This window comes from Arthrobacter sp. FX8 (assembly GCF_026723805.1).
Classification (GTDB): Bacteria; Actinomycetota; Actinomycetes; order Actinomycetales; family Micrococcaceae; genus Arthrobacter.
This window is the reverse complement of the sequence record NZ_CP113505.1, coordinates 1,435,549-1,666,234: the sequence shown is the minus strand read 5'-3', so window position 1 is coordinate 1,666,234 and position 230,686 is coordinate 1,435,549. Positions and strand designations below refer to the sequence as shown.

Annotated in this window: 193 protein-coding genes, 1 tRNA gene and 24 pseudogenes (2 of these 218 running past the window's edge); 110 read left to right on the top strand and 108 right to left on the bottom strand. The window is 66.0% G+C overall.

What is annotated here, in order from left to right:
* Positions 1-204, top strand: the 3' portion of a protein-coding gene (locus OUO20_RS07535) for a RelA/SpoT family protein (RefSeq protein WP_018769333.1). 2,130 nt of this gene lie to the left of the window's left edge; only the last 204 of its 2,334 coding nucleotides appear in the window; the start codon falls outside the window, past its left edge; it ends in the stop codon at positions 202-204.
* Here the strand turns inward: OUO20_RS07535 and OUO20_RS07530 are convergent.
* The 3 genes from OUO20_RS07530 to OUO20_RS07520 form a co-directional block, all read right to left on the bottom strand.
* Positions 85-858 (bottom strand): type IV toxin-antitoxin system AbiEi family antitoxin, encoded by a 774-nt coding sequence (locus OUO20_RS07530; RefSeq protein WP_268003177.1) that lies wholly within the window; start codon positions 856-858, stop codon positions 85-87. The genes OUO20_RS07535 and OUO20_RS07530 overlap by 120 nt on opposite strands.
* Positions 859-960: 102 nt before the next feature.
* Complete coding sequence (locus OUO20_RS07525) at positions 961-2,610, bottom strand: DUF349 domain-containing protein (protein WP_082581717.1); 1,650 nt, start codon at positions 2,608-2,610, stop codon at positions 961-963.
* A 67-nt stretch (positions 2,611-2,677) separates the two neighbouring features.
* On the bottom strand, positions 2,678-3,496 hold the full coding sequence (locus OUO20_RS07520) for a peptidylprolyl isomerase (protein ID WP_134164700.1): 819 nt from the start codon (positions 3,494-3,496) through the stop codon (positions 2,678-2,680).
* A 229-nt stretch (positions 3,497-3,725) separates the two neighbouring features.
* Between OUO20_RS07520 and hisS the strand changes: the two genes are divergently transcribed.
* Positions 3,726-5,096, top strand: coding sequence for a histidine--tRNA ligase (gene hisS, locus OUO20_RS07515; RefSeq protein ID WP_268003176.1), 1,371 nt, complete (start codon positions 3,726-3,728; stop codon positions 5,094-5,096).
* Here the strand turns inward: hisS and OUO20_RS07510 are convergent.
* The gene (locus tag OUO20_RS07510; RefSeq protein WP_268003175.1) at positions 5,093-6,358 is read right to left on the bottom strand and encodes an APC family permease; all 1,266 of its coding nucleotides are present in this window, start codon (positions 6,356-6,358) and stop codon (positions 5,093-5,095) included. The genes hisS and OUO20_RS07510 overlap by 4 nt on opposite strands.
* 96 nt (positions 6,359-6,454) lie before the next feature.
* On the opposite strand from OUO20_RS07510, the gene aspS reads away from it, so the two are divergent.
* Together aspS and OUO20_RS07500 are read left to right on the top strand one after the other, a co-directional pair.
* The gene (aspS, locus tag OUO20_RS07505; protein ID WP_018769327.1) at positions 6,455-8,251 is read left to right on the top strand and encodes an aspartate--tRNA ligase; all 1,797 of its coding nucleotides are present in this window, start codon (positions 6,455-6,457) and stop codon (positions 8,249-8,251) included.
* An 86-nt stretch (positions 8,252-8,337) separates the two neighbouring features.
* Positions 8,338-9,138 (top strand): GNAT family N-acetyltransferase, encoded by an 801-nt coding sequence (locus OUO20_RS07500; RefSeq protein WP_268003174.1) that lies wholly within the window; start codon positions 8,338-8,340, stop codon positions 9,136-9,138.
* 20 nt (positions 9,139-9,158) lie between these two features.
* Here the strand turns inward: OUO20_RS07500 and OUO20_RS07495 are convergent, their stop codons facing one another.
* Complete coding sequence (locus tag OUO20_RS07495) at positions 9,159-9,827, bottom strand: acVLRF1 family peptidyl-tRNA hydrolase (protein ID WP_268003173.1); 669 nt, start codon at positions 9,825-9,827, stop codon at positions 9,159-9,161.
* Positions 9,828-9,903: 76 nt separating this feature from the next.
* On the opposite strand from OUO20_RS07495, the gene OUO20_RS07490 reads away from it, so the two are divergent.
* From OUO20_RS07490 to nusB, 15 genes and pseudogenes are all read left to right on the top strand, one after another.
* A complete protein-coding gene (locus OUO20_RS07490) occupies positions 9,904-11,388 on the top strand; it encodes a replication-associated recombination protein A (protein ID WP_223991633.1) in 1,485 nt (494 codons plus the stop codon).
* A 168-nt stretch (positions 11,389-11,556) separates the two neighbouring features.
* Complete coding sequence (rpsD, locus tag OUO20_RS07485) at positions 11,557-12,183, top strand: 30S ribosomal protein S4 (RefSeq protein ID WP_009357431.1); 627 nt, start codon at positions 11,557-11,559, stop codon at positions 12,181-12,183.
* Between the two features lie 143 nt (positions 12,184-12,326).
* Complete coding sequence (locus OUO20_RS07480) at positions 12,327-12,701, top strand: DUF948 domain-containing protein (RefSeq protein ID WP_018769323.1); 375 nt, start codon at positions 12,327-12,329, stop codon at positions 12,699-12,701.
* A gap of 17 nt (positions 12,702-12,718) precedes the next feature.
* Positions 12,719-12,949, top strand: a complete 231-nt coding sequence (locus OUO20_RS07475; protein ID WP_268003172.1) for a DUF6167 family protein — start codon at positions 12,719-12,721, stop codon at positions 12,947-12,949.
* A 123-nt stretch (positions 12,950-13,072) separates the two neighbouring features.
* A pseudogene (alaS, locus tag OUO20_RS07470) lies at positions 13,073-15,750 on the top strand (alanine--tRNA ligase).
* A 7-nt stretch (positions 15,751-15,757) separates the two neighbouring features.
* Positions 15,758-16,357 (top strand): Holliday junction resolvase RuvX, encoded by a 600-nt coding sequence (ruvX, locus tag OUO20_RS07465; protein ID WP_056390463.1) that lies wholly within the window; start codon positions 15,758-15,760, stop codon positions 16,355-16,357.
* Entirely contained in the window at positions 16,354-18,090 is a 1,737-nt protein-coding gene (gene mltG / locus OUO20_RS07460; RefSeq protein ID WP_056390459.1) for an endolytic transglycosylase MltG, read from the top strand. Before ruvX ends, mltG begins: the two co-directional genes overlap by 4 nt.
* A complete protein-coding gene (locus OUO20_RS07455; protein WP_056390456.1) occupies positions 18,087-18,947 on the top strand; it encodes a shikimate dehydrogenase in 861 nt (286 codons plus the stop codon). Before mltG ends, OUO20_RS07455 begins: the two co-directional genes overlap by 4 nt.
* Before the next feature lie 23 nt (positions 18,948-18,970).
* Entirely contained in the window at positions 18,971-20,170 is a 1,200-nt protein-coding gene (aroC, locus tag OUO20_RS07450; protein WP_026265774.1) for a chorismate synthase, read from the top strand.
* Entirely contained in the window at positions 20,170-20,739 is a 570-nt protein-coding gene (locus OUO20_RS07445) for a shikimate kinase (protein WP_018769316.1), read from the top strand. Before aroC ends, OUO20_RS07445 begins: the two co-directional genes overlap by 1 nt.
* Positions 20,736-21,223, top strand: a pseudogene (locus tag OUO20_RS21665) (iron-containing alcohol dehydrogenase); the annotation flags it as partial. The gene OUO20_RS07445 and the pseudogene OUO20_RS21665, both read left to right, overlap by 4 nt.
* A gap of 75 nt (positions 21,224-21,298) precedes the next feature.
* Positions 21,299-21,826, top strand: coding sequence for a 3-dehydroquinate synthase family protein (locus OUO20_RS21660; protein ID WP_442781133.1), 528 nt, complete (start codon positions 21,299-21,301; stop codon positions 21,824-21,826).
* The gene (locus OUO20_RS07435; protein ID WP_268003171.1) at positions 21,826-22,344 is read left to right on the top strand and encodes a tetratricopeptide repeat protein; all 519 of its coding nucleotides are present in this window, start codon (positions 21,826-21,828) and stop codon (positions 22,342-22,344) included. The genes OUO20_RS21660 and OUO20_RS07435 overlap by 1 nt, the downstream gene beginning before the upstream one ends.
* A 172-nt stretch (positions 22,345-22,516) precedes the next feature.
* Positions 22,517-23,079, top strand: a pseudogene (gene efp, locus OUO20_RS07430) (elongation factor P).
* Positions 23,079-23,489: a transcription antitermination factor NusB gene (gene nusB / locus OUO20_RS07425; RefSeq protein WP_018769312.1), complete on the top strand. Its 411-nt coding sequence runs from the start codon at positions 23,079-23,081 to the stop codon at positions 23,487-23,489. Before efp ends, nusB begins: the two are co-directional and overlap by 1 nt.
* A 64-nt stretch (positions 23,490-23,553) precedes the next feature.
* Here the strand turns inward: nusB and OUO20_RS07420 are convergent, their stop codons facing one another.
* Positions 23,554-24,825, bottom strand: coding sequence for a PrsW family intramembrane metalloprotease (locus OUO20_RS07420; RefSeq protein WP_018769311.1), 1,272 nt, complete (start codon positions 24,823-24,825; stop codon positions 23,554-23,556).
* Between the two features lie 184 nt (positions 24,826-25,009).
* Here OUO20_RS07420 and pyrR point away from each other — a divergent pair.
* From pyrR to OUO20_RS07355, 13 genes and pseudogenes are all read left to right on the top strand, one after another.
* A pseudogene (gene pyrR, locus OUO20_RS07415) lies at positions 25,010-25,596 on the top strand (bifunctional pyr operon transcriptional regulator/uracil phosphoribosyltransferase PyrR).
* The gene (locus OUO20_RS07410) at positions 25,593-26,621 is read left to right on the top strand and encodes an aspartate carbamoyltransferase catalytic subunit (RefSeq protein WP_018769309.1); all 1,029 of its coding nucleotides are present in this window, start codon (positions 25,593-25,595) and stop codon (positions 26,619-26,621) included. Before pyrR ends, OUO20_RS07410 begins: the two are co-directional and overlap by 4 nt.
* Complete coding sequence (locus OUO20_RS07405; protein WP_268003170.1) at positions 26,621-27,961, top strand: dihydroorotase; 1,341 nt, start codon at positions 26,621-26,623, stop codon at positions 27,959-27,961. The genes OUO20_RS07410 and OUO20_RS07405 overlap by 1 nt, the downstream gene beginning before the upstream one ends.
* Positions 27,961-28,479: a PH-like domain-containing protein gene (locus OUO20_RS07400; protein WP_268003169.1), complete on the top strand. Its 519-nt coding sequence runs from the start codon at positions 27,961-27,963 to the stop codon at positions 28,477-28,479. Before OUO20_RS07405 ends, OUO20_RS07400 begins: the two co-directional genes overlap by 1 nt.
* Positions 28,460-29,756, top strand: a pseudogene (carA, locus tag OUO20_RS07395) (glutamine-hydrolyzing carbamoyl-phosphate synthase small subunit). Before OUO20_RS07400 ends, carA begins: the two are co-directional and overlap by 20 nt.
* The gene (gene carB, locus OUO20_RS07390) at positions 29,756-33,070 is read left to right on the top strand and encodes a carbamoyl-phosphate synthase large subunit (protein WP_018769305.1); all 3,315 of its coding nucleotides are present in this window, start codon (positions 29,756-29,758) and stop codon (positions 33,068-33,070) included. The pseudogene carA and the gene carB overlap by 1 nt, the downstream one beginning before the upstream one ends.
* Positions 33,063-33,941, top strand: a complete 879-nt coding sequence (gene pyrF, locus OUO20_RS07385; protein ID WP_018769304.1) for an orotidine-5'-phosphate decarboxylase — start codon at positions 33,063-33,065, stop codon at positions 33,939-33,941. Before carB ends, pyrF begins: the two co-directional genes overlap by 8 nt.
* Before the next feature lie 110 nt (positions 33,942-34,051).
* Positions 34,052-34,369 carry an integration host factor, actinobacterial type gene (mihF, locus tag OUO20_RS07380; RefSeq protein ID WP_026265771.1) on the top strand — a complete coding sequence of 106 codons (318 nt, stop codon included), beginning with the start codon at positions 34,052-34,054 and terminating at the stop codon, positions 34,367-34,369.
* 45 nt (positions 34,370-34,414) lie between these two features.
* The gene (gene gmk, locus OUO20_RS07375; protein ID WP_018769302.1) at positions 34,415-35,008 is read left to right on the top strand and encodes a guanylate kinase; all 594 of its coding nucleotides are present in this window, start codon (positions 34,415-34,417) and stop codon (positions 35,006-35,008) included.
* A 15-nt stretch (positions 35,009-35,023) separates the two neighbouring features.
* Positions 35,024-35,284 (top strand): DNA-directed RNA polymerase subunit omega, encoded by a 261-nt coding sequence (gene rpoZ / locus OUO20_RS07370; RefSeq protein ID WP_003800778.1) that lies wholly within the window; start codon positions 35,024-35,026, stop codon positions 35,282-35,284.
* A 38-nt stretch (positions 35,285-35,322) separates the two neighbouring features.
* Entirely contained in the window at positions 35,323-36,558 is a 1,236-nt protein-coding gene (gene coaBC, locus OUO20_RS07365) for a bifunctional phosphopantothenoylcysteine decarboxylase/phosphopantothenate--cysteine ligase CoaBC (protein ID WP_268003168.1), read from the top strand.
* A gap of 110 nt (positions 36,559-36,668) precedes the next feature.
* Entirely contained in the window at positions 36,669-37,904 is a 1,236-nt protein-coding gene (metK, locus tag OUO20_RS07360; RefSeq protein ID WP_144599764.1) for a methionine adenosyltransferase, read from the top strand.
* Between the two features lie 90 nt (positions 37,905-37,994).
* Complete coding sequence (locus OUO20_RS07355; protein WP_268003167.1) at positions 37,995-40,079, top strand: primosomal protein N'; 2,085 nt, start codon at positions 37,995-37,997, stop codon at positions 40,077-40,079.
* A gap of 49 nt (positions 40,080-40,128) precedes the next feature.
* On the opposite strand, the gene OUO20_RS07350 is transcribed toward OUO20_RS07355, so the two are convergent.
* From OUO20_RS07350 to OUO20_RS07335, 4 genes are read right to left on the bottom strand one after another with little or no spacing between them, the layout of a single operon-like run.
* On the bottom strand, positions 40,129-41,205 hold the full coding sequence (locus OUO20_RS07350) for a glycosyltransferase family 4 protein (protein ID WP_268003166.1): 1,077 nt from the start codon (positions 41,203-41,205) through the stop codon (positions 40,129-40,131).
* Positions 41,202-42,131: an alpha/beta fold hydrolase gene (locus OUO20_RS07345; protein WP_018769296.1), complete on the bottom strand. Its 930-nt coding sequence runs from the start codon at positions 42,129-42,131 to the stop codon at positions 41,202-41,204. Before OUO20_RS07345 ends, OUO20_RS07350 begins: the two co-directional genes overlap by 4 nt.
* An 8-nt stretch (positions 42,132-42,139) precedes the next feature.
* A complete protein-coding gene (locus OUO20_RS07340; RefSeq protein WP_268003165.1) occupies positions 42,140-43,009 on the bottom strand; it encodes an aldo/keto reductase in 870 nt (289 codons plus the stop codon).
* Between the two features lie 19 nt (positions 43,010-43,028).
* Entirely contained in the window at positions 43,029-43,994 is a 966-nt protein-coding gene (locus OUO20_RS07335) for a sugar-binding transcriptional regulator (RefSeq protein ID WP_018769294.1), read from the bottom strand.
* Between the two features lie 166 nt (positions 43,995-44,160).
* Between OUO20_RS07335 and OUO20_RS07330 the strand changes: the two are divergent.
* From OUO20_RS07330 to glpK, 3 genes and pseudogenes are all read left to right on the top strand, one after another.
* A pseudogene (locus OUO20_RS07330) lies at positions 44,161-45,944 on the top strand (glycerol-3-phosphate dehydrogenase/oxidase).
* A 93-nt stretch (positions 45,945-46,037) separates the two neighbouring features.
* Positions 46,038-46,787, top strand: a complete 750-nt coding sequence (locus tag OUO20_RS07325) for an MIP/aquaporin family protein (RefSeq protein WP_026265770.1) — start codon at positions 46,038-46,040, stop codon at positions 46,785-46,787.
* A gap of 41 nt (positions 46,788-46,828) precedes the next feature.
* A pseudogene (gene glpK / locus OUO20_RS07320) lies at positions 46,829-48,342 on the top strand (glycerol kinase GlpK).
* Between the two features lie 121 nt (positions 48,343-48,463).
* On the opposite strand, the gene OUO20_RS07315 reads toward glpK, so the two are convergent.
* The 6 genes and pseudogenes from OUO20_RS07315 to OUO20_RS07290 all read right to left on the bottom strand — a co-directional run.
* Positions 48,464-48,643, bottom strand: a complete 180-nt coding sequence (locus OUO20_RS07315; protein WP_268003164.1) for a hypothetical protein — start codon at positions 48,641-48,643, stop codon at positions 48,464-48,466.
* Complete coding sequence (locus OUO20_RS07310) at positions 48,640-49,317, bottom strand: hypothetical protein (protein WP_268003163.1); 678 nt, start codon at positions 49,315-49,317, stop codon at positions 48,640-48,642. Before OUO20_RS07310 ends, OUO20_RS07315 begins: the two co-directional genes overlap by 4 nt.
* A gap of 86 nt (positions 49,318-49,403) precedes the next feature.
* A complete protein-coding gene (locus tag OUO20_RS07305) occupies positions 49,404-52,547 on the bottom strand; it encodes an efflux RND transporter permease subunit (RefSeq protein ID WP_026265769.1) in 3,144 nt (1,047 codons plus the stop codon).
* Position 52,548: 1 nt separating this feature from the next.
* The gene (locus tag OUO20_RS07300) at positions 52,549-53,001 is read right to left on the bottom strand and encodes a hypothetical protein (protein ID WP_018769288.1); all 453 of its coding nucleotides are present in this window, start codon (positions 52,999-53,001) and stop codon (positions 52,549-52,551) included.
* Positions 53,001-53,990 (bottom strand): efflux RND transporter permease subunit, encoded by a 990-nt coding sequence (locus OUO20_RS07295; protein WP_268003402.1) that lies wholly within the window; start codon positions 53,988-53,990, stop codon positions 53,001-53,003. Before OUO20_RS07295 ends, OUO20_RS07300 begins: the two co-directional genes overlap by 1 nt.
* A 71-nt stretch (positions 53,991-54,061) precedes the next feature.
* Positions 54,062-56,158, bottom strand: a pseudogene (locus OUO20_RS07290) (efflux RND transporter permease subunit); the annotation flags it as partial.
* A gap of 532 nt (positions 56,159-56,690) precedes the next feature.
* Here OUO20_RS07290 and leuS point away from each other — a divergent pair.
* From leuS to holA, 6 genes and pseudogenes are all read left to right on the top strand, one after another.
* A pseudogene (leuS, locus tag OUO20_RS07285) lies at positions 56,691-59,215 on the top strand (leucine--tRNA ligase).
* Positions 59,216-59,302: 87 nt separating this feature from the next.
* A complete protein-coding gene (locus tag OUO20_RS07280; RefSeq protein WP_026265768.1) occupies positions 59,303-60,322 on the top strand; it encodes a DegV family protein in 1,020 nt (339 codons plus the stop codon).
* Between the two features lie 48 nt (positions 60,323-60,370).
* Positions 60,371-61,282, top strand: a complete 912-nt coding sequence (locus tag OUO20_RS07275) for a ComEA family DNA-binding protein (RefSeq protein WP_056390430.1) — start codon at positions 60,371-60,373, stop codon at positions 61,280-61,282.
* 230 nt (positions 61,283-61,512) lie between these two features.
* Entirely contained in the window at positions 61,513-62,409 is an 897-nt protein-coding gene (locus tag OUO20_RS07270) for a hypothetical protein (RefSeq protein ID WP_268003162.1), read from the top strand.
* Positions 62,358-63,395 carry a ComEC/Rec2 family competence protein gene (locus tag OUO20_RS07265; RefSeq protein ID WP_268003161.1) on the top strand — a complete coding sequence of 346 codons (1,038 nt, stop codon included), beginning with the start codon at positions 62,358-62,360 and terminating at the stop codon, positions 63,393-63,395. The genes OUO20_RS07270 and OUO20_RS07265 overlap by 52 nt, the downstream gene beginning before the upstream one ends.
* A complete protein-coding gene (gene holA, locus OUO20_RS07260) occupies positions 63,329-64,345 on the top strand; it encodes a DNA polymerase III subunit delta (RefSeq protein WP_268003160.1) in 1,017 nt (338 codons plus the stop codon). Before OUO20_RS07265 ends, holA begins: the two co-directional genes overlap by 67 nt.
* 74 nt (positions 64,346-64,419) lie before the next feature.
* Here holA and rpsT read toward each other — a convergent pair whose 3' ends face one another.
* Both rpsT and OUO20_RS07250 read right to left on the bottom strand, forming a co-directional pair.
* Positions 64,420-64,680, bottom strand: a complete 261-nt coding sequence (gene rpsT / locus OUO20_RS07255) for a 30S ribosomal protein S20 (protein WP_018769282.1) — start codon at positions 64,678-64,680, stop codon at positions 64,420-64,422.
* A 169-nt stretch (positions 64,681-64,849) separates the two neighbouring features.
* Positions 64,850-65,401: a type II toxin-antitoxin system PemK/MazF family toxin gene (locus OUO20_RS07250; protein WP_056390423.1), complete on the bottom strand. Its 552-nt coding sequence runs from the start codon at positions 65,399-65,401 to the stop codon at positions 64,850-64,852.
* Between the two features lie 176 nt (positions 65,402-65,577).
* Here OUO20_RS07250 and lepA point away from each other — a divergent pair.
* Both lepA and hemW read left to right on the top strand, forming a co-directional pair.
* Positions 65,578-67,433 (top strand): annotated as a pseudogene (gene lepA, locus OUO20_RS07245) (translation elongation factor 4).
* A gap of 25 nt (positions 67,434-67,458) precedes the next feature.
* Positions 67,459-68,688, top strand: a complete 1,230-nt coding sequence (gene hemW, locus OUO20_RS07240; protein WP_018769279.1) for a radical SAM family heme chaperone HemW — start codon at positions 67,459-67,461, stop codon at positions 68,686-68,688.
* Between the two features lie 23 nt (positions 68,689-68,711).
* On the opposite strand, the gene OUO20_RS07235 is transcribed toward hemW, so the two are convergent.
* Both OUO20_RS07235 and OUO20_RS07230 read right to left on the bottom strand, forming a co-directional pair.
* Positions 68,712-69,122 (bottom strand): DUF4870 domain-containing protein, encoded by a 411-nt coding sequence (locus tag OUO20_RS07235; protein ID WP_018769278.1) that lies wholly within the window; start codon positions 69,120-69,122, stop codon positions 68,712-68,714.
* Positions 69,123-69,241: 119 nt separating this feature from the next.
* The gene (locus OUO20_RS07230) at positions 69,242-70,093 is read right to left on the bottom strand and encodes a DUF3097 domain-containing protein (RefSeq protein ID WP_056390420.1); all 852 of its coding nucleotides are present in this window, start codon (positions 70,091-70,093) and stop codon (positions 69,242-69,244) included.
* 171 nt (positions 70,094-70,264) lie between these two features.
* Here OUO20_RS07230 and hrcA point away from each other — a divergent pair, with 171 nt between their 5' ends.
* From hrcA to OUO20_RS07215, 3 genes are all read left to right on the top strand, one after another.
* The gene (gene hrcA / locus OUO20_RS07225; protein ID WP_018769276.1) at positions 70,265-71,278 is read left to right on the top strand and encodes a heat-inducible transcriptional repressor HrcA; all 1,014 of its coding nucleotides are present in this window, start codon (positions 70,265-70,267) and stop codon (positions 71,276-71,278) included.
* Between the two features lie 87 nt (positions 71,279-71,365).
* On the top strand, positions 71,366-72,493 hold the full coding sequence (gene dnaJ, locus OUO20_RS07220) for a molecular chaperone DnaJ (RefSeq protein WP_056390413.1): 1,128 nt from the start codon (positions 71,366-71,368) through the stop codon (positions 72,491-72,493).
* A gap of 2 nt (positions 72,494-72,495) precedes the next feature.
* Entirely contained in the window at positions 72,496-73,275 is a 780-nt protein-coding gene (locus OUO20_RS07215) for a 16S rRNA (uracil(1498)-N(3))-methyltransferase (protein WP_144599756.1), read from the top strand.
* Here the strand turns inward: OUO20_RS07215 and OUO20_RS07210 are convergent.
* Positions 73,262-74,179 (bottom strand): GerMN domain-containing protein, encoded by a 918-nt coding sequence (locus tag OUO20_RS07210; RefSeq protein ID WP_268003159.1) that lies wholly within the window; start codon positions 74,177-74,179, stop codon positions 73,262-73,264. The genes OUO20_RS07215 and OUO20_RS07210 overlap by 14 nt on opposite strands.
* 363 nt (positions 74,180-74,542) lie before the next feature.
* Between OUO20_RS07210 and OUO20_RS07205 the strand changes: the two are divergent.
* The 5 genes and pseudogenes from OUO20_RS07205 to OUO20_RS07185 all read left to right on the top strand — a co-directional run bounded on the left by OUO20_RS07205 (position 74,543) and on the right by OUO20_RS07185 (position 80,097).
* A pseudogene (locus tag OUO20_RS07205) lies at positions 74,543-75,672 on the top strand (PhoH family protein).
* Positions 75,669-76,142 carry an rRNA maturation RNase YbeY gene (ybeY, locus tag OUO20_RS07200; RefSeq protein ID WP_018769271.1) on the top strand — a complete coding sequence of 158 codons (474 nt, stop codon included), beginning with the start codon at positions 75,669-75,671 and terminating at the stop codon, positions 76,140-76,142. Before OUO20_RS07205 ends, ybeY begins: the two are co-directional and overlap by 4 nt.
* On the top strand, positions 76,139-77,470 hold the full coding sequence (locus OUO20_RS07195; RefSeq protein WP_018769270.1) for a hemolysin family protein: 1,332 nt from the start codon (positions 76,139-76,141) through the stop codon (positions 77,468-77,470). The genes ybeY and OUO20_RS07195 overlap by 4 nt, the downstream gene beginning before the upstream one ends.
* The gene (era, locus tag OUO20_RS07190; RefSeq protein WP_018769269.1) at positions 77,454-78,413 is read left to right on the top strand and encodes a GTPase Era; all 960 of its coding nucleotides are present in this window, start codon (positions 77,454-77,456) and stop codon (positions 78,411-78,413) included. The genes OUO20_RS07195 and era overlap by 17 nt, the downstream gene beginning before the upstream one ends.
* A gap of 97 nt (positions 78,414-78,510) precedes the next feature.
* A complete protein-coding gene (locus tag OUO20_RS07185) occupies positions 78,511-80,097 on the top strand; it encodes an LCP family protein (RefSeq protein ID WP_018769268.1) in 1,587 nt (528 codons plus the stop codon).
* 99 nt (positions 80,098-80,196) lie between these two features.
* Here OUO20_RS07185 and OUO20_RS07180 read toward each other — a convergent pair.
* Positions 80,197-82,148 (bottom strand): annotated as a pseudogene (locus OUO20_RS07180) (M13 family metallopeptidase).
* A gap of 252 nt (positions 82,149-82,400) precedes the next feature.
* Here OUO20_RS07180 and leuA point away from each other — a divergent pair.
* The 3 genes and pseudogenes from leuA to OUO20_RS07165 all read left to right on the top strand — a co-directional run bounded on the left by leuA (position 82,401) and on the right by OUO20_RS07165 (position 85,824).
* The gene (leuA, locus tag OUO20_RS07175; RefSeq protein WP_018769266.1) at positions 82,401-84,140 is read left to right on the top strand and encodes a 2-isopropylmalate synthase; all 1,740 of its coding nucleotides are present in this window, start codon (positions 82,401-82,403) and stop codon (positions 84,138-84,140) included.
* Between the two features lie 85 nt (positions 84,141-84,225).
* Positions 84,226-84,978: a DNA repair protein RecO gene (gene recO, locus OUO20_RS07170; RefSeq protein ID WP_018769265.1), complete on the top strand. Its 753-nt coding sequence runs from the start codon at positions 84,226-84,228 to the stop codon at positions 84,976-84,978.
* Positions 84,962-85,824: pseudogene (locus OUO20_RS07165) on the top strand (isoprenyl transferase). Before recO ends, OUO20_RS07165 begins: the two are co-directional and overlap by 17 nt.
* A gap of 2 nt (positions 85,825-85,826) precedes the next feature.
* Here the strand turns inward: OUO20_RS07165 and OUO20_RS07160 are convergent.
* The gene (locus tag OUO20_RS07160; RefSeq protein WP_018769263.1) at positions 85,827-86,786 is read right to left on the bottom strand and encodes an alpha/beta hydrolase; all 960 of its coding nucleotides are present in this window, start codon (positions 86,784-86,786) and stop codon (positions 85,827-85,829) included.
* 149 nt (positions 86,787-86,935) lie between these two features.
* Here OUO20_RS07160 and OUO20_RS07155 point away from each other — a divergent pair, with 149 nt between their 5' ends.
* Entirely contained in the window at positions 86,936-88,006 is a 1,071-nt protein-coding gene (locus OUO20_RS07155; RefSeq protein ID WP_018769262.1) for a quinone-dependent dihydroorotate dehydrogenase, read from the top strand.
* Between the two features lie 97 nt (positions 88,007-88,103).
* Here the strand turns inward: OUO20_RS07155 and OUO20_RS07150 are convergent, their stop codons facing one another.
* The gene (locus OUO20_RS07150; protein WP_018771080.1) at positions 88,104-88,706 is read right to left on the bottom strand and encodes a DUF3043 domain-containing protein; all 603 of its coding nucleotides are present in this window, start codon (positions 88,704-88,706) and stop codon (positions 88,104-88,106) included.
* A gap of 92 nt (positions 88,707-88,798) precedes the next feature.
* On the opposite strand from OUO20_RS07150, the pseudogene OUO20_RS07145 reads away from it, so the two are divergent.
* The 5 genes and pseudogenes from OUO20_RS07145 to OUO20_RS07125 all read left to right on the top strand — a co-directional run bounded on the left by OUO20_RS07145 (position 88,799) and on the right by OUO20_RS07125 (position 94,021).
* Positions 88,799-90,252: pseudogene (locus tag OUO20_RS07145) on the top strand (dipeptidase).
* A 185-nt stretch (positions 90,253-90,437) separates the two neighbouring features.
* Positions 90,438-90,827 carry a HesB/IscA family protein gene (locus tag OUO20_RS07140; protein ID WP_018771082.1) on the top strand — a complete coding sequence of 130 codons (390 nt, stop codon included), beginning with the start codon at positions 90,438-90,440 and terminating at the stop codon, positions 90,825-90,827.
* Between the two features lie 185 nt (positions 90,828-91,012).
* Positions 91,013-91,885, top strand: a complete 873-nt coding sequence (gene ctaC / locus OUO20_RS07135) for an aa3-type cytochrome oxidase subunit II (RefSeq protein WP_056390398.1) — start codon at positions 91,013-91,015, stop codon at positions 91,883-91,885.
* A gap of 10 nt (positions 91,886-91,895) precedes the next feature.
* The gene (ctaD, locus tag OUO20_RS07130; protein WP_018771084.1) at positions 91,896-93,623 is read left to right on the top strand and encodes an aa3-type cytochrome oxidase subunit I; all 1,728 of its coding nucleotides are present in this window, start codon (positions 91,896-91,898) and stop codon (positions 93,621-93,623) included.
* Complete coding sequence (locus OUO20_RS07125; protein ID WP_018771085.1) at positions 93,620-94,021, top strand: cytochrome c oxidase subunit 4; 402 nt, start codon at positions 93,620-93,622, stop codon at positions 94,019-94,021. The genes ctaD and OUO20_RS07125 overlap by 4 nt, the downstream gene beginning before the upstream one ends.
* Positions 94,022-94,096: 75 nt before the next feature.
* On the opposite strand, the gene OUO20_RS07120 is transcribed toward OUO20_RS07125, so the two are convergent.
* A complete protein-coding gene (locus OUO20_RS07120) occupies positions 94,097-94,390 on the bottom strand; it encodes an HPr family phosphocarrier protein (RefSeq protein WP_018771086.1) in 294 nt (97 codons plus the stop codon).
* A 160-nt stretch (positions 94,391-94,550) separates the two neighbouring features.
* Between OUO20_RS07120 and OUO20_RS07115 the strand changes: the two genes are divergently transcribed.
* Entirely contained in the window at positions 94,551-95,321 is a 771-nt protein-coding gene (locus OUO20_RS07115) for a GntR family transcriptional regulator (RefSeq protein ID WP_018771087.1), read from the top strand.
* Between the two features lie 106 nt (positions 95,322-95,427).
* On the opposite strand, the gene qcrB is transcribed toward OUO20_RS07115, so the two are convergent.
* The 4 genes from qcrB to ctaE form a co-directional block, all read right to left on the bottom strand.
* Positions 95,428-97,098 (bottom strand): cytochrome bc1 complex cytochrome b subunit, encoded by a 1,671-nt coding sequence (gene qcrB / locus OUO20_RS07110; protein ID WP_018771091.1) that lies wholly within the window; start codon positions 97,096-97,098, stop codon positions 95,428-95,430.
* A complete protein-coding gene (gene qcrA, locus OUO20_RS07105) occupies positions 97,076-98,146 on the bottom strand; it encodes a cytochrome bc1 complex Rieske iron-sulfur subunit (protein ID WP_026266047.1) in 1,071 nt (356 codons plus the stop codon). Before qcrA ends, qcrB begins: the two co-directional genes overlap by 23 nt.
* A 101-nt stretch (positions 98,147-98,247) precedes the next feature.
* Positions 98,248-99,036: a cytochrome bc1 complex diheme cytochrome c subunit gene (qcrC, locus tag OUO20_RS07100; protein WP_056390383.1), complete on the bottom strand. Its 789-nt coding sequence runs from the start codon at positions 99,034-99,036 to the stop codon at positions 98,248-98,250.
* Between the two features lie 86 nt (positions 99,037-99,122).
* Positions 99,123-99,761: an aa3-type cytochrome oxidase subunit III gene (gene ctaE, locus OUO20_RS07095; protein WP_186447714.1), complete on the bottom strand. Its 639-nt coding sequence runs from the start codon at positions 99,759-99,761 to the stop codon at positions 99,123-99,125.
* Positions 99,762-99,909: 148 nt separating this feature from the next.
* Here ctaE and trpD point away from each other — a divergent pair, with 148 nt between their 5' ends.
* The gene (gene trpD, locus OUO20_RS07090; protein ID WP_018771095.1) at positions 99,910-100,965 is read left to right on the top strand and encodes an anthranilate phosphoribosyltransferase; all 1,056 of its coding nucleotides are present in this window, start codon (positions 99,910-99,912) and stop codon (positions 100,963-100,965) included.
* 15 nt (positions 100,966-100,980) lie between these two features.
* On the opposite strand, the gene OUO20_RS07085 is transcribed toward trpD, so the two are convergent.
* Complete coding sequence (locus OUO20_RS07085) at positions 100,981-101,262, bottom strand: Lrp/AsnC family transcriptional regulator (RefSeq protein ID WP_043456257.1); 282 nt, start codon at positions 101,260-101,262, stop codon at positions 100,981-100,983.
* Between the two features lie 115 nt (positions 101,263-101,377).
* Positions 101,378-101,779, bottom strand: a complete 402-nt coding sequence (locus OUO20_RS07080) for a DUF3054 domain-containing protein (protein WP_043425344.1) — start codon at positions 101,777-101,779, stop codon at positions 101,378-101,380.
* A gap of 514 nt (positions 101,780-102,293) precedes the next feature.
* On the opposite strand from OUO20_RS07080, the gene OUO20_RS07075 reads away from it, so the two are divergent.
* From OUO20_RS07075 to OUO20_RS07060, 4 genes are all read left to right on the top strand, one after another.
* Entirely contained in the window at positions 102,294-104,471 is a 2,178-nt protein-coding gene (locus tag OUO20_RS07075) for a S8 family serine peptidase (RefSeq protein WP_166673086.1), read from the top strand.
* A 240-nt stretch (positions 104,472-104,711) separates the two neighbouring features.
* Positions 104,712-105,944 (top strand): type III polyketide synthase, encoded by a 1,233-nt coding sequence (locus OUO20_RS07070; protein ID WP_268003157.1) that lies wholly within the window; start codon positions 104,712-104,714, stop codon positions 105,942-105,944.
* 14 nt (positions 105,945-105,958) lie between these two features.
* Entirely contained in the window at positions 105,959-106,654 is a 696-nt protein-coding gene (locus OUO20_RS07065) for a class I SAM-dependent methyltransferase (RefSeq protein ID WP_268003156.1), read from the top strand.
* A gap of 1 nt (position 106,655) precedes the next feature.
* Complete coding sequence (locus OUO20_RS07060; RefSeq protein ID WP_018771101.1) at positions 106,656-107,819, top strand: FAD-dependent oxidoreductase; 1,164 nt, start codon at positions 106,656-106,658, stop codon at positions 107,817-107,819.
* A 34-nt stretch (positions 107,820-107,853) separates the two neighbouring features.
* Here OUO20_RS07060 and OUO20_RS07055 read toward each other — a convergent pair whose 3' ends face one another.
* On the bottom strand, positions 107,854-108,267 hold the full coding sequence (locus tag OUO20_RS07055; protein ID WP_268003155.1) for a nuclear transport factor 2 family protein: 414 nt from the start codon (positions 108,265-108,267) through the stop codon (positions 107,854-107,856).
* A gap of 53 nt (positions 108,268-108,320) precedes the next feature.
* On the opposite strand from OUO20_RS07055, the gene OUO20_RS07050 reads away from it, so the two are divergent.
* The 5 genes from OUO20_RS07050 (at position 108,321) to OUO20_RS07030 (ending at position 112,109) form a co-directional block, all read left to right on the top strand.
* Positions 108,321-109,001: a peptide deformylase gene (locus OUO20_RS07050; protein ID WP_142072879.1), complete on the top strand. Its 681-nt coding sequence runs from the start codon at positions 108,321-108,323 to the stop codon at positions 108,999-109,001.
* A 68-nt stretch (positions 109,002-109,069) separates the two neighbouring features.
* On the top strand, positions 109,070-109,951 hold the full coding sequence (locus OUO20_RS07045) for a putative RNA methyltransferase (protein WP_268003154.1): 882 nt from the start codon (positions 109,070-109,072) through the stop codon (positions 109,949-109,951).
* 129 nt (positions 109,952-110,080) lie between these two features.
* Positions 110,081-110,554 carry an NfeD family protein gene (locus OUO20_RS07040; RefSeq protein ID WP_141160411.1) on the top strand — a complete coding sequence of 158 codons (474 nt, stop codon included), beginning with the start codon at positions 110,081-110,083 and terminating at the stop codon, positions 110,552-110,554.
* Positions 110,555-110,576: 22 nt separating this feature from the next.
* A complete protein-coding gene (locus tag OUO20_RS07035) occupies positions 110,577-111,518 on the top strand; it encodes an SPFH domain-containing protein (protein ID WP_268003153.1) in 942 nt (313 codons plus the stop codon).
* Between the two features lie 243 nt (positions 111,519-111,761).
* Positions 111,762-112,109, top strand: coding sequence for an RNA polymerase-binding protein RbpA (locus OUO20_RS07030; protein ID WP_026266052.1), 348 nt, complete (start codon positions 111,762-111,764; stop codon positions 112,107-112,109).
* A gap of 98 nt (positions 112,110-112,207) precedes the next feature.
* Here the strand turns inward: OUO20_RS07030 and OUO20_RS07025 are convergent, their stop codons facing one another.
* The 18 genes and pseudogenes from OUO20_RS07025 to OUO20_RS06940 all read right to left on the bottom strand — a co-directional run bounded on the left by OUO20_RS07025 (position 112,208) and on the right by OUO20_RS06940 (position 132,724).
* Positions 112,208-112,951: a polyprenol monophosphomannose synthase gene (locus OUO20_RS07025; RefSeq protein ID WP_268003152.1), complete on the bottom strand. Its 744-nt coding sequence runs from the start codon at positions 112,949-112,951 to the stop codon at positions 112,208-112,210.
* Between the two features lie 94 nt (positions 112,952-113,045).
* Positions 113,046-114,712, bottom strand: a pseudogene (locus OUO20_RS07020) (amidohydrolase).
* A gap of 58 nt (positions 114,713-114,770) precedes the next feature.
* Entirely contained in the window at positions 114,771-117,695 is a 2,925-nt protein-coding gene (locus OUO20_RS07015; RefSeq protein WP_268003151.1) for a DEAD/DEAH box helicase, read from the bottom strand.
* Positions 117,696-117,715: 20 nt separating this feature from the next.
* Complete coding sequence (gene tatC / locus OUO20_RS07010; RefSeq protein WP_018771111.1) at positions 117,716-118,510, bottom strand: twin-arginine translocase subunit TatC; 795 nt, start codon at positions 118,508-118,510, stop codon at positions 117,716-117,718.
* A 48-nt stretch (positions 118,511-118,558) separates the two neighbouring features.
* Entirely contained in the window at positions 118,559-118,831 is a 273-nt protein-coding gene (gene tatA / locus OUO20_RS07005; RefSeq protein ID WP_018771112.1) for a Sec-independent protein translocase subunit TatA, read from the bottom strand.
* A gap of 32 nt (positions 118,832-118,863) precedes the next feature.
* Positions 118,864-119,211 (bottom strand): hypothetical protein, encoded by a 348-nt coding sequence (locus OUO20_RS07000; RefSeq protein WP_026266053.1) that lies wholly within the window; start codon positions 119,209-119,211, stop codon positions 118,864-118,866.
* A 10-nt stretch (positions 119,212-119,221) separates the two neighbouring features.
* Positions 119,222-121,207 (bottom strand): helix-turn-helix transcriptional regulator, encoded by a 1,986-nt coding sequence (locus OUO20_RS06995; RefSeq protein ID WP_268003150.1) that lies wholly within the window; start codon positions 121,205-121,207, stop codon positions 119,222-119,224.
* Between the two features lie 103 nt (positions 121,208-121,310).
* On the bottom strand, positions 121,311-121,706 hold the full coding sequence (locus OUO20_RS06990; protein ID WP_018771115.1) for an FKBP-type peptidyl-prolyl cis-trans isomerase: 396 nt from the start codon (positions 121,704-121,706) through the stop codon (positions 121,311-121,313).
* Between the two features lie 64 nt (positions 121,707-121,770).
* Entirely contained in the window at positions 121,771-122,739 is a 969-nt protein-coding gene (locus OUO20_RS06985) for an FKBP-type peptidyl-prolyl cis-trans isomerase (RefSeq protein ID WP_268003149.1), read from the bottom strand.
* Positions 122,740-122,854: 115 nt separating this feature from the next.
* Entirely contained in the window at positions 122,855-124,219 is a 1,365-nt protein-coding gene (pafA, locus tag OUO20_RS06980; protein WP_056390354.1) for a Pup--protein ligase, read from the bottom strand.
* A gap of 9 nt (positions 124,220-124,228) precedes the next feature.
* Positions 124,229-124,939, bottom strand: a complete 711-nt coding sequence (gene prcA, locus OUO20_RS06975) for a proteasome subunit alpha (RefSeq protein WP_018771118.1) — start codon at positions 124,937-124,939, stop codon at positions 124,229-124,231.
* 1 nt (position 124,940) lies between these two features.
* A complete protein-coding gene (prcB, locus tag OUO20_RS06970) occupies positions 124,941-125,762 on the bottom strand; it encodes a proteasome subunit beta (protein WP_018771119.1) in 822 nt (273 codons plus the stop codon).
* Between the two features lie 80 nt (positions 125,763-125,842).
* A complete protein-coding gene (locus OUO20_RS06965) occupies positions 125,843-126,046 on the bottom strand; it encodes a ubiquitin-like protein Pup (protein WP_018761343.1) in 204 nt (67 codons plus the stop codon).
* Between the two features lie 84 nt (positions 126,047-126,130).
* Complete coding sequence (gene dop / locus OUO20_RS06960) at positions 126,131-127,804, bottom strand: depupylase/deamidase Dop (protein ID WP_018771120.1); 1,674 nt, start codon at positions 127,802-127,804, stop codon at positions 126,131-126,133.
* Positions 127,801-129,551: pseudogene (arc, locus tag OUO20_RS06955) on the bottom strand (proteasome ATPase). Before arc ends, dop begins: the two are co-directional and overlap by 4 nt.
* Before the next feature lie 82 nt (positions 129,552-129,633).
* Complete coding sequence (locus OUO20_RS06950; protein ID WP_018771122.1) at positions 129,634-130,698, bottom strand: tRNA (adenine-N1)-methyltransferase; 1,065 nt, start codon at positions 130,696-130,698, stop codon at positions 129,634-129,636.
* A gap of 96 nt (positions 130,699-130,794) precedes the next feature.
* Positions 130,795-132,000, bottom strand: a complete 1,206-nt coding sequence (locus tag OUO20_RS06945) for a site-2 protease family protein (protein ID WP_268003147.1) — start codon at positions 131,998-132,000, stop codon at positions 130,795-130,797.
* Positions 131,993-132,724, bottom strand: a complete 732-nt coding sequence (locus OUO20_RS06940) for an HAD family hydrolase (RefSeq protein ID WP_268003146.1) — start codon at positions 132,722-132,724, stop codon at positions 131,993-131,995. The genes OUO20_RS06945 and OUO20_RS06940 overlap by 8 nt, the downstream gene beginning before the upstream one ends.
* Positions 132,725-132,875: 151 nt before the next feature.
* Between OUO20_RS06940 and OUO20_RS06935 the strand changes: the two genes are divergently transcribed.
* Entirely contained in the window at positions 132,876-133,781 is a 906-nt protein-coding gene (locus OUO20_RS06935; protein WP_018771125.1) for a PAC2 family protein, read from the top strand.
* Positions 133,782-133,856: 75 nt separating this feature from the next.
* On the opposite strand, the gene mshC is transcribed toward OUO20_RS06935, so the two are convergent.
* Positions 133,857-135,134 carry a cysteine--1-D-myo-inosityl 2-amino-2-deoxy-alpha-D-glucopyranoside ligase gene (gene mshC / locus OUO20_RS06930; RefSeq protein ID WP_268003145.1) on the bottom strand — a complete coding sequence of 426 codons (1,278 nt, stop codon included), beginning with the start codon at positions 135,132-135,134 and terminating at the stop codon, positions 133,857-133,859.
* A gap of 15 nt (positions 135,135-135,149) precedes the next feature.
* Positions 135,150-135,983, bottom strand: a complete 834-nt coding sequence (locus OUO20_RS06925; RefSeq protein ID WP_018771127.1) for an undecaprenyl-diphosphate phosphatase — start codon at positions 135,981-135,983, stop codon at positions 135,150-135,152.
* Positions 135,984-136,034: 51 nt separating this feature from the next.
* On the opposite strand from OUO20_RS06925, the gene OUO20_RS06920 reads away from it, so the two are divergent.
* Positions 136,035-136,970 carry an aldo/keto reductase gene (locus OUO20_RS06920; protein WP_268003144.1) on the top strand — a complete coding sequence of 312 codons (936 nt, stop codon included), beginning with the start codon at positions 136,035-136,037 and terminating at the stop codon, positions 136,968-136,970.
* Positions 136,971-136,988: 18 nt separating this feature from the next.
* Here OUO20_RS06920 and OUO20_RS06915 read toward each other — a convergent pair whose 3' ends face one another.
* The gene (locus OUO20_RS06915; protein WP_018771129.1) at positions 136,989-137,255 is read right to left on the bottom strand and encodes a hypothetical protein; all 267 of its coding nucleotides are present in this window, start codon (positions 137,253-137,255) and stop codon (positions 136,989-136,991) included.
* 40 nt (positions 137,256-137,295) lie between these two features.
* On the opposite strand from OUO20_RS06915, the gene OUO20_RS06910 reads away from it, so the two are divergent.
* Positions 137,296-137,529, top strand: coding sequence for a DUF5703 family protein (locus OUO20_RS06910; RefSeq protein ID WP_018771130.1), 234 nt, complete (start codon positions 137,296-137,298; stop codon positions 137,527-137,529).
* Positions 137,530-137,609: 80 nt separating this feature from the next.
* On the opposite strand, the pseudogene OUO20_RS06905 reads toward OUO20_RS06910, so the two are convergent.
* Positions 137,610-138,768 (bottom strand): annotated as a pseudogene (locus OUO20_RS06905) (acyl-CoA dehydrogenase family protein).
* 11 nt (positions 138,769-138,779) lie between these two features.
* Positions 138,780-140,084: a M20/M25/M40 family metallo-hydrolase gene (locus OUO20_RS06900; protein ID WP_268003143.1), complete on the bottom strand. Its 1,305-nt coding sequence runs from the start codon at positions 140,082-140,084 to the stop codon at positions 138,780-138,782.
* Between the two features lie 169 nt (positions 140,085-140,253).
* Here OUO20_RS06900 and OUO20_RS06895 point away from each other — a divergent pair.
* Positions 140,254-140,336, top strand: a tRNA-Leu gene (locus OUO20_RS06895).
* A 428-nt stretch (positions 140,337-140,764) separates the two neighbouring features.
* Here OUO20_RS06895 and OUO20_RS06890 read toward each other — a convergent pair.
* The gene (locus OUO20_RS06890) at positions 140,765-141,226 is read right to left on the bottom strand and encodes a GatB/YqeY domain-containing protein (RefSeq protein WP_018771133.1); all 462 of its coding nucleotides are present in this window, start codon (positions 141,224-141,226) and stop codon (positions 140,765-140,767) included.
* A gap of 299 nt (positions 141,227-141,525) precedes the next feature.
* On the opposite strand from OUO20_RS06890, the gene OUO20_RS06885 reads away from it, so the two are divergent.
* Together OUO20_RS06885 and OUO20_RS06880 are read left to right on the top strand one after the other, a co-directional pair.
* Positions 141,526-143,124: a phospholipase D family protein gene (locus tag OUO20_RS06885; RefSeq protein ID WP_268003401.1), complete on the top strand. Its 1,599-nt coding sequence runs from the start codon at positions 141,526-141,528 to the stop codon at positions 143,122-143,124.
* Positions 143,125-143,172: 48 nt separating this feature from the next.
* Positions 143,173-144,198, top strand: a complete 1,026-nt coding sequence (locus OUO20_RS06880) for an NADPH:quinone reductase (protein ID WP_144600030.1) — start codon at positions 143,173-143,175, stop codon at positions 144,196-144,198.
* A gap of 14 nt (positions 144,199-144,212) precedes the next feature.
* On the opposite strand, the gene OUO20_RS06875 is transcribed toward OUO20_RS06880, so the two are convergent.
* The 5 genes and pseudogenes from OUO20_RS06875 to OUO20_RS21445 form a co-directional block, all read right to left on the bottom strand.
* Positions 144,213-144,404, bottom strand: a complete 192-nt coding sequence (locus OUO20_RS06875) for a three-helix bundle dimerization domain-containing protein (protein WP_018771136.1) — start codon at positions 144,402-144,404, stop codon at positions 144,213-144,215.
* Between the two features lie 152 nt (positions 144,405-144,556).
* A complete protein-coding gene (locus tag OUO20_RS06870; protein WP_018771137.1) occupies positions 144,557-144,781 on the bottom strand; it encodes a hypothetical protein in 225 nt (74 codons plus the stop codon).
* A 10-nt stretch (positions 144,782-144,791) separates the two neighbouring features.
* A pseudogene (locus tag OUO20_RS06865) lies at positions 144,792-145,825 on the bottom strand (glycosyltransferase family 9 protein).
* Entirely contained in the window at positions 145,822-146,352 is a 531-nt protein-coding gene (locus OUO20_RS21450) for a glycosyltransferase family 9 protein (RefSeq protein ID WP_326498075.1), read from the bottom strand. Before OUO20_RS21450 ends, OUO20_RS06865 begins: the two are co-directional and overlap by 4 nt.
* Complete coding sequence (locus tag OUO20_RS21445) at positions 146,346-146,963, bottom strand: glycosyltransferase family 9 protein (RefSeq protein ID WP_326498074.1); 618 nt, start codon at positions 146,961-146,963, stop codon at positions 146,346-146,348. Before OUO20_RS21445 ends, OUO20_RS21450 begins: the two co-directional genes overlap by 7 nt.
* A 204-nt stretch (positions 146,964-147,167) precedes the next feature.
* On the opposite strand from OUO20_RS21445, the gene OUO20_RS06855 reads away from it, so the two are divergent.
* From OUO20_RS06855 to OUO20_RS06835, 5 genes are all read left to right on the top strand, one after another.
* Complete coding sequence (locus tag OUO20_RS06855; protein ID WP_018761323.1) at positions 147,168-147,470, top strand: DUF4193 domain-containing protein; 303 nt, start codon at positions 147,168-147,170, stop codon at positions 147,468-147,470.
* A gap of 150 nt (positions 147,471-147,620) precedes the next feature.
* Positions 147,621-148,373: a M50 family metallopeptidase gene (locus OUO20_RS06850; RefSeq protein WP_144599734.1), complete on the top strand. Its 753-nt coding sequence runs from the start codon at positions 147,621-147,623 to the stop codon at positions 148,371-148,373.
* Between the two features lie 20 nt (positions 148,374-148,393).
* Positions 148,394-149,446, top strand: coding sequence for a glutathione S-transferase family protein (locus OUO20_RS06845; protein ID WP_268003141.1), 1,053 nt, complete (start codon positions 148,394-148,396; stop codon positions 149,444-149,446).
* A gap of 44 nt (positions 149,447-149,490) precedes the next feature.
* A complete protein-coding gene (locus tag OUO20_RS06840) occupies positions 149,491-150,600 on the top strand; it encodes a serine hydrolase domain-containing protein (RefSeq protein WP_268003140.1) in 1,110 nt (369 codons plus the stop codon).
* A 93-nt stretch (positions 150,601-150,693) separates the two neighbouring features.
* Positions 150,694-151,746: an FUSC family protein gene (locus OUO20_RS06835; RefSeq protein WP_056390321.1), complete on the top strand. Its 1,053-nt coding sequence runs from the start codon at positions 150,694-150,696 to the stop codon at positions 151,744-151,746.
* Positions 151,747-151,770: 24 nt separating this feature from the next.
* Here the strand turns inward: OUO20_RS06835 and OUO20_RS06830 are convergent, their stop codons facing one another.
* The 3 genes and pseudogenes from OUO20_RS06830 to OUO20_RS06820 form a co-directional block, all read right to left on the bottom strand.
* Positions 151,771-152,682 carry a MaoC family dehydratase gene (locus tag OUO20_RS06830; protein ID WP_268003139.1) on the bottom strand — a complete coding sequence of 304 codons (912 nt, stop codon included), beginning with the start codon at positions 152,680-152,682 and terminating at the stop codon, positions 151,771-151,773.
* Positions 152,679-154,018, bottom strand: a pseudogene (locus tag OUO20_RS06825) (3-oxoacyl-ACP reductase). Before OUO20_RS06825 ends, OUO20_RS06830 begins: the two are co-directional and overlap by 4 nt.
* Before the next feature lie 8 nt (positions 154,019-154,026).
* Positions 154,027-155,382: an acetyl-CoA C-acetyltransferase gene (locus OUO20_RS06820; RefSeq protein WP_056390316.1), complete on the bottom strand. Its 1,356-nt coding sequence runs from the start codon at positions 155,380-155,382 to the stop codon at positions 154,027-154,029.
* 19 nt (positions 155,383-155,401) lie between these two features.
* On the opposite strand from OUO20_RS06820, the pseudogene OUO20_RS06815 reads away from it, so the two are divergent.
* Positions 155,402-156,170 (top strand): annotated as a pseudogene (locus tag OUO20_RS06815) (TetR family transcriptional regulator).
* Between the two features lies 1 nt (position 156,171).
* Positions 156,172-158,286, top strand: coding sequence for an acyl-CoA dehydrogenase family protein (locus tag OUO20_RS06810; RefSeq protein ID WP_056390309.1), 2,115 nt, complete (start codon positions 156,172-156,174; stop codon positions 158,284-158,286).
* A 109-nt stretch (positions 158,287-158,395) separates the two neighbouring features.
* Here OUO20_RS06810 and glgA read toward each other — a convergent pair whose 3' ends face one another.
* Complete coding sequence (gene glgA, locus OUO20_RS06805; protein ID WP_043425351.1) at positions 158,396-159,601, bottom strand: glycogen synthase; 1,206 nt, start codon at positions 159,599-159,601, stop codon at positions 158,396-158,398.
* Positions 159,602-159,663: 62 nt separating this feature from the next.
* Here glgA and glgC point away from each other — a divergent pair, with 62 nt between their 5' ends.
* From glgC to OUO20_RS06790, 3 genes are all read left to right on the top strand, one after another.
* Positions 159,664-161,112, top strand: coding sequence for a glucose-1-phosphate adenylyltransferase (gene glgC, locus OUO20_RS06800; protein WP_268003400.1), 1,449 nt, complete (start codon positions 159,664-159,666; stop codon positions 161,110-161,112).
* Between the two features lie 86 nt (positions 161,113-161,198).
* Positions 161,199-162,650, top strand: coding sequence for an SDR family NAD(P)-dependent oxidoreductase (locus tag OUO20_RS06795; RefSeq protein ID WP_268003138.1), 1,452 nt, complete (start codon positions 161,199-161,201; stop codon positions 162,648-162,650).
* A gap of 18 nt (positions 162,651-162,668) precedes the next feature.
* On the top strand, positions 162,669-163,139 hold the full coding sequence (locus OUO20_RS06790; RefSeq protein WP_026266057.1) for a pyridoxamine 5'-phosphate oxidase family protein: 471 nt from the start codon (positions 162,669-162,671) through the stop codon (positions 163,137-163,139).
* A gap of 51 nt (positions 163,140-163,190) precedes the next feature.
* Here OUO20_RS06790 and OUO20_RS06785 read toward each other — a convergent pair.
* From OUO20_RS06785 to OUO20_RS06775, 3 genes and pseudogenes are all read right to left on the bottom strand, one after another.
* Positions 163,191-164,041, bottom strand: a pseudogene (locus OUO20_RS06785) (transglutaminase family protein).
* Entirely contained in the window at positions 164,038-164,964 is a 927-nt protein-coding gene (locus tag OUO20_RS06780) for an alpha-E domain-containing protein (RefSeq protein WP_013600945.1), read from the bottom strand. Before OUO20_RS06780 ends, OUO20_RS06785 begins: the two are co-directional and overlap by 4 nt.
* Positions 164,965-165,024: 60 nt before the next feature.
* Positions 165,025-166,581, bottom strand: a complete 1,557-nt coding sequence (locus tag OUO20_RS06775) for a circularly permuted type 2 ATP-grasp protein (RefSeq protein ID WP_056390300.1) — start codon at positions 166,579-166,581, stop codon at positions 165,025-165,027.
* A 113-nt stretch (positions 166,582-166,694) separates the two neighbouring features.
* Here OUO20_RS06775 and OUO20_RS06770 point away from each other — a divergent pair, with 113 nt between their 5' ends.
* Positions 166,695-167,750, top strand: a complete 1,056-nt coding sequence (locus OUO20_RS06770) for a YeiH family protein (protein WP_268003137.1) — start codon at positions 166,695-166,697, stop codon at positions 167,748-167,750.
* Between the two features lie 33 nt (positions 167,751-167,783).
* Positions 167,784-170,401, top strand: a pseudogene (gene pepN, locus OUO20_RS06765) (aminopeptidase N).
* 110 nt (positions 170,402-170,511) lie between these two features.
* On the opposite strand, the gene OUO20_RS06760 reads toward pepN, so the two are convergent.
* The 7 genes from OUO20_RS06760 to OUO20_RS06730 form a co-directional block, all read right to left on the bottom strand.
* Positions 170,512-171,609, bottom strand: coding sequence for a lipoate--protein ligase family protein (locus OUO20_RS06760; protein WP_018771157.1), 1,098 nt, complete (start codon positions 171,607-171,609; stop codon positions 170,512-170,514).
* Between the two features lie 96 nt (positions 171,610-171,705).
* Positions 171,706-171,963 carry a type B 50S ribosomal protein L31 gene (locus OUO20_RS06755; RefSeq protein WP_018771158.1) on the bottom strand — a complete coding sequence of 86 codons (258 nt, stop codon included), beginning with the start codon at positions 171,961-171,963 and terminating at the stop codon, positions 171,706-171,708.
* Between the two features lie 161 nt (positions 171,964-172,124).
* Positions 172,125-172,937: a TrmH family RNA methyltransferase gene (locus OUO20_RS06750; RefSeq protein ID WP_056390291.1), complete on the bottom strand. Its 813-nt coding sequence runs from the start codon at positions 172,935-172,937 to the stop codon at positions 172,125-172,127.
* A gap of 7 nt (positions 172,938-172,944) precedes the next feature.
* Positions 172,945-173,730: a sulfite exporter TauE/SafE family protein gene (locus OUO20_RS06745; RefSeq protein WP_268003136.1), complete on the bottom strand. Its 786-nt coding sequence runs from the start codon at positions 173,728-173,730 to the stop codon at positions 172,945-172,947.
* Positions 173,731-173,751: 21 nt separating this feature from the next.
* Positions 173,752-174,537, bottom strand: coding sequence for an ABC transporter ATP-binding protein (locus tag OUO20_RS06740; protein WP_268003135.1), 786 nt, complete (start codon positions 174,535-174,537; stop codon positions 173,752-173,754).
* A gap of 90 nt (positions 174,538-174,627) precedes the next feature.
* Positions 174,628-175,047 carry a hypothetical protein gene (locus OUO20_RS06735; protein ID WP_268003134.1) on the bottom strand — a complete coding sequence of 140 codons (420 nt, stop codon included), beginning with the start codon at positions 175,045-175,047 and terminating at the stop codon, positions 174,628-174,630.
* Complete coding sequence (locus OUO20_RS06730) at positions 175,044-175,289, bottom strand: hypothetical protein (protein ID WP_268003133.1); 246 nt, start codon at positions 175,287-175,289, stop codon at positions 175,044-175,046. The genes OUO20_RS06735 and OUO20_RS06730 overlap by 4 nt, the downstream gene beginning before the upstream one ends.
* Positions 175,290-175,425: 136 nt before the next feature.
* Between OUO20_RS06730 and serB the strand changes: the two genes are divergently transcribed.
* Positions 175,426-176,319 carry a phosphoserine phosphatase SerB gene (serB, locus tag OUO20_RS06725; protein WP_268003132.1) on the top strand — a complete coding sequence of 298 codons (894 nt, stop codon included), beginning with the start codon at positions 175,426-175,428 and terminating at the stop codon, positions 176,317-176,319.
* Between the two features lie 73 nt (positions 176,320-176,392).
* Here the strand turns inward: serB and OUO20_RS06720 are convergent, their stop codons facing one another.
* The gene (locus OUO20_RS06720; RefSeq protein WP_268003131.1) at positions 176,393-177,157 is read right to left on the bottom strand and encodes an SDR family oxidoreductase; all 765 of its coding nucleotides are present in this window, start codon (positions 177,155-177,157) and stop codon (positions 176,393-176,395) included.
* Between the two features lie 141 nt (positions 177,158-177,298).
* Positions 177,299-178,024, bottom strand: coding sequence for a beta-ketoacyl-ACP reductase (locus tag OUO20_RS06715; RefSeq protein WP_018771165.1), 726 nt, complete (start codon positions 178,022-178,024; stop codon positions 177,299-177,301).
* A 151-nt stretch (positions 178,025-178,175) separates the two neighbouring features.
* Between OUO20_RS06715 and OUO20_RS06710 the strand changes: the two genes are divergently transcribed.
* The 4 genes from OUO20_RS06710 to OUO20_RS06695 are packed head-to-tail and all read left to right on the top strand — an operon-like array spanning position 178,176 to position 180,226.
* Positions 178,176-178,607: a DUF3099 domain-containing protein gene (locus OUO20_RS06710; RefSeq protein ID WP_268003130.1), complete on the top strand. Its 432-nt coding sequence runs from the start codon at positions 178,176-178,178 to the stop codon at positions 178,605-178,607.
* On the top strand, positions 178,604-178,867 hold the full coding sequence (locus OUO20_RS06705) for a hypothetical protein (protein ID WP_268003129.1): 264 nt from the start codon (positions 178,604-178,606) through the stop codon (positions 178,865-178,867). Before OUO20_RS06710 ends, OUO20_RS06705 begins: the two co-directional genes overlap by 4 nt.
* Entirely contained in the window at positions 178,868-179,746 is an 879-nt protein-coding gene (locus OUO20_RS06700) for an SURF1 family cytochrome oxidase biogenesis protein (protein WP_018771168.1), read from the top strand.
* Between the two features lie 3 nt (positions 179,747-179,749).
* Complete coding sequence (locus OUO20_RS06695; RefSeq protein WP_268003128.1) at positions 179,750-180,226, top strand: YbaK/EbsC family protein; 477 nt, start codon at positions 179,750-179,752, stop codon at positions 180,224-180,226.
* Here the strand turns inward: OUO20_RS06695 and OUO20_RS06690 are convergent.
* Positions 180,223-181,821 carry an ABC-F family ATP-binding cassette domain-containing protein gene (locus tag OUO20_RS06690; protein WP_056390270.1) on the bottom strand — a complete coding sequence of 533 codons (1,599 nt, stop codon included), beginning with the start codon at positions 181,819-181,821 and terminating at the stop codon, positions 180,223-180,225. The genes OUO20_RS06695 and OUO20_RS06690 overlap by 4 nt on opposite strands.
* 212 nt (positions 181,822-182,033) lie before the next feature.
* On the opposite strand from OUO20_RS06690, the gene OUO20_RS06685 reads away from it, so the two are divergent.
* Complete coding sequence (locus tag OUO20_RS06685; RefSeq protein WP_018771171.1) at positions 182,034-183,098, top strand: spore photoproduct lyase family protein; 1,065 nt, start codon at positions 182,034-182,036, stop codon at positions 183,096-183,098.
* Between the two features lie 28 nt (positions 183,099-183,126).
* Here OUO20_RS06685 and OUO20_RS06680 read toward each other — a convergent pair whose 3' ends face one another.
* The 4 genes from OUO20_RS06680 to OUO20_RS06665 all read right to left on the bottom strand — a co-directional run bounded on the left by OUO20_RS06680 (position 183,127) and on the right by OUO20_RS06665 (position 186,970).
* The gene (locus tag OUO20_RS06680) at positions 183,127-184,140 is read right to left on the bottom strand and encodes a DUF808 domain-containing protein (RefSeq protein ID WP_268003127.1); all 1,014 of its coding nucleotides are present in this window, start codon (positions 184,138-184,140) and stop codon (positions 183,127-183,129) included.
* 90 nt (positions 184,141-184,230) lie between these two features.
* Positions 184,231-184,668 carry a VOC family protein gene (locus tag OUO20_RS06675; RefSeq protein WP_268003126.1) on the bottom strand — a complete coding sequence of 146 codons (438 nt, stop codon included), beginning with the start codon at positions 184,666-184,668 and terminating at the stop codon, positions 184,231-184,233.
* A 65-nt stretch (positions 184,669-184,733) separates the two neighbouring features.
* Entirely contained in the window at positions 184,734-186,401 is a 1,668-nt protein-coding gene (locus OUO20_RS06670) for an Ig-like domain-containing protein (protein WP_268003125.1), read from the bottom strand.
* The gene (locus tag OUO20_RS06665) at positions 186,398-186,970 is read right to left on the bottom strand and encodes a hypothetical protein (protein ID WP_268003124.1); all 573 of its coding nucleotides are present in this window, start codon (positions 186,968-186,970) and stop codon (positions 186,398-186,400) included. Before OUO20_RS06665 ends, OUO20_RS06670 begins: the two co-directional genes overlap by 4 nt.
* Positions 186,971-187,456: 486 nt before the next feature.
* On the opposite strand from OUO20_RS06665, the gene OUO20_RS06660 reads away from it, so the two are divergent.
* Complete coding sequence (locus OUO20_RS06660) at positions 187,457-188,020, top strand: dihydrofolate reductase family protein (protein ID WP_018771175.1); 564 nt, start codon at positions 187,457-187,459, stop codon at positions 188,018-188,020.
* A 273-nt stretch (positions 188,021-188,293) separates the two neighbouring features.
* Here OUO20_RS06660 and OUO20_RS06655 read toward each other — a convergent pair whose 3' ends face one another.
* Both OUO20_RS06655 and OUO20_RS06650 read right to left on the bottom strand, forming a co-directional pair.
* On the bottom strand, positions 188,294-188,584 hold the full coding sequence (locus OUO20_RS06655) for an antibiotic biosynthesis monooxygenase family protein (protein WP_268003123.1): 291 nt from the start codon (positions 188,582-188,584) through the stop codon (positions 188,294-188,296).
* 37 nt (positions 188,585-188,621) lie between these two features.
* Positions 188,622-189,101, bottom strand: a complete 480-nt coding sequence (locus tag OUO20_RS06650) for a GNAT family N-acetyltransferase (protein ID WP_268003122.1) — start codon at positions 189,099-189,101, stop codon at positions 188,622-188,624.
* Positions 189,102-189,495: 394 nt separating this feature from the next.
* Here OUO20_RS06650 and OUO20_RS06645 point away from each other — a divergent pair, with 394 nt between their 5' ends.
* On the top strand, positions 189,496-189,858 hold the full coding sequence (locus tag OUO20_RS06645; RefSeq protein ID WP_268002485.1) for a hypothetical protein: 363 nt from the start codon (positions 189,496-189,498) through the stop codon (positions 189,856-189,858).
* Between the two features lie 108 nt (positions 189,859-189,966).
* On the opposite strand, the gene OUO20_RS06640 is transcribed toward OUO20_RS06645, so the two are convergent.
* Positions 189,967-191,691, bottom strand: a complete 1,725-nt coding sequence (locus tag OUO20_RS06640; protein WP_268003121.1) for an IS30 family transposase — start codon at positions 191,689-191,691, stop codon at positions 189,967-189,969.
* Positions 191,692-192,244: 553 nt separating this feature from the next.
* Here OUO20_RS06640 and OUO20_RS06635 point away from each other — a divergent pair.
* The 3 genes from OUO20_RS06635 to OUO20_RS06625 are packed head-to-tail and all read left to right on the top strand — an operon-like array spanning position 192,245 to position 194,252.
* Entirely contained in the window at positions 192,245-192,889 is a 645-nt protein-coding gene (locus OUO20_RS06635; protein ID WP_018772102.1) for a biotin transporter BioY, read from the top strand.
* Between the two features lie 11 nt (positions 192,890-192,900).
* Entirely contained in the window at positions 192,901-193,632 is a 732-nt protein-coding gene (locus OUO20_RS06630) for an energy-coupling factor ABC transporter ATP-binding protein (RefSeq protein WP_018772103.1), read from the top strand.
* On the top strand, positions 193,629-194,252 hold the full coding sequence (locus OUO20_RS06625) for an energy-coupling factor transporter transmembrane component T family protein (protein ID WP_144599714.1): 624 nt from the start codon (positions 193,629-193,631) through the stop codon (positions 194,250-194,252). The genes OUO20_RS06630 and OUO20_RS06625 overlap by 4 nt, the downstream gene beginning before the upstream one ends.
* Before the next feature lie 16 nt (positions 194,253-194,268).
* Here the strand turns inward: OUO20_RS06625 and OUO20_RS06620 are convergent, their stop codons facing one another.
* Complete coding sequence (locus OUO20_RS06620; protein WP_268003120.1) at positions 194,269-195,468, bottom strand: thiolase family protein; 1,200 nt, start codon at positions 195,466-195,468, stop codon at positions 194,269-194,271.
* Complete coding sequence (locus tag OUO20_RS06615; RefSeq protein ID WP_268003119.1) at positions 195,461-196,867, bottom strand: class I adenylate-forming enzyme family protein; 1,407 nt, start codon at positions 196,865-196,867, stop codon at positions 195,461-195,463. The genes OUO20_RS06620 and OUO20_RS06615 overlap by 8 nt, the downstream gene beginning before the upstream one ends.
* A gap of 58 nt (positions 196,868-196,925) precedes the next feature.
* On the opposite strand from OUO20_RS06615, the gene ypfJ reads away from it, so the two are divergent.
* A complete protein-coding gene (ypfJ, locus tag OUO20_RS06610) occupies positions 196,926-197,807 on the top strand; it encodes a KPN_02809 family neutral zinc metallopeptidase (protein WP_056390249.1) in 882 nt (293 codons plus the stop codon).
* A 74-nt stretch (positions 197,808-197,881) separates the two neighbouring features.
* Here the strand turns inward: ypfJ and OUO20_RS06605 are convergent, their stop codons facing one another.
* The 6 genes and pseudogenes from OUO20_RS06605 to OUO20_RS06580 all read right to left on the bottom strand — a co-directional run bounded on the left by OUO20_RS06605 (position 197,882) and on the right by OUO20_RS06580 (position 202,941).
* On the bottom strand, positions 197,882-198,214 hold the full coding sequence (locus OUO20_RS06605; RefSeq protein WP_018761278.1) for a metal-sulfur cluster assembly factor: 333 nt from the start codon (positions 198,212-198,214) through the stop codon (positions 197,882-197,884).
* 12 nt (positions 198,215-198,226) lie between these two features.
* Entirely contained in the window at positions 198,227-199,021 is a 795-nt protein-coding gene (gene sufC, locus OUO20_RS06600) for a Fe-S cluster assembly ATPase SufC (protein ID WP_018772108.1), read from the bottom strand.
* Positions 199,022-199,063: 42 nt separating this feature from the next.
* Positions 199,064-199,420: a non-heme iron oxygenase ferredoxin subunit gene (locus tag OUO20_RS06595; RefSeq protein ID WP_018772109.1), complete on the bottom strand. Its 357-nt coding sequence runs from the start codon at positions 199,418-199,420 to the stop codon at positions 199,064-199,066.
* Positions 199,421-199,440: 20 nt separating this feature from the next.
* Positions 199,441-200,681: pseudogene (sufD, locus tag OUO20_RS06590) on the bottom strand (Fe-S cluster assembly protein SufD).
* Complete coding sequence (sufB, locus tag OUO20_RS06585) at positions 200,681-202,144, bottom strand: Fe-S cluster assembly protein SufB (protein WP_018772111.1); 1,464 nt, start codon at positions 202,142-202,144, stop codon at positions 200,681-200,683. The pseudogene sufD and the gene sufB overlap by 1 nt, the downstream one beginning before the upstream one ends.
* A complete protein-coding gene (locus OUO20_RS06580) occupies positions 202,144-202,941 on the bottom strand; it encodes a helix-turn-helix transcriptional regulator (protein ID WP_268003118.1) in 798 nt (265 codons plus the stop codon). The genes sufB and OUO20_RS06580 overlap by 1 nt, the downstream gene beginning before the upstream one ends.
* A 125-nt stretch (positions 202,942-203,066) precedes the next feature.
* On the opposite strand from OUO20_RS06580, the gene OUO20_RS06575 reads away from it, so the two are divergent.
* From OUO20_RS06575 to OUO20_RS06565, 3 genes are read left to right on the top strand one after another with little or no spacing between them, the layout of a single operon-like run.
* The gene (locus OUO20_RS06575; protein ID WP_056390246.1) at positions 203,067-204,035 is read left to right on the top strand and encodes an ABC transporter ATP-binding protein; all 969 of its coding nucleotides are present in this window, start codon (positions 203,067-203,069) and stop codon (positions 204,033-204,035) included.
* Complete coding sequence (locus OUO20_RS06570; protein ID WP_018772114.1) at positions 204,032-204,799, top strand: ABC transporter permease; 768 nt, start codon at positions 204,032-204,034, stop codon at positions 204,797-204,799. Before OUO20_RS06575 ends, OUO20_RS06570 begins: the two co-directional genes overlap by 4 nt.
* Positions 204,800-204,806: 7 nt before the next feature.
* Positions 204,807-205,769 carry a COX15/CtaA family protein gene (locus OUO20_RS06565; protein WP_018772115.1) on the top strand — a complete coding sequence of 321 codons (963 nt, stop codon included), beginning with the start codon at positions 204,807-204,809 and terminating at the stop codon, positions 205,767-205,769.
* A 108-nt stretch (positions 205,770-205,877) separates the two neighbouring features.
* Here OUO20_RS06565 and OUO20_RS06560 read toward each other — a convergent pair whose 3' ends face one another.
* Positions 205,878-208,145, bottom strand: coding sequence for a SulP family inorganic anion transporter (locus tag OUO20_RS06560; protein ID WP_018772116.1), 2,268 nt, complete (start codon positions 208,143-208,145; stop codon positions 205,878-205,880).
* A 222-nt stretch (positions 208,146-208,367) separates the two neighbouring features.
* Positions 208,368-209,327 (bottom strand): heme o synthase, encoded by a 960-nt coding sequence (locus OUO20_RS06555; protein ID WP_018772117.1) that lies wholly within the window; start codon positions 209,325-209,327, stop codon positions 208,368-208,370.
* Positions 209,328-209,846: 519 nt separating this feature from the next.
* On the opposite strand from OUO20_RS06555, the gene tkt reads away from it, so the two are divergent.
* The 6 genes and pseudogenes from tkt (at position 209,847) to pgl (ending at position 218,065) form a co-directional block, all read left to right on the top strand.
* Complete coding sequence (gene tkt / locus OUO20_RS06550; protein ID WP_026266206.1) at positions 209,847-211,964, top strand: transketolase; 2,118 nt, start codon at positions 209,847-209,849, stop codon at positions 211,962-211,964.
* A 28-nt stretch (positions 211,965-211,992) separates the two neighbouring features.
* The gene (gene tal, locus OUO20_RS06545) at positions 211,993-213,108 is read left to right on the top strand and encodes a transaldolase (RefSeq protein ID WP_018772119.1); all 1,116 of its coding nucleotides are present in this window, start codon (positions 211,993-211,995) and stop codon (positions 213,106-213,108) included.
* A gap of 5 nt (positions 213,109-213,113) precedes the next feature.
* Complete coding sequence (locus tag OUO20_RS06540; RefSeq protein ID WP_268003117.1) at positions 213,114-214,745, top strand: glucose-6-phosphate isomerase; 1,632 nt, start codon at positions 213,114-213,116, stop codon at positions 214,743-214,745.
* Positions 214,746-214,760: 15 nt separating this feature from the next.
* Positions 214,761-216,319: pseudogene (zwf, locus tag OUO20_RS06535) on the top strand (glucose-6-phosphate dehydrogenase).
* Positions 216,316-217,257, top strand: coding sequence for a glucose-6-phosphate dehydrogenase assembly protein OpcA (locus OUO20_RS06530; protein WP_134165361.1), 942 nt, complete (start codon positions 216,316-216,318; stop codon positions 217,255-217,257). The pseudogene zwf and the gene OUO20_RS06530 overlap by 4 nt, the downstream one beginning before the upstream one ends.
* A 37-nt stretch (positions 217,258-217,294) precedes the next feature.
* A complete protein-coding gene (gene pgl, locus OUO20_RS06525) occupies positions 217,295-218,065 on the top strand; it encodes a 6-phosphogluconolactonase (RefSeq protein WP_268003399.1) in 771 nt (256 codons plus the stop codon).
* Here the strand turns inward: pgl and OUO20_RS06520 are convergent.
* The 13 genes from OUO20_RS06520 to uvrA all read right to left on the bottom strand — a co-directional run.
* The gene (locus tag OUO20_RS06520) at positions 218,018-218,413 is read right to left on the bottom strand and encodes an RNA polymerase-binding protein RbpA (protein ID WP_026266190.1); all 396 of its coding nucleotides are present in this window, start codon (positions 218,411-218,413) and stop codon (positions 218,018-218,020) included. The genes pgl and OUO20_RS06520 overlap by 48 nt on opposite strands.
* A gap of 135 nt (positions 218,414-218,548) precedes the next feature.
* Entirely contained in the window at positions 218,549-218,806 is a 258-nt protein-coding gene (gene secG, locus OUO20_RS06515) for a preprotein translocase subunit SecG (protein ID WP_018771976.1), read from the bottom strand.
* 48 nt (positions 218,807-218,854) lie between these two features.
* A complete protein-coding gene (gene tpiA / locus OUO20_RS06510; RefSeq protein ID WP_018771977.1) occupies positions 218,855-219,670 on the bottom strand; it encodes a triose-phosphate isomerase in 816 nt (271 codons plus the stop codon).
* Positions 219,671-219,793: 123 nt separating this feature from the next.
* The gene (locus OUO20_RS06505; RefSeq protein ID WP_056390232.1) at positions 219,794-221,020 is read right to left on the bottom strand and encodes a phosphoglycerate kinase; all 1,227 of its coding nucleotides are present in this window, start codon (positions 221,018-221,020) and stop codon (positions 219,794-219,796) included.
* A gap of 10 nt (positions 221,021-221,030) precedes the next feature.
* On the bottom strand, positions 221,031-222,041 hold the full coding sequence (gene gap, locus OUO20_RS06500; RefSeq protein ID WP_018771979.1) for a type I glyceraldehyde-3-phosphate dehydrogenase: 1,011 nt from the start codon (positions 222,039-222,041) through the stop codon (positions 221,031-221,033).
* 261 nt (positions 222,042-222,302) lie between these two features.
* The gene (locus OUO20_RS06495) at positions 222,303-222,929 is read right to left on the bottom strand and encodes a superoxide dismutase (RefSeq protein WP_268003116.1); all 627 of its coding nucleotides are present in this window, start codon (positions 222,927-222,929) and stop codon (positions 222,303-222,305) included.
* A gap of 102 nt (positions 222,930-223,031) precedes the next feature.
* Complete coding sequence (gene whiA, locus OUO20_RS06490; protein ID WP_015937022.1) at positions 223,032-224,012, bottom strand: DNA-binding protein WhiA; 981 nt, start codon at positions 224,010-224,012, stop codon at positions 223,032-223,034.
* A gap of 9 nt (positions 224,013-224,021) precedes the next feature.
* Positions 224,022-225,041: a gluconeogenesis factor YvcK family protein gene (locus OUO20_RS06485; protein WP_268003115.1), complete on the bottom strand. Its 1,020-nt coding sequence runs from the start codon at positions 225,039-225,041 to the stop codon at positions 224,022-224,024.
* Complete coding sequence (gene rapZ / locus OUO20_RS06480; RefSeq protein WP_018771982.1) at positions 225,041-225,964, bottom strand: RNase adapter RapZ; 924 nt, start codon at positions 225,962-225,964, stop codon at positions 225,041-225,043. Before rapZ ends, OUO20_RS06485 begins: the two co-directional genes overlap by 1 nt.
* An 86-nt stretch (positions 225,965-226,050) precedes the next feature.
* On the bottom strand, positions 226,051-228,051 hold the full coding sequence (uvrC, locus tag OUO20_RS06475) for an excinuclease ABC subunit UvrC (protein WP_268003114.1): 2,001 nt from the start codon (positions 228,049-228,051) through the stop codon (positions 226,051-226,053).
* Positions 228,052-228,137: 86 nt separating this feature from the next.
* The gene (locus OUO20_RS06470) at positions 228,138-228,806 is read right to left on the bottom strand and encodes a lysophospholipid acyltransferase family protein (RefSeq protein WP_026266192.1); all 669 of its coding nucleotides are present in this window, start codon (positions 228,804-228,806) and stop codon (positions 228,138-228,140) included.
* Positions 228,793-229,509 (bottom strand): HAD hydrolase-like protein, encoded by a 717-nt coding sequence (locus OUO20_RS06465; protein WP_268003113.1) that lies wholly within the window; start codon positions 229,507-229,509, stop codon positions 228,793-228,795. The genes OUO20_RS06470 and OUO20_RS06465 overlap by 14 nt, the downstream gene beginning before the upstream one ends.
* Before the next feature lie 79 nt (positions 229,510-229,588).
* On the bottom strand, positions 229,589-230,686 hold the 3' end of the coding sequence (gene uvrA, locus OUO20_RS06460) for an excinuclease ABC subunit UvrA (RefSeq protein WP_018771986.1). Its footprint extends 1,827 nt past the window's final position; the window shows 1,098 of its 2,925 coding nt (coding positions 1,828-2,925); the start codon falls outside the window, past its right edge — the gene reads right to left on this strand; its stop codon occupies positions 229,589-229,591.

Here is a 230,686-nt window from a genome sequence, read left to right as displayed (position 1 = left end):
TCGGACGTGACGCGGGTCCTGTCCGACAATCATGTCAACATCCTTGCTGCCAGCGTCCACACGTCCACCGACCGGGTGGCCATTTCAAGATTCGCTTTCGAGATGGGCGACCCCAAATACCTCAGCCACGTCCTGAGCGCCGTCCGCAGGATCGACGGGGTTTTCGACGTTTACCGCACCACGGGGAACAAGCGCCGGAGCTAGCAGGGCAAGCTTTTCCAAAGCAGCCCGCTTGTGCGGGACCCTTGGGGTGGCCTCAATGGCGCGCACCAGCAGGCGCAGCCTGACATCTTGCTGCGGCCGGGCCAGCAATCCCGCCAGGGCGGGGACGGCCCGTTCGGCATCCACATGCAGGGCGATATCGAGTGCGGTCCGCAGCGGGCTGGAGACCATCAGTCCGCCGAGGCTGATCACATCGAAGGGCCCGAGCTTCACTTCGTGCAGCGTGCAGCCCCGGGTGTTCCGGAGACTGGACACCCTTCGCTTGGCGTCCACCAGCAGCGCCAGCCTCTCCGGTTCCGCTGCGCAGCCGTAGATCCAGGCCGCCGTCATGCGCCCGGCGACAACACGTTGCCGTATGGCCGCCGGGACGATTCCGGCTGCTGCCCTGGCCCGGAGCTGCGGCGATGCCGGTATTCCGGGGAGGGTGTAGCCATGCTGGTGGAAGCGGGCCAACAGCCCGTCGGCCGCCAGGGACTGCAACTCGGGAGCGGCGAAGGGCACGCCGGGTGCGTACAGGTCGGGAAAACGCGGCGGCGCGGCCGCCTCCCCAACGTTTGCCTGGCAGCCCGGCCGTACGCCGGCAGCGGTGGCTTCCCTGCCGGGACCGGCGGCGGAGGGGATTGGAGATGAGGCCATGCCTTCATCCTGCCCCGACGCCGTTAACAGGCACAGGCCCGGCCCGGAGTATGTGGATAACACCCGGACCGGGCCTGTGCCCGTCAGTTCACGACAGAAAAATCAGGCAAGCTCGCTGGCGGAACGCTGGATCTGGTCGAGCCATGCCTGGCGTGCCTCGAGTGCTTCCTGGGCGGCCTTGATCTTGCGCTGGTCGCCGCTCTTCTCAGCCTTGGCAAGGTCTTCCTGGAGCCCGGCAATTGCGGATTCCAGCTGCGAGAGCGCGCTGTTGGTGCGTGCCTTGCGCTCGGGGTTGGACCGCTGCCACTGCTCTTCCTCAGCGTGCCGCACGGCGTCTTCAACCTTCCGCAGCCCGGCCTCGACCCGGCCCATGTCCGCGCGGGGAACCTTGCCGGCTTCCTCCCAGCGGTCACGAACGGACTGAAGGGCTTTCTTGGCCGCTGCCAGGTCCTTCACCGGCAGGATGGCGTTGGCCTCGGCCAGCAGCGCCTCCTTAACCGTGAGGTTTGCTGCGTACTCCTGGTCGATCTCCTCGTTGGCAGCCTGGCGGGACGTGAAGAAGACGTCCTGGGCGGCGCGGAACCTTGCCCAGAGCGCGTCGTCGTCCTTGCGGCTTGCCCGCGGTGAGGCCTTCCACTGATCCATCAGCCGGCGGTACTCACCGGCAGCGAAGCCCCAGTCGGTTGATGTGGAGAGCGCCTCAGCCTCGGCAATCAACTTCTCCTTGGCGGCCTTCGCGGCAGAGTTGTTGCTGTCCAGCTGGGAGAAATAGGCACGGCGGTGCCGGTCGAAAACGGTGCGGGCGGCACGGAACCGCTTCCACAGGGCATCTTCGTTGCTGCGGCCCAGGCGGACGCCGCTCTTCTGGGCCGTCTTCCAGTTCTCGAAGAGCTCGTTCATCCGGGCGCTGGAGGTCTTCCACTGCGTCTGCGCCGGATCCTGGCCGGAGATTTCCTCTGCTTCAGCGACTATGGCTTCACGTGCTGCCAGCTCGGCGGCACGCACGGCGTCGTGCTCCGCCTTTTCGGCCTTTTCCAGCTCGGTGATCTGGCCTGCCAGCGCGTCCAGGCGCGCCTCCGCTGCACGGAGGTCGCCCACCATGTTGCGCTCGGCGAGCTGTTCCCGCAGGTGCGTCACGGTCTTCTGCATGTCGGTGCTGGGTGCCTTAGAGCTGACCCGCTGCTCCAGCAGGACGATCTGGGCCACGACGTCGTCGTACTTCCGCGCGAAGTAGAGCAGCGCTTCGTCGTCGCTGACACCCGGGTACTGGCCCACGGGGTGTTCGCCACCGTCGATGCTCAGGTAGACGTGTCCGTCCCCCTCCACCCGGCCCCATTTGGAGGCTTCGGCAACGGACGTACCAGGTGCAGCCGGAGCCGTAACCGCGGCCGGAGCGGCAGCGGCAGGCTTGGGACGCGACGCGAACGCTGCCGGTGACGGTGCAGACGGCCGCGGAGCGGGGGCAGGAGCCGGTGCCGCGGCAGGTGCGGAGGTCTCCGCTGCGGCGGTCCCTCCAGCCTGGTCTTCAGCGCCGTGGTCCTCGGTGGCCAGGGCCCCGCTGGCCGGGTCCCCGATGGCCTGGCTTTCGGCGGCCTGGGCTTCGTCAGCCTGCCCGTTGCCCTCATCGGAAGCGGCGGCTTCAGGGGTCACGGGGGACTGCCCGGCATTGGCATCAGTACCGCCAACCTCGGCCGGAGCCGCTGCTTCGGTCATGTCTGTTGCTGTTTCGTCGGATTTCTGACTGTCTGTCACCGCTAAAAGTCTTTCGCTTGGAGGGAAATACTCACGTACTGCACCGCGGCCTGGCCGGCCCGGCTTCCTACTTCAGAGAGAACGAGTCTATCGTGACTGGTTGTTTTGGCGCGCCGTCCGTGTCGCCGGCTCCCGGGGTGATGCCTGCGGCAGCGATGTTGGATACAACATCAAGCCCGGATGTCACCTTCCCCACCACGGTATAGCCGCCGGCAGCATCGGCCGGAATGACCGTGTCCTTGTAGACAATGAAGAACTGTGTCCCGTTGCCGTACGCGTTGTTCCCCGTGCGGGCCACGGCGATGGTGCCGGCAGGGTAGGTGTTGTCTGCGGGCGTGTTTTCCAGCGGACCCCACGTGTAATTAGGGTCGCCCTGTCCGTCCCCGTTGGGGGAGCCGCACTGCAGCACGCCGAACTGGTCCGCAGTGGTGAGCCGGTGGCATGACTTGCCGTTGAAATAGCCTTCGTCGCTGAGGGACTTGAAAACGGCTGCTGCCTGCGGAGCCTTGGTCCCGTCCACTTCCACGCCGAGCGCGCTGCCGTTCAGCAGCAGTTCGCCGGTGAACGTCTTGCCCGCCGCCGTGTCCGCGGACGGGATGTTGGGCCCGTTGGTGGCCGGCGCCGAGGGTGTCGCGGAGGCGCTTGCAGAGGTGGATGGTTCCGTCAGTCCCGCCTGCGCGGCGGCATATTCGTCCTCAGTGGGGTTTCCGGCGAAGGCGGTGAGCTGGAGGACGACGGCGAGCAGCACGGCGGCGGTTCCGGCGCCGGCGGCCACGAGGTTGTCGCGTTTCCGCCGCTTCTCCTGGTCGCGCCGGAGCTCACGCTTGGCTTCCATCTGCTGGATGCGCCGTTTTGCTTCGCGTGCACTGCGTGAACTGGCCGCCAAGGGTCCTCCTCGTCGTCGGGCTGCTGGTGCCCGGCGGTTGGCCGCGGGGCGCAGGTGTTAAGGGCCAGGCCGTGCGGGTCCGCCGCATTAGAGATGCACACGGATGACGCATAAACTGGCTGCCGCACATAGTTTATGCATGGCTGGCTGTGCTGCCGCCGAACGACCGCCGTTGCGGGCGCGGCCGGCAGCTCCGGCGCACCTTCCATTCCTAAGGAGAACCTTCCCCATGGCACGCACCGCCTCCCTGTCCGGATTCCCCGAGTGGCTTCCCGAGGAGCGGCTGGTGGAGCTGCATGTGCTCGATACCCTGCGCCGGGTTTTTGAACTGCATGGTTTCACCTCGATCGAAACCCGCGCCGTGGAGACAGTGGGCCAGCTGCTGCGCAAGGGCGAGATCGACAAGGAAGTGTACGGGCTCAGCCGGCTCCAGGAGGACGAGAGCGAGAACCCCGTTAAAGCCGGCAAGGCCGATCCCCACGCGCTTGCCCTGCATTTCGACCTGACCGTTCCCTTCGCCCGGTACGTGGTGGAAAACGCCGGCTACCTGGCCTTCCCCTTCCGCCGCTACCAGATCCAGAAAGTGTGGCGCGGCGAGCGGCCCCAGGAAGGCCGGGCCCGCGAGTTCACCCAGGCGGACATCGACGTGGTCGGCGACGGCGAGCTTCCGTTCCGCTACGACGTCGAGATCGCCTTGGTCATCGCCGAAGCACTCAGTGCCTTGCCCATCCCCGATTTCCGTCTCCGGATCAACAACCGCAAACTGGCGGAAGGCTTCTACCGGGGCATCGGACTCGATGACACCGCAGGCGTGCTGCGCAGTATCGACAAACTCGAAAAGATCGGTCCGGCAAAGGTGGCCGAACTGCTCAAGACCGAGCTCGGCGCAACCGACGAGCAGGCTGCCAAGGCGCTTCAACTGGCTGCCATCCGAACGGAAGATACGTCCTTTGTGGACCAGGTCCGTGCCCTGCGTGTCAGCAACGAACTCCTGGACGAGGGCCTGGACGAACTGGAGCAGGTCATCGATGCCGCCGTGCAGCGGGCGCCCGGCAAGGTACTGGCGGACCTCAGCATCGCCCGTGGCCTGGACTACTACACCGGCACGGTGGTGGAAACCGTCCTGGTGGGCCACGAACAGTTGGGGTCCATCTGCTCCGGCGGCCGGTACGACGCCCTGGCGTCGAAGGGCAACCGCAAGTTCCCGGGCGTTGGCCTCTCCATCGGCGTCACCCGCCTGGTGTCCCGAATCCTGAGCCAGGACCTGGCCAAAGCCTCCCGCTCTGTTCCCACTGCAGTGCTGGTGGCCCTGAACCATGACGACAGCTGGGGCACTGCCCAGGATGTCGCCGCCCTGCTGCGCAGCCGGGGAATCCCCACCGAAGTGGCTGCCAAGGCCGAGAAGTTCGGCAAGCAGATCAAGTTCGCGGACCGCCGGGGAATCCCGTTCGTCTGGTTCACGGACGAGGACGGCACCCACCAGGTCAAGGACATCCGCACCGGCGAGCAGGTGCTGGCCGCCCCCGAAACCTGGATGCCGCCGCTGGAGGACCTGGCAGTGCAGGTTGAGACAACCGCGGCCGCCGCGGCGTCGGTCTAGCCGGGCGCTTGTGTCCGGTGCCGGTGCTGCCGGAACCGCAGCACCAGCCAGCGCCCCACCACGCCGGCGGCAAGGACTGCGGCCATGGTCAGCACCGACGCAGCCGGCAAAGTGAAGGCCAGTACCACGCAGCCCACGAAACCCAGCGCGTTAAGCCACCGGGGAGCGTAGCCGGGATGGGCGGAAAGGGTGAACGCTGACGCGTTGGCTACCGCGTAGTAGACCAGCACGCCGAAGCTTGAGAAGCCCACGACGGTCATCACGTTGGTGGTCAGGAGCAGCAGGATCACGACGGCGGCCACGGCCAGTTCGGCGACGAACGGAACGGTGTGGGGACCGCCCACCCTGGCCAGAGGCCCCGGAAGATCGCGCTCCCTGGCCATGGCCAACGTTGTCCTTCCCACGCCCGTGATCAGCGCGAGGAGTGCGCCCAGGCACGCGGCCGCTGCTCCTGCCTGCACCAGCGGTGCACCCGCTGCCAGCCGGCTGTCCAGCACTGCGTCCAGCAGGGGAGTGCCTGTGGACCCCAACCGCTCTCCGAGGTGGACCTGCAGGAGCAGGGCCAGCAGCAGGTAAATGGCGAATGCGCCCGCCAGGGCCGCCAGGATGGCGCGGGGGATGGCACGCGCCGGATTCCTGACCTCCTCGCCCAGCGTGGCGATCCGGGCATAACCGGCAAACGCGAAGAACATCAGCCCGGCGGCAGGCAGGACGCCCTCCACCCCGCCGGAATGCGCGCCTCCCGGCAGTGGCGCGGGGTGCGGACCCAGCACGGCGGCGGTGCCAACGAACACCAGTGTTGCCAGGACCAGGCACAGCAGGATCCTCGTCAGCAGGGCTGTCCTGGTGATGCCCAGCAGGTTGACGGCGGTGAGGGCCACGACGGCGGCCACGGCAACCGGGACGGCGTAGTCCTGCGCCACATAGCTGCCGAACGTCAACGCCATGGCCGCGCAGGACGCCGTCTTGCCCGTGACGAAACCCCAGCCGGCCAGGAAGCCCGGCCATTCGCCCAGCTGTTTCCGGCCATAGACGTAGGTCCCGCCGCTGGTGGGGTACTTGGCGGCGAGGGCTGCCGATGCCACGGCGTTGCAGTACGCCACCAGCCCGGCAACAGCCACGGACAGGACCAGCAGATTCCCTGCCAGTGCCGCGGCCGGGGAGAACACCACGAACACCCCGGCACCCAGCATGGAGCCCAGTCCGATGGCGGTGGCATCAAAGGTTCCCAGCCTGCGTTGCAGCTGCTGCGGTTCGCTCATGCGGCGGCAGTCCCTTTCCAGCGGGTAAACTCGGACGGGATCGTTCCCGCAACGATCATATTGACTTCCCACTGTTTTCCCGCAGAAAGGCGTGCTGTGCTGCGCACACATGACCTCGGATCCCTTCGCTCCGAGCACATTGGACAAACCGTAACCCTGGCCGGCTGGGTGGGCCGCCGCCGTGATCACGGTGGTGTGGCATTCGTGGATTTGCGCGACGCTTCGGGCGTGGCCCAGGTGGTGGTCCGCGAGGAGGAAGTGTTCCACGGACTGCGCAATGAATACGTCCTGCAGATCAAGGGCACCGTTTCCAGGCGTCCTGAAGGCAACGAGAACCCGGCGCTGGCCACGGGCGAAATCGAGGTCATCGCCGAGGACGTCACCGTCCTCAACACCTCCGACCCGCTGCCGTTCCAGATCGACGAGCACGTGGAAGTCGGCGAGGAAGCGCGCCTCAAGCACCGCTACCTGGACCTGCGCCGTCCCGGCCCCAGCCGCAACCTGCGCCTCCGCTCCGAGGCAAACCGGGTGGCGCGCGAACTGCTCCACCATGAGGGCTTCGTGGAGATCGAGACGCCCACGCTGACACGTTCGACGCCGGAAGGCGCCCGTGACTTCCTGGTTCCGGCACGCCTGGCTCCGGGGTCCTGGTACGCGCTGCCGCAGTCCCCGCAGCTGTTCAAGCAGCTGCTGCAGGTGGGCGGCTTCGAAAAGTACTACCAGATTGCCCGCTGCTACCGGGACGAGGACTTCCGCGCGGACCGCCAGCCGGAATTCACCCAGCTGGACATTGAGGCCAGCTTCGTGGACCAGGACGACGTGATCCGGCTGGGCGAAAACATCGTCAAGGCGGTGTGGCAGCTCATCGGCGTCGACATCCCCACGCCCATCCAGCGGATCACGTACGCCGACGCGATGGCGCGCTACGGCTCGGACAAGCCGGACCTGCGCTTTGGCCAGGAACTGACCGAGCTCACGGATTTCTTCAAGGACACCAACTTCGGCGTCTTCAAGGCACCCTACGTTGGGGCCGTCGTCATGCCCGGCGGCGCGTCGCAGGCACGCCGTGCCCTTGATGCCTGGCAGGAGTGGGCCAAGCAGCGCGGCGCCAAGGGCCTGGCGTATGTCCTCTACAAGGAGGACGGCGAGCTCGCCGGACCGGTCGCCAAGAACCTCACCGAGTTCGAGCGCGCCGGCCTGGCTGACGCCGTGGGCGCCAAGCCCGGGGACTGCATCTTCTTCGCCGCGGGTGAGAAGACGCCGTCGCGGGCCCTGCTGGGTGCTGCACGCGTGGAGATCGGCCACCGCACCGGCCTGATCGATCCCAACGCCTGGGCTTTCTGCTGGGTGGTGGACGCGCCGATGTTCGAGCCCGCAGCAGCCGCTGTTGCCTCCGGTGACGTCGCCGTCGGCGGAGGGCAGTGGACCGCAGTCCATCACGCATTCACCTCGCCCAAGCCCGAGTTCCTTGACACCTTCGACAAGGATCCGGAATCGGCGCTCTCCTACGCCTACGACATCGTGTGCAACGGCAACGAAATCGGCGGCGGCTCCATCCGTATCCACCAGCGGGACGTGCAGGAGCGCGTCTTCGAGCTGATGGGCCTGGACAAGGAGGACGCCCAGACCAAGTTCGGCTTCCTGCTGGAGGGCTTCAAGTACGGCGCCCCGCCGCACGGCGGAATCGCCTTCGGCTGGGACCGCGTGGTCTCGCTGCTGGCGGGCGTCGAGTCCATCCGCGACGTCATCGCCTTCCCGAAGTCCGGCGGCGGCCACGACCCCCTCACCGATGCCCCGGCCCCCATCACGCCGCAGCAGCGCAAGGAGGCAGGCGTGGACTTCAAGCCGGAGGCCAAAAAGCCGGAAGTGAAGAAGCCCGAAGAGAAGCAGTAGCATCACGCACGCTGCCGCAAGGCAGCGGCCAAGGAGGTTCCCCGGATCACCGGGGAACCTCCCGCCTTTAACGAAGGAGCTGTCAGTTGTCCGCCCAGGGCAAAAGTGAACCCGCACCACTGGACCTCGAAGCCGCCATGGATGCCGCCTGGCCGGCCCTGGAACGGTACGACGCCGGGGGCTGGGTCCTGCGCGCAGCAGGCGGAGTGACCCAGCGCGCCAACTCCATCTGGCCGCGTGCCGTCACCGCGGATTTGCAAGGTGACAGCCTCCGGGGCCTGCTCGCCGACGCCAGGTCCTGGTACCGCAGCCGCCGGCTGCCGGTCATCTTCCAGCTGTTCGACACCCCCGCAACAGCCGCGCTGCACGACCTGCTCGACGCTGAAGGCTTCACCCGGCAATCCGGGACCGTGGTCATGACCCGCGGCCCGATGACTGGAGGAACCGCGGACGCTGCCGTTGAAGTTTCCCGGGAACCCTCCGCGGACTGGCTGCGCGTCTGGTGGGAGGTGGACGGGCGCGGCGGGGAGGACGCCCTCGCCATCGCCCGGGAAATCCTGCTGGGCTGTCCTTCGATTTACGCGCTTGTCCGTGACGGAGCCGGGCTGCCCGCCGCCGTCGGGCGCCTCGCCCTTCCCGCCGGAAGCGCCCAGGGCGGGCTGTACTGCATGGCCACCCGGGCTGAAGCGCGCCGCCGCGGCTACGGAACTGCTGTCCTCCAGTCCTTGCTGCAGGCCGGTGCGGAGCAGGGGGCGGGGAAGTACTGGCTCCTTGTCACCGCCGCCAACCATGGGGCGCAGGCGATGTATGCCAACGCCGGGTTCACGGAAGCCGGGCGTTACCTGTACCGGCAGGAACGCCCCCGCCGCGCCCTGACAGGCTGCTGACCACGCAGCAGCCGTGCGCGCTATCCGGATGCGTCGGTCACCGTGATCCGGACCGAGCAGGCGTCCACCGCGGCCTTCTTCAACACGGCGGCCCGGGGCTCGGCGACGTCGAGCCACGCGAGGCGTGGCAGGCGGGCGTAGTCACGCAGGGCCGGTTCCTGGAGGACAAGGTCGGCCAGGGGCCGGTCGCCGCCGGGCACCAGGTACTCGAAGGCCGCACTACGGAACACGTCCGCCGCCTGGCCGGCCACGGCCGCAACCAAAGCGTCCGCCTGGTTGGAACGGCGGCGGGCAAACCGCTGCTGGGACTGTCCGCCCGCAGCCGTACGGGACTGGACGTACCTGGTGCCTGCCTTGGATGCCAGCAGGATGCCTTCGCTTGCCACCCCTATGCCGTAACCGCCGCGCCGCACCAGCAGCAGGCCCAGCCGTCGCGGTTGGGCCGCAAGGGCGGCCAGCCGCTCCAGCGCTCCGCTGCCGCGTCCCGGGCGTCCGTCGGCCGGCCACGGCGCCTGCAGGAGCGCTTCGGTGCCGTCGGCCGCCACCAGGCGGAGGCCGTCGTCGTCATCCTGCAGCCGGTAACCGCCATGCGAGGCGCCGAACCGGTCGGCCCAGCCCGGCAGCCGGCTGCCGGGCACGAACGCGGTGCGGACGGACGGCGGCCCGTCGTGGGCAACGGTGGCAGGCATGGGAGGTCCTTTGGTGTCAGGGCCGGGCGGAAGACGGAGGCGAAAAGCAGCGGTGGACTGGAAGTAGCCTATCTATGTGGATGATCTCTTCGGGCACGGACCAGAAAACGACGACGACGACGGTCCCGTCTCCGGGGCAAGCACCGGTTCCGGGGGCCAGGGTTCCAGGGGGCAGGGTTCCCGTAGCCAAGGTTCGCCGCGCAGTCCGCTGGCCGTCCGGATGCGGCCCCGCACCCTGGACGAAGTGGTGGGCCAGCAGCACCTGCTCGGCCAGGGTTCGCCGCTGCGGCAGCTGGCCGCAGGCGCCGGGGCGGACAGTACGGGCCCGGCCGGTCCCACCTCCCTCATCCTCTGGGGGCCGCCCGGTACGGGAAAGACCACGCTGGCGCACGTCATCGCGCGCGGACCGGGACGGAAATTCGTGGAACTGTCCGCCATCACCGCCGGCGTCAAGGACGTCCGCCGCGTCATGGACGACGCCCTGACGGCCAGGGACCTGTACAAGACCACCACGGTGCTGTTCCTTGACGAGATCCACCGCTTCAACAAGGCCCAGCAGGACGCGCTGCTTCCCGGCGTCGAAAACCGTTGGGTGGTCCTGGTGGCTGCCACCACGGAGAATCCTTCCTTTTCGGTGGTCTCGCCCCTGCTGTCCCGCTCCCTGCTCCTCACGCTCAGGCCGCTGACGGATGCCGACATCGAGGGCCTCCTGGTGCGGGCCGTCGAGGACCCGCGCGGGCTGGGCGGGAAGGTCCGGCTCAGCGACGAAGCGCTGGAACACCTGGTCCGGCTGTCCGGCGGGGACGCGCGAAGGGCGCTCACTGCATTGGAGGCTGCGGCCGGCGTCGCCTTCGGTGACGCGGACGACGTCGAACGTTCCGTGGGGGAGGAGGGTGCAGCTGCTGAGCCCGTCACTGCTGAGCCGGTCACCGTGGAGTTGCGCCACACCGAGCGTGCGCTGGATGCGGCCGCCGTCCGCTATGACCGTGCCGGTGACCAGCACTACGACGTGGCCAGCGCATTCATCAAGTCCATCAGGGGCTCGGACGTGGATGCTGCCCTGCATTACCTTGCCCGGATGCTTGAAGCCGGGGAGGACCCGCGGTTCGTGGCGCGTCGGATCGTCATCTCGGCGGCAGAGGATGTGGGCATGGCCGACCCCACGGCGCTGCAGACCGCCGTGGCCGCGGCGCAGGCGGTGCAGCTGATCGGGATGCCGGAGGGACGGATCATCCTGGCTGAGGCCGTGGTCCACCTCGCCACCGCGCCAAAATCGAATGCCGCCTACATGGGCATCAACAAAGCCATCGCGGACGTGCGCGCGGGACTCGGCGTCGGCATTCCCGCGCATCTGCGGGATGCGCACTACCCGGGCTCCAAGCAGCTGGGACACGGCGTGGGGTACAAGTACGCCCACGACGCCCCGCACGCGGTGGCAACGCAGCAGTACCCGCCGGACGACCTGGTGGGCCGCGACTACTACCAGCCCACCGGCAACGGAGCGGAACGGGACATCGCCCAGCGGCTGGAGCGGTTGCGGAAGATTGTGCGGGGCAAGTAGCCGCCATGGTAGGCTGGATGTTCGTCTGGCAAGGCACGGACGCACAATCTCCCCAATTCGTTGAGAAGGTTATGCCCTGCGCCCAGTAGCAAAAGGCAGCGGTTGGCCGATGCTCTCCATCGTGGAGGCCAGTAACACTGACACACCGCAGATATTGGAAGGACACTAGTGGCTAACAACACTCGTGCTCGCCGTCAGGCCCGCCTCTCGCGGTCCCTCGGCATCGCTCTGACCCCCAAGGCCGCCAAGTACATGGAGCGCCGCCCGTACGGCCCCGGTGAGCATGGCCGTGCCCGCAAGAAGCAGGACTCCGACTACGCCGTACGTCTGCGCGAAAAGCAGCGTCTGCGCGCCCAGTACGGCATCCGCGAAGCTCAGATGACCCGTGCCTTCGAAGAAGCCCGCCGCACCAAGGGCCTGACCGGTGAAAACCTCATCGAGCTGCTCGAAATGCGTCTCGACGCCCTGGTCCTGCGTGCCGGCTTCGCCCGCACCATCGCCCAGGCCCGCCAGCTGGTTGTGCACCGCCACATCATGGTTGACGGCGTCCGCGTTGACCGCCCGTCGTTCCGCGTCGGCGAGGGCCAGCTGGTCCACGTCCACAGCCGCAGCGAGACCATGGTTCCGCTCCAGGTTGCCGCAGCCGGCGCACACCGCGACGTCCTGCCTGCCGTTCCGGCCTACCTGGACGTCAAGCTGGAAGCCCTGCAGGCACGCCTGGTCCGCCGCCCCAAGCGTTCGGAAATCCCGGTGACCTGCGAAGAGCAGCTCGTCGTCGAATTCTACGCACGCTAAATCACAGCAGCGTATCCAAAGAGCCCGTGGCACGCGCCGCGGGCTTCTTTGTATGTAAGGTACTTGGGGGACATCTGCGCAACGGGCATTCCGTCACGCCGCGGATGGGGCTCAATCACAGAATTTCGAGGAGATGAACGTCTATGACTGGTGGCGATATTGCCGGCCTGATCGCTGCCGGGGTGTTCGCGCTCCTGGTGCTGCTGCTCGCGGTCCCCATCCTGAAGCTGGGGAAAGTCTTCGACGAAGTGCGGACTGCCATCAGGTCCATCAGCGACGGCGCCACGCCCCTGATGGATGAGGTAACGGCCACCGTTTCCACCACCAACCAGCAGTTGAAGAAGGTGGACGGTATCGCGTCCAACGTCTCCGACGCATCCGCCAACATTTCCGCCCTGTCCTCGCTGGTGGCCGCCACGGTGGGCTCGCCGCTGATCAAGGTTGCGGCGTTCAGCTACGGCGTGCGCAGCGCCGTCGCCAACCGCCGGAAGCCCGCTGCCGGCCGCCGCAGCCGCTAGATTCGAAGAGAACGAATATGAAAAGAATTGTCTGGATGGGAATCGGCGTGGCCATTGGGGTCATTGCCTTCCGCAAAGTGAGCCAGGCCCAGTCCACTCTTGGGCCTGAGGGCCTCAACCGTGCGGCAGGGCGTCTTGCCGACGGGGTGTACGACTTCGCGGATGCCGTCCGCGCAGGGATGCGCGAACGGGAAACCGACCTGCGGACCGCCCTTGGCGTCGAGTCCGCGGAACTGGTCCGCCGCTGAGCCCGCGGGGCACAACCGGCACCAGCCAACAACCGGCAGGAACCCGATCCGGGAACCTTGCCACCTGAACGAAATTTCCGTGCCGCCCGGCGGGACGGACCAAGAAGGGTAAGAAAACAGCTCATGAAGTCGCAGGAGATCACAAAGCGCTGGGTGGACTTTTTTGTCAGCAAGGGCCACACGGCGGTTCCCTCCGCATCGCTGGTCTCCAGCGACCCCTCCCTGCTGTTCACGGTGGCCGGCATGGTCCCGTTCATTCCGTACCTCACTGCCCGCGAAGAAGCGCCCTACTCCCGCGCCACCAGCGTGCAGAAGTGCATCCGCACCGGCGACATCGAGGAAGTGGGCAAGACTGCCCGCCACGGCACCTTCTTCCAGATGTGCGGCAACTTCTCGTTCGGCGACTACTTCAAGGAAGACGCCATCAAGTTCGCCTGGGAGCTCCTCACCAAGAGCGTTGACGACGGCGGCTACGGCCTTGCGCCCGAACGTCTGTGGGTGACGGTCTACGAAGAGGACGACGAAGCCGAGGAACTGTGGCTGAAGAACACCGGCGTCCCGGCTGAACGCATCCAGCGGATGGGCAAGTCGGACAACTACTGGCACACCGGCCAGCCCGGACCCGCCGGCCCCTGCTCCGAGATCTACTACGACCGCGGTCCCGCCTACGGCGTTGACGGCGGCCCCATCGCCGACGAGAACCGCTACGTCGAGATCTGGAACCTGGTGTTCATGCAGTACCAGATCGAAAACGTCCGCTCCAAGGTGGACTTCGACGTCGTCGGCGAGCTGCCCAAGAAGAACATCGACACGGGCCTGGGCATGGAACGCCTTGCCATGATCCTGCAGGGCGTCGAGAACATGTACGAGACCGACCAGGTGCGGCCGGTCATCGACAAGGCCGCCGAACTGTCCGGCAGGGAATACACCTCCGCCGAAACCCCGGACGATCCCCACCACACCGACGACGTGCGCATGCGCGTGGTGGCCGACCACATCCGATCGGCACTGATGCTGATCTCCGACGGCGTGACCCCCTCCAACGAGGGCCGCGGATACGTCCTGCGCCGCCTCATCCGGCGTGCCGTCCGTTCCATGCGCCTCCTGGGTGTGGAACAGGCCTGCCTGCCTGATCTGCTGCCCGTATCGCGCGACGCCATGAAGGGCGTCTACCCGGTGGTGGAGACCGATTTCGACCGGATCAGCCGCATTGCCTACGCCGAAGAGAAGGCGTTCCTGCGCACCATCGCGTCCGGCACCGCCCGGTTGGAAGAGGCCGTGAAGGAATCCAAGGCCGCCAACAAGCCGCTGTCCGGTGCGGACGCCTTCACGCTGCACGACACTTACGGCTTCCCCATCGACCTCACGCTGGAGATGGCGGAGGAAGCGGGACTCAAAGTGGATGAGGCGGCCTTCCGCGGCCTCATGCAGGAACAGCGCCAGCGCGCCCAGGCCGATGCCAAGGGCAAGAAGGGCGGCCACGCCGACCTCACCGTCTTCCAGGACATCCTGGCCCAGGGCGAGACGGTCTTCACCGGGTACACCGAGCTTGAGGGCGAGTCGCGCGTTCGCGGCCTGCTCAGCGCCGGCCGCCAGGTGCAGCAGGCCGCCACCGGCGACGAGATCGAACTCGTCCTGGCCGAAACCCCTTCTACGCCGAAGCCGGCGGCCAGGCCGCCGACACCGGCCTGATCACCGGTGACGGATTCGTCGTCGAGGTCCTGGACGTCCAGCGGCCCGTAAGGGGCCTGAGTGTCCACAAGGCGATTGTCCGCGAAGGCGAAATCGGCGCTGACTCGCTGGTGCGCGCCGCCGTCGACCGTGAACGCCGCCATGCCGCTGAGCAGGCCCACACGGGCACGCACATCGTGCATGCCGCGCTGCACCAGATCCTTGGTCCGGAGGCCACCCAGCGTGGATCCTTCAACAAGGCGGGGTACCTGCGCTTCGACTTCGCCTGGGGCGAAGGCCTGAGCACCGCCACGCGGTCCGAAATCGAGGAAGTCTCCAACCTGGCCATCCGTAACAACTACGCGGTGGAAACGAAGATCATGGGGCTGGCCGAAGCGAAGGCCATGGGCGCCATGGCCCTTTTCGGGGAGAACTACGGCAGCGAGGTGCGCGTGGTGGAGATCGACGGCGCGTGGTCACGCGAGCTGTGCGGCGGCACCCACGTTGCCAACACCTCGCTGATCGGCAGCCTGTCGCTCCTGGGTGAACAGTCCGTCGGCTCGGGCAACCGCCGCGTGGAGGCTTTCGTTGGCATGGAGGCCTTCCGCCACCTTGCGGCTGAGCGTGCCCTGGTGACCGAACTGACGGACCTGTTGAAGGTCCCGTCCGGCCAGCTCGCCGACAGGATTTCCGCCACCCTGGCCAAGTTGAAGGCCACCGAGAAGGAACTGGACCGGCTCCGCAAAGAACAGCTGGCCGCTTCCGCTGCGCAGCTGGTCAACACCGCCCAGGACGCCGCAGGCGTCAAGGTGCTGGCCCACGACGCCGGCACCGTCAGCGGAGCCGACGACCTTCGCGGCCTGGCCCTTGACCTGCGCAACCGGCTCGGTTCGGCAGCTGCCGCCGTGGCTGTGGCCGGCGTCGCCAACGACCGTCCACTGATCCTGGTAGCCACCAATGAGGCAGCCAGGGAGGCCGGCGTCAAGGCCGGTGCCCTGGTCCGGGTGGCTGCCGGTGTCCTCGGTGGTGGTGGCGGCGGCAAGGACGACGTCGCCCAAGGCGGCGGAACCGACGCCGGAAAGGTCGGCGCTGCCCTGGCAGCCGTCGTCGACGCCATTTCAAGGCGCTAACCACGTTATGACCGATCCTGTTGCTGCCGGCGGCTACCCCCAGGGCGTCAAACTGGGGGTGGACGTCGGCACCGTCCGGGTGGGCGTGGCCGTCTGCGACCGCGACTCCATCCTTGCCACGCCGTACAAGACCCTCGACCGGAATGCCAGGAAAAACTCGGACGTGCGCGTCATCGCCAAACTGGCGGAGGAACTCGGCGCGGTGCAGGTTATCGTCGGGCTGCCCAGGACGATGAAGGGCGAAGAACATGCCTCGGCCAGGATGGCCACGGACTATGCCCTCCTCCTCGCCGCGGAGTTTTCACGGCGCGGTCTTGCCGTTCCGGTGAACCTCGTGGATGAGCGCCTCAGCAGTGTCACGGCCCACCGGAACCTGCACGAAGCTGGCATGAGCAGCAGGGACCACCGTAAAGTAGTGGATCAGGTCGCGGCGGCGGGTATTCTTCAGCACGCCATCGACATGCAGAAAGCCAGGGGAGCGGATGTCGGCTCACGCGTGACAGCGCCACCCCCGTCCGTGGACCTGGGGGCCGGTGGGACGGACGAAACCGTCCGCGCCATCCCCGCAGACACGGCCCAATCTTCAGATAATGGAAGGCAACAGTGAGCCCTGCCAACATTGACGACACCTTCGGCCGGCTGGATACCGGGGCTGGGAGGCCGTTGACCCGCAAGGAACTGCGGGCACGGGAGAAGAGCCTCAATACCGGTGGCCAGGACGCCGTGCCCGAGCAGGCCTATGAAACCGGCGACGTCCCGCCGCCCCCGGCCGCACCGCCTGCGGCGCCGTCGCCAGCAGCGGCGCCCACGTTTGCTCCGCTGCCCGGCGCAGGTGATGTTCCTGCGGCACCGGAGGCACCCCCGTCCATCCAGGACGAAGAGCCCGCAGGTCCTTCCCACGCGGACCCTTTCGACGGCGACGCTGCCGCCCCGGACGCCCCTGCGCCCCTTGGACATCACGACGACGTCCCGCACCATGGCAACGTCGGCGGCCATGACGCCGTCGGACACCAGGACGCTGTCACGCTTCATGACGATGTGCACCATGAAGTCGCCCTGCACCACGACGCCGCCGGGCACCAAGACCACGTGCACCACGCAGCGGACCTGCACCACCCGGACCTGCACGACTACCAGGAAGTGCACGACGACCATGTCCACCACGCCGCCGGATACCACGACGATGCCCACGTGGACGCACCGCACCACGATGTCCACCACCACGACGCGGACCATGGATTGCTGCCCGGCTCATCGGCAGCCCAGGTAGTGCCGCGCCCCTCGAAGAAGGTCCGGCGCCGGCGCAGGCTGCTCGCCCTGTTCCTGACCCTTGCCGTTTTTGTGGCGGCTGTGGCCGTGGGAGCCCAGTTCCTCAAGCCACTCCTGGGCAACGGCAAGCCTTCGGACTTCCCGGGTCCCGGATCGGGTGAGGTCCGGATCACGGTGGCAAGCGGCGAGGGAACCCGATCGGTCGCCACGGAACTGGAGAACCAGCGCGTCGTGGCCAACGCCGACACGTTCATGCAGGCGTTCCATGCCTCCGGCGGCACATTGTCGCCGGGCGACTACACCTTCAAAACCGAGATGAAGAACGCGGACGCGGTCAACATCCTGGCGGGCAAGGACAAGACGAAGGTCATTTACTTCGCCCTTAGCGCGGGCCTCAGGATTGGCGAATCGCTGCAGGCGATCTCGGAGGGCTCGGGGATTTCCGTGCAGCAGCTGCAGGCCCTCAGCAACCAGCCCGCACAGTTTGGCCTGCCCGCCAACGCCAAGAACCTCGAAGGCTACCTGGCACCGGGTGAGTACCGTTTCCCGCTGGGAACCCCGGCCAAGGACATCCTGCAGGCGCTGGTGAAGTCCACCACCGATGAACTCGTGTCGCAGGGCATCACGGACCCCGCCAAGCAGTACCAGGCCGTTATCGTGGCCAGCATTGTCCAGGCCGAGGGCGGACAGGCAGACTACGGTGACGTGGCGGGCGCCATTTACAACCGGCTCAAGCCCAATGACCAGACCGGTGGCTTCCTGCAGGTTGACTCCGCCGTCACGTACGGCCTTGGCACCCGGAGCTTCAACTTCACGGACGAGCAGCGCCAGGACAAATCCAACCCCTACAACACCTACGCCAATCCGGGGCTGCCGCCGGGACCCATCGGTTCTCCCGGCAAGACCGCCATCGATGCGGCCGCCCGGCCCAAAGCCAATGACTACCTGTACTGGGTGACCATCAATTTGGACACCAAGGAAACCAAGTTCGCCAAGACACTGGCTGAACACAACGCGTACGTCGAGCAGTACAACGCGTGGTGCCAGGCCAACGCGGGCCGCTGCACATGACTCTGCGGGCTGCCGTGCTGGGCCACCCGATCAGCCACTCGAAATCCCCGGCGCTGCATCTCTCGGCATACGGGCAGCTGGGCGCGGGCATCAGCTACACGGCCATCGACGTCACAGAGGAGTTGCTGCCGTCCTTCATGCGCCAGATCCGGCACCAGCCGGGCTGGCGCGGGCTCTCCGTCACGATGCCGTTGAAGACGGCGATGCTCCAGGAAGTGGACGAGGTACGGGGAGTCGCGCAGACCCTCGGCGTGGTGAACACCGTTACCTTCGAGGACTCAGCCGGCGGCATCAAGACGGTGGGCTCCAACACGGACGTTGCCGGGATCGTCAACGCCCTGTGCCATGCGGGCACCCCCGCAGCACCAACGGCTGTCATCCTTGGTGGCGGCGGGACCGCTGCATCGGCCATCGCTGCCCTGAAGGAACTGGGCACCGGAACGGTGCAAGTCTTCGTCCGCGATGCCTCACGCACAGCAGATGTCCGTGCAGCCGCGGACAGCCTGGGAGTTGCCCTGGAGGTCCGCCCCCTGGCTGGAGCCGCGCGCCCCACGTCGGAAGCCGACGTCGTGATTTCCACCCTGCCGCCCCGTGCGGCAGACGGACTCGCAGCCGAAGTGGCCGCCTTGAAAGCTCCGACGCCCGGCGTGCTGCTGGATGTTGCCTACGATCCGTGGCCCAGCCTGGTTGCCTCGGTATGGCAGGCCGGCGGTGGCCGCGTGGTGCCGGGGCTGGAGATGTTGCTTTACCAGGCAGTGGAGCAGGTGCGGCTCTTCACCCGTCGCGGGGAAGACGTTAATGCAGCTGTCATAGATGTGATGTGTGACGCAGTCGGCCTTGCCCGGCGGGCGTTCTGACCGCCCTACGTGGCAGGATGGAAATTATGCGTTGGTTGACTGCCGGTGAATCCCATGGTCCGGCTCTGATGGGAATTATTGAGGGCGTCCCCGCCGGTGTGGAAATCACCAGCGGGCACATCGCAGACTCCCTGGCCCGCCGCCGCCTTGGCTACGGCCGCGGTGCGCGGATGAAGTTCGAGCAGGACGTGGTCACCATCCTCGGCGGTGTCCGGCACGGCATCACCCAGGGCGGCCCCGTTGCCATCCAGGTGGGAAACACCGAATGGCCCAAATGGGAGCAGATCATGTCCGCCGACCCGGTGGCCCCAGAACTCCTCGCCGACCAGGCGCGCAACGCGCCCCTGACGCGTCCCCGTCCGGGGCACGCGGACTTCACCGGCATGCAGAAGTACGGCTTCGACGAAGCGCGTCCGGTGCTGGAACGCGCCAGCGCGCGGGAGACCGCCACCCGGGTGGCGCTGGGCACCGTAGCGGCGCAGTTCCTCAAGCACCTCGGCATTGAGCTCGTCAGCCACACCGTGTCCATTGCCAGCGTGACGGTGCCCGAAGGCCGTCCGTTGCCCGTACCGGGCGATGTCATTGCCCTGGATACCGACCCCCTGCGCTGCTTCGACCGTGACACGTCGAACGCCATGGTGGCCGAGGTGGACGCCGCGCACAAGGAAGGCGAAACACTGGGCGGCGTGGTGGAGGTCCTTGCCTACGGCCTCCCGCCGGGACTTGGCAGCTACGTGCACTGGGACCGCCGGCTGGACGCCAGGCTTGCTGCGGCCCTCATGGGGATCCAGGCCATCAAAGGCGTGGAGGTGGGCGACGGCTTCCTCACCGCAGCCCGCCGCGGTTCTGCCGCCCATGACGAGATCGTCCGCGACGGCGGCGGCCGGATTGTGCGCGCCAGCAACCGTGCCGGCGGCATCGAAGGCGGCATGAGCATCGGGGATGTCCTCCGCGTCCGTGCAGCCATGAAGCCCATCGCCACCGTGCCGCGTGCCCTGCGGACCATCGACGTCAGCACCGGTGAACCGGCCAAGGCCCACCACCAGCGCTCGGACGTTTGTGCAGTCCCGGCCGCCGGCGTGGTGGCCGAGGCCATGGTGGCCCTGGTCCTCGCCGAGGCTGTCATCGAAAAGTTCGGCGGTGACTCCGTGGCGGAAACCGCACGCAACATCAAGGGTTACCTGGACAACATCCCGGCATCCCTGGACTCGATCGGCCAGTAGTGCTCCACCGCAGCAGTACCGGATCTGTCGGCGACCGGCCGATTGTGCTCATCGGCCCCATGGCCGTGGGCAAATCGGCCATCGGCCAGCAGCTGGCGCAGCAGTTGGGCGTCCGGTTTGTCGACACGGACGCCGTGATCGTTGCCGGGCACGGATCCATCGCCGAGATCTTCGCGGGCCGCGGTGAACACGCCTTCCGGGAAATTGAGGCGCGGACCGTCGCCCGCGCCGTTGAGGAAGCCGAAGGGACAACCACTGTTATTTCGCTCGGCGGGGGAGCGGTGCTCGACTCGGGGACGCAGCAGCTGATCAGCCACTGCACCGTCGTGTACCTGGAGTGCGACGCCGACACCGTCGCCGACCGGATTGCCCGGAACTCCGGCCGGCCGCTCCTTGCCGGCGACGCCATGGGCCGCTGGACAGCAATGTTCGCCACCCGCAGGCCGGTCTACGAGAAGCTGGCCGACATCACCCTGGACGTCCGCCACGGCTCGATACCCGAGCTCGGCGGCCGGCTGGAAGCAGCACTGCGGAACCACGCAGCTGCCAAACAGGAAGTTGAAAAGTGAACACCCAATCAACAGTCATCAACGTCACCGGCGAGGGTGCCGGCAACAACTACGGCGTCGTCGTCGGGCGCGGCCTGCTTGGTGACCTTCCCGCGCTGCTCGGGGAGCGCGTCCGCCGGGTCCTGGTGATCCACCCCCGCGCCCTGCGCCTCACCGGCGACACCGTCCGCGATGAACTCGCAGCCGCCGGTTTCACCTCCCTCACCGCCGAAATCCCGGACGCCGAAGAAGGCAAGCACATCCAGGTGGCAGCTTTCTGCTGGCAGGTCCTGGGCCAAAACGACTTCACCCGCTCGGACGCCATCGTCGCCGTCGGCGGCGGGGCAGTGACCGACCTGGCAGGCTTCGTCGCCGCCACCTGGCTGCGGGGGTCAAAGTCATCCACATGCCCACCAGCCTGTTGGGCATGGTGGACGCGTCCGTGGGCGGCAAGACCGGCATCAATACCGCGGAGGGGAAGAACCTCGTCGGCGCCTTCCACCCGCCCGCCGCCGTCCTGGCGGACCTGGACACCCTGGACACGCTGCCGAAGAACGAGATCATTTCCGGACTGGCCGAGGTGATCAAGTGCGGCTTTATTGCCGATCCCGCCATTCTTGACCTGGTGGAAAAGGACCCGGCCACCGTGGTTGACCCGCGCTCCGACGTGCTCCGGGAACTCATCGAGCGGGCTATCGCCGTCAAGGCGAAAGTTGTTTCCGAGGACCTCAAAGAGTCCGGGCTGCGGGAAATCCTGAACTACGGACACACCCTGGGACACGCCATCGAACTGGTGGAACGGTATTCCTGGCGGCACGGCGCCGCCGTGTCCGTGGGCATGATGTTCGCAGCGGAACTTGCCCGCAGCGTGGGCCGGCTCAGCGATACCGACGCCGACCGGCACCGGAGCATCCTGGAAGGCCTTGGGCTCCCGGTCACCTACCGGCGGGACCGTTGGCAGGGCCTGCTGGACGGGATGCGGCGCGATAAGAAATCCCGCGGCGACCTGCTGCGCTTCGTGGTGCTTGACGGCATCGCCAAACCGGGGATCCTCGACGTCCCGGACACCTCGCTGCTGTTTGCGGCCTACCAGGAAATTGCCTCCTGATGCAGGGCAACATGAGCGGAACCTCCGACTGGCCCGAGGCCGGCTTCCCGGGTATCCGGATCAATCCGGACACGCTGCTGCCCCAGGTCGTCAACGAGGACGTGGTGCGGGAGGCGTTGGCCGCCTCCACCGACCCCGCTGACCACATCTTCGTGCTGCTGGTTGAGGGCCACGCGTCCGAAGCTGCCGAACTGCTGGCCGAGGCACGCTTCAAGGACCCGGAATCATTCCTGCTCCGTGTGTTCGAAGCCGAGGTGCTCAGCGTCAGCCACCGCATGGACCGTGCCATTGGGTTGTTCCGGCAGCTCCTGGCTGAGGCGCACGGCACGCCGCGGGAGGCCCTGGCCCTGCTGTACCTGGGCCGCACGCAGTACGCAGCCGGCCAAACCTCCGCGGCGGTGGAGTCCTTCTCCAGGGCGCTTGACCTGGGGGTGGCGCAATCGGCGGATGCCGCCCAGATCTATTCATCCACGGTGGCCCTCCAGCGTGCCAGGGACGTCCTGGACCTGGCCTGCTGAGCCGGCCGGCAGCGCCGGCGGAAAGGCCCGCTCCGATTTACCGGTAGAATGGTTGTGGAATTTTTGCATCCACGCGATTTTTGACAAACACGTGCAGGCGGGCCGATGTGGCGTGCCCGCCCGGCATACAGCATCTGACCACGCGGCCAGACAAAGAAACCAGAGGAAACCAGTGGCAACCACTAACGACATTAAGAACGGAACGGTCCTGAAGCTTGAGGGCCAGCTCTGGAACGTCATCGAATTCCAGCACGTCAAGCCCGGCAAGGGCGGCGCCTTTGTGCGGACCAAGATGCGCAACGTGATGTCCGGCAAGGTTGTTGACAAGACCTTCAACGCCGGGCTCAAGATCGAGACGGCCACCGTGGACCGCCGCGACTACCAGTACCTGTACCAGGACGGTGCGGACTTCGTCTTCATGGACACCTCCGACTACGACCAGATCACCGTCTCCGGTGCCACGGTGGGCGACGCCACCAACTTCATGCTCGAGAACCAGATGGTCAACATTGCCATCCACGACGGCAACCCCTCTACATTGAACTGCCGCCGAGCGTCGTCCTCGAAATCACCTACACCGAGCCGGGCCTGCAGGGTGACCGCTCCTCCGCGGGTACCAAGCCCGCCACGCTGGAGACCGGCTACGAGATCCAGGTTCCGCTGTTCATCGAGAACAACACCAAGGTCAAGGTGGACACCCGCGACGGCAGCTACCTGGGCCGGGTCACTGAGTAGTGAGCGCCCGCGGTAAAGCCCGCAACAGGGCACTGGATGTTCTTTTCGAGGCGGAGCAGCGCTCCGTTTCGGCGTTCGACGTGCTTCGTGCGCGCCGGGAAAAGACCGACCAGGTGGTCAACCCCTACACCCTGGAAATCGTCGAAGGCGTGCTTTCCCAGCAGGCAGCCATTGACGAGTTCCTGGAGACGTACTCGCAGGGCTGGAGCCTGGAGCGGATGCCGTCCGTAGACCGCATCATCCTGCGCATCGGCACCTGGGAGCTGCTTTACAACGACGACGTCCCCGACGGCGTGGCGGTCAGTGAGGCCGTCGCGCTGGCCAAGACGTTGTCCACGGACGAGTCGCCGCAGTTCATCAACGGCCTGCTGGGCCGGCTGCAGCAGCTGAAGCCTTCGCTGCTCGCGTAGCCTTTCCACCACGCAACAGGGCCCCGCCATCCGGCGGGGCCCTGTTGCGTGCCAGCGGTTCACATCATCCGGCCACTGCCGCCCTCAGGGACACGATCCGCTGGAGCTGCTGCCTTTCCTCGGCCTGGTGCAGCGGAACATCGCGTCCGCTCAGGATCCGCTGGCGGGTGTTGGCAAGCTGGGTGGCCGCCTTCACGAACTGCTTCATCTGCCGCTTCCTGCCCGAACCCGCAGCCCATGCCAGGACCATGCGCCTGCCGCCGCGGGTGGCCAGCAGCTGGACTTCCGCGGGCGTGAACCATCCCGCAGCGGAATACTCCATCAGCCGCTGCCGGGTAAGGCGGTTTTCGGCCACCCGCAGGAAGATGATGCCGCCCACTGCCAGCACGAAGATCGGTACCTGGACCATGATGTAGTCCAGCAGGAAGCCGCCGCCCATGCTGTTCCACCTGTTGTGCAGGAACATGGCCGGCAGCAGTCCCACGAAGAAGGCGCCGATCGAGGCGCCCGTGTGCCAGCGCCTGGCAGCGAATCCCATGACCAGGCCTGTGGTGCCGGTGAAAATCGCATGGGCGAAGGGGGACATGACACCGCGGAGGAAGAACACCTGGGCGAAGTCGCTGGCCGGGGATGCCGATTCCGCGATGGCCCTGCCGAAGTAGAGGATGTTTTCGGTGAAGGCGAAGCCGCCGGCGATGGTGAACGCAAACACCACCCCGTCCACGGGACCGTCGAATTGCCGGCGCGCCGCGAGGAGGAGGATGAGCAGGCCAAGGGACTTGGCGAACTCCTCGACGATGGGGGCCTGGACGGTGGCCATGTAGGTCTGCAGGTCGGGTTCGTCGGTGAACTGGAAGGCGATCACGAAGAACGGCTGGATGAGCAGGGTCACGGCAACGGACACCGCCGCACCCCACGTGAAGGCAAAGAACAACAGCCGCTTGGGTTCCGGTTCCCACCTGTCGATGATGTGGACCGCAGCCAGGACCACCGACAGCGGGACCAGCGATGCCAGGAAACCAATTAGGAAACCGGCGGCGCCGGTGTTGGACAGCAGGAACGGCACCACCAGGAACAGGCTCAGGAAAGCAAGCACGCCGCCCGCAACCGTCAGGCCCGCCAGCCCGCTGCGGGTCCGCGATGCCCGCAGCGCGGCTTCCTGCGCCTGCGGCGGCACCACTGCAGCCAGCGGGTGGCCCTGGTGTCCGGGGGCGGCGCGGTAGTATTCGGGCTGCACCTGTCCCATCCAGCTGGGATTGGCCTGCCGGGGCAGGGGGCCGGTGGGCCTGCGGTAGGGGTCGTCGGGGAGGCCGGAGGAAGGCTGCTGCGGATACATCGGCATATCCGAAAGCCTAAGCGGGGGCCACCACACCACAAAGGACCGGGCCTCCCGCGCCGTTCGGGTGTGACCAGTACCGCGTCACCCGGGGACCGGCCGGGCAGGGACCGTGTGGTAATTTTGAACAGCAAACATTCCTTTTTAATTCCGTCCTGTGAGGCGGGGAAAGGGGAGACGAGCGTTGACTTCCGTCACCAGCGCACCGGTTCCAGCCAGGGTTGTCCTCAGCCAGGCGGACATTGACCGGGCACTTACTCGTATCGCCCATGAGATCCTCGAAGCCAACAAGGGATCCCAGGACCTGGTCCTGTTGGGCATTCCCCGCCGCGGCTACCCGCTGGCTGTCCGGCTGGCGGAAAAATCGCCGCCGCGGACGCCACCGTTGACGCCGCCGCCATTGTTGGCCAGCTCGACGTCACCATGTTCCGCGACGACCTCTCCCACCAGGGGACACGGCCGCCGTACCCCACCAGGCTGCCCCGGACAGGCATCGACAACAAAGTAGTGGTGCTCATCGACGACGTCCTGTACTCCGGCCGGACCATCCGCGCCGCCCTGGATGCGCTGGTCGATCTCGGCCGCCCCCGGATCGTCCGGCTTGCGGTCCTGATCGACAGGGGCCACCGCGAACTTCCCATCCGGGCTGACCACGTTGGCAAGAACCTGCCCACGTCCTCCGCCGAGAAGGTCCGGGTCCGGCTCGAAGAAACGGACACGTCCGACGCCGGAACCCCGGTCAACGAAGTCGTGATCGAAGGCGGCGCATGAAACACCTCCTGTCCACCGAGGACCTCAGCCTTTCGAACGCCATCCGCATCCTTGACACCGCGGAGGAAATGTCTGCCGTGGGGGAGCGGGAAGTCAAGAAGCTTCCCGCGCTGCGCGGACGCACCGTGGTCAACCTCTTCTTCGAGGACTCCACGCGGACCCGCATCTCCTTCGAAGCCGCCGCCAAGCGGTTGTCCGCTGACGTCATCAACTTTGCCGCCAAGGGATCATCGGTGTCCAAGGGCGAATCCCTCAAGGACACCGCCCAGACCCTGTCCGCCATGGGCGCCGACGCCGTCGTCATCCGGCACTGGGCCTCCGGCGCGCCGCACCGGCTGGCCGCAACCGACTGGATCGACGCCGCAGTCATCAACGCCGGCGACGGCACCCACGAACACCCCACCCAGGCACTGCTTGACGCCTTCACCATGCGCCGGCACTGGGCCCGCCTGGCCGGCACGCGTTCCGATGGGACTGACCTGAAGGGCATGCGGGTCGCCATCGCCGGCGACGTCCTGCATTCCCGTGTGGCCCGGTCCAACGTCTGGCTGCTCCGGACCCTCGGGGCCGAAGTCACGCTGGTGGCGCCGCCCACCCTCCTGCCGGTCGGCGTCGACAAATGGCCCTGCAGCGTCAGCTACGACCTGGACCAGACCCTGGCCAACGGTGTCGACGCCATGATGATGCTCCGTGTCCAGGGCGAACGCATGAACGCCTCGTTCTTCCCCAGCACCCGCGAATACTCGCGCCGGTGGGGTTTCGACGACAACCGCCTCCGCGCCCTTGACGACCTGGGCATGACGGACACCATCATCATGCACCCGGGGCCAATGAACAGGGGCCTGGAAATCAGCGCCGCCGCAGCGGACTCACCCCGTTCCACCGTCCTGGCTCAGGTCCGCAACGGTGTGTCCGTGCGGATGGCCGCACTGTACCTGCTGCTCTCCGGGGATACCCGGGAACCAGCCGCCCACCGGGCACCGGCCTATGCCGCCGCGGCCCCGTCCCCCAAGGAGAGCAACTGATGGCAGGCAACACCGGAACCTACCTCATCCAAGGCGCCGCCATCCTGGGCGGCGACCCCGCGGACCTGCTGGTCCGTGACGGCATCATCGCCGAGATCGGCACCGGCCTTGACGCTGACGGGGCCACTGTCATCGACGCTGCAGGCCTGGTGGCCCTGCCGGGCATGGTCGATGTGCACACGCACCTCCGCGAACCCGGCCGCGAGGACGCCGAGACCGTGGAGACCGGAACACGGGCTGCGGCCCTGGGCGGCTACACAGCTGTGCACGCCATGGCCAACAGCACCCCCGTCGCGGACACCGCAGGCGTGGTGGAGCAGGTCTACACTCTGGGCCGCGCGGCCGGCTGGGTGGACGTGCGCCCCGTTGGCGCCGTCACCGTTGGACTGGCAGGGGAGCAACTGGCCGAGCTGGGCGCCATGGCCGATTCCCGCGCCCGGGTGCGGATGTTCTCCGATGACGGCATCTGCGTCCACGACCCCGTGCTGATGCGCCGCGCCCTGGAATACGTCAAGGCGTTCGACGGCGTCGTGGCCCAGCACGCACAGGAACCCCGACTTACAGCCGGGGCACAGATGAACGAGGGCGACGTCTCCGCGGTCCTGGGCCTCACCGGTTGGCCCGCGGTGGCGGAAGAAAGCATCATTGCCCGCGACGTCCTGCTGGCCCAGCACGTCGGCTCCCGCCTGCATGTGTGCCACGTGTCCACGGCCGGCTCGGTGGAAATCATCCGCTGGGCCAAGGAACGCGGCATCGACGTCACGGCCGAGGTCACCCCGCACCACCTGCTGCTGACCGATGACCTGGTGCGCAGCTACGACCCCGTGTTCAAGGTCAACCCGCCGCTGCGCACCGACGCCGACGTCCAGGCATTGCGCGCCGGGCTGGCAGACGGGACGATCGACGTTGTGGGTACCGACCACGCGCCGCACCCCAGTGAGCACAAGGAATGCGAATGGGCGCAGGCAGCCATGGGCATGACCGGGCTGGAAACCGCCCTGTCCGTGGTCCAGCACGCCATGATTGAAACCGGCCTGATGACCTGGGCGGACTTCGGCCGGGTCACGTCCACGGCGGCCGCGACGATTGGCCGGCTGAGCGACCAGGGCCGGCCCATCGAAGCCGGGGAACCCGCCAACCTCATCCTGGTGGATCCGGCGGCGCGCTGGACGGTGGACCCCTTCCAGATGGCCACCATGGGCCGCAACTCGCCGTTCAAGGGCAGGGAACTCCCCGGCAAGGTGGTGGCCACCTTCTTCAGGGGGCACCCCACCGTCCTTGACGGCAAACTCAACACCCCGCACCCGGACTCCGCCGCAACCCCGGCGGGCGCTGCCTGATGGACAAAATCCTTCCCGGACTTGCCATGCTGGCGGTGGTCGCCGTCGTGTTCGTCCTCCTCGCCGTCGGCTGGCGCAACCGCCTCAAGCGCCAGTCCGACGTCGAACAACTGCCCCAGGTGCCCGCCGTGCCCGGTGAGCCCACCGCAACTGCCGAAGGGCAGTACGTGGCCACGACCACGGCCGGCGACTGGCTGGACCGCATTGCCGTGCATGGGCTGGGGATCCGCACCAATGCCACCCTCGCGGTGTACCCGCACGGCGTGCTCTATGAGCGGTCGGGTGCGCCTGCGCTGTACATCCCCGCAGCCTCCCTCTCCGATGTCCGGCAGGACAGCGGCATGGCGGGGAAGTTCGTGGAGAAGCACGGCCTGCTGGTGCTGGCATGGACGCACGGTGCCCACCAGCTGGACACCGGCTTCCGGACCCGCCGCGCCGCGGACAAGGACGTGCTCTACCAGGCCCTGCAGGATTTGATTTCGTCAGCCCCAGCGGCTGGTGCCACCAGTGGAAAGTAAGACAGTGAAAGCGAATACATTGACAGCAACCACCTCCGCTCCGGCAGCGCCAGCTGCGCTGGTACTCGAAGACGGGCGCATCTTCCGCGGCACCAGCTACGGCGCCACCGGCACCGCCCTGGGCGAAGCCGTCTTCGCCACCGGGATGACCGGATACCAGGAAACCATCACCGATCCCTCCTACGCCCGCCAGCTGGTGGTCCAGACGGCCCCGCACATCGGCAACACCGGCGTGAATGACGACGACGCCGAGTCCCGGCGCATCTGGGTGGCCGGCTACATTGTGCGCGACGCCGCGCGCCGGCCCTCCAACTGGCGCTCCGAACGGTCGCTGGACGAAGAGCTGGTGTCCCAGGGCATCGTGGGCATCCAGGGCGTGGACACCCGCGCCATCACCCGGCACCTGCGTGAGCACAAGACCATGCGCGCCGGCATCTTCTCCGGCGAGGCAGCCAAGGCCACGGACAAGGAACTGCTCGACGCTGTCCTGGCCAGCGCCCCCATGGAGGGCTCGCGCCTGGCCGAGGAAGTCAGCGTGGACGAAGCCTACGTCGTGGAGCCAAAGGACCACGGCTGGGACGGCGAACCCCGCCTCACCATCGCTGCAATCGACCTGGGCATCAAGGCCATGACCCCGGTCCGGTTCGCCGAGCGCGGCGTCCGAGTCCACGTGCTTCCCGCCACCGCCACCCTTGAGGACGTCAAGGCCGTCAACCCGGACGGCTTCTTCATGTCCAACGGCCCCGGCGACCCCGCCACCGCCGACGCCCAGGTCAAGCTGCTCCGCTCGGTCCTGGACGAAAAGCTGCCCTACTTCGGCATCTGCTTCGGCAACCAGATCCTGGGCCGCGCCCTGGGCTTTGGCACCTACAAGCTCCGCTACGGCCACCGCGGCATCAACCAGCCCGTGATGGACCGGCGCACCGGCAAGGTGGAGATCACCTCCCAGAACCACGGCTTTGCCGTGGACGCCCCCTCGACGGCGCCACGCAGGCCCCGGAGGCACGCTACGGGCGGGTGGAAGTGAGCCACATCAGCCTGAACGACGACGTCGTGGAAGGCCTCGCCTGCCTGGACATCCCGGCGTTCTCCGTGCAGTACCACCCGGAAGCCGCGGCAGGACCGCACGATGCCGCCTACCTGTTCGACCGCTTCATCGAGCTCATGGAAGGCACACGGGACGGCCGGAACGCCAACGCGTCCAAGGACCCCGTGGACGCGGCCCACCCGCAGGCGCTGACCACAAAAACGACAACAAGACTGAGGACAAGAAGTAATGCCGAAACGTACAGATCTCAAGAGCGTCCTCGTCATTGGTTCCGGCCCGATCGTCATCGGCCAGGCCGCCGAATTCGACTACTCCGGCACGCAGGCACTGCGTGTCCTCAAGGAGGAAGGCCTGCGCGTCATCCTCGTGAACTCCAACCCGGCCACCATCATGACCGACCCCGAGTTCGCCGACGCCACCTACGTTGAGCCCATCACCCCCGAGGTGGTGGAGAAGATCATCGCCAAGGAACGTCCGGACGCCGTCCTGCCCACCCTGGGCGGGCAGACCGCGCTGAACACCGCCATCGCCCTGGACAAGAACGGCGTACTGGAGAAGTACAACGTCGAGCTGATCGGCGCCAACATCGCCGCGATCGAGCTGGGCGAGGACCGTGAAAAGTTCAAGGGCGTGGTGGAGCGCTGTGGCGCGGAATCCGCCCGCAGCCACATCATCCACAGCATGAATGAGGCCCTCACGGCGGCCGAAGATTTGGGCTACCCCATGGTGGTGCGCCCGTCCTTCACCATGGGCGGTCTGGGTTCCGGCCTGGCCTACAACGAACAGGACCTGCGCCGCATCGTCGGACAGGGCCTGCAGTACAGCCCCACCAGCGAGGTGCTGCTCGAAGAGAGCATCCTGGGCTGGAAGGAATACGAGCTCGAAATGATGCGGGACAAGAACGACAACGTGGTTGTCGTCTGCTCCATCGAGAACTTCGACCCCGTAGGCGTGCACACCGGCGACTCCATCACCGTGGCACCGGCGCTGACCCTCACCGACCGCGAATACCAGAAGCTGCGCGACGTCGCCATCGCCGTCATCCGCGAGGTGGGCGTGGACACCGGCGGCTGCAACATCCAGTTCGCCATCGATCCCAAGACCGGCCGCGTGGTGGTCATCGAGATGAACCCCCGCGTTTCCCGCTCCTCGGCACTGGCATCCAAGGCCACCGGCTTCGCCATTGCCAAGATCGCCACCAAGCTCTCGCTCGGCTACACCCTGGACGAGATCCCCAACGACATCACGCAGAAGACCCCCGCGTCCTTCGAACCCACCCTGGACTACGTGGTGGTCAAGGTCCCGCGGTTCGCCTTCGAAAAGTTCCCGGCAGCGGACAACACCCTCACCACCACCATGAAGTCGGTGGGCGAGGCCATGGCCATGGGCCGGAACTTCACCGAAGCCCTGCAGAAGGCCCTGCGCTCCCTGGAACAGAAGGGCTCGCAGCTGGACTTCAGCTCCGTCCCGGAATGGGAAGTGCCGGAGCTCATCGAGAAGGCCAAGCGCCCCACCACCGAGCGCCTGCACCAGGTCCAGCGCGCCCTCCTGGGCGGCGCCACCGTGGAACAGCTCTTCGAAGCCACCAAGATCGACCCGTGGTTCCTTGACCAGCTGGAGCTGCTCAACGAAATCTCCCGCGAAATCCGCCAGGCCGGCGCCCTGACCGCCGACATGCTCAAGCGCGCCAAGCGCCACGGTTTCTCCGACGAACAGATCGGCGCCCTGACGCACAACCCCGAGGCCGTGGTCCGCGGCGTACGCCAGGCGCTGGGCATCCGTCCCGTCTACAAGACCGTGGACACCTGCGCCGCAGAATTCGCCGCCTACACGCCGTACCACTACTCGGCATATGACGAGGAGGACGAGGTTGCGCTGCACTCCAAGCCGTCCATCCTGATCCTCGGCTCAGGGCCCAACCGCATCGGCCAGGGCATCGAGTTCGACTACTCCTGCGTCCACGCCTCCATGGCGCTGCGCAAGGCCGGCTACGAGACCGTCATGGTCAACTGCAACCCGGAAACCGTCTCCACCGACTACGACGTCTCCACCCGCCTGTACTTCGAGCCGCTGACGCTCGAGGACGTGCTGGAGGTCATCGCGGCCGAGGAACGCACCGGCGGCGTCATGGGCGTGTTCGTCCAGCTCGGGGGCCAGACCCCGCTGAAGCTGGCCCAGCAGCTGGCCGACGCAGGTGTCCCCATCCTGGGAACGTCCCCGGAGGCCATCGACCTCGCCGAGCACCGCGGCGCCTTCTCCCGGGTGCTGGACAAGGCCGGCCTGGTATCGCCCAAGAACGGCACCGCCGTCTCCTTCGAGGACGCCAAGAAGATCGCGGACGAGATCGGCTACCCCGTCCTGGTCCGTCCGTCCTACGTGCTGGGCGGCCGCGGCATGGAAATCGTCTATGACGAGCCCAACCTCTCCCGCTACATCGCCAACGCCACCGAAATCACCCCGGACCACCCCGTGCTGATTGACCGGTTCCTTGAGGACGCCGTCGAAATCGACGTCGACGCCCTCTACGACGGCACCGACATGTACCTGGGCGGCATCATGGAACACATCGAGGAAGCCGGCATCCACTCCGGCGACTCCGCCTGCGTCCTGCCGCCGATCACCCTGGGGAGCAACGTCGTCGAACGCGTCCGCACCGCCACCCGCGCCATCGCTGAAGGCGTGGGCGTCCGCGGCCTGATCAACATCCAGTTCGCGCTGGCCTCGGACGTCCTGTACGTCCTGGAAGCCAACCCCCGCGCGTCCCGGACCGTGCCGTTCGTGTCCAAGGCCACCGGCGTCCAGATGGCCAAGGCCGCGGCCCTCATCGGCACCGGCGTGACCATCAACCAGCTCCGCAGCGCCTACAAGATGCTGCCCGAAACCGGTGACGGCTCCACCCTGCCACTGGACGCCCCCGTCGCCGTCAAGGAAGCCGTCCTGCCGTTCAGCCGGTTCCGGACCCTTGAAGGCAAGGTGGTGGACTCCCTGCTCGGTCCCGAGATGCGTTCCACCGGCGAGGTCATGGGAATCGACAAGCATTTCGACACCGCCTTCGCCAAGAGCCAGGCGGCCGCCAACAACGCGCTGCCCACCGAGGGCAAGGTGTTTGTCTCCGTAGCCAACCGGGACAAGCGCTCGGTGATCATGGGCGTCAAGCGGCTCTCGGACCTCGGCTTCGAGATCGTCTCTACCGGCGGCACCGCCGACGTGCTGCGCCGCAACGGCATCCAGGCCACCCCGGTCCGCAAGGTCGCCGAGGGCAGCAGCGCCGAGGGTGAAGGCACCATCGCGGACCTCATTGTGGCCGGCGAGATCGACATGGTCTTCAACACCCCCTCCGGCGGCGAAGCCCGCAGCGACGGCTACGAACTGCGCGCAGCGGCGACGTCCATCGGCATTCCGTGCATCACCACGGTGGCCGAGTTCAACGCCGCGGTCCAGGCCATCGAAGCCCTGCGCACCTACGAGTGGTCCGTCACCAGCCTGCAGGAGCACGCCGCCGCGCTTGCGGAATCACAGAAGGCTGCGCTGCAGCATGCCTGAGCAGGTACCAGGCAGCAGGCCGGTATCCGCCGCCGGCCGGGAGTCCTTCGGCTCCCGGCTCGGCGCGGCCATGGCCGCCCGCGGCCCGCTCTGCGTGGGCATCGACCCGCATCCGGCACTGCTGAAGAGCTGGGGACTGGACGACGACGCCGCCGGGCTGAGGCGTTTTTCCCTCACCGTCCTGGAGGCGGTGGCTTCGCTCGCTGCCGCGGTAAAGCCCCAGGTGGCGCTCTACGAACGGCACGGATCGGCCGGTATGGCGGTCCTGGAGGAAGTCCTGGCCACCGCCCGGGACGAGTCCGTCCTGAGCATCGCCGACGCCAAGCGCGGCGACATCGGGTCCACCATGGCCGCCTATGCCGACGCCTGGCTCCGGGACGGGTCCCCGCTGGCGGCGGACTCCGTCACGCTGAGCCCCTACCTCGGCTTCGAGTCGCTGCGCCCCGCGCTGGACCTCGCGGCCGAAACCGGGCGCGGTGTCTTCGTGCTGGCGCTGACGTCCAACCCTGAAGGCGCTTCCGTCCAGCATGTTGGCGGTAAGGACTCGGTGGCCCGCAGGATCACGGCCGCCGCAGCGGCCGAAAATGCCCGGTACGGGGGCAGCCTGGGTTCCGTGGGCCTGGTGGTTGGCGCCACCGTTGGCAGTGCCCTGAAAGACCTTGAACTCGACCTCGCTGCCGTCCGCGGGCCCATCCTCGCCCCCGGCCTGGGGGCGCAGGGGGCAACGCCGGCCGACCTCCGCTCCACCTTCGGCGACGCCTACCCGCTGGTCCTGGGAACCTCCAGCCGCGACATCCTTTCGGCAGGCCCGCACCTGGGTGGCCTGCGGGAGGCGGCCCTGCGGACGCTGGACGGGCTGCGGGGACAATAGGCTGCAATTGCCCGGATGCATTGATTCGGGCTGCACCAAAGGGTAGTTTCAGGACAGGTCCAAGGGCGGCCGCCCTTGGATGAAATCCGCCGAATCCGGGGGTGTCCGTGATGGTCCTGCGACCTTTATCCGCATCTGAACGGGCCGACGCCCTGGGCAAGGCAGCGGCAGCCAGGGCCACCCGTGCGGCCGCCAAGGAAAGCCTTCGGAACGGCGACAGGTCCGCGGCGGACATTATCAGCTCCGCCCTGGAAGACGACGCACTGGCCAGGATGAAGGTCTCGGAACTGCTTGAGGCCCTTCCCGGCATCGGGAAGGTGCGGGCCGCCGCCATCATGCAGCAGCTGGGCATCGCGGCGTCCCGCAGGGTCCGGGGCCTGGGCGTCCACCAGCGCCGGGCGCTGGTAGATTTTATTGACGAGCATTGAGGCAGGCGGCGCCTGTCTTTCCCCCAACTGCGGCAAAAGGAATACGTGAGCAAGAAACCTGGACTGACAGTCCTCGCAGGTCCGACGGCTGTTGGCAAAGGCACCGTGTCCACCTACATCCGTGACAACTACCCCGAAGTGTGGCTTTCCGTTTCAGCCACCACCCGGGCGCCCCGGCCCGGGGAAGTTGACGGCGTCCACTACTTCTTCAAGACCAAGGATGAGTTCGAGCGGCTCATCGCCGAAGGTGAACTCCTGGAATGGGCCGTCGTCCATGGACAAAACACCTACGGCACCCTGAAGAGCACTGTGAACCAGGCCATCGCGGAGGGCCGCTCCGTGCTGCTGGAGATCGACCTGCAGGGTGCGCGCCAGGTCAAGGCAGCCGTCCCGGACGCCCAGTTCGTCTTCCTGGCCCCGCCCACCTGGGACGAGATGGTCCGCCGGCTGGTGGGCCGGGGCACCGAAACACCGGAAGAACAGCAGCGACGCCTGGAAACCGCTAAACTGGAACTTGCTGCTGAACCGGAGTTCGACCACACCGTCATCAACGACGACGTCCGCCGGGCAGCGGACGAGCTAGTTTCACTCATGGGGCTGACACCGCATCCACACCTGCCGGAACCGTCAGCCCGCTAGGAATTTGGAGAATTCGTGTCCACGAACCTTGAAGGCATCATCAACCCGCCGATCGACTCGCTGCTTGAGGCAGCCGACTCCAAGTACGGCCTGGTGATCTTCGGTGCCAAGCGTGCTCGTCAGATCAACGCCTACTACGCCCAGCTGCACGAGGGCCTCTTCGAGTATGTCGGACCCCTGGTCGACACCAAGCTGAACGAAAAGTCGCTGTCGATCGCACTGCGCGAAATCAACGAAGGCAAGCTGGTTTCCACGCCGATCGAAGCCGCAGAGTAATCCTGCCGCTGAACTGACTTGCTGTTGACGGAGGTCACGTGCGCATAGTCCTCGGAGTCGGGGGAGGGATCGCCGCCTACAAGGTGGTATCGCTCCTCCGGCTTTTTACTGAAGCCGGCCATGACGTCACGGTGATTCCCACGGAGGCGTCCACCCGCTTCATCGGTACCGCCACCTGGGAGGCGCTGTCCGGAAACCCGGTCAGCAACAGTGTCTTTGATGACGTGCACCTGGTGAACCACGTCCGCCTTGGCCATGAGGCGGACCTCGTGGTGGTGGCACCTGCCACAGCGGACCTCCTGGCGAAGGCTGCCACCGGCCAGGCCGGGGACCTGCTCACCAACACCCTGCTGATGGCCCACGGCCCGGTGCTGTTCGCCCCCGCGATGCACACGGAAATGTGGCAGCATCCGGCCACCCGGGCCAACGTTGAGACGCTCCGCGGCCGGGGCGCGGCCGTCCTGGAACCCGCCTCCGGCAGGTTGACCGGGGCAGACTCAGGTCCCGGCAGGCTTCCGGAACCCCAGGTGATCTTCGACGCAGCCATGGCCCTGGTCCAGGGACGCAGTGATTACCAGTTGCCCCTTGCCGGCCGCACCGTCACCATCAGCGCCGGCGGCACCCGCGAACCGCTGGACCCCGTTCGCTTCCTTGGCAACCGGTCATCCGGCAAGCAGGGAGTGGCCCTTGCGGTCGCAGCGCGGAACGCCGGGGCTACCGTGCGCCTGCTGGCAGCCCACATGGACGTTCCGCCGCCCGCCGGCGTGGAGGTGGTCCGCGTGGAGACCGCCCTGCAACTTCGGGAAGCCGCACTGGAAGCCGCCGCCGTGTCCGACGTCGTCATCATGTCCGCGGCCGTGGCCGATTTCCGCCCGGCGGAAGTCTCGGACACCAAGATCAAGAAACGGGACGACACCGCCGATCCCGTCATCACCCTGGTCCGCAACCCGGACATCCTGCAGGAGCTCGTGGAGCAGCGCAACGCGGGTGCCGGCGAGGCCGGGCAGCTCATCGTCGGATTCGCCGCCGAAACCGGGGACAGCCAGGGCGACGTCCTGGCATATGCGGAAGCAAAGCTCCAGCGGAAAGGCTGCGACCTGCTGGTGGTGAACCACGTAGGAGCGGACAAGGTCTTTGGCCACGACTCCAACTCGGTGGTCATCCTGTCGCGCTCCGGCTCCGAACCACAGGAAGCTTCGGGAACCAAGACAGAGGTTTCGGAAGCCATCGTCCGCCGCATCAGCTTTGAACTGAACCGTGTTTCGGCCACTTGAACCTGTTTCGCCCCTCGCCTGAAGTGTTTCCGGCCACCTTTGCTTAGCACGGGGACATCTACCGACTTCTCCCTGACGGGAGTGCCACCACCAACCAGTAAGGTAGTTGAGTGACTTTACCGCTGCACCTTCCCCACACCCATGGGGCCACGCCCTCCGCGCTCCGGCTTTTCACGTCCGAATCGGTCACCGAAGGCCATCCGGACAAGATCTGCGACCAGATCAGTGACGCCATCCTGGACGCGCTGCTGGCCGCGGACCCCGAATCCCGCGTGGCCGTGGAAACGATGGCCACCACGGGCCTGGTGCACGTGGCAGGCGAAGTCACCACCGACGCGTACGTCGAAATCCCGCAGATCGTCCGCGAGACCATCCTGGGCATCGGCTACGACTCCTCAGCCAACGGCTTCGACGGCGCCCGCTGCGGCGTGTCCGTCTCCATCGGCCAGCAGTCCAACGACATCGCCGGCGGCGTGTTCAACTCCCTCGAGGCACGCGAAGGCCGCCAGGAGGACGACTATGACCTCCAGGGTGCCGGCGACCAGGGCCTGATGTTCGGCTACGCCAGCGATGAAACCCCTTCCTACATGCCCACGCCCATCTGGCTGGCCCACCGGCTGTCCGAGCGGCTCACCGAAGTCCGCAAGACCGGCCAGCTGCCGTATCTTCGCCCCGACGGCAAGACCCAGGTGACGGTCGGCTACGACAAAGACGTGCCCGTTTCCGTGGAAACCGTGGTGATTTCGAGCCAGCACGCGGAGGGGGCAAGCCTGGAGCAGTTGCGCGCCGACCTTGCCGCCATCGTCATTGAACCCGTCCTCGCGGGCGCCAACCTGGACATCTCACGGACGGCAAATATCCTCAATCCTGCCGGCGAGTTCGTCATCGGCGGCCCGGTGGGCGACGCCGGCCTCACCGGCCGCAAGATCATTGTGGACACCTACGGCGGTATGGCCCGCCACGGCGGCGGCGCCTTCTCGGGGAAGGACCCGTCCAAGGTGGACCGCTCCGCCGCGTACGCCATGCGCTGGGTTGCCAAGAACGTGGTGGCCGCTGGACTGGCCAAGCGCGCGGAGATCCAGATCGCGTACGCCATCGGCCAGGCCCGGCCGGTGGGAACCTACGTGGAGACGTTCGGCACCGAGACGGTGGATCCGGCCCGGATCAGCGCAGCAATCGCGGAAATCTTCGACCTCCGTCCGCGCGCCATCATCGATGCCCTGGATCTGAAGCGCCCCATCTACGCCAAGACCGCCGCCCACGGGCACTTCGGCCGGGATGAGCCCGACTTCACCTGGGAGCGCCTGGACCGGGTGGACGACCTGAAGGCATTCTTCAACGCCTAGCCGGCTTCCGCCGGCTGCCGGACGTCCAATGTCAGTGCCCGGTGCTTGGCTGATCCTGTCCAACCCGTCAGCTGAACGGAGGTGACCGCCATGGTTGCTGGCAGTTCCGTCCAGCCGTCCCTGCTCCAGGGCTTTCCTGCACGTCCCGTGCAAGGCGGCGTCACCGTGGCGGAGCAGCTTCCGGTGGCGCGGGTGCTCATTGAGTCCTCGCTGCCTCACCTGGACCGCCCATTCGACTATGCCGTCCCGGCCGCGCTTGACCAGGCAGCCCAGCCTGGGGTCCGGGTCAAGGTCAAGTTCAACGGCCAGGACCTCAGTGGATTCGTCCTGGAACGCGTGGCACAGTCCGACGCCGGACACACCCTTGTACCCCTGGCAAAAGTTGTGTCCCCGGTCCAGGTCCTTACGCCGGCCGTCCGGGAGCTTGCCACGGCGGTCGCTGCACGGTATGCGGGGACGGTCAGCGATGTCCTGCGCCTAGCCGTTCCACCCCGGGTTGCCAGGCTGGAAAAGGACTTTCCGGACTCGTTGGACATCCCCGACGCCGAAGCCGTGCAGGACGTCCAGGGCAGCGCCGGATCTTCAGCCTGGGGCACACTCCGCACAGGTGCCGCTTTCCTGCGGCACCTGGCCGCCGGTGGATCTCCGCGGGCCGCCGCCAATCCGCTGCAGGGCTACGGGACTGCCGGTTGGCCGGCCATGCTTGCCCAGGCCGCCGCTGCAGCGTATTCCTCCGGAAGGGGCGCCCTGCTGGTGGTGCCTGACTACCGGGACCTGGATCGCCTGGAGCAGGCACTCAATGACCTGGTGCCGGACGCTGCCGTAGCCAGGCTGACCGCCGACGACGGGCCCACGCCCCGGTACCGGAACTTCCTGCGCCTGCTCGCGGGCAAGGCCACCATCGCCATCGGTACACGCTCGGCCGCCTTCGCCCCGGTGCAGGACCTGGGGCTCGTGGCGTGCTGGGACGACGGCGACGACCTCCATATCGAGCAGCGCGCACCGTACGCCCACGCACGGGAGGTCCTGCTCCTTCGCGCCGAGCAGGAGGGTACGGCCTGCCTCCTTGCCGGGCACGCGCGCAGCACCGAGGTCCAGCGTCTGGTGGAAGCCGGCTGGGCCGTCCCGGTTGACACCGAGCGTGCCACCGTCCGCAGGACGGTTCCCCGCGTGGTCAGCACGGCAGACAGCTTCGAGCAGGGGCGGGACCCACTGGCCACCATCGCGCGCCTGCCGCACGCTGCCTGGCAGGCCGCCAAGGAAGGTCTTGAGCGTGGCCCTGTCCTGGTCCAGGTTGCCAGGGCAGGGTACGCGCCGTCACTGGTGTGTGAAACCTGCCGGGAGCCGGCCCGCTGCGGGAACTGCCAGGGGCCCCTTGCGCTGGCCGGCACCTCCGCGCTTCCCCAATGCCGCTGGTGTTCCACGCCGGCGCCGGACTGGAAGTGCTCCCACTGCGGCGCCCGGCGGCTGCGGAAAGGTTCCACCGGAGTCCTCCGTACAGCCGAGGAGCTTGGCCGGGCATTTCCCGGCACAACGGTCATCACGTCGTCCGGCGACCAAGTGAAAGCCACGGTGGGGGCGGGAAAGTCGCTGGTGGTGGCGACCGTGGGGGCCGAACCGGTGGCGGAGGCCGGGTATGCCGCCGCCCTGCTGCTGGACGGCGATTCCCTGCTGCGCCGGGAGACTCTCCGGGCGGGCGAAGACACGGTACGCCGCTGGTTCAACGCCGCTGCCCTCGTCCGTCCCGCCCCGGACGGCGGGCTGGTGGTGGTCACCGCCACGGACGCAGCAGCCACCGGCGCGCTGCTGCGCTGGGACCCGGCCGGCTATGCCCAGCGGGAACTGTCCCTGCGCGTGGAACTGCAGCTTCCCCCAGCGGTGCGCATCGCCTCGGTCACCGGGCCGCGCGCCGCCGTCGAACACTACACAGGTGCCGTGGAAGCGGACCTCGCCGGCGCGGGGATAACTATCCGCACCGCCGGTCCGGCGCCGCTGGTGCTCACCGCACCGCCTTCCGGCCGGCGCTCGGCCGAGGACGTCCGGACCCTGCTGTTCTTCCCCTATGGCCAGGCCGCCGCCGTCGTCCGTGTCCTGCGGGTGACCCGCGCAGCCGTGGCCGCCAAACGGGCCACGGACCCTGTGCAGCTGCGCCTGGACGGTGTTGACGTCCTCTAGGCTGGGGACGTCCTGTGACGGCCAGGGCAATGGTGCCTTGGGGACGTCCTCAGCGGCGCCTTTTCGCAACGACCTCGTGTGCCGCTTCCACCAGTTGGCGGGCCGATTCATCCCAGCTGAACTCCCGCGCCCGGGCCCGGGAGCGGCGCGACATGTCCTGCCAGTGCGCGTCGTCCTGCAGCTGCGCAACCGCGTCCGCGAACTGCCCGGGTGACTCCGGGTCCACGTAGGTGGCGGCGTCCGCGCCGACTTCCCGGAAGATGGGAATGTCGCTGGCGATCACCGGGGTACCCACGGCCATGGCCTCGACCAGGGGAAGGCCGTATCCCTCGGCCCGGGACAGGCTCACCAGCGCCGTCGCCCGGCGCAGCAGGCCGTCATACTCTGCGTCCGTCACGCCGTTGTGGAACACCACGGAGGCGCCCGGCGGGATGAGGCTTTCCAGTTCCGCCCGCCGCTCCGGCGTGATCCGGCTCAGCAGGTGCAGCGTGTATTTGGGCAGTCCGGCCATGCCGGCCACCATGGTTTCCACGTTCTTGTAGGGCATGAACGAACCCATGTAAATGATGGTCTTGTCCGCGCCGTCGCCAGGCTGGCGGGGTTCCTGCGCCGGTTGGGGAGCGTTAGCGATGATGCGGACGGGCCGGCGCGTCAGCCGGTACTTGGCCATCAGCGCCTCCGTGGTCCTGCTGATGGTGGCCACGGTGTCGGCCCGGTTGAGGAGCAGCCGCTGCGGCCAGAACGCTTTGTGGTAGAGGCGCCAGAGCAGCCGGACGGGGGCCGGCAGGAAGCCCGGGGGAGCGGGGTACTCATAGTAGATGAGGTCGTGCAGCGTGAGGATCAGCCCGTACTTCCGGCCCCAGGTACCCATGGTCTGCATGGGGCACACCACCACGTCAGCCCCGGTGGCATTGACCTTCCGGGCAACGAACAGCTCCAGCGGCGACAGCGGACTGCTGATGAGCGTGTACGGCACGTCCGGCAGGAGGGCCAGCTGCCGGACGTCGGAAACCAGCATGGAGACATCCGCGATTTTTGCCGTGGCAGCGATCAGGCTGGCTCCGTAGCGGCTGATGCCGTCGTGATGGTCGGTACGGGTGAAACGTGCATCAATGACGATCTTCACGCGGGGTGGTCCTTCAGGAAGCTGCGGATGTGTCGGGCGGCCGGCTCCGGCGTTTCGTAGTGAATCAGGTGTCCGACGCCGGGAATCACCTTCAGTTCCCCGTCCGGAAGCAGTGACAGGAGGCGGTGCTGGCTGGGAAGGGTGGCGATTTCATCCTTTTCACCCGCGATGAGCAGCACGGGAAGTTCCAGTTGTCCGGCCACCTCCGCCACGTGGTTGCTGACGGAGGCCGTGAACGACTCCAGCAGGCTGTCCCGGTCCGCGAAGGAACTGAAGTAGGCGTGGTGCTGGCCGTGGATGAAAGCCCTCAGCTCCCGGTCGCGGGTCTTGGCCATGGCCTCGCTCATGACCCGCACAATCAGCCGGTTGCGCAGCAGGGCCAGGCCCGGCCCGCGGGGGAGCCGTGCCGCCAGCCGGTAATACAGGACTGCCAGCCGCGTCATCACGCCCTTGGGTCCTTCCAGCGCCGGAGCAGCGATGGGGTTGATGAGGATCAGGGGACGCACGGCCTCCGGGTTGTTGGCCACGAAGTACGCAGCAAGGATGGAGCCGAATGAATGTCCCAGCAGCACGGTTTCCGGCCCCAGTCCCTGGGACGCCATAAAGTCACTGATGAACTGCCCGTAGCGCTCCACCGAGTGCGGGTCCCGGGCAAAGGCATCGGAGCTGCCGAAGCCGGGCAGGTCCGGCATGATGATGCGCATCTCCGGCAGTTTGTCCGCGACGCGCAGGAGCCCGTGGTGGTCGCCGCGGAACCCATGGACCACCAGGATGGTGCGGGTCTCCGGCGTTTCCTGCAGGGGCGCATAGGTCCAGAAGGCCACCGTGCCGCCGTCGATGGTCACGGTGGAGGCGGAGGTGCGGGCGGAAAGCCCCGCGCTCAGGTACGCAGGCGCAGGGGAGGTTCCCGGATTTACGGTGTCCATGCGCGGGCCTAGTTGACGTTGTCCGGGTGCGAGCCCGTCCGCTGCCCGCGGTCCAGCGCGTTGATGGCCGCCAGGTCGCGTTCGGAGAGTTCGAAATTGAAGACGTTAAGGTTCTCCCGGATCCGCGCTTCGGAACTGGCCTTGGGAATGGCGATGTTCCCCAGCTGCATGTGCCAGCGAAGGATCACCTGCGCAGGCGTCCGGCCGTGCTCGGCGGCGCAGGCCTGGATCACCGGATCGGCCAGGACCTGGCCGCGGCCCAGCGGGCTCCACGCTTCTGTCCGGATGCCCAGGCCGGCGTGCTTGCTGCGCAGTTCCTCCTGCTGCAGCCACGGGTGCAGTTCGATCTGGTTGACGGCGGGAACCACCTCGGCACTTTGGAGCAGGCGGTCAAGGTGTGCCGGCTGGAAGTTGCTGACGCCAATGGCACGGACCCTGCCTTCGCGGTACAGCGTTTCCAGGGCCCGGTAGGTTTCCGGGAACAGGCCACGGCGTGGGCAGGGCCAATGGATGAGGTACATGTCCACGTAGTCCAGTCCCAGGTTGACCATGGAGTCGTCGAAAGCCCGCAGCGTGGCGTCGTAGCCGTGGTGGTCGTTCCACACTTTCGTGGTGATGAAGACGTCCTCCCGGCTCAGGGACGGCGACAGTTCCCCGGAGCCGCCGCTGCCTGTCCCGTCGCCCAACTGGGAACTGATGCCGCGGGCCACACCGGTTTCGTTCCCGTACATGGCGGCGGTATCGAAGTGGCGGTAGCCGGCGGCGAGCGCGGTGGCCACGAGCCCTTCCGCCTCTGCTGCCGGCACCTTGTACAGCCCAAAGCCGAGCTGGTCTATCAGCACGCCGTTGTTCAGGCTGAGCCGGGGTGAGGTTCTCATGGCAACGACTCTACCCACTTCAGCTGGTCAGTCCCTCGTAATCGACCAGGCGGCGTGCGGTGGCTTCGTCCAGGATCAGGTCGGTGGCCAGCCTCGCTGCCAGGGCGCCGCGCAGGCCGTTGATCTTGGAAACCCCCGACACCACGCAGATCCTGCGGCGCACCTGCCGCAGCTGGGCAAGCGCCGGACCGGTGGACCTTTCGTTCAGGACGATCCCGTCGGAGGACCCGTCGGCGCGGAAGAAGACCGTGGCGACGTCACCCACCACGTCCGAGTTGGCAAGGGCGTTCAGGTCGTCCTCATCGAGGTACCCGCCCGCGTAGACGTGGCTGGGATAGTCGGCGTGCACGGAACCCACACCGAAGATGGCGATGCTCATCTTTGCCTGCAGCTCCAGCACGCGCTGCACGCTGCGTTCATTCCACATTGCCGTCTTGGTGGCGGCGTGGTCGAAGAAGGCCGGAACCGGGAACTGCTCCACCCGGGCTCCGTACGCGCTGCCGAACCTGCGCATGATGTCGCTGGCATAGGTAATGCCCGTGGTGTGCATGTTTCCGGCGCCGTTGAGCTGGACTATCACGCTGTCATGCGTGATTTTCCTGGTGAGGTGCCGGCTGACTGCACTGAGCGTTGATCCCCAGGCCACGCCGATAATGGCGTTGGAATCCACCAGGGGCCCGATGGTGCGCGCCGCCTGCATGGCCACGCGGTCGAGGGTTTCGGCTTCGTTGAGCGTGCCAAGGATGGGAACCACGTGGACATCAAGGTTGTACCGGCGGCGGATGATCCCTTCCAGTTCGGGTCCGGTGTCCAAAGGGTTGCGGATTTGGATCTGCACCAGGCCCGAATCCCGTGCGGACGACAAAAGGCGGGAAACCGTGGACCGTGACGTGCGCAGTTCACGCGCAATCGCGTCCATGGTGAGGTCCTGCAAGTAGTACATTTGTGCAGCTCGGAGGGCATCTGCGTCCCGTGAAAGTGCCATCTCACTTCCATTCTGCACGTTCGTGCATAGTCCTTGACTCCATTTTCCATTTCTCCGAACAATAGAGCAGAACGGCGGCGCTATCCAGTGCGTCCGCATCACACAAAGCCCCAAGGGAGTCGTTTTGGGACCCAAGGATTCAACTGTTCAACCCTCCTCTGTTTCAGTGCCCCGGCCGGGGGCCGGGCGCGCGTCCGTCCACAGCCTGCGGCAACGTCCGCACGCGAAGGTGCTGGTTGTTGGCGGTGGCATCAACGGAGTGGGCACCTTCCGTGATCTGGCACTCCAGGGCGTCGATGTCGCGCTCGTGGAACGCGGAGATTACTGCCAGGGCGCCAGCGGTGCGTCCTCGCACATGATCCATGGCGGAATCCGCTACCTCGAGAACGGCGAGTTCCGCCTGGTCCGGGAGTCCGTGGTGGAACGCAACCGCCTGCTCAGGATTGCGCCGCACTATGTCAAGCCGCTGCAGACAACCATCCCCATCTTCAGCACCTTCTCCGGCATCCTCTCGGCACCGCTGCGCTTCCTGACCCACAAGCAGCAGGGAAAGCCCAAGGAGCGTGGAGCGTTCCTCATCAAGGTGGGGCTTAGTCTCTACGATTCGTTCTCCAGGAACGGCGGGACGGTACCGCGGCACCAGTTCAGGACCCACAAGGCAGCCCTCGGGGAACTGCCCGCCCTGCGGCCCGACGTCAAATACACGGCCACCTACTTCGACGCGTCCGTCCACAACCCGGAGCGGCTGACCCTGGACGTCCTGCAGGACGGCGAAAAGGCCGGACGCGCCGGTAACGCGAGGGGCACCAGCGCACAGAGTGATACGGCCCGCGCCAGCAATTACCTGTCACTCCAATCCATGTCTGCAACCCCCAATCCGGGAACCGGCAGGGGAAGCACTGTCCGCCTTCGCGACGAACTGACCGGTGAGGAATTCGACTTCACGGCGGACATCATCGTCAACACCACCGGGGCCTGGGTGGACCACACCAACCAGGCAATGGGTGCGGCATCCTCGTTCATGGGAGGCACCAAGGGGTCCCACATCGTGCTGGACCACCCGGGCCTCCTCGCCGCCTGCCGCGGCCGGGAAATCTTCTTCGAGCACACCGACGGCCGGATCGTCCTCATCTACCCCATGGGCGACCGGGTTCTCGTGGGCACTACGGACGTTGACGCGGACATGTCGGAGGACGCCGTCTGCACCGACGAGGAGATCCAGTACTTCTTTGAACTGATCAACCACGTCTTCCCCTCGGTCGACGTCACACCAGAGGACATCGTGTACACGTTCTCGGGTGTCCGCCCCCTGCCCAGCCATGACGCCACCCAGCCCGGCTTCGTCTCACGTGATTACCGCATCGAACGCCGCGCGTCCGCACCTGAGGGAGCGGCGCCGTCGTGCTGAGCCTGGTGGGCGGCAAATGGACCACCTTCCGTGCCCTTGCCGAGCACCTGACCAACGAGGTCCTCAGTGAACTCGGCGTGCAGCGCAAGGTGTCCACGGCGCAGCTCCCCATCGGCGGCGGCGCCGGTTTCCCTGCCGACGAAGCTGGCGTGCAGAAATGGATCAAGGCCCACATGGCCGGCGGCCGGGATGCAGACCGCACGGCCGGACTGCTGACCCGCTACGGGACCCGGGCCGAAGAGGTCATCGCCTACCTCGATGCCGAGCCCGACCACGCGCTGCGGTCCACCCGTGAACTGAGCGTCCGTGAACTGGAATTCATGGCGGCCAATGAGCAGGTGGGGCACCTGGTGGACGTCCTCATCCGGCGTACCTCCCTGGCCTTCCGCGGACTGGTTACCGGTGAACTCCTCAACGAAGTGGCGGAAGTCCTGTCCGTCCCGCTCCAGTGGGACGCGGCGGCGCGCGCCGCCGAGATCAAGCACGCACAGGACGTGCTGCAGCGTTTCCACCGCGTGGAAACGCACAGCCTGGTCGCCTAAGGCCAGGTTTCCGGCCGGGGCGTTACAGCGTCCCGGCCACACGGTCCTTCACCAGCGGAGGACCGACAACTAAACAAAGAAATGGAGTCAAAGATGTCTCTAGGAATAGTCTTCCTCTCCGAAGTCTTTGGCACGGGCATGCTGACCCTGTTGGGTTGCGGCGTCGTTGCCAACGTGGCTTTGCGGGGGACAAAAGGCAACAGTGGCGGCTTCCTGATGGTCACTTGGGGATGGGGCATTGCCGTCTTCTGTGGTGTCTTCGTCGCCGCCAAGTCGGGCGCGCACCTGAACCCTGCCGTCACGCTCGGCCTGCTGCTCAATGGCAAGGCTGAATATGCGCCGGGAGTCACCGTAGACTTCGCTTCCACCCTCACCTACTTCGGTGGCGAGATGGTGGGTGCATTCCTTGGTGCCGTGGTCTGCTGGCTGGCCTACAAGCAGCACTTCGACGACGAACCCGAGCCTGCCAGCAAGCTTGGGACCTTTTCCACCGGCCCTGCCATCCGGTCCACCCCATGGAACCTGATCACCGAAATCATCGGCACTTTTGTGCTGGTCTTCGTCATCCTCACCCTCGGCGGTACCCCCTCAGGGCTCGGCCCGCTGGCAGTAGCGCTGCTCGTGGTCGGTATCGGTGTTTCCCTCGGCGGCCCCACCGGCTACGCCATCAACCCTGCCCGTGACCTGGGACCGCGCATCGCCCACGCTGTGCTTCCCATCAAGGGCAAGGGCTCCAGCGACTGGAGCTATTCGTGGATTCCTGTGGTCGGCCCGCTTGTGGGCGGCGCCCTGGGTGGACTCGTCGCCCGGATTGTCCCGATCATCATCACGGCCGCTTCCTGACCCGTACTCATCACAGCCATTAACAAGACAAGGACGTCATCATGAACCAGTACGTAATCGCCATTGACCAGGGCACCACCAGCACCCGCGCCATCATCTTCGACCACAGCGGCGCCATAGTCTCCTCCGGCCAGATGGAACATGAGCAGATCTTCCCGCAGGCAGGATGGGTGGAACACGACGCCGCGGAAATCTGGAACAACACCCGTGAGGTCATCGGCTCGGCCCTCTCCAAGGCGAACCTGACGCGGCACGACATTGCCGCCGTCGGCATCACCAACCAGCGTGAAACAGCCGTCGTGTGGGACAAGACCACAGGCAAGCCGGTGTACAACGCCATCGTGTGGCAGGACACCCGCACCCAGGACATCGTCGACGAACTGGGCAGGGACGGCGGCGCGGACCGTTTCAAACAAAAGGTGGGCCTGCCGCTGGCCACCTACTTCTCCGGCACCAAGATCAAATGGATCCTGGACAACGTTGACGGCGCCCGTGAAAAGGCAGAGGCCGGGGACCTGGTGTTCGGCAACACCGACGCCTGGGTCCTCTGGAACCTCACGGGCGGCGTGGACGGCGGTGTCCACGTCACCGATGTCACCAACGCCTCCCGGACCCTGTTCATGGACCTCGAAACCCTGCAGTGGGACGACGAAATCCTCGGGATCTTTGGCGTGCCGCGAAGCATGATGCCGGAGATCAAGTCCTCCTCAGAGGTTTACGGCACCGTCCACAGCTCGCAGCTGCTGCGGGAAACGCCGGTGGCGGGCATCCTGGGCGACCAGCAGGCCGCCACATTCGGCCAGGCCGCCTTTGAAGCAGGAGAAGCCAAGAACACCTACGGCACCGGCTGCTTCCTGATCTTCAACACGGGCGAGGAAATTGTCCACTCGAAGAACGGGCTGCTGACCACCGTGGGCTACAAGCTGGGCGATGCCAAGCCGCACTACGCCCTGGAAGGTTCAATCGCCGTGACCGGCTCGCTGATCCAGTGGCTGCGCGACAACCTGGGCATGATCAGCAGCGCCCCCGAGGTGGAAACCCTGGCCGCATCCGTCAAGGACAACGGCGGCGTCTACATCGTCCCCGCGTTCTCCGGCCTCTTCGCCCCGTACTGGCGCTCCGACGCGCGGGGGCCATCGTGGGCCTGACCCGGTTCGTTAACAAGAACCATATCGCCCGGGCAGCCCTGGAGGCCACGGCATTCCAGACCCGCGAGGTGCTTGACGCCGTCAACGCGGACTCCGGCGTTCCGCTGACCGAACTGAAGGTCGACGGCGGCATGGTCGCCAACGACGCATTGATGCAGTTCCAGGCGGACATCCTCGGCGTCCCGGTGATCAGGCCCAAGGTCATCGAGACCACGGCGCTGGGGGCAGCCTACGCGGCTGGCCTGGCTGTTGGCTTCTGGAAGGACCTGGGCGAGTGCTCGGCCAACTGGTCCGAGGACAAGCGCTGGGAACCGCAGATGGACAAGGCCGAACAGGACCGCCAGATGCGGCTCTGGAAGAAGGCTGTCACCAAGTCCATGGACTGGGTCGACGAGGACGTGCGCTAGGCAGCACTCTCTGCGGCCCGGGCAGCAGTGAACAGTCCGGACAGCAGTGAACAGGGAGGGCGGCATTGGTGCCGCCCTCCCTGTTCACGGGCTCCGGTCAGGAGATGTCCGGTTCCGAGGCTCAATCGCAGAGTTGGGCCCGCGGTGTCTTCGCGTAAACGCTCCTGCTGACCTCGTAGCCCCTCGCGTCCTGCTCCAGGGCCTCCTCATTGACGCGGGCGAAGTGCCGGGCGTCCAGCTGCCGCACTTTCACCAGATCCATGAATTCCTGGTCGGAACCGCCCACTGCAGTGACCTTCACCAGCCCGGTTCCGGCTGAATAGAACTTTCGCTGATGCCCGGCGTCAGGTGGTTCCAGGGGTTGAATTCATCGATCACCAGCACGTCGTTGTAGCAGCCCGTAGGAACACAAACGTGCTGGTCCTGCTTGAAGACCTGCCCGCAGTCAAGGAAATCCACCTTCGGTGCGTACGCCTGCACATACGGAGGAGTATCTGTCCGGGGCGTGGCCTTCATTGCGATACCGGCCTGCGCCTTCGCGATGCCGCTGATGAAGGTGCTTGGTGCGCCGGCCAACTTGCCGTTTTCGTATTCCTCGGGGTATTCGCCGAACAGCCAGACGGCGCCGCTGGTGCTCTGCGCGAAGAACGCCAGCTCGGATTCGACCAGTTCGCCGTTGTCATAATCGCGGTCCCACACCACCTGCGTGGTGATGCCGTCAATCACTTTCGTCAGCCCTGTCACGGTGCTGACCACGCTGTGCGCGTGGACGCCGTCCGAAGAGGACACCTCCCCAGTGGTTGTGAATTGCATGCCCGGCTTGAGCGGGAACCATTTGTTGTCGATATGCGGTTTTGTCTGGAAATCAGAAGGGTCGAAGTTGATCGCAGAGCCGGGACCGCAGAGCTCCGGTGGTTGTTGTGCCGCGGCCGCGGTGGCGGCGGACGTCACGGTGAGCGTCGCCAGGACAAGCATGAGCGTGGAACCGTATGCGGTGAATCGCTTTTGTCGATGGAACATGGCCGGCCTTTCGTTGTGAGTGGGTTTTGTGCACCCTGCCGCTATCCAGCGGGGGCTGGTTCCGGGTTGGGGCGGCGAGTGCCGCGGGCCGGGCGCCGCTTGGCGAAGCGGAGGTACAGCGACGGCACAATGAAGAGGTTCAGCAGGGTGGACGTGACGAGGCCGCCCAGGATGACCACTGCCATGGGGTGTTCGATTTCGTGGCCCGGGACATTCCCCATGACCACCAGGGGCACCAGGGCCAATCCGGTTGCCAGGGTGGTCATGAGGATCGGGGACAGCCGCTCGGCTGCCCCGCGCAGCACCAGGTCACGGCCAAAGGTCTCACCCTCGTCCCTTTCCAGATGCTGGCAGTGGCTGATGAGCAAAATGCCGTTGCGCGCAGCGATACCCATCACCGTCAGGAAGCCCACAACCGAGCCCAGGGAAAGGATCCCGCCGGACATGAAAGCGGCGAAAACCCCGCCCACCAAGGCGATCGGCAGGGTCAGAAGGGACAGTACGGCGAGCCGCCAGCTCCGGAATGATGTTTGGAGGAGCAGGAGGATCAGGACGAGGGCAGCGGCGGCGAAAATCATCAGGCGGTTCGTGGCCGCCTCACGTTCGGTGTATTCGCCTAGCAGCTGCACGCTGTAACCGGCCGGCAGGTCCAGGGTGTCAAGGCGTTGCTGCAGCTCGCGGGCGACGTTGCCGAGGTCTGCGCCCGATGCCAGGAACGATCCAACTTCAACGCGGCGCGATCCGTTGGTACGGTCAATCTGGTTCGGCACCGGCTGAAGGGCCACGGTGGCCAGATCAGCGAGGCGGACCCGCTGGCCGGTGGGCGTGTCGATCGGCAGGTCTTCGATGCTGGTAACGCTGGACCGGGTGGCGGGAGTGCTCCAGACGTGGACGTCGTAGGCACGTCCGTCGCGGAAGACGTCGCCTACCTCCTCGCCAGCCACGAGCGTGGCTGCCGCACGTCTCACATCGCCAGGTTTCAGTCCGTATTTCTGTGCCTGGGCCAGGTTGACCGTGACCGAGATCTGCGGAACCTCAACCTCAAGGGAGACATGGGCGTCCTGGGTGCCGTGGATGCCGTCCAGGATGTCTTTGACCCGTTGGGCCTGTTCACGCAGCACGTTGAGGTCATCCCCGTAAACGCGGACGAGGATCGGCTCACTGGCTCCCGTGAGGACCTCTTCGATCCGTTCCTTCAGGTAGGTCTGGACGTCCCGGTGCAGGCCGGGATACCCGTTGACAACGTCCTGCACGGCGGCGAGCGTCTCGTCGTAGTTGGCGTGACGGTCAATGCTGATCCAGTGCTCGCCCGCGTTGACGCCAACAATCTCGTCGGCGGTGAAGGCCTGACCAATGTGTGTACCGCAATTCAGGACGCCGGGCACTTTGAGGAACTCCTCGCAGCCGCGCTGGGAGATCCGATATTCCTCCGCGGCTGACGTTCCCGGCTGTGAGACCCAGTGCATCAGGAAGTCCCGTTCCTTGAAAGTGGGGAACAGGGATGAGCCCAGGAGGGGTGCTATCGCCAAACCTGCCAGGGCGACGACTCCAAATCCCGCGTAGCCGTAGCGGGGCCGCTTCATCATGCCTGAAAGGACCGCGTGGTAGCCGCGCTTGAGCACGCGGACGAGGGGAGCGTCACGCTCCTCCAGTTTGGCGTTACCGAGGAGGATCAGTGCCAGGGCCGGAGTGACCGTCAGCGCCACCAGCATTGAGGCGAGTACTGCCAGCGTGTAGGTGATTGCCAGCGGCCGGAAGAAGACGCCCGTCAGTCCATCCAGGAAGAAGATGGGTACTGCCGCCACCACAATGATCAGGGTGGCATAGACGATGGGGCTCCGCATTTCGAGCGAGGCTTTCAACACCACCGAGGACGTGGATTCGCCGCTGCCCCGGGCGCGGTGCTGCCGCAGCCGCCGCATGATGTTTTCGACGTCGATGATGGCGTCATCGACCACGACACCGACCGCAATGACCAGCCCCGCAAGGACCATCGTGTTGATCGAACTGGCGGTGAAATACAGGACCAGGGCAGCTGTGAGCAAGGACAGCGGAATCGCGATGAGGCTGATGAGGGCTGTCCGCCATTGGAAGAGGAAAGCGCCCAGGATCAGGACGACGAGCAGGCAGCCGAGCAGCAGGGCCAGGCTGAGGTTGGAGATGGATTCCTCCACAAAGCTTGCCGGGCGGAAGATGGTGGTGTCGAAGCTGATTCCACTCAAGCCGGGCTGCAACTCATGCAGGGCCTCCTCAACGCCCTTGGTCACGTCCAGGGTGTTGCCCCAGGGCAGTTTCTCGACAATGAGCATGAGCCCATGGCCGCTATTGATGACGGCGTCACCGATGAGTGGCTGGTGGTCTTCCACTACTTGGGCTACGTCGCCAAGGTGGAGGGGCACGCCGTCCTTTTCACGGATCGTCACCTGGGCCAGGTCGGCGGGAGTCTTTATCGGCTGGACGTGCCGAACCCCCATTCTCTGGTTGGGGCTGTCAATAAAGCCCCCGGTGCCGATGAACCTTCCGGGCGAGTACCTAAGCAGGCCTGCGTCGAGGGCGCCGGCGGTAACTTCCATGACCTGGTTGAGGGAAACGTCCTGGGCTTTGAGCTTGTCGGGTTCCACCTGCACCTGCAGCATCTGGAGCCGTTCCCCCCAAATTGCCACGTTGGCCACACCGGGAACCCGCAGGAGGCGGGCCCGGATGGTCCAGTAGGACAGCATGGACATCTCAATGAGCGAGTGCTCAGATGACGTCATTCCTATCTTCATCACGCGGCTCGTGGCGGACAGCGGCTGCAGCATGACCGGCGGGGCCGCCCAGGTCGGCAGCGCCGCCGTCACGGACGCCATGCGTTCCGAGACCTGCTGGCGGGCGTTGAGCAGGTCGGTGCCCGGATGGAAGAGCAACACGATCGAAGACAGCTGCGCAACGGATTTGGACCGCAGCTCGTCCAGTCCCGGCATGCCGCCTACCGCTGCCTCGATGGGAACGCTGACCAGCTCTTCGACTTCCTGGGCAGTCAGGCCAAGGCACGCGGTCTGGATTTCGACCCGGGGTGGGGCGAATTCGGGAAAGACGTCCACGGACGCGGCACCCAGCTGCAGGGATCCGAGCAGCATGACCGCACACGCGATGGCGACGACGATCGTCCTAAACCTGAGGCTGACCCCGATTATCCAGCGCATGTCACTGGGCCGTGTCGAATTCCGCGCCAAAAAGCTCCTCAGCGCCCGTGGTCACCACCGTTGTGCCGGGAGGCGGCCCGTCGCCCAACTGCGCAACATCGGCGTTGATGCGTTCGACGGTGATTGGCGCGCGGACGTAAACCAGGGGCTCGGGGTTGGTGTACACCCAGGTCTTGCCGGTGCTGTCATACAGAATGGCCGCATAGGAGACGGTGAGCTTCCCGGTCTGGGGGTCCGTCGCCACCTGGACGGTGGTAAGCCCGAGGCGTTGGACAGCGTGATCGGTGAGCGTGATGCGGTGAAGGTCCGTTCCCGGCACCGTGGCAATAGCCGCCGGGTCGTTGGCTGACGCCGCTTCGGACACTTGTGCGCACCCTGCAACCAGGAGTGACAGGAACGCCGCGATAATGAGGGCTGCGTGCTTCCTGGCAGGCCCTGCTGGAATTGATTTCATCACACAACCTGGTTTTCAGTAGGTTCATAGATGGCGTGGCCGGCGCTGTGTGCTGGTGCCTTCGGCGCGAAGGCGAGCAGTACGGCGGGTACCACAAACAGGGTGGACAGGGTGGAGGTCAGCAGGCCGCCCCAGATGATCACGGCAAGCGGTTGAATGATTTCCGTTCCTGCCACACCGCCGAACAGGACGAGGGGCACAAGTGCAAGTGCCGTCATCCCGGCCGACATCAACGTCGGACCCAGCCTGTCCCTCGCCGCATGGACCACCAGGCCAGGCATCGGCATTTCACCGCCCCGGGCCTGTAGTGTCCGGACGCGTTCCGCCATCAGCAGGGTGCCCCGGGCCGCGATCCCCAGCACGACGGCGAACGCCACCAGTGCGACCAGGGAATTTACCGCCCCGGTAACCAGGGCGGCAAGCACGCCTCCGGAGAGCGAAAGGACCAGGCACAGGGCGAGCGGGACGGCGAGCCGCCAGCTTCCGGCAGCAGTCTGCAGAAGAACCAGGATGCCCGCCGCGGCAATCGCTGCGAGCAACCAGAGCCACTGGATGTTGCTTTGCTGCTGGGCATACTGCGTGAGGATTTCGGCGTGGTACGACATCGGGAACTGCATCTTTTGGAGGCCCGCATTAATGTCGTTTTGGATGTCGCTCAGGGGCCGGCCCTGGATGTCGGCTTTCACGTCAAGGCGGCGATAGGTGTCATCGTGAAGTATGACGGACTCGTTTCCGACCATATTGACCTGGGCGACGTCGCCCAGGCGGGCATGCCCGCCGCTGGGGGTGTCGATGATCAGGTCACGAACGCTGTCCAGGCTGTTCCGCGTGGACGGGACCCCCTTGACGATGACCGAGAAGACCTTCTGCTGTTCGTAGAGGTTGCCCACTTCGATACCTTGCACCAAGGCGGCCGCAGCGCGTCGAACATCCCCGGGGGCGACGCCGGCCTTCTGCGCCTTGGCAAGGTCAACCGTGACCTCGGCAATGGGCTGCTCGGGGGAACGTCAACATGGGCGTTCGCAATGCCGGCGGTGTGTTCCAGAATCTGCTGCACCTCCGACGCCTTCTGCCGCAGGATCGCGGGGTCCAGGCCGTAGACCCGGACGGCGAATCCGCTGTCCGCAGCGTCCCGGATCGCGTCGAGGCGCTCCTGGGGATAGGTCGATACCTTGCTGGTCAGCCCGGGGTAGCCGGCAATGACCTGCTTGACGGCGGCAGCAGTATCCCTGAAGGACGCATCGTGTGCCACGCTGACCCAAAGTTCACCCGAACTTACGTCACCGACCTGGTCGGAGGTGATGGCCCGGCCAACGTGGCCTCCCACATTGGCCACGCCGGGCACGCCGCGCAGCTCGCCCGCCGCCGCCTCCGTGATCCGGCTCATTTCCTGGTCCGAGGTACCAGCGATCGCGCTCCAGTGCACCACCAGGGTCTTGTCCGCCATTACCGGCACCACGGGGTGGCCGGCTGCCAGCTGGGGCATCAAGGCCAGCCCCGCCAGCGCCACAACGGCGGAAGCAGCGAACATCCATTTAGCCCCTCCCCTCAGGCGGACCAGGAGCCGGCCGTAGCCCACCTCGAGCCGCTTCAGCGACCGGCGTTCCCGCGGCGCGTTCAACGCTCCGGGGAGGACGAACACCAGCGCGGCTGTGACGGCCAGCGCCACGATCATCGAGACTGCCAGGGCAAGCAGGTAGGCCAGGACAAGTGGACCGAAAAGGGCTCCATTCTCACCTGTGAAGAAGAATGCCGGCATCGTGGCCAGCGCCATGATCAACAGCGAGTAGAGAATCGGAGTACGAACCGAGCGAAGGGCCTCCGGAATCAGGCCCGAGCCCCGCTGGGTATCGTGCAGCGCGTCCCCGCGTTTCCTGGCGGAAAGGTTCGCCGCCACCACCCCACTGAGGTCCTCGGCGACGTCGCCCACGATAACCGCGAGGGCGAGCACCATGCCCGCGAACACCATGGAGTTCATCCCGACCCCGCGCCAGTACAGGACAAGGGCCGCCGCGGTGAGTGCCACCGGGATGGTGACCAGGCTGATGACAGCGGCACGCCATGACCGGAAGAACGCCCAGAACATCGCGACGATGACCAGCAATGTGATGAGCAGGCCGACGCCGATTACGCCGACTTCCTCCTCGATGAAGGACGCCTGTCGGTAAACGGTGGTGTCCACCTGTACCCCGGGCAGGCCCGGCTGGAGTGCGCGCAGTGCCTCGTCCACGCCCCGCGTCACGTCCATGGTGTTGGTCTCGGGGAATTTCTCGATCACCAGGAGGAGCTCGGTTTCCTTGCTCAGGAGGGCATCGCCGATCAGTGGCTGGTGGTCCGTTTGAACCGTGGCGACGTCCTTCAGGAGGAGGTTCCCCGCCGGACTGTCCAATGGAACCTGACCCAGGTCCTGGGGAGTGGTGATTGGCAGGACGTGCTGGACGCCGATCCGCTGGTGTCCGGTCTCGAAGAAGCCGCCCGTTCCCGGGGTGGAGGCCTCCAGGTAGCTCAGCGGTGATACCCATACTGAGTTGCCGGTGGTCTTGATGACATCGTCCAGCGTGACGCCTTTGGCTGCAAGCTGACCCGGATCCACCAGGACCTGCAGTTGCTGATCCCGTTGGCCCCAGATGGCCACGTTGGCGACACCAGGCACCGCCAGGAGGCCTGGCTTCATCGTCCAGCGGGCCAGGACAGACATGTCGATGGCCGACATGTCCTTTGACGTGAGCTTGATCATCATCACCCGGCTGGTGGATGAGAGCGGCTGCATGAGGACCGGCGCTGCTGACACGTTCGGCAGTGCGCGGGCCTGGGTAAGGCGCTCAGAGACCAGCTGGCGTGCCCGGAAAAGGTCAGTCCCCGGCTTGAAGACCATCTGGATCGAGGACAGCCCGGGGAGGGACTTGGATCGGATCGCCTCCACCCAGGCAACGCCGTTCAGCAGGTCGGCCTCCATCGGGGAGGTGACGAGCTGTTCCACCTCGGCGGCCGAGAGCCCCAGGGCCTCCGTCTGGATCTCCACCTGCGGCGGGGCGAATTCCGGATAGGCATCAACGGACATGCCCGGCAAACTTGATAACCCAAAAGCGAGAATTCCCGCAGCCAATGCCAGGACCAACAACCGGAACTGGACAGCCCAGCGAATTATGGCGGTCATGACCAGTACCACGGTGATTGCCTGGCCCACAACCCGGGAGCTTCGGTGCGGACCTTTACTTTTGCGGGGGCGAAGCTGCTGTCCGCCAGTTGTCGTGCGGGAAATCTACGCCAAGAACACATTTCGGGCTCCTCGACCTGAGACCGTTCAGTACCCCGCAGACTTGCCATCACTGTGGACCGCAGAGCATAACTTGGCAAGAGTACTTAGCCCCTCAACTTTGCGGCTCCGGCAGTAGGGGGAGCACCCAATTCGGGGGTGGTGGCTTTAGGGGGATGCGGGCTCCGGCGTGTGCCCTCATCGGCTGGGCGGTAATCCGGCACTTGTTTACACTGGGGGTGCGCTAAAGTAGAGCCATGCGTGCGATCCTTCTGCTTAGTTAGCCGCCGGCTCCGGATATCGGATAGCTGAGCGGCAGCCCCTCCCTTGGCGAGGGGCTTTTGTGTGTCCGGGGTATGGCGCCGGGCCGGCAGCAGGAGGATCAGGCCGTTATGGCAGCACCGATGCCGTAACAGAACAGAAGAGGGCAGCAGTGGGCGTTCAGCCGGAGACAGAGACCGGAACAGCAACAACAGTATCGGCGGAGCCTGAGGAGGGCACCTACAGTTTCACCGCCATGGAGGCCAAATGGCCCCAGGTGTGGGAGGACCTCAAGGTCTTCACCCCGGTGGATGACGGGTCCCGGGAGCGCCGCTACGTGCTTGACATGTTCCCGTACCCGTCCGGTGACCTGCACATGGGCCACGCCGAAGCGTTCGCCATGGGTGACGTCGTGGCCCGCTACCTGCGCCAGAAGGGGTACGACGTCCTGCACCCCATCGGCTGGGACTCCTTCGGCCTGCCCGCGGAGAACGCTGCCATCAAGCGCAACGCCCACCCCAGCGAGTGGACCTACGCCAACATCGACACCCAGGCAGCGTCCTTCAAGCGGTACGCCATCTCCGCCGACTGGTCGCGCCGCCTCCACACCTCCGACCCCGAGTACTACCGCTGGACCCAGTGGCTGTTCAAGCGCTTCTACGAGCGCGGGCTGGCCTACCGGAAGAACTCCCCGGTCAACTGGTGCCCCAAGGACCAGACCGTCCTGGCCAACGAGCAGGTGGTCAACGGCGCCTGCGAGCGCTGCGGCACCACCGTGACCAAGAAGTCGCTCAACCAGTGGTACTTCAAGATCACCGACTACGCGGACCGCCTGCTGGATGACATGGACGAGCTGCGCGGCCACTGGCCCGAGCGCGTCCTGGCCATGCAGAAGAACTGGATCGGCCGGTCCGAGGGTGCCCACGTCAACTTCGTGATCGAGGCCGACGGCGGCAAGCCCGCCAAGGAGGTCACGGTCTTCACCACCCGCCCGGACACCCTGTACGGGGCAATCTTCTTCGTTGTGGCTGCCGACGCGCCGCTCGCCGTCGAACTTGTCACGGACGACCACGCAGCTGCCCTGGACGAATACCGTGAACGGGTCAAGGCGCTCTCCGAGATCGAACGCCAGTCCACCGAGCGCGAAAAGACCGGTGTCTTCACCGGCCGCTACGCCATCAACCCGCTGAACGGCGAAAAACTGCCGGTCTGGGCTGCCGACTACGTCCTGGCCGACTACGGCACGGGCGCCATCATGGCCGTGCCCGCGCATGACCAGCGGGACCTCGACTTCGCCCGCGCGTTCAACCTGCCGGTCCGCGCCGTCCTGGACACCGGCGAAGAGGATCCCGCCGTCTCGGGCACCGCCACCTCGGGGAGGGCACCCTGATCAACTCCGGCGAGCTCGACGGACTGCCCAAGGCCGAGGCCATCCCGGCGGCCATCACCATCCTGGAGCGGCAGGGCACCGGCGAGAAGTTCGTGAACTTCCGGCTCCGCGACTGGCTCCTGAGCCGGCAGCGGTTCTGGGGCACCCCCATCCCCATCATCCACTGCCCGTCCTGCGGCGAAGTCCCCGTTCCCGATGAGCAGCTGCCCGTGACCCTTCCCTCGGACCTCCGCGGCGAGGACCTGGCCCCGAAGGGCACCTCGCCGCTGGCCGCGGCCGAGTCCTGGGTCAACGTCGAATGCCCCACCTGCCACGGCCCTGCCAAGCGGGACACCGACACCATGGACACGTTCGTCGACTCCTCCTGGTACTTCCTGCGCTTCGTCTCCCCGCACTACACCGGGGGCCCCTTCGATCCGGAGAAGATCAACGACTGGATGCCCGTGGGCCAGTACGTCGGCGGTGTGGAGCACGCCATCCTCCACCTGCTGTACGCCCGCTTCTTCACCAAGGTCATCCACGACCTGGGCATGATCGACGCCGACGAACCCTTCAGCGCCCTGCTGAACCAGGGCCAGGTACTCAACGGCGGCAAAGCCATGAGCAAGTCGCTGGGCAACGGCGTGGACCTCGGCGAGCAGCTCGACAAGTACGGCGTGGACGCGGTCCGGCTGACCATGATCTTCGCCTCCCCGCCGGAGGACGACGTCGACTGGGCCGATGTTTCGCCGTCGGGCTCGGCGAAATTCCTGGCCCGCGCCTGGCGCCTGGCGCAGGACGTGGCCAGCGGGCCCGGCGTGGACGCCACCACCGGCGACCGCGCGCTGCGGTCGGTAACGCACCGCACCATCGCGGACGCCGCTGAACTGCTGGACGCCAACAAGTTCAACGTGGTGGTGGCCAAGCTGATGGAGCTGGTCAACGCCACCCGCAAGGCCATTGACTCCGGCGCAGGGGCGGCGGATCCGGCGGTCCGCGAAGCCGCTGAAGCCGTCGCCGTGATCCTCAGCCTCTTCGCGCCATACACCGCCGAGGACATGTGGAACCTGCTGGGCCACCCGGCGTCGGTGGCCAACGCAGGCTGGCCCGCCCACGATCCCGCGCTCCTGGTCCAGGACACGGTCACCGCCGTTGTCCAGGTGCAGGGCAAGGTCCGTGACCGGCTTGAGGTGTCCCCGGACGTCTCCGAGGATCAGCTCCGCGAGCTGGCCCTGGCGTCCGACAACGTCCAGCGCGCCCTTGACGGCCGCGGCATCAGGACAGTCATCGTCCGTGCGCCTAAGCTGGTCAACATCGTCCCGGCATAAGCGCTGCACCCTGCAGCACGCACCGGCCGCCGGAAGTTTTCCGGCGGCCGGTGCTGACTGATCCGGACACCGTCTCCAGGAGGCCCCTTGCCCGACAGTAATGCCGCTGCCTGGCCATGGGTCCGTGCACGGCTGTCAGGCCTCCGTCCCGGGGCGCGTCCGGGGACGCGGCGGGCGGCCGGGAGCGCTGAGGTGCGCACAGCCGTCGTCACTGATTCCGCTGCCGCCCTGCCTGCGGACTATGCAGGCAGGCTGCCGCGGGACGGCATCCTGACCGTGACACCCATGCCCGTCATGGTGGGCCGGGAAATCTACGGCGAGGGTGAAGACGACATCCTCGAGACCATCGCCGTGGCGCTGGCCTCCGGAACGCAGGTCAAAACATCCAGGCCGTCACCGGGCCAATTTGAGCAGGCGTACCGCGCGGCCGAACTCCGGGGATTCCAGGCGGTCGTTTCCGTCCATATCTCCGGGGAACTTTCCGGCACTGCCGACGCGGCCCGGCTTGCTGCGGCAAAGGTGGGGATCCCCGTGGAGGTGGTGGATACCCGAACCGTGGGCATGGCACAGGGGATGGCCGTGCAGGCTGCCGTGGAGGCAGCCGCCGCCGGCGCCGACCATGCCGGGGTTGCTGCCGCGGCAGCGGCCCAGGCAGCCCGCACCAAGGTCTTCTTCTACGTCCCCAGCCTGGAACAACTGCGGCGGGGCGGACGGATCGGCGCCGCGGCCTCGCTGCTGGGCACCATGTTTGCCATCAAACCTATCCTTGCGGTCGACGGCGGCAGGATCGTCCCGCTGGAGAAGGTGCGGTCAGGTGCCAGGGCCGTGGCGCGCCTTGAGGAAATCGTGGTGGCCGAAGCGGCGGCGCGTCCGGGAGAGGCCGTGCGCCTGGCCGTCCATCATTTCGGGAACTCCGAAGAGGCGGAGAGCCTGGCCGCGCGGCTGGAAGCGGCACTTCCCGAATGCCCGCCCGCCCAGATCAGTTCCCTCCCGGCAGTCCTCGCTGCCCATGCGGGCCTCGGCGTCCTTGCGGTCATCGTGGGCAGGACGGCCGCCGATGGGGGGACGGACGGCGGACCGGGCGCCGAAGCGCACCTTTCCACATAGCCTCTTTGCCGGCTGCCGGTCGGCGGACCGTGTTCCTAGGGTGGAGCTATGTCACGCCGGGATGCTGGAGCAGCAGGTCAGCAGGCGCGCCATGTGAGGGCGAGGCTCCATGCCACCCTGGGGGAGGGACCTTCCGGGCTCCTGCAGGACGGGGCCGGCCCTGACGGTTTTGAGTACCGGGGTTCCGGTGACGCGGGCGGAGACAAACCCGGCAGTGGCTCCGGAGCTGGTTCCGGTGTGGCGCCTTCGCTCCGGTGGCGGGTGGGGCTGCGCGTCGCCGTGCTGCTGGCTGTTCTGGCCGTGGCCGCGGGAGCCTGGTTTTGGTGGCAGGCCGGGGCGGCCGCGCCCCAGGTCCTGCCGTTGGGCGGCACCGGTTCCGGCGGCGCATCAGCAGCGGCCGGTGACAGTGGTTCCGTCCAGGGCGGGGCCCCAGCCCCACCGGATTCCGGCAGCGGGCAGGGCGGCTCCGCGTCAGCGGGGACGGTGGTGGTGCACGTTGTTGGCGCCGTGGCCAGACCCGGTGTTATCCGGCTGCCGCACAGCAGCCGCGTTGACGACGCCATCGCTGCGGCGGGCGGTGCGACTCCGGACGCCGACGTCAACCGGCTCAACCTTGCCCTCGTGGTGGAGGACGGCCAGAAAATCCACGTTCCGCGGCAAGGGGAACCCCAGGCCTCCGCGGCCGGTGCCGCAGGTCCGGACGGCACTGGGTCAATGGGTGCTGGTTCAGGCACTGCGCAGCAGGGGACGGTACCCGGCCAGACCGGCGGAAAGGTCAACCTCAACACCGCGGACGCTGCCACGCTGGACACGCTGCCAAAAGTCGGGCCGGTCCTGGCCCAGCGGATCGTGGACTGGCGGAAGGAACACGGCCCCTTCAAGAGCGCGGAAGAACTGGACGCCGTCGACGGCGTGGGACCAAAGATGCTTGAGGCCTTGCTCCCGCTGGTGACGGTCTAGGGACGGCCGTGGGAGCGAATTCAGGAAGGGGAGGCCGGGACAAGGGTCAGGGATGGAATGCGCCCGATCCCGGCGGCGGAAAGCAACGGCGCAGTCCCTGGCACCGCTTCATCGAATCCGCGGTGAATGGCCCCGGCCTGGAACCACAGGCTCCGACGCCTCCAGGCGCAACGGAAGCCTCCGGGACCCCTTCTCCGCCTTCGACACCGGCCCACCCACGGACCCCCTGCTTGCCGGCCACCGGGCACCGGCCGCTGCAGGGGCACTGGACGCGCGCCGTGCACCACGTGCGCCAGCGGGTGGCCGATGGCGGCAAGGCCCAGGAAAACGCTGATACCAGTCCCGCGGAACCACGACGCCGCACGGACCTCCGCCTTGCCCTTCCGGCATTATTGGTATGGACCGCCTCAGTGGCCGGGCTCTGGCTGCCGCCTGCGGAGCTTGCAGCACTGTGCTCCGCACTGGCGGCACTTGGCGGCCTCCTCCTGGCCCGCGCGGCCAGGCATCGCACGGCACGAACTGCGCGTCCCGCCGTCGGCCACCAGGAACGGGCCGGGCCGCCCCGCGCCACCGGACGCAGCTTTCCCGCCGCCCTGGGCGTCTCCCTGATGCTGGCCGCTGCCGCCGCAGCCCACGCTGCAACGTCGTCAAGCCAACGGTTCGAGGGTCCCCTCGCCGACGCGGTCACTGCCGGCAAGTCCGTCGTCGCCATTGTGGAGGTGGCCGGAAACCCAAGGGCCATGGCAGGACCGGGCGGGTCGGCGGGACGCTGGGCAGTTCCGGTGTGGACGCAGGAAGTGACCACCGGCGGCATGCTGGTGCGGACACGGGCGCGGCTCACCATCATGGGCGGGCAAGGCTGGGGCGGGGTGGTTCCGGGGCAGACCCTGCGCGCAGCAGGAAAGCTGCGGCCGGCGGAGCCGGGGACCAGGACGCGGGAACCCTGGCCGCCTCCACCGCCCCCGGCAAGGCCATGGGAGGCTCGCTGCTGGAGGGGGCAGCGAAGGAGCTTCGGGCGCGCTTCGTTTCCGCCGCGGTTTTCCTGTCACCCGATGCCCGCGGACTCCTTCCGGGAATGGTCACCGGAGACACCAGCGCACTGGACGAGGGACTGGACAACGCCATGAAGGCTGTGGGCATGACCCACCTAACGGCGGTCAGCGGGGCAAACTGCAGCCTGGTGCTGGGGGCCTTGCTGCTCCTGTGCCGCCGGTGCCGGCTGCCGCGTGCTCCCGCTGCGGCTGGAGCACTTTGCGGCCTGGCCCTCTTCATAGTCCTGGTGGGACCGGACGCCAGCGTCCTGCGGGCCGCTCTCATGGGTGCCATCGGGGTGGCCGCCCTCGCGGGCGGACGCCCAGGGCGCGGACTGAGCTTCCTGTGCCTCGCCGTCATCGGCCTTCTACTGGCCGAGCCTGCCCTTGGCACCAGTTTCGGATTCCTGCTGTCCGTCCTTGCCACGCTGGGGATCATTCTCCTGGGGCGGCGGATCGTCGCCTGGATTCCCGCAGCGGTGCCCCGGTGGATCGCCGCCGCCGTTGCGGTTCCGCTGTCCGCACAGCTGTTGTGCGGGCCCGTCATCGTCCTCCTGCAGCCCCGGTTCGCCACCTATTCGCTGCTGGCCAATGTCGTGGTGTCACCCCTGGTGGCGCCGGTGACCCTGCTGGGAACGGCAGCGGTGCCGCTGGTGGTCCTGCTTCCGTGGGCCGCCACGTTTCTGATCGCTGTGGCTGGAACGTTCAGCGCCGGCATCGCCGCCACCGCCAGGTTCACGGCGCAGCTGCCCGGCTCCGCCCTGCCCTGGCCTGAGGGAGTGCCCGGGCTGCTGTCGATGGTGCTGTTGTCCACCGTTACCCTGGCGGCCGTGTGGGCAGTGGTCCGGCCCCTGCGGTTCGCCTGCCAGGTCCGGAAAGCGCACGCCGTCACGGTGGCACTGATCGGGCTGATGGAGCTGCGGCTGCAGCACATCCGCCGCAAGGGCAGCTTGGACCGCGGGCGCAGACGTGGCAGGCTGGGATACTGCAATAAAACCTCCGGAAGGGACCTTGGATGGCCGTCGCGCAAAAGCGGGCAACACGCTCCCCGGCGTCGAACACAGCCTCCTGGCGGGACGTAGCCCCGGCCTCGATCGTGCTGGTAAGCGGCCCGGAAGAGTACCTGGGCATCAGGGCCATGGACAGGATCCGCTCACAGGTCAGGGCGGCCGCGCCGGACGTCGAATTGAGCCGCATCAACGCCGCCGGCTATGACGCCGGCACCCTGACCATGCAGGTGAGCCCTTCACTGTTCGGTGAGAGCAAGCTCATTGAAGTGGAGGCCGTGGAAGGGATGAACGACGCCTTCCTGGCGGATGCCCTTGCCTACCTGCAGCACCCGGAACAGGACGCCGTCGTCGTGCTCCGGCACGCCGGGGAGCACGCGGCAAAAAGCTCCTCGACGCCGTTAAAGAAGGGTGGCTGGCCGGTCGTTGACTGCCAGCCACTGAAGAAGGATGCGGACAAGGTCTCGTTCGTCATGGCGGAGTTCAAGGCGGCCGGGCGGCGGATCAACCAGGACGCCGTCCAGGCGCTGGTGAATGCCGTGGGGGCCGACCTTTCGGAACTCGCCGCGGCGTGCTCGCAACTGATTGCCGACGCAGGGAGCACCGTCACTACTGAGACCGTGGACAAGTACTACGGCGGACGGATCGAGGCCACCGCGTTCAAGGTCGCCGACGCCGCAATGGCAGGAAACGCCCCCGTGGCGCTGTCGACGCTGCGCCACGCCCTTGCCACCGGTGCTGACCCGGTTCCGCTGGTGGCAGCCCTCGCCTCGAAGCTAAGAACTGTCGCACGGGTGGCCGGCGCCTCCGGATCGCCCGCGCAGATCGCGGCGGAACTCGGGATGCAGCCCTGGCTCGTGGAGCAGGCACAGCGGGACGTCCGGCGCTGGACCCCGGAAGGCCTGGTCCGGTCCATCCAGGCCACGGCGGAGGCTGATGCGCAGGTCAAGGGCTTGTCCCGGGACCCCGTCTACGCCGTCGAACACGCTGTGACGGTGATTGCCATGTCCGTCCAGGGCAGGTAGGCCGCAACGATTAAAGCGTGTGGCCGGTACCTTGCGGTACCGGCCACACCATCAGTTCGTGGGAACTGGAAACCTTAGAGTGCGTTGACCTTCTTGGAGATCGCCGACTTGCGGTTCGCTGCGTTGTTCTTGTGCAGAACACCCTTGCTGACAGCCTTGTCCAGCTTACGGCTGGCAGTAACGAGCGCAGTAGTAGCAGCTTCCTTGTCAGAGGACTCAACGGCGGTGTTGACGGCGCGGATGGCCGTCTTCAGCTCAGACTTGACTGCGTTGTTGCGCAGGCGTGCCTTCTCGTTGGTCAGGATGCGCTTCTTCTGGGACTTGATATTCGCCACGTGTGAACTCTCTTTGTAATGCGGAAATGGTCTAGAGGGCTTTCAGGCTGGCCTTGACTGAGCGGCGTGGGGATACCTATGGCGGCCAGCCATCAGTGACCGTCGACCTGCACGGACACACAGCAATAAAGAATAGCAGGTCAGCGGCGGCACTGGCCATTTGGGTTGGTCAGGTCCAGCCGTGTCGCCGGCGCAGCCCGGCCGCAACTTTCTCAAACCGCGCCGCGTCCAGCACGGCGCCCTCCCGCCGGATGCTGTCAGGGCGGATCTGCAGGATACGGTCCAGGCGCACTTCACTGGGCCTGCCCTGCTTGTCCCAGTCCCCGGAACCGAGGTCCACGTAGTCGCCGGACGTTGAACCGGCAGGCACCCTGTCCCTGCTGGTCAGCATCAGTCCCAGGAGGAACGGGCCGTTATGCCCCACCAGCAGCACCGGCCGGTCCTTCCCCTTGCCGTGGTCCTCCTCGTAAGGGACCCAGGCCCACACCACCTCGCCCGGATCCGGGTCGCCGTCCGGCTGCGGTGCATACCGGACGGCGGACCGCCCGCGGTAATCACCGGGATACCCGGACCCGGCAGGACCTCCGCCGGGAGCCTGAGGCATGGCCCCCGCCCGGCGGTCCCGGCCGGGGCCCGGGGCCGGCGGGGCGGGCCGCCGTTTCTGCAGCATGCGCAGGCCGCGGCGGACGGCGTTTCCCAGGGAGCGGAGATCAATGACCATGCGAAAAGCCTATCGGCGGTGGTTCGGCATGGAACTGCCGGGCGGCGCCCTGCCCGGATGCGGTCCGTGCGTCCCGGACGTGGGACACTGGATGTTCAAGACGTGCAGCTGTTCCGCAGGCGCCTATGGCGTTGCCCGGCGGGTGGCTGCTGAAAAGCCAACAGTAAGGACCCTGCGTGTCTCCCATGGCCCGCACCGCACCGGTGCCCGCCGCGACAGATCCGGCAATCATTCGGAACTTTTGCATCATCGCGCATATCGACCACGGCAAGTCCACGCTGGCTGACCGCATGCTGCAGTCCACCGGTGTGGTCCAGGCGCGTGACATGAAGGCCCAGTACCTGGACCGGATGGACATCGAGCGGGAACGTGGCATCACCATCAAGTCCCAGGCCGTCCGCATGCCCTGGGAGGTGGACGGCGTCAGCTACGCGCTGAACATGATCGACACGCCCGGCCACGTGGACTTCACCTACGAGGTATCCCGGTCACTCGCGGCCTGCGAAGGCGCCATCCTGCTGGTGGACGCGGCGCAGGGCATTGAGGCCCAGACGCTGGCCAACCTGTACCTGGCCATGGAGAACAACCTCACCATCATCCCGGTGCTGAACAAGATCGACCTTCCGGCGGCGCAGCCTGAAAAGTACGCCGCCGAGCTGGCCAGCCTCATCGGCGGCGATCCCGAGGACGTCCTGCGCGTATCCGGCAAGACCGGCGTCGGCGTCGAGGCCCTCCTGGACAAGATCGTCCGCGACCTGCCGGCGCCGAAGGGCAACCCCGATGCCCCGGCCCGTGCCATGATCTTCGACTCGGTCTACGACACCTACCGCGGCGTGGTCACCTACGTGCGTGTGATGGATGGCATGCTCCATCCGCGTGAGCGCATCCAGATGATGTCCACCAGGGCCTCGCACGAGCTTCTGGAAATCGGTGTCAGCTCCCCGGAACCCACACCGTCCAAGGGGCTCGGCGTCGGTGAAGTGGGCTACCTGATCACAGGCGTGAAGGACGTCCGGCAGTCGAAGGTGGGCGATACCGTCACCAACCTGGCCAAGCCGGCGGCGGAGTCCCTCCCCGGCTACGCCGATGCCAAGCCCATGGTGTTCTCCGGCCTGTATCCGCTGGACGGCGCCGACTATCCGGTACTCCGCGACGCCCTCGAAAAGCTCATGCTCAACGACGCCGCGCTGGTTTACGAACCGGAAACCTCGGCTGCCCTCGGCTTCGGGTTCCGCGTGGGCTTCCTGGGTCTCCTGCACCTCGAGATCACCCGCGAACGCCTGGAGCGCGAATACAACCTCGACCTCATCTCCACCGCACCGAACGTGGAATACGAGGTGACCCTGGAGGACAAGAAGGTGGTCCGGGTGACCAACCCCAGCGAGTACCCCACCGGGAAGATCGCCGAGGTACGCGAGCCCATGGTCTCCGCCACCATCCTGGCCCCCAACGAATTTGTCGGCGCCATCATGGAACTGTGCCAGTCCCGCCGCGGCGTCATGGGCGGCATGGACTACCTTTCCGAGGACCGGGTGGAAATCCGCTACCGCCTGCCGTTGGCGGAAATCGTCTTCGACTTCTTCGACATCCTGAAATCCAAGACCCGGGGCTACGGCTCGCTGGACTGGAAGGCCGACGGCGAGCAGGCCGCCGACCTGGTGAAGGTGGACATCATGCTCCAGGGCGAACAGGTGGACGCGTTCAGCGCCATCACGCACCGGGACAAGGCGTACGCCTACGGCGTGATGATGACCGGCAAGCTGCGCGAACTGATTCCCCGCCAGCAGTTCGAAGTGCCCATCCAGGCCGCGATCGGTTCCAGGATCATCGCCCGCGAAAGCATCCGCGCCATCCGCAAGGACGTGCTGGCCAAGTGCTACGGCGGTGACATCTCGCGGAAGCGCAAGCTGCTGGAGAAGCAAAAGAAGGCAAGAAGCGCATGAAGATGGTGGGCACAGTGGAGGTGCCGCAGGAAGCGTTCATCGCCGCCCTGACCACCGACGAATCGAAGGACAAGGCCAAGAAGAAGTGACCACCGCACAGCGGGGGACCCGCTGATGCCCAGCGTTCTTCCCCTCGGCGACCCGGCGCCGTCGGACGGTCTGCTGCCTGCCCAGGCAGCGGACGGTGCGGCGGCCCGGGCTTTCGGGTTGTACGTCCACATCCCGTTCTGCGCTGTGCGCTGCGGCTACTGCGACTTCAACACCTACACCGCCACGGAACTTGGCGGCGGAGCGTCCCAGGACGCATACGCCCAGACCGCCGTGTCCGAGGTGTCGCTGGCGGCTGCTGTGCTGTCACGTTCAGGGCTGCCGGACCGGAAGCTCAGCACCGTCTTCTTTGGCGGCGGCACGCCCACGCTGCTGCCGGCCGATGACCTCGCCCTGATCCTCCGGGCCGCCATTGACCAATGGGGCATTGACGACGGCGCCGAGGTCACCACCGAAGCCAACCCCGATTCCGTCACGCCGGAGTCCCTTGCCGTCCTCAAGGACGCCGGGTTCACCAGGGTGTCCTTTGGGATGCAGTCCGCGGTTCCGCACGTGCTCAAGGTGCTGGACCGGACCCATACGCCCAGCCGGGTGCCGCAGGTGGTGCAGTGGGCGCGCGAGGCAGGACTGGCTGTCAGCCTGGACCTGATTTACGGGACGCCGGGGGAGTCGCTGGCCGACTGGCGGCACTCCCTCGAAACGGCGCTTTCCTACGGGCCGGACCACATCAGCGCCTACGCGCTGATCGTTGAGGAGGGCACCAAGCTGGCCGCGCAGATGCGCCGCGGCGAAGTCCCGGGAATCGACGACGACGACCACGCCGACAAGTACGAGCTCGCCGACCAGCTGATCACCGAAGCCGGACTTGGCTGGTACGAGGTCAGCAACTGGGCGCGGACTCCGGAGCAGGCCTGCCGCCACAACCTCGCATACTGGCGGGGTGACGACTGGTGGGGCATCGGCCCGGGCGCGCACTCACACATGGGCGGGGTCCGCTGGTGGAACGTCAAGCACCCGTCCGCTTACGCGAACCGGCTGTCGCAGGGGCTTTCGCCCGCCGCCGGCAGGGAAACCCTGGACGCGGAAACAAGGAACCTGGAGCGGGTCATGCTGGAGGCCCGCCTCCAGTCGGGACTGGATGTCTCAACGCTGAGTGCCGGGGGACGCCACGAGGTGGCTGGACTGATCGCAGCCGGCCTGGTTGATCCTGCTGCCGCATTCCGCGGACGCCTGGTCCTGACCCTCAAGGGCAGGCTCTTGGCAGACGCAGTAGTCCGCCGCATCCTGCCGGACTAGAGCCGGCCCGCGGGCAGTTGCCCTTACTTGATCCAGCGCAGGTTGTACTGGTAGCGGTGCGGCTGGCCCCGGTTGACGTGGATCCCTGCCGCGACGGAGAAGCACGTGAGCGCCACCCAGATCAGCGTGGCAATGACCGCGAAGATGTTCCCGACGTAGGGGACGAACACCAGGATGTTGGCCAGCACCGCGGCGATGGTGGGCGGCAGGCTGAAGTTCAGCGCTTCCTTGGATTCCTGGGCGGTAAATGGCCCGCGGTCACGGAAGATCAAGTAGATCAGCAGCGAGGGGACGCACCCCAGGATCCCGCCGAAGTGCGCCAGCGTCGCCCACTGGCGGTCTTCGCTGGCCGTAAGCGGCAGGGCGTTGGCGGGGACGCCATGGTACTCGGAACGGCCCTGGCCGTCCCTGTGATCACGTGCGTTTTCTGCCACAGTCTGTTCCTTCGAAGGTGCAAGTGGTGCTGACTACAATTCCGGCGCGGTGCGCAGTGCCTCAGGAAACAAGGAACCGCACTACCAAGAATACTGGTTCCCGGGACGCCGTCCGCCCTTCACGGCACGGTCAGGAAATCGATGACTTCCTCGACCCTGCCCAGCAGCGACGCTTCGAGGTCCGCGTACGTGCGCACGGCGCCCAGCAGCTTCTGCCATCCCAGGCCGACATCTTCCTTGGTGGCGTGGGGCCAGCCGAAGGCTTTCAGGATCCCCGTCTTCCAGTCCTGCCCGCGGGGCACGGCCGGCCATTTGTCGATGCCAAGGACAGCGGGCCGGATCGCCTGCCAGACGTCCACGTAGGGGTGACCGACGATCAGGACGTTGCCTGCGGCGCCCGGGGAGGCCATGACGGCATCCGCGATGCGGGACTCCTTGGAGTCAGGAACCAGGTGGTCCACCAGGACGCCAAGACGGCGGCCAGGCCCCGGCCTGAAGTCCGCGACGGCTGCGGCAAGGTCGTCAATGCCGTGCAGGGGCTCGACGACGATGCCCTCCACCCGGAGGTCGTCTCCCCAGACCTTTTCCACCAGTTCGGCGTCGTGCTTGCCTTCCACCCAGATCCGGCTGGCCTTGGCCACCTGGGCGCGTTGTCCGGCGACCCGAACGGACCCCGAGGCCGTCCTGCCCGCCGCGGGACCGGCAGCGGCCGGCCGGGGGGCGGGTGGCATCAGCCGGATCGGCCGGCCCTCCAGGAGGAAGCCGAACCCAAGGCGGAAGGAACGCGATTTTCCCCTGCGGTCCTCCAGCGCCACCACATGCATGCCGCCGGATTTCTCCACCCGGGTCACGGCACCCACCCAGCCCGACTGCACTTCCTCGAGCACCATGCCGCGCTCCACGGGGACCTCAGGCAGTTCCGTCCGGGCGGGAGCGGATATGCCGCGTGGGCCCCAGTTCCGGTAATCCATGGATTTGATCCGCCTAGCGCTAGTGTTCAACTCCGCAATTTCGCCCGGAGCGGTACCAATGCTAACAACGGGCCGAGGCATAATAGACTGTTAGCACTTAGGCATGTCGAGTGCTAACCCTGGGTTGCATCGGGAGGGGCATGCGCCCCGAACCATGGATGGAGGTGGAGAGTGAGCGAGCCACGCAAGCTGGAAGTACTGCGGGCCATCGTGGAGGACTACGTCCACTCCCGCGAGCCGGTTGGGTCCAAGGCCCTGGTGGAGCGGCATCATCTTGGTGTTTCCAGCGCCACCATCCGCAATGACATGGCCGCACTGGAGGACGAGGGGCTGATCACCGCCCCGCACACCAGTGCCGGCCGGATTCCCACGGACAAGGGCTACCGGCTCTTTGTGGACCAAATCTCGGCTGTCAAGCCGCTCTCGGCCGCCGAACGCCGCGCCATCCAGTCCCTGCTCGAAGGCGCGGACGACCTCGACGACGTGCTGGAGAGGACCGTCCGGCTGCTGTCGCAGCTGACCAACCAGGTTGCCGTGGTGCAGTATCCGCACCTGAGCAGGGCACTGGTCCGGCACATCGAATTCGTCCTGCTCGCCCCGCGCAAGGTCCTCGTCGTCCTGATCGCCAACAGCGGCAAGGTGGAGCAGCGGGTGATCGACGTCGGGCAGGACCTTGGCGACGACGCACTGGCCGAACTGCGCACCCGGTTCCTCGGTGCACTGGGCGGAACACCGCTGCGCCAACTGGCCCAGGCGCTGCCCGCCGTCGTCGCCGCCACCCCGCACCCGCAGCGGCAGGCGGCACACGCATTGGCGCTCGGACTGGAGGGCCTGGCGCAAAACAGCCGGGAGGACCGGATGGTCATGGCCGGCACCGCCAATCTGGCCAGGTCCAACGTCGACTTCCCCCTCAGCATCGGCCCGGTGCTCGAGGCGCTGGAGGAACAGGTGGTGATGCTGCGGCTGTTGAGCGAAATGGCCCAGGACCACCGCGGCGTCGCTGTCAGCATCGGACGGGAGAACCCGTACGACGGCCTTGCCGAGGCCTCCGTGGTGGCCACTGCCTACGGTCCGGACAGCTCGGCGAAAGTAGGCATCCTCGGGCCCACCCGGATGGATTACCCCACCACCATGGCCGCCGTCAGGGCAGTGGCGCGCTACCTTTCCAGGATTTTGGGGCCCTGACTCTTGGCCGCCGGAGCGCGCTTCGGCCGGAAAGCAAGAGCTGGGCCGCCCAACTGAACGCAGTACAACAAGGAAGAGATACGAACTTTGAGCAGCCACTATGACGTCCTTGGAGTCTCACCCGAAGCGACGGGTGAAGAAATCAAAAAGGCCTACCGCAAGCTGGCCCGCACCCTTCACCCGGACGTAAACCCCGGTGCGGACGCATCGGAACGGTTCAAGGCAGTAACTCACGCCTACGAGGTGCTTTCGGACCCCCAGAAGCGCCGGATCTACGACACCACCGGCAATGAGAACGGCACCGACAACGGTTTCGGCGGCGCAGGCTACGCGGGCCAGGGCTTCGCGTTCCAGGATATTTTCGACACCTTCTTCGGCGCCGGCGGCACGTCCGGTCCGGCTTCCCGTGTCCGCCGCGGCCAGGATGCCCTGATCAGCGTACGGATCGACCTCCGCGACGCCGTGTTCGGCGTGAACAAGAAACTCGAAGTGGACACCGCCGTGGTCTGCCCCACCTGTGACGGATCCTGTTGCCGCCCCGGCACCCATCCGGAACGCTGCGACATCTGCGGCGGCAGCGGACAGGTCCAGCGGGCCGTCCGCTCCATCCTCGGCCAGGTCATGACGGCCGCCCCCTGCGGCACCTGCGAAGGTTTCGGCACCGTCATCAAGGATCCCTGCAACGAGTGCAGCGGCCAGGGCCGTATCCGCAGCCGCCGGTCGCTGACCATCAAGGTCCCTGCCGGTGTGGCCACCGGAACCCGGATCCAGCTCTCCGGCCAGGGCGAGGCCGGCCCCGCGGGCGGTCCGGCCGGCGACCTGTACGTGGAGATCCGCGTCAACAATGACGCCACCTACGTGCGGGAGGGCGACGACCTGCACGCCACCCTGCACATCCCCATGACGGCAGCCGCCCTGGGCACGGATGTCAGCCTGGAAACCTTCGACGGCACGCAGGAGATCGACGTCAAGCCCGGTACCCAGTCGGGGGAGATCATCACCCTGCGCGGCCTCGGCGTCACCCACCTGAGGGGCTACGGCCGCGGCGACCTGAAGGTCCACCTCCAGGTGGACACCCCGGCCAAGCTCGACCCCGCGCAGGAGGACCTCCTGCGCCAACTGGCCAAGCTCCGTGGTGAACAGATCACCGAGGGCAAGCTCGCTGCCAGCGGCGGCATGTTCGCCAAGCTCCGGGACCGGCTCGGTAACCTGTAGCGGTGAGCAACCCCGTCTTCTTCACGCCCCCCGGTTCGCTGGCCGGGATGGCGGCCGGCCAACTCTTTGTCCTCGACGGGGCGGAGGCGCGGCATGCCGTCACCGTCAAACGGCTGTCTCCCGGCGAAGCGGTGGACATCGTCGACGGCGCCGGCACCCGGATGACCGGGAAGGTGGTGTCCGCCGCTCCCTCCGCACTCGAGGTGGAATGCGGGACGCTGACCGTCGAAGACAGGCCGGACGTCCGGCTGGTGCTGGTCCAGGCCCTCGCCAAGGGGGACCGCGACGAGCTGGCCATCGAGACGGCCACGGAACTGGGCATCGACGCCGTCATACCCTGGCAGTCCGAACGGTCAATCGTCCGCTGGAAGGGCGACCGCGCAGCCCGGGCCCATGCCAAATGGGAATCCTCCGTGGCCGCGGCCGCCAAGCAGGCACGGCGCGCCTGGATCCCCGAAGTGCGGTCCGCCGTCGACACTGCCGGGCTTTCCGCTGCCGTGGAAGCTGCCGACCTCGCTGTCATCCTGCATGAGGACGCCGTTCGGCCGCTGCGCACCGTCCTTGAAGCATGGCAAGGGAAAGCAGGCTCCGGACCCCGGGAAATCCTGCTCATCGTCGGTCCGGAGGGCGGCATCAGCCAGCGGGAGGTAACCAAACTCTGCGATAAGGGCGCCGTGACCGCCCTCCTGGGGCACCATGTCCTGCGGTCCTCCACAGCCGGCCCGGCCGCCGTCGTGCTTGCCAGCGACGTCCTTGGCCGGTGGACGGCTACCGGACCTTAAAGGACCTCGTGTCCTCGTTCCGGTCCGGTTCCCCGCCGGAGCCGGCCTGGGCCACCCGCAGCATGTAATCGCCCGGCGGAAGGTTCAGGGCCAGGGTGAAGACGCCGGCCTGCCCCTGTTCGGACGCAGCCGTGGTTTCACCCGCCAGGAACGGTGCTTTGCTGCCGCCGTCCGTAGACTGCAGGATCTGCCAGCGGAGCTTCGCCCCGGGCGATGTGCTGCGGCCGGTGATCTTCACGCTCCCGCCGGGCACTTCGGCGTTCTCCTGGGGATCAATGATCCAGACGGGCGCCACCAGGCCCGCGGCGCGGGTCATCAGGGCCCCGAGCTGCACTTTGCCGAAGGCCACGTAGTCCGTGTGGCCGTCCACGAGGATCCGGACCCGGATCTGCTGGCCGGTGTCGATCAGGCCCGAACTGGCGGCGGCAGCGGTTGCCGTGTAGATCAGCTGCTGGATGGCCCGGGCAGCCATGTCGGCATCGAGGTTGCTGTTGAAAGCGTCCGAGGAGACGTCGACGGTGATGACGTCCTTGCCGGAGATTGAGGTGGCAAGTTTGTCCGGGTTCTGCCAGGGCGTGAAGAAGTCAGGGTCCAGCGGCTTCTCGGACATCATGGCCCGCAGGGCGCGGGTGACCGGGTTCTCCTGTTCAGGGACGTCGCGGAATTCCCGGTAAAGAAAGATGTTCCCGCCGCTGCGGCCGATCCAGTAGACCGGCGCCTTGTTGGAGGACTGTGCGGTTTCCAGCGGGGCGCTGGTGGACAGCGTGTCCGGCATGGTGCCGCCCGTTGCCGGCACCGAGGCGATGGTGCCGGTGGGTGAGGGGCCGCCCTCGGCCGTGCAGCCCGCAAGGACCGGAATCAGGACCAGGATTCCTGCAAGGACGGCGGGGCGCAGACGGCCCATCGGTCGTCCTGCCCTTTCGGGCGCAGAGGTTTCCGGCACTGTCCTGCCCTTGTCCTTTCCTGGCGTGGCGGGCCGATCCCCCTGGCGGCCTGGTGTTCCAGCAGATGCTGGATTTCCAGCATTGCACAGCGGCGCGGCCGCCCAGCCGCTCTTTGCCTCCGCGGGCACAACTGCAACGGGAACGATATGAGGCCGATATGAAGTTGATACCTAAGGACGTCCCGGCACCCTCCGGACGGGTTGCAGCCGCTGCTCCATGGCGGCCTGGTATCCGGCCCGGCCCCGCGCTGGCGTAAGATAAAGGGATCGCTGGGGCCAGGAGCACCGTCCAACGGGCGCCGGCATCAGCGAACGCAAACATTGATGTCGATCTTCGAGGGGACCACGGGCCTGCGGGCCAGCACCATGACTGAATCAGCAAATGGTAAGCGCCGGCTCAATACGGGTGAAGGCAGTCCGGGTGAATTCCCGCACTCCCTGCCCGGCACCCGGACTGAAGTAGTCCTCTTTGAGAACTCCGACCAGATGGTTCAATCACTCGGCAGCCATGACGAGGCGTTGCGGTTCATCGAAGAGCAGTTCCCCGCCGTCAACTTCCATGCCCGGGGTAATGAACTGTCCATCAACGGCCCCGCCGGTGATGTTCCCCGGATCATGCGGCTCCTGCAGGAAGTCCGTGGCCTGGTGGCCCGCGGCACGGTTATCACTCCTGCTGTGCTGCAGCAGCTGGTGTCCCTCCTGCGCACGCAGTCACTGCAGAATCCCGTGGATGTGCTCACCCACGACATCCTCTCCAGCCGCGGCAGGACCATCCGGCCCAAGACGCTGAACCAGAAGAACTATGTTGACGCCATCGACGCCAACACCGTGATCTTCGGCATTGGTCCGGCCGGCACCGGCAAGACGTACCTGGCGATGGCAAAAGCCGTCCAGGCGCTGCAGCAAAAAGAGGTCAGCCGGATCATCCTGACCCGCCCCGCGGTGGAAGCGGGGAGCGGCTTGGTTTCCTCCCCGGCACGCTCAGCGACAAGATCGACCCCTACCTCCGGCCGCTCTACGACGCCCTGCACGACATGATGGACCCCGAATCCATTCCGCGCCTGATGGCGGCCGGCACCATTGAAGTGGCACCCCTGGCCTACATGCGCGGCCGGACGCTTAACGACGCCTTCATCATCCTTGACGAGGCGCAGAACACCACGCCGGAACAGATGAAGATGTTCCTCACCCGGCTCGGTTTCGGATCCAAGATGGTGGTCACCGGAGACGTCACCCAGGTGGACCTGCCGTTTGGGACGCGTTCCGGGCTGCGGATCGTTGAGGAAATCCTGCAGGGAATCGACGGCGTGAGCTTCTCGGTCCTGGATGCCGCCGACGTGGTGCGGCACCGGCTGGTCGGGGACATCGTCAACGCGTACAGCATCTGGGATGAAACCCAGCGGAGCCGGCTCAAGCATTCAGCCGGCCGGGAAAAACGGGGGGAACACGCGTGAGCATCGAGGTGAACAACGAGTCCGGCGTCCAGGTGGAGGAGTCGGAGCTCGTGGCACTGTCGCGGTACATTTTTGAGCAGCTCTACATTCATCCGCAGGCCGAACTGTCCATCCTCCTCGTGGATGAGCCGGCCATGGAGAAGCTGCACATTGAACTGATGGACGAACCGGGTGCCACCGACGTGCTCTCGGTTCCCATGGACGAATTGACCCCGGGGACGCCCGACCGGCCCACCCCGCAGGGCATGCTGGGTGACATTGCCATCTGCCCGCAGGTTGCAAAGGTGCAGGCCCGGAACGCCGGCCACTCGCTGCAGGACGAGATGCTGCTGCTGGCCACACACGGCATCCTTCACCTGCTGGGCTATGACCATGCCGAACCGGAGGAGAAGGCAGAGATGTTCGGGCTCCAGCGAGAACTCCTGTCCGGCTTCACGGGCAAAGAAGCACCTGCAGAGACGACCCAGTGACGCAACTGCTCCTGGTCGCGGTGGCATTGGTTTTCCTTGCCGTCGCGGCCCTGCTGACAGCGGCCGAGGCCGCCTTCAGTTTCCTTCCCCGGCACGACGCCGAAGATGCTCTGCACAGGAGCCGCGGCACCGCCATGCGGCGCATCCTTGCCGAGCCCGTGGCCCACACCCGGGCGCTGCGCTTCTGGCGGGTGTGGTTCGAGATGGCCTCCGCGGTGGCCGTCGCCGTCCTGATCTCCAGCCTGCTGGACAACGTGTGGCTTGCCGGCCTGGTGGCCACCGGCATCATGGCCCTTCTTGGGTTCGTGATCGTGGGCGTTTCGCCCCGCCAGCTGGGCAGGCTGCACTCCACTGCCGTTGTCCGCTTCACTGCCCCGATGGTCCGGTTCCTCACCAGCGTGCTGGGACCGATTCCCGGCTGGTTGGTGGCGTTGGGAAGTTCGGCGGCCCCCGGGGCGCCGGGCGGCGACGATGCGTTCTTCAGCGAACAGGAGTTCCGGGAACTGGTGGACCGTGCCAGCGAGTCCGACATGATCGAGGACACCGAAGCGGAGATGATCCAGTCGGTCTTCGACTTCGGCGACACCCTGGTGCGCGCCGTCATGGTTCCCAGGACGGACATCGTCAGCATTGACGCCGGGTCCAGCCTGCACCAGGCGATGTCCCTGTTCCTGCGGTCCGGATACTCGCGGATCCCGGTCATCAACGAGAACACTGACCACATCCTTGGCATCGTGTACCTCAAGGACGTTGCTGCAGTGATCCACCAGCTCCGTGCGGACCAGGAGCCGCCGCTGGTCGAGTCGCTGGCCCGCGAGGTGCGCTACGTGCCGGAGTCCAAGCCTGTGAGCGACCTCCTGCGTGAACTGCAGAAGGAGTCCACGCACGTTGCGATCGTGATCGACGAATACGGCGGCACCGCCGGACTGGTAACCCTCGAGGACCTGATCGAGGAGATCGTCGGCGAGATCGTCGACGAATATGACACCGAGAGCGCGGAAGCCGTCGCGCTGGGGGACGGTTCCTACCGGGTCAGTGCCCGGATGGGCATCGACGATCTCGGCGAGCTCTTCGACCTGGAAATCGACGACGACGAGGTGGACACCGTGGGCGGCCTCCTCGCCAAGGCACTTGGCCGCGTCCCGATCGTGGGCAGCAGCGTGGAAGTGCAGGGCGTATCGCTGCGTGCGGACCGGCTTGAAGGCCGGCGGAACCGGGTCAGCCACATCATTGCGGCGCCGGTACCAAGAGTAGAGACTGACCTTGAAGGCCTCCTGGAAGAGGCCGAAGCAACCCAGCAGGGAGTTCCACGTGAGCAAGAAAAATAAGGCTGCGGCCACGGACGACTTCGGCGGATTCCGCGCCGGATTTTCGGTGCTCGTCGGCAGGCCCAATGCGGGCAAGTCCACCCTGACCAACGCGCTGGTGGGCAAGAAGGTGGCCATCACGTCCGCCAAACCGCAGACCACGCGGCACACCATCCGGGGCATCGTGCACCGCGAGGACGCCCAGCTGATCCTGGTGGATACTCCGGGCCTGCACCGTCCCCGCACCCTGCTCGGCAAGCGCCTGAACGACCTCGTCGCGGATACCCTCGCCGAGGTGGACGCCATCGGATTCTGTCTGCCGGCCAACGAGAAAATCGGCCCCGGCGACAGGTTCATCGCCGCCCAGCTTGCCGCCGTCGGCCGCAAACCGGTGATCGCCATCGTCACCAAAACTGACCTCGTGGACAAGCAGGCGCTCACCGAACAGCTCCTTGCGGTGGCGGCCCTGGGCCGCGAAGTAATGGGGGAGGACGGCTGGAAGGACATCGTTCCGGTATCCGCCACTGACGGCTTCCAGGTGGAAACAGTCGCCGACGTGCTGATCAGCCACATGCCGCCGTCGCCCCCGTTGTACCCGGACGGCGAACTGACGGATGAGCCCGAGGCAGTCATGGTGGCGGAACTGATCCGCGAAGCTGCCCTTGAGGGTGTCCGGGACGAGCTTCCCCATTCCCTGGCCGTGGTGGTGGAGGAAATCGTTCCCCGGGAGGACCGGCCTGACGACAGCCCCCTGCTTGATGTGCGCGTCAACCTCTATGTCGAGCGGCCGTCCCAGAAGGCCATCATCATCGGCAAGGGCGGCAGCCGGTTGCGTGAAGTCGGGACCAACGCCCGCAAAGGCATCGAAGCCCTCCTGGGCACGCGCATCTACCTGGACCTCCACGTCAAGGTGGCCAAGGACTGGCAGCGCGACCCGAAACAGCTGGTCAAGCTGGGTTTCTGATCCACGAAAAGAACGTTCGCAGGAGTGCGGCAGGCAAGTTTTCCAGGCTGGACCACTAAAATGGACCGGATTCTGTATTTAGAGGAAGGTTCACGACGTGGGTCGAGGCCGCGACAAACGCGACAACGGGGCTGACCTGTCAGCCGGACCGGGACCGGTATCCCGCCACGCGAACGGCGGCGCCGTAGGTGCCGCCCGGCACCTCGGTACGCTGCGCGGGATGCCCATCTGGCTCAAAGCCGTCACGGGTGTCATGGCGCTGGTCCTCGTGGCCGGGATCGCCTTTGCCGGTTTTTGGTTCCTCCGGCTGCAGAACAACATCTCCAAGGCGCCGCTGAATGCCGGCGGCGAAAGCACCGAATCCCCCGGGAACGATGCCACGGGCCGGCTGCAGATCCTGATCCTCGGCTCGGACACCCGCGACGGAAAAAACTCGCAATATGGCACAGCCGACGATTCCACGGGCTATGGCAAGTCGGACGTGATGATGCTGATGGACATCTCCGAGGACAACAAGCGCGTCAACGTCATCAGCTTTCCGCGCGACCTGCTGGTGGACATTCCTGACTGCAAGGACAAGAAGACCGGCAAGGACTATCCTGCCCGCACCGGCGTCATGATCAATGAGGCCATGAGCGAGGCCGGCATCGGCTGCGCCGTGGATACCGTCAACAAGCTCACCGGCATGCAGGTGGACCACTTCATGATGGCCGACTTCAACGCCGTGAAGGAACTTTCCAACGCCGTGGGTGGTGTGGAAGTCTGCATCAGCGACGCCGTCTACGATCCTGATTCCCGGCTGCGGCTGCCGGCCGGAACCTCGACCGTGCAGGGCGAGATGGCGCTTGCCTTCCTCCGCACCCGCCACGCCTTTGCCGACGGCGGCGACCTTGGCCGCATCAAGGCGCAACAGGGCTTCCTCTCGGCGCTGACCCGCAAGATCAAGGACGATGGAACCCTGTCCGATCCCGCGAAGATGCTGAAGATCGCGGACGTCGTAACCCAGAACCTGACAGTGGATGACGGCCTTGCCTCTGTCCCCACCCTGCTGACGATCGGCAACCGGCTCAAGAACATCGACATCGGCAAGGTCGCGTTTGTCGCGGTGCCCACCACGCCGGCACCCATCGATCCCAACCGGCTGGTCATCGCCGAACCAGCGGGCGCACAGCTCTTCTCGGCAATGCGGAAGAACGTGGACCTCACCGACCCCACCGCGCCCACCACGCCGTCACCCACTGAATCGGCAACCCCGTCCGCGGCCCCTACTGAGACAGCCCCGCCGGTGCCGCCCTACAACAAGGCCATCCAGCCCGTAACCGTCGCCAACGGAAGCGGCGTCGCAGGCCGCGCCCAGGAAATCGTCCAGGCATTGGTGTCGGGCGGCTTCGCCCAGACGGGCCAGTTCCTGGCCCAGCCCGTGGCCAAGACGGCAGTGTATTACGGCAACGGCTTCGATGACGTGGCAGCAGATGTCGCTGCCATGCTGGGGATTCCTGCCACCCTGATGATTCCGGCTCCCGGCGTGACCGGCGTACAGGTTTACCTCGGCAGCGACTTCACCACCGGCACCGCCTATGAGGCCGGCAGTCCTGCCGCAGCATTGCCCCAGGACATCGTCAACCAGACCGCCGGGGACAAGGTCTGCCAGCAGGCGAATCCCGAACTGATCGTGCGCCGGTAGCGACGTTCCATGCCTTGGTACAGCTGCAGGCAGCAGTACCTCCGGCAGGCAACAAAATGGGCCCCGCCGGCAACGGCGGGGCCCATTTCTGTTATGCGGCTACCAGATGCTGACCCGCTCGGCGGGCGGCATCCACATGCCGTCCTCCTCGGTGACGTCGAACGCTTCGTGGAACGGGTCCAGGTTCCTGGCGATCGCGTTGGTCCGGAACTCGTTGGGGGAGTGGGGATCGGTGGCAAGGCGCCGGATGGCCTCCTCCTGCCGGATGACCTGGCGCCAGCCTGCTGCCCAGGAAGCGAAGAAGCGCTGTTCACCGGTCAGCCCGTCCAGGACCTCCGGTTCCTTCCCGTCCAGGCTGATCTGGTAGGCCTTGTAGGCGATGGTCAGGCCTGCCAGGTCACCAATATTTTCGCCCAATGTCAGGCGTCCGTTGACGTGGTGTCCGGGCGCTGCAGCGGGGAGAGCGCATCGAACTGGGCCACAAGCCGCGCCGTCAGCGCCTCGAAAGCCTGGCGGTCCTGGTCCGTCCACCAGTTGCGGAGCGCTCCGCCGCCGTCGAACTGTGAGCCCTGGTCATCAAAGCCATGCCCGATCTCGTGGCCGATGACGGCGCCAATGCCGCCGTAGTTCACGGCGTCGTCCGCGTCGGCGGTGAAGAAGGGCGGCTGCAGGATCGCTGCCGGGAACACGATTTCGTTCATCATCGGGTGGTAGTAGGCGTTAACCGTCTGCGGCGTCATCAGCCACTTGTTCCGGTCCACCGGCTTGCCCACCTCATCCAGGTGCCTGTCGACGTCGGCATTGTGGGCGCGTTCGACGTTCCCCAGGAGGTCCGCGGGGTCGATCTCCACGGCTGAGTAGTCAATCCACTCGTCCGGGTAGCCGATCTTGGCCCGGAAGGCCTCCAGCTTCCGGAGGGCCTCGGCCTTGGTGTCCCCGCCCATCCATGCAACGTCATTAATGCTGCGGCGGTAGGCCTCGATAAGGTTGGCCACCAGGGTCTGCATCCGTGCCTTGTGCGATTCGGGGAAATGGCGGGCCACGTAGATCTGGCCCACAGCTTCACCAAGGGCGGCTTCGACGACGCCAACGCCGCGCTTCCACCGGTCCTTGTTGCGGGGCGTGCCGCTGATCGTGGTGCCGTAAAACTCGAAATTGGCGTCCACAAAGGCTGCCGACAGATAAGGTGCAGCGGCGCCGACGACGCGCATGGCCAGCCACTCCTGCCACGTTGCCACCGGAACTTCGTCCAGGAGGCCGGCGGCACCGGTGAAGAAGTCAGGGGTGCTCACCACGATTTCCGTACGCTTGTCTGCGTCGATTCCCGCGGCGTCGAACCACGTGGCCAGGAGGGGGAACAGCGCATTGGCTTCCTCCGCCGTCTTCAGGTTGTAGGTCTTTTGCGGATCCCGGAGGGTGACATTGTCCCAGTGGTGGGACGCGAGCTTCGTCTCCAGTTCGACAACCCGCCCGGCCGCACCATGGGGATCGGCCACCCCGGCCAGTTCAAACATTTTCTGCACGTGCGCGGTGTAGGCCGCCACGATGGGTGCGAACTTCTCTTCCCGGTAGTACGACTCGTCGGGAAGGCCCAGGCCACCCTGCCCGGTGTACAACAGGACCCGGTCAGGGTTCCCCGCATCGGGGGCCGGGTAGATGTAGAAAAGCCCGCCCACGTCCGCACGGAACAACCGGCCCGCCAGTGCGATGAGGTCAGCTACCGAGCCCGTGGCGAACACGTCGCCGAGCCGCCCGCGGATCGGCTCCATGCCCTTGCCTTCCACTGTCGCTTCGTCCATGAAGCTGTTGTAGAGGCCGCCGATCTTCCGTTCGATCCCGCTGGCGTCCGCGCCCTTGGCCGCCGCCTCCTCGATGATGTCCCGGACAGCGATTTCGGACCCGTCGCGAAGAGCGGTGAAGGTTCCCTCCAGGGGCCGGTCGTCCGGAATTTCGGTGGCTTTCAACCAGGCGCCGTTGACATGTTGGTAAAGGTCGTCCTGAGGCCGGACTGTGTGATCAATGGTGGACAGATCGATCCCCGAAATGGGCACTGCAACTCCTTTGCTCGAACGCCTGCGTCCGGCTGACCACCGGAGGCGTCTGCATGCTGGACTTTACGGACGGTAGTGCCCTTTCATCTTACGCACCCGTGTTACGCTCAAAGAGTGCGTGCAGAGTTCCTTCTCCTTAGCTGCCGCGGCGAGGCCACAGACGCTATCTAGCGCACGGCCCACCCTCGCTGCGGAGTTTGTGTTGCCCGGCCACCCTTTCACTGAAGATCGATAGAAAAGGCCACGAACATCATGCGTAACGCACAAAAGCCCTCCGGAATGCCCGCCCACCGGTACACGCCCTTCCAGGACCTGATCAAGGTTGAACTGCCGGACCGCACCTGGCCGGACAAGATCATCACCAAGGCCCCGCGGTGGTGCGCGGTGGACCTGCGCGACGGAAACCAGGCCCTGATCGATCCCATGAGCCCGGCGCGCAAGATGAAGATGTTCGACCTGCTGGTCCGCATGGGCTACAAGGAAATCGAGGTCGGTTTCCCGTCCGCTTCCCAGACGGACTTCGACTTTGTCCGCCAGCTCATCGAGGGCAACCACATCCCGGACGACGTCACCATCCAGGTCCTGACGCAGGCGCGGGAACACCTCATCGAACGGACCTACGAGTCCCTGGTGGGTGCCAAGCAGGCCATCGTCCACCTCTACAACTCCACGTCCGTGCTGCAGCGGCGCGTGGTCTTCAACCAGGACGAGGACGGCATCCTGGACATCGCACTGCAGGGTGCCCGCCTGTGCAAGAAGTACGAGGAAACACTCGTGGACACGCACGTGACCTACGAGTACTCCCCGGAGTCCTTCACGGGTACGGAGCTCGAGTACGCCGTCCGGGTGTGCAACGCCGTCGCGGATGTCTTTGAAGCGTCCGCCGACCGGCAGGTGATCATCAACCTGCCCGCCACGGTGGAAATGGCCACGCCCAACGTCTACGCCGATTCCATCGAGTGGATGAGCCGGCACCTGCACCCTCGGGACGGCATCATCCTGTCCCTGCACCCGCACAACGACCGCGGAACCGGCGTCGCCGCCGCCGAGCTGGGCTACATGGCAGGCGCCGACCGCATCGAGGGCTGCCTCTTCGGGAACGGCGAACGCACAGGAAACGTGGACCTGGTGACGCTGGGCCTGAACCTGTTCGTCCAGGGCATCGACCCCATGATCGACTTCTCCAACATCGACGACGTCCGGCGCACCGTGGAGTACTGCAACCAGCTGCCCGTCCCGGAACGTTCGCCGTACGGCGGCGACCTGGTGTTCACCGCCTTCTCCGGCTCCCACCAGGACGCCATCAAGAAGGGCTTCGAAGCGCTGGAGCGCGATGCTGCAGCAGCCGGCAAGCCCGTGGACGACTTCACCTGGCAGGTTCCGTACCTCCCTGTGGATCCCAAGGACCTGGGCCGCAGCTACGAGGCCGTCATCCGGGTGAACTCCCAGTCCGGCAAGGGCGGCGTGGCCTACCTGCTGAAGAACGAGCACAGCCTGGACCTGCCGCGCCGCGCGCAGATCGAATTCTCCGGCGTCATCCAGCGCCGCACCGACACCGTGGGCGGGGAAGTCAGCGGCGCGCAGCTGTGGCAGATTTTCCAGGACGAATACCTGCCGTCCGGCCGGGCCGACGGGCAGTGGGGCCGTTACTCGCTGGGGGCCGTCAAGACGGAAACAGACGCCGACGGCGGCATGACGCTGCACGCGTCGCTCACCATCGATGGTGCCCAGGTCAGCCGCACCGGCACCGGCAACGGCCCCATTGCGGCCCTGCTGAACATCCTGCATGAGGACGGCGTGGATGTCCGCGTGCTGGACTACAGCGAACACGCGTTGTCCGAAGGCGGCAACGCCATGGCCGCGGCCTACGTCGAATGCGCGGTGGGGGAGCGGGTGCTGTGGGGTGTAGGCATCGATGCCAACACCAGCATGTCCTCCCTCAAGGCCGTGATCTCCGCGGTCAACCGCGCCATCCGGGACGCCCAGGCCTGATACCCGCCGGTGGTGCCGCCGGTTTCCTCCGGAGGCACCACCGTGGCCTGGCAGCGAGCTGCCGGGCAGGATGGGAAGATAGAGCGTGGTCCAACACTCTTTTGCCTCCCGGGCGTACCGGGACGACGCCGTGGTGCTCCGTACCCACAAGCTGGGCGAGGCGGACCGGATCATCACGCTCCTGACGAAGCACCACGGGCAGGTCCGTGCCGTCGCCAAGGGAGTGCGCCGCACCAGCAGCCGTTTCGGTGCCCGGCTTGAGCCCTTCATGGTGGCCGATCTCCAGTTGGTGTCAGGGCGGACGCTGGACATCGTCACGCAGGCCGTGGCAAAGGGTGCATACGGCGGAAGCATCGCCGCGGACTACGGCAGGTATACGGTGGCCGCCGCCATGACGGAGACGGCTGAGAAACTGACGGACGTCGACGGCGAGGCCGGTACCGCACAATACAACCTGCTGGTGGGCGCCCTCGCTGCGCTGAGCCGCAACGAACATGCGGCTGGCCTCATCCTGGACTCCTACCTTCTGCGCGCCCTTGCCACCGGCGGGTGGGCGCCCAGTTTCACGGACTGCTCCCGCTGCGGCATGCCGGGCCCGCACACGGCCTTCTCCGCGCCCCTTGGCGGCATGGTTTGTGCACAGTGCCGGCCGCCCGGTTCCCCCGCACCCGCTGCAGAGACCGTGACGCTGCTGGCAGCGCTGCTGACCGGGGACTGGACGACGGCGGATGCTTCCCTGCCGCAGCATCGCAAGGAAGCAGCGGGCCTGGTGGCCGCGTACCTGCAGTGGCATCTGGAACGAGTACTGAAATCCCTCAAACATGTGGAGCGTAGCTGACAGTGGCCCTGGGAAAAAGAACAACGCACCGCGCCGGCGCACGCATCCCGTGGTGGCGCCGTACCCGCACCCGTCCGGCGCGGTGGCACCCACTATTCCGGCTGAATTCATTCCCCGGCACGTGGCCATCGTCATGGACGGCAACGGCCGCTGGGCCAACCAGCGGGGATTGCCGCGGATCGAGGGGCACAAGGCAGGGGAGCCGGCGCTGCTCGATGTCATGGCAGGGGCCATCGAACTGGGCATCGAGTACGTCAGCGTGTACGCGTTCTCCACGGAAAACTGGCGCAGGTCGCCTGAGGAAGTCCGCTTCCTGATGGGATTTAACAAGGATGTGCTGCGAAGGCAGCGGAACCAGTTGGACGACTGGGGCGTGCGGGTCCGCTGGGCGGGGCGCCGGCCGCGGCTGTGGGGTTCGGTCATCCGTGAGTTGGAGGAAGCCGAAGAGTTCACGGCGGCCAACACCACCTGTAACTTGACCATGTGTGTTAATTACGGCGGCAGGGCAGAGATCACTGACGCGGTCTCAGCGATTGCCGCCGATGTGGCGGCAGGCAAGTTGAAGCCTGGCGCCATTACCGAGCGGACCATCCAGAAGTACCTGGACGAGCCCGACCTGCCTGACGTGGACCTGTTCCTGCGCAGCTCGGGGAGCAGCGGCTGTCCAACTTTATGCTCTGGCAGTCGGCCTACGCGGAGTTCGTGTTCATGGACACGCTGTGGCCGGATGTGGACAGGCGCACGCTCTGGGCTGCCGTCGAGGAGTATGCCAGGCGGGACCGCCGGTACGGTGGCGCCGTGGACGCCGCCGCTGCTCCCTCGGCGCCCGCTGCCCCGGCGGAATAGCTTCATCCATACGCCCGCAACCAGCGGGCCAGCCGCCTGTAGGCATCGGCCCGGACCGGTTCGGGTGACAGGAAGACGTCGTGCAGCGCACCGTCGATCCGCTCCACGGTTACGGTGCGGCCCAGGGTGAGGGCCCTGGCGCTGATGGTGTTGACGTCCAGGACCGCGTCGGTGCGGCGCATTTCCTCGGACCAGAGGAGCCCGTTCGCGCTGCCCTTGGAAAGCAGTACCAGGATCGGCGCCTGGATCCCCAGGCCGCGGGCCACCTTCGCCTGCCCGGCGAGCACCGCCCTAAGCCAGCCGGCGCGCACCGGAAAGGCCATGCGGGGGCGGTACCGCTCGTCAAGCGGCCACTCGCCGTCGGCAGAGCTGCTGATGGTCCGCCAGTAGTGGCCGCGTTCCGGCAGCCGGAGGACCATCTCAGGGCGGAAGCGGGCCAAGGGGCGCACCATGCTGGATGCAGCGCGCCGCACCAGCGGACTGCCGTGCATTTCCAGCCATGGACTGTTGAGGATCAGCAGCGAAACAGCTTCCGGATGGCGGGTGGTCCACAGGGCTGCCACCAGGCCGCCCGTGGAGTGGCCCATCAGGGCCAGGGGACCCGGTGCGCCTGCATCCCGGATGATGCGGATTGCCTCTTCGATTTCAGCGTCGTAGGCGGCGAGGTCGGCCACGTACCCGCCCGGTGCTTCCGGACGAAGGCTTCGTCCGTGGTTGTGCATGTCCAGGGCATAGAAGTCGTAGCCGGCCGCAGCCCAGAACCGTGCCAGGTCCACGTTGAAGAAATAATCGCTCCAACCGTGCAGGAAGAGCACGGCCCGGCGGCTGCCGCCGGCAGGGTCCCTGTCGGGAGATGGCCGGACGCGCACCAGCGTTGCCCTCCGTTCAACCCCGTCACGTCCGGTGGCCGCGAAGGAGTGTGACTCGAAGTCACCGCCCAGGATGTCCTGCTGCCACTGCATGCCCTCATGCTAAACCGGCACACCGGACCGCGCTGTCCGAACTGCGCTTTCCGAACTGTGCTGTCCGAACTGTGCTGTCCGAACTGTGCTGTTCGAACTTCGGCGTCTCCGTTTTGGTGCGGCGCCCCCGGAGACGGGAAACTGGAGGCATGCGCGTTTATCCCACTTTCTTCAGGCTGGCCTTTTCATGGATGGACGCCGAGCGCGCCCACAAGATCGGATTCAAGGGGATACGGCTCGCACATTCTTCCGGTGCGGGGAGAGTCCTGCGGAAACTGACTGCTCCGGCGCCGTCGCTCCAGACCACAGCCTTTGGCGTCACCTTTCCGTCACCGTTCGGGCTGGCTGCCGGCTTCGACAAGGAAGGGCACGGCATCGAGGCCCTCACGGAGCTTGGATTCGGACACATTGAAGTGGGCACCATCACCGGCCAGGCGCAGCCCGGCAACGAAAAGCCGCGCTTGTTCCGCCTGGTCCAGGACCGGGCCGTCATCAACCGGATGGGATTCAACAACGACGGCGCCTCCGCCGTTGCACCCCGGCTCAGGGCAGCACGCGCCGCGCTCCAGCGGCGGTACCCGGAGGTTCGTCCGGTCATCGGCGTCAATATCGGCAAAACCAAGGTGGTGGAACTGGCCGATGCCGTGGACGACTACCTGGTGAGCGCCCGCAGCCTGGCGCCTGCCGCCGACTATTTGGTGGTAAACGTCAGTTCCCCCAACACCCCGGGCCTGCGGTTGCTCCAGGACGTGGAGACGCTCCGGCCGCTCCTGACAGCCGTGGGGCAGGAAGCGGACCGGGCCGCGGGCCGGCATGTGCCCCTGCTGGTCAAGATTGCCCCGGACCTCAGCGATGAGGACATCGACGACGTCGCGCGCCTTGCCCTCGACCTGAAGCTGGACGGCATCATCGCCACCAACACCACCATTGGCCGTTCAGGACTGTCCTCGCCGGCAGAAGAGGTGGCGAAGTGCGGAGCCGGCGGCCTCTCCGGTGCACCATTGAAGCAGCGTTCGCTGGAGGTGCTGAAGCGGCTCAGGAACGCTACGGGCGACGCCCTGACCTTGGTGTCCGTTGGCGGCGTGGAGTCGGCCCGGGACGTCCAGGAAAGGCTGGACGCCGGTGCAACCCTGGTGCAGGGCTACACCGCGTTCCTTTACGAAGGACCGTTCTGGGCGGCACGGATCAACAAGCAGTTGGCAAAGAACCGCCGCTCCTAGGCGCTGCAGGCAGGTTGCTGCGGGAAAGCGGATCCCGATAAGAACGAAAAGCCCGGCGGAACACCGCCGGGCTTTTCGTTCTTAAGTGGATGCAGGGTCAGGCAGGGTACTGTCCGCGCTGGACCTGGGGCTTGGGCAGCCGCAGTTTCCGGAACTGCAGGGACCGCATGGAGCCGTACCAGACAGTACCGCGCTCCACCTCGCCGAACTTTTCCGCCAGCCGCTTGCGGAGCTTGCGCGACAGAATGAAGACGTCCACGAAGACTGCCAGGAACATGACCCAGAAAGCGCCCAGGACGTAAATCATCATGTCGCTGGAGGCCGGGACCACCAGGGAAACCAGCACGAAGACCAGGGCGCCGAACATCAGGTATTCGCCAAGGTTGAACCGCGCATCCACAAAGTCGCGGGCAAACCGTTTCTGCGGACCCTTGTCGCGCAGCGGCAGGAACTTCTCGTCGCCGGTGTCCATGGCCCGCCGCATCTTGAGGCGCTGGTCCTGGATGGCCTGGCGTTCGGCAGCCTTGGACGCCTTGCGGTCCTCAGGCACGAGCGGGCGCTTGCGGGCAGCTTCCTGGGCCTTCCGGGTGGGGGTAGGGGCACCCTTGCCCGCGGCACTGTTCTGCCGCGCCGCCGTCTCCGCTGCCTGCTGGTCTATGGTTTCCTGCGCCGAGGGCGCTTCTTTTCTACGTCCGAACACCAGAACAGAATACCTTGCAGCAGCCCGCCCGCTGCCTGCCCCCGCGTCTGCGGCGGCAGGCCGCGGAATGTGACGGGGGTAATGTTTTGGCCATGACTTCATCACCCGCGGCCACCCCGCACAGCACCACCGGAACATCAGGACCAGGCCCTGAGGCCATCGGCAGGACGGAAGATCTCCGTGCTGCGGTGGACCGTTCCTTCGATCAAACTTTGGCACGTCTCAAGGACCTCGTGGCCATCCCGGGCATCGCCTGGCCAAGCTTCGACCGTATGCCACTGGAGCGCAGCGCGGAGGCCGTCGCCGAACTCCTCCGGGGTGTGGGGATCGGCGGGGTCCAGGTCCTGTCCGTCAACAAGGCCGACGGCACGCCAGGCGGGCCGGCCGTCGTCGCCCGCCGGCCTGCCGCAAAAGGAAAACCGACCATCCTGCTTTACGCCCACCATGACGTCCAGCCGGTGGGGGACGAGTCCCTGTGGGAAACAACGCCGTTTACCGCCGTCGAGAAGGACGGCCGCCTCTACGGCCGCGGCGCCGCTGACGACAAAGCCGGCATCATGGCACACATTGCTGCTTACGCAGCCGTTTCGGAAGTCCTCGCCGATTCCCTGGGGCTGGGCGTCACCTTCTTCATCGAGGGGAGGAGGAAGCAGGATCGCCCACGTTCCGGACATTCCTGGAGGCGAACCGCGAGCTGCTCCGCGCAGACGTCATTGTGGTGGCCGACTCCAGCAACTGGAAGGTCGGCGTACCTGCCCTGACCACCAGCCTGCGTGGGCTCGTGGATGGCACGATTGAGGTGCAGGTCCTTGACCATGCGGTGCATTCCGGCATGTACGGCGGCCCGGTGCTGGATGCCCCCACCCTGCTGTCCCGCCTGATCGCCACCCTTCACGACACGGATGGGAACGTGGCCATTGAGGGCCTGGTGTCCAGCGACACGGCCGGGGTCGACATGCCGGAGGCGGATTACCGCGCCGATGCCTCCGTGCTCGACGGCGTCCGGCTGGCTGGAACGGGAAGCATCGCCTCGCGGCTGTGGTCCAAGCCGGCATTGTCAATCATCGGCTTCGACGCACCCGCCGTGGACGTTGCCTCCAACACCCTCCTTCCGCGCGCACGGGCAAAGTTCAGCCTGCGGCTGGCGCCGGGCCAGGTTCCCGCGGAGGCCATGGAGGCGGTCCGCCGCCACGTGGAGGCCAACGCCCCATTTGGTGCGAGGGTCGTCTTCACTCCGGGGGAGGCAGGCAATCCGTTTCGGACGGACACTTCCTCTGCTGCGGCAACGGTTGCGATGTGGGCCCTGGGCGAGGCCTGGGGAGTTCCCGCCGTCGAAACCGGAATCGGCGGTTCCATCCCGTTCATTGCCGACCTGACGGACCTGTACCCCGAAGCGCAAATCCTGGTGACGGGCGTGGAAGACCCGGATTCACGGGCACACAGTGCCAACGAGTCCCTGCACATCGGTGACTTCCGCAACGCCATACTGGCCGAGGCCCTCATGCTCGCGCGGCTGAACAGTGAAGGCCTTTCAACCGGCAAGTAATGGGCCTTCCGTCGTGAACGCCGGGCAGGCGGCTGTCAGGGAACAACCGGCGTGCTTTGACGGTTACGCCAGGAGTTAGAGCTACAGGACTGCCGCGCGTAGCATGTAGCTATAGCCCATACCGTATTTGTAGGGGCAGGCGCCGTTACGGCGACGCCGCCAGACCGTCCTAAGAAGGTAGGCCAATGAGCACCGCAACCAACGAAAACAGCACCGCCGCCACCAGCGTGGCCAGCGACGAACTGCCCGTTCACGAGGTCAACCTGACCGATGTCGCTGCAGGCAAGGTCCGCAGCCTCCTGGAACAGGAAGGCCGCACCGACCTGCGCCTGCGCGTGGCCGTGCAGCCTGGCGGATGCTCGGGGCTGATCTACCAGCTCTACTTCGACGAACGGCTCCTTGATGGTGATGCCGTGCGCGACTTCGACGGCGTCGAAGTCGTCGTGGACAAGATGAGCGTGCCGTACCTGAGCGGCGCCAGCATCGACTTCGAAGACACCATCTCCAAGCAGGGCTTCACCATCGACAATCCGAACGCCGGCGGCTCCTGCGCCTGCGGCGATTCATTCCACTAAGCCGGTCATTTCGCCTGATGTCCGCGCCGGGTTTCCTGCCGTCCAAAACGGCATGGGGGCTCGGCGCCGACATGTGGGCGAAACGCCCGGCGGAGCGGTAAGCTCTACACCGAGTAGTAAAACTTTTTTGTGCCCGGAGCGCCGATGGCTGCCCGGACAACAGCAACAAGTAGGAAGGGCCGTCTGTGAGTTCGCAGAACCGAACCGGCAGCCGACGCAAAACGATCACCACGATCTCAAGCTTGGCAATTGCCGGCGCGTTGGTTTTGACCGGATGTTCGCCAGAGGTAGAGAAAGGGTGGATGCCCACTGAACGTGGCACCACCAGCAACACTGACCGCATCATGGACCTCTGGGTCAACTCATGGATTGCTGCGCTCGTGGTGGGCACCATTACGTGGGGCCTGATCATCTGGTGCCTGGTCGCTTACCGCCGCCGCAAGGGAACCGTTGGCTTCCCGCGGCAGACCAGCTTCAACCTTCCGCTGGAAGTTTTCTACCTGACCATCCCCATCTTCATGGTCCTGGTGTTCTTCTACTTCACGGACCGCGACCAGCAGGCGATCGATGACCGTTCACAGCCGGCCGACGTCGTTGTGGACGTCCGCGGCAAGCAGTGGGCCTGGGACTTCAACTACAAGTCCGGCGACGTCATCCAGGAAGACCTGCACGAAGCCGGTGTCCAGGCCCACCTCACCGGCAACACCATCGACAAGGAACAGCTCCCCACCCTGTACCTGCCGGTGAACAAGTCTGTTGACCTCGAACTCAACGCCCGCGATGTCATCCACTCCTTCTGGGTTCCCGCCTTCCTGCAGAAGCGCGACATGATCCCCGGCAAGCCCAACTACATCCGGTTCACCCCCACTAAAGAGGGCACTTACGACGGCAAATGTGCCGAACTCTGCGGCGAGTACCACTCCGAAATGCTGTTCCGCGTCAAGGTGGTGTCGGAATCCGAATTCCAGGCCCACATGGACCAGCTCAAGGCCGAAGGCAACACCGGCCTGCTCGGTGCCGAGTACGACCGCAACCCGAACCTGAACGAAACCAAGTAAGGGGAGCGACGTGGCTACGTACACCCAATCCGCACCTGCGGGAGTCCTGTCGGCTCCCGTGGTACCTAAATCCAAGGGGCGCATCGTCGTCAACTGGATCACCTCCACCGACCACAAGACCATCGGGTACATGTACCTGATTGCGTCCTTCGTGTTCTTCTGCCTGGGCGGTGTCATGGCGCTGCTCATCCGCGCCGAGCTGTTCGAGCCCGGCATGCAGATCCTGCAGACCAAGGAGCAGTACAACCAGCTGTTCACCATGCACGGCACGGTGATGCTGCTGATGTTCGCCACCCCGCTGTTTGCCGGGTTCGCCAACGTGATCATGCCGCTGCAGATCGGCGCTCCTGACGTGGCCTTCCCGCGCCTGAATGCGTTGGCCTTCTGGTTCTTCCTGTTCGGTTCCACCATCGCGGTGTCCGGCTTCATCACCCCGCAGGGCGCAGCGTCCTTTGGCTGGTTCGCCTATGCGCCGCTGTCGAACACGACGTTCACCCCGGGCATCGGCGGTGACCTGTGGGTCTTCGGCCTGGCGCTGTCCGGCTTCGGCACCATCCTTGGTGCGGTCAACTTCATCACCACCATCATCTGCATGCGCGCCCCGGGCATGACCATGTGGCGGATGCCCATCTTCACCTGGAACACCCTGATCACCGCCATCCTGGTGCTCATGGCATTCCCGCCGCTGGCCGCCGCCCTGTTCGCGCTCGGCGCGGACCGCAAGTTCGGCGCCCACATCTTCGATCCCGAGAACGGCGGCGCTGTTCTTTGGCAGCACCTGTTCTGGTTCTTCGGCCACCCGGAGGTGTACATCATTGCGCTGCCGTTCTTCGGCATCGTGTCGGAGATCTTCCCGGTCTTCAGCCGCAAGCCGATCTTTGGCTACAAGGGCCTGGTCTACGCCACTATCGCCATTGCAGCCCTGTCCGTGACGGTGTGGGCCCACCACATGTACGTCACCGGCGCCGTCCTGCTGCCGTTCTTCTCCTTCATGACCATGCTCATCGCGGTGCCCACCGGCGTAAAGTTCTTCAACTGGATCGGCACCATGTGGCGCGGCTCGTTGACCTTCGAAACGCCGATGCTCTGGAGCATCGGCTTCATGATCACCTTCCTCTTCGGCGGCCTCACCGGCATCATCCTGGCCTCCCCGCCGCTGGACTTCCACGTTTCGGACTCCTACTTCGTGGTGGCGCACTTCCACTACGTGGTGTTCGGCACCGTGGTGTTCGCCATGTTCGCCGGGTTCTATTTCTGGTGGCCCAAGTGGACCGGCAAGATGCTCAACGAGCGCCTGGGCAAGATCCACTTCTGGCTGCTGTTCCTGGGCTTCCACGGCACCTTCCTGATCCAGCACTGGCTCGGCGTCGAGGGCATGCCCCGCCGCTACGCCGACTACCTCGTGGAGGACAACTTCACCTGGATGAACCAGTTCTCCACCGTGGCATCGTTCGTGCTGGGTGCGTCACTGATCCCGTTCTTCTGGAACGTCTACATCACCTGGCGCAGCGCCGAAAAGGTCCAGGTTGATGATCCGTGGGGCTTCGGTGCTTCGCTGGAGTGGGCCACGTCCTGCCCGCCGCCGCGCCACAACTTCACGTCCCTGCCCCGGATCCGTTCGGAGCGTCCCGCCCTGGACCTGCACCACCCGGAACTTCGTCAGGTCCACACCGTTGAGTCGCCGGCACCCGCAGCAGCGGTCCTCGGCAACGCCGACCAGAAGGACACCGCACAGTGAAAATCGAATCCTGGATCTTTGGTTCTGGAGTCTTCTTCTTCGTTCCCGTCGCTCTGGTCTACGGATTCCTGACCAACTGGGGTGAGTGGGTCGGCATCCTGGGCATCCTGCTTGTGGGTGGCCTCGCCGGCATGATCGGGGCCTACCTCGGCTTCACCGGAAGGCGCGTCGGTCTTCGTCCCGAGGACCGCAGCGACGCTGAAATCCACGAAGGCGCCGGCGAGCAGGGGCACTTCAGCCCCTGGAGCTGGTGGCCTCTGGTCCTGGGCATCGCCTGCGCCACCGGCTTCCTGGGCCTGGCCGTAGGCGCCTGGGTCATCTTCATCGCAGGTGGCCTCGCCATCGTGGCCCTCGTGGGCTGGGTGTACGAGTACAGCCGCGGTGACCACGCGCACTAAGCAAGCAAACGAATAACGACGTCGGGCCCCACCTTCCGGTGGGGCCCGACGTCGTTATTGCGCTTTTGGAAGCCCCTAGACGGCTCCCTGCGACTCTAAAAGTCCTCGAAGCTCCCGCAGCGCGTTCTCGGCCTGCTCGCGCCCCAGGCCGCCTTCCAGCGCACTGTCGCTAATGGACAGCTCCACCTCACAGCCTTGTGGGAAGTCAGCCGTCATCACCTGAAGCAGGGAACGGGCATCGGCCTTGTCTGCGCCTGCCTTGCTGATGGTCACCGGCAGGCCCGTGTCGGTGACGGCTCGGACAAACACCGCGGCGGAACGTGCATGCAGGCCCGCGGGCGCTGCCACCACGGCCTTTTCTGTTGGCAAAGGGACTCCTTCTGTGAAAGACGGCCCCCTCCGTCTCGTGGCAAAATTTCCAGACCAAATATAGCTGCCTGCACGGATGCGGCGCGAAAGATTGCCGCGGTCCGTGGCTGGTCTAGACCGTTCTAAAATTGAGGGGACACCCAACGGCAGGAGAACGATCATGGCAGCTGGCGCCGCCGCAATCACGGGGGAAATAGACCGCAGCAGCGGAACGGCCATCTACGTCCAACTCCGGGAAATCCTTCGCGCGTACATCGCGGAGTCATGCCCGCCGGGTTCAGCCCTGCCCTCGGAACGGGACCTCGCCGAACGGTTTGGGCTTGCAAGGATGACGGTGCGGCAGGCCATCGATGCACTGGTGGGGGAGGAGGTTATCGAGCGGGTGGTGGGCCTGGGAACCTTCGTCCGGCGGCCGAAAGTCGACCTGCAGGTGAAGCTCACGTCCTACAGCGAAGAAATGCAGCGGCGCGGCATGGTGCCTGCCGCCAAAGTGCTCAGCTTCGAACAGATCGGTGCCAGTGCGTTCCTGGCCCGTGAATTGCAGCTGGACGAGGGCACCCCGCTGGTCCGCTTCCGCCGGCTGCTTCTTGCGGACGGGGAGCCCATGAGCGTGGACGAAAACTTCATACCGGCTCATCGGGTCCCGGGACTGCTGGACGGCGAGCCGCCCACGTCGCTCTACAACGTCCTCAGCGAGCAGTACGGGCTTGTTATGGAATGGGGGGAGGACATGATCGAGGCGACGGCGGCGTCACCGTCCACGGCGCGCCTCCTCAACGTCGAAGTGGGGGCACCATTGCTGAAGATCCAGCGGCATGCCTTTGTGGCCCGGGCAATGGTTGACTACTCGGTCTCCTACTACCGTGCGGACCGGTACAAGCTGTGGGTGCCCCTGCAGCGGCCCGGAGCCAGGAGGGCCCGCAACCACTAGCCGCCCCAACCATCCGTTCCCCTGCGGGGGGCGCGGGCAGCACACCCCAGGAAAACAGGAAAGGCCCGATCCGGATGGATCGGGCCTTTCCTGTTGGAACAGAAGCCTAGTGGGTCAGGCTCTTGCTTCCTTCTGCCGCTTCAACAGCCTCGTGTCCGTGGCCGTGTGCGGCCTCCAGCTCAGCGGGCGTGGCCGGGGCTACGCGGTCCTCGAAGAACCAGCGGGAGAGGAATGCGCGGCGCTTTTCCTTGCGGGTGACCACGCCATGCTCGTTGGGGACCGCAGGAAGGACCTGAGGTGACTCAAAGCCCACCAGCTTGTACCGCTTGTACTCATCCAGGGGCGCGTGCACCTCGATGAACTCACCGTGGGGAAGACGGACGATGCGTCCGGTTTCACGGCCGTGGAGGGCGATCTCCCGGTCCTTGCGCTGAAGCGCCAGGGCAACGCGCTTGGTAACCACGAATGCGATCACCGGACCGATGAAGAACAGGGCCCGCAGCCAGTACGTGACGTCGTTCAGAGAAACGTGGAAGTGCGTGGCGATGAGGTCCGAACCAGCAGCGGCCCACATGACGCAGTACCAGACGAAACCTGCCATGCCGATGGCGGTACGGGTGGGCGCGTTCCTGGGGCGGTCCAGGACGTGGTGTTCACGGTCGTCCTTGGTCACCCAGCGCTCGATCCACGGGTACGTGAACATCACGGTGAACAGGATCCCGGCCGGCACGAGGGCCGGCAGCAGGACGTTGAATGTGAAGACGTGTCCGAAGAAGATCTGCTCCACGTGCCAGTTGCCGAAGGTGCCCGGCATCAACCGGAGTGCGCCGTCGACGAAACCGATGTACCAGTCAGGCTGCGTACCGGCCGACACAGGGGAGGGGTCGTACGGACCGTAGTTCCAGATCGGGTTGATGGTGAAGAACGCGGCCATCAGGGCAATGACGCCGAAGACGATGAAGAAGAATCCACCGGCCTTCGCTGCGTACACCGGACCAAGGGGGTAGCCGACGACGTTGTTGTCGTTGCGTCCCGGACCCGGGTACTGCGTGTGCTTGTGCACCACCACCATGAACAGGTGGGCCACGATCATCAGCAGGATCAGGGCCGGTACCAGCAGGATGTGCAGCATGTACAGGCGGCTGATAATGGCCGTTCCCGGGAATTCCCCGCCAAACAGGAAGAACGAGATGTACGTTCCGATGACCGGAATGGACTTGATGACACCGTCGATGATGCGCAGGCCGTTGCCGGACAGCAGGTCATCGGGGAGCGAGTAGCCGGTAAAGCCTGCAGCCATCGCCAGGATGAGCAGGACACAGCCCACAACCCAGTTCATTTCACGCGGCCGGCGGAACGCACCGGTGAAGAAGACCCTCAGCATGTGTACTGCCACTGACGCAACGAACAGCAGTGCTGCCCAGTGGTGCACCTGGCGCATGAACAGGCCGCCACGGACATCGAAGGAGATGTTCAGCGATGAGCTGTACGCCACCGACATCTCCACGCCCTTCAGCGGAACGTAGCCGCCGTCGTAGTGCGTCTCCGCCATTGACGGGTCGAAGAAGAACGTCAGGAAGGTACCCGACAGCAGCAGGATGACGAATGAGTACAGCGCCACTTCACCAAACATGAACGACCAGTGGTCCGGGAAGACTTTGCGGCCGAACTCGCGAAGGATCCCCGAACCGCCGACTCGTGAGTCGACGAAGTCGGTGATCCGGCCTGTCTTGGTTTTGGCGACGAAAGCCGGCTCAGCTGTTGATGCTGCGCTCATGCGAATCACGCTCCCAGTAACTTGGTCCTACGGGTTCATGGAAGTCGCTGGTAGCGACCAGATAGCCCTCGTCATCAACTGCGATGGGCAGCTGGGGGAGAGGACGGCTGGCGGGGCCGAAGATCACCTTGCACTCCTGCGTGAGGTCAAAGGTGGACTGGTGGCACGGGCACAGCAGGTGGTGCGTCTGCTGCTCGTACAGAGCAACGGGGCAGCCAACGTGGGTGCAGATCTTCGAGTAGGCAACGATGCCGTTGTAGCCCCACTCTTCGCGGCCCTTGGACGGGTTGAGCGATGCGGGATCAAGGCGCATGAGCAGCACAACGGACTTTGCCTTCTCGTTGAGCTTGCCTTCCTCGAGTTCGTTCAGGCCTTCCGGGATGACGTGGAAGGCCGAGCCGATGGTGACGTCCGAAGCCTTGATGGGAGTTCCGTCAGGGTCACGGGTCAGGCGCTTGCGCTTTCCGTCCTGGGGGGCCCACATGGTGTGTGCGAGCTTGTCGTCCGGACGGGGTCCGAGGTCACCGAAGATGGCGACGGCGGGAAGCGGGGCGAGCGCCACAGCACCGAGCAGGGTGTTGCGGATCAGCGGACGGCGCTTGATGCCGGTCTCTTCCACGATGTCGTCGACGATGCGGACAGCCGCCTGGCGGTCCTCCTCGTAGCGGATGGCGTGGCGTTCTTCGGAGACTTCGTGGTCGGGCATCAGGGCCTTGGCCCAGTGCACGATGCCGGTACCGATACCCAGCATGGCAAAGGCAGTACCTACACCGAGCAGGGCGTTCTGGAGCCGGATGGTGGCGATGCTGGAGTCATCACCCAAATCAATGGCGAAGTACGCCACCAGGAAGATCAGGGTTCCAACAACAGAGATGCCAAATAGTAAGGCGACCTGCCGTTCTGCCCGCTTTGCGGCCTTCGGGTCCGTGTCAGCCAGGCGCAAACGATGCGGGGGAATTCCAGGATCCTGGAACTTCTCCACCTCATTCTGACCAGCCGTAGCTACGGTGCCCGAGTGGTTCGGACTGCCGTCACTATGGTTGCCCATAATTCGCCTCATCCTTCTCTCGTCCCGGCGGTTGTGCCGGGTTAGTTTCTAATTTCAAGCTGCTGACTGGGCAGCAGAAGTTGTGTGCTTCCCGCGGAAAGTCAGGACGTCCTGGAAGTCAGCCAGATGGTGAAGGCGATAATGACGCCCAAACCGGCAACCCATACGAACAGGCCTTCAGCGACGGGGCCAAGCGAACCCAGGTCGGCACCGCCCGGCGAACCGGTGGTCTCGATCTGCTTCAGGAAGGTGATGATGTCCTTCTTGCCTTCGGGGGTGATGTTGGCATCGTTGAAGACGGGCATGTTCTGCGGGCCCGTGGCCATGGCCTCGTAAATGTGCTTGCCGCTGACGTCGGCCAGGGCGGGCGCGAACTTGCCCTGGGTCAGCGCGCCGCCGGCTGCGGCGGCGTTGTGGCACATGGCGCAGTTGGTGCGGAAGAGCTCCCCGCCGGCTGCGGCGTCGCCGCCGCCGTTTGTCAGGTCTTCTGCAGGAATTGCCGGGCCGGCTCCCAGCGAAGCGACGTAGGCTGCAAGCTGTGAGGTCTGCTGTTCGTTGAACTGGACCGGCTTCTTCATTGCCTGGGGACCGTTCATCTGCATCGGCATGCGGCCGGTGCCCACCTGGAAGTCAACAGCGGCAGCGCCGACGCCAACCAGGGAGGGGCCATCCTTGGAACCACTGGCGCCCATGCCGTGGCAGGTGGCGCAGTTGGCGGCAAACAGCTTGCCGCCCTCTTCGACGTCGCTTGCGCTTGCGGTGGTGGTGCTCGCCTTGGCCTCATTCATGGAGGTTGCCACGGCGTACAGCCCACCCGTGATGAGGAGCCCCATCAGAAGCAGCGCTATTGCTGCCAGTGGGTGACGCCGCTTTTGTGAGAGTGCCTTCACGTGGTGGTTCCTTTATTCGATCCTGCGCCGGCTCCGGGAGCCGCTACCTGAAATTCTGCCTCTTGTAGAAAAAGAATCAAAGCTGGCTACTTGAGTACGTAGATGACCAGGAAGAGGCCGATCCACACGACGTCAACGAAGTGCCAGTAGTACGAGGTGACGATCGCGGACGTAGCTTCAAAGTGTCCGAACTTCTTCGCGGCAAAGGACCGGCCCATGATGAGCAGGAAGGCGATAAGCCCGCCGATGACGTGCAGGCCGTGGAAGCCGGTGGTCATGTAGAAGGCAGAGCCGTAGGCGTTGGAGGAAAGCGAGACGTGCTCGGAAACCAGCATCGCGTATTCGGTGGTCTGGCCGGCAACGAAGAACGCACCCATGAGGAACGTCAGGGTGAACCATTCGTTCATTCCCCAACGGGCGAACTGAAGGGCACCTCCGGTACGCCGGGGCTGCAGCCGCTCTGCGGCGAAGACGCCCATCTGGCAAGTAAAGGAACTGGCCACAAGGACAATCGTGTTGACGAGCGCAAAGGGGAAGTTGAGCTTGGCTGTCTCTTCAGCCCACATTTCACCGCTCGTGGAGCGGAGCGTGAAGTACATGGCGAAAAGACCGGCGAAGAACATCAACTCGCTGGACAGCCACACAACGGTTCCGACAGAAACCATGTTGGGGCGGTTCAGCGTTGGGTGCGCCGGGGTACTGGGGGCATGGGTCGCAGATGTCACATAGACATTATGTCTGTAAAAGTCCGTGCTGCCCAACGCAAACCGCCTTTTGGGAGGACTTTTTCTACAAAGACGCGAAATTGCCCGGAAAAGTTCCCGGCACCGTTCACATTGGTCAGTGCCTGCCATCGCTCGATAGCATCAGCAGGTGACTTCACAGGCATCTGCAGCGTCCGGCAACACCTGGCCCCGGCTGATCTCGGCACTGATCAAGGGCAATGACCTTACGGCGGAGAACACGTCCTGGGCCATGGACACCATCATGTCCGGCGAAGCCACGCCGGCCCAGATCGCCGGATTCCTGGTGGCCCTCAGCGCCAAGGGCGAAACCGTGGATGAGCTTTCCGGCCTGGTTGAGGCGATGCTGGCGCATGCCAACCCGGTGGAAATTTCCGGCGAGAAGCTGGATATCGTCGGCACCGGTGGTGACCAACTTAACACCGTCAACATCTCCACCATGGCCGCGCTTGTGGCCGCCGGGGCCGGCGCAAAGGTGGTGAAGCACGGCAACCGGGCAGCGTCGTCGTCGTCGGGATCCGCTGACGTGCTCGAAGCGCTCGGCGTCCGGCTCGACCTGTCCATTGCGCAGGTGGCCCGGAACGCCGAAGAGGCGGGTATCACATTCTGTTTCGCGCAGGTGTTCCACCCGTCATTCCGCCATACCGCGGTACCCCGGCGCGAATTGGCAATACCTACCGCATTCAACTTCCTGGGACCGCTGACCAACCCTGCCAAGGTGCAGGCGTCGGCCGTCGGCGTGGCCAATGCGCGGATGGCGCCGCTCGTTGCAGGCGTCCTGGCCCGGCGGGGGAGCAGGGGGCTGGTGTTCCGGGGCAACGACGGCCTGGACGAACTCACCACCACCGGCCCGTCCACCGTGTGGGAGATCCGCGGCGGGGGCGTCACTGAACTGTTCTTCTCCCCGGAGGACCTTGGCATCAGCCTGGCCACCGTTGAGCAGCTTCGCGGCGGTGATGCAGTGGCAAACGCAGGAGTTGTCCGTGACGTGCTTGCCGGCAAGGAGGGTCCTGCCCGGGACGCGGTCCTGGTGAATGCGGCGGCAGGCCTGGTTGCCTTCGACCGTGAAGCGGAAGGCCCGTTCCTGGCGAGGATGCAGAAGGCCTACGCGCGGGCTGCGCAATCGATAGATTCCGGCGCCGCTGCAGCCGTCCTGGACCGTTGGGTGTCCCTGTCCCGCGCCTGAGGACGGCTTGGCGGGTTACTGCTCGAAGCCCAGGGAAAAGGCAGCGTCGAGATCGTGCTGTGAGTACGCCCGGAATGCGATGTGCGTGGTGGTGTGGACCACTGCAGGAACCTTGGAGAGCCGGTCGGCGATAACATCAGCCAGGTCCTCGTGCCGGTGGACGCGCGCCACCGCAATCAGATCCCATTCTCCAGTGACGGAGTACACCTCACTGATGCCTTCGATGGCTGAGATTTCCTCCGCAGTCTCGGGAATGCGGGCGGCGTCAGTCTTGATCAGAACAAATGCGGTGACCACGTTTGTACCCCTTCGATCAGTTCCGCCGCAGCAAGTCACGGCAGGTTTCTCTCTACTGCCAGCCTATTACACGGGCGTCCTTTTCCCGGCAGCCCGCCCTTCGGGCGGAGAGCCCCTATCGGCGGCGGAGACGCGCGGCACCGGCAGCCAGGAGCCGGTAGCCCACGAGGAACGTTGCGAGGGCCAGCGTGGCAACGATGACGAAGGGGAGGACAACCGTCTGTGCGGTCAGCGCGCGCAAAAGCATGCCGCCGATGAGGCTGCCGAGCCAGACCGGAACACCCGCCCGGAGGGCAGACAAAGGGCTGCGCCAGGCGCGGGAAACGACCCATCCCGCTGCCGCGCCGGCAAGGAAGGGCCATGCAGTCAGCAGCACACCCAGGATGGGCTCCTCGCGGTGGTGCGCGTCGCGGCCGATGGCGGCGAACGCAAGGATCAGCACGACATCGGCAGCCGCCGCTGCCAGCACCGTTTTTCCGGACGTTGTAGCTGCCGCCTTCGTTTTCAAGGAACTCATGGTTTCGAGCTTAGCCGTCACGCCTCCTCGAGCTTGACCCAGGACCTCACATGAAGCGGGGGAGCGGAGGCGGAATCGGCATGCAGTATGGTCTCAGCAGGAGCAGAGGTCAGTCCCGCTGTACTGGAGACATGTGTGAATAAAGCTTTGTGGATTTGCAGCCTGGTTGGTGCCGCCGTCGGGATCAGTGTGGGTTTGGCGGTGTTCCATACTCCTTTTTGGGGCTGTGCGCTTGGGTTGGGAATCGGCGCGGTCGTTGGGGCCTCAATGCAGCGCCGCCGTTAGCATGCCGGCAAGGCAGGACCTTGCGGTTGCCTTGACCCCGTCCGGATCACCGGCAGCTGTCCCGGCGTCAGCAGCCCACCGGTCAGCCTCCCCTGGGGCTGGATGATGGTGGGGTCCCTGAGTTCACCAAGCCTTAGTAAGCTCACCGTGGAACCGTAGGCCAAGGGGAGTGAATCTGAGCATGAAGACTGGTGTGACGAAGGGATACACGTACTTACGGACTATGGGGGTGGTGTTGGTAGCCGCGATCGCCGGCGTAGCCACCGCACCAGCCGCAAACGCCGCAGACAAACCCGTCTTGCCCGGGCCTTCAGCCGCAGAGAAATTGCCGGATGCCCCAGCTCCCACCGACCAGTTCATCGTAAAGTTCAAACCCTCAGCGGCCGGCAGCGCCGCGGAGCGGGACGAGACCTATTCCAGGGCTGCGGGGCATGCCTCCATCGGCGTGCGGGAGATCAAGACCACGGCCAGCGACGCCAAGGTGGTCAAGACAAGCCACAGGCTCAATGCCGGGGAGTCCAGGCGCGTGCTGGAGAGCATCGCTGCGGACGACAAAGTCGAATCCGTGGAGCCTGACATTCTCATGCATCCGTCGTACACCCCCAACGACACCTACTACTCCTTGCAGTGGGCTCTGTCTGACCCTGGCGTCGGCATCAGGGTTCCGTCTGTCTGGGACAAAACCACGGGTACGGGCCAGATCGTCGCGGTGATCGACACCGGCATAACCGCCCACAGCGATCTCAACGCGAACGTCATGGCAGGCTACGACATGATCGCCGACCCAACCGTTTCAAGTGACGGCGACGGCAGGGACCCGGACGCCTCCGACCCGGGGGACTACCGGACCTCCGGGACTTGCGGTTCCACCTCATCCGCCCATTCTTCCTGGCACGGAACCCATGTCGCCGGGATTATCGCCGCTGTCGCCAATAACAGTGAAGGAGTCAGCGGCGCCGCTCCGGGCGTGAAGATCGAGCCTGTCCGCGCGCTTGGTGACTGCGGCAGCGGCTACCTCTCGGACGTGTCGGACAGCATTACGTGGGCTTCCGGAGGAGCAGTCTCCGGCGTGCCCGCCAATGCGAACCCGGCGAAAACCATCAATCTGAGCGTCGGGGGAGCGGCGGCCTGCCCTTCCACCCTGCAGGCCGCCATTGACGGGGCGGTCAGCCGCGGCTCATCCGTATTCGTGGCTGCCGGCAACGAAAGCCAGCTCGCCGAAAACAATGCGCCGGCAAACTGCAGCAACGTCATTACGGTCGGTGCCACCAACCAGTCCGGATCCAAAGCCTCGTACTCGAACTTCGGTGCCGCCGTCGACGTCATGGCCCCGGGAGGCGACACCGGTGCCGGCATCCTGTCCACCTACAACGCCGGAACAACCACTCCAGGCGCAGAAGCGTACGGCTACCTGATGGGAACGTCGATGGCGACGCCGATGGCGGCCTCCGTCGGCGCACTGATGAAAGCCGCTGATCCCTCCCTGACGCCAGCCCGGATCGAGGCGAAGCTGAAGGCAACGGCCAGGCCCCTTCCGGGAACCTGCCCAGGAGGCTGCAGCGCCGGCTTGATTGATGCCTTGGCGGCCGTCGCGTTTCCGGCCCCGCAGACTCCGATTGCCGTAAAGGCAGCGTCCCTGAACGGGGCCTTAGGAGCTGCCACTACGGGAGAGATCTATGGGCTCAGGGATAACGGCGGGTACCAGTGTTTCGAGCACGGTTGCATCCTTTATTCGCCGGCGTCCGGGGCTCACGTCTCCACCGGCGCGATTCGAGGCCTGTGGGCGGAGACAGGATTTGAGGCTGGTGGCCTGGGCTACCCGGTGACCGATGAAGTTGGCGGGCTCCGGGATGGAGGTGCCTACCAGAACTACCAGGGCGGCGCCATCGTCTGGTCACCAGCCACCGGAGCGCATATCTCTGTTGGCGCCATCCGTGGCGAATGGGCGGTGTCGGGATTTGAGGGCGGCAAGCTCGGCTACCCGGTATCAAACGAAGTGGGCGGGCTGCGCGACGGGGGTGTCTACCAGAACTACCAGGGCGGCGCCATCATCTGGTCCCCAGCCACCGGAGCGCATATCTCTGTTGGCGCCATCCGTGGCGAATGGGCGGTGTCGGGATTTGAGGGCGGCAAGCTCGGCTACCCGGTATCAAACGAAGTGGGCGGGCTGCGCGACGGGGGTGCCTACCAGAACTACCAGGGCGGTGCCATCGTCTGGTCCCCAGCCACCGGAGCACATATGTCCGTAGGCGCCATCCGCTCCATCTGGGCCTCAACAGGGTACGAATCAGGGCGCCTCGGCTACCCGACAAGTGACGAGTACTCCACGGGCAATGACGGTGGCGTCGCGCAAAACTACCAGGGCGGCGTCATCCATTGGAGCCCAGGCGGTTCCTACATCTCCTGACCCAGCCGGCCGCATGCTGTACTTTCCCGGCGAAGGCGGCCTTTGTCCGTTGCGAAGGCATCGGCGAGCAGGGCAGCGCTCCCAAAGACTTAGTTGACATAATGTAGATTATCGGCGCTTTGGGACTGCTCCGGAGCGGGGCGCACCAAGCCAACCAGCCAGCACGAACACCAGCGTAAAAGCGCTGGTCAAACCGGCGGTCCCATTGTCTTTATTCCGGCGCCCGTCAAGAATGAACCAATGACGGTCTACGTACGTTCACTTGAAACTGCAGTTCCGGAGACAAAGCTCATCCAGTCCGAGGCCCGTGACGTATTTGCCGCGCAGCCTGGCTTGTCGCGCTTAGGCTCGCGACTGGTGAACACCTGTTTTGACGGTGCTGCCATCGAGACGAGGTTTACCGCCGTCCAGGAACTCACCAACACGTCCCGCGCCGAAGAACCGCAGTTCTACGACCAGGAAACCGGGCTCCTGCTGAACCCCAGCACCAAAGTCCGCAACGATATCTTCGCCCGCGAGGCCACCAAGCTGTTTGTGGCGGCCTCGCGCGCTGCCCTGCAGGCCGCCCCGGAAGTCGATTTACTTGACATAACTCATCTCGTGACGGTCTCCTGCACCGGCTTCTTCAATCCGGGCCCCGACTACAAGGTGGTCCGTGAACTCGGCCTTAATCCCGCAGTCCAGCGTTACCACCTCGGCTTCATGGGCTGCTACGCCGCCTTTCCTGCCCTGCGTGCCGCGAAACTGTTTTGCGAGGCGGACCCGAATGCGGTGGTCCTGGTTGTCTGCGCTGAACTGTGCTCGCTCCACGTACGCACCTCCAACGACCCGGACACCATCATGGGCTCGGCCCTGTTCGCCGATGGTGCCGCCGCCGCCGTCGTAACCGCGCGCCCAGGCATGGCGGACACCGCACTGATGAAGCTGGACCACTTCGAGACGGTCCTGACACCGGTGGGTGAGGATTCCATGGCCTGGAACATCGGTGACAACGGCTTTGAAATGGTCCTGGGCAACTACGTGCCCCACATCATCGATGACCACATAGTCGGCGCGCTGCAGCCCCTTCTGGCCAGGGAGCCGGAACTGGTGCCACTCCCCTACACGGCAATCCCCCACTGGGCCATCCACCCCGGCGGCCGGAGCATCCTGGACAAGGTGCAGTCCAGGCTCGGCCTCAGCGACACCCAGCTGATCCCCGCACGGGAAACCTTGCGCAACTACGGCAACATGAGCAGCGCCACGGTGCTCTTCGTCCTCAAGCACATCCTTGAACAACCACTCCGGGAAGGGCCCGCCGCGGAAGAGCGGATCTGTTCCATGGCGTTTGGCCCGGGATTGACCGTGGAAACCGGCCTGTTCACCAAGATTCGGCAGGCAGCAGGCGGCGCTCCGGGGTGGGAGGGCAGCGCGGCAGAGGATGCCTTGGGCCAGCTCCAAAGCCGGACGCCGGCCGAAGCGCCCGTGGCCTGAGAGCGGTCCGCGGAATGGGGATCCTCCTGCGCCGACGAGCCGCCACGGACGTGGAGCAGATGGACAGGCCGGACTGCGATGCCCGTCTCCTGGACAACACGTACCGGCAGTTCGCCGTCATCAACCGGGTGCTGTCCGGCTGGCGGAAACTGTATGCCAGGGAACTCAGGACCATGGCCCCTCCCGACCAGCGCCCGCTAACGGTGCTGGACATCGGCTCCGGCGGCGGCGACCTGGCCGTGATGCTGGCCCGCTGGGCGGCCAAAGACGGCAAAGCGGTGCATATCACGGGCATCGATCCTGATCCCCGTGCGGCCCGGTTCGCCCAGCAACGCCCGTCCATGGCCGGCGTGGAATTCCGCAAGGCGCACAGCGGCGAGCTGGTCAGCGAGGGTGCCCGGTTCGACGTCGTGATCTCCAACCACGTGCTGCACCATCTCCAGTCCGGGGAGCTCAAGCAACTGCTGGCAGACTCGGAAATCCTCGCCGGCCAGAAGGCGCTGCACAACGATCTCATCCGCAGCACCATCGCATTCTCCCTCTTCGGTGTGGCCGCGCTGCCGTTCCGGAAGTCTTTCATCCGGGAAGACGGGCTTACGTCCATCCGCCGCAGCTACACGCGCGCCGAGCTTGCCGCAGCCGCTCCCCCGGGCTGGTCCGTGGAGCACTCATCGGTCTTCCACCAGGTCCTGGCCTACCGGCAGGGCTGAGATGGATGCCGATGTCCTGATCGCCGGCGGTGGTCCCGTTGGCCTCTACCTGGCGGCCGCCCTGCTGCAGGAAGGCGTTTCGGTAAGGGTCTTTGAGCAACGGCAGTCGCGGAACCGGCATACCCGGGCCATCGGCATCCACCCGCCGGCCCTGGAAGCACTGGCCGCGGTGCACGTGGCCTCTGCCATGGTGGAGGAGGGTGTCCGCATCCGGTCCGGCATGGCGGTCAGCCGCGGGAAGACGGTGGGCACCATGGCGTTCGGCGCCGTCTCGGAAAACTACCCCTTCGTCCTGGCACTGCCACAGTTCAGGACAGAGGAACTCCTGGAGGACCGCGTACGCACCCTGGACCCCGCGGCGCTGGTCCGGGGTGCCAACGTCACCGAAGCCAGGAACGACGGCGGCAAGGTCACCATCGCGGTCCAGTCCAGCCCGGATGCCGCGAACCGGCGCGGCAACCACAACGGCAGCGCCACCGCCGCCTTGCTGGTCGCGGCAGACGGGGCCCGGTCCCGGATCAGGGGCGCGCTGGGCGTCCCTGTGGACCGGAAGTCCTATCCCGACCACTACCTCATGGGGGATTTCGACGACGGCAGCAGGTACGGGGAGAAAGCCGTCCTGTTCCTCGAGCCGGAAGGAATCGTCGAGTCCTTTCCGCTGCCCGGCCGGGTGCGCCGCTGGGTGGTGCGGCTTGGACGACCCGCCGAACCGGGCACGGGACCGGATGAGCTGGCGGAACTTGTGCAACGCCGGACCGGGTTCCGTCCTGAGCCGGCCACGAACTCCATGCTGAGCGCGTTCAGCGTCCAATCCACGATTGCCCGGCGCATGGTGGCCGGCCGCTCCGTCCTGGTGGGGGATGCCGCCCACCAGATCAGCCCCATCGGCGGGCAGGGCATGAACCTGGGCTGGCTGGATGCCAGGGCGCTGGTGCCCGTGATCTGCGCCGCACTGGGTGGCGAACCAACGGGAAGGCGGCTTCGCGAATTTGAGGCAAGCCGGCGCCGGGCTGCGGCCGTGGCCCGGCGGCAAGCCGAAATCAACATGATGCTTGGAAGGCCGCTGCCCGGGCCGCTCCTTCGTGTCCGCACTGCCGCCATTGGCGCGGCCGCCGCCGTGCCTGCCGTGAACCAGTGGGCCGCCCGGCGCTTCACCATGCAGTAACCAGGTGAACCGGCAGGAACCAGCGGCTGCAGGGCTACCGGAAATAGCAGTCGTAACTGTCCTGGCTGACGATGACGCCGTTGCGCACCTCAAACACCGACGATGTCCTGGCCCGGATCGTCTCGCCACGGTCCCAGTAGGGCAGATCCATCAGCACGGTGGCCGACCAGTCGGCTTCCACCACCACCCGGCTTCCCTCACAGGTGGTCCGCCGGACCGTGAACTGCTGGTCCTTCACCACCTCGCGGCTTTGGTCCGCACCGTCAAGCACTCCCGCCAGCGGGCGGGTGGACCCTTCCGGGGCCAAAAGGTGCGGAGCCTCCGTCAACAGGAATGATTCCGACAGGAACGGCCGGATGTCCTCCGCACCGCCGCCGGCTTCAAGGACCCGGATGAATTCCAGGACGTGCTCCAGCGGGGATGCCTGCGGGAAAGAATCATCAGCCATGCAGTAGACCCTAGTCCAAGGGTCCTGCGCCGCTCCGCCAGTAGGCTGTCCCCATGACCCAGACTGTTCCCCCAACAACCGCCGGCGCCGACGACATCCGTGAGATTGTTGAGCGGATCCTGTCCGCCGGGTCCCTCCCGCCCATCGTCCAGGCCGGCCACCCCGCCCTGCGCCAGCGTGCCGCCGCCTTCGACGGCCAGCTGTCCGCCGGCCAGTTGGCCCGCCTTATCGGGGTCATGCGCGAGGTCATGCACGAGGCCCCGGGGGTGGGCCTCGCTGCCCCTCAGCTGGGCATCCCCCTGCAGCTCGCCGTCCTGGAGGACCAGTTCGACGTCGATCCCGACGCCGCGGCACTGCGGAACCGGAGCCCGCTGGAGTTCCTGGCCATCCTCAACCCCCGGTACACGGCGGCGGGGACGGGACTGGCGTCGTTCTATGAGGGGTGCCTTTCCCTCAACGGGCTCCAGGCGGTGGTGGCGCGGCCCGACACCGTGGTCCTGGAGTACCAGACGCCCGACGGCGCGGCGGAGCGGCGGACATTTTCCGGGTGGCAGGCGCGCATCGTCCAGCATGAGACGGACCACCTCAACGGCATCCTGTACATAGACCGTGCCCAACTCCGGTCCCTGAGCAGCAACGCCGAGTATGCGGCGCACTGGGCTGAACCCGGCATCAGCAAGGCGCGGGAAGGGCTGGGTTTCGACGACGGGCCGGCAGGCATATCGCTCGGCTGACCTTCGCCGTCACCCGGGGCAGTGACGAACGGCAGGGGCGCAGGGCGTCCCGTCCTAAGATGGTTCCCATGCCTGCCGCGGATCTCCACCTCCTGTGCCCCGTCTGCTCACATCCGCTGGAACACCTGGAGGCAACGGCCGCGCGCCAGCCCCGCCTGGTGTGCCCGAACGGCCACAGCTTCGACGCCGCCCGGCAGGGCTACTTCAACCTCCTGGTGGGCAAGGGCACGCCCTTCGAACCGGACAGTGCCGCCATGGTGGCGTCGCGCTTCAACTTCCTGGGGAACGGCCACTACCTGCCGCTGGCGCGGGCGGTGGCCTCCGCCGTCGTGCCCAACCTGCCGCAGGAAGGTGCCGTGGTTCTGGACTCGGGGACAGGGACCGGGCACTATCTGCGGGAGATCCTCGACACGGCGGCGGCCAGCGGGCGGCACGCGTCCGCCGTCGGCCTGGACATTTCCAAATTTGCCCTTCGCCGCGCTGCCCGGCTCAATCCCGAGGCCGTGAACCTGGTCTGGGACATCTGGCAGCCGCTGCCGGTAGCAGCAAACTCGGTGGATGCGGTCACCGTGGTCTTCGCTCCGCGGAACCCGGCTGAGTTTGCCCGGGTCCTTCGACCCACCGGCGTGCTGGTGGTGGTGACGCCACGGAGCGGGCACCTTGGGGACATCGCCGCCCTCACCGGGATGCTTGGCATTGAGGAGGGCAAGGATGAGCGCCTGGCCGGGGCGATGGCGGGGCATTTCGAGCCGGCCAGCAGCGTCGACGTCGACATCCCGCTGGCGCTGGGCCGGGCCGCCGCCGCGGACCTGGCGTTCATGGGCCCGGCCGGCCACCACCTGGACCTGGGGCAGATCGCTGCGCGGCTGGAACACTCCCCGGAGCCGGTGACAGCCGACGCAAAGTTCAGGCTCCTGGTGTTCAGGCCCAGGACCCACGGTTCCCCGTAACGACTTGGCCACTATCCCCCGGCACCAGCTGTGAACCGGCCCACAGGCCAGGTCCGCGGACTAGGATGAAAAGACAGTTGCTGGCGGGTCCGCGGACGCGGCTCCCCCGTGACGAAGGGGGAAGCAGGAATGTTCGAATGGCTTGGGGAAAACTGGTGGGCGTTGTGGCTCACGGCTTTCCTGGCGTTTGCAGTGATCGAGATGATCACCCTTGACCTGTTTTTCATCATGCTTGGCGGCGGATCGCTCGCCGCACTGGTAGCCGATTTCGCCGGCGCCGAACCCTGGCTCCAGGTAGTCATCTTCTGCATCGTGTCGCTGCTCATGGTGGCCTTTGTCCGGCCCGTGGCACTGTCCCACCTGAAGAAGGGCCCCTCGGAGCAGCGGACCAACGTGGACCGGCTGATCGGTGAGCCGGCTGTGGTGATGGAGGCCGTGACGTCCGACGGCGGCCTGGTGAAAATCGGCGGCGATATATGGAGTGCGCGCTCCGCTGCGGGAGTGCTTCCCGCAGGCCAGACGGTGGTCGTAGCGGCCATTGACGGCGCAACAGCAGTGGTTTCGGTACCGCCCACGGCGGCCACCGGGCCTGATACAGCCTGACAATTGGGGAACAAGGAGTTGTATGGAAAACGCAGGCGGAACCGCACTGGCCATTGTGCTGGTGGTTCTGATCGTCTTTGTCATCATAGTTTTGGTCCGGTCCGTCCGGATCATTCCGCAGGCCCGCGCCGGCGTTGTTGAACGGCTCGGCAAGTACCAGCGGACGCTCAATCCGGGCCTGACCATCCTGATTCCTTTTGTGGACCGGCTCCTGCCGCTGCTGGATCTGCGTGAACAAGTGGTGTCCTTTCCACCCCAGCCCGTCATCACCGAGGACAACCTGGTGGTGTCCATCGACACGGTGGTCTATTTCCAGGTGACCGACCCGCGGGCGGCCACGTATGAAATCGCCAACTACATCCAGGCCGTGGAACAGCTCACCACCACCACCCTGCGCAACGTGGTGGGTGGCCTCAACCTGGAGGAAGCCCTCACGTCGCGGGACCAGATCAACGGACAGCTGCGCGGCGTCCTGGATGAGGCCACAGGCCGCTGGGGCATCCGCGTTTCACGGGTGGAATTGAAGGCCATCGATCCGCCCCACTCCATCCAGGATTCCATGGAGAAGCAGATGCGTGCCGAACGCGACCGGCGCGCAGCAATCCTCACGGCCGAAGGCACCAAGCAGTCGGCCATCCTCACCGCCGAGGGCCAGCGCCAGGCGTCCATCCTGGCCGCAGAGGGCGAAGCCAAGGCTGCCATCCTTCGCGCGGACGGCGAGTCGCAGGCCATCCAGAAGGTCTTCGACGCCATCCACAAGGGAAACCCGGACCAGAAACTGCTGGCCTACCAGTACCTCCAGACGCTGCCCAAGTTGGCTGAGGGCTCGGCCAACAAGCTCTGGATCATCCCGAGTGAAGTTGGGGAAGCCCTGAAGGGAATCGGCAACGCCCTTGGCGGCACCAGCGCGGAGCCTGCCGGCGGACTTTTCGACGAGGCGCCCATCGAGCGCACGCAGCCCTAGGCTCTTGACCAAGACAGGGAGGGTTCGGTGGCTAGCCGCCAAACCCTCCCTGTTTTGGTGCAGACGTGTTAAAGCCCGTATAATTGGGTATTTGTCCGGCAGGAGAAGACCAGCTGGAACAACCAAGCTTCGCAATGCGTTGAATCTTATGATGCAGCACAGTGCACACACTAGTCCGGCGGCGCAACGTCGCCACCGGCTAACGCGGAGATTTCATCCGCGAACCGACCAGAGGGAGAAATCATGAGCGATCGCAGCCTGCGGGGCATGCGCCTTGGTGCGCAGAGCATGGAGACCGAGTCCGGAGTTGAGCCGGCTCCGCGCCAGCGGGTCGAATACCGTTGCGCAGATGGCGAGCAGGTTTTCGTCACGTTCTCCTCCGAGGCGGAAATTCCTCCGGTGTGGGTCTCCAAGACCGGCAAGGAAGCGCTCCTGGTTGACGGCGAAAAGCCGGACACCAGCAATGACAAGGCAGTCCGCACGCACTGGGACATGCTGCTGGAACGCCGCTCGCTTCCTGAACTTGAACAGATCCTCGAGGACCGCCTGACCATCCTGCGGGAGCGCCGCGGAGAGCGCCGCTCGGCATAAGGCCAGCCGCAAAAAAGGGGGCGGCCCCGCACTTTGGTGCGGGGCCGCCCCCTTTTCCTGTGTCCTCAGAAGGCCGCGGAGGGCGGCCCAGGGAAAAGCTAAGGCTGCTTGTTCTTCAGCCTGCCGGTCAAGGTGTTCCAGCGGGCGGCCAGTCCCCACCGGGTGACGTTGACCATCGCTTCGACGACGATGTTGCCGCTCATCTTGGAGGCGCCCAGTTCGCGCTCAACGAAGGTGATGGGGCGCTCCTCGATGCGCAGGCCCAGTTTGGCCACGCGCCACGCCAGGTCCACCTGGAAGCCGTAGCCCACGGAATCCACCTGGTCCAGGTTGAGCTTTTCCAGGGTGGTCCTGCGGAAGGCGCGGTAGCCGCCGGTGACGTCCTTGATCCGCAGCCCCAGCATCAGCCGGGCGTAGGTGCTGCCCACCCGGGAGATCGCCTGGCGGTACAGCGGCCAGTTGACCACGCTGCCGCCGGGAACCCAGCGCGAGCCCATGGCCAGGTCCGCGCCCTTGTCCACGGCTTCCAACAGCTGGGGAAGCTGTTCGGGCTGGTGTGAGCCGTCGGCGTCCATTTCCACCAGGACGTCGTATCCGGCGTCCAGGCCCCACCGAAAACCGGCGATGTAGGCGGCGCCCAGGCCTTCCTTGCCCTTGCGGTGCAGGACGTGGACCTGGGAGTCCTCGGCGGCGAAGCCGTCGGCAAGCTGGCCGGTGCCGTCAGGGCTGTTGTCATCAACCACCAGCACGTCCGACGCCGGAACGGCCTTCCGAAGGCGCTGGAGCGTCTTGGGCAGCGATTCCAGTTCGTTGTAGGTGGGAATGATCGTAAGGACGCGCACGAAGGGCCTTTCCTGGTGGAAGTGGTCGGAGCACCTGATGCCGGGCTGGCCGGCGGCGGGCGCAACTCCCCATTATAGGGCGGAGGATTATGGGTCAGGAACGCAGGGCCGGGCTGGCGTAGAGTTCGGCACCGTCTTTCACGGTCTGCAGGCATACCGGGTCGGAGCCTGTGTCCAGTGCGGGCAGCAGTGGGGTCCTGGCCCGCGGATCGGTGCTCCATGACTGCACCCTGCCGTCAGCCACCTGGACCATCAGCTCCTCCACCTCCCAGACGGCGAAACTGGCCGGTGCGCCGGGAACCAGTTGCCCGGCCATGGGGTTGGCGTGCCGTGCGGCCCTCCAGCCCGCACGGGTGTGCCCCAGGAACGCTGCGCGCGCGGAAATGCGCTGGTCCACGTTGTGGTGTTCCACACAGGCACGCACGCTGGACCAGGGCCGGAGGGGCGTGACCGGGCTGTCGCTGCCGAAACAGACAGGAACCCCGGCTGAATAGAAGGCAGCGAAAGGGTTCATCGACCGGCTCCGCTCCCCCAGCCTCTGCTCATAGAGGCCCCCGGCTCCGCCCCACGCTGCGTCGAAGGACGGTTGGGCGCTGACGGTCACCGAGTAGTGCGCCAGCCTTGCCACGGCCGCGGCATCAGCCATCTCCACGTGCTCGAAGCGGTGGCCCGCCGCCCGCACCCGCTGCTCCCCGACTTCCTTGGCCGCCACGTCCAGCGCCTCCAGCGCGGCGTCCAGCCCGGCGTCGCCAATCACATGGAAACCGCCCTGGATCCCGGCAAGGGAGCAGGCGGCAAGGTGGGCAGCCGCCTGCTCGACGCTGAGGTACAGGCTGCCGCGTTCCTGCCCGGCATCGCTGTAGCCGGCGCGCAGGGCGGCGGTCCTGGAACCCAGCGACCCGTCGATGTTCAAATCCCCCGCCAGTCCGCGGACGCCGCAACCAAGCTGCTCCACAAGGGTCCGGGCCTGCGCCTCGGACGAAACCAGCTCCCCCAGTACGGCAGCACCTCAGGAAAGCGCGCCGCGTCCTTGTCGGCGTCGTTCCATCCTGCGGCCAGCCTCAGGTCCTCAGGCCCGCCGATGTGCGGTGCGCCCATTTCGGCCAGCGCGACGTACCCGTTCGCCGCAGCCTCCGCCAGGGCACGGGCCTGGTGCCGCTTCAGCACTTCCTGGGGCAGCTGCCGGGTTGCCAGCCGCGCTGCGTCGTGGGCTGCCCGCGTGACCCCGGCGCCGCCGTCGTACCCGTCCTTGCCGCGAAGGTCCGCGGACTGTACAAGGGACGTCGAAACCAGGGCCGAGTGCACATCAACCCGGGAAAGGTAGACCGGGCGGCCCCCTGACGCCCGCTCCAGTTCCTCGGCACTGGGCAGGGCGGAGTCCGCCCACCTGGTTTCGTCCCAGCCGTGGCCGAGCACCGGCCCTTCCCCTCCAGCCGCGGCGACGGCGTCCAGCAGCGCGCGTGCCGACGTGGCCGTGCCCAGTTGCAGCGATTCCAGGGCGATCCCGGTTTCCGTCAGATGGATGTGCGAATCGACGAAGCCGGGTGCAACCAGGGCGCCACGGAGGTCGATGATCTCCATGGAACTGTCTGCGATGGAGGATGCGGCCTGCTCAGATCCAACCCAGGCAACGGTGCCGCCGTCCACCAGCATGGCCGTTGCGAATGGATCCGCCGCGGTGTAAACGGACCCATTGCGGTACAGGACCGGGGCGGGCCGGGAGGCGGCATCAGAGTGGGAAGTGGCATCGGGGCGCGGCATGGGGGCAGACTCCTGGGGTGTGGGGGTGCCGGCGTGGGCTGGCCGGGTGTCATCGGGGCTAAAGGACGGAAGAATATGCCACGACGCCGCGGCGGATGAGGTTGATCGCTTCGGCGCAGAGCCGTGCCAGCCGCGGGTCCAGTCCGGGGATCTTGGCAAGCTGGTCCAGAAGGTCCACCACCTGCTTCACCCAGCGGACAAAGTCGCCCGCGGCAAGATCGGTGCCGCTGAGGACATCCTGCAGATGGCGGCCACGGGCCCACTTATACAGCGGCCAGACAAGTCCCAGTTCAGGCTCACCGGTCAGGGGGAGCTTGTGTTCCTCTTCCACATCCTCAAGGACGGACCATTCCTTCACCACTGTGTCGACGGCGGTCTCCAGGGAGACGCTGGGCATGCGCGGCCTCAGGCCCCGGTCCTCGCGTTTGGCCTGGTAGACCAGTACGCTGGCCAGCGCGGCAACTTCGGCGGCGTCGAGGTCATTGAATGCGCCCAGCCGCAGGGACTGCGAGATCAACAGGTCCTTCTCGCCGTAGATCCTGCGCAGCCGCTGGCCGTCCGCGCTGATATTCAGCCGGCCGTCTCCCGCGTCTTCCAGGTAACCGTAGACGGACAGGACGTCGCAGACCCGGTCGAAGGTTTTGGCAATGGTGTTGGTGCGGCCCTGGATCTGGCGGACCAGGCCGTCCGTTTCGCGCCTTAGCTTCCACCAGCGCTCCGACCACCGGGCATGGTCTTCGCGTTCGCTGCACCCATGGCACGGGTGTGCCTTCAGGGCCCGGCGAAGATCCGCAATGCGCCTTTCCTGGTTGGGCAAGGCAGCGGCCCGGCCGAAGTCATGGTTGCGGTTCTGGCCCGGGGCGGGCGGACGGTTCTCTCGAAGCGCGTTCCGGACAGAGGACGCCAGGTCCCTGCGGGACTTGGGCACCTTCGCGTTGAAGGACTTGGGGATGCGGACCCGGGTAACCGGCGCGATGGGACCCTCGAGGTCGTCAGCGCCAATCCTGCGCAGCTGGTTGTCCAGCGTCAGCACGGCCGGGCGCGGCTCGCGGCTGGCGTGGTCCGAACTAAGGACGACGGCGGGCCCCGGGGCACGGCCACCGGGAACGTTGACCACGTCCCCAGGCAGGAGCCGCGCCAGTGAATCGTCGCAAAGGGACTTCCGGACGCGGGACTTGGTCCGGGACGTGGCGTTCTCGGCGTCGGAAAGTTCCCTGCGCAGCCGCGCATACTCGGTGAAGTCACCCAGGTGGCAGGTCATCGATTTTGCGTAACCGGCCAGGGATTCCTCGCGGCTGCGCACCTGGCGGGCCAGGCCCACCACGGAGCGGTCCGCCTGGAACTGGGCGAAGGAGGACTCCAGGATCTCGCGGGCCCTGGCCCGGCCAAACTGCGCCAGCAGGTTGATGCTCATGTTGTAGGTGGGCCGGAAACTGGAATTCAGCGGGTAGGTGCGCCGCGATGCCAGTCCCGCGACCGCCGTCGGGTCTGTACCGGGCTGCCACAGCACCACGGCGTGGCCCTCAACATCGATGCCTCGCCGGCCCGCACGGCCGGTGAGCTGGGTGTACTCCCCTGCGGTGATGTCCACATGCGCTTCGCCGTTGAACTTGTCCAGCTTTTCCAGCACCACGGACCGGGCGGGCATGTTGACGCCCAGCGCAAGGGTTTCCGTGGCGAAGACAGCTTTGACCAGGCCATCGGCAAAGAGTTTCTCGACCACCTCCTTGAAGGTCGGCAGCATTCCGGCATGGTGGGCCGCGAACCCCCGGAGCAATCCGTCGCGCCAGGTCCAAAAGCCCAGGACGTCAAGGTCGTCGGCCGGGATGTCCTGCCCCGCCTCGTCAACACGCTGGGCGATGATCCGCTGCTCTGTTTCGGTGGTGAGCCAGAGGCCGGACGAGACACACTGGGCCACGGCAGCCTCACAGCCTGCGCGGGAAAAGATGAAGGTGATGGCAGGCAGCAGGTCCATCCGGTCCAGGCTGGCGATGACCTGGGGGCGGCTGGCGGGGCGCACTCCCGTGTTCTCGCCGCCACGGGCGGGGCGGTCGTTTCCGCGCCGGCCGCGCTGGCCCCTTCCGCCGGGGCCGGGCCTGCTGCGGAAGCTCTGCCGCATCTCGCTCTGGGCCACTGCCAGCAGGTCCGGGTTGACGTCGAAACCACGTCCCTTGCCGGCGTCGGGGGATGTGCCGGACAAGGCCGGCTGCAGGTCGTCTTCCTCCACGGGCGGAGCGATCTCGTCGAAGGTGGTTTCTCCGGCAAACAGGTCCATGATCCGGCGGCCCACCATGACGTGCTGCCACAGCGGCACCGGGCGGTGCTCGGAGACGATGATGTCTGTGTCGCCGCGGACGGTGTCCAGCCAGGCCCCGAATTCCTCGGCATTTGAAACGGTTGCACTCAGTGAGGCGACCTGGACCTCGCTGGGCAGGTGGATGATGACTTCCTCCCAGACAGCCCCGCGGAACCGGTCGGCGAGGTAGTGCACCTCATCCATGACCACGTAGCCGAGGTCGCCCAGAGTGGCCGAATCAGCGTAGAGCATGTTCCGCAGGACTTCGGTGGTCATGACCACCACCTGGGCATCCCCGTTGATGCTGGTGTCGCCGGTCAGGAGGCCCACATTGTCCGCACCATATTTAGCGGTGAGTTCACTGAACTTCTGGTTGCTGAGCGCCTTGATGGGTGTGGTGTAAAAGGCTTTCAGTCCCCGCTGCAGCGCGAGGTAGATGGCGAACTCCCCCACGATGGTCTTCCCGGCACCGGTAGGGGCAGCCACCAGGACTCCCTTGCCTTGCTGCAGGGAAAGACAGGCCTGCCGTTGAAAGTCGTCAAGCTCGAAGTCCAGGGTCCGAATGAACGCCCCGAGGTAGGTGGCGGCCTCGGCCCGGCGTTCGGCGCTGGCACGGTACCTCTCGGCCGGCGACATTTCTTCAGGATCGATGGGCCCGGCGGAGAAGGGTCCGGTGGTGGAGGACATACCCCAAGCCTAACGGCAGGCTAGAGCTTCTTCAGTTCACTGCTGGGGGTTGCGACGTCCGCTGTGGCCTCGGTTTCCTCGACCTGCCGGGCCTGGCGGCGGTCGCGGCGCTTGTCGTTCATGATGCAGATGCCGATTGCCGCGAAGAACAGCGCCAGCAGCGGTCCGGCAAGCATGAACATCGAAATCGCATCCGCGCCCGGCGCGGCAATGGCGGCCAGGACGAAGACCAGGAAGACTGTAATGCGCCAGGCCTTGAGGATGGTGTGGCCGGATACGAGCCCGGCCATGTTGACGCCCACCAGCACTACGGGCACCAGGAAGGCCAGGCCCAGCATGAGCACCATCCGGGTGACGAACTCGATGTAGGTCCGGGCATCGATGACGCTGGAGGAGCCTGCCGGGGTGAACTGGGTCAGCGCGTGGACCACCTGCGGCACCACGAGCCACCCCACCCAGATTCCGGCCAGGAAGAGCGGGATGGCAGCAGCCATGTAGCCCAGCGTGTAGCGCCGTTCCTTCGATGTCAGCCCGGGCGTGATGAAGGCCCAGAGCTGGTAGATCCAGATGGGGCTGGAGATGACCGCGCCAATGAGGAGCGACATCTGGAGCTTGAAGTCGAACGGTGATGCGATGGTCCCGAAGTTGATGGCGGCAAGGCCGCCGGTCTCATCGGAAATGCGGTTAACCGGTTCGGCCAAGGCCTTCAGCAGCGGATCGTAAAGTATCCAGCCCCCAATGCCGCCAATGACGACGCCGATGGCCGACTTGATCAGCCGGTTCTTCAGCTCCTTGAGGTGCTCCCAAAGTGACATCCGCCCCTCGGGATTGGCTTTACGGGCCCGCGACAGTGCCACGGGAGGTCAGGCGCGGGTCGACGGCGGAACGTCAGTGCCGTCTGTCGGCTCACCGGGCTTCGCCTTGGGGTGGTTCACGATGGTGCCTTCCACCGGACCGTTTGCGTCGGTGGTGTCGGCCTTGCCGTCGTTCTTCATTTCCTTCACCTCGGACTTGATGATCCGCATGGACTGTCCCAGGCTGCGGGCCATGGCCGGAAGCTTGGGGGCGGCGAAGAGAAGCAAAGCTACAACGATGATGATTACGATCGGCCAGGGGCCGTCAAAGAGTCTTCCCACGGGAAATCCTTTCCTCTAAGTACATCCTACTTCTATGTGAAGTCGAGATCTCCGAGCGCCTGCGGCTGGCCCCGGTCCTTTTTACGCTGCACTCGCCGACGGCGGCGTTCCTCGCGCCGGGCCCATTTGGATGCCTCGTAATCATGTCGCATGACGGCGGGCGAGGCAAAAACGGCAGAACCCGGCAGGGGCCCGGACGGATCCGCGGGTTCACCCGCCACCTCGACGGGGCTCAGGTGTCCCAGCTTTTCGCCCGCGGCAGCGAGGTCCTTCACCGTGGCCATGAACTGTCGGAAGAGACGGATGCCCAGCAGGACATAGAACAGCAGGGCAACGGCGACAAGCGCCACCCATATGAGAATCCAGGACCACCAAGGCATGGTGAGAAGTCTATCGGTCGTAGCCGGCCAGCGAGGCCGCAAGCCAGTCCCGCGCGGCGGAAGCCAGCTCCGCAGGGGCCAGAATCCGGGCTGAACCGCCATGCTGGGCCACGAACATCGGCAGCCACGCCGTGTTGCCGAACCGGATCTCTGCCACCAGGCCGCCGTCGGGCAACTCCGCGGTACGCTCCGCGTAGTAGTCCTCCGCCAGCCCCCTCCCCTGCCGGGTGAGCTGGACGGTGACGGTGGTGTCGTCGTCGTTCGGGGTGAATAGCTTGGCCGGGACCCCGCCCTCCGGTATCCCGTGCGGGGCGGCAGGCGCTCCGTTGGGGTGAACGTCCTCTACACGGTCCAGGCGGAAGTTCCGCAGCCCGTCCACCAGGTGGCACCAGGCTTCGAAGTACCAGGTGTTGTCCAGGGAATACAGCCGCAGCGGGTCAACGTCGCGCTCGGTGACGGCGTCACGCTGGGGTGAAAGGTAGGTCAGGTGGAGCTGGGAGCGGGTCTCGATGGCCTGGCGGACCGTGGCATGGGTTGCGGCGTCGGCAGGTGCAACCTCCGGCCCGGCAATGGAGGCAGCTTGCAGCCCTTCCTCGCCTGCGGCCGCCAGGAGCTTCAAGGTAACCGACTCCAGCGCGCCGCCGCCGGGAAGGTCCGGCAGGCCGTTGAGCGTTTCAAGACCTGTCAGCAAAGCGCATGCCTCCGCCACGGTAAACCGGACAGGTTTCTTCAGGTCAAGGTCCTGGGTAATGAAGACGTGGTCGTCTTCCCATTGGATATCGAGCAGGTCGTCCGGATAACCCTCCGGCAGCCCGGAGCAGATGAGGATCCGAAGGTCTGCCTCGAGCTCTTCACGGGTGACGCCGAAGTGCTTTGCGACGTCCTGGATGTGCAGCCCCTGGTTGTGGACCAGGAAGGGGACCAACTGCAGCATGCGCTTGAGCTGGTCCTCAGACGTTCCCTTCCGGGCGGTCCGGGCACGGGCATCGGCGAACGTGTAGTCGGGGACAGGTGCGTCGCTGAACGCGGCGGCCGCCTGGAGCCTGCGCCTCACGGCGGCAGCAAGTTCAGCCGGTTCCACTGCCAGGGCATCGGGTCCGTAGGAGGCCAGCTCTTCGGCAAGCACCTCCGGGTCCCGGTACTCGATGAAGAGCCTGTCGTAGCCCGCACCTGGCCGGCCTGTGGCCTGGTCCTGGGTGGCTTGAAAAGCACGACGGCGGAGGGCCAGCAGGTGCCCCTCCTTGACGTCCACGACGGCGGTGCGCAGCGGCAGTTCCGGCAACAGGTCCAGCTCTGCGCGGATACTGAAGTCCACCGGCGGCGTGTACTGCTCCTTCGCCAATGTGGTCACGGCACTGGTGAAGCGCGACAGGCGGAAATGCCGGGGTGCCTCGCGTGCCCGGTCGTAGCCCATGAGGTACCACTGGCCGAAGCGGCTGCCCAGGCCCCAGGGCTCGACGGTGCGTTCCTCCTCTTTGCCGGTGGTGCCGGCGAGATACGTGAAAGTGACCGGATGCCGGGCGTGCATGGCGGCCACGATGTCATCAAAGGCCTGGCCGGCGGGTTTGATCCGGGGCTGGACCCCGGCCGGCAGTTCCACGTCCGCCATCCTGCCGGCGGCCTGGAGTTTGCGGAGCGCGCTTTGGGCGGCGGTGCCCAGTGCCGCGCGCTCCCATAATTGGGAGGCCAGCAGCAGGACGGTCCACTCGTCGGGCCCCAGCTGGACGTCCGGGAGCCGGTTGGACTCCTTGCCGATCCGGTACCTGGTGGTGGCGGGGTCGTCCTCGCTCCAGCCCATGTCCGTCAGTGTCTCCACGTCGAAGCCCATTGCCCGCAGGTCATTCTTGTCCCGCTCGAACATCCGTCCGAACGCAACGTCATTGCCGGAGGTGTCGTGGTAGACCTTTTCGCGCAGTTCGCTGCGGTGCAGCCCGTAGCGGGTGTTGAGCAGCGCAATCAGCAGGTTGAGGAGTCGTTCGGTGCGGGATAGGGACACGCTCGTTACGTTACTAAACTCCCCCGATGAAAGCAGAAAGCGCGGCAGTACCGGAGGAACTTCCTCCAGTACTGCCGCGCTCCCGGCTGTGTTGGCGCCTGGGTCAGCGCACGGCCACGAGGTCCACGACGAAGATCAGTGCCTCGTTGGGAGCAATCGCGCCACCGGCACCGCGCGAGCCATAGGCCAGCTCGGAGGGGATCTCCAGGCGGCGGCGGCCACCGACCTTCATGCCCAGCAGGCCCTGGTCCCAGCCCTGGATGACCTGGCCGACGCCGACGCGGAAGTCCAGGGGTGCACCGCGGCCCCAGGAGGCGTCGAATTCCTCGCCTGTGGACCAGGCAACGCCGACGTAGTGGGTGGAGACGGTGTCCCCTGCCTTGGCTTCCCGGCCGTCACCCTCGATCAGGTCTGTGATGACGAGTTCCGTGGGGACGTCGCCCTCCGGAAAATCGATTTCGGGCTTCTGGCGGTCAAATTCCCGCTGTCCAAAAGACATGCTTGCTCCTATCCGTAAGTGCTGATGGGGTGCCGCGAGGGACGCGGCGTCCATGTAAGTCTTGCTACTTGACCCCGAGGATGTCCACTACGAAGACCAGGTCGCCCTTTGCCTGCCCCTGGCCGGCGTCGCCGTAGGCCAGGTCCTTGGGGATGACCAGCAGGACGCGGGACCCAACGGTCTTGCCGGCGAGGCCCTGGGTCCAGCCCTTGATGACCCCGGTCAGCGGGAAGGTGGCCGGCTGGCCGCGGTCGAAGCTGGAATCGAACTTGGTGCCGTCTGCCAGGTTGACGCCGACGTAATTCACGGTCAGCGTGTCGGACTCCTTGACGGTGGCGCCGGAGCCCTTGATCAGGTCCTGGGACACGAGGGATGTGGGGGCAGCCGCACCGGCAACGTTGATTTCGGGAACGCCGTCTTTTTCAGTAATGGTCGGCAGCCCGGCCGGCGGCGTCACGGTTTCGCCCTGGGGCTTGTCCAGGACCGGGGTGGGATCGGATGCGGAAAGCACCTTGATGATCAGCAGCTGGGTGGGCCCGGCTTCCGGACTCGGGCTGGGGCTGGCGCCGTCGGAAGGGCTGGGGCTGGCCGATGCCGCGCTCTGCTGGCCGGGAACGGCCAGTGCAAGGCTGGATCCAACCTTGGCGCCCACGAAAGCGTTGTAGATGACTGCGCTGCTGGTCTTGAGCTCGTCATTCAGCTCCAGGCTTTCCGGCTCGTTGGGGAACGTATCCTCGAGCTGGGAGCCGTCCGTGCCGTTCAGGGCGAGGATGGAAATCTTGGCAACCTGGTTGGCCTTTACGGCGTCGCCCTTGCCCTCGGAAGCCACTTTGATGGTTGGCTGGGTCACGGCCAGTGGCTTGTCAAAGTCCACGCCAGGGGCCTTCTTGTCCCCGTTGTCGGTCAGCTTGAGGGAGTCGAACTTTGCAGTCTCCCCGGCGGACTGGCTGCTGGGCTCTGGCTGGGAGGCGGTGCCTCCGCAGGCGGTCAGGAGCAGCAGGCCGGGAAGGAGGATTGCTAGTAGTCGGCGCACGTAGGAAAACTTTCGTCGGGGCAGGGTGGATACGACACTCCGCATGGCGGCGGAGCATGCCGTGAAGAGGTCCCGTTAAAAGGACCTTATCCAGAATAGACCCTGAAGCTGGACGTCAGCCCATAGAGTCCAGAAGCGCATCGACGCGCTCATCGACGCTGCGGAACGGATCCTTGCACAAGATCGTCTGGTGGGCGCGGTCGTTCAGTTTCAGGTGCACCCAGTCCACCGTGTAGTCGCGTCCCAACTCCTGCGCGCGGCGGACAAAGTCGCCGCGCAGCTTGGCCCTGGTGGTTTGCGGCGGCGCGTCCACCGCCCCCTTGATGACAGTGTCGTCCACGATGCGGCGGACCGCTCCACGGGATTGCAGCAGGTAGTAAAGTCCCCGGCTGCGGGAAATGTCGTGGTACGTCAGATCAAGCTGGGCAATGCGGGGCGCGTCCAGGCCAAGGCCGTGGCGTTCGCGGTAGTTATCCATCAGCTTCTTCTTGATGGCCCAGTCGATTTCGGTGTCAATGCCCTTGGTGTCACCGGATTCAATGGCATGCAGCGTCCGCTCCCACAGATCCAGGATCAGCGGTACATGCGGGTTGTGGGCGCCGTGTTCATTGACGAAGGCCGTCACCTTGGTGAGGTATTCCTGCTGGATTTCAAGGGCGGTGAGCTGGCGTCCATTGGCCAGGCGGACCAATGCCCGGCCACTGAGGTCGTGGGAGATCTCGCGGATGCTGCGGATGGGGTTTTCCATCCGCATGTCGCGCATGATCACGCCCGCTTCGATCATCCGAAGGACCAGGTCAACGGTTCCGACTTTCATCAGGGCGGTCGCCTCTGACATGTTCGAGTCGCCCACAATGACGTGCAGCCGCCGATAAAACTCCGCGTCCGCGTGCGGCTCGTCACGGGTGTTGATGATGGGCCTCGACCGTGTGGTGGCTGAGGACACTCCCTCCCAGATGTGGTCGGCCCGCTGGGAGAACGCATAGGTGGCGCCATGCGGCGTCTTCAGGATCTTTCCGGCGCCGGCGATGAGCTGGCGGGTGACCAGGAACGGGATCAGGATTTCGGCCAGGCGGGAGAATTCCCCACGGCGGGGAATGAGGTAGTTCTCGTGGCTGCCGTACGAGTTGCCCGCGGAGTCGGTGTTGTTCTTGAAAAGGTATACGGTGCCGTTGAAGCCCTCGGCCGCCAGCCGGGCCTGGGCCTCATCAACCAGGTCATCCAGGATGAGCTCACCCGCACGGTCATGGGCGATCAGCTGGGCGAGGTCGTCGCATTCGGCGGTGGCGTATTCCGGGTGGGATCCTACGTCGAGGTACAGCCGCGAACCGTTGGTGAGGAACACGTTGGACGAGCGCCCCCAGCTGACCACCTTTCGGAAGAGGTACCGGGCCACCTCTTCCGGGGCCAGCGGCCTCGAGTCGGGGCTCGAGTAAGAGATCCCGAACTCGGTTTCGATGCCGAAGATTCTCTTGTCCATGTCGTCCTCCTAGGCCAGCAGTGCTGTGATGTCCGCGTCGTTCAGCCTGCGGAAAGCACGCCGGGAGCCGCGGGAGCTTTCGGAAAGCCTGTCCAGAACTGCCACCTCGAGGGCGCCGGGCGGCAGCGGTGCTGCCGGCTGGTCACCCTCCTGGGCAGGCGTGAGACCCTTCAAAGCCAGCCGGACAGCGTCGGCGAAGCCCAGGGACGCCTGCCATCCTGCCTCGATGGTTGACGACACCTTGTCTGCCTGGCCGCCCATGACCACAAAGCTGTGCTCATCGGCGATGGAACCGTCGAAGGTCAGCCGGTACAGGTGGTCTTCGGCCTGCGTGGAGCCCACTTCGGCTACTGCCAGTTCCACTTCAAACGGCTTTTGCTCTGCGGTGAAGACGGCACCCAGGCTTTGGGCGTATACGCTCGCCAGGCCGCGGGCGGTCACGTCCTCGCGGTCATACGAGTACCCGCGGACGTCGGCATAGCGGACGCCGGCCTGGCGCAGGCTTTCGAACTCGTTGTACTTGCCCACGGCGGCGAACGCGATCTTGTCGTAGATTTCGCCGATCTTGTGCAGGGACGGCGATGGGTTCTCGGCGACGAGTGCGATGCCGTCGGCGCAGCTGATGACAACCACCGACCGGCCGCGGGCGATGCCCTTCCGCGCGAAATCCGCGCGGTCCTTCATCAGCTGTTCGGGCGAGACATAAAACTGCTGGGTCATCTCAGGCCTCCCGTCCGGCGATGGTGCGCGCTTCGATCACGCTGCGCGAAGCAGCCGCGAGTTCGGCCTCGGGCACCCGGCGGGCTCCCGTCCTGTCCACTGTATAAACCACGGGCCACAACTGCCGGACGGTATCCGGGCCGCCCGTGGCGGAATCGTCGTCGGCGGCGTCGTACAGGGACTCCACGGCGACGGACAGCGCCTCAGCCGGGGTGAGGTTGGGCCGCCAGAGTTTCTTCAGGGCTCCGCGGGCGAAGACGGAACCGGAACCCACGGTATGGTGTTCGTGTTCCTCGTACCTGCCCCCGGTGACGTCATAGGAAAACAGCCGTCCGACACCGGCGCTGGTGTCGAACCCTGCAAACAGGGGCACCACGGCAAGGCCCTGCAGGGCCATGGGAAGGTTGCCCCGGATCATGGCCCCCAACCGGTTCGCCTTGCCTTCGAGGCTGAGCTGGGTTCCTTCAATCTTTTCGTAGTGCTCAAGTTCAACCTGGAAGAGCCGCGTCAGGTCGATCGCTATTCCGGCTGTGCCGGCTATGCCAAGGACAGAGAAGTGGTCTGCCGGGAAGACCTTCTCGATGTGCCTGCTGGCAATGATGTTTCCCATGGTGGCGCGCCGGTCGCCCGCCATCAGGACACCGCCGCCGTAACTCATGGCCACGATCGTGGTGGCGTGCGGAACCTGCAACGGCGCAGCCCCGGACACGCCGCCCTGGAGGGACCGGCTAAAGGGCAGTAGCTCGGGCCGGTCCCGTTGCAGGTGCTCCGTAAAGGACGAGGTGGCGTTGGCGGCTACCTGGTTGGCGGTTGATTCCTGCACTCATCACTCCTTGAACGTGGTACTTCAACGTCGGTACAGATTCCGGCCGTCCGCGGCTTCCGCCACCTTCCGGGTCCGGGTTACTGGCCGCCCTTTTGCACGAATGCCCGGACGAACTCTTCGGCGTTGGATTCCAGGACGCCGTCGATTTCGTCGAGCAGGTCGTCCACGCCTTCGGTCGACGCCGAAGCCTGCGCCTCGGGCGGTGCCGGGGGTGCCTCGGGGATGTCGTCTTCGACCTGGCTGTCGCGTGACTGCGGCTGCTGCTGCTCCTGGCCTGCCATTGGATTCCCTCCTTTTTCCTCCGGTGGATCCGGCGGATCCTCCGATATGCCCATCCTGCCACGGGACGGGCGTTCCGGCGCGGTTTACGCCGCAGGCGGAGTACTGTTGTGTCCCAGCAGTTCGCCGAGGAACGGTCCCGCTTCCCGGTAGCGCTCAAACAACGCTCCGGTCAGGGCTTTGGTTCCCCTCAGTGGTTCCCTGGTAGGCACCCGCTGAAGCCGTCCGTAACCGGGCACGTCGAAGATGACCGAGTCCCAGCTTGCCCCCACCACATCCTTGCCGAAGCTGCTGATGCACTTTCCGCGGAAGAAGGCCCGGGTGTCGGCGGGGGGCTCGGCCACGGCGGCGGAGATGGCAGCATCGTCCACCACGCGCTGCATCCGGTTCCTGGACAACAGGCGGTAGTAGAGGCCTTTCTCCGGCCTGATATCGGACCACTGGAGATCCACCAGGCCAAGCCGGGCATCGCTCCACTCCAGTCCATCACGCTGGCGATACCCATCAAGCAGGGTAAGTTTCGCCAGCCACTCCACGGAACTGGCAGCCGCGGCCCTGTCACTGTCCAGTTGGGTGAGAACGGCAGCCCACCGTTCCAGGACCTCGTGTGTGTGCCCGTCACCGTCCACGGCGTCACCGACGCCGGTGTCCTGGGCGAGTTTGGCTGCGGCTTCGTGGTACATCCACTGAAGGTCCAGCGCCGTGACCCGCCGTCCGTCCAACAGGCGCAGCTTTGCTGTCAGCGAGGTATCGTGACTCACCGTTTTGAGCGCTGCCACCGGCTCGTAGACTTCGATTTTGGGGGCGAGCCCTGCCTCAATGAGGCTCAGGACCATGGCCGTGGTGCCGAACTTCAGGTAGTTGGACACCTGGCTGAGATTGGCATCACCGATGATGACGTGCAGGCGCCGGTACTTGTCGGCGGTGGAATGGGGCTCGTCGCGGGTGTTGATGATGGGCCGGCGGATGGTGGTTTCCAGGCCGACCTCGGCTTCGAAGAAGTCGGCCCGCTGGCTGACCTGGAAGCCCGGGGTTGAACTGTCCTGTCCTATCCCGAGCCGCCCGGCCCCGCAGACCACCTGCCGGCTGATGAAGAATGGCGTGAGCCCGCGGACAATGTCGCCAAAAGGGACTGAACGGGGCATGAGGTAGTTCTCGTGCGAACCGTAGGACACGGACTTGTTGTCCGTGTTGTTCTTGTAAAGGTTGACCGGCGGGAGCGCCGGGTCCGCCGCCAGCCGGCGCACGGCCGCCAGCCCCACAAGGTCGCCGGCAGCGTCCCAGGCCACAGCGTCCCGTGGGTTGGTGACCTCGGGGCTTGAATACTCCGGATGGGCGTGGTCAACGTACAGCCGGGCGCCATTGCCCAGGACCATGTTCATGAGCAGCGTCCCCGACTCGTCCTGGCCGTCCAGTTCGAGTTCCTCGCGCCCGTAGGCCAGGGCCACCGCCTCCGCGTCAAGCACCGGTGGCTGGTCGGTCAGCTGGGTGGGGTGTGCAGCTCCCCGGTCCACGGTCCAACCCCGGGCATCGTGCAGCGGCTCTTCGTCGGTATAGTCCCAGCGGGTCTCGGCCCCGCCGGCCGCCCGCTGCCTGGTGACCTGGGCATAGGCCTGCACCACCCGCGCGCTCATCATGGTGGCGTTGGCCGAGGGTGCGGAGGGGGCGTGGATGCCGTATTCGGTTTCCGCCCCCATGACCCGCATGGCCCCGCCGACGGGGAGCGCTTCCCCGGCAGCGGGTCCCTTCGCACCCGTCATAGATACTGTCCCGTGGTCGGCATCGTCTCGATGGACTTGCCCGGTTCCTGGCCGGCCTTGCCCTGGACGATGGTGCGGATGTAGGTGATCCGTTCGCCCTTCTTGCCGGAGATGCGTGCCCAGTCGTCGGGGTTGGTGGTGTTGGGCATGTCCTCGTGTTCGCGGAACTCGTCCACCACGGCGCGCAGCAGGTGCTCGATCCGGAGGCCCTTCTGGTGCGTGGTCAGCAGGTCCTTGATGGCGTACTTCTTGGCCCGGTCCACCACGTTCTGCACCACGGCGCCCGAGTTGAAATCCTTGAAGTAGAGCATCTCGGTGTCACCGTTGGCATAGGTGACCTCCAGGAACTCGTTGGACTTATCGGTGGAGTACATGGCTTCGACCGTGCGCTGGACCATGGCGTCAACCGTGGCCTGGACGTCGCCGTTGTGCTCTGCGAGGTCCGATTCGTGGAACGGCAGGTCCGGCGTGATGTATTTGTTGAAGATGTCCGCGGCGGCTTCGGCATCGGGACGCTGGATCTTGACTTTGACGTCCAGCCGTCCGGGCCGGAGGATGGCGGGGTCGATCATGTCCTCACGGTTGGATGCGCCGATGACGATGACGTTGTCGAGGCGTTCCACGCCGTCGATCTCACTGAGGAGCTGGGGCACGATGGTGGTTTCGACGTCGGACGAGATTCCGGTGCCGCGGGTGCGGAACAAGGAATCCATTTCGTCGAAGAAGACCACTACGGGGCTGCCGTCCGATGCCTTTTCCCGGGCGCGGGAGAAGATCAGCCGGATGTGCCGCTCCGTTTCGCCCACGTACTTGTCGAGGAGTTCAGGGCCCTTGATGTTCAGGAAGTAGCTCTTCAGGTCCACGTTCCCGGACCGCTCGGCGGCGCGGGCAGCGAGGGAGTTGGCGACAGCCTTGGCGATGAGGGTCTTGCCGCAGCCCGGAGGCCCGTACAGCAGGATGCCCTTGGGCGCCTTCAGGCCGTGCTCCCGGTAGAGGTCGGGGTGCAGGAACGGCAATTCCACCGCGTCCCTGATCTGCTCGATCTGGGGGCCAAGGCCGCCGATGTCCTCGTAGGTGATGTCCGGAACTTCTTCCAGGACCAGGTTCTCCACCTCGGAGCGCGGCACCTTCTCGAGTGCGTAGCCGGTCCGCGAATCCACGGAGAGGGCGTCGCCCACCCTGAGCTTCTCGGCCTGCAGCGCGCCGGAGAGCCGGACCACGCGTTCTTCATCGGCCCGGCCCACCACCAGGGCCCGGTCCCGTCCCAGCATCTCCTTCAGGGTGGCCAGCTCGCCGGCGCGCTCATAGCCGAGCCCTGCAACGATCAGGAGGGCTTCGTTGAGCAGCACCTCCTGGCCTACCGCCAGCTGGTTGATGTTTACCAGGGGGCTGATGCCCACCCGCATCTTCCGGCCGGCGTTGAAGATGTCCACCGATTCCTCCGTGGCGGCCTGTCCGCTGTTGCCGGGGAAGGCTGCCGCTTTGGGTTGATCTGGAGGATGGTGCCGAAGCTGTACGGCGGCTGTCCTTCCTGGTCAAGGGCGTTTTTCAGCCGGAGAATCTCCGCCTTGGCCGTCTCAAGCATGCTGACCAGCTTGGTGTTGTTCTGCGTTGCCGCTGCCAACTGGCGGTCGATGTGCCTGAGCTTGTCCCGAAGTATGTTGACCTGGCGGTCAGCAACCGAGAGGTCGTTGGCGGCAGACTGCTCTGCCGGTGTACGTCCGGAGTCCTGGTTTGGTGTCTCCATGATGTATCAGCCCCTTCCTGCGCTTCTCTTAAGACATTAGTCCCAAGATGCCGGGTAGGGATGGAGACTCCCGAAATGTGGACTAGTTCGTAACCTCGGGCGTGTCCACCACATTCGTTCCGGCGATGGCGTCCCGGGCTGCCCGCCGCAGCTTCTTGTCTGACACCGCCCGCTCCCCTACAGCACCGGGAGTCCAGGCATTGACATCCTCTTCGTTGAATTCGGTCTTGGACGGCCGCCGCTTGACCGAGATGCCCGTCACACCGTCGGCGAGCCGGCGGGTGACCAGCAGGAACCCGGTGTGGGCCACCATCCGGTGGTCCGGCCGGACCGCGAGACCCTCAAGGTGCCAGCCGCGGACCAGCGATTCCCAGGCGTCAGGTTCAGTGAAGCGGCCGTCGGCGCGGATCGCCTCGGCCGTACGGGAGAGCTGGGTGACCGTGGCTACGTAGTTGATCCAGACGCCGCCGGGCGCAAGCACGGTGGCGACGGCGTCGAGGCATTCCCAGGGCGCCAGCATGTCCAGGACCACGCGGTCCACGGAGCCGGGCTCTTCAGCCTTGACCACTTCCTCCTGGAAGTCGCCGAGCGAGATTTGCCATGCAGGATGCGGGCCGCCGAAGATGGTCTCCACGTTTCCCCGGGCGATGTCCGCAAACTCTTCACGCCGCTCGAAGGAGTGCAGGTAGCCGTTGTCCCCCACGGCGCGGAGCAGGGAGATGGACAAGGCACCGGAGCCGACGCCGGCCTCCACCACGCGGGCCCCGGGGAAGATATCCGCCATGGTCACGATCTGGCCGGCGTCCTTGGGATAGACCACGGCGGCGCCGCGCGGCATGGACAGCACGAAGTCGGACAGCAGCGGGCGCAGGGTCTGGTACTGCTGGCCGACGTTGTTCACCACAACGGAGCCGTCCACCTTGCCGATGATCTCATCGTGGTTCAGGAAGCCACGGTGCGTATGGAAGGCGCCACCGCGTTCAAGCGTGATGGTATTCATGCGGCCACGTTCGTCGGTGAGCTGGACACGCTCGCCTTCCCTGAAGGGGCCGCGGCGACGGGCGGCTCCCACCGGCTGCGAGCCGCTGGCGGCAGCACCGGCTTGCGCTGCTCCGGTGGCGTCGTTGACGGCAGTTTCGCTGCTCATGATGTTCCTCGCTCCTGTAAACCTTTTGTGCCGCGGCCAAAGTGCCCACGGATATTGTGGCCCCTGGCGGCGGCAATGCACGACCGGCAGGTAACTCTACCGGTTCTGGCCCTGCGGGTGCCTATCGGTGCGCTGGCGCCTCCCTGTGATGGCCGCGAGGACAACGTCCTGGGTGAGCAGCCCGGTGACTTTGCCATTGTGGTCCACCACTGCGTAGTGCCGTCCCTCAACCTGCGAAAGAAACTGGATCAGCTCCTGCCCCTTGGACCACTCGGGAACATAGGCTCCCGCAGCCAAGGGAAACGAAATGGCGGTGACTGGCGTCGTATCGGCTGCGGCGTCGGGCACCGAGGCCAATGCGCCGGGGTCCACCACACCCTGCGGCCGGCCGTCCGGTCCGCACACCACCATGGACTTCGTTCCTTCTGCCGCCAGGCGGAGGGCGTCACGGACAGTGCCCGAGGCAGGCACCCCAACGGCCGGCGTCGACAATCCCGCTGCGCTGACCAGCGGCAGCCGTGCCCGCAGCGTGCCCTGCTGGATGGAAGCCGAGGCACCCATCCACAGGAAGCCGCCCACCAGGATGGTGATCATCAGGAGGCTGAAGTCCGGCTGGTCGCCGGCGAGGTAGGGGCGAAGGAGGAACCAGTAAGCGATCGCCAGGACGATGATGCGCCCACCCCAGCCGGCTGCCACGGTTCCTTTCGCCTGGCTCCCGGTGGCCTTCCACACGATGGATTCGACAATGCGCCCACCGTCCAGCGGCAGGCCCGGCAGGACATTGAAGACGGCGATGAGGAAGTTGGCCCACATGAAGATGTTCGTCAGGATCTCGGCGACACTTCCCAGGCTGTTGGTGCCCAGGACCAGCCAGGCTCCGCCGGCGAGGACAAAATTGGCCGCCGGTCCGGCCAACGCCACCAGGACGGACCGGCCGGGGGAAGACGTGAAGCTCTCGAACTGGGTGTGCCCGCCCCAGAGGTTGAGGACGATCTTCTGGGTGGGCCATCCGTAGATTTTCGCCGTGAGGGCGTGCGCGAGTTCATGGACCAGCACCGAGAGCAGGAGCAGGACGGCGTAGGCGAAGGCCACGAGATAGGCGCTCATGCCCAGCATGGGGTTGTTCCGCGCCAACACGGGCCCGTACGCGATGACGGTGAAGGCCGCGATCACAAACCAGGAGTAAGCAAGCACGACAGGAACGCCGGCAATGCGTCCCAGCGGGATGCCGTCACGGCGTCGTCCCGTGGTGCCCGGCGGGGTGCCCGGTTCGGTGTCCCGCTGAGTGCCTGGATCAGCCACGGGAGTCACCAGCGGCGGTGGCGGCCGGCACCGTTGCCTGCGCCCCGGGGAGCAGGGCTTCAAGCTCCACCAGGCCGCGGCCGGCCAGGGAGTCCCAGAGTGCGTAACTGCCGTCGTCGGGCAGTGGAACGATGTGCGGGACAGCCACCGTGGCGACGCCGGAGGCTACGGCCGCGGCCACGCCCGGTACGGAATCCTCGAGGGCAACGCAGTGCTGGATTCCGAGATCAGGATCGCTTTCCTGGAGCAGTTCGACGGCGGTCAGGTAGGCCTCGGGGTGCGGTTTGCCCTGGGTCACGGTGTCACCCGTGACCAGGACTTCAAAGTAGGGGCGGGGAAGGCTGGCCACCACTTGGCGGGCCAGCGGCCCCTCGGACATGGTGACCAGGGCGCAGCGCACGCCTGCCAGGTGCAGTTCTTCGAGGAGTTCCCGGGCGCCTGGGCGCCATGGCACCTGCTGCTGGACGCTGCTGATGACCTGGGCGGTCAGGGCGTCGATGATCTCGCGGATTTCCAGCTCGACGCCTGCCTGCTGGAGCAGGCCGGCGGAGAACGTCAGTGACTGGCCCACCAGTTGCATGGCCTGGTCGTGGCTCCAGGTGCCGCCATGGGCCTCCACCAGGGCACGCTCCGCGGCAATCCAGTATGGCTCGGTGTCCACGATGGTTCCGTCCATGTCCCATAGGACAGCTTTGAGCGGGGAACCGGTGGCAGGAAATCGCATGACGCCAGTCTACGGGGCGTGGCTGGGCGGAGGCTGTGGGCTACGCCCTTGGCGAATATGACGCAGGCGGGGTGCCCTTTGCGCCGGTTATCGGCGATTTGCGGCGCTTCATTCCATGCACGAGTGCGCACCTTGGACGTAGGGTGAAGAAATGAATAGCTTCGAGGGAGACACCGCCGAACAAGGTGCCGGACCCGAGCGGGAACGGTTCCTGCAGCCGGTGGCTGACGGACAGCGCGTAACCGTAATGCTTGCCGCCTTTGAAGGGTGGAACGACGCCGGAGAAGCGGCCAGCGATTCGCTGCGGTACCTGAACAAGTTGTGGGGTGGCAAGAAAGTCGCATCCATTGATGCGGACGAGTACTACGACTTCCAGTTCACGCGCCCCACGGTCCGCAGGAACTCTGCCGGTGAACGCAAGATCAAATGGCCTTCCACCAGGATCTACAAAGCCTCGGCGCCCAACTCCAACGTGGACGTCATCTTTGTGCAGGGAACCGAGCCGTCCTATAAATGGCGCGCTTACACCGCGGAGTTGCTGGTCCATGCAGAGGCTTTGAAAGTGGACTACGTGGTGCTGGTGGGTGCACTGCTGGCGGATGTTCCGCACAGCCGCCCGATTCCGGTCAGCACGTCGTCCGATGACGCCCAGCTGCGGGAACGCATGAACCTGGAAGCCTCGCAGTACGAAGGCCCGGTGGGGATCGTGGGGGTCCTGTCCGAGGTGGCACTGCTGGCCGGGCTCCCCACCGTATCGTTGTGGGCCGCGGTGCCGCACTACGTGGCACAGGCCCCCTCCCCCAAAGCCCAGCTTGCCCTGCTGCACCGCATCGAGGAACTGCTGCAGGTGCCGCTGGACACCCACGAGCTGGCGGAGGAGGCGGACGCCTGGGAGCGCGGCGTCGACGAGCTGGCCACCGAGGACCCGGAAATTGCTGCCTACGTCCGGCAGCTGGAGGAAGCCAAGGACACCGCCGACCTTCCTGAGGCCAGCGGCGAGTCCATTGCCCGCGAATTTGAGCGGTACCTGAAGCGGCGGGGCCAGGACCGGCCCTGACATTAAAGGGACAGGGGCCGGGCCGGGAGGAATCCCGGCCCGGCCCCTGTCTGTTTGCTGACGTGGAGCCGAAGCCTAGAGCTGGATGCCAAGAAGGGCGTCCACCGCGTCCCTGACCAGGCTGCTGTCGGCGGGGCTGGCGGCAGCACCGCCGTCGTTCGCTGAACGTGCCCAGCGCGAGACTGCGGCGACTGCGGCGGGCGCGTTGAGGTCCGCTGCCAGCGCCGCCCGCATGTCGGCCAGCAGTTCGCGGCCCGAACCTTCCGGGGCGTGGTCGAGGGCCTTCCGCCACGCTGCAAGGTCTGCCTTGGCAGCGGTGAAGCCTTCATCCGTCCAGGACCAGTCGGAACGGTAGTGGTGGGCCAGGATGGCAAGGCGGATTGCTGCCGGGTCTTCACCGGCGGCGCGAAGCCTGGAGACCAGCACCAGGTTGCCCTTGGACTTGCTCATCTTCTCCCCGTCGAGCCCCACCATGCCGGCGTGTGCGTAGTGCCGGGCAAGCGGTACCCCGGCCAACGAGTATGCATGGCCGGCACCCATCTCATGGTGCGGGAAGATGAGGTCCGAACCGCCTCCCTGCACAGTGAAGGGCGAGGGCAGGTATTTTTGCGCGATCACTGTACATTCGATGTGCCAGCCGGGCCTGCCCGCGCCCAGGCTTCCACCAGGCCAGCTTGGCTCGCCGGGCCGTTCCACCCGCCACAGCAGCGGATCAAGGGCCTGCCGCTTCCCGGCGCGGCCCGGGTCTCCGCCGCGTTCGGCAAAAAGCTCCAGCATGGTGCTTTCGCCAAGGTGGGAGATGCATCCCAGGGACCAGGCATCAGGTGCCGTTGACTGCTTGCCGGCCGCTTCGACGTCGTAATAGACATCCCCGTCGGGTTCCCCGTTGCTGCCGGGAACCTGGTAGGCCAGCCCCAGGCTGACCAGCCGCTCCACCTCGGGGACGATGAGGCCAATCGACTCCACGGCGCCAACGTAATGGTCCGGCGCCAGGACATTCAGCGCCTCCATGTCCGTCTGGAAAAGTTCAACCTGCTCCGCTGCGAGGTCCTGCCAGTCGACTCCGGTGGCAGTGGCGCGTTCCAGCAGGGGATCATCCACGTCCGTGACGTTCTGCACGTAGGAGACCTCGCTGCCGGCGTCCCGCCACGCGCGGTTCAGCAGGTCAAAGGCCACATAACTGGCGGCGTGGCCCATGTGGGTTGCGTCGTAGGGAGTGATGCCGCAGACGTACATGGACGGCCGTGCTTCCGGTTCCAGCGCCACTTCGCGGCCTGCCGCGGTATCGAACAGCCGGATGGCGGGCATATTTCCGGGCAGGGCAGGAACGGGGCGGGAAGTCCAGGATTTCACAAGCCAAGCCTAGTCCTAGGCGCTGATGACGCCGAAACCGAGCAGGAGGTACAGGGCCAGCCCCAGGAAGATCCGGTACCAGACAAAGAGCCGGTAGCTGCGCGTGGATACGAACTTCAGGAACCAGCCGATGATGACATAGCCCACCACCAGGGCGATCACGGTGGCAAGGGCAGTTTCCGGCAGGCCGAACGGGCCGGAGATGCCTTCCTTGGTCACCACCTTGTAGAGCTGGTACAACCCGCTGCCGAAGACCGCGGGGATGGCGAGCAGGAAGGAGTACCGTGCGGCGGCTTCGCGCGTGTAGCCCATCAGCAGGCCCGCGGTAATGGTGCCGCCGGAGCGGGAGACGCCGGGAATCAGTGCCAGGGCCTGGGCCAGCCCATAGAGGATGCCGTGCTTGTAGGTCAGGTGCGCCAGGTCCCGTTTCTGGGCCCCCACGGCGTCGGCCACGGCGAGGAAGAGCCCGAAGACGATCAGCATGGTGGCCACGATCCACATGCTGCGCAGTACCGATTCGATCTGGTCCTGGAAGAGCAGGCCCAGCACGATGATGGGCAGGCTGCCCAGGATCACCAGCCAGCCCATGCGGACGTCGGGATCCTGCCGCGGCACCTTGCCGGTGAGGGACCCGGCCCAGGCTTTGACGATCCGGACGATGTCGCGCCAGAAGAAGATCAGCACGGCGGTCTCCGTGCCGAGCTGGGTGATGGCCGTAAAGGCCGCCCCCGGGTCCTCCGCGTTGGGAAGGAACTCCCCCACGATCCGCAGGTGTGCGCTCGATGAAATAGGTAGAAATTCGGTCAGTCCCTGCACAAGGCCCAGCAGGGCCGCTTCAAACCAGTTCACGCTAAGACCCTACGGCATGGCGGTGGTGCATCTGCCCGTAAGCTTGCTGCTATGCAGCAGCGTTACGTCGGCAACAGTGGATTGCGAGTTTCCGCCCTCTCCCTGGGCACCCGGTCCTGGGGTGGGGAAACTGACGAACAGGACGCGTCCGAGTTGCTGCGTACCTTCCTCGATGCGGGCGGCCGGCACGTGGACACATCGGCGTCGTATGCGGGCGGGGGCTCCGAGGCCATCCTTGGCTCACTCCTGGGTGATGTGGTGTCCCGCACCGAAATTTCCATCTCCACCAAGGCAGGGATGACGACGCCGGACGGGCGCCGCGCGGTGGACACGTCACGCAATGCGATGCTCACCGGACTTGATGCGAGCCTGGCCAGGTTGGGCACGGAATATGTGGACCTCTGGTTTGCTGAGGCCTGGGACGGCAACGTTCCCCTCGATGAAACGCTGGCTGCGCTGGAATTTGCGGTACGCACCGGCCGGGCGCGGTACGCCGGAATTTCGAACTTCAGGGGCTGGCAGGCTGCGAAGGCCGCAGCCACCAGCAGTGTGCCCCTGGTTGCCGCCCAGGCGGAATATTCATTCCTTCAGCGGACGGCGGAGGCGGAACTGATCCCTGCCGCCGAGGATGCCGGGCTTGGGCTGATGGCGTGGGCTCCGCTGGGCCGCGGCGTCCTCACCGGGAAGTATCGCGGCGGCATCCCCGCCGGGTCACGCGGGGCGTCGGCCAGCGAATCGGCCTACGTCGAGCCTTACCTGGAGGAGAAGCCGTCGCGCATAGTGGATGCGGTATGCATGGCGGCCAACGGCCTGGGCCGGACTCCCCAGGACGTCTCACTGTCATGGCTGCTGTCACAGCAGGGAGTTGCCACCGCCATTGTCGGCGCCCGCACGCCGGTGCAGTTGAAGGAACTCCTGGACGTCCAGCCCGCACCGCTGCCACCGCAGATTGCGCGGGCTTTGGAGGATGTCTCCGCCGCCTTCTGAGTTCCTGCCCCGGCGCGGCTATTCCTCGACGATTTCCAGGTCCTCGTCCTCGTCCACGTCGGCTTCCTCGTCCTCTTCGTCCTCGTCGTCAAAGACCTGCAACGGGGTGACCTCGTTGTAGGCCTCGTACAGCGCGTCCTCGTAAACTTCGAAGGCATCGGCCACTGCGAAAAAAGCTGCCTCAACGGAGGGGTCACCGTCCCCGCGGCGGTTCGATGCTGCTATAAGGTGTTCTTCCAAAGCGGTGGTCAGGGACGAAAGCGCGACACGCGGATCGATGCTCATGACTTCACGTTAGCCGGAAAAGGACGAAAATGGAGAGCAAATGAAGGAACAATTTCTCACCAGCTCGGTCCAGCGGGAACGGGATTATTTGCGGCAGTACGAGTACCTCGTGCTGACCGTCAGCCCTGATGATTCCCTGCCGGAGGCACGCCGCCGCCTGGTGGAACACTCCGAATACGGCAAGTGGGAACTGGAACGCAGCAAGCTGTACGTGGGCGGCGGCAGGCGCTTTTGGCTGCGGCGCCGGGTGATGCAGGTCCAGCGGACCGTTTAGGAGTCGTGCGGTCCAGCGGACCGTTTAGGAGTCGTGTGGTCCAGCGGACCGTTTAGAAATCGTGTGGTCCAGCGGACCGTTTAGTCCTCCAGCGGGCCCAGCCAGGCGTTGGCCACCGTGTTGTGGGCAGACTCGTCGTCGGAGGGGTGGAACATGCCGGCAAGCACGTCGCGGTAGAGCCGTTCCAGTTCCGAACCCCTGAAGTAGCTCGATCCCCGCTGACGCGGATGGCCAGGTCCACAACGCGCCGCGCCGTTTCGGTGGCATTCACTTTCAGACCCACCAGTTTGGGGACCACTGGTTCCCGTGGTCGGCCAGGGCATCGACGTCGGCGGTGACAGCCCTGAGCTGTGGGTAGAGGTTGTCCATGGCCATGGCTGCCTCAGCAACTTTCCAGCGGATGTCAGGGTCCTGCGCGTAGCTGCGTCCGCCGTTCTTGAAAGACGTGCGGCGCTTTACAGTTTCTACACCCACGTGCAGCGCCCGTTCGCCCAATCCGGTGTAGACGGCGGCCAGGAGGCTTTCGAAGCACGCGAAAATCGCGAACACCAGCGGGTCGGCGTTGGGACCCACGGGCAGCTTGCGGAAGATCCGGTCCGGCGGAACGGTCGCACCATCAAGGACAGTGGTGGCGGACTGGCTTGCGCGCATGCCCAGGGTGTCCCAGTCGTCCATGATCCGGTAGCCGGCCGCTTCACGGTTGATGAACCCGTGGACGAGTTCCCCGGCACCGTCCCGGGCTGCGGCGTCCTTTCCGAAAATCCCCAGCCGGGTCCACGCCGGCGAGAGGCTGGTGAAGATCTTGGTCCCGGTGAACGAGTAGCTTCCGTCCGGATAAGGTGTGGCCGCGGTCCGTGAGTCGAAGAGGACTGAGTCGTTGCCGGCCTCCGAATTGCCGAACGCGAAGACCTCGCCCTGCGCCGCTTCCTCGAGCACGAAGGCCAGGGAGTGGTCGCCGCGGGCTGCGAGGACGTGCGCGACGCCGGTCCACACCAGGTGCATATTGACGGCAAGCGCGGTGGCAGGGGCCGCCGTTGCCAGCCTGCGCTGGCACTGCGCTGCCGCCTCGAGCCCAAGCCCCGCGCCGCCGTCGGGTACTGGAACGAAAAGCTTCAGGTACCCTGCAGCCGCAAGCTCCTGCAGGTCCTCGTGGAAGAAGGCGTTGTCCCGGTCGTATCCTGCGGCGCGGCCGCGGATGCGTTCCAGGAGCCCGTCCGGCAGCAGGTCCTCTGGAGTCACGGCAGGTCCCCTCAGTAGTTGGTGAGCAGGGTGTTCAGCACCCGGGCACCGAACTTGAGGGAGTCCGCCGGCACACGTTCGTCCACGCCATGGAACATGCCGGTGAAGTCCAGCTCCTCGGGGAGCATCAGGGGCGCGAAGCCGTAGCCGGTGATGCCCAGGCGGCTGAGCGACTTGTTGTCCGTGCCGCCGGACAGTGTGTAGGGCAGCACTTTTGCACCGGGGTCCTCCTTGTGGAGGGCATCAATCATCGAGTCCACCAGGTTGCCGGCGAACGGGACCTCCAGCGAGACGTCGTTGTGGACGTAGCTGACGTCCACTCCACTGCCGGCAAGCTCGCGCACGATCTCAAGGACCTGCTGCTCCTGGCCCGGCAGCGTACGGCAGTCAACCAGGGCCTCGGCAGACTCGGGGATGACGTTGTGCTTGTAACCACCCTTGAGGAGCGTGGGGTTGGTGGTGTTCTGCAAGGTGGCGCCGACGAACCGGGCCACGGTGCCAAGCTGGTTGAGCAAGAGCTCCGGGTTGTCGGCGTCGAACTCCACGCCGGTGAGTTCGGTCACTCCATCAAGGAACTGGCGGGTGGTGGGCGTGAGTTCAATGGGCCACTTGTATTCGCCGATGCGGGTTACGGCGGCGGCCAGGCGCGTGACAGCGTTGTCCGTGTTTATCTGCGAGCCGTGGCCGGCCCGGCCGTGGGCCACCAGCCGCAGCCACGAGATGCCCTTCTCCGCCGTCTGCAGCAAGTAGGTCCGCTGGCCGCCGATTGTTGCCGAGAAGCCACCCACCTCCGAAATGGCCTCCGTGGCGCCCTCGAAAAGTTCCGGGCGGTTGTCCACGGCATAACGTGCGCCATAGACGCCGCCGGCTTCCTCGTCAGCGAAGAACGCGAAGATGATGTCCCGTTTGGGTTTCCTGCCCTCCCGGGCGAAACCCCGCAGCACAGAAAGAATCATGGCGTCCATGTCCTTCATGTCGACGGCGCCGCGGCCCCAGATCAGGCCATCCTTCAGTTCCGCGCCGAACGGGTCTACAGACCACTGGTCACGCAGGGCGGGGACCACGTCCAGGTGGCCGTGGACCACCAGGGCGCTGGCGGAAGGGTCCTCTCCTGTCATCCTGGTCACGACGTTGGCGCGGCCAGGGGCGGATTCGAAGATCTCCGCCTCCAGGCCCACTTCCTCGATAAGGCCTGCCGCATACTCTGCTGCCGCCCGCTCCCCAGGTCCTGACCCGTCGCCGTAGTTGGAGGTGTCGATCCGGATGAGTTCCTGGCAGATCCGGACAACTTCATCCTCGGGCAGGACGTCAGGCATTGGTGGCTCCTTGGTAGGGAATGACTGGTTGGCACGAGCTGAATCGCTGCCCTCAGCCTACCTACTTGGCTCGATTCGTTGTTCCCGGAAAGTCATGTTAGAGTTTTTCTCGCTGCTTCGGAGAGGCGCGAAACGCTGAAAAGCGCACACGCTTCCCGGAATACCACCTGCGCGGGTGGCGGAATGGCAGACGCGCTAGCTTGAGGTGCTAGTCCTCGAAAGGGGGTGGGGGTTCAAGTCCCCCTCCGCGCACAAGAGTGGTGAGTAGAGTCACCACCGTAAACACCCTGGTCTTCGGACCGGGGTGTTTTTCTTTGTGCTGATTCCGGGCCGGAGCTTCGGGCCGAAGGCGTTTGCAGCACTGAGCGCGCAGGGGCGTTCCGGAAGTTATAACCGCGGCGGCTACTGCGTGCCAGTCTTGAGCGAAACTTGCGGCCAACGTGGGCTGTCATTTAGGAACGGGTTTTACCGTTAAGGACAAGATCCTGACCGCTGGGGCAGGGTCTTATACATGGGGACAGGGCCGGCGGCCATGGCATCTCTGAGACCGGATGCCGCCCCCCAACCGCCGCCGGCCCATACCCCCTGCAGGACGTCAGGCGCGCGCTGTAACCCAACGCGGCGCCCGATGACTTTCCAGGGACGGCAGGCCGTTCGGGGAAACGCCCAGGGGAATGTCATCACGCCAAACGGGCCTTCACGATCTCGCTGATGGCCTTGCCGTCGAAGCGGCCGCCGATTTTGGGGGTTACTGATTTCATCACTGTGCCCATGGAGCGCATCGTCAGTTCGGTTCCGTCCGCCTTCAGGCCGGCGATAACCCCGTCCACTATGGCTTCGGCTTCCTGGCGGGTCAGCGCTTTGGGCAGGTAGGCCTCAATGACCTCAGCCTCGGCGATCTCTGCCTGCGCCCGGTCATCGTGACCGGCCGCCGAATACGTGGCGGCGGTGTCCCGGCGCTTGGCCGCTTCCTTTTGCAGCAGCGCCGTGACCTGCAGGTCGTCGAGCTCGACCGGCGTTTTGCCGGACTTCTCCCGCGTTTCGATTTCGCCCAGGACGTTGCGCACAGTGGTCAGGCCCAGCTTGTTGCCGGCCTTCATGTGGACGATGACATCGCCCTTCAGTTTTTCCTTCAGTGACATGGACCTGACTCATTCCTTCGTTGGTTATGGAGCTGGTTGGTGATTGAGCTGTAGGTACGGCGTGGCTCTTGGAGCGGCCTTATCCCGCCCTGCGCATGGCGCCGGTGCTTGCCGCCGCCGAGTGGACTGCAGCAGGGAGGATCTTGCCCAAGCCTATTCCCGACGTGGCAGTGGAGCGTTGCCGGTTTCAATCTGTCTGGAGCCGTCTGCACGGGGCGGAGGTAGACGCACGGGCGTAGGTTAGTTTGGAAACGCAGTGGCCTGCCCCCGGGCCCCGGAAGGAGCGCCACGTGGACAGCATGGTTGGCAAGTGGTTTCTGAATCAGGCTGAGCGGGGAAACCCTGCCTCCGACGTCCAAGGGGCTGGTACGGAATCCGGCCCCTGGTCTGAAGGAAACCTGGTACGTCCCCTGATTCATGGAGCAACATACTTCTCCAGGCTGCATGAGGAGCTGTCTGCGCTGCAGGCGGGAGACCGGGTATGGTTCACCGACTGGCGTGGCGATGCCGATGAGCAGTTGGAGGCGAACGGTACGACCATTGGCGCGAAGCTCGCCGGGCTGGCCCGGTCCGGCGTGGAGGTACGGGGCCTCGTCTGGAGATCCCATGGTGAGCGCGTGTCGGCCCCTATCAGTGGCCGCTCCAACGAACTTCTCAGCCGGAAGATCAACGACTCCGGCGGGGAGGCACTGTTGGATCAGCGCGTCCGCCTCTTCGGCTCGCACCATCAGAAACTGGTGGTCATCCGCCGGCGTACCGATCCCTCCCTCGATGTGGCGTTCGTGGGGGGACTGGACCTCTCACACAGCCGCCGTGATGACGCCGGCCATGCGGGAGACCCCCAGGCAGTGGAGATGGATTCCCGTTACGGGCAGAGGCCCCCATGGCACGACGCCGCCCTTGAGCTGCGCGGCCCGGTCGTTGCAGATGTGCTGGCGGTATTCGCTGAACGGTGGAACGATCCCCACCCGCTGGACCGGCGGACCCCGTACCGGATGCTGTTGCAGCGCCTGGCCCGGATGCCCAGGCACCCCAAGCCGCTCCCCGAGTCCGCTCCTCCCCCACCTCCGGCAGGTCCGCACGCCGTGCAGCTGCTGCGCACTTACGGCCTGAAGCATCCGCCATTCCCCTTCGCCCCACACGGAGAACGGACCATAGCGAAGGCTTATGCAAAGGCGTTCGCCCAGGCCCGTTCGCTCATCTACATCGAGGACCAGTATCTGTGGTCAACAGAGGTGGCAGCGGGGATCGCAGCCGCCCTGCGACACAACCCCGGGCTGAACGTGATCATCGTGGTTCCCAGGTACCCCGACAACGATGGCTTTCTCAGTGGACCGCCCAAGCGCTTGGGGCAACTGCGCGCCATCGGCATGCTCCGCCGGGCCGCGCCGGACAGGGTGGGCATATTCGACCTGGAAAACAGCCAGGGAACCCCGATCTACGTCCACGCCAAGATCTGCATCATCGACGACACCTGGTTCACCTGCGGATCAGACAACTTCAACCGGCGCTCCTGGACCACTGACAGTGAGCTCACCTGCGCCGTGATGGACACATCCGCCGACGGCATGCTTCCTGCAGACTCCGGCACCCTGCCCACCCGGCCACTCGCCACGGAGCTGAGGCTCCAGCTCTGGGCCGAACACCTGGGCCTGGAGCTGGACGACCCACAGCTCCAGGCCACCACCGCAGGACTGGAGCTGTGGAACAGCACCGCCGATGCCCTGGACCAGTGGCACCGGGCCGGCCGCAGTACGCCCCGACCGCCAGGGCAGGTGCGCCACCATGCCACGCAACCCGTCCGGCCACTCCATCGCCTCTGGGCGGATCCGGTCTACCGCTTCATCGTCGATCCGGACGGCCGCCCCCGGGGTCTCCGCGGCACGGACCGCTTCTAGCGGTTAGGTTGGAGCGGTAGGGATGAGCATCCGGACATGGGAGAAGACGTGAAGGCAATCGTGTACCAGGCAACGGGTCCCTCCTCGGTGCTGCAGCTCCAGGACAGGCCATTGACGGAGCCAGGTCCCGGTGAGGTCCGGGTCCGGCTGGTGGTGTCCGGCGTGAACCCCACGGACTGGAAGTCTCGTGCCGGAACGGGTGGCAGGAAACTGGACGTCACCAAGGTTCCCAACCAGGACGGAGCCGGCGTTATCGACCAAGTGGGCGCAGAGGTGGCGGGTTTCAGCCACGGCGACCGTGTCTGGCTCTGGGACGTGGCGTGGGGCAGCAACGAAGGTACGGCGCAGGAGTACGTCGTGGTGCCGGCCCACAAAGTTGTGGCACTTCCCGACGCCGAATCCTTTGACACCGGCGCCTCGCTCGGGATTCCGGCCCTCACGGCCCACCGTGCCCTGACATCGAATGAGGACGGTCCGGCCACGCTCTCGCCCGGCGCCCTGGCGGGTCGAACCGTGCTGGTCACCGGCGGTGCAGGCGCCGTGGGCCATGCTGCCATCCAGCTGGCGCGGTGGGCCGGTGCCACCGTCATCACAACCGTCAGCGGAGAACGGAAAGCCGAACTCGCCCGCCGCGCAGGCGCCGGGACGGTCATCAACTATCGGAAGGACGACGTCGTCCGCGCCGTTCAGGAGGCAGCGCCCGGTGGGGTGGACATCATCGTGGACGTCAACGCGCCGGCGAACATCGATGCCGACCTGCACGTTCTCAAGACTGGCGGGACCATCTCGATTTACGCGGCCAACCCCGGAGAATCGCTCACGGTTCCGATCCGCGAAAGCATGACCAAGAACGTCCGCTACCAATTCATCCTCACCTACACGGTCACGGACGGGCAGAAAGAGAACGCGGTAGCCGGCGTTGCCGCGGCACTCGCGGCAGGTGCCCTTCGGGTGGGCGAGGAACATGGTCTGCCTCTTACCCGGTTCACCCTTGAGGACACTGCGGCGGCCCACGATGCCGTGGAACAGGGAACCATCGGAAAAGTGCTTATCGACGTCACGCCGGCACCCTGAAAAGCCCCTGGGCCTCACCTGGCCAGGCGGTCCCTGGCAGCATGTTCAACCAGGACCGGTACGAACGCGCGGACCCTGCCTGCATCCAGCAGGCTGTGCTCCTGCTGCACCACATCCTCGATGCGTTCGCGGGGCAGTGCGGGAAACCTTGCCGCAAGCCGGTCCACCACGTCAGTCAGTGCCCGCAACTCTTCGCTTACTCCCATCGGGAAAGTGTCAGGGTTCCGAAGAAGCCCGTCAAGACTTGACTGGCAGGCAGCAGCGCAACACCGTCAACGGACGACGGCGGGCGCCAGGCCGGGTGCGGTATGCCGGCCGGGTGCTCCACGCCGATGCACCCGGGCACGTCCCGCCGTCGTCAATGCGGGTGCAGCCTACGCGAGTGCCGGTCCCGTCCTTGGGGATGGGAACCCGCTGCGACGGGGCGATACTCGATCCGCCGCTTCTCCGTCCGGAGGTCGCGCCGTTCCTGCCGGCGCGCCTTCCTTTCGGGCCGGTCAATGGCAGACAGGATGGTCAGCGCCACGATGACCCACAACAACGCCGTCCCCAACACCAAGGCAATTTCCAGCTCAGTGCTCATGCACACAATTTTAGGCCCCCGGGACCCAAGCCGACCCCTGCAGACCCACACTATGGGGCGCAAATCCGCAGCGCTTACAGCAGGCCCAGCCCCTGACCGCAGCCATGACGTCGGGCACCTGGATTGCCAGCAGCGCGGGGTCCGGCTGCGCCGCGAACGTGTCCCCGCGCCGCAGCTCCGTGCGGGTCAGGACCACATGGGGCCCAGGGGGCGGACCCCAGATTTCGGGTGGGGCCGGACCAAAAGCACCACGGAAGGAGTGCCGTATGCGGATGCCAGGTGGGCGGCGCCCGTGTCGGCGGAAACCACCAGGCGTGCGGCGGCGATGGTGGCCGCTAACTCTCCGAGGCCCAGGACGCCGGCCAAGACGGTGGTCCCCGGGAGCCCCGCAATGCGGCACACTTCGTCAGCGCGTTCCCTCTCCCCTGCGCCGCCGGTGAAAACCACCCGGTGGCCGGCTTCCGCGAGGGCCGCTGCCACCGCCGCGAAGCGGTCCGCCGGCCACAGCCTGCTGCCATAGGCGGCCCCGACATGCAGGACTGTCGCACCGGGGACGGGGCTGGGGACATGCGGCGTATTCAGCTTTACGTCCAGTGGATCCGCCTCGATGCCATGCCACTCCAGGAGCTTTACCCAGCGTTCGCGTTCGTGCAGTTCCGGCCGCCACGGCGGGCCGTCCCGGTGGGCGCTTCGGTGGCCAACCGTATGCCTGGCTTTCAGCGCCTCAATCCTTCCCTGGCTCTCCGGGCCGCTGCCGTGCAGGTTGACGGCAACGTCCACTACGCCGGGTTCCATCGCCAGCGGCTCGTCCAACCCATGCGTAGGGAACAGCTCATAACCGCCCACCAGCCCCAAAGCTTCTGCCAGCCATCCCTGCGCCGCATAGCGCAGCCGGTGTTCGGGAAACGCCCGCCGGATACCCTTCAGGGCAGGTACGGCCACCAGCAGGTCGCCAAGCTTCAGGGCGCGCAGGACCAGTAATTCCGGTTTGCCGTCAGCGGGAAGCGGATCGGTGGCAACGCCCGCCGTCCCGGTGCCGCTCATGCGTCCTGCTTTGCGTAGGCCGTGGCGGTGAGGCTGCGGACATCCTCGTACACCTCCGGCACCCCGATGCCCGCTACCGCAGAATCGTCATGGGCGCAGCGGGGTGCCGTCCAGCCAACCTGGGTCACGTCTATCCCGCACGTGGGGCATGCCGTCACCCAGGAGGCATGCACGCGGTGCAGGCTCCTGCCCAGCGCTCCGGCGTTGATCACGTTCCCGGCCCAAAAGATGCCGACCGTGGGAACGCCCAGGGCCTGGGCAAGGTGCCGTGGACCGCTGTCGTTTGCCACCACAACGCCGGCTTCCGCCAGCAGGGCCACAAGCCCTGCCATGTCCAGTGCGCCGGCTGCGGAATCGACGGCCGCCGATCCGGCCCGGGCCGCGATCGCCTCCGCGAGGTCCTGCTCGCTGCTGTCACCGATAATGACCACCCGCGAGCCGTCCGCTGCGCAGGCAGCGGCAAGTTCGGCGAACTTGTCAGCAGGCCAACGACGGCGGGGGTCGGTGGCGCCGGGATGGATCACCACCAGCGGCTGGCCGGCGGCGCCGTCGAGGGCTTCGTGTGCGGCTCCCCGCCGGCGGGCGCCAGCCGGGCTTCGAGATCGACCGGGAAGGCACCAGCGAACCCGGCCACTTCCAAAGCCCTGAGTGGTTCGTGCTGGTAGTAAAGGTAGGGGACGGTGCGCTCGAGGCTGGCTGCATCGGCAGTCCGGGTCCCGACGGTATGACGGGCGCCGAGCCTTAGCAGGAAGGGGTTTGAATAGCGGCCGCCGCCATGAAGCTGGACAGCCAGGTCGAAGGTGCGGCCCCGCATGTCGGCAAAGAAACGGTCCAGTTCAGCTGCCTCTTCCTGCCCAGGCCTGACTCCTTCGGCGAAAGGCAGGACCACCACCTCATCCACGGGGCTTTTCACCGCCTCCAGCAGCGCCTTGTGGATTGGTGTTCCCAGCAGCGTGATGGTTGATCCCGGATAAGCCACCTTCAGTGCTGCCATGGCCGGGATGGCGAAAATCAGGTCGCCCAATCCTCCGCCGCGCAGGATGACAATCCTGGACACGTCAGTGAACTTCTCCAGCACAGGACCGACGCCCACGCCGATTTGTCCTGCACCGCCGAACTCTGCGGTGAGTTGTTCCACACACTGCCCCTTCCGTCATGCAGGGGGACCAGTACCCTGTCCCCCCACTGCCCACGCGGCCGCAATGCGCTCCTGGAACGTGCGGCTGCTCCTTAAGACCTTTACCCAATAGGCGGCGGATTCACGCTCACTGTTGGGGAATACCCTCCCGATGCTGTACGTTTCATACCCGACAGCCAATCAAAGAAAAGAGAAGCACCTAAAGTGGCAACCGATTACGATGAACTGCGTTCCGACGTCAAGGAATCGCAGGACAACTCACTCGAGCAGCTCCAGTCAGCAAATGCTCCCGACGCCCGCAGTGTTGTGCAGGAGTTGGACGAGGCTGACGGACTGGACGGCGCCGGCGTCCCTGGCGGCGAATTCGTCGCTGAGGAGCTCGTAGTCCAGGTCATCCCGCAGGCTGAGGATGAGTTCACCTGCTATTCCTGCTTCCTGGTCCGCCACCGGTCCCAGATCGCCCGTCAAAAAGACGGCCACAGCTACTGCACTGAGTGCGAAGGCTAGTCGGGAACCTTTCGGGCAGCGATTCGCACGTCCCACCAACGCCGAAGGCACGCCGCAACGGGCGTGCCTTTCGACTTTAAGCCTTCGCCCAGCTGGGGTGCGTAGCGTTGGAGTAGGACATTTACGACGCCAACCGGCAGCCAGGAGGCAATGTTGGACAGCTCCGCGAGCTTGTGGAACACCTTCAGTGCGGCGTTCGCGCAGGCAAATGTACCCAACGTCACCTGGATCGAGATGCTGTTGTCCGTGGCGGCAGCCATCGGTCTGTCCATACCCCGCCGCAGCTGGCGCTACTTCGGGCTCCTCGCTACCACCACCCATGAGCTGGGTCACGCGTTCGCGGCCTTGACGTCCGGTCAGCGGCTGTCGGGAATCCGCCTCAGGCTTGACCATTCCGGAACCACCACCACTTACAGCAGGAGCCGGCTTGCAGCAGCATGGTCCTGCTTCTGGGGATATCCGGTACCGGCTATGGTCGGTGCCGCTTTCGTCTGCTGCGGCCTTGGCGGGTGGGGCCCGGCTGCCATGGCCGTGAGCCTGTTGGTCCTGGCCGCGTCGCTGATCTTCCTCCGCAACCTTGCCGGTTTCATCATCACTGCCGCCGCCATCGCCGGCGCGGCTGCCCTTACCTTCCTTGCACCGGCGCCAGTCGTGGGGCATGTGGCCGTCATCTTCGGTCTTGCACTCCTGGTGGCTGCTGTGCGTGACCTGCTCAAACTCACGAACGTCCACATCCGGCGTCGTGGAAGCCTTGGCAGCTCCGACGCCTACCTTCTGTACCGCGCCACCTCCGTCCCCTCCGGAGTCTGGATTGCTTTGTTCACCCTCCTGGTTGCCGGAGCGTGGCTGGTTGCCTGGCAGCCCGTCTCGGCGATCCTCGCGGAAGGTGCCTGGAACGGATAGCCGGCGAATAGGCTTGTGGCATGAGCCAGGAAACGCACAGCACCCGTGGAGCCTATGTGACCGGCGGCACGCAGTTCACCCGGGACACCAATTACATCGAGGACCGGATCACCAGGGATGCCTCCCCCGGCAGCAAGGGCGAGCCGGGGTGGCCGGTGGAAGCCGGGCGCTACCGCCTCATCGCCGCCCGTGCCTGCCCGTGGGCAAACCGCACCGTCATTGTCCGCAGGCTGCTGGGCCTGGAAGAAGCGATTTCCCTGGGCCAGCCCGGCCCTACCCACGACGCTCGCTCCTGGACGTTCGACCTGGATCCCGGCGGAGTGGACCCCGTCCTGGGCATAGAGCGCCTCCAGGAGGCCTACTTCAAACGGTTCCCCGGCTATCCGCGGGGAATTACCGTGCCTGCCATCGTGGATGTACGCAGCGGTGAAGTCGTGACCAACAACTTCCCCCAGATCACCCTCGACTTCTCGACCGAGTGGACGGAGTTCCACCGGGCAGGTGCGCCGCAGCTCTACCCTGGACACCTCCGCGACGAAATCGACCAGGTAAACAAGCGCGTCTTCACGGAGGTCAACAACGGCGTCTACCGCTGCGGTTTCGCCGGTTCCCAGGAAGCCTACGACTCGGCGTACGACCGGCTGTGGACTGCGCTGGACTGGCTTGAGGACCGGCTGTCCCGGCAGCGCTATTTGGTGGGCGACACCATCACCGAGGCGGATGTGCGCCTGTTCACCACGCTTGCCAGGTTCGACCCCGTGTACCACGGCCACTTCAAGTGCAACCGGCAGAAACTCAGTGAGATGCCGCATCTGTGGGGCTATGCACGGGACCTGTTCCAGACGCCGGGTTTCGGGGACACTATCGACTTCGTGCAGATCAAGCAGCACTACTACATCGTGCACGAGGACATTAATCCCACGGGCATTGTTCCGGCCGGTCCGGACCTGGGCGGGTGGCTGCAGGACCACGGCAGGGAATCGCTGGAGGGCCGGCCGTTTGGAGACGGCACGCCGCCCGGGCCGGTCCGGCCAGGCGAAGAGGTTGCGCCGGGACACGGCGCGTTGCGCTAAACAAACCTCGGGCAGGAAATCGCTTTCCTGCCTACACTGAGGGCATGCAGACATCTCTTGGTTCCGTGGCGCCAGGGTACGAAAACGTCCTGGCCCTGTTTGAGTCGTTCCTCGCTGAGGACTCCCGGTACAGCGCACAACTCGCCTGCTACCACAACGGGATGCCGGTGGTGCGCCTGACGGGCGGCCCCGACATGGCTTCGGAAACCGTGACCGGGGCCTATTCCTGCTCCAAGGGCGTTGCCGCCATGGTCATCGCCCTGATGGTCCAGGATGGCGTCCTTGACCTGGATAAGGCAATGGTCCATTACTGGCCGGAATTCGGTGGCCACGGAAAGGACAGGCTGCTGGTCCGGGAAGCGCTGTCGCATCAGGCAGGACTGATGGGCGTTGAGGGCGGATTCCGCCTGGATGAATTCACCACGTCCGCGGCCGCGGCGCGCCTTGCCGCTGCCGCTCCCGCCTGGGAGCCCGGGCGGCAGTTCGGCTACCACGCCCTGACCATCGGAATCCTTATGGAGGAGTTGTGCCGCCGCGTCGCGGGCGAGTCGCTGCAGGCCATGTACGACCGCAGGATCCGGCAGCCGCAGGACGTGGATTTCTTCCTGGGGCTCCCGGAGGAGCTGGAGCCACGGTACAGGGACGTCCTCTATGAAGAAGATCCCGGCCAGGGCTGGGTTGATCCACTCAGCCTCGAAGGCATGAACAGCAATGAGCCGGTCAGCACCGTCATGGAACTGCCGAACATCCGCGCCGTCCGGGCGGCCGGAATGTCCGCCGCCGGCGGTGTGGGCTCCGCTGAGGGCCTGGCGCGGTTGTACGCCGCTGCGACCACAGGCGTCGACGGGGACAAACCGTTCCTGGCGGCCCGGACGGTGGAGGCCATGACCCGGGAACAGGTGTGGGGCCTGGACCGCTCTTCAGGCCTGGACAACGCGTTTGCGGTCGTCTTCATGAAGCCCCACCCTTCCCGGAACTTTGGCAGCCACCGGGCCTTTGGACACGAGGGCGCCAACGCGGCGCTCGGTTTTGCGGATCCGGCCTACGGGCTTGGCTTTGGCTACATTCCACGCCGCCAGGAGGAGGGCCGGACGCCGGGAAGGGCGCATCGCCTGGCCGCCGAAGTGCGGCGTTCCGCAGCGGGCTTGTCCTGACAGGCGCCCGGCCCTACTGTGGTCCGGATGGGCAACACTCAAGCACGACCGGATGCACGGTGGGCTCGGGGGACCCAACTTCTCAAACAATCGGTGGCGGGGCTCTCCGCTGCCTTTGCGGCGCAGCGCCTGCAGTTGGCTGCCAAAGCCGCGCTTGCCGCGGGCCTGGCGTTCGCCATCGCTCCGCTAATGCCGGGCGCGGCCTCGCACTATGCGTACTATGCGCCGCTGGGGGCCCTGGTGGCCATGTACCACAACGTCGCGGGCTCAGTGAAGCAGGGGGCGCAGGCCCTCGCGGGGCTGGCAATGGGAATCGGCCTTGCTTTCATTCTGGTCAGCCTTGCCCAACCCTCCCCGTTGACGGTGGCCCTGTTCATGGGAGTCGGCGTGCTCCTGGGCGGCTTGCCGGGTATCGGTTCGGGCCGTGACTGGATTCCGACGGCGGCCCTGCTGGTCCTGCTGGTGGGCGGAAGCAACGCGGACGATTTCTCCTTTGGCTACCTGGTCCAGATGGGTGCGGGCGTGGGCGTGGGGATCGCAGTCAATTTTCTGATCTTCCCGCCGCTGCACTTTGATGCAGCGGCTTCAAGCCTCGATGATCTCCGCCTCGCCCTTGGGCGGCAGCTTACGGACATGGGGGCGGCGATTACCGAAAAGTGGCCTCCGGAGCACGAGGACTGGGCGCGCCGGTCGGACGAACTGGCCGAAGCAGCTCGATCGGTGCGGCATCTGGTCAAGGAAGCCGATGCCAGCCGCCGCGCCAATCCCAGGCGGAAGCTGCACCCCAGGGACGTGGACAGGGACTACCGCGACCTGCGGGAACTGGAGCGGGTCACTTTCCATATCCAGGACATGACGGACGTGCTCTCGGACGTCATCTGGGAAAGCGACGCTCCCTACGATATCCCCCTGCAGGACAGTGAACCGCTTGCTGCCGCCATCACGGCCACCGGAGAGCTGCTGGCGTCCTACAGCGGAGCTGACGAACAGACCCAGAAACACCGCTTCGCCGCCGCGAAAGAGGCGGTGGACGCCTGCATGGCGGCCGCTGCAGGCAGGGAGGCAACCCAAGGCACCGTCCCTGCCTCCGAATCGGTCCTCCTCAGCCTCCACCGGATCCTGCGGGCAGTCCGCCCGCAGGACTAGTCCTGGCGCCGGGAACCGGGCTGGCTAGAGCGCGGCAACCGTCCCGCTGAAATGGCAGCGCCCGGAGCGGGGACTCCAGGCGACAAAGCGCGAGTGTTTCCATGCCCCTGATCCGCTTTGTTCGGTGGCGATTTCCAGGGCAACCCGGGAGGGCAGGAACACCGGAGCCTCGAACTCCACGTCCCACGTGAAGGAGTCACCGCGGGCAGGGCCGACATCTGCGAGCGCACGCGAGGCCAAGTACATCCCGTGTGCTATCGAACGCCGCATGCCCAGCGCTTTTGCCGACAGCACGCTCAGGTGGATCGGGTTGAAATCCCCGGATACCGCGGCGTAGGCCCGCCCCGTGTCAACGCCCAGGTGCCACAGGGCCGTCGGGTCCGGCGGCGTGAAATCGGCCTTCGGTGGCAGCGCAGTAGGTTTGTCGATTCCGGGCAGGAACACTCCCTTGGCCAGGTAAGTGGAGACGCCCCGCCAATGCACATCCGGCGAGCCGGCAGGGCGCACTTCCGCTACCACGTCCACCTGCGTGCCGGAACGGTGCCCACGGAGGTTTTGCACCCAAGCGGTCATGTCCAGAACGTCCGTGAAGACCAATGGGGACCTTTGTTCGACGCTGTTGTGCAGGTGGATCATGCCCAGCAGGGGCAGCGGGAAGTCGTCGCGGTTAAGGACGCTCATGGCCAGCGGGAATGCGATCGCGTGGATGAAACCGGCAGGCAGGACATCGCTTGCCGTCTCACCGATCAGGTGCTGGTAGGCCGTGAGGTTTTCCACCCCCACCACCACTCCCCTGACTTCATGGCTCTCGGCCGGGAGGACGGCGGAGTCATGTGTGCCCAGGAGCCTGCGCCGTGCCGCCTGGGCGGCGGCGTTGACGTAGAGCTTGGACAAGGACGGCATCTCGGCCAGGATCACCGGCTGTGCGAGCGTCATGCCCCCACCAGGTTTTGCCCGCACACCCGCAGCACCTCCCCGTTGATTCCGCCTGCGGCGTCGCTGGCGAGGAACGCTATGGTCTCGGCGACGTCGGAGGGCAGGCCGCCCTGCTGGAGTGAGTTCAACCGTCGTGCCACTTCACGGACGGCGAAGGGGATGCGCGCGGTCATGTCGGTTTCGATGAATCCGGGTGCCACCGCATTGATGGTGCCGCCCCGGGACGCGAGCAGCGGGGCGCTGGCACGGACCATTCCCACAACTCCCCCTTGGATGCGGCGTAGTTGGTTTGTCCCCGGTTCCCGGCGATGCCGCTGGTGGAGGCAACAGAAACGATACGCGGCGAAGACCGGAAGTGTTCTGAGGCCAGCAGGGCCTCGTTGATCCGGAGTTGGGCGGCGATATTGATGTTGATGACCTGGTTCCACCGCGCCTGGTCCATGTTGGCCAGCAGCTTGTCCCGCGTAACCCCGGCATTGTGCACCACGATGTCCAGACGTCCGTACCGCTGTATGGCGTGGTCGATGATCCGCCGGCCCGCGTCCGCTGCGGTGATGTCGAGCTGCAATGCCGTCGCGCGTACCTCATTGGCTACGGCCGCCAGCTGGTCTCCCGCTGCCGGAATGTCCACCAGGACCAGCGTGGCACCATCGCGGTGCAGCGTCCGGGCAATCTGCGCGCCGATGCCGCGGGCTGCGCCGGTAACTACTGCCACTTTTCCTGCAAGTGGCTTTTCCGGGTCGGCGGGCAGTGCGCCGTCCTCCGTTGAAACCGTGAGGAACTGTCCGTCCACGAACGCTGAACGGCCGGAGAGGAAGAACGTGATGGCACCGAGCGTGCTGGGGCTGGTGGAAGTGGTGCCATCAGCGAGGAGCACACCATTTCCGGTTGCTCCGGCACGCAGTTCCTTGGCAAGGGATCGCAGGAAGCCATCCACCCCCTGGCGTGCTGCTGCAGCGTCGGGAGTGGCAGCTTCCGCCGCCGGGCGGGACAAGGTGATGATCCGGCCCCCGGCCCGCAGGTCGCGGAGGGAACCCGCGGCATCCAACACAGGCTTTTCCAGGTCCGCCGGGTGCCCGAGCTCATCGAGGACCAGAATGATGGCACCCAGTTTTTCGGCCGGAACGGCGTGCCGCCTGACATCGAGGTCCCAGGACAGCAGCTCGGCGGCAAGTTTGTCCGCGCCGGGGGTGTCGCCCAGAACAACGACAGGCCCGGTCACCAGGGGCTGCCCCGGCTCGTAGCGGCGCAGGACAGCGGGCTGCGGAAGGCCGAGTTTCTTTGCGAGGTTGCGGCCTACGCCGCTGTTGACCAGTTGTGCGTATGTGTCAGCCATGCCGTCCCCTACAGAGATTCCAGGATCGCGACGACGCCCTGGCCGCCGGCTGCGCAGACGGACACCAGGCCGCGCGAAGGACGACCTGTGGACGCCGACTTGGCGTGGAGCATCTTGGCAAGCGTGCCGACAATGCGGCCGCCGGTCGCCGCAAACGGGTGGCCCGCTGCCAGCGAGGACCCGTTGACGTTCAGGCGCGAGCGGTCGATGCTGCCAAGAGCACCGTCCAGGCCGAGGCGGGTACGGCCGAATTCCTCGTCCTCCCACGCGGCCAGGGTGCTGAGGACAGTGGCGGCGAATGCTTCGTGGATTTCGAAGTAGTCGAAGTCCGCCAGCGTAAGGCCTTGGCGGGCAAGGAGCCTGGGCACAGCGAACACGGGGGCCATCAGCAGCCCGTCCTTGCCGTGGACAAAGTCCACGGCCGCAGCTTCAGCGTCCACCACTGCTGCCAGCTTCGGCAGGTCGCGGGCATCTGCCCACTCGTCGGACGCCAGCAGCACTGTGGAGGCACCATCGGTCAGTGGGGTCGAGTTTCCTGCCGTCATGGTTGCATCTGCCCCGAGGTTCCGGCCAAACACCGGCTTCAGGGACGCAAGCTTTTCCAGCGATGTATCGGCCCGCAGGTTGGCGTCCCGCGTCAGTCCGCGGTAGGGGGTCATGAGGTCATCGAAGAAGCCGGACTCGTAGGCGGCAGCCAGATTGTGGTGGCTGTTCAGCGCCAGTTCGTCCTGGGCTTCGCGGGAGATCTTCCATTGTGCCGTTGTGAGGGCCTGGTGTTCACCCATGCTCAGGCCGGTGCGGGGTTCTGCCGTGCCCGGGGCCAGCGGTGCCAGGTCCTTGGGCCGGAGGCGGCTCAGGATCTGCAGGCGCTGGGGAAGTGTCTTGGCGCGGTGAAGGTCCAGGATGACCTCGCGCAGCCCTTCGCTGACTACCACCGGCGCGTCGGAGGCTGAGTCCACGCCACCGGCAATGGCCGAGTCGATCTGCCCGAGCTTGATCTTGTTCGCCAGGCCCACCACCGTTTCAAGTCCCGTGGCGCAGGCCTGCTGGAGATCGTAGACCGGGGTCTCGGCGGAAAGTGCCGAGCCCAGCACGGCCTCCCGGGTGAGGTTGAAATCCCTGGAGTGCTTGAGCACGGCGCCGGCGGCCACCTGGCCCATCCGTTCGTCCTGGAGCCCAAAGCGTGCGATCAGTCCGTCCAGGGCAGCTGTAAGCATGTCCTGGTTGGAGGATTTTGCATAAGCGCCGCCGGCACGGGCGAACGGGATCCGGTTGGCCCCTACGATCACTGCCCTCCTGGTTGCCGGGACCCCGGCCGCGATTGATACGTCGGGTGTGGGGGTGGACTGTCCGTCTGTGGACATGGATGGCTCCTCTGGTCACATGTGGTTACCGATACCCAGCGTACCTGATACGCTGGGTATCGTGAACTTTCAGGACACGCGCTTTCCAGCGACGGTTGAGCTGCCGTCTTCCGCCAGCTCTGACGGCCGTTCGGCGCGCTGGCAGAGCCACCGGGAGGAACGGCGCCGCGAACTCATCAAGCAGGCCCGCCGCGCTGTGCACGCACTGGGCAGCGACGCCTCCATGGAGGACATTGCAACGGCGGCAGGAACCTCGAAGTCGGTCTTTTACCGGTATTTCGGGGACAAGGCCGGACTGCAGCAGGCCGTGGGCGAAGTGGTCCTCAGCCAGATGCAGCACCGCATCCAGGAAGCAGCGCAAAGCGCTGTGACCCCCGGGAAGGTTTACTGGCCATGGTCTCGGCATACCTGCAAATGGCGGACACCAGTCCCAACGTGTACACGTTCGTCACGAGCTATGCCCCCGGCGACCCCGCCAACCCGCCGCACCCGTCGGCGGCAGGCGGCCCGCTGGGCCACTTCTTTGACGCAATTGCGGACATGATCGCCACCCCCATGCGGTCGCACCTGGGCGACGACAGCGAAACCGTCATCGGCTACTGGCCCAAGGCGGCAATCGGCCTGGTGCGGAACGCCGGCGAACAATGGCTCAGCACTCCGGACTCCCCTCCAAACCAAGCCAGGAGACCATGGCGCGCCAGATAACCGCCTGGCTGTGCGTGGGCATAGCCCCCGAACTCACTCCCGCCCCACCGACCACCAAGTTATCCGCCAAAGAAGGACTGTGACATGACTGACGTAGTGGACCGCCCCGCCCGCATGGGGCTTCGCCCCGCGGCGACCCCTGCAGCCAAACCCGCAGGCAGCAGCCCTGCCCCCGCCGTCGACGTCGAGGCACTGGGCCGGCAGCTCCTGGGCAAGTGGGCCGACGTGCGGCTCCAGGCAAGGGACCTGGCCGCCAGGCCGGAACTGCACAAGACCGAGGGCCTGACGCACACCGAACACCGCGCCCGCGTGTTCGACCAGCTCAAATACCTTGTGGACAATGAAGCCGTGCACCGCGCCTTCCCGGCGGCACTGGGCGGTTCCGACGACCACGGCGGAAACATCGCAGGGTTCGAGGAGCTGGTGGTGGCTGACCCGTCACTGCAGATCAAAGCCGGCGTCCAGTGGGGACTCTTTGGATCCGCGGTGATGCACCTGGGCACCGCAGACCACCACGCCAAATGGCTGCCGGGAATCATGAACCTCGAAATCCCCGGCTGCTTCGCCATGACAGAGACGGGCCATGGTTCGGACGTGGCCAGCATTGCCACCACCGCAACCTATGACCCCGCCGCCGGGGAATTCATCATCCACACCCCCTTCCGCGCCGCCTGGAAGGACTACATCGGCAACGCCGCCATCGATGGCCTGGGCGCCGTGGTGTTCGCCCAGCTGGTTACCCGCGGGGTTAACCACGGGGTGCATGCCTTCTACGTTGACCTGAGGGACCCCGCCACCAGGGAATTCCTGCCCGGGATCGGCGGGGAGGACGACGGCATCAAGGGCGGCCTGAACGGAATCGACAACGGCCGGCTGCACTTCACCAACGTCCGCATCCCGCGGACGAACCTCCTGAACCGGTACGGCAACGTCGATGCCGACGGGACCTACACGTCGCCCATCGCCAGCCCCGGCCGGCGCTTCTTCACCATGCTGGGAACGCTGGTGCAGGGCCGGGTGTCACTGGACGGTGCCGCCGTCGCAGCTTCCAAAGTGGCCCTGAAAGCAGCCATCCAGTACGCCACCGAACGCCGCCAGTTCAACGCCTCGTCGCACACGGAGGAAGAGGTGCTGCTCGACTACCAGCGGCACCAGCGGCGCCTCTTCACCCGGCTTGCCACCACTTACGCGGCCGGCTTTGCCCACGAGCAGCTCCTGCAGAAGTTCGACGATGTCTTCTCCGGTGCCCACGATACCGACGCGGACCGACAGGACCTGGAAACCCTGGCCGCAGCGCTGAAGCCGCTGAGCACCTGGCACGCCCTGGACACCTTGCAGGAATGCCGGGAAGCCTGCGGCGGCGCCGGCTTCCTGATTGAGAACCGGTTCGCATCACTGCGGGCCGACCTGGACGTGTATGCCACCTTCGAGGGCGACAACACGGTGTTGCTCCAACTGGTGGCCAAGCGTCTGCTGGCCGACTACGCCAAGGAATTCCGCAGCGTGGACTTCGGCGTGCTGGCCCGGTACGTGGTGAACCAGGCTGCCGGCGCAGCTGTCCACCGCACCGGACTGCGCCAGGTGGCCCAGTTCGTGGCCGACACCGGTTCGGTCCAAAAGGCTGCCATCGCGCTGCGGGACGAGGAAGGCCAGCGCGCCCTCCTTACCGACAGGGTGCAGACCATGGTGGCCGAGGCCGCGGCTGCTTTGAAGGGCAGCAAACGGCTGCCGCAGGACCAGGGCGCCGCCTTGTTCAACCGGCACCAGAACGAACTTATTGATGCCGCCCAGGCGCACGCCGAACTGCTGCAGTGGGAGGCGTTCACGGACGCCCTGCAGCAGGTGGACGACCCCGGAACCAGGAAGGTGCTGACCTGGCTGCGGGACCTATTCGGCCTGTCCCTGATCGAGAAGAACCTGGCCTGGTACCTCATGAACGGCCGGCTCTCCATGCAGCGGGCACGCACCGTGGGCGGGTACATCAACCGGCTGCTGGAGAGGATCCGGCCCCATGCCCTGGACCTGGTGGACGCCTTCGGGTACGGCGGGGATCATGTGCGGGCGGCCATCGCAACGGGCGCCGAGAAAACCCGGCAGGACGAGGCCCGGGCCTACTTCCGGAATGAAAGGGCAAGCGGGCAGTCGCCCGTGGACGAGAAAGTCCTGATTGCCAGGACGGCAGCGGCCCGGAAAGCCTGATCAGCCGCCGGCGCGCAGGCCCGGAAAGCACGACGGCGCCGCTCCCCCTGGCTGGGCTGGGGAGCGGCGCCGTCGTTGTTGCCGTCCTTAGGCGTCCGTGGCGGTACGCTCAGCGGGCCGCAGGCAGCACCGAGCGGTAGACCTCAAGGGTGGTCTCCGTGATGGACTCCCAGGAGAAGTGCTTTTCGGCGCGCTCCCGGCCTGCCTCTCCCATTGCGCGGGCCCGTGCGGGATCGGATACCACCTCGGTGAGGGCCTCAGCGAACTCCTTGACGAACTTTTCAGGGTCCAGGGGCGTGCCGGTGCCGTCGGTCACCTGCTCCAGGTCCACCAGGAGTCCGGTCCGGCCGTGCTCAACCACCTCGGGGATACCGCCCGTGGCGCTGGCCACCACGGCTGCCCCGCAGGCCATGGCTTCGAGGTTGACGATGCCCAGCGGCTCATAGATGGACGGGCACGCGAAGGCGGTGGCATGGCTGAGCACCTGGATCAGCTCATGGCGCGGCAGCATCCGTTCGATCAGGACAACGCCTGTGCGCTGCTTCTGCAGCTCTTCGATGAGCGCTGCGGTTTCGGCTGCCAGTTCTGGGGTGTCCGCGGCGCCGAGGCACAGGACCAACTGAACATCGGCGGGAAGCTTCGCCGCCGCCCGCAGGAGGTAGGGGACGCCCTTCTGCCGTGTGTTTCTTCCCACAAAGACGACGCTTGGCTTGGCGGGGTCGATGCCCAGGGCGCGGACGGCGTCGTCGTTTTCATCACGCTGCCAAAGCTCCACGTCGATGCCGTTGTGGACCACGCGGACCTTTGTGGGATCCACGTTGGGGTAGCTGCGCAGGATGTCCTGGCGCATGCCCTCGGAGACGGCGATGATCGCCGCAGCCGCTTCATAGGCCGTCTTTTCCACCCAGGAGGACAGGGCGTAGCCGCCGCCGAGCTGCTCAGCCTTCCAGGGCCGCAGCGGCTCAAGGCTGTGCGCGCTGAGAACGTGCGGGATACCGTGCAGCAGGGAGGCCAGGTGCCCGGCCATGTTGGCGTACCAGGTGTGCGAATGGACCAGGTCCGCGCCTTGGACGTCGGGCACGATTCGCAGGTCCACGCCCAGGGTCTGCACCGCTGCGTTCGCCCCGCCCAGGTCCTCCGGGACCTGGTAGGACGTCACGGTCGCGCCATGGTAGTCGGCGTCGCGGGGAGCCCCAAAAGCACGAACCTGCAGGTCAACGTGCTTGCTAAGCACCCTGCTCAATTCGGCTACATGCACCCCGGCGCCACCGTAGATCTCCGGCGGGAACTCTTTAGTCACAATGTCTATTCGCACAAGACCCAAGGTAGTCCTTCACGCATAACTGTTCTAGTGTGAAGGAGTCCGGGCCTACCGGACTGTCTTGGGGAGTTACGAAGGCGTACAGGAGCGACCATCATGCCGTTAACGAAAAAGTCCTGGCCATTGTCCTCGCAGGTGGCGAGGGAAACAGGCTGATGCCACTGACGGCAGACCGGGCAAAGCCCGCCGTGCCCTTCGCCGGCAGCTACCGCCTCATCGACTTCGCGCTGTCCAACCTGGTCAATTCCCGCTACCTCCAGATCGTGGTGCTGACGCAGTACAAGTCGCACAGCCTCGACCGGCACATCTCCGAGACGTGGCGGATGTCCACCCAGCTGGGCAACTACATCGCTTCGGTTCCCGCCCAGCAGCGCGTAGGCAAGAGCTGGTTCCTGGGCAGCGCCAACGCCATCTACCAGTCCCTGAACCTCATCCACGACGCCAACCCGGACATTGTTGTGGTGGTGGGCGCCGACCACGTGTACCGCATGGACTTCGCCCAGATGGTGGCACAGCACGTGAACAGCGGTGCCAAGGCAACGGTGGCGGCAGTGCGGCAGCCGCTGCACATGGCCGACCAGTTCGGCGTCATCGAAGTGGACCAGAACGATCCCCAGAAGATCGCCGCCTTCGTTGAGAAGCCGTCCTCCACGCCCGGCCTGGCTGCCGATCCTTCACAGTTCCTGGCCTCCATGGGCAACTACGTGTTCGACGCCGATGCCCTGGTGGCTGCGCTGCACGTGGACGCTGAGCGCCTGGACACCAAGCACGACATGGGCGGGGACATCATTCCCTACTTCGTCAACCGCGGCGAGGCCGGCGTTTACGACTTCACGCTCAACGACATCCCCGGCTCCACCGAACGCGACCGCACCTACTGGCGCGACGTTGGCACCATCGACTCCTTCTACGACGCCCACATGGACCTCATCTCCCCGCTGCCGGTGTTCAATCTCTACAACTCCGAATGGCCCATCTACACGCGGCAAAGCATTTCCCCGCCGGCCAAGTTCGTCCGCGGCAAGAACAACACCGTGGGCACGGCGCTGGACTCGATCGTCTCCAGCGGCGTGGTGATCTCAGGCGGCGTGGTGGAAGGCTCCGTGCTGTCCAACGACGTATACGTGGCCACCAGCGGCAGGGTCATCGACTCGGTACTGATGGACAAGGTCCAGGTGGGCGAAGGGGCAGTGATCAACCGGGCCATCCTGGACAAGAACGTCAAGGTGCCAGCTGGTGCCGCCATCGGACTGGATCCGGACCTTGACCGCGCCCGCGGCTTCAAAGTCACCGATTCCGGCATCACTGTCCTTGCCAAGGGCCAGGAAGTCCCTGAGCCGGGCGAAGAGGAACGCCGGCTCGCTGCACGGCACCTCAGCCAGCTGCCCAACGCCGTGAAGGCCGCCACGGACCAGTACCCGAACATGCGCGAGGCCGCGGACAAGGTGGCTGACACGCACGCCGCCGCGGCCGCGGAAGCCGCGCCCGGCGCCAGGGTTTCCTGACCCCGGGCCCTCCCCAAAGGCATCCTGCAGGCCGGGACACCGCTGATGGTGTCCCGGCCTGCGGCGTACGCTGTAAAATTTTCCCAATGAGCTCCCCCGATCTGACCCCTGAGGACATCCAGGCCTGCCTCAAGGTCCTGAACACCATCCACGCCTATGACGAGGAGCACCCGGACTACATCTCGGTACGCCGCGCCACCGGAAAGATGTTCAAGGCCGTCAAGCGCCACCGCAGGGTCACCAAGCGCGACTCGATCGCCGACGCCGACCGGGCCGTCATTGCCCAGACGGCCACCGCCGCACCGGACCGGATCGATGACGAGACCCGCGGCAACAAGCTGGCGCCCTCAGCCACCGGCAAGATTGCGGGCCACCTCATCCGGTCCCGCCCCTGCTACATCTGCAAGCAGCACTACACGCAGGTGGACGCCTTCTACCACCAGCTCTGCCCCGAATGCGCTGCCTTCAGCCACAGCAAGCGCGACGCCCGGACCGACCTGACCGGCCGCCGCGCCCTGCTGACCGGGGGCCGCGCCAAGATCGGGATGTACATCGCCCTCCGGCTGCTGCGCGACGGGGCGCACACCACCATCACCACCCGCTTCCCCAAGGATGCGGCCCGGCGCTTCACCGCCATGGAAGACAGCGGCGAGTGGCTGCACCGGCTCCGGATCGTGGGCATCGACCTGCGCGATCCTGCCCAGGTCATGGCACTGACCGACTCCCTCAACGAGGCCGGTCCACTGGACATCATCATCAACAACGCCGCCCAGACCGTGCGCCGCTCCGGCAACGCCTACAAGCCGCTGGTGGACGCCGAGGACGAGCCGCTGCCCGCGGCGCTTGAAGCGGCCAACGGCGGCCCCGAACTGCTGACCTTCGGCCATGCCCATGACAAGCACCCGCTGGCGCTTGCAGGCAGCGTCACCGAACATCCGGTCCTGGCCGGCGACGCCATCACATCACTGGCATTGTCCACCGGATCCGCATCGCTGGAGCGGATCGCTTCGGGGACCGCCATCGACGCCGGCGGCCTGGTCCCGGACCTTGCCACCATCAACAGCTGGACCCAGGTGGTGGACGAAGTGGATCCCCTCGAGATGCTCGAGGTGCAGCTCTGCAACGTCACCGCGCCGTTCCTGTTGGTCAGCCGCCTGCGCGGGGCCATGAAGCGCTCCTCCGCACGGCGGAAGTACATCGTGAACGTCTCAGCCATGGAGGGCCAGTTCTCCCGCGCCTACAAGGGCCCGGGACATCCGCACACCAACATGGCCAAAGCCGCGCTGAACATGATGACCCGCACCAGCGCCCAGGAGATGCTGGACACCGACGGCATCCTGATGACCGCGGTGGACACCGGCTGGATCACGGACGAACGTCCCCACTTCACCAAGGTCCGGCTCATGGAGGAAGGCTTCCACGCACCCCTGGACCTGGTAGACGGCGCGGCCCGCGTTTACGATCCAATCGTCATGGGCGAAAAGGGCGAGGACCAGTACGGTGTCTTCCTGAAGGATTACAAGCCCAGCCCTTGGTGAAGGGCGTATGCTCACCGCATGAGCAACGAGTCATCTACCCAAGTGCAGAACCTCGAACACCATGAATGCTGGGCCCTGTTGCGTACCGTGTCCGTGGGCAGGCTGGCAGTACTGGTTGAGGGACGCCCGGACATCTTCCCGGTGAACTACACGGTGGACGGCGGCACGCTGGTCTTCCGGACCGGCCAGGGAACCAAACTCTCGGCGGCGACCGGCGACGATGCCGCAGTAGCCGTGGAGGCGGACGGTGTGGACGCCGACACGGGCCTGGCATGGAGCGTGGTGATCAAGGGCACCGCCGCCCTGGTCAAGAGCACCGAGGAGGTGCTGGAGACCTCCCGCCTGTACCTCTTCCCGTGGCAGTCGGGGCGGAAGGACGCATTCGTGCGCATCACCCCGGACTCAGTCACGGGCCGCCGCTTCAAGGTCACTGATCCGATGACATGGTGGACCCAGATCAGCAGCACCGCCAGGACGGCGCCGGAATAGAGCCGGCGGCCCGGGTTCCCCGGCGATGGAAGCCGGGGAACCTGACGTGGCTCAGGCGAGCTGCGTGATCTCCACGCTGACTTTCAAGGCGGACCCGCCGCCTCCGGACAGGATGCCCTTGAGCGGTGGCACGTCACGGTAATCCCGTCCGCGGGCCACCGTGACGTGGAAGTCGCCGGCGGGTTTGTGGTTGGTGGGATCCCAGCTGCGCCAGTCACCGTCCCACCATTCCAGCCACGCGTGCGACTGCCCGGCCACGGTCTCGCCGATGCCGGCGCTGGACCGCGGGTGCAGGTAGCCGGACACATAGCGGGCCGGAATGCCGCAGCTTCGCAGGGCACCGATGGCCAGGTGCGCCAGGTCCTGGCACACGCCCTGGCGCTGGCCCCAGGCTTCCTCCGCATTGGTGGTGACGGCGGTGGAGCCGGACATGTACGTCATCTCCCCCGCATCCAGGCAAAGACGGCCATGGCGGCCTCGTGCGGGTTTTTCCCGGCCACGACGTCCGGGATGATGCCCAGCACTTCGTCGCCCGGCCCGCTTAGCCGGGACTGCGGCAGCCAGTCGCTGAACGCATCCAGCGTCTCCGGGGAGGCAAGGACGTCCCAGCCCACGATGTCCGCTTCAGCCGGGATCTTCTCGGCACGGTGGACTTCCACCGTGATGTTGGAGACCACCTCGAGGTTCTCGTGCGGCATCTGCATGTCGAACGCGGTCACCCTGGTCCCCCAGTAGTCGCGGTACGTGCTCACCGCCGCCTGGGACGGGGACACCTTCACCACGGACTCCAGGACCACCTGCTGCGAATCCGTCAGCGGCGTCATCCGGGCCTCGTTGTAGGACAGGGTCACCCGTTTGTTGTACTTGTAGGCCGTCCTGTGGACGATGCTCAACCGGGTCATGACACTTCTCCCACCCAGGCAAGTTCGTCCGCCTGATTGAAGTACTTACGGGAAATGGCATCCGAGGCCTGGGACACTGCCTTCTGTACACGCTCCATGTGCTCGGGCAGTTCGGACATGAGGTCATCCGTCCGGTGGAACTCAAGGAAGGTCCGGGCCTGCCCCACGATGCGGCGGGCGTCGTTGATGAAGCCCACCCGCTGCGCGGACGGGTCCAGCTTGGCCAGGCACTCGTCGGCGTCCCGCAGCGCGTAGACGATGGAGCGGGGGAACAGCCGGTCCAGCAGCAGGAATTCGGCGGCGTGCTGGTCCCCGAATGCCGCCCGGCGGGTGCGCAGGAAGGATTCATAGGCACCGGCGCAGCGCAGCATGTTGACCCAGGACATGCCGGCGGAGAGCACGTCGCGGGTGGACAGCATCCTGGCCGTCATGTCCGCGCGTTCCAGCGAACGGCCCAGGACCAGGAAGAGCCAGCTTTCGTCATGGCTCACTGTGGTGTCGGCAAGGCCGCTGACCATGGCGGTGCGCTCCAGGGTCCAGTTGCAGAAGCGGTAGGTGCCCACCACGTCCTTGCGGTGCTGGCTCAAGCCGTAATAGGTGGTGTTCAGGCTCTCCCAGAGGCCCGAGGACACGGTTTCGCGGGCACGGCGGGCATTCTCACGGGCAGCACCCAGGGAGCCGGCGATGGACGTGGCGCTGGTCTTGTCGTAGGCCAGGGCATGGAGCAGTTCCGGCAGGCCGAAGTCCTCGCTCTGCGGCCGGGCACCCATGACCGCCAGCAGTTCCTGGGCCACGCTCTTGCGCTCCTCCATGGGGAGGTGGTTCAGGCGTTCCAGGTGAACGTCAAGGATGCGGGCGGTTCCGTCCGCCCGTTCGACATAGCGGCCGATCCAAAACAGGGACTCGGCAATACGGCTAAGCATTCGCGGCTACCTCCAGCGTGCCCGGAACAGTGAAAGGGATATGCCCGACGGCGGCGCGGCTCACTGCTGCTGCTCCGACTGGCGGTCGCGCCAGTTGCTTTCCACCGGCCACACGGAGACCCGTTCACGGACCGTGACGGACTGCCGGGGCACGGTTTCCACCGGCATCTGGGGTGAATCGGCCAGGACCCAGGTGTCCTTGGATCCGCCGCCCTGGCTGGAGTTGACGATCAGGGACCCTTCCTTCAGTGCCACGCGGGTCAGGCCGCCCGGGAGCACCCAGACGTTGTCGCCGTCGTTCACGGCAAAGGGCCGCAGGTCCACGTGCCTCGGGCCGAATTTGTCCCCGCCCAGGGTGGGAACGGTGGAGAGCTGCAGTACCGGCTGGGCAATCCAGCCGCGGGGGTCCGCGATGATCCGCTGCCGGAGGGCGTCCAGTTCGTCCTTGGAGGCATCCGGACCGATGACCAGGCCCTTGCCGCCGGAACCGTCAACGGGCTTGACCACCAGCTCCGCGAGGTTGTCCAGGGTGTACTCCCTGGCCTCCTTTTCCTCCAGGCGGAAGGTGTCCACGTTGGCGATGATGGGTTCCTCGCTGAGGTAGTAGCGGATCAGGTCAGGCACGTAACTGTAAACCAGTTTGTCGTCGGCCACGCCATTGCCCACCGCGTTGGCGATGGTGACGCCGCCGGCGCGGGCGGCATTCACCAGTCCGGGGCAGCCGAGCATGGAATCGGAGCGGAACTGGAGCGGGTCAAGGAAGTCGTCGTCGATCCGCTTGTAGATGACATCCACGCGCTGTTCACCGGCCGTGGTGCGCATGTAGACGCGGTTTCCGCGGCAGATCAGGTCGCGGCCCTCCACCAGCTCAACGCCCATCAGGCCGGCCAGGAGGGTGTGTTCGAAGTAGGCGCTGTTGAACACCCCGGGCGTCAGGACGACGACGGTGGGATCGTCCACGCCCGCGGGTGCGGTCTTGCGCAGGGCGGAGAGCAGGCGGCGCGGGTATTCCTCGACGGGCCGGATGAGCTGCTGGCCGAAGGCCTCGGGCAGGCCCTTGGCCATGGCACGCCGGTTCTCCAGCACGTAGCTGACGCCGGAAGGGACGCGGACATTGTCCTCCAGGACCCGGAAAGTGCCCGCGGCATCGCGGACCACGTCGATGCCGGAGATGTGGACCCGGACCCCGCCTGCCGGCTCGAAGCCGTGGACCTGCCGGTGGAAGTGGGCGCTGGTGGTCACCAGCTGGCGCGGGATCACGCCATCGGACACCACGGTCATCTTGTCGTAGACGTCGTTCAGGAAAGCTTCCAGGGCGCGGACGCGCTGGGCAACGCCCTTTTCCAGTACGTCCCATTCGGCCGCCGGGATGACCCGGGGAACGATGTCCAGCGGAAAGGGCCGCTCCTCGCCCGCGTAGTCGAACGTCACCCCGCGGTCCAGGAAGGTGCGGGCCATGGAGTCGGCGCGCGCGCTGACGTCCGCCAGGGAGAGCTTCCGGAGCGCGTCCGCCACCTGCCCGTACGAGTCCCTGGCCTGCTGCCCCGGGGCGAACATCTCGTCGTAGGCTCCGGTGCGGCCTGCGGCCTCGGAGTAATCCTGGAATAGGTCTGACATGTCCAATAGCCAACCATCTTTTTGTTTCGAATTCATTACTGCCATCCATTCTGGCGTGTTGGCGCCAATGGCCCGGTTCGTACTTTACGGGCACTGTCGGGCACAGTAGGTGAGTGCCAGTCAGCAGAAGCCTTCCAGCGCCGGGCCACGGCGGTTCCGGACCCGGGATTGCCCGGCTGGTTCCGGGTCTGCTGACCGCCGCTGCCGCCGTCGCGGCGGCGTTCCTGGTGCATGGGCTGCTGCCGGCCCTTCCTGCCATGACCCTGGCCGTGGTTCTCGGCGTGCTCGCCGCCAACCTGCCCTGTGCCGGCGGCTGGACGGCGGGCCGGGCCCGCCCGGGACTGGACTTCGCCGGCAAGCACCTGATGCGCGGTGGAATCGTACTCCTTGGCCTGAAGGTCAGTGTCATGGACGTCCTGGGCCTGGGGTGGCTGGCACTGGTCCTGATCGTGGGCGTCGTGGCCGCCAGTTTCGGCGGGACGTACGCGATCTCGCGCCTGTTCCGCCTCCCGCCCGTGACGTCACTGCTGGTGGCCACCGGATTCTCCATCTGCGGTGCCTCCGCCATTGGCGCCATAGCCGCGGTCCGGCGCATCCGGCATGTGGAAACCGTCCTGCCCGTGGCCCTGGTCACCCTTTGCGGGACGCTGGCCATCGGCGTCCTGCCCCTCCTCGCCCAGCCCCTGGGACTCACGGCCGCAGTCTTCGGGGCGTGGACCGGCGCGTCGGTCCACGACGTGGGCCAGGTGGTGGCCACGGCGCAAACCGCAGGTACCGCTGCCCTGGCGGTCGCCGTCGTCGTTAAGCTCACCCGCGTGCTGCTGCTGGCGCCCGTCGCCGCCCTGGCGGGTGCGCATCACCGCAACGGCGTGCGGGCCTTGGGCGCCGAGGGCGTGACAGCGGAAATGCCTCCGCTGGTGCCGCTGTTCGTGGTGGGCTTTGTTGCCATGGTGGGCCTGCGCTCCACGGGCTGGCTGTCCGGCGGCTGGCTGGACCTCGGGGCCACGCTGCAGGACATCCTGTTGGGTGCGGCCCTGTTTGGCCTTGGCTCTGCGGTGCGGATCCGCACCCTGCTCCACACGGGCGGGCAGGCACTCCTGGCGGCCCTCGCGTCCTGGCTCCTGATCGCCGTGTTGGGCCTGGGTGCCGCCTTCCTGATCGCCGGCTGAGCCAATGAATCAGCACCGTGATTAGATAGCCGGGTGTCACATGAGAATCTGCAGCGCCGTGAAGCCGCTGAACGTTCAGCTCTTGTCAGCACCACCAGTTACGACATCTCCCTGGATGTGCGGCAGGCAGCGGATCCGGCGGTCCCCGGGTACACCAGCCGCAGCGTCATCACCTTCACCGCAAATCCCGGTGCCACCACGTTCCTGGATTTCATCGGCAGCGACGTGCACAGCGTGTTCCTCAACGGCAAGGGGTTGCGGGTGGACGACGTGGTGGACGGCGCACGGATCCGGCTGGACAACCTGCGGGCCGAAAACCAGGTCACGGTCACCGGAACAGCGCTGTACAGCCGCTCCGGCGAAGGCATGCACCGGTTCGTGGACCCCGCGGACGGCCAGTGCTACCTGTACACGCAGTACGAGCCCGCCGATGCCCGCCGGGTCTTCGCGAACTTCGAACAGCCCGACCTGAAGGCAACCTTCACCTTCCATGTGATGGCCCCTGCCGGGTGGCACGTTGCCTCCAACGGCGCCGAGGCCAACCGCACCCTGCTGACCAGCGATCCGGCCAGCGCGTGCTGGGACTTCGCCACCACCCTGCCCATGTCCACGTACATCACCACGGTCCTGGCCGGTCCGTATTTCAAGGCCGAGGACCGCTGGCAGGCCACGCTCGACGACGGCACCAGCCTGGACGTCCCGCTCGCCCTCTACTGCCGCGCGTCCATGGCGGACTCCTTCGACACCGCGCAGCTCTTCAGCCTGACCAAGAAGGGCCTCGACTTCTTCAACCGCCTCTTCGACTTTCCCTACCCCTGGGGCAAGTACGACCAGGCGTTCGTCCCCGAATACAACCTCGGCGCCATGGAGAACCCGGGGCTCGTCACCTTCACGGAGAGCTACGTGTTCACGTCGCGGGCCACGGACGCCCAGTACCAGGCGCGGGCTAACACGCTCATGCACGAAATGGCGCACATGTGGTTCGGCGACCTGGTGACCATGCAGTGGTGGGATGACCTGTGGCTGAAGGAATCCTTTGCCGACTACATGGGAACGCTCGGTGTTGACCGGGCCACGGACTGGGACACGGCCTGGGTCAACTTCGCCAACAAACGCAAGGCATGGGCCTACGTGCAGGACCAGCTCCCCACCACCCATCCCATCGTGGCGGACATCCCGGACCTTGAGGCTGCCAAACAGAACTTCGACGGGATCACCTACGCCAAGGGCGCCTCGGTCCTCAAGCAGCTGGTGGCCTACGTCGGCTTCGACGCCTTCATCGCCGGGTCGCGGGAGTACTTCCGGAAGCACGCCTACGGCAACACATCCCTGGCCGACCTCCTCGCGGCCCTGGCTGCCGCCTCGGGGCGGGACCTGTCCGAATGGGCCCGGCAGTGGCTGCAGACCTCCGGAATTTCCCGCTTGTCCCTGGACCTCGGATCCGCCGGCGGGAAGGACGACGACGGCGTGCCGGGCCGGGTGGCCATCGTCCAGGAAGCAGTGGACCCGGTGACGGGACGTGAGGAGCTGCGCCCCCACCGCCTCCGGGTGGGCTCCTACGATTTTGACCCCGACGGTGCACTGGTGCGGACCGGAAGCATCGAAACGGACGTGGCCCGCGCGCGGACCGGGCTCCCCCAGCTCGCCGGGCAGCCGCGGCCGGCACTCCTGCTGGTCAATGACGAGGACCTGACGTACGCCAAGGTGCGGCTTGATCCGGTGTCCGAAGCCACGGTCCGTGCATCCCTGGACCGGATCAAGGACCCCATGGCCCGCGCCCTCTGCTGGACTGCACTGTGGAATTCCGCCCGCGACGGCGAAAGCCCGGCGAGCCAATATGTTGACGCCGTGGCCGCCTTCGGTCCGGCTGAGACGGGCATCGGGGTGCTGCTGAACATCCTGGACAATGCAACTACCGCCGTCGAACGCTACACCCCGGCGGACACCCGTGACAGTGTTCGTGCTTCCTTCCTGGCGGCAGCCATAGCGGAGCTGGACCGGGCGGTCCCGGGCTCCGACGCGCAGCTTGCCTGGGCGCGCACCCTTGCCACCCTCAGCCGGCACGATGCAGCAGCGCTCCCCGGCTCCGCGGCCTGCTGGACGGCACGTTCCCCGTGGAGGGCCTGGCGGTGGACGCCGAGCTGCGCTGGCAGCTCTGGCATGCGCTGGCCGCTAACGGGCAGGCCAGCGCGGCCGGGCTCGACGCCGCGCTGGCGCGGGACACCACGGCCTCAGGCCGGGCCGGACACGCAACTGCCATGGCATCCCGCCCCGACCCGGAGGTCAAGGCAGCGGCCTGGGAGGCCGCGGTCCAGGGGAGTGAGCTCTCCAACCAGCTCCTCACCGCCACCATCACCGGCTTCACCACCGCGCCGCCGGCCTTGTTGGAGCTGTACGTGGAGCCGTACTTCGACTGCCTGCGCACTGTCTGGGATGAGCGCACCATCGAAATCGCCAGCCGGATTGTCCGCGGACTCTATCCCGCAGCGCAGGACCTGGCGGCGGGCACACGCCCCGAAGACCACCCGGTGGTCCGCCGGACGGACGACTGGCTGGCCGCCAACCCCGACGCACCGCACGCCCTGCGCCGGATCATCATCGAGCAGCGCAGCCACCTGCTGCGGGCACTCACCGCGCAGGCCGCCGGGTAATCTGAGCGCTAACGGCGGTGCCAATGGACCCGCCTTGCGCAGTGAAGGCCGGGGCCGGTGCGCACGGGCAGTCCCCGCGCATCGAACCCTAAGGCCAGGGCGCTGCCCGGTTACGGGACCCGGTGGAGCCATTCCCTGGTGCCGAACTTGGCGGCCACCCGTTCCTCGGCGGCCGCCAGTTCGTGTCCCGCCAGCTCTGACGGCGTTGCCCCGTAACGCTCGCTGAAGACCGCCATCATCGCCTCGATGATCGCCGTGCGTGCCAGGCCAGTCTGGCGCCGCAGCGGGTCCACCCGCTTCTTGGCGCTGCGGGTGCCCTTGTCGGAGAGCTTCTCCTTGCCGATCCGCAGGACCTCCACCATTTTGTCGGCGTCGATGTCATAGCTCATGGTGACATGGTGGAGCATGCCGCCATTGGCCAGGCGCTTCTGTGCGGCGCCGCCGATTTTTCCCTGGTCCGTGGCAATGTCATTAAGCGGGATGTAGAAGGCGTTGATGCCAAGCCGTTCCAGTGCGGCCATGACCCACGCGTCCAGGAAGGGGTAGGAGTCGGCGAAGCTGAGCCCGTCCACCAGGGTCTGCGGCAGGTAGAGCGAATACGTGATGCAGTTGCCGGCCTCCATGAACATCGCTCCCCCGCCGCTGATCCGGCGGACCACGTTGATGCCATGCCTGGCAACGCCGTCGGGGTCCACCTCGTTCTGCACGGACTGGAAGCTGCCGATGACCACGGACGGCTCCTGCCAGTCCCAGAACCGCAGCGTGGGCGTGCGAGCCCCCGCGCCGACGGCCTCGGTGAGCACCTCGTCCAGGGCAACGTTGATTTCGGTGGGAAGCACGGTGGGCGCAATGACGTTCCACTCGTGGTCTCCCCAGGAGGTTGCCTTGGCCAGGGCACGGCGGACCGTGACGGCAACGGCGTCCGCGGAGAAGCCGAACAGCACGGCTCCGGCCGGCAGTGCGGCCGTGACGGCGGCTGCGAGGTCCTTGGCGGGCGTGGTGTCCGGCAGGCCGGTCAGTGCGCGGTTAATGTCCTCCAGTGCCTCGTCCGGCTCCAGGAAGAAATCCCCGCTGACGGAGACGCCGGACAAGGCACCGTCCACCACGGCCAGGTCAACCACCACGAGCTTGCCGCCCGGAACCTTGTACTCGCCGTGCAGGCGCTGGTTGCTGGCGGCATCATGGGCAGGAATATGCGGCTCGGTCATGCTTTCCATCCTGCCCCAGAAAACGGGTGCACGGTTAAAGCGGAATGCCCGCGCCGTTGCCGGTGCGGGCATTCCATCAGACCTTGGGGAAGAAATTTACTTCTTGCCGCCGAAGCCCTTGAAGCGAGCGTTGAAGCGCTCGACGCGGCCTGCAGAGTCCATGATGCGCTGCTTGCCCGTGTAGAACGGGTGGGACTCGGAAGAGATTTCGACGTCGATGACCGGGTAGGTGTTGCCGTCTTCCCACTCGATGGTCTTGTTGGAAGACACGGTGGAGCGGGTCAGGAACTTGGTGCCGGAGGCCAGGTCGTTGAAGACAACAGCTTCGTACTTCGGGTGTGTATCAGACTTCATAATGGGACCTTTGTTCGCGCAGCTGGATTTTGCCAGCTGCCAGGTATGAATGGGATGGCTGGGATCTGTTGCATCAGCCGAAGCTGAAAAAGCAGGACAACCAGCTATTCATCATAGCGGATGCGGGAGGGGCTGACGAACCGGTTCACCTGCGGCTTCGCCTACCCCTTCCGCGCCCGGAGCTCCCAGAACGCCACGGCCGAGGCGGCAGCAACATTGAGGGAATCCACACCGTTGCGCATGGGGATTTTGACGGCGAGGTCGACGGCGGCGAGGGTCTGGGGGCTCATGCCGGCGCCTTCGGTGCCGAGCACCAGGGCGAGCCTGTCCACGTTGCGCGAGGCGACGGCGTCGACGTCCTCCGCGTCCGGCGTCAGCTCCAGTGCGGCAACCGTGAAGCCGTGGTCCTTGAGCACCTGGAGGTCGCCCGGCCAGTCCTGCAGGCGCGCCCAGGGAACCTGGAACACCGTGCCCATGCTGACCCTGACGCTGCGCCGGTACAGCGGGTCCCCGCACCGGGGTGAGACCAGGACGGCGTCGATGTCCAGCGCCGCGGCAGAACGGAAGATGGCGCCCACATTGGTGTGGTCCACAATGTCCTCCAGCACGGCCACACGCCGCGCTCCGGCCAGGAGATCCGGCAGCGGCACCGGCGCAGGGCGCTGCATGGCCGCCATGGCGCCGCGGTGCAGGTGGAAACCCGTGATTTCCTCCAGCAGGGCTGCCGAGCCAATGAAGGCCGGGACGTCGGGATATGCCTGGAAGACGTCGCCGAGGTCCGCCATCCACTTCTCCGCCAGGAAGAACGAGCGCGGCTGGTGGCCCGCAGCCAGCGCCCTGCGAAGGACCCTCGACGACTCGGCGATGTACATTCCCTCGGCGGGTTCGCGGAGCTTGCGGAGGTGTACGTCCGTCAGGGTGGTGTAGTCGCTGACCCGCGGGTCATCGGCAGAGTCGAGGTAGTGGAAGGTCACCGGGTGATTATTTCAGCAGGTTGGCGGTCATGACGGCCAGCGCCACGATGCCCAGGCTGAAGATCACCGCGCGGAGGACGCGCGGCGAAAGCTTCCGGCCTACCTTCGAGCCCAGCAGGCCGCCGATGGTGGAGCTGACCGCAATGAGCAGCACCACCAACCAGTTGATCCGGTCGAAGGCGAACAGCAGGTAGGAGATGGCCGCCACCATGTTGACGCCGAGCACCAGGATGTTCTTCATGGCGTTGGCGTTCTGGATGGTGCCGGTGAGGAAGACACCAAGGATTCCGACCAGCAGGATTCCCTGGGCAGCCACGAAGTAGCCGCCGTACACGCCGGCAAGGTACACCAGCACTATGAGGAGGATCCCGTGGCGCTTGTCCCGGACGGCGTGCTCCGGGTTGGCCTCGCGGTTGCGCACCCAGTCCTGGAGCCGCGGCTGGAACACCACCATCAGCAGCGCCAGGACCAGGAGGACCGGCGCAACGTAGTGGAACACCTTCTCCGGCAGGTGCAGCAGGAGCCAGGCGCCGGTGACGCCGCCCAGGACCGACGCCGGCAGCAGGCGCAGCACCTGCCGTCCCCGGCCGGCCAGCTCGCGGCGGTATCCGAAAGCCCCGGCGCCCGTTCCGAAGACCAGGCCCATGGCATTGCTCATGGAGGCGGTGACGGGTGCCACGCCCAGGGCGATGAGCACCGGGAAGGTGACCAGGGTGCCGGACCCGACCACCGCGTTGATGGTGCCCGCCCACAGGCCGGCGATGAACACAATGATGCTGCTGAAGAGTTCCACGGTAGTTGGCGCAGGCCGGCTCTAGCGGCGGGCTGTGGCGGTGTAGCGCCCGGCGTTTTCGGTCACCGACAGCGGCAGGCCGAAGGTGGTGCTCAGGTGCTCTTCGGTCAGCACCTTGGTGATGGGACCGGCGGCCACCACGCCGCCGTCACGCAGCAGCATGGCGTGCGTGAAACCCGGAGGGACTTCCTCGAGGTGGTGCGTGACCAGGACCATGGCCGGCGCGGCCTCGTCGCTGGCGAGTTCGCCCAGCTTGTGGACCAGCTCTTCGCGGCCGCCCAGGTCCAGGCCGGCGCCCGGCTCGTCCAGGAGGAGCAGTTCGGGGTCCGTCATGAGGGCCCGGGCGATCTGGACGCGCTTGCGCTCGCCTTCGGACAGGGTGGCGAAGGTCCTGTTGAGGAGCGGCCCCATGCCCCAGTCGTTCAGCAGTCGGAACGCGCGGCGTTCGTCGTCGCGCTCGTAGCCTTCGCGCCAGCGGCCGGTGACGCCGTAGGCCGCGGTGACCACCACGTTCAGGACGTTCTCCTGTTCGGGGATCTGGGTGGCGAGGGCTGCGGACGAGAGGCCGATGCGCGGGCGGAGTTCGAAGACGTCGACGCGGCCCAGGACTTCGTCGAGGATGCCCGCGGTGCCGCTGCTCGGGTGGAGCCGGGCCGCCGCGATCTGGAGGAGGGTGGTTTTGCCGGCGCCGTTGGGGCCCAGGATGACCCATCGTTCGCCTTCATTGACCTGCCAGTCAACCTTGTCCAGCAGGGTTTTCTTACCTCGGACAACGCTGACGGAGTCCAGTTCCAGAACATCACTCATAGGAGTAGACACTAGGACAAAAAACAAGATGACTGATAACCGGTGTGAAGGCCCCTAAGTGGCAGTCTCCGGCTGGCGCCGGCTTTGCCCTCAACCGCCGTCCTGGGCTCCGGCCGCCGGCACAGTTCCGGAACGCAGCCTGCCGCCCAGGTACTGCCCTGCCCTGTAATACCAGTAGGGCCAGGCCAGCCACGCTGCGCCCGCCGCCGCTGCCCCGGCCGCCATCAGTGCCGTCCGCAGCCACGCCGGCCGCTCCACGGAGAAGCCTGCTGCAGCCAAGGCAAATCCAAACAGCATTCCACCGCCGATGGCGCGCCCCAATCCGGACAGGCTGCGCGGATAGTCCTCCACCCTGCGCAGCCGGGCGTGGATGGCCAGGAACCACGCGCCCTGCAGGGTGATGGACGCGACGGAAACAGCGGTGGAAGTGTTGAAATCAAGCAATCTCAGGACAAGCAGTGCGGAACTGGCAGCACCTGCAGCGCAGGCTGAAACCGTGAGCCAGGTCATTGGCTCCGTCCACACCGCACGGGGCGCCCTTCGGTGGACTTGAAGGATGACCGGAATGGCCAGCACGTTGAACGCAGCGCCGGTGGCGTCGTTGATGGTGCCGAATACGTAAGGGCCGCCCCGGGGACCTCGACGGCGTACATGGCCCCCAGGGTCACCGCGCCCAGGGCCCCGGCGGCTGCCGCGGCGTAGGCGCACACTGCTGCGGTCCTGTCGCCGGGAATCGTGGTTGGCTGGTCCATCTGTGTCTCCTGGTGTCAGGACGCGTCCGTCGGAAACCCAGCCACGATTATGGTAGGCCCGGCAGCAGTGCCGGCGCTATCCGCCTGTCCGCAACGAATTCCGGTCGTCCGGTCGGCGCTGGCTAAGATTGCAGGCATGACTTCGAACGTGACTGCGGTCAGCTATGGCCTCAATGTGACCCCCACCGGGCTGGAGGAGCTGCGTTCCGTCCTTGCATCGCACGGCGCCCAGGTGGTGTCCGAATCGTCTCCGGCGGACGACCGGTACCAGGTCCGCATCCTCGAACTGGCCCTTCCGGACGTGACCGCGGCGGCGCTCGCCGCCCTGCGCCGGTCCGTGGCGGACGCCGCGACCGGAGATTTCGACACGGCGCTTGTTCCAGCCGGTCTTCGGGCCGCTGCCCGGAAGCTGCTGATCATGGATGTGGATTCCACCCTGATCCAGCAGGAGGTCATCGAACTCCTGGCCGCCTACGCCGGCAAACGCGAGGAAGTCGCGGCTGTCACGGAAGCTGCCATGCGCGGCGAACTGGACTTCGCCCAGAGCCTGCACGCCCGGGTGGCGGTGCTCGCGGGGCTGCCGGCCGACGTCGTCCATTCCGTGCGCCACGAAGTGAAGCTCAGCGAAGGCGCCGGGGAGTTGGTGGCGGCGTTCAAGGCGGCCGGCCACATTGTGGCCGTGGTCTCCGGCGGGTTCAACCAGATCCTTGAGCCGATTGCCGCCGACCTGGGCCTGGACTACTGGCAGGCCAATGAACTTGAAATCGTTGACGGCGTGCTGACCGGCAGGGTGCTGGGCGCGGTGGTGGACAGGGCCGCCAAGGAGAAGTACCTGCGGGAGTGGGCCGCGGCGGAGGACATCGCCCTGGAGCACACCGTGGCTGTAGGCGACGGCGCCAACGACCTGGACATGCTCGGCGCTGCGGGGATCGGGGTGGCGTTCAACGCCAAGCCTGCCGTGTGCGCCGTGGCCGACGCAGCCCTGAACATGCCGTACCTGGACGCCGTCCGCCACGTGGCCGGCGTCTGACCCTGCTGGCGCCTTAAATGGCTGTGGCTCCCGCCGCCGGATTGCCCGGCAGCGGGAGCCACGTTCCTGGTACCTAGCTGGAAGGCTGCTGGGCGCCCTTGCCGAAGTAGTCGGCTCCGCCGGCGTACTCGGTGTGGCCGGATTCGACGTCGGCCGTTGCCATGCCGGCCACCACCTGGGCGAACTCCTCCACGGAGTACAGTTTCCCGGCTTCCGCGCGGCGGGCCTCAATGGCGCCCGGGGTGGAGCGGTCCAGGAGCGTGGCGGTGACGGTGCCTTCGATCATGTCGCCGGACACCACCACCAGGGAGATGCTCTTCTCCGCCAGGTTGGGGATCAGGCCGCGCAGGGCATCCTCACCGGCTCGCTTGCTGCGGGCCACGGGCTCATAGGCCGGCATGGTGGGGACGGTGTTGATGAAGTGGGCCTGGTGGCTGGTGACGAACACCACGCGGGATCCTTCCTTCATCAGGGGCACTGCGGCGTTGAGCATGTTCACCTGGGCGTCGCGGTTGAGCTTGAGGGCGTAGTCCTCCCCCATGCCGGTTTCCATGCCGCCGGAGGCGTTCAGCACCAGGATGTCCAGCGATCCGAAGTTCTCCATGGCGGCACTGGCGAGGGCCTGCACGCCCTCCTGCGTGGTGAGGTCGGCGCCGACGGCGACAGCGCGTCCGCCGGCGGCTTCAATTCCCTGCACCACCTTGTTGGCGCGGGGCGCCTTCTGGCGGTAGTTGACCACGACGGCGGCCCCCTCCGAGGCGAGGATCTTTGCTACGTCGGCGCCGATGCCCCGCGATGATCCCGTGACGATGGCCGTCTTGTTGTCCAGCAGTCCCATTCGAGCTTCCTTTGTTCAAAACATCTAAATCGTTGTGGTCTGCAGTCCATCATGCCAGCGGCTGTTGCCGATATCCCTTGTGCGGCTCCGACAAATAAGCGCCGCCCGGCTAGTTTCCTGCAGGGGCAAGGTCCGGACGAGTCAGTGGCCCATGCCCAGGCCGCCGTCCACGGGGATGACCGCGCCGGAGATGTAGGCGGCCTCGTCGCTGGCGATCCACCGGACCACGTTGGCCACCTCGGACGCTTCGGCAAAGCGCCCGGCGGGGATGCTGGCCAGGTAGTCCTTCTGGGTGGCTTCGGGGAGCTCGGCGGTCATGTCGGTGTTGATGAAGCCGGGAGCGACCACGTTGGCCGTGATGCCGCGGGAGCCGAGTTCGCGGGTGAGGGACCGGGCGATGCCCACCAGGCCGGCTTTGGAGGCGGAGTAGTTGATCTGGCCCGGGGCGCCGTAGAGACCGGAGACGGACGAGATCAGGACCACGCGGCCCTTGCGAAGCCGGATCATGCCCTTGGAGGCACGCTTGATGACACGGAAGGCGCCGGTCAGGTTGGTGTCGATGACGGAGGTGAAGTCGTCCTCGCTCATGCGCAGGAGCAGGGTGTCCTTGGTGATCCCGGCGTTGGCCACCAGCACTTCCACCGGGCCGTGGGCAGCCTCCACTTCTTTGAACGCTGCGTCAACGGAAGCCTCATCGGTGACGTCCGCCTTGACCCCGAGGATGCCGTCAGGCAGCTGGGTTTCGCTGCGGTAGGTCACCGCCACCTTGTCACCGTTAGCCAGGAACGCCTGGGCGATGGCCAAGCCGATGCCGCGGTTGCCGCCTGTGATCAGGACGCTGCGGGGCGCGGAAGCTGTTTCAGTCATAGAGGGGCTCCGGATTCTGCGGCAGGCTGCGCCGCGGTAGCGGGTGTGGTTTGGGCTGCCTCCGATCTTAGCGGCAGGCCCGCTGCGGGTTTGGGCAGCACTGCCGATGGTGCGAGAATTGAGGGAAGCCTTTGGAGCGTGATCATTCACCGTGACCCTTGAAAACCATGCGGGACATTCCGCGCCCGAAGAACCGGGCCGGTTCTCCGGCGACACCGAGGTCCACAGCATTACCGACGCTGCCGGCGCGCACTCTGAGGACATGCGCCAGCGGATGATCAAGTACGCCCTGGCGATGGGGATCCGCATGGTGTGCCTGATCCTGATCTTCGTGGTGGACGGCTGGTTCAAGATCATTGCCGTGGCGGGCGCGGTGTTCCTGCCCTGGATTGCGGTGGTCATCGCCAACGGGAGCGACAAGGCTGAGGCCCACAGCGATTTGCTGCTGGATTCCGCTCCCCTGGCCGAGATTGAAAGCCCGGTTCTCCCGGATACGGAAGACCAGCCGGGAAGCGCTGTGCTCCAGGGCGAAGTGGTGAAGGATGAGGAGCCCGGGCCCGGGGAGGAGCGGCAGGCATCATGAGCATTTTCGATTTTGCAGCAGGATCGGACCTGGCATCCGAAACGGCCGCCATCTGCTCACGGAAGGCTTGCAGGGCCCAGGCGTCCTGGCAGCTCCTCTGGAACAATCCCAGGATTCATGCGCCTGAACGCCGCAAGATTTGGCTGGCCTGCGCCGACCACCGGGAATGGCTGGAGGACTACCTGCAGACGCGGGGGCTCTGGAAGGAAACGCTTCCCCTGCGCCCAGGCGACGACGGTTCACCCGAGCAGGACATCTGAATGTACCGCTTCCTCTTTTCCAGCAAATGGCTGGGCTATCTCCTGCTGGCCGCGATCTTTGCCACCGCATGCGTCTTCCTGGGCCGCTGGCAGATGGACCGCCGCGCCGAGACGCTGGCCGAGATCAACCGCGTTGTCAGCAACTACTCGGCCACACCCATCCCCTTCACGCAGGCACGGGACCAGTTCAACCAGCTGGACCCGGCCAAGGAGTGGACCCAGGTTGAGCTGAAGGGCTCCTACGATGCCGCCGGCCAGCGGATTGTCCGCAACCGCCCGCTCAACGGGCAGCCGGGGTACGAGGTGGTGGTCCCCTTCCGCCTGGCCACCGGCGAAACCGTCGTTATCGACCGCGGCTGGCTGCCCATCGGAAACAAGAACCCGGGCAGCCCGGATTCGGTGCCGGCACCCCCGTCCGGTGAGGTCACCGCCGTCGTCCGCCTGAAGCACGGCGAGCCGGAACTTCAGCGCGGGGCGCCCGAAGGCCAGCTCGCATCGATCGACCTGCCCACGTACGCCGCGCAGCTGGGCTATCCCCTGCTCACGGGGGCCTACGGCCAGCTTGCGTCGGAGACGCCGCCGTCCGCCGACATGCCCGTCGCGTTCCCCAAGCCGTCCACGGACGAGGGCACACACTTGTCCTATTCACTGCAGTGGTTCGCCTTCGGCGTGCTCATGTTCGTCGGCTTCGGTTACGCGGCCCGGCAGCAGGCCCGCAATGCAGCGATCGACGCCGAGGAGGAGGAAGAGGCTCTGCCGGACGGCGCCGTGCATTCAGCCGTCCCCGCCTCCCGCCGCCGGCCGGCCCCGCCGCGCAAGCGCAAGAGGGCCACGGCGGAGGAGGAAGAAGACGCCCTCCTGGACGCACAGGGGTACTGAGGCATGACCACGGACGACGGCGGCCCTGTCGCCTTGGTGCGGGCGGCCTTGGTGGGTGCCGGAGTCGGCGACACGGTGCGGACCTTTGAAGCCGGGGTGCCGACGGCGGCGGCGGCTGCAAAAGCTCTGGAGTGCGATCTGGCGGCCATCACCAACAGCCTGGTCTTCGACCTCAACGGTGAGCCGCTGCTGATCCTCGCAAGCGGTGCCGCGCGCGTCGATACAAAGCTCGTGGCCGGGCAGTTGGCCCAGGGCCGGATCCGCCGCGCTTCCCCTGCCTTCGTCCTGGAACATACCGGCCAGGAGGTAGGCGGGGTAGCCCCGGTCGGCCACCCGAAGCGAATCAGGACCCTGCTGGACTTGAGCCTCCAGGAGCACGAAACCCTCTGGGCCGGAGCAGGGGACCACCAGTCAATGTTCAGCATCACCTACGCCCAGCTCCGGAGGATCACCGGCGCCCTGGAGCTGAAGGTGCGCTAGGCCAGGGTGATCAGGTCCAGGTAGTCCTCGTTCCAGAGGTCTTCGACGCCATCGGGAAGCATGACCACGCGTTCGGGGTTCAGGGCTTCAACAGCGCCCTCGTCGTGGCTGACCAGGACGACGGCGCCGGTGTAGTTGCGCAGGGCGCCGAGGATTTCGGCGCGGCTGGCGGGGTCCAGGTTGTTGGTGGGTTCGTCGAGGAGGAGGACGTTGGCGCTGGAGGCCACGATGGTGGCCAGGGCCAGGCGCGTCTTCTCGCCGCCGGAGAGCACGCCTGCCGGCTTGTCGACGTCGTCGCCGGAGAAGAGGAAGGAACCGAGGATGCCGCGCACCTCGGCGTCCTTCATGTCCGGCGCAGCGGAACGCATGTTCTCAAGCACCGTGCGGTCGTGGTCCAGGGTTTCGTGTTCCTGCGCGTAGTAGCCCACCTTCAGCCCGTGGCCCGGGATGACTTCGCCGGTATCAGGGGTGTCCACCCCCGCGAGCATGCGCAGCAGCGTGGTCTTGCCGGCGCCGTTGAGGCCCAGGATGACCACCTTGGAACCTCGGTCGATGGCCAGGTCCACGTCGGTGAAGATCTCCAGCGAGCCGTAGGACTTGCTGAGACCGTCGGCGGTAAGCGGGGTCTTGCCGCAGGGTGACGGGTCCGGGAACCGGAGGGCTGCTACGCGGTCCTGCTCGCGGACGGCTTCCAGTCCGCTGAGCAGCCGTTCGGCGCGCTTGGCCATGTTCTGTGCGGCCACGGCCTTGGTGGCCTTCGCACGCATCTTGTTGGCCTGGTCCATGAGGACCTGTGCCTTCTTCTCTGCGTTGGCCCGTTCACGCTTCCGGGCACGCTCGTCCGTCTCCCGCTGCAGCAGGTACCGCTTCCAGTCCATGTTGTAGAAATCGATCTGGGCACGGTTGGCGTCCAGCAGGAACACTTTGTTGACGGTTGCTTCCAGCAGGTCGGTGTCGTGGCTGATGACGATCAGGCCGCCCTGGTGGTTTTTCAGGAAGTCACGCAGCCAGGCGATGGAATCGGCGTCCAGGTGGTTCGTGGGTTCGTCCAGGAGCATGGTTTCGGCATCGGAATAGAGGATGCGTGCGAGCTCCACGCGGCGCCGCTGGCCACCGGAAAGTGTTTTGAGCGGCTGGTTCAGCAGGCGGTCAGGGAGTGCCAGGTTGGAACAGATGGAGGCAGCTTCGGCCTCGGCGGCATAACCGCCGGCCGCGAGGAATTCGGACTCCAGCCGGTCGTACCGGTTCATGGCCTTGCGCTGGACGTCGGCGTCGTCGCTTGCCATTTCGTCATGCGCCTTGCGGAGTTTCCCGACCACGATGTCCAGGCCGCGGGCGGAGAGGATCCGGTCCCGTGCCAGCTGCTCCATGTCAGGGGTGCGCGGGTCCTGGGGCAGGTAGCCAATTTCACCGCTGCGGGTCACCTTGCCGGCCGCGGGAAGGCCTTCGCCCGCAAGGACACGCGTCAGCGTGGTCTTGCCGGCACCGTTCCGGCCCACCAGGCCGATCTTGTCACCTTTATCGATGCGGAAGCTCACCTGGTCCATCAGGAGCCGGGCACCGGCACGCAGTTCAAGATCCTGGACAGTAATCACAGCAGGTAAGGCCTTTCACAACAGGGAACGCCCTGGTCCGCGCACGTACTACGTAAGGGACGCTGGGGCAGCGTGGCCGGAGAACGGCACAGTCCAGTCTACCGTCCGCCGGAGCAGTGCACTTTCCGCGGGAACCTGCTGCGGGCAATTGCTGCTGATGCCGTGGGCGTCACCGCGGCCTGCGGCCCCGGAGTGTCGGAGAGAATGAGGTCATGGAATTCGATCGGCTGCTCCAGATCCGGCGCATCTACGCCCAGCCTGCCGCGTTGGAGCTGCCCCGGGGACAGGAGATCGTGGCACGCTGGCCGGATGCCGACGTCGTACTGGTCGAAAACCATTGGAACATTCCGGACGTGCATGGTGACGAAACCAACGTCCCGCGCTGGTCCCGGATCAAGACAGAAGCGCTGGTCCTTGGCGTCAAGAAGTCGCTGGCCGTCAAGCCCAATGGGCGGTCAGCAGACTTCATCGCACCCTCCACAGCCAACGGCTGCGCCATGGCCTGCGCCTACTGCTACGTGCCGCGCCACAAGGGCTACAGCAATCCGGTCACGGTCTTCGCCAACATTGGCCAGATCGCCGGAGCCATTGAGCGGCACGCCGTTCGCCAGGGGATCAAGCTGGAGCCCAACCAGTGCGACCCGGAACTCTGGGTCTACGACATCGGCGAAAACAGTGACTGCTCGGTCGATGCACTGATCAGCGACAACGTGGAGGAGCTTGTCACGCTTTTCCGCGAACTGCCCAATGCGAAGCTGTCCTTTGCCACCAAGTTCGTCAACCCGGCAATGCTGGACTGGGAGCACGGCGGGCACACCCGGATCCGCTTTTCGCTGATGCCCGCGGACCTGGCGAAGTCCATTGACGTCCGGACGTCGCCGGTGGCGGAGCGGATGGCCGCCATCAACGACTTTGTTGAGGCCGGCTACCAGGTGCATGTGAACTTCTCCCCCGTCATCATCACCGACACCTGGCTCTCGGACTGGGAGCAGCTGCTGCGCCAACTCGATTCGACCCTGACGCCGGCGGCCAAGGAGCAGCTGGCCGCGGAAGTCATTTTCCTGACGCACAATGACCAGCTGCACCAGGTCAACCTGGGCTGGCATCCGCAGGCTGAAGACGTCCTGTGGCGTCCCGATCTCCAGGAAGCCAAGGTCTCGTCGAACGGTTTCAGCAACGTCCGGTACCGGGCGCGGGCGAAGGCGGGGTACGTCCGGCAGCTCACCACACTGATGGGGAAGTTAACTCCCTACTGCCGCATCCGCTACGCGTTCTAGGGTTCGCTCCCGAGGTACGCGCTGTCCGTCAGGCGTCATGCTTCTCCGGGCCAGGGGCCTCGGCCCGGATCGTTTCCGCGTGCTCGTCGTGGCCGCCCTTGGCCTTGCCGAACGGCAATACTTTCAGCAGCGGTCCTACGACTGCCAGGATTACCAGGCCCCAGGCGAGACCGATAACTGCCGAGCACAGGGTGTCGACCAGCCAAGCCAGGAAGCCGCCCACAACCGCAACCCCGGCCACCGGGTGCTCGAGTGCATGGATCAGGTCATAGGGTGCATGCCAGCCGAGGTCGTGTGCCCCCTGCACCATGATGTGCCCGCCCACCCACAGCATGGCGATTGTTCCCACCAAGGTAATGGTGGTCAGCACGGCGGGCATGCCCCTCACCAGCAGATGCCCAAGGCGCTTGGCGCGGGGAGAGTCCTTGGCAGCCAGATGGACCCCGATGTCGTCCATCTTGACGATGAGTGCCACCGCGCCATAGACAAGCACCGTGATGGCGAACGCGACCATGACCAGGATGAACGCGCGGACCCAGATGGACTCGGCGGCAACCTCGTTCATGGAGATGACCATGATTTCGCAGGACAGGATGAAGTCCGTGGTGATGGCGCCCTTGACCACCTTGGCCTCTGCGTCGTGCCCGCGGTCCACCGCCGGAGCATCCCCGTCCTCTTCGTGGCCGCCGCGGAGTTTGTGCCAGACCTTTTCTGCGCCCTCGTAGCAGAGGTAGGTGCCGCCCAGCATGAGGATGAACGGGATGATTCCCGGGACGAACGCGCTGATGAGCAGCAGGGCCGGGAGGATGATCAGGAGCTTGTTCCGGATGGAGCCCCAAAAGATCTTCTTGATCATCGGCAGTTCACGGGACGGGTCCGAGCCCGACACATACTGCGGGGTGACGGCGGCGTCGTCGATCACGACGCCCGCGGCCTTGGCCCCGGCCTTGGCGGCGCCGGCCGCGACGTCGTCCACCGAGGCGGCCGCAATCCGGGCCAGGGCCGCAACGTCATCGAGCAGGGCAACCAGGCCGCCGCTCACAGCTGGCCTCCGCGCAGCACGGTAACGGACCGATGGGTATTGAGGGCTGGGTGCGAGAAGGGCATGTTGGGAGTATATTGCAGCGGGCGCTCAGCCCTTCTTCAGTTCCTCGGCGAGCATTACGATGATGCCGCTGGGCCCCCGGACGTAGGTCAGCTTGTAGACGTCTTCGTAGGTGGCCACACCGCGAAGGGGGTGGCAGCCGTGCTTCGCCGCGATTTCAAGTGCTGCGTCGATGTCCTCCACTGAGAATGCGACGCGGTGCATGCCGATCTCGTTGGGCAACGTGGGTGGAGTCTCGATCGCCGCGGGGTGGATGTACTCGAAGAGCTCAAGGCGGCCGTGGCCGTCCGGGGTTTGGAGCATGGCGATTTTGGCGCGGTTCCCGTCAAGGCCCACGGCGGTGTCCGCCCACTCTCCACTGACCGTCTGCCGGCCCAGGACGGTGAGTCCGAGATCGGTAAAGAACGCGATGGCCGCGTCAAGGTCACGGACGGCTATGCCGACGTTTTCCAGCTTGATGGGCATGGCCAGACATTACCAAGTCGCAGGGGGTTTCAGGCCACCAAACGGACAACGCGCCGGTCCGGTCCTCAGAACCATGAGATGTAGGACCGGGTCGGGCTCCAGTGAATAACGCCGCCCTGGTAGTTCTGGGCCACGCTTCCGTCATTGCCCGTCGCGTATTCGTTACTGGTGGGGTATCCGAGGCGGCCTGATTCAAACCCTGTGGAGGCCCAGATTGAACGGATGCCGCCAACGGAGATGTGGGCCCCTGTTGCCGGCGACCAGATGATGGCGCCGCCCTGGTAGTTCTGGTACACCCCGCCGTCCCTGAGCCCGCCCACTTCGTCGGTGACCGGGTATCCGAGCCCGCCGTTTTCAAACCCCGTGGCCGCCCAAAGACTGCGGATCGCCCCCACCGAGATGTGGGCCCCTGTTGCCGGCGACCAGATGATGGCGCCGCCCTGGTAGTTCTGGTACACCCCGCCGTCCCTGAGCCCGCCCACTTCGTCGGTGACCGGGTATCCGAGCCCGCCGTTTTCAAACCCTGTAGCCGCCCAAAGACTGCGGATCGCCCCCACCGAGATGTGGGCCCCTGTTGCCGGCGAGTAGAGGATGCATCCGCGTTCAAAACACTGGTATCCGCCGTTGTCCTTCAGGCCGTAGATCTCCGGGGTGGTGGCTGCTCCCAGCCCACCGTTGAGTGACGCCGCCTTCACCGCAATGGGAGTCTGCGCGGGTGCGGGCGCAGCCGTGGTGAAGGTCCATGTCCTGTCCGATGCCAGAGGATTGCCTGCTGCATCCTTTACCCCGGCCACGCCGCCCGTGATGGTTGCCGTGTACGTCGAACCGGCCGCCAGGTCGGCACTGGGGTTCAATGTGGCCACTTTGTCTGTGCTGTTGTACGACACGGCGGCCGGCACCGTCGTCGTCCCCGTCTTCAAGGTGAACGTGTTCGCTGTAATCGTCGAGGCAGTCATGGCCTCCGAGAACGTCCCGGTCACGTTCGCCGCCACTGCCACACCCGTGGCACCGGCAGCGGGAGACGTCGCCGTCACGGTGGGGGCTGCCGTATCAGTGCTGCCGCCGCCGGTCGGATCGTAGTAGTGCCAGTACCGGCTGGTCGCATTCGCATCCGCAAGCACCAGCAGGCCGCTGTTCGCCGTGCCACGGTCGGCACTGTTGAGGTTTTGTTTGGTCGAGGTCACGTTGTGCACATATTGGTCGGCGTCCACGATGCGGGCTGTCTTGGTGGTGGTGAAGCTGATCTTGTCCAGCGGCGTGGACTTCTCGTAGATCGCGCCTCCCGTACTGGTGCAGACACCGGCATCCGTCGTGCCGCTAGGTTTCGGATAGGTGGCGAAGGTACGCAGCCGCTGGGTGCTCTCGTCAATCATCACGATCACGCGGTTGGGACACTCCGCCACGGTTGCGATCGTGTGCGCCGACCACGTGGTTCCACTGAGTGCCAGGAGCTGTATCAGGGGCTGGGATGCTGACGTGTAGGACGTCTTGATAGCGGCGAAAACCCTGCCACCCGAGGAGTCCAGCCACTTCAGATTCATATGGTCATCGCTGCTGCTCTGGCCCGAAACTGCCGCAACGGGGGTGCTCCAGGACGTGGTCGAGGCGCCGTCGACGTGGTAGCTCCAGTACATGCCATCGGTGGAGTCGCCGACCTGCCGGCTCCACATGACGCCCATCTTCCCGTCGAACGCGATAACGGCCGACGTGTCATCCACGGAGACGTTGCTCATCGATGCCGGATGCTGGAAGGGGTTCCCCACGTTTTGCCGTCCGTGGCGGTCACGTTGAGGTAGATCCTGTTTCCCTGCTGCCACGTGGCCCAGACCCTGCCAGTGGTGTCCTTATCGATGGTCAGGACCTCAACTTTGGAGTTGTTGATCTGGGTGGAACTCAGCAGGCTGTACTTTTTGGTGCTCGAGTCATAGCTGTAGCGGCGCAATGTTGTGGGGTAGTTGGGCTCAGCCGGCAGCTCGTCGTTAACGAACCGGTAGCTGGCCACATACAGCGTCTTCCCGTCCCACAACACGTCGTGGTGGGTGCTTGGGCGGGGATCAGTTGCCACACCCGTATCCACCCAGGAACCCGTCGCGGCATTGAACCTGAAGATGTGGAAATCCGACGTGGCCGAACTCCACAGGTTGCCCCACCAGGAGCCGTCGGTGAACCACAGCGAACTGGTGGCCCGCTTGGTGCCCGTGGGACTGTCCGTTCCTGTATGCGATGGACCTTCAACGCCAACATCACCGGTGGCAGCCGACGCCGGGACCGGCACTGCCAGAGCAGCCAGCACAACCAACATCGCTGTCAGGAGGCCGCAAGCCAAGCGATCAAGTCCTAGCAATTGGAAAAGCGCGGCCCTTCTGGAACTACTGCCACGCTCGCCCCTGTGGAAAAACGGACTATAAATCAATTTAGCTCCCCGGAGTCCAATGCCACCGCCAATTATCAGTTCGTTCAGTGTCATTGCTGGGGGCATCCGAAACAATCCCGGGCTCCCCCTAATCCCTGCCCCTACACGGCAAAAGGAACGTATTCTTCGGGTTTCCACAGCAGTTCCACATTGTTATTGCATAGACTTCGATTTTGTGGAGGCCTGCTAAAAAGCATTTTCAGCACGAAACCATTTACGTCTGAATTGACAGTTCTGCTGGATGTTTGCAGCGGTGTATGGACTACCGCTCGTGATCCGTTCCGGCACTTCCTATCGCCTGCGGAGCGCACACGGGTCCACCTCCGTCAACCGCCGGTCTGTACAGCGAATACCAAACGACGGGAGACTATCGCCATGCGCAACCTCACCTTCGCCATGAACATGAGCGTGGATGGCTACATTGCCGCGCCCGGGGACAACCTCGGCTGGGGCGTACCGAGCGACGAGCTGTTCCAATGGTGGTCGGACCGGGTTGCGGTGACCGGGCTGGCGCTGTACGGGCGCAAACTGTGGGAGACCATGAGCTCCCACTGGCCGACTGCCGACCAGCAGCCTGGCGCCACACCGGCGCAGATCGAGTTCGCCCACCGCTGGCGGGAGATGCCGAAGGCAGTGTTCTCCTCGACTATCAGCACGGTCGGCTGGAACACCCGCCTGGTCACCGGCGACGCGGTCACCGAAATCACCCGGCTCAAGGCCGGCGACGGCGGCGCCATGGACATCAGCGGTGCCACACTCGCCGGGGCGGCCATGCGGGCCGGGCTGATCGACGACTACGTGCTCGTCACCCATCCGGTCCTGGTGGGCGGCGGCACGCCGTTCTTCACCGCCCTGGACAACTGGGTAAACCTGAGCCTGGTGGAGACCCGGCCGTTTCCCGACGGCGTGCTGCTGACCAGGTACGAGACCAGGCGCTGAATACCCGACGTCGGGTCAGCATGGCCCCGGGCCAACCAAGCATCTCGCTGCACTCTGTTATGAGGCGATGGACGTTCGTGCAGGATCGTGTTCTTCACCAAAGGCGACCGTCCGGGTATGGATCCGACTGAGGGGCAGCGGCCCATTCAATTGGGCCCATTCGGTGCCTCGAAGGCCTCTGCACCTCGAAACACCGGGACTCTTACTTACCCGAGTCATGAGACAGATCCAGACGGACCAGGGGACGAGTTTGGCTGTCCGCAAGGGGATCGGCTACCGCACCGTTGTGAAGTGCTCAACGACCGGGAACGGGTCGTAGAAATGGTGCAGCAGGCCCTTCCATTGCTCGTAGTCGGCGGACCCACGGAAGTCGTCGGTGTGAGCTTCCATCGAATCCCACTCAACGAGGAGAAGGTACAGGTTTGGGGACTCGATCGACCGCGAAATCGAAAGACTGCGGAACCCCGGCTGCCTGCTGATCAGAGGTCGCGCCACCCGGAATGCCTCTTCGAAATCCGACTCGCTGCCGGTACGGACGGGGAGGATCGCGTGCTCCAGAATCATTCGCTCAGCTTCTCACAGCCGTCCGGTTGACGATCCCTTACGGGGACAGGAAGTAGCGGCGTTCCGGCCGGCCCGGCGAGTTGCGAACCTTAACGTCGGACGTTGGAATCCAGCCGGCACTTTCGTAGGAGGCGATGGCTCTCGTGTTGTCAGCGATAACCCAAAGCTCCATAGAAATCTGCACGTCCAGCGAGTGGCGTCGGACATGATCAAGGAGTTGGCGCGCAAGACCGTTGCCCCAGGCTTCCGGGTCAACTGCTAGATAGAGCACTTCCAAAACATCCAGTCGAGGAACGACGATCGAGAACGCCATCGCGCGATCACCAGTACGGGCCATTAGTAGCAGCGCCCCGTCAAGGGCAAGCGCTGATTCAATACCCGGCAGTTTGTCGTCGACCGCTGGAATTACGGGGAGTTGATCCCGCAGAGCGGTAGCGCGAGCCCAGATTCCGGCCGCGTCCCGTGCGGACGCGCTTCCCTGCTCCGCACGAACGTCTGGAAGTGGTGTTAGGTTCATCCGTCGATCCTGTCACGACGACGAGCAGGGATATCTCAGTGCGCATTGGCTCAGCCTGGGGAAGTGACGATGTACCGCCCGTAAGCCGGTGGCCGAGCGCGCGGCCACGCAAGATTCTTCCCTCGGCACCGTTGCTGGCCTCCCTATGCACGTTTACCCCGCACGATGATTGCACGGTGAAGGTGCGGCGGATTCAAGTGGTCGACGCAACAACGGGCTACTTTCGGGCTCTGTCGCCCTGTGGTTGAAGTCTACGAGAGTACGAAGGGGAGCTATAGAACGGCCCCCTGGATAGGCTGCGCAAAGAGGTTATCCCTCATTAGAAAGATCGCCTGTAGATTCGGTACCGGGACGTCCAAAGAACACGTCCTTCCGCAATGAAGGGGGCGTTGTCGTGGGCCTTGATGGTTACAAGGGAAAACCAATCGTGGAGATAACTGAGCACTGGCGATCGCCCTTAGGTGCCAGCGCCGCCATCGAAGCCATTGCGGGATCGTTCGCTAAGTCACGCGCGAAGGTTGAAATCGACGGCGGAGCGGTACGTATCCGTGCTGGCTCTAATTGGTTTTATAGGATCCTCGGAAACCTCCTTTCAGGCGAGAAAGTTCTTCCAGTTGCCCTGGAGGTTACGGCGACAGCAATCGATGACGGGTGCAAGCTTCAGGCACGCGCTTTTGACACTTTCGGGTGGCGTTTGACGGACCGAACTTTTTCGGCGCAGAACAGTCTTTTAGGAATCGCCTTGAAGATCTACTGAAGAGTGCTGCCACTGCAGGCCACGTTGTGAACCGGAGGATAGGGGCAGACTGACGGGACGCGAGAGAGGCGTCGCCAGTCGGCAGCTGGAGGCTCTTGGCGCGGGAGCCTATCCGTCCGTCGAGAATTGAAAGATTGCTGCCGGAGTGAGGTAGCCGAGGCTTTTGCGTGGCCTGCTGTTCAGCTCGACGCAGACCTGTTTGACGTGGACCTCTGAATGGACGGAGAGATCCGTACCCTTTGGGAAGTATTGGCGCGCGAGGCCATTAAAGTTCTCATTCGCGCCGCGTTGCCAGGGGCTGGACCGCTCCGCGAAGTAGATCCGCAGTCCGGTAGCGGCCGCTAATTCCTGATGACGGGCCATTTCCACGCCTTGGTCCCAAGTCAGTGTCTGCTTCAGGTGAGCCGGCAAGCCTGAGAAGGCAGCGATGATCGCTTGGTTGGTCTGCGCTGCGGTGTGTCCGTGCGGAAGGTTGATGATGATTCCGTAGTGGGTCTTTCGTTCCCGTAAGGTGACCATAGCGGATGCGGAACCAACCCCCACGATGAGGTCACCTTCCCAGTGGCCGGCCTCTTCTTTGGCATCAACCTCTGGCGGTCTTTCGTGAATCATCGTCATGTTCTTCACGACGGAACCATGACCTGATCCTGTCCGCCAGCGGTGCTTACGAATCTTTCGCCCTGTGCGCAGGCGTGGCTTGCCAGCCGTTCTTAGCCCGCCATGATCGCCGAACAATAGTGCTTGGTAGATTGTCTCCGGACAGAGCCGCAGCGCTGGTTCAGCGGGAAATTCCAGCGCCAACCACCCGCAGATCTGCTCCGGCGACCAGTGACTGGTTAGCTTTGTTTGCACCAGTGCGTGCAGGCGTGGATTAGCGTGCAATTTCCGATCCCTCGGCCGACGTCGCTGGCTGCGCGCTTCGTGATCGGCGATATGGGGCAAGTAGCGCCCCCGGGGATCACGGTGCCGGTCAAGCTCCCGTTTGATGGTCGAGGCATGCCTCCCCAGCTCCCTGCCAATTTGCCGCAGAGAACATCCCAAGCGGAGCAGGTCCGCCATTTGAAGCCTCTCGCGCAGGCACAAGTACCTGCCCGATGGTGGTTTGAGGCTGGCCCGTGGCTGTTGCGCCCTCTGGTTCCGAAGCCTTGTCCCGATAACCCTGCTCACGCCCAACATCCTGCAGGCGGCAGCATTGGAAGCACCGGAGCCCACCAACTCCCAATATCGTGTCTCCCGTAACGCGCGTCGCTTTTCTGCTGGAGACAAAGGAGCTGCAACCCTCTCGGCAACGATCCTCGCGGTCCGAATCGCTTCCCGCTCGGCTTTCAGCAGACGTGCTTTTTCGGCTTCCAGTTCTTTTCTCCGTTGGGCTTCCCATCTAACGGTTGTCCCCGGGGACAGTCGTAACGCATCGACAACCTCTGCCAGCGGAAGTCCACTTCGCAGAGCGATGAAACGCCGGTAGACCCACCGGTACCCTGTCGTGTGCTTTACGCCTGCTGATGTTGCAGCAGCCAATACGCTCATGCCGGTGGAGTATGAGGACCAGAACGCTTCCTCAACAGCTGGGTCGACTTGGAAGTGATGGCGCCCGGAGCTTCTCAGGAAGCGTTCGTTCCATTTCTCGGCATTGCGTGACGTGAATCCCAGTTCGACCTGGGCAGCTACGTGGTCGAGGCCTTTGCTGCGGAATCGGAGGTACTCATCACGCAGCCACCGGTAACCCGTCTCCTTACCGACTCCGGTCACCCGTACTGATTCTCTGAAACTCTTGCCCTCCTTTATGAGAGCAAGAAACCTGACACCGGTGGGCGAATCGAACTGTTGATACATCGAAGGAACTCCCTGGATTGGGTGTTGCTTCGATCAACAGAATCAGGGGTGCCCTAACCGCTACACATCAAATCGTCTCAAAACCGGTGGTTTTCTGGACGGTTTCGAGACGTCGGAGCAGATGGGGGCATGAGGACCAAGGTACGCCGGCATGGCAGTGGGATGCGCGCCGGCCAGCTGCGCCTGCGGCGCCTACACGATTCGACGTGAGGCCGGTAGGACGGGGGCCACGCCCTGGCGCCGCCGGTGTCGTCACCTGCTCCTGGGGTTCTCCCCCGAGACCCAGAAGCCGGGATACTCCCGCAACAAAGTCTGACAACCGTTCGGTGGAAGAGGTGCAGCCACCAGTGGATAGGAGCCTCGTCGGTACGATCAACAGTGGGGGCCTCACGCGCCGGAAGAAGCGACAAGACCCGTGACCGAGGGCTCTTTGTGCCCAGCCCGAGGCAGGCGCGGCCCGGTTTAGTAGATCCCCTACAAAATGGGCGGTGTTCCACCCCGGTAGCGTCGGCTGTACATTAGATTCCGCTTGTACAACCCCGACAGGACCACCATGAGCAATACCGAGACCACCCCTAAGAACAGCCCGCGGACGGAGCGCCGCCGCTGGAACGGCACTGACCTTGGGCTGATCGCCGTTTTTGCCGCCCTCGTGGCCGGCGCAGCCCTGGTGCCCGGACTGGCCCTGAACGGCTTCGGCGTCCCCATCACCTTCCAGACCCTGGCCGTCATGCTCACCGGACTGGTGCTGGGCCCCGCCCGCGGGTTCGCCGCCGTCGGGCTTTACACGCTCCTTGGCCTGGCCGGCCTGCCCATCTTCAGCCAGGGCCGCAGCGGCCTGGGCATCCTCGCCGGACCCTCGGCCGGCTACATCATCGCCTTCCCCATCGCCGCAGGCGTCGTGGGATGGCTGGCCACCGTGGTGATCAAACGCACCACCAAGGCCCGCGCCCTCTGGTTCTTCGTGGCTGCCACGGCCACGAGCATCGTGGTTGTGCACTCGCTGGGCATCCTGGGCATCGCGCTGAACTCCAAGGCCACCCTGGAGCAGGCCTTCCTGGGCGACCTGGTCTTCTACCCGGGCGACATCATCAAGAATGTCCTCGCCGCCGCGATCGCCGTCGCCCTTCACCGCGCCTTCCCCGACGTCCTGGTCCGCCGCGTGCGCCGGCGTACCGCCGCGTCCGAAAGCGCCTAGGACCTCCCGCCATGCCCGCAGTGACCTTTGACCAGGCGTCCGTCGCCGTCGAAACGGAGAACTCCGCACAGCCCAAAGTCCTCCTTGACGCGGTGACCCTCCGGCTGGAGGAGGCACGCGTGGGCGTCATCGGCGCCAACGGCTCGGGGAAGTCAACGCTGCTGCGCCTGGTCAACGGGCTCATCCAGCCCACCACCGGCACGGTGACGGTCGACGGCGACGATACAGTGCGTGCCGTGCGGAAAGTCAGGCGGAACGTCGGCTTCGTCTTCACCGATCCCCTCTCCCAGCTGGTGATGCCCACCGGCAGGGAGGATGTGGAGCTGTCCCTGCGCCGTTCCGTGAAAAACGGCCCCGAGCGGCGCCGCCAGGCCGACGCGGCGCTCGAACGGCTGGGGCTCCTGCACCTGGCCGACCAGAGCATCTACGAGCTGTCCGGCGGTGAGCGCCAGCTCATGGCGCTCGCCGCCGTGCTCGCAGTGAACCCTGCGGTCCTGGTCCTGGATGAACCCTCCACCCTCCTTGACCTGCGCAACCGTGAGCTGCTCCGCCGGACGCTGGCCAACCTGGACCAGCAGATCATCATGTCCACCCATGACCTGGACCTGGCACTGGAAATGGACCGCGTCCTGGTCATCGAAGCAGGCCGCGTGGCATTTGACGGCGCCCCTGGCGAAGCCGTGGCAGCCTACCGTTCGTGGTGCCTGCAGGGGCTGAATCCGGCAGGCAGGGACGCCCCGTGAGGGGCCACGGATTCCTCCTGGCCAATTACGTGCCAGGCAACTCCCTCCTTCACCGCGCACCGCTGGCGCTGAAGTTCGGGCTTGTGTTTGCCTGCGGCCTGGCGTCCTTCGTCATCGTGGATTGGCGCATCTCCGCTGCCGTGCTGGCCATGCTCACCGGACTGTTCCTGTTGGCAGGCGCCGGCGCGAGACGGATCTGGGGAGCCGTCCGGCCGCTGGCTCCAGTGCTGTTGGCCATCGGGTTCTTCCAGTGGTGGCAGCTCGGCGGCCCCGCTGCGGCGCGGATCGTCCTGAACATCCTGGTCTGCGTGGTGGCGGCGTCCCTGCTCACCGCCACCACACCCATTCAACAGCTCCTGGATGGCGTTGTCCGGCTGGCGCGTCCGTTCAGGAGGCTCGGCGCCGATCCTGAACGCTTCGCCCTGACTATTGGCATCATGCTCCGCAGCATCCCGTTCATTGCCGGCACGTTCGCCGACGTCCGCGATTCCGCCCGGGCACGGGGCCTGGAGCGCAACCCGCGCGCATTGATCCTGCCCGTGTTCATCACCTCCGTGGCCTACGCCCGCCAAACCGGCGAAGCGCTCGCCGCCCGCGGCCTCGGCGAGGCCGAGGACTGACACAGCCCCCTGAAGATCAGGCTGGCGCCAGCTGCCGGTACTCCAGCAGTGCCGCGGTCCCCATGCCGCCCGCCATGCTGATCATCGCCAGACCCAGGGTTCCCGGCGTGCCGGCGCCCCTCGCCTGGGCCAGCAGCCGCGTCACCAGGACGGCCCCGGACGCACCGTAGGCATGCCCCAGGGCCAGCGCACCGCCGTCGAGGTTTGCCCGCTCGGGATCGATGCCAAGCTGGTCCAGGCAGGCAAGTGCCTGCGACGCGAACGCCTCATTGAATTCCACCAGGTCCACCTCGCCGGCTGACACCCCGGCACGGGCCAGCACCTCCCGCGCGGCAGGGGCAGCACCGATCCCCAGTACCTGGGGGGCCACGCCGGCTGTGCCGGTGCCGCGCACCACCAGGCCGTCGCGTGCTCCCAGCCGGCGTGCACGCTCCAGGGAGGTGATGACGACGGCGGCGGCGGCGTCCGCGTCGAAGCAGGAGTTTCCGGCGGTAACGGTTCCTCCCGGCACGAAGGCGGCCGGGAACCTTGCCATGATGGCGGGGGTCAGGCCGGCCCGCGGCCCGCCATCGACGGAGACGGTCCCGGCAGTGGTGGCCAGTGGCACGAGTTCGCCCGCGAAACGCCCGTCCCGGGTCGCCGTGAGGGCCTTCCGGTGGCTGGCAAGGGCGAAGGCATCCTGGCGGTCCCTGCCGACGCCGTATTCCGCGGCTACCGTTTCCGCGGCGGTACCCATGTCCGGATCGCCGTAGCTGGCCGGCACAAACTGGGCGCGGGCGTAAAACTCCGGGCTGCCGTCGTACCTCCGGTTGGCGCGCAGGGGCGCGGTGCTGGTGCTCTCCACTCCCCCAGCCAGGTAAACGGGACTGCCACCTGCCGCCACGAGCCGGGCGGCGAGGACGATGGCGTCCAGTCCTGAGCCACACTGCCGGTCCACGGTGATCCCGGGTACGGTGACGGGCAGACCCGCCTCCAGCAAGGCCAACCGGGCCACGTTTCCGCCGCCGCCCACCGCGTTGCCGATCACGACGTCGGAAACGGACTCCGGCTCCAGGGACAGTTCGGAGACGAGCGCGCGCAGCACCGGGGCCAGGAGTTGATGTGCCCGCAGGGTGCGCAGGGCTCCGTTGACCGGGCACACCGGGGTGCGGCGGGCGGCGATGATCACCGGCTGGCGGTCCGGCGGCAGGAGCTCAGCGTGCACCGCGTCAGCCACCAAGGGGCCGTACCCTGGGGTCCCGGGTGTTGATCCACTCCAGCAGCAGGTTCCGGCTGACCTTGCCGCGGTCCGTGGTGGGAAGTTCCGGCAGGAGGTAGTACTGCAGGGGCCGCTTGTGCCGGGACAGGATGTCCTCCAGGCCGGCGCGCAACTGCGTGGCCGTCAGCCCGCCATGGGATGCAACCACTCCCGCCACCACGCGCTGGCCGCGCAGATCGTCAGGCACGCCGGCGGCCACCGCTGCCGCCACACCCGGGACTGCCGCCAGGGCCAGTTCCACCTCGTGCGGGTAGACGTTCCTTCCGGCGGTAAGGATCATGTCCGCGCGCCGGCCAAGGATGTGCAGCTCGCCGTCCAGAAGGTAGCCCTGGTCCCCCACCGTGTACCAGTCGCCGAAGGACCGCAGCGCCTCGCCGTCGTCGCCCCACAGGTAACCGTTGCTCACCATGCCGCTGCGGACGCAGATGTTGCCGTAGCCGCCATCCGGAACCTCTCCGCCGTCGTCATCCAGGATCCGGACGTCCACGCCGGGAAAGGGCCGCCCGATTCCCGTACCGCCCGCCGCCGGAACCTGTCCTGCGGCCAGGCCCAGGCCGGAGACGAAGCTCAGCTCGGAGGCCCCGTAGTACTCATAAATGGTGGCGTTCGGCGCCCAGCGCCGTGCCGCTTCCAGGGTGCGGGCATCGAGTTTGGAGCCTGCACAGATGATGGTGCGGATTCCGGAGGCGTCCACGCACCCTGTCATCCCCCGTTCGCTGAGCATCCGCAGCATGGTGGGCACCAGGACCAGCCGGGTGACCCGGTCGTGGGTGATGGCAGCGTGGACGTCGCCGACGTCGAACGTCTCCAGTGTTTGGAACTCGGATCCGGCGTAGAGGCATTCGGCCAGGGCATAGAGGTTCAGGCTGGCAGCCAGCGGCCCGGGCGCAAGGGTGACGTCGTCCTGGCGAAGCCCGAAAAACTCGATTGAAGCGTCGAAGGACTGCTGCCATGACCGCCGGGAGCGGGTAAACGCCTTGGGTACAGACGTAGTGCCGGAAGTGAGGCCGATGAGGAAGCTGGAGCCAGGCGGGCCGTCGGCCAGCACGTCGTCCGGGGAGACCTGGGCCGGAACGGCGCATGCCTCCACCCGCCGGACAATATCCTCCTGCAGCGGTGCGGGCCACGAAGGGTCCAGGACCGCGCACTGGCGGCCGCCGGCCACGGCGGCTGCGAACTTCACGGCAAAGTCCACCGAATTGGACTCGCACAGGGTACTGACGGACTTCATCTCCGGCACCAGACCCGCGGCGGCATCCAGCAGCTCCGCCCAGTCCAGTCGCCGGCCCGCGATCACCACGGCAGTGTCGTGCGGCCGTTGCCCAGCCCAGAGCTGGATCTTGTCGAGGAAAGGCACGGACCAACTTTACCGGCCGCCACGGGTTGAGCCCCCGGTCCGCGGGTATTGTGACGATATGAGTTTCAATGACAACGTGCAGCTTGATCCTTCCCAGGTCCAGGACCGTAGGGGCATGGGCACCGGCGTGAAAATCGGCGGCGGAATCGGCGGCGGCCTGGTGCTGCTCGTTGCGCTCCTGCTGGGAATCAACCCGAACATGCTCGGCGGGCTGGTGGACAACGGTGCCGGCGGACAGTCCCAGGGCACGGCACCGGCCTGCACCACCGGAGCGGACGCCGATGCCCGCCTGGACTGCCGGATCACCGGCACGGTGAACAGCCTCAATGCGTTCTGGCCCGGCTACCTGAAGCAGTACAACGTGCAGTACCCCCGCCCGGAGGCCGTGATCTTCAGCGGCGGCACCAACACCGGGTGCGGGGCCGCAACCTCCGAAGTAGGGCCCTTCTACTGCCCCACGGACACTACCGCCTACTTTGATCCCGGTTTCTTCCAGGAACTCGTGGACCGGTTCGGTTCCTCAGGCGGACCTCTGGCCCAGGAATACGTAGTGGCGCACGAGTTCGGCCACCACATCCAGAACCTGCTGGGCGATCTGCAGCGGGCGCAGCAGGACCCGCAGGGACCGGAGTCCGGTTCCGTCCGTACGGAACTGCAGGCGGATTGCTATGCAGGCCTGTGGGCCAAGTACGCATCCACCACGCCGGACCCGTCCACCGGGCAGCCCTACCTGGAACCGCTCACCCAGCAGGACGTCAACGACGCGTTGTCGGCGGCCGCATCAGTGGGCGATGACCGGATCCAGAAGGCAGCCACCGGACGTGTCTCCCCCGAAGGCTGGACACACGGCTCCAGTGAGGAACGCCAGCGGTGGTTCAGCCGGGGCTACCAGACCGGCGACATCAAGCAGTGCGACACCTTCAGCGCCGCCACCCTCTAACCTCGATGGAACGGGGTACGACGACGGCCGGTCACCTTTCGCGGGAAAGGTGACCGGCCGTCGTCGTACTTTTTCTAGATGTTGAAGCCAAGGGCCCTCATCTGGTCCTTGCCGTCATCGGTGATCCGCTCGGGACCCCAAGGCGGCATCCAGACCCAGTTGAGGCGCCAGTCGTCAACGACGCCGTCCAGGGCCTGGCCCACCTGCTCCTCGAGCACGTCGGTGAGCGGGCAGGCTGCGGTGGTGAGCGTCATGTCGATCAGGAGCGCACCGTCGTCATCGGAGTACTTCAGGCCGTACAGGAGGCCCAGGTCCACCACGTTGACGCCAAGCTCAGGGTCGATGACGTCCTTGAGCGCCTCTTCGACGTCCTCCAGGGCCGTGCGGCCCGGCTTGATTTCGGTCATGACAAGTCCTTACTAGGCCTGTGCTGCGGCGGCAGCCGCGATGGTGGCTGCGCCGGCGCCCTTGGCGTAACGGTCGTAGCCTTCTTCCTCGAGGCGGTCGGCCAGCTCGGGGCCGCCCTCCTCGACAACCTGTCCGTCCACGAACACGTGCACAAAGTCAGGCTTGATGTAGCGCAGGATGCGGGTGTAGTGCGTGATGAGCAGCGTTCCCATGTTTCCCTCGGAGTGCGCACGGTTGACGCCCTCGGACACAATCTTGAGCGCGTCCACGTCCAGGCCGGAGTCGGTCTCGTCCAGGACGGCGAACTTGGGCTTGAAGAGCTCCAGCTGCAGGATCTCCACGCGCTTCTTTTCGCCGCCGGAGAAGCCTTCGTTGACGTTGCGCTGGGCGAAGTCGGCGTCGATGCGCAGCTTCTCCATGGCGGCCTTGACGTCCTTGGTCCAGGTGCGCAGGGCAGGCGCCTGGCCGTCGATGGCGGTCTTGGCGGTGCGCAGGAAGTTGGTCATGGTGACGCCCGGAACCTCCACCGGGTACTGCATGGCCAGGAAGACGCCGGCGCGGGCGCGCTCGTCAACACTCATGGCCAGCACGTCTTCGCCGTCCAGCGTGATGGTGCCACGGGTGACGGTGTAACGGGGGTGCCCTGCAATGGTGGACGCGAGGGTGGACTTGCCCGAGCCGTTGGGGCCCATGATGGCGTGCGTCTCGCCGGTCCTGATGGTCAGGCTGACGCCCTTCAGGATCTCCTTGGTGCCCTGTTCCGTCTCAATGCTGACGTGCAGGTCCTTGATCTCAAGAGTTGACATGCTCTTCTTTCTTTTCGCTCGTAAGTCTGGTGCTGCGGGCGCTCAGTAGTTGTCTACTGCTGCGCCGTTCAAAACGTTGGTGACGTCCACGTAGACGTCGTCCCCGTCGAGTTCGACGGCGAAGACCGGCACGGGATCGTAGGCGGGGAGCTGGAGCGGCTGGCCGCTGCGCAGGTCGAACTGGGAACCATGCCCCCAGCACTCGATGGCGCAGCCTTCCACGTCGCCTTCGGACAGGGAAATGTCCGCGTGCGAGCAGGTGTCACCGATGGCGTGGATGTCCCCCATCGAGTCCCGGACCACGGCTACGGGGTAGCCGTCCACCAGGATGCGCAGCGCCTGCTTGACCTGGATGTCATTGGCGCTGCACACCAGCTCACCCTTGGGTTTGCCGCTCATACGTTCCTGCCTGCCTGTCTCTAGTAGTCGATTGCCGCGAGTTCGCGTTCCACGGCATCGGTCAGGCGCTCTTCGAGGGCCGGGACCTTGATCTGCTGGATGATCTCGTTCAGGAAGCCGCGGACCACCAGGCGGCGGGCAACATCCTCGGGGATGCCGCGGGCCATCAGGTAGAACAGGTGCTCGTCGTCGAACCGGCCGGTGGCGCTGGCGTGGCCGGCACCCTCGATCAGGCCGGTCTCGATCTCGAGGTTGGGCACGGAGTCCGCGCGGCAGCCGTCAGTCAGGACCAGGTTCTGGTTCTTCTCGTAGGAGTCGGTGCCCTCGGCCTGCTTCTGGATCAGCACGTCGCCAACCCAGACCGTGTGCGCACCCTTGCCCTGCAGCGCGCCCTTGTAGAGGACGTTGGACTTGCAGTTGGCCACGTTGTGGTCCACGAAGGAACGGTGCTCCAGGTGCTGGCCTGCATCGGCGTAGTAAAGGCCCAGGAGCTGTGTCTCGGCGCCTTCCCCGGCGAAGCGGACGTTGGAGTTCAGGCGCACGATCTTGCCGCCAAGAGTTACGGCAATGTGCTTGTACACGGCGTCCTTGGCAACCTCGGCGTCATGCTGTGCCAGGTGCTTGGCGTCGTCCCCCCAGAGCTGCAGGGAAACCACCGTGAGGTGGGCGCCTTCGCGAACCAGGACCTCAACGTTGCCGTTGTGGTCTGAGGTGCCGTCGTGCTCGATGATCACGACGGAGCGGCTGTTGACTCCGGCTTCGATCACCACGTGGGAGTTGGTCCGGCGGCCTGCGCCGTTGCCGGTCAGGACCAGGCGCACCGGCTCGTCCAACTCGGCGTTCGCCGGGATGGAGATGAGCTGGGCGTCGCCGGCGTTCGCGGAAGCCACGACGGCGGCACGGTCGGCGGGGACGAGGGTGGCGCCACGGGGGCCTCACCTGCGCGGAGGGTCCGCTGGACCACGGCTGCAGGTGCCTCGACCGTAACGCCAAGGGCGCCGGCCTCCGACGGGGTATCGGACAGCAGGTTGGCCAGTTCACGCACCGGGGTGAAGCGCCATTCCTCTTCCCGGCCGTTGGGCAGGGCGAAATCGGCCACGTCATGGCTGGTGAGCCGCTCGGCGCGGGAGGCCATGACCTGTGTGCCGTGGCTGTGGTGGCGGTCCACCTTGGAGGCGACGAGGTGCTCGCCCTCCTCGGTGAAACCGGCGATCGACGGTGCGCCGACGCGCGCCTTTTCGGTAGTTGCTTCGGCAGTCATTAACCGACGGATCCTTCCATCTGGAGTTCGATGAGGCGGTTCAGCTCGAGGGCGTATTCCATGGGCAGTTCGCGGGCGATCGGCTCAATGAAGCCGCGCACGATCATGGCCATGGCCTCGTCCTCGGGCATGCCGCGGGACATGAGGTAGAACAGCTGTTCCTCGCTGACGCGGGAAACGGTGGCCTCGTGTCCCAGCTGGACATCGTCCTCGCGGATGTCGATGTACGGGTAGGTGTCAGACCGGGAAATGGTGTCCACCAGGAGGGCGTCGCAGCGCACGGTGTTGGCCGAGTGCTTGGCTCCTTCCCGGATCTGGACCAGGCCGCGGTAGGCGGCGCGGCCGCCACCACGGGCAACGGACTTGGAGATGATCGAGCTCTTGGTGTTCGGCGCAATGTGCACCATCTTGGAGCCGGTGTCCTGGTGCTGGCCTTCGCCGGCGAAGGCGATGGACAGGGTCTCGCCCTTGGCCCCTTCGCCTACGAGGTACACGGCCGGGTACTTCATGGTGACCTTGGAGCCGATGTTTCCATCGATCCATTCCATGGTGGCGCCTGCTTCGCAGATGGCACGTTTGGTCACCAGGTTGTAGACGTTGTTCGACCAGTTCTGGATGGTGGTGTACCGGACGCGGGCGCCCTTCTTGACGATGATCTCCACGACGGCGGAGTGCAGCGAGTCCGAGGTGTAGATCGGCGCTGTGCAGCCTTCGATGTAGTGGACGTAGGAGTCCTCGTCGGCGATGATCAGCGTGCGTTCGAACTGGCCCATGTTTTCCGTGTTGATGCGGAAGTAGGCCTGCAGGGGGATCTCCACGTGGACGCCCTTGGGGACGTACACGAACGAGCCGCCGGACCAGACGGAGGTGTTCAGCGAGGCGAACTTGTTGTCGCCTACCGGGATGACGGTGCCGAAGTACTCCTGGAAGATCTCCGGGTGTTCCTTCAGCGCGGTGTCGGTGTCCAGGAAGATGACACCCTGCCGCTCAAGGTCCTCCCGCAGCTGGTGGTAAACAACCTCAGACTCGTACTGGGCGGCAACACCCGAAACAAGGCGCTGCTTTTCGGCCTCGGGGATGCCCAGCTTGTCGTACGTGTTCTTGATGTCCTCGGGCAGGTCTTCCCAGGTGGCAGCCTGCTTCTCGGTGGAGCGCACGAAGTACTTGATGTTGTCGAAGTCGATGCCGGAGAGGTCCGCGCCCCAGGTGGGCATGGGCTTGCGGTCGAAATACTTCAGGCCCTTCAGGCGCAGGTCGAGCATCCATTCCGGCTCGCTCTTCTTCGCCGAAATGTCCCGGACTACCTCTTCGTTGAGCCCACGGCGGGCGTTGGCGCCGACATCGTTCTTGTCAGCCCAGCCGTACTCGTAGTTGCCGATGCCGTGGAGCTCGGGATTCTTTTCCAGAATCTCCGAGATCACAGTGTTTTCGGCGACTGCTTTCTCTGATAGTTGGTCCGTCATCACGGCCTTTCTTGCTGATGGTTGATTACTTCGTCCAGGCTGGCGGGGGCTGCCGCCGGCACCGTGGCCGGTTTGGCAGGCAGCCTGCCTGTAGGAATATGTGTGGTGCAGACGTGGCCGCCGCGGGCCAGCGTGGAGAGGCGGCGGACGTCAACGCCCACCAGCCTTGAAAAGACTTCGGTCTCGACGTCGCAGAACACCGGGAAGCGGGCGGCGAGCTGCTGGATGGGGCAGTGGCCCTGGCAGAGCTGCACGCTGGAAAGCGCCGCGGGCAGCGGTGCCTTTGCCTCGATGGACGCAGCGGAGGCCACGAAGTTGTCGCGGGTCAGCGCCGCTGCGAGTGCGGTGGCGCGGTCCCGGATGTCCGGGCCGGCCTGCTCGATTTCGGGTGCGTAGCGCCGCTCCATGTCCGCAAAGCGCTCCTCGGCGAAGGCGCGCACCGCGTCCGGGCCTGCCATCTTTTGCAGCTGCTGGAGCGCAAGGGCGGCGATGTCCAGGTAGTCGTTGCCCAGGCTGGACTGGCCCTGTGAACTGAGGACGTAGCGGCGGGCCGGACGGCCGGCACCCGCGCCGGGCTTGGCCACCCGCTTGACCTCGATGACGCCCGCACGCGAGAGGTGGTCCAGGTGGCGCCGGACGGCGGCCGGGGTGAATCCCAGCATGTCGCCCAGTTCGGCCGCGCTGACGGGCCCGTGCTCCAGGACGGCAGCGAGGACCCGGTCCCGGGTGCGCTCGTCGGCATCAGCCACAGGCCCGGGCGCAGGCACGGGCGCAGGCACGGCAGTAGCGTTGGTCATGGAATACACAACACAATCATGTCGTAATTTAGTCCCGCACTCCAGTAAGGGCAGGCTGACCTATGCCAGGCAGCTGCACAGGCCCGGGGGACGGTGCTAAATACTACATCCCGTAGAATACTGTGGTGCGATCCCCCCAGTCCCCCGTTCTGTCCATCCATGGGCTCATCAAGGACGTCGGCCCCCTTTCCAGCCTGGACGGAAAGATGCTCAGGGTTGTCAGCGGCGTTTCACTCGTTGCCGAGCGCGGACAGGTAACCGCCCTCCTCGGCGCCAACGGTGCCGGAAAAACCACCACCCTCGAATGCGCCCAGGGCCTGCAAAAGCGCAGTGGCGGCACCATCTCGCTGCTGGGCCAGGACCCGGCGGCGGCAGGCGCTGACCTCCGGTCCCGCGTCGGCGTGATGCTGCAGGACGGCGGCCTCCCGCCGTCGGCCCGGCCCCTGCCGCTGCTGCGGCACATCGCCGGGCTGTACGCCCGCCCGTGGCCGCTGGAAGACCTGGTGGGCAGGCTGGGCATCGACTCCTTCAGCCGGACCAGCGTGCGCAGGCTGTCCGGCGGCCAGAAACAGCGCCTGGCACTCGCCGCCGCCCTGGTGGGCAGGCCCGAAGTATTGTTCCTGGACGAGCCCAGCGCCGGACTGGACCCGCAGTCCCGGCAGCTGGTGTTCGACCTGATCGCCGAGTTGCGTGACAGTGGGATGGGGATCATCCTCACCACCCACCTGATGGACGACGCCCAGCGCTTGGCGGACTACGTGTACATCATCGACGGCGGCCGCAACGTTGCCGAAGGGACCGTGCAGGAACTGCTGCAGCGCAGCCCCGTTGCGGACCAGGACGGCGGGCACATCCGGACGCTGGTGTTCGAAGCCCCGCCCGGGCTGGACCTGGCAGCCGCTTTGCCGGATGACGTGGACGTTTCCGAACCCCGTGCCGGCAGCTACACCATCACCGGCGCCCTGACGCCCCGGCACCTCTCCGCCCTGGCCCGGTGGTGGGAGGCGAAGGGAATCATGCCCGCCTCAATGAGCCTTCAGGCGCGTAGCCTTGAAGACGTCTTTTTGGATATCTCGGGAAAGGACATCCGATGAGCACCGCAGCAATGCAGGAGGCCCAGCAGCCGGCGCCCCTGCTGCGCCGGGTCCTGCTGCAGGGCAAGTACGAGGCACTGACAATGCTGCGGAACGGCGAGCAGCTGATCCTGGCAGTGGTGCTGCCGCTGCTGGCACTTGTGGGCCTGACGGTCACCCCGTTCCTGGACGGAATGGGATCCAGCCGCATCAACGTGGCCGTTCCCGGAATCCTGGCCCTGTGTGCGATGTCCACGGCCTTCACCGGCCAGGGCATCGCCACCGGCTTCGACCGCCGCTACGGCGTACTCCGGTTCCTGTCCACCACCCCCTTGGGCCGCGGCGGCCTGATTGCCGGCAAAGTCCTGTCGGTCCTGGCCGTTCTGTGCCTCCAGGTGGTGGTGGTTGGCGTGGTTGCCCTGGCCCTGGGATGGCAGCCGACGGCGGCGGGCTGGCTCCCGGGGCTGGCGCTGCTCGCGCTGGGCGCGGCGGCTTTCACCGCGCTGGGGCTGCTGGTGGCCGGGACAGTCCGGCCGGAAGCCACGCTGGCCATCACCAACCTGCTGTGGATCCTCCTCGGCGCCATGGGCGGCATCGTCATCCCCGCGGGGCGACTGCCTGCCGCCGCGCAGGCAGTCGTGCACTTCCTGCCCTCCGGCGCCCTGGGCGAATCGATGCGGGCCGCCTTCCTGGACGGGGCCGTGAACGGCGGCGCCGCCCTCATCCTGCTGCTCTGGACGGTCATCGCCGGCGCCGCAGCCATCCGTTGGTTCAAGTGGAATTGAGATAACCGTGTCCACGGCTTCACGCCTCCCCCAGCTCGCCGGCCGCCTGGCCTCGCGGCTCCCACGCACCGTGGACGTCCGCATCCGCCGCCTCGCCGTCGCCTCCCTGATCGGCCAGACGCTTCTGGTGGTCACCGGCGGCGCCGTCCGCCTCACCGCATCGGGCCTTGGCTGCCCCACCTGGCCCCGCTGCACCTCCGACTCCCTGGTAAACACTCCGGAGATGGGCATCCATGGCTTCATCGAGTTCGGCAACCGGCTCCTGACGTTCGCGCTGGCCGCCGTCGCCGCCCTGATGCTGGTGTACCTGTGGAACCTCCGGAAGGAGCGCAAGGACCTCTTCCTCCTGGCACTGGGCCTGCTGGCCAGCATCCCCGCCCAGGCCGTGATCGGCGGCGTCACCGTGCTGACCAACCTCAACCCGTGGGTGGTGGGCCTGCACTTCCTGGTCTCCATGGCGCTGGTGGTCTTCGCCACCCTGCTGGTCAACCGTGCCTTCGGGCGGACCGGCCGCTTCCTTGCCACCCGGCCCGCCGCCCTGCCCGCACCCCTGCGCCCGGTGACGGCCGCCGTCGCGCTTTTCTCCGCCGTCGCCGTGATGCTCGGTGTGGTGGTCACCGGGGCCGGCCCGCATGCCGGTGACGCCGATGCTCCCCGCAACGACCTGGACTGGGATTTGTTCTCCCACATCCATGCCGTGCCCGCGTACCTGGTGACTGCCGGGACTGTAGTGGCCCTGGTCCTGGTCATCAGGCGCCGCATTACGGGCCCCTTCCGGACGGCCGTCCTGGCCCTCCTGGGCGTCACCGTGCTCCAGGCGGTGATCGGGTTTACGCAGTACTACAACGGTATTCCGGCGCTGCTGGTAGCGGCCCACATGCTCGGCGCGGCCCTGCTGATGGCGGCATCGACCAACGCCTGGGACATCGCCCGTTCCAGTGCCGTGGACTCATCCAGGGCAGCGAAGTAGGCGCCCGCCCACCCGTACAGCGCGCAGGCGCCCCGGCCCGGGATGGGGCCGGGGCGCCTGCGTTTACCGCCTTTGTATGTTTCGCCGCCTTGCAGGCGTCCCGGGAAATTACCGTTCAGCGAAGGCGTTGATCCGAAGCCCGGACCCGCCGGCCGGGTCAAGGTTCCGGATCCCCGTGGCGGTGATCTGCAGGACCTGCGCGGTGGCAATGTCGTAGAAGAGGCCCGTTGCCTGCACCTTTCCCTCCACCAGCGCCGGGCCCGTCACCGGGTGGTCCTGCAGCTTGGCCAGTTGCACGGCCACGTTGACCATCGCCAGTTGGTCCACCCGGGCGTAACCCGCCGCCGCCGCCTGCCGGCCCACCGGATGCCCTTCCAGCAGCTCCGTGTAGCTGGGCCGGGCGTGGTCCAGCCACTGTCCGAATGCCGGACCAAGCGAACTGTTGTCTTCGCCGCCGGCCTCTGCGAGCAGCGCCTTCATGGCGCCGCAGTTGGAGTGCCCGCAGATGGCGACCGACTGCACTCCCAGGCCGTTGACGGCAAAGGACAGGGCAGAATCCGTTGAGGCGTCCTGGCCATTGCCGCACACCACGTTGCCGATGTTCCGCAGCGTGAGCAGGTCCCCCGGGCCGCTGCTGGTGATCAGGTTCGGATTGACGCGCGAATCGATGCAGCCCACGAACAGGCTGTCCGGGTTCTGTCCTTCCGTCAGGTCATGCACCAGCGGACGGACCTGGTGCGCAAACCGGCGGTGGTATTTGTTGACGCCCTGCAACAACGGCTCCTTCCTTGGCGGAAGGGGCAACTCGGTGGCTTCCTCGCGCCGGGGAGCCTGGTGGGCGGCGTCCCGGAACACCGTGTTGCCGTGCTCCTCAAGGTTCACCGTGCCGCCGGCGGCCTGGTGCTGGAGCTGCCAGGCCAACAGGGCTTCCCGGAAGGAATGGTCAACATAGTCGGCGTTGAGCTCCACCACCACGTCCGCGCCGGCGGGCACCGACTGCAGGACGCCGTTGAGCTTTGGCAGCGCGAAGAAGCTGCATGATCCCGCGATGGTCACCCGCCAGGGCGACGGCGGTGCGGCGGGACGGTGCGCCTGGATGGGGGCCCGCAGAACACGCCACAGCACACTGGCAGCGGCGAGGGCCAGGCCGATCATGACTCCTTCCAACAAGTTCAGGAACACCACGCAGATGAGGGTAACCGCGTAAATGGTGAGGTCTCCCGTGCGCAGGCTGGTCCGGATGTCCGCCACCTTGATCAGCCGCGCGCCGATAACCACCAGCAGGCCGGCCAGGACGGCCAGCGGGATCAGCTGGATCAACCCGGCAAAGAGGGCAGAGAAAGCCAGAACCCAGACACCGTGCAGCACTGCGGATGTCCGGGAAGCCGCTCCCGCTTCCACATTCGTGGCGCTGCGGACAATGACGCCCGTCACGGGCAGGCCGCCCAGGGACCCGGAAACGATGTTTGCGGTGCCCTGCCCGATGAGCTCCCTGTTCAGGTTGGTCCGCGGACCGGTCTGCATCTTGTCCACGGCCACGGCCGACAGGAGGGACTCGATGCTGGCGATGAGGGCCATGGTCAAGATGGCAAAAGCGAACGCGCGCCAGTTGCTGTCCGGAAGCTGCGGCAGGGCGATGGCATCGAAAATGGAGCCATCAAGGGAGATGCGCTCAACACCGGGGGCAAAGGCCACGGCCAGTGCGGTTCCTGCCGCGACGGCGGCCAAGGGGCCCGGAACACGCCGGACCGTGGCGGGCAGAAACTTCCAGCACAGCAGGATTGCCACGACGGCCAGTCCCAGCAGGGCCGCGTGCAGTTCCAGGTTGGTGATGGCTGCCGGCAGTGCCGCAAGGTTCTCGAGGGCCGAGCCTGCCGGCCGGGATCCGAGAAGCACGTGGACCTGCTGCAGGATGATGGTGACACCGATGCCGGCGAGCATGGCTTTGACCACCACCGGTGAGACGGCCAGGGCGGCCCGGCCCACGCGGCTGATGCCCAGCAGGAGCTGCACGGCGCCCGCGGCCGCGGTGATGGCGCAGGTCACCTGCCATCCGAACTCCTGGACCAGCCCGGCCACGACGACGGTCAGCCCGGCCGCGGGTCCGCTCACCTGCAGCGGTGAGCCGCCCAGGCTTCCGGCCACGATCCCGCCCACGGCTGCAGCGATGAGGCCTGCCATGACGGGGGCTCCCGACGCGGCTGCGATGCCGAGCGAGAGCGGGAGGGCCACGAGGAACACCACCAGGGATGCGGGTACGTCGGCGCCCAAATGGGCAGCAAACGGCGGGCGGCGGAAGGTGAAGCGGCCACGGCTTCCCCGGCCTCCCGGCGGGCTGTGGCTGGGGGCGGGAATTGTGGAGGGACGGACTTCCATGGATTTTTCCTTTGATCGAGGGAAGGGTCCACCCCACCGTAAGCAGCTGGTCATGATGGATGACACTTAAAGTGACCGATATGACAAAAATGTCATATCGGTTTCGATTCCGTGCACGCGCAGCCTGCGCGGGTTAACGCAAACGGCGGCCCCCACCACTCAGGTGGGGGCCGCCGATGGGCTTGGGCCGGGGATGTGCGTCGGCGATCTGCGCCCCGGGGCCTAGCCGGCCATGATTGCATGCCCGACGAACGGGTCCACCGCCAGCGCGATGAACAACAGCGTCAGGTAGCTGATGGAGCCATGGAAGACCTTCATGGCGCGCTTGTCCGGGATGTCCTCGCTGTGGGCGCGCGAATACAGGGCATGGGATTCATAGAGGAACCACGCGCCGGCCAGGACTGCGGTTACGGTGTAGACCCAACCGGCCCCACCCGCAGGAATCATTAGCAGGGAGCAGGCCACCATGGCCCAGGCGTACAGGACCACCTGGACGGACACCACCTTGGCGCCGGCGATGGCACCGAGCATGGGGACGTTGGCGTTCCGGTAGTCCTCGCCGTAACGCATGGACAGGGGCCAGTAGTGTGGCGGGGTCCACAGGAAGATCACCATGAACAGGACGACCGCCGGCCACTCAACAGAGTTGGTGACGGCAGCCCACGCGATCAGCACCGGGAAGCAGCCTGCTGCACCGCCCCAGACAATGTTCTGCGCCGTGCGCCGCTTGAGGATCATGGTGTAGATGACCACGTAGAAGAAGATGGCACCCAGCCCCAGCCAGGCGGAAAGCGGATTGGCTCCGAACCAGAGGATCACGATCGAGGCGGCACCCAGCAGCCAGGAAAAGACCAGCGCCTCGCGCGGGGTGACTTCACCGGTGACCAGCGGCCTGTTCTCCGTGCGGTGCATCAGCTTGTCGATGTCGCGGTCGATGTAACAGTTGAAGGCCCCGGCGCTGCCCGCAGCGAAGGCACCGCCCACCAGCGTGGCGAGGATCAGTCCGATGGATGGGAAGCCCCGCTGGGCGTAAATCATGGTGGGCAGGGTGCTGACCAGCAGCAGTTCGATCACGCGCGGCTTGGTGAGGGCGAGATACGCCTTGGCCTTACGGGCAAACCCGGCGCCGGAGGCCCGGGATGCGTTCAGCGGCGTATCTGTTGTGCTCACGGTGGCAGTCACCCGTTCTGTGTGGCAGTTGAGGCTGGCAGTGCAGCTCCGGTCGAGCGGCCCGGACCCGGGCACGGCAAGAAGGGAGGAAATGCTTCAGGTGCGTGCAACAGTCGGGAAACCCCGGACGGCGATAGGGATGCACGCCCGGCGTTGGCCTCCGAATATCATACCGCGCCGCGGGCGCTGTCCCGGCCCCGCCATATGCGCAGATGATTGCTCACGGGCCCATTCGAGCAGATTAACTCAACCCTTCGTGACGGTGATTCACAAAAGGGGAAATTGCGTCCAAAACGTGAGATTTGGGCCGCCCGCAGAATGGATAAGAGCTAAGCTGTCAACAGATCAGCACGCAGCAAGAAAGCGGTGGAAAACGCATTCCCGCTGCTGTCCGTGACTGAATGCAAGGATCAACGTTTCGATGGTGAACGGCTGGTACACACCGCAGCAGGCGCCACGCAGTGCGCCCTTAAACGGAACCGGTGTACAGCCGCCATCAGCACAGAGAGGGGCCCGGTTTTCGTGCCACATTTGGAAGAGCAAGAACTGTCATGGACCAGCTTGGACCAGCGCGCCGTGGACACCATCCGCGTCCTGGCCGCCGATGCCGTAGAGAAGGTGGGCAACGGCCACCCCGGAACCGCCATGAGCCTGGCCCCCGCCGCTTACCTTCTTTTCCAGAAGCTGATGCGCCATGACCCGCGCGATCCGCAGTGGCTGGGCCGCGACCGGTTCGTCCTGTCCCCCGGCCACACCTCGCTGACCCTTTACATCCAGCTGTTCCTCTCCGGCTACGGCCTGGAACTGAAGGACCTGGAGGCGCTTCGCACGTGGGGTTCGCTGACCCCGGGACACCCGGAGTACAAGCACACCGCCGGCGTGGAGATCACTACCGGACCGCTGGGCCAGGGCCTGGCCTCCTCGGTTGGCTTCGCCTACTCCCAGCGCCGCCAGCGCGGCCTGTTCGATGCTGATGCCCCCGCCGGCGAATCGCCGTTCGACCACACCATCTGGGTCATTGCGTCCGACGGCGACCTCCAGGAAGGCGTCACGGCCGAGGCTTCCTCGCTCGCCGGCCACCAGGAACTCGGCAATCTCGTGGTCATCTACGACGAGAACCACATCTCCATCGAGGACGATACCGACATCGCCTTCACCGAAGATGTCCTGAAGCGCTATGAAGCCTACGGCTGGCACACCCAGCGGGTGGACTGGACCAAGACGGGCGAATACAAGGAAGATGTGCAGGAGCTGTACTCGGCCCTGCTCGCAGCGAAGGCTGAGACCTCCAAGCCCTCCATCATCTCCCTGCGCACCATCATCGGCTACCCGGCGCCCAAGAAGCAGAACACCGGCAAGATCCACGGCTCCGCCCTCGGCGCCGAGGAAGTCGCAGCGCTGAAGGAAGTCCTGGGCTTCGACCCGTCCAAGTCCTTCGATGTGGACCAGGAAGTCCTGGCCCACGCCCGCTCCGTAGTGGACCGTGGCGCCGCCGCCCGCAAGGAATGGGAAGAGTCCTTCAATGCCTGGCAGGCAGCCAACCCTGAAGGCGCGGCTCTGCTGCAGCGCATCGAGGCCAGGGAACTTCCCGAAGGCGTGGACGCTGCCCTTCCGGTCTTCCCGGCAGGCAAGGACGTTTCCACCCGCGCAGCATCGGGCAAGGTACTGAACGCGCTGGGCCCGGTACTGCCCGAACTCTGGGGCGGCTCCGCCGACCTCGCCGAGTCCAACAACACCACCATCGAGGGCTCGCCGTCCTTCGTGCCGGCCTCCAAGCAGACCGGTGCCTGGTCCGGCAACCCCTACGGCCGCGTGCTGCACTTCGGCATCCGCGAGCACGCTGCTGCCTCGATCGTGAACGGCATCAGCCTGGCGGGCAACACCCGCGCCTTCTCCGGCACCTTCCTGATCTTCAGCGACTACCAGCGCCCCGCCATCCGGCTCGGCGCGCTCATGGGTGTTCCGTCGCTGTACGTCTGGACCCACGACTCCATCGGCCTGGGCGAAGACGGCCCCACCCACCAGCCGGTGGAACAGCTCGCCTCGCTGCGTGCCATCGTTGGCCTGGACGTGGTCCGCCCCGGCGACGCCAACGAAGTGGCAGCTGCGTGGAAGACCATGCTCGAAAACCACAGCAACCCTGCCGGCATCGTCCTGACCCGCCAGAACATCCCCACTTGGGAACGTGGCGCGGGCGACGCCGACGGCGACACGTTCGCTTCCACCGCAGGTGTTGCAAAGGGCGGCTACGTCCTGGCCGAGGCCTCGAAGGACGGCGCCACGGTTCCGGCCGACGTGATCCTGATCGGCACCGGCTCCGAGGTCCAGTTGGCCGTCCAGGCGCGCGAAGCCCTCCAGGCCGAAGGCATCGCAGCCCGGGTTGTCTCCATGCCGTGCGTCGAGTGGTTCAAGAAGCAGGACGCCGCCTACCGCGAATCCGTCCTGCCCGCCGCCGTCAAGGCACGCGTTTCGGTGGAAGCAGGACTGGCCCTGGGCTGGCGGGAATTCGTCGGCGACGCCGGCCGTTCCGTGAGCCTTGAGCACTACGGCGCTTCCGCGGACTACAAGCGCCTCTTCCAGGAGTTCGGCATCACGGCAGAAGCAGTGGCTGCCGCAGCCAAGGACTCCATCTCCAGCCTCCAGGCCTGAAACCCTCATCTTTTAGGAGATACAAGAAATGACTACTCCCACCCAGCAGCTCTCCGACGCCGGAGTCTCCATCTGGCTCGACGACCTTTCCCGCGGACGCCTGCAGACCGGCACCCTCCGCAAGCTCATTGAAGAGAAGAACGTGGTCGGCGTGACCACCAACCCGTCCATCTTCCACGCAGCCATCACGTCCGGCACCGACTACGACCACATCATTGCCGGCAAGGCTGCAGAAGGCGCCAGCGTGGAGGACACGATCTTCGAGATCACCACCACCGACGTTGCCGATGCCTGCGACCTGTTTGCACCCGTGGCTGCTGCCACCAAGGGCGTTGACGGCCGCGTCTCCATCGAAGTCGACCCGCGCCTTGCCTGGGACACCGCAGGGACCATCGCCGAGGCCAAGCACCTCTCGCAGCGAGTCAACAAGGACAACGTCCTGATCAAGATCCCGGCAACCATCGAGGGCCTTGAAGCCATCACGGCAACACTGGCCGAGGGCATCAGCGTCAACGTGACCCTTATCTTCTCGCTGGAGCGGTACCGCGCGGTCATCAATGCATTCCAGTCCGGCCTGGAACAGGCCAAAGAGAACGGCCACGACCTTTCGAAGATCCACTCCGTTGCCTCGTTCTTCGTCTCCCGCGTGGACACGGAAATCGACAAGCGCCTCGACAAGATCGGCACCGACGAGGCAAAAGCCCTCAAGGGCAAGGCCGGCGTGGCCAACGCCCGCCTGGCCTACCAGGTCTACGAAGAGCTCTTCGCCACCGAACGGTGGGCGCTGCTGGCCGACGCCGGGGCTCTCCCCCAGCGCCCCCTGTGGGCTTCCACCGGTGTGAAGGATCCTGCTTACCCGGACACCCTTTACGTCACCGAACTCGTGGCCCGCGGCGTGGTGAACACCATGCCGGAAAAGACGCTGGATGCCACCTTCGACCACGGCGTGGTTACCGGTGACACCATCACCGGCACCTACGCCGAAGCAAACGCAACCCTCGACGCCCTTGAAAAGCTCGGGGTCTCCTACAACGACGTCGTGGCACTCCTTGAAACCGAAGGCCTGGACAAGTTCGTGGCCAGCTGGAAGGAACTGCTGGCCGACGTCGAAGGTGCCCTGGCCTCTGCACGGAAGGCTTCCTAACACCTATGAGCACTCTCAGCTTCGACGCCACCGGCGCTGCCCAGCACGCGCTTGAACAGCACCTTCCCGCCCTGGTGGAGGACCGGGTCGCCACGCGGATCTTCGCCAAGGACCACACCCTGTGGGGTCCCGACGCCGAATCGGAGTCGGCAATCCGCCTTGGGTGGGTGGAGGCGGCAACAGTCTCACAGCCTTTGGTCAAGGACATCCTGGAACTCCGCGACGCCCTGCGCGCGGAGGGAGTGAGCAGGATCGTGCTCTGCGGCATGGGCGGATCCTCGCTGGCCCCTGAGGTCATCGCGGGCACCGCCGGCGTCGAGCTGACAGTGCTGGACAGCACGGACCCGGACCAGGTCCGGGCTGCCCTGGCGGACCGGCTGGGCCAGACCGCAATCGTGGTCTCGTCCAAGTCCGGCTCCACCCTGGAGACCGACTCGCAGCGCCGGATTTTCGAGCATGCCTTCACCGAGGCCGGCGTGGACGCCAAGAGCCGGATCATCATCGTGACGGACCCGGGTTCGCCGCTGGACAAGGCCTCCCGCGAAGCCGGCTACCGCGCCGTCTTCAACGCCGACCCCAACGTGGGCGGCCGCTACTCCGCGCTTACAGCGTTCGGCCTGGTTCCTTCCGGCCTGGCCGGCGTGGACATCCAGGCATTCCTGGACGAAGCCGAGGAAGCTGCCGAGATCCTCAACGACGACGCCCCTGAAAACATCGGGTTGGCACTGGGCGCCGCGCTGGGCGGAACCAGCCCGCTGCGGAACAAGGTCGTCATCGCCGAGGACGGCTCCGGCATCGTTGGCTTCGCGGACTGGGCTGAGCAGCTCATCGCCGAGTCCACGGGCAAGCTGGGAACCGGGATCCTGCCGGTCGTCGCGGGGCCGCAGGCCCCGGAGGTAACCTCCGGTGCCCCCGACGTCCTGGTGGTGCGGCTCGTCGCCGCGGATGCCGACGTCGAACCCGGTGACAACCAGGTGGCCATTGCCGGCGGCCTTGCCACCCAGATGATGGTGTGGGAGTTCGCCACCGCCGTTGCCGGGCGCCTGCTGGGGATCAACCCCTTCGACCAGCCCGACGTTGAGGCCGCCAAGGTGGCAGCGCGTGGGCTGCTGGACGCCCAGCCGGAGCCCACGCCTGCGGCATTCGTCGACGGCGCCATTGAGGTGCGCGGCGGGGACTGGCTCGGAAACGCCGCCACGGCGGAGGGCGCCGTCAAGGCCCTGCTGGGCACCCTGGCCGCGGACAGCTACCTGAGCGTACAGGCGTACTTCGACCGGCTGGCGTTCGCCGGGCTGGAGGGTATCCGGGACGAACTTGCCGCCGCGACCGGCCGTCCGGTGACGTTCGGCTGGGGTCCGCGCTTCCTGCACTCCACCGGCCAGTTCCACAAGGGCGGTCCCGCCATTGGCGTGTTCCTCCAGGTCACCGCCACCCCCGCCGAGGATCTGGGGATCCCGGACCGGCCCTTCAGCTTTGGCGAACTCATCGCCGCACAGGCAGCAGGCGACGCCCAGGTCCTGGGTGGGCACGGACGTCCCGTGCTCCGCCTCCACCTCACCGACCGTGCCGCCGGCGTGGCGCAGCTGCAGGACATCGTCGCTGCCCTGTCCACCCGCGCATCCGCTACCGAAAGCTAAGGCGCAGAAGCAACCATGCCAGAAACTGAATACGGCAGGAAGGGCGCGGGCCGCGGGCGTAATCCGTTGCGCGATCCGCGTGACCGCCGTTTGAACCGGATTGCCGGTCCGTCGTCGTTGGTGCTCTTTGGGGTCACGGGTGATTTGGCCCGGAAGAAGCTCATGCCTGCGGTGTATGACCTTGCCAACCGTGGGCTGTTGCCGCCGAGTTTCGCGCTGGTGGGTTTTGCCCGCCGGGAGTGGGACAAGGAAGATTTCGCCGCCGAGGTGAAGGCCTCGGTGCAGGCCCATGCGCGGACGCCGTTCGATGAGGCCGTGTGGAACCAGTTGTCCGAGGGCATCCGGTTTGTCCAGGGCGAGTTCGACGACGACGCGGCCTTTGAACGCCTTGGTGAGACCATCAAGGAACTCGACGACGTCCGGGGCACCCGGGGAATCACGCGTTCTACTTGTCGATCCCGCCCAAGGCGTTCGAGCAGGTCTGCCGGCAGCTCTCCAAGCACGGCCTGGCGCAGGCCGAGGGGGACAAATGGCGGCGCGTGGTGATCGAAAAGCCGTTCGGTCACGACCTACAGTCGGCCAGGCAATTGAACGACATCGTCGAATCGGTGTTCCCGCCGGACGCGGTGTTCCGGATTGACCATTACCTGGGCAAGGAAACGGTGCAGAACATCCTGGCGCTGCGTTTCGCGAACCAGTTGTTCGAGCCGTTGTGGAACGCTAACTACGTGGACCATGTCCAGATCACCATGGCCGAGGACATCGGCACCGGCGGCCGGGCAGGATATTACGACGGCGTGGGCGCGGCCCGCGACGTGATCCAGAACCACCTGCTGCAGCTGCTCGCTTTGACGGCGATGGAGGAGCCGATCTCCTTCAACGCCGATGACCTGCGGGCAGAGAAGGAAAAAGTCCTCGCCGCGGTCAAGCTCCCGGAGGACCTGTCCACGCACTCGGCCCGCGGGCAGTTCACCGGCGGCTGGCAGGGCGGCGAGCAGGTCCAGGGCTACCTGGAGGAAGAAGGCATCCCCGCCGATTCCACCACCGAAACCTACGCCGCTGTCAGGGTGGACATCCACACCCGCCGCTGGTCCGGAGTGCCGTTCTACCTGCGGGCCGGCAAGCGCCTGGGCCGGCGCGTGACCGAAATCGCGGTGGTCTTCAAGCGCGCCCCGAACCTGTTGTTCCGTGACCACGGGGAGGATGACTTCGGGCAGAACGCCGTGGTGATCCGGGTCCAGCCCGATGAGGGCGTGACCATCCGGTTCGGTTCCAAGGTCCCGGGCACGCAAATGGAAGTCCGCGACGTGACCATGGACTTCGGCTACGGGCACTCGTTCACGGAGTCCTCTCCGGAGGCGTACGAGCGGCTGATCCTGGACGTGCTTCTGGGTGAGCCGCCGCTGTTCCCGCGGCATGAGGAAGTGGAGCTGTCCTGGAAGATCCTTGACCCGTTCGAGGAATACTGGGCGTCCCTGAGTGAGCAGCCCGAACCCTACGCCCCCGGTTCCTGGGGCCCCGCCTCGGCCGATGAGCTGCTGGCCCGTGACGGACGAACCTGGAGAAGGCCATGATCGTTAACCTGCCTGACACCACCACCTCGAAGGTGTCCAAGAAACTCATGGCCCTGCGCGAGCAGGGCGGCGTGATCGCGCTGGGCCGGGTCCTGACCCTGGTGGTCGTGACCAAGTCCGGACTCGAGGAAGAAGCGATCGAGGCCGCAAACGACGCCAGCCGGGAACACCCCTGCCGGATCATCGTCCTCGCCGACGCCGGGAAGGACGCCGAAGACCGGCTCGACGCGCAGATCCGGGTGGGCGGGGACGCCGGCGCCTCGGAAGTGATCGTGCTGCGCGGCTACGGCCAACTGGCCCACGAGTCCGAGTCCCTGGTGGCCGCGCTGCTGCTCCCGGACGCCCCAATCGTGGCCTGGTGGCCGCACGGCGCCCCCGCGAACGCGTGCGAGACCTCCATCGGCGCGATCGCGCACCGCAGGATCACCGACTCCGCGAACGAACCCGACCCCCAGGCCGCACTGGAACGGATCCACCGCACCTACAAGGCCGGCGACACCGACCTCGCCTGGACCCGGCTGACCAACTGGCGGATCCAGCTCGCGGCAGCCCTGGACGAAGTGGACTCCTCACCGGTCACGGCCGTCGCGGTCGAAGGCGCCTCGGACTCACCCTCCACCATCCTGCTGGCAGCCTGGCTCACCCTGACCCTGGACGCACCCGTGACCATCGTCGCGGACCCGGCAGGGACCGGCATCCGCCGCGTCCGCCTCAGCCGCCCCGGCGGCGACGTCCAGCTGTTCCGCCCCGGACTTTCCGTCGCCGAACTCACCCAACCCGGCCAACCCGCCCAACGGATCTCCCTCCCACGCCGCAGCCTCCGCGACTGCCTCGCCGAAGAACTCCGCCGCCTCGACCCGGACGAAGTCTTCGGGGAAGTGATTACTATGGGACTGCCACGTACCAATCTAAGGAGCGTCCGACCCAGTGAGCGTTGACCCACGAGTAAGCATCCATCCAGATTCGTCCGTCCTCATGGCCGCCATCGCGGCCCGCCTGATCACCAAGCTCGTTGACGTGCAGGACAAGTACGGCGAAGCCACCGTGGTGCTCACCGGGGGAACCGTGGGGATCGGCACGCTGAAGGCGGTTGCGGACTCACCGGCAGCGCCCGCCGTCGACTGGTCCAAGGTCAACTTCTGGTGGGGCGACGAACGATTCGTCGGGTCTGCCGATCCTGAGCGGAATACCAGGCAGGCGTTCGACGCACTGCTGTCCCACATCCCCGTCAATCCGGACCGGGTGCACTCCCCTGGTTCTTCGGATGAGTTCGGCACTCCGGAGGAAGCCGCCGAGGACTACGCCCGCCAGCTGCGGGAAGCCGCAGCAGACGAACACGCGGCCGACATGTCCGACGACCGGCCGGAGGAGCCGTCCTCGCTCCCCCGGCTGGACGTGGTGCTGCTCGGCGTGGGGCCCGACGCACACATCGCATCGCTGTTTCCGGAACAGGCCGGCATCCGCGAAAAGGAGCGCACGGTGGTTGGTGTCAGGAACTCCCCCAAGCCGCCGCCGCTGCGGATCTCGCTGACCCTTCCCGCCATCAATACGGCGGCGGAGGTTTGGATGGTTGTGGCCGGTGAGGACAAGGCAGGAGCTGTGGGGCTGGCCCTGGCCGGGGCCAACCCTGTGCAGGTACCGGCGTCCGGCCCCCGTGGAACGTCCCGTACCCTGTGGTTGATTGACGAGAATGCAGCCTCACGTGTCCCGCAGCAGTTGGTCCGGAAGGACGCCGCGGGCGCGTAGCTTTTCCAGCGCTCCGGCCAGGACGTCTTCGGCGTCCTGGGCGGAGCGCCGTTCTTTAACGTATTCCAGATGGCTCTTGTAGCCGTCGTCGAAAGGGTCGTCAGCAGCCGCGGCCCGTCCGTCCCTGGTGGCGGGTCCGCCACAACGCCTGCAGTCCCACGTCGCGGGAATCTGGTCCTCGGGCATCTTCAGGAACACGGGCTGCGTCTCATGCCCCCTGGCACACCAATAGGACACCCGGATACGGGGAAGAGGGCGCGGGGACGAGTCGTTGGACTGCAGGCTCGACCCGGACCCTGCAGTAACCCCGGCGCGGGTGCCCCGGAAGCCTGATGACGGATGGACCATTACGACTCCTGCCTCGAAGCGGACGCCGGGGACCTGCAGCTTAAACAAGACTGTGGCCGCCGGGTGAACCGACAGCCACAGTCTAATTGGCAGGCCTACCGGGCGGCAGGGCCTAAAGGACCTTGTACAGCAGGGTCAGGAATCCCCGGTCCCGCTGAACCGCATGATCAGGCCAAGGGCGATGATCACCACGCCCCACGTCACGCCCAGGATGATGGTGAAGCGGTTGAGGTTCCGTTCTGCCACGCCTGAAGAGCTGAGGCCCGAGCTCATGCCGCCGCCGAACATGTCGGACAACCCGCCGCCGCGTCCCTTGTGCAGGAGGATCAGCAGCGTCAGCAGGAGGCTGGTGATGCCCAGGAGGATCTGCAGAATGACATGAAGAACGTCCACGACGGCCTTTCAGAAGTTGGGATTGCGGGAGTTTTCGCTGGCTGGAGACTAGTCCGCGACCAGGTGGCTCTCGAACCTGACAATATTAGCAAACTCGGCGGGGTCGAGGCTTGCGCCTCCCACCAGCAGGCCGTCCACGTCGCGTTCCTGCAGGATCGCTGCCGCGTTGTTGGCCTTTACCGAACCGCCGTAGAGAAGGCGGGTCTTGCCGGCTGTCCCGGCACCGAACAGCGATTCCAGCTCGGCGCGGATGGCGGCGCACATTTCCTGTGCGTCCTCCGGTCCTGCCACTTCACCGGTGCCGATGGCCCAGACGGGCTCGTAGGCCACCACCAGTTCGGCGGCCTGTTCGGCCGTCAGGCCGGACACTCCGGCACGGAGCTGCTGCAGCGTGTGGTCGACGTGGGTTCCGGCCTGGCGGATCTCAAGGCCTTCGCCGACGCAGAGGACCGGGGTGACCCCGTGCCTGAAGGCGGCCTTGACCTTGGCGTTGAGGACGTCATCGGATTCGTTGTGGATGGTGCGGCGTTCGCTGTGGCCCACCAGGACGTACTTGCAGCCGAGCTTGTTCAGGAACTGCCCGGAAATGTCGCCGGTGTAGGCTCCTGAGTCGAACTGGGACAGGTCCTGGCCGCCGTAGGCGACCTGCAGGTCGTCGCCCTGGACCAGGGTCTGGACACCGCGGAGGTCAGTGAACGGCGGGAAGACGGCCACCTCGACGCGGCTGTAGTCGTGCTTGGCGTCGGAGAGGGTCCAGGCCAGCTTCTGCAGGAGCGTGATGCCCTGGACGTGGTCCATGTTCATTTTCCAGTTGCCCGCGATGAAGGGCTTGCGGTCGAAAGCGCCGTTCGTTGACGTAGTCACGTAATCTCCAAAAAGTTCTTGATATGTGTGCGGCCGGCAGGCTGCCGCGGGCAACCTGCCGGCCGGAGGACTGCGAAGTCCGTTTACTGCTGGGAAAGCAGCGGTGGTTCTACCGGCTTGGCCCTACCGGTCCAGGACGCTGAGGCCGGGGAGTTCCTTGCCTTCAAGGTATTCCAGGCTGGCGCCGCCGCCAGTGGAAATGTGTCCGAACTGGTCATCACTGAAACCCAGCGTGCGCACAGCGGCAGCGGAATCCCCTCCGCCCACCACGGTGAACCCGCCGGTTTCGGTGAGGGCCTGGGCGATTGCACGGGTGCCGGCCGAGAATGCCTCGAATTCGAAGACACCCATGGGGCCGTTCCAAAAGACTGTCCGCGCGCCCTTGATCCGTTCGGAGAAGGCAGCCGCTGTATCCGGCCCAATGTCCAGGCCGATGCCCTGGGCGCCGAAGCTGCTGCCTTCAATGGCGTCGGCTGCCACGGTCTCGTGCCTGGCGTCGGCGGCGAACTTCTCTGCCACCACAACGTCCGTGGGGACAACGAATTCCGTGCCGGCATCGGCCGCGCGCTTCAGGTAGTCCTTGACGACGGTGATCTGGTCCTCCTCAAGGAGGCTGGAGCCAACCTTGTGGCCTGCTGCCGCCAGGAACGTGAAGAGCATTCCGCCGCCCACCAGGATGGTGTCAGCCTTGCCGATCAGGTTGTCGATGACCGCGAGCTTGTCCGAGACCTTGGAGCCGCCGAGCACCACCACATAGGGGCGCTGGGTGTCGGTGGTCAGCTTTCGGAGAACTTCCACTTCGGTGTGCACCAGGTCGCCCTGGTATGACGGAAGCCGGGTGGCGACGTCATAGACACTGGCGTGCTTGCGGTGGACGGCGCCGAAGGCGTCATCCACGTAGGCGCCGTTGCCGCCGGTGAGCGCCACGAGCTCATCCGCGAAGGCTCCGCGTTCAGCGTCGTCCTTGCTGGTTTCGCGGGCGTCGAAGCGGACGTTCTCGAGGACCAGCGCTTCACCGTCCTGCAGCGACGCGGCGGCTGCCTTGGCGGCATCGCCGACGGTGTCGGCTGCAAGGGTGACCTTGAAGCCTGCCAGTTCGGCGAGGCGGTCCACTGCGGGGCGGAGGGAGTACTTGTCTTCCGGGGCGCCCTTGGGGCGTCCGAGGTGGGCTGTTACCAGCACGCGGGCACCGGCGTCCGTGAGCTTTTGCAGCACTGGCAGGGAGGCCTTGATACGGCCATCATCAGTGACTGTAGAGCCGTCGAGCGGCACATTCAGGTCACTTCGAACCAGAATGTACCGCCCGCGGACACCTTCAGCGATCAGTTCGTTGAGGGTGTGAGATGTCATGTGTCTAACCCTAGCCCAGCTTGGATGCGACAAGCTCCGTAAGGTCTACGAGGCGGTTGGAGTAGCCCCATTCGTTGTCATACCAGGAAACAACCTTGACCTGGTTGCCGATGACCTTGGTCAGGCCGGAGTCGAAGATGGAGGATGCGGGGTCGCCGACGATGTCGGAGGACACGATGGGCTCGTCCGTGTAGGTCAGGAAGCCCTGCAGTTCCTCGGATTCGGCGGCGCGCTTGAGGGCTGCGTTGACTTCCTCCACGGTGGTCTCGCGGGAGACGGTGACGGTGAGGTCGGTGGCCGAGCCGGTGGGCACGGGAACGCGGATGGCGTAGCCGTCCAGCTTGCCCTTCAGCTCAGGCAGGACCAGGCCGATGGCCTTGGCGGCGCCGGTGGAAGTGGGGACCATGTTGATGGCGGCAGCGCGGGCGCGGCGCAGGTCCTTGTGCGGGCCGTCCTGCAGGTTCTGGTCTGCGGTGTAGGCGTGGACGGTGGTCATCAGGCCGCGTTCGATGCCGAATTCGTCGTTGACCACCTTGGCCAGCGGGCCGAGGCAGTTGGTGGTGCAGGAGGCGTTGGAGATGATGTGGTGCGTGGCGTTGTCGTACAGGTTGTGGTTCACGCCCATCACGATGGTGATGTCCTCGTCCGAGGCGGGAGCGGAGATCAGGACCTTCTTGGCGCCGGCATCGATGTGCTTCCGGGCATCGGCGGCCTTGGTGAAGAAGCCGGTGGACTCGATGACGATGTCCACTCCCAGTTCGCCCCAGGGGAGGTTGGCGGGGTCGCGCTCAGCCAGTACCTTGACGACGTTGCCGTTGACGACGATGTTGCCGTCCTTGACCTCAATGGTTTCCTTCAGGCGGCCGCCCACGGAGTCGTACTTGAACAGGTGGGCCAGGGCTTCGGGGCTGGTGAGGTCGTTGACTGCAACGATCTCCAGGTCGGCGCCCTGTGCCAGGGCTGCGCGGAAGTAGTTGCGGCCAATACGGCCAAAGCCGTTGATACCAATACGGGTCGTCACTTTTTCAGTCTCCTTGGTGCTTTCAGAAGCACAACTAGTTGAGCGGGCTATCAAGCCAACTAACAGATCCCGCACGCCATTGGGCAGAGATGATTTACAAACGGAGGGCGACCAGCCTCATTGCTGAAGGCTAACCGCCTTCCGTGACCTATCTTACGTTTAACTGGGTCCGCCCCCGCAAGTGCGGGGGCGGACGGTCCACATTGCGGGTGGTTTAAGTCCGAATGTGAAGTTTGTTACAGCAGGGTATGGTGCCGCCCACTACGCGAGGGTGATGAGTCCCGTGGCGTTGGTGCGTGCTGCCTCGAAACGCTTGGCAACGTCCGCCCAGTTGACGATGTTCCAGAAGGCCTTGACGTAGTCGGCCTTCACGTTGACGTAGTCCAGGTAGAAGGCGTGCTCCCACATGTCCAGCATCAGCAGCGGGGTGGTTCCCAGTGCCGTGTTGCCCTGCTGGTCGTACAGCTGCTCGATGACGAGGTTTCCGCCGATGGGCTCGTAGGCGAGGAAGCCCCAGCCCGATCCCTGGAGGCCCAGGGCAGCGGCGGAGAACTGTGCACGGAAGGCATCGAAGGAGCCGAAGGCGTCATCGATCGCGGCAGCCAGCTCACCCTCGGGCTTGTCGCCGCCGTCCGGGGAGAGGTTCTTCCAGAACACGGAGTGGTTGATGTGGCCGCCGGTGTGGAACGCGAGGTCCTTGGAAAGCCGGTTGATGTTGGCGAAGTCGCCCTTTTCGCGCGCCTCGGCCAACTGGGCGAGGGCGTTGTTGGCGCCTGCCACGTAGGCGGCGTGGTGCTTGCTGTGGTGCAGTTCCATGATCCGCGCGGAAATGTGCGGTTCGAGGGCGGCGTAGTCGTAGCTGAGTTCCGGCAATACGTACTCGGTCACAAAATCCTCCAATATCGTGGACCCGTCAGGCCCGGTTGGTAACTCTCGGATTGTGCATCCGGGCAGCTGGTGCCCGGAATTATTTTTGATTCTATGGGGCGGTTACTCGTCCAGCATTTCGGGCGTCACATTGGCGTCCGTTCCGGGAATGCCCAGGTCAAGGGCGCGCTTGTCCGCCATGGCCAGCAGCCGGCGGATCCTGCCGGCAATAGCATCCTTGGTCATGACGGGGTCGGCCAGGCGGCCCAGCTCGTCCAGGCTGGCCTGCTTGTGCGCCACCCGCAGTTCGCCTGCGTACTTCAGGTGGTCCGGAACATCGTCGCCGAGGATTTCCAGTGCCCGGTCCACCCTTGCCCCTGCCGCCACCGCTGCCTGTGCGGAACGGCGCAGGTTGGCGTCGTCGAAGTTGGCGAGCCGGTTGGCGGTTGCCCTGACCTCCTTGCGCATGCGGCGCTCCTCCCAGACCATCAGGGCGTCGTGGGCTCCCATGCGGGTCAGGAGTGCGGCGATGGTGTCACCGTCGCGGATCACCACCCGGTCCACTCCCCTGACTTCCCTGGCCTTGGCCTGGATGTCCAGGCGGCGGGCCGCGCCCACCAGGGCCAGGGCGGATTCGGGCCCCGGGCAGGTGACCTCCAGCGATGATGACCGGCCGGGCTCCGTGAGGGAGCCGTGGGCCAGGAAGGCCCCGCGCCAGACGGCCTCGGCGTCCGCCGCGGAACCGTTCACGACGGCGGACGGCAGCCCGCGCACGGGGCGTCCGCGTCCGTCCAGGAGGCCGGTCTGGCGTGCCAGCGCCTCGCCGTCACGGACCACGCGGACCACGTAGCGGCTGGCGCGCCGGAGTCCGCCGGCGGAAACGACGATGATTTCGCTTTGGTGTCCGTAGACCTCTGCGATGGCGGCACGGAGCCTGCGCGCCGTCGAGGCCAGGTCCACTTCCGCCTCGATGACGATCCGGCCGGAGATGATGTGCAGTCCCCCGGCAAACCGGAGCATGGCGGAAACCTCAGCCTTGCGCACTGATGACTTCTTGATGTCCAGACGGGACAGTTCTTCCTTGACTGATGCTGTCAGTGCCATGGCACCTTCCTAACTGTTCCCAAAAATGTCCTGGTACGCCGTCGCCAGCCGCAGCGGCTCGTGGACAGGGCGGCGTCCCGACGCCCCTACTTTACCCAAGACCACCTCTGCGCCGAGCATGCCGGCGGCCTTCTCGAACTCCCGGCGGTCCGTTATGGAGGTGGGATCGGCCAGGACCACGTCCACGCTGAACTCCGGCGCGTAGCGCCGCAGGACGTGGAGATGGTCCGCCGCCGTCATGCCCGTGGTTTCCTTGGTGTCCGTGGCAAGGTTCATGGTCAGGCAGCGTTTGGCGGGGGTGCTGCAGAGGGCCTGGCGCATCTCCGGCAGGAGCAGGTGCGGCAGGACGGACGTGTACCAGGAGCCCGGACCCAGGACCACCCAGTCCGCCAGTTCGATGGCCGTCAGGGCGTCCGTGCAGGCCGGCGCCGCTTTCGGCAGGAGGCGGACCTCCTCGAGTGAGCCTGCCACGGCACAGCGGGCCTGGCCGTGGATGGTTTGCAGCGCGGTTGAGCCGTCAGGTGCGGTCACGCGCACATCACCTTCAATGGTGAGTGGCACGGTGGACATGGGCAGGACCTGGCCGCGGGCGCCCAGCAGGGCACCCGCCCATTTGAGCCCTGCGACGGTGTCCCCCAGCAGTTCCCAGAGCGTGACGATCAGCAGGTTCCCCATGGCGTGCTCGTCCAGCGATCCGCCAGGTCCCTTTGCGGCGCGGAACCGGTGCTGCATGACATCGCGCCAGGTACGGCCCCAGTCGGTGTCGTCGCAGAGCGCAGACAGCGCCATGCGGAGGTCTCCCGGCGGAAGGACACCGTACTCCTCGCGCAGACGCCCCGACGACCCGCCGTCGTCCGCCACTGTGACCACCGCGGTGAGTTCGGAGGTGAGCAGGCGGAGCGCGGACAGCGAGGCCGCAAGGCCGTGGCCGCCGCCCAGGGCCACCACGTTGGGGCCCTTGTCCTGCTGGCCCGAGCCCTTGCCGGCGGCAGGCGGCACCAGGGGCAGTGCTCCGGTGAAAAGTGCCATTATTCGCGGCCCAGATCCCGGTGCGCGGTGGTCACCGTGACCCGGGGGTACTGCGCAAGTTTCTTGGAAAGTTCCACGGCGACCGCAACGGAGCGGTGCTTGCCGCCCGTACAGCCGACGGCGATGGTGGCGTAGTGCTTGTTCTCCCTGCGGTAGCCCTCCAGGACGGGTTCGAGTGCCAGGACATACCGGTCCACGAAGTTCTTGACGCCTTCGGCCTCGAGCACGTAGTCGCTGACGTCCTTGTCCAGGCCCGTCAGCGGGCGCAGCTGCGGTACCCAGTGCGGGTTGGGGATGAACCTGACATCGGCCACATAGTTGGCGTCCACCGGCAGGCCGTACTTGAAGCCAAAGCTCATGACATTCAGCCGAAGCGCCACCGGACCGGTTTCGCTGAACAGTTCGGTGATGGCGGTGGCCAGCCCATGGACGTTGTAGTTGGAGGTGTCGAGGACGACGTCGGAGCTGTCGCGCAGTTCCTGCAGCAGCTCACGTTCGGCAGCGATGCCGTCCAGGATGCGTCCGCCGCCCTGCAGCGGATGGGGCCGCCGCCCCTGTTCGAACCGCCGGACCAGGACGTTGTCGCTGGCGTCGAGGAACAGGACGCGGAAGGTGACACCGCTCGCGGCGAGTGCGCCCAGGGCTGCGCGGATGTCCGCGAAAAGGCCCTTGCTGCGGACGTCGATCACCACTGCCAGCCGGGGGATGGACTGCGGGGCGTGCGAAACAAGCTCCGCCAGCGTGCCCAGCATCTGGGGCGGGAGGTTCTCCACGACATACCAGCCATGGTCCTCCAGGGCGTCCGCGGCGGTGCTCCGCCCGGCGCCGGACATTCCGGTGACCACCAGCAGTTCCGCTTCGAGCGGTTTGACGGGCTCCAGCCCGTCCTGATCCGCTCCGGATCCCGCCGTCGTGTCTGCCATGAAGCCTGCCCCGTTTCCTCGTTGTCCACCGGCAGCCGTGATGGCACTGCCCGTCCTTTACCCTAGCTAAATTTCCGGGAACTCCGCTAAGTCTCGATGATTTCGCCGGTGGTCATGTTGATCGCGGGCACGGCAACGGCCTCGGGCCCGTCAGCGGCGAAGTGGTTCACGATGGCGCTGGCGAGTGCCGGACCAATCCCCTTTGCCTGCGAAAGCTCTTCCACGGTTGCGGCCTTCACGCCCTTGACCGATCCAAAGTGGGCCAGCAGGGCCTTGCGCTTGGAGGCGCCCAGGCCCGGAACAGCGTCCAGCGCGGACACGGTCATGGCCTTGCCGCGCTTTTGCCGGTGGAAGGTGATGGCGAAGCGGTGCGCCTCGTCACGGATCCGCTGGAGCAGGTACAGCCCCTGGGAGGTTCGGGGCAGGATGACGGGAAAGTCGCTGTCCGGAAGCCACACCTCCTCCAGCCGCTTGGCCAGGCCCACCACGTAGACGTCGTCGATGCCCAGGTCCTTCAGGGCGCGGGCCGCTGCGTTCACCTGTGGCTGCCCGCCGTCCACCACCACCAGGTTGGGCGGGTAGGCGAACCTGGCCTTGGGTGCAGGAGTGGTGGTGTCCAGCACGGCGGCGTCCACGTCCGGTTCCAGGCCGTCGGATGCCAGGACGGATTCGTCCACCTGCGCGGACTTGTCCTGCAGGTAGTGGCGGAACCGCCGGGTCAGGACGTCATGCATGGCCGCCGTGTCGTCGGCGGCCGCGGGGCCGGTGATGGAGAACTTGCGGTAGTCCGACTTCTTGGGCAGCCCGTCCTCCACCACCACCATGGATGCCACCACGTTGGTGCCCTGGACATGGGAGACGTCGAAGCATTCGATCCGGAGCAGGGGCACGGGCAGGTCCAGTGCCTCCTGGAGTTCCTGGAGGGCCTGGGACCTGACGGTGAGGTCCCCGGCGCGCCGCGTCTTGTGCAGCTTCAGCGCGTGCTCGGCATTCTCGCGGACGGTGGACATCAGCGCCGCCTTGTCTCCGCGCTGCGGCACCCGGATGTCCACCTTGGCGCCACGGATGCCGCCCAGCCATTTGGCAAGGTCCTCCGCGTTGCTGGGCGCCACGGGCACCAGGACTTCGCGCGGCAGCCGGCCATGGGTGTCGCCGTCCTCGCCGTAGACCTGCTGGAGCAGGTGCTCCACCAGGTCCGGAGTGGTGAAATCCTCCACCTTTTCCACCACCCAGCCGCGCTGGCCGCGGATCCTGCCGCCGCGGACGTGGAACACCTGGACGGCGGCTTCCAGCTCATCCTCATGCAGGGCGAAGACGTCTGCATCCGTGTCCTCGGACAGCACCACGGCGTTCCGTTCGAAGACCTTGCGCAGGGCCGTGATGTCGTCGCGGAGCCGGGCGGCGTGCTCATAGTCCAGCTTCGCCACGGCGTCGGCCATCTGCTTTTCCAGCTTGTTGATGAACCGCTTCGCCTCGCCTCCCATGAAGGCGCAGAAATCCTCGGCAAGTGCCTTGTGGTCCTCCGGCGAGATCCGGCCCACGCAGGGCGCGGAGCACTTGTCGATGTATCCCAGCAGGCACGGCCGCCCGCTGGCCTCCGCCCGCTTGAAGACGCCGGCGCTGCAGCTCCGGACCTGGAAGACGCGGAGCAGGGTGTCCATGGTCTCGCGGATGGCCCCGGCGGTGTACGGGCCGAAGTAGCGGGTCCCCTTCCGCTTGTCCCCCCGCATGACCTGTACCCGGGGGTACTTCTCGTTCATGGTCACGGCGAGGTAGGGATAGGTCTTGTCGTCCCGGAACACCACATTGAACCGGGGCTTGAATTCCTTGATCCAGGTGTATTCCAGCTGCAGCGACTCGAGTTCGCTGCCAACGACCGTCCACTCGACGCTGCTGGCCGCGTGCACCATGGCATAGGTCTTGGGCAGCAGTCCGGCCGGGTTGGCGAAATACGAATTCAGCCTGGACCGCAGGCTTTTCGCCTTGCCCACATAGATGACCCGGCCGTGCGGATCACGGAACCGGTATACGCCCGGGTTGGTGGGGATTTCACCGGTTTTGGGCCGGTAACTTGCTGGATTTGCCACCTATCAAGTCTACTGAGTCGCGCCGGGTCTCCCTGCCAGCCGGCCAGGACGGGGTCCGTTCCGGCTGTCCCTGGCCGGCTTGCCGGCTATTCCGGGGTCTTGCTCTGGTTGTAACTGGCCGAACGTTCCTGGCCGCTGAGTTCGGCGATGGCGTCCATGATGCGGTCCGTGACCTCGCGGCGGGCAGGCAGGGAGTGGTCCGGGCCGGTCTTGTCGAAGTACAGCGGCTCCCCCACCTTCATGGTGAAGTGCTGCGGCCTGACCCCCTTCTCGCCGGCGCGCTGCAGCTTCTCGGTGCCGATCAGGCCCACGGGAATCACCGGCGCCCCGGTAGTGAGCGCCAGCCAGCCGACCCCGGTGCGTCCCCGGTAGAGGATGCCGTCCCGGGAACGGGTTCCCTCAGGGTAGATGCCGATGCCGCGGCCTGACTCCAGGATGTCCAGCAGTGTCTTGAGCGCCTGGACACTTGCGGCCTGTTCGCCGCGCTCCACCGGAATGGAGCCCACGGATTCGAAGAACGCCTTCATGACCTTGCCCTTGACGCCGCCGGTGGTGAAGTATTCGGCTTTGGCGAAGAAGGCGACCGGCCGCGGCATCAATGCCTGGACGATCACGCTGTCGAAGAAGGACAGGTGGTTGGGAGCCACGATAAACGGGCCGTCGGAGGGGACATTGTCCAGCCCGACGACGGTGGGCCGGCAGGTGCCGGAGATCAGGTTGCGGGTGGTCCAGCGGACGGCATCAAACATTTCCATCGTTGCTCACCCCGCTCATTGCCGCGACGTGGACGGCCTGCAGACGCTCGATGACCGCGACCAGCTCCTCATCGGTGCTGACGACAGCCACGGAGCCGGCTTCCTCCAGTTCCCCGTCCGGAGCGAACCCCCATGCGACGCCGATGCAGTCCAGTCCGTTGGCGATGGCCCCGGACACGTCCTGGGCGCGGTCCCCCACCATAATGGCGTGCTGCGTGTCCAGGTCCCGCAGGGCGGCGGCGATGATCTGGGTCTTGCCCACGGGAACACCGTCCACTGCCGCTTCGTCATCGCCGGAGCCGTGGATTCCGTGGAAGAGGCCGTCGATGCCATGATGCGCCAGCACCGTATGCGCCAGACGCTGTGGCTTTTGGGTGGCTACTGCCACAGGCCGGCCCGCTGCGGCGAAGGATTCAAGGATCCCGCGGATGCCCGGGTACAGCCGGCTTTGGGCGATTCCGGTGGCCACGTAGTGTTCGCGGTACCGGCGGACCACCTCTTCCAGGCGGTCCGCCGGTACCTTTGCCACGTTGAGCAGGGAATCGCTCAGCTTGGGGCCGATCATCGCGTTGAGCAGGTCCTGGCCGGGAACCGGGAGCCCCAGTCCGCGGAGGGCCGCGGCAATCCCCTCGGTTATGCCACCTTCCGGGTCGACAAGAGTGCCGTCCAGGTCAAAGATCACGGGCACTGTTGTTGAAGTCACCGGGTTAGTTTCTCATGACAGCAGGAGTGCCTGAAACTCGCATTCCCCGTGAGGAATATTTCGGTGGAATTTCCTCCGGTCAGCCGAGTATCTCGGCCAGGAACTTCCCGGTGTGGCTGGTGCCGGACTTGGCCACCTGCTCCGGCGTTCCAGCCGCGACAATCTGGCCGCCGCCCGAACCGCCGTCGGGCCCGAGGTCAACCAGCCAGTCGGCACTCTTGATGACGTCCAGGTTGTGCTCGATGGTGATCACCGTGTTCCCCTTGTCCACCAGCCCCTGCAGGACCATCAGCAGCTTGCGGATGTCCTCGAAGTGCAGGCCAGTGGTGGGCTCGTCCAGGACGTAGATGCTGCGGCCGTTGGAGCGTTTCTGCAGCTCCGCCGCGAGCTTGACGCGTTGCGCTTCACCGCCGGAGAGGGTGGTGGCAGGCTGTCCGAGGCGGACATACCCGAGTCCCACGTCCACCAGGGTGTTCAGGTGCCGTGCGATGGGCGAGAAGGCCGCGAAGAACTCGGCGCCCTCTTCGATGGGCATGTTGAGGACGTCGGCGATGGTCTTGCCCTTGTAGTGCACCTCCAGGGTCTCCCGGTTGTAGCGCGCACCGTGGCACACCTCGCAGGGGACGTACACGTCAGGCAGGAAGTTCATCTCGATCTTCAGCGTGCCGTCGCCGGAGCAGGCCTCGCAGCGGCCGCCTTTGACGTTGAACGAGAAACGGCCGGGCAGGTAGCCGCGGACCTTGGCCTCGGTGGTTTCGGCGAAGAGCTTGCGGATGTTGTCGAAGACACCGGTGTACGTGGCCGGGTTGGACCGCGGCGTGCGGCCGATGGGGCTTTGGTCTACATGGACCACCTTGTCGAGGTGCTCCAGGCCCTGGACCGTCTTGTGCCGTCCGGCCACCTGCTTGGCGCCGTTGAGCTTGTTGGCCAGCACCTTGTAGAGGATTTCATTGACCAGGGTGGACTTGCCCGAACCACTCACGCCCGTCACCGCGGTGAAAAGACCCAGCGGGAAGGCTGCGTCGACGTTCAGGAGGTTGTTCTCCCGTGCGCCCAATACCTTGATCTCGCGCTTCTTGTCGTACTTGCGCCGCTTCCGGGGCACCTCGATGGCCTTGCGGCCGGACAGGTAGTCGCCGGTCAGGGACTCCTTGTTGTCCAGCAACTCCTTGTAGGT

Excerpts from the sequence above, each read along its gene's own strand:
- OUO20_RS06965 (WP_018761343.1), bottom strand. The coding sequence starts at position 126,046 with ATGGCAGGCCAGGAGCAGCAGCAGCCGCAGTCACGCGACAGCCAGGTC.
- OUO20_RS07480 (WP_018769323.1), top strand. The coding sequence starts at position 12,327 with ATGACTGGTGGCGATATTGCCGGCCTGATCGCTGCCGGGGTGTTCGCG.
- OUO20_RS07310 (WP_268003163.1), bottom strand. The coding sequence starts at position 49,317 with ATGCTTGTCCTGGCGACGCTCACCGTGACGTCCGCCGCCACCGCGGCC.
- OUO20_RS06760 (WP_018771157.1), bottom strand. The coding sequence starts at position 171,609 with ATGACCGAGCCGCATATTCCTGCCCATGATGCCGCCAGCAACCAGCGC.
- whiA (WP_015937022.1), bottom strand. The coding sequence starts at position 224,012 with ATGGCACTGACAGCATCAGTCAAGGAAGAACTGTCCCGTCTGGACATC.
- OUO20_RS06840 (WP_268003140.1), top strand. The coding sequence starts at position 149,491 with ATGCAGACATCTCTTGGTTCCGTGGCGCCAGGGTACGAAAACGTCCTG.
- tatC (WP_018771111.1), bottom strand. The coding sequence starts at position 118,510 with ATGTCACTTTGGGAGCACCTCAAGGAGCTGAAGAACCGGCTGATCAAG.
- OUO20_RS07530 (WP_268003177.1), bottom strand. The coding sequence starts at position 858 with ATGGCCTCATCTCCAATCCCCTCCGCCGCCGGTCCCGGCAGGGAAGCC.
- OUO20_RS06990 (WP_018771115.1), bottom strand. The coding sequence starts at position 121,706 with ATGTCTTTTGGACAGCGGGAATTTGACCGCCAGAAGCCCGAAATCGAT.
- OUO20_RS06580 (WP_268003118.1), bottom strand. The coding sequence starts at position 202,941 with ATGACCAACGCTACTGCCGTGCCTGCGCCCGTGCCTGCGCCCGGGCCT.
- OUO20_RS06650 (WP_268003122.1), bottom strand. The coding sequence starts at position 189,101 with ATGAACCTAACACCACTTCCAGACGTTCGTGCGGAGCAGGGAAGCGCG.
- OUO20_RS06850 (WP_144599734.1), top strand. The coding sequence starts at position 147,621 with ATGTTGGACAGCTCCGCGAGCTTGTGGAACACCTTCAGTGCGGCGTTC.
- OUO20_RS06755 (WP_018771158.1), bottom strand. The coding sequence starts at position 171,963 with ATGAAGTCTGATACACACCCGAAGTACGAAGCTGTTGTCTTCAACGAC.
- OUO20_RS06780 (WP_013600945.1), bottom strand. The coding sequence starts at position 164,964 with ATGCTTAGCCGTATTGCCGAGTCCCTGTTTTGGATCGGCCGCTATGTC.
- OUO20_RS07000 (WP_026266053.1), bottom strand. The coding sequence starts at position 119,211 with ATGCCTTGGTGGTCCTGGATTCTCATATGGGTGGCGCTTGTCGCCGTT.
- hisS (WP_268003176.1), top strand. The coding sequence starts at position 3,726 with ATGGCACGCACCGCCTCCCTGTCCGGATTCCCCGAGTGGCTTCCCGAG.
- OUO20_RS07030 (WP_026266052.1), top strand. The coding sequence starts at position 111,762 with ATGAGCGATCGCAGCCTGCGGGGCATGCGCCTTGGTGCGCAGAGCATG.
- OUO20_RS07325 (WP_026265770.1), top strand. The coding sequence starts at position 46,038 with ATGTCTCTAGGAATAGTCTTCCTCTCCGAAGTCTTTGGCACGGGCATG.
- OUO20_RS06775 (WP_056390300.1), bottom strand. The coding sequence starts at position 166,581 with ATGTCAGACCTATTCCAGGATTACTCCGAGGCCGCAGGCCGCACCGGA.
- OUO20_RS06790 (WP_026266057.1), top strand. The coding sequence starts at position 162,669 with ATGAGCAACGAGTCATCTACCCAAGTGCAGAACCTCGAACACCATGAA.
- OUO20_RS07455 (WP_056390456.1), top strand. The coding sequence starts at position 18,087 with ATGACTCTGCGGGCTGCCGTGCTGGGCCACCCGATCAGCCACTCGAAA.
- OUO20_RS07040 (WP_141160411.1), top strand. The coding sequence starts at position 110,081 with ATGTTCGAATGGCTTGGGGAAAACTGGTGGGCGTTGTGGCTCACGGCT.
- OUO20_RS07065 (WP_268003156.1), top strand. The coding sequence starts at position 105,959 with ATGGGGATCCTCCTGCGCCGACGAGCCGCCACGGACGTGGAGCAGATG.
- OUO20_RS06700 (WP_018771168.1), top strand. The coding sequence starts at position 178,868 with ATGTACCGCTTCCTCTTTTCCAGCAAATGGCTGGGCTATCTCCTGCTG.
- ruvX (WP_056390463.1), top strand. The coding sequence starts at position 15,758 with ATGACCGATCCTGTTGCTGCCGGCGGCTACCCCCAGGGCGTCAAACTG.
- OUO20_RS06655 (WP_268003123.1), bottom strand. The coding sequence starts at position 188,584 with ATGATTCTGGAGCACGCGATCCTCCCCGTCCGTACCGGCAGCGAGTCG.
- OUO20_RS07265 (WP_268003161.1), top strand. The coding sequence starts at position 62,358 with ATGGTCACCGGAGACACCAGCGCACTGGACGAGGGACTGGACAACGCC.
- tal (WP_018772119.1), top strand. The coding sequence starts at position 211,993 with ATGACTACTCCCACCCAGCAGCTCTCCGACGCCGGAGTCTCCATCTGG.
- OUO20_RS07355 (WP_268003167.1), top strand. The coding sequence starts at position 37,995 with ATGGTTGCTGGCAGTTCCGTCCAGCCGTCCCTGCTCCAGGGCTTTCCT.
- mihF (WP_026265771.1), top strand. The coding sequence starts at position 34,052 with ATGGTCCTGCGACCTTTATCCGCATCTGAACGGGCCGACGCCCTGGGC.
- OUO20_RS07035 (WP_268003153.1), top strand. The coding sequence starts at position 110,577 with ATGGAAAACGCAGGCGGAACCGCACTGGCCATTGTGCTGGTGGTTCTG.
- OUO20_RS07045 (WP_268003154.1), top strand. The coding sequence starts at position 109,070 with ATGCCTGCCGCGGATCTCCACCTCCTGTGCCCCGTCTGCTCACATCCG.
- OUO20_RS06935 (WP_018771125.1), top strand. The coding sequence starts at position 132,876 with ATGAATAGCTTCGAGGGAGACACCGCCGAACAAGGTGCCGGACCCGAG.
- OUO20_RS07420 (WP_018769311.1), bottom strand. The coding sequence starts at position 24,825 with ATGTATCCGCAGCAGCCTTCCTCCGGCCTCCCCGACGACCCCTACCGC.
- OUO20_RS06810 (WP_056390309.1), top strand. The coding sequence starts at position 156,172 with ATGACTGACGTAGTGGACCGCCCCGCCCGCATGGGGCTTCGCCCCGCG.
- OUO20_RS07230 (WP_056390420.1), bottom strand. The coding sequence starts at position 70,093 with ATGGATTACCGGAACTGGGGCCCACGCGGCATATCCGCTCCCGCCCGG.
- OUO20_RS06720 (WP_268003131.1), bottom strand. The coding sequence starts at position 177,157 with ATGGGACTGCTGGACAACAAGACGGCCATCGTCACGGGATCATCGCGG.
- OUO20_RS06795 (WP_268003138.1), top strand. The coding sequence starts at position 161,199 with ATGAGCTCCCCCGATCTGACCCCTGAGGACATCCAGGCCTGCCTCAAG.
- OUO20_RS07055 (WP_268003155.1), bottom strand. The coding sequence starts at position 108,267 with ATGGCTGATGATTCTTTCCCGCAGGCATCCCCGCTGGAGCACGTCCTG.
- OUO20_RS06870 (WP_018771137.1), bottom strand. The coding sequence starts at position 144,781 with ATGAGCACTGAGCTGGAAATTGCCTTGGTGTTGGGGACGGCGTTGTTG.
- OUO20_RS07305 (WP_026265769.1), bottom strand. The coding sequence starts at position 52,547 with ATGCGCTGGATAATCGGGGTCAGCCTCAGGTTTAGGACGATCGTCGTC.
- OUO20_RS06630 (WP_018772103.1), top strand. The coding sequence starts at position 192,901 with ATGCCCGCAGTGACCTTTGACCAGGCGTCCGTCGCCGTCGAAACGGAG.
- OUO20_RS06845 (WP_268003141.1), top strand. The coding sequence starts at position 148,394 with ATGAGCCAGGAAACGCACAGCACCCGTGGAGCCTATGTGACCGGCGGC.
- OUO20_RS06640 (WP_268003121.1), bottom strand. The coding sequence starts at position 191,691 with ATGTATCAACAGTTCGATTCGCCCACCGGTGTCAGGTTTCTTGCTCTC.
- OUO20_RS06570 (WP_018772114.1), top strand. The coding sequence starts at position 204,032 with ATGAGCACCGCAGCAATGCAGGAGGCCCAGCAGCCGGCGCCCCTGCTG.
- OUO20_RS07015 (WP_268003151.1), bottom strand. The coding sequence starts at position 117,695 with ATGTCCTCCACCACCGGACCCTTCTCCGCCGGGCCCATCGATCCTGAA.
- OUO20_RS06705 (WP_268003129.1), top strand. The coding sequence starts at position 178,604 with ATGAGCATTTTCGATTTTGCAGCAGGATCGGACCTGGCATCCGAAACG.
- OUO20_RS06540 (WP_268003117.1), top strand. The coding sequence starts at position 213,114 with ATGAGCACTCTCAGCTTCGACGCCACCGGCGCTGCCCAGCACGCGCTT.
- OUO20_RS07140 (WP_018771082.1), top strand. The coding sequence starts at position 90,438 with ATGAGCACCGCAACCAACGAAAACAGCACCGCCGCCACCAGCGTGGCC.
- OUO20_RS07210 (WP_268003159.1), bottom strand. The coding sequence starts at position 74,179 with ATGGGCCGTCTGCGCCCCGCCGTCCTTGCAGGAATCCTGGTCCTGATT.
- OUO20_RS07475 (WP_268003172.1), top strand. The coding sequence starts at position 12,719 with ATGAAAAGAATTGTCTGGATGGGAATCGGCGTGGCCATTGGGGTCATT.
- OUO20_RS06485 (WP_268003115.1), bottom strand. The coding sequence starts at position 225,041 with ATGGCACTTTTCACCGGAGCACTGCCCCTGGTGCCGCCTGCCGCCGGC.
- OUO20_RS06735 (WP_268003134.1), bottom strand. The coding sequence starts at position 175,047 with ATGACCTGGCTCACGGTTTCAGCCTGCGCTGCAGGTGCTGCCAGTTCC.
- OUO20_RS06910 (WP_018771130.1), top strand. The coding sequence starts at position 137,296 with ATGAAGGAACAATTTCTCACCAGCTCGGTCCAGCGGGAACGGGATTAT.
- hemW (WP_018769279.1), top strand. The coding sequence starts at position 67,459 with ATGCCCAGCGTTCTTCCCCTCGGCGACCCGGCGCCGTCGGACGGTCTG.
- OUO20_RS06595 (WP_018772109.1), bottom strand. The coding sequence starts at position 199,420 with ATGAGCGGCAAACCCAAGGGTGAGCTGGTGTGCAGCGCCAATGACATC.
- OUO20_RS06885 (WP_268003401.1), top strand. The coding sequence starts at position 141,526 with ATGGTTGGCAAGTGGTTTCTGAATCAGGCTGAGCGGGGAAACCCTGCC.
- OUO20_RS06635 (WP_018772102.1), top strand. The coding sequence starts at position 192,245 with ATGAGCAATACCGAGACCACCCCTAAGAACAGCCCGCGGACGGAGCGC.
- OUO20_RS07300 (WP_018769288.1), bottom strand. The coding sequence starts at position 53,001 with ATGAAATCAATTCCAGCAGGGCCTGCCAGGAAGCACGCAGCCCTCATT.
- dop (WP_018771120.1), bottom strand. The coding sequence starts at position 127,804 with ATGACGGGTGCGAAGGGACCCGCTGCCGGGGAAGCGCTCCCCGTCGGC.
- OUO20_RS06730 (WP_268003133.1), bottom strand. The coding sequence starts at position 175,289 with ATGGACCAGCCAACCACGATTCCCGGCGACAGGACCGCAGCAGTGTGC.
- OUO20_RS07070 (WP_268003157.1), top strand. The coding sequence starts at position 104,712 with ATGACGGTCTACGTACGTTCACTTGAAACTGCAGTTCCGGAGACAAAG.
- OUO20_RS06715 (WP_018771165.1), bottom strand. The coding sequence starts at position 178,024 with ATGACTGAAACAGCTTCCGCGCCCCGCAGCGTCCTGATCACAGGCGGC.
- OUO20_RS07060 (WP_018771101.1), top strand. The coding sequence starts at position 106,656 with ATGGATGCCGATGTCCTGATCGCCGGCGGTGGTCCCGTTGGCCTCTAC.
- OUO20_RS07050 (WP_142072879.1), top strand. The coding sequence starts at position 108,321 with ATGACCCAGACTGTTCCCCCAACAACCGCCGGCGCCGACGACATCCGT.
- sufC (WP_018772108.1), bottom strand. The coding sequence starts at position 199,021 with ATGTCAACTCTTGAGATCAAGGACCTGCACGTCAGCATTGAGACGGAA.
- OUO20_RS06685 (WP_018771171.1), top strand. The coding sequence starts at position 182,034 with ATGGAATTCGATCGGCTGCTCCAGATCCGGCGCATCTACGCCCAGCCT.
- OUO20_RS07405 (WP_268003170.1), top strand. The coding sequence starts at position 26,621 with ATGGCAGGCAACACCGGAACCTACCTCATCCAAGGCGCCGCCATCCTG.
- OUO20_RS06950 (WP_018771122.1), bottom strand. The coding sequence starts at position 130,698 with ATGAGCAGCGAAACTGCCGTCAACGACGCCACCGGAGCAGCGCAAGCC.
- OUO20_RS07400 (WP_268003169.1), top strand. The coding sequence starts at position 27,961 with ATGGACAAAATCCTTCCCGGACTTGCCATGCTGGCGGTGGTCGCCGTC.
- OUO20_RS07250 (WP_056390423.1), bottom strand. The coding sequence starts at position 65,401 with ATGGTCATTGATCTCCGCTCCCTGGGAAACGCCGTCCGCCGCGGCCTG.
- carB (WP_018769305.1), top strand. The coding sequence starts at position 29,756 with ATGCCGAAACGTACAGATCTCAAGAGCGTCCTCGTCATTGGTTCCGGC.
- holA (WP_268003160.1), top strand. The coding sequence starts at position 63,329 with ATGGCCGTCGCGCAAAAGCGGGCAACACGCTCCCCGGCGTCGAACACA.
- OUO20_RS06505 (WP_056390232.1), bottom strand. The coding sequence starts at position 221,020 with ATGACATCTCACACCCTCAACGAACTGATCGCTGAAGGTGTCCGCGGG.
- OUO20_RS06820 (WP_056390316.1), bottom strand. The coding sequence starts at position 155,382 with ATGTCCACAGACGGACAGTCCACCCCCACACCCGACGTATCAATCGCG.
- OUO20_RS06470 (WP_026266192.1), bottom strand. The coding sequence starts at position 228,806 with ATGGAAATGTTTGATGCCGTCCGCTGGACCACCCGCAACCTGATCTCC.
- OUO20_RS07080 (WP_043425344.1), bottom strand. The coding sequence starts at position 101,779 with ATGAGTTCCTTGAAAACGAAGGCGGCAGCTACAACGTCCGGAAAAACG.
- prcA (WP_018771118.1), bottom strand. The coding sequence starts at position 124,939 with ATGACCCAGCAGTTTTATGTCTCGCCCGAACAGCTGATGAAGGACCGC.
- OUO20_RS07340 (WP_268003165.1), bottom strand. The coding sequence starts at position 43,009 with ATGAGAACCTCACCCCGGCTCAGCCTGAACAACGGCGTGCTGATAGAC.
- OUO20_RS06605 (WP_018761278.1), bottom strand. The coding sequence starts at position 198,214 with ATGACCGAAATCAAGCCGGGCCGCACGGCCCTGGAGGACGTCGAAGAG.
- OUO20_RS06920 (WP_268003144.1), top strand. The coding sequence starts at position 136,035 with ATGCAGCAGCGTTACGTCGGCAACAGTGGATTGCGAGTTTCCGCCCTC.
- pafA (WP_056390354.1), bottom strand. The coding sequence starts at position 124,219 with ATGGACAAGAGAATCTTCGGCATCGAAACCGAGTTCGGGATCTCTTAC.
- OUO20_RS06695 (WP_268003128.1), top strand. The coding sequence starts at position 179,750 with ATGACCACGGACGACGGCGGCCCTGTCGCCTTGGTGCGGGCGGCCTTG.
- OUO20_RS06670 (WP_268003125.1), bottom strand. The coding sequence starts at position 186,401 with ATGAGCAACGTCTCCGTGGATGACACGTCGGCCGTTATCGCGTTCGAC.
- OUO20_RS07410 (WP_018769309.1), top strand. The coding sequence starts at position 25,593 with ATGAAACACCTCCTGTCCACCGAGGACCTCAGCCTTTCGAACGCCATC.
- OUO20_RS06740 (WP_268003135.1), bottom strand. The coding sequence starts at position 174,537 with ATGAGTGATGTTCTGGAACTGGACTCCGTCAGCGTTGTCCGAGGTAAG.
- OUO20_RS06675 (WP_268003126.1), bottom strand. The coding sequence starts at position 184,668 with ATGCCCATCAAGCTGGAAAACGTCGGCATAGCCGTCCGTGACCTTGAC.
- OUO20_RS06560 (WP_018772116.1), bottom strand. The coding sequence starts at position 208,145 with ATGGAAGTCCGTCCCTCCACAATTCCCGCCCCCAGCCACAGCCCGCCG.
- sufB (WP_018772111.1), bottom strand. The coding sequence starts at position 202,144 with ATGACGGACCAACTATCAGAGAAAGCAGTCGCCGAAAACACTGTGATC.
- OUO20_RS07160 (WP_018769263.1), bottom strand. The coding sequence starts at position 86,786 with ATGCAGTGGCAGCAGGACATCCTGGGCGGTGACTTCGAGTCACACTCC.
- OUO20_RS06530 (WP_134165361.1), top strand. The coding sequence starts at position 216,316 with ATGATCGTTAACCTGCCTGACACCACCACCTCGAAGGTGTCCAAGAAA.
- OUO20_RS07435 (WP_268003171.1), top strand. The coding sequence starts at position 21,826 with ATGCAGGGCAACATGAGCGGAACCTCCGACTGGCCCGAGGCCGGCTTC.
- OUO20_RS07275 (WP_056390430.1), top strand. The coding sequence starts at position 60,371 with ATGTCACGCCGGGATGCTGGAGCAGCAGGTCAGCAGGCGCGCCATGTG.
- pyrF (WP_018769304.1), top strand. The coding sequence starts at position 33,063 with ATGCCTGAGCAGGTACCAGGCAGCAGGCCGGTATCCGCCGCCGGCCGG.
- OUO20_RS07510 (WP_268003175.1), bottom strand. The coding sequence starts at position 6,358 with ATGAGCGAACCGCAGCAGCTGCAACGCAGGCTGGGAACCTTTGATGCC.
- pgl (WP_268003399.1), top strand. The coding sequence starts at position 217,295 with ATGGCCGCCATCGCGGCCCGCCTGATCACCAAGCTCGTTGACGTGCAG.
- OUO20_RS07155 (WP_018769262.1), top strand. The coding sequence starts at position 86,936 with ATGCGCGTTTATCCCACTTTCTTCAGGCTGGCCTTTTCATGGATGGAC.
- OUO20_RS07495 (WP_268003173.1), bottom strand. The coding sequence starts at position 9,827 with ATGCCTGCCACCGTTGCCCACGACGGGCCGCCGTCCGTCCGCACCGCG.
- OUO20_RS06660 (WP_018771175.1), top strand. The coding sequence starts at position 187,457 with ATGCGCAACCTCACCTTCGCCATGAACATGAGCGTGGATGGCTACATT.
- qcrA (WP_026266047.1), bottom strand. The coding sequence starts at position 98,146 with ATGGGCAACCATAGTGACGGCAGTCCGAACCACTCGGGCACCGTAGCT.
- OUO20_RS06830 (WP_268003139.1), bottom strand. The coding sequence starts at position 152,682 with ATGACGCTCGCACAGCCGGTGATCCTGGCCGAGATGCCGTCCTTGTCC.
- OUO20_RS06940 (WP_268003146.1), bottom strand. The coding sequence starts at position 132,724 with ATGCGATTTCCTGCCACCGGTTCCCCGCTCAAAGCTGTCCTATGGGAC.
- OUO20_RS06875 (WP_018771136.1), bottom strand. The coding sequence starts at position 144,404 with ATGGGAGTAAGCGAAGAGTTGCGGGCACTGACTGACGTGGTGGACCGG.
- OUO20_RS07345 (WP_018769296.1), bottom strand. The coding sequence starts at position 42,131 with ATGGACACCGTAAATCCGGGAACCTCCCCTGCGCCTGCGTACCTGAGC.
- ypfJ (WP_056390249.1), top strand. The coding sequence starts at position 196,926 with ATGAGTTTCAATGACAACGTGCAGCTTGATCCTTCCCAGGTCCAGGAC.
- OUO20_RS07115 (WP_018771087.1), top strand. The coding sequence starts at position 94,551 with ATGGCAGCTGGCGCCGCCGCAATCACGGGGGAAATAGACCGCAGCAGC.
- OUO20_RS06665 (WP_268003124.1), bottom strand. The coding sequence starts at position 186,970 with ATGTTGGTTGTGCTGGCTGCTCTGGCAGTGCCGGTCCCGGCGTCGGCT.
- OUO20_RS06915 (WP_018771129.1), bottom strand. The coding sequence starts at position 137,255 with ATGAGCATCGATCCGCGTGTCGCGCTTTCGTCCCTGACCACCGCTTTG.
- OUO20_RS06890 (WP_018771133.1), bottom strand. The coding sequence starts at position 141,226 with ATGTCACTGAAGGAAAAACTGAAGGGCGATGTCATCGTCCACATGAAG.
- leuA (WP_018769266.1), top strand. The coding sequence starts at position 82,401 with ATGCGTAACGCACAAAAGCCCTCCGGAATGCCCGCCCACCGGTACACG.
- OUO20_RS07335 (WP_018769294.1), bottom strand. The coding sequence starts at position 43,994 with ATGGCACTTTCACGGGACGCAGATGCCCTCCGAGCTGCACAAATGTAC.
- rapZ (WP_018771982.1), bottom strand. The coding sequence starts at position 225,964 with ATGGCAGACACGACGGCGGGATCCGGAGCGGATCAGGACGGGCTGGAG.
- serB (WP_268003132.1), top strand. The coding sequence starts at position 175,426 with ATGACTTCGAACGTGACTGCGGTCAGCTATGGCCTCAATGTGACCCCC.
- OUO20_RS06900 (WP_268003143.1), bottom strand. The coding sequence starts at position 140,084 with ATGCCTGACGTCCTGCCCGAGGATGAAGTTGTCCGGATCTGCCAGGAA.
- OUO20_RS06520 (WP_026266190.1), bottom strand. The coding sequence starts at position 218,413 with ATGGTCCATCCGTCATCAGGCTTCCGGGGCACCCGCGCCGGGGTTACT.
- qcrB (WP_018771091.1), bottom strand. The coding sequence starts at position 97,098 with ATGAGCGCAGCATCAACAGCTGAGCCGGCTTTCGTCGCCAAAACCAAG.